Raw genomic sequence first — 230,686 nt, forward strand, 5'->3', positions numbered from 1 at the left:
GATGCATTTCACATCCTCATTCGCCGCCGCTTCGTACACCATGGCCGGGATCGATTCCCAACCCTTGGTGTCGAATGCGTTGACCGGCGGATGGTCGAACAGGATTTCGGCGATGGCACCCTTGATGGTCAGCGTGATCGGCATCTTTTAAGTCCCTTTTGCTCAGGCGGCGCTGGCGGTTTCGCGGCCCATGGCGGCGAGTGCGGCCAAGCGCTCATGCGCCTCTTCAACGATGCGGTCGACCAGAGCCGCGCAGGTCGGGACCTCGCCAATCCGCCCGCCCACGACGCCGGTCGCCATCACGCCATGTTCGATGTCGCCATCGACCACCGCCTTCTGGATCAGCATCGGCATGGTTGCGGCCATCATCGCCTGCTTCAATGGCATCGCGCCGTGCGCGGTCATGCCCCGCGCCGACTTGATCATGTCGAACCAGCTCGCGCCGGTCTGCTTCTTCATCGCCATGCCCGCCTCGATCGCGCGCAGCCACATGCCCAGCGGCCCGGACTTTTCGATCCGGTCCATCAATTTGGTGCGCACCATCCGCTGGGGAATCCCGTCGAGCTTGGTGGTGACGACGATCCGGTCGGTCGATGCTTTGAGATATTCCGCCTTGGCGCTGTCGGGCACCGGGCTTTCCTTGGTCAGCAGGAACCGCGTGCCCATCGCAATGCCGACCGCGCCATAGGCCAGAGCCGCGGCAAGGCCCCGCCCGTCGGCAAAGCCGCCGCTCGCGATCACCGGCACGTTCACCGCGTCCAGCACCTGGGGGAGCAGCACGGTGGTCGGGACGGAACCTGTATGCCCGCCGCCTTCGCCGCCCTGGACATTGACCATGTCCACGCCCAGTTCGACCATCTTCTGCGCATGTTTGACCGCGCCGACGGTGGGGATGCACAATATGCCCGCATCCTTGAAGCGGCCGATCATCTTGGCATTGGGGCCACGGCCAAAGCTTACCGCGCGCACCTGATCCTTGTTGGCCAGGATCAGCTCGACAATCTGGTCAGCGCCCGGCTGAAAGCTGTGGAAATTGACGCCGAACGGCTTGTCGGTGCCATTGCGGACAGCCAGAATCTTCTCGCGCGCTTCGTCGGGCGTCATCACCGCTGCGCCCAGAAAACCGAACGCGCCTGCATTGCTCGACCCGATCACCAGCGAAGGCTCAGCGACCCATCCCATCGCGGTCTGGATGATCGGCCAGCGGCAGCCAAGCCGTTCGGTCAATATGGTGTGCAGCGGATCGCCCATCATTCGCTCGCCTGTTTCTTATTCGCTTCCGCCATCTTCTTGGCGTCCAGCCCCGCGATCGAACTGCCCTGGACCAGATCATTCTGCGCATGGGCGAAATGGTGCATATGATATTGCGCGTCCATCGCGTTGCGCTTGCCCATCAGTTCCTCGACATGGTTGATCGCCTGCTTGGTCAGCCAGTTGCCCAGGCGCGGTTGCGCCACCAGCTTGGCCGCCATGCCCGCCACCGTCTCACGCAGCGCCTCGCGCGATACGATCTTGTTCACCATGCCGAACTGTTCGGCCCTCTGCGCGCTCATCCGCTCGCCCAGCAGCAGGAATTCCTTGGCGATGCGCGGCGGCAGTTCATAGGCGTGGGCGAAATATTCGACGCCCGGAATGCCCATGCGGTTGACCGGGTCCTGAAAGAAAGCATCGTCGGTGGCGACGATCAGGTCGCACACCCATGCCAGCATCAACCCGCCCGCGACGCACGCGCCCTGCACCATGGCGATGGTGGGCTTGGGCGTGTCGCGCCAGCGTCGGCACATGCCGACATATTGCTCTTTTTCACGTGTGTAGAGCAATTCGGCGGCGGGCTTGTTCACATGGCCCGGCACCATCAGCCTGTTTTCGAAATGCTTGTGCACGTCCCGGCCGGGCGTGCCGATGTCATGCCCGGCCGAAAAATGCTTGCCGTTGCCGCCCAGCACGATGCAGCGCACATCGTCATCGTTCGTCGCCTTGATGAAGGCGTCGTCGATCGCATAGGTCATCTGGCCGTTCTGAGCGTTGTTGAAGCCCGGACGGTTCATCATGATCCACGCAACATTGTCGATCACCTCATAGGTGACCGGCTCTTGCGTTTCGTAGACGATGTCGACCTGTTGCGGTTCGACCAGGCGGTCGGTCTCGTTCATATTCAGGCTGCCCTTCTGTCTCCGGCCGGGTTGTCCTTGAACACGGTGGCACGGACGTTGTTCGGGTCGATCTTCGCGATCAGCTCCAGCTGCTCAGGCGTAGGCGCAGGCGTCACCGGAATGTCGCCCTCAACCTTTGCCAGCGGGAAGCCGGTATTGTCCTGCACTTCCTCGAACGTCACGCCGGGATGCAGCGAGATCACACGGATCTGGTGATCCGGCCCGCCAAAATCCATCACGCACAGGTTGGTGACGATGATGCCCAGGTCCAGCCCGAAGGGCGCCCGCCCGTTGATCCAACGCGCGGGATTGTAGCCCGCCATGCAGACATAATCGACCTCGCCTTCGATGAAGGCGCGCTTGTTGTGCGCCTGGAAGAAGAAGGCGTTGCGGTGGTGGATCGAATTGCCCGGAAAACCGCGCGCGCCGACCAGCGCGACCTTGGGCTTGGCATGGTCGCCGATGACCGAGATATTGGCTTGGCCAAAACGGTCCATCTGCACCGGGCCGACCATGGAGATGCGCTTGCCGCCCCACAGGGTGTTGAAGGTGCGGTCATAGGGCGACCAGCCTTCCACATTGGCCGGGTCCGACCGGCGGCCCGGGCCGATGGGTTCGGTGGTGTAGAAGCATTCGCCGTCGGTGGTCATCAGCGCGGGATTGAACGTCTTCTTGGCAAGGTTCGCGCCGAGACGCGGCAGCGGACCTGCACCGAAGGCCATGACCTCGCCCACGCCGCGCCAGTTTTCGGCGCAGGCGGCGATGAGCAACTCGGAGAGAGAATAATCCGTCATGGCAACCTCAATAGCTCGGTGTTTTCAGAGTCGCGATATGGTCCTGTCCGCCAACCGCGGCGAGATAGTCCGCCTCGCTCACGTCCACGAACTTTGCGCGATAGTCCGACCATTCCTCGGGCGAGGCTGCGCTCGCCGCGTAGGTCTTGATATGTCCCAGATCGAGTTGATAGTCAGGCGCGGCGCCGGTGGGGTGCGCGCCATAGGGCACTTCTGCCACGCCGCTGATCTGTGCGCGTTCCAGAATGTTGAAGCGCAGATTGTTGATCATGTCGAGGTCTGGGGTCGCCACCAGCTTTTCGGTGGTGACATAGACCTTGTCCGCAGCGCGGCCGATCAGTTCATCGAAGAATGGGTCGGGCGACAGGGTGAGCGTGTTGCCCTGCTGATCGGCGCGATGGACATGCAGCAGCGCCACGTCGAGTTTGATCGCGGGCATCGCGACGAAAGTCTCGCCGTCCTCGAATGGGCTCGTCACGCGCTTCGACAATTCAGGCTGGTCGAGCAGGCTGGTGCCGTCGCCGATCCGGGTCGGCAGGAAGGGCATGCGCATCGCGGCGGCGCGCAGACCCCAGTGGAACATGCCCTCGTCCAGTTCCAGCACGGACAGGCCTGCCTGGCGGGCATTTTTGAAGTGCGGTTCGTTCGCGATATGGTCGAGACTCGCAAAAGCGAAGATGAACTTCTTCACCTTGCCCGTGGCGGCGAGCAGGCCGAAATCCGGGCCACCATAGGCCGCGACGGTGAGGTCCTTGAGGTTCGATCGGGCGATGGCGCGGATCAGCGCCATGGGCTTGCGGCGGGTGGCCCATCCACCGATGCCGATGGTCATCCCGTCGGAAATCTGGTCGACGATGTCGTCCACCGTCATGCGCTTGTCGAGCATAGTGTCAGTCATCCTTTTGCGTCCTGCAGGGCTTGCCCTGCAAATCAGTCCTACCAGTTAATCCTGCTCATGAGCCCATTTATGGCCCCAGTCGCTTACAGAAAGGCTGGTGGTGGGGACCCAGCTTGCCGGGTCTATTACCAGGCCGTTCCAGCCATATTCGATGTCGAAACCGCCGGGCGTTTGCATGTAGAAAGAGGTCATCTTGTCGTTGACATGACGGCCCAGCGTTGCCGAGAGCGGCACCTTGCCCTTGCTCTTCAACACCCGGTCATAGGCGCGGCCGACATCCTCGAGGGACCCGACCTCCAGCATCATGTGCACCGCGCCATTGGGGCTTTCGGGCAGCTGGCCCAGCGCCAGGCTGTGGTGGCGCGGGTTGCAGTGGAGGAAGGCAAAGCCCACGCCCGGATCGTCCGCGCCGCCGCCCATCAGGTAGAAGCGGCCAAGGTCGGTGTCGCCAAAGCCCATGACTTGCCTGTAGAAGGCGTGGGTCTCGTCGAAATTGGGCGCGGTCAGCACGACATGGCCAAGGCCCATGTCGCCATTATCACCGGTCACGAAGCGGCTGACGCCCGCGGGCGAGACGAAGGGGGCATAGTCGACGAAGCGGCCGTAGAACAGCTCCATCGGGTTGCCTGCGGGGTCCGATGAACGGGCGAGTTCATAGACCTGGCGGCCACGCGCCTCCATGACGCCCGCCCGTTCCACCGGACGGCCTGCCGCCTCGAGGCGGGCCAGAACCGATTCGAAGGCGTCACGATTCGCGCATTCCCAGCCCGGCGCCACGAAGCGGTCGGCCGCGCCTTTCTGCACCCGCAGGCGCCAGGGCCGGTCGTCCATGCGGAACAGCGCGACGTCCTCGTCCGGCGAAGGGGCCGCCATCAGTCCTGCGATATTGCAGGCAAAATCCTGCCACGGCCCGAGCTCCCGCGCCTCGATCACCACATAGCCTAGCGATATCACTGCCATTTCAAGCGCCTCGCCTTCTTTCCTGTCTGCCAGCCATGCTCTGCCGCAGAGCGTTGCAAAATGACCTTCCCCATACGCATATGGCAAGCGCTGCCGCCTGTTTTGCACTTGCAGGGGGAGGCGCAGTTAGCGCGCTCAACGAGCTTATGGCAATTCGTTCCCAATCCGCCTATAAGCAACGGCCCAAATGCGCAAGCCCTGTTTGCCTTGACAGTTTGCGTAATAGCAGTTTACATAAACTACGCATATAGCAAATCTGAAGTAGAGTCGCCTACAATGGAGAAGATGATGACCGGGGCAGTAGCAAGCCGACCCATTGACGAGGCGAATGCCGGGATAGCTTCGCCCGAAAGTCTGATCGCCAAAGCCAAGGCGATGATCCCGGTGCTGCGCCAGCGCGCCCGGGCCTGCACCATCGCCCATGATGTCCCTGTGGAAACCGTCGCCGAGATGAAGGCGGCCGGCTTTTTCCGCGTGCTCCAGCCCAAGCGCTATGGCGGCTATGAGATGCACCCCAATGTCTTTTTCGAGATCCAGAAGGCGCTCGCCGAAGGCTGCATGTCGACAGGCTGGATCTACGGCGTCCTTGGCTGCCATCCTTACGAACTCGCCCTCTTCCATGACGAGGCGCAGAAGGAAGTGTGGGGCGAGGATCCCGACATGCTCGTCTCCTCCACCTATCAGCCGGTCGGCAAGGTGGAAAAGGCCGAAGGCGGCTTCTACCTCTCGGGCCGCTGGGGCTTCTCGTCGGGCTCCTCCCATTGCGGATGGGTGCTCTTGGGCGCGATCAATTTCGACACCGATGGCGGCCCGCCCGACATGCGCACCTTCCTCCTGCCGCGCTCCGACTATCAGGTGATCGAAGGCACCTGGGATACGTTCGGCCTCCAGGGCACCGGCAGCTTCGACATTCTGGTCGAGCGTGTCTTTGTCCCTGAACACCGCACCCACAAGGCGAGCGACGGCTTTGCCGGCACCAATCCGGGCCAGGAAACCAACACCGCGCCCCTCTACCGCATCCCCTGGGCGCAGCTCTTCATCCGCTCGGTCTCCAGCGCCGCCTTCGGCGGCATCCGCGCCGCCACTGGCGCCGCGATGGAGATCATGGGCAACCGCGTCTCGACCAACACCGGCAAGGCGTCCAAGGCCGACCCCAATCTCCACGCCGCCATCGCCCGCGCGATTGCCGAGACCAATGAGATGGAGCTCACCCACCGCACGACCTTCAACGAACTGATGGACTATGCTGGCCGCAATGAGCCTGTCCCGATGGAGAAGCGCGCGCTCTTTGCCTACCAGTCCGCCAGCGTCGTGCGCCGCATGGCCGAGCTTGCCGACGGCATGGTCAAGCTGCTTGGCGGCCGGGCGGTCTACATGTCGAGCCCGATCCTCCAGCCCTGGCTCGACCTCCATGCCGCGCGCGCCCATGTCGCCAATGACCCGGCCAACCGCACCAGCGACGTCATCGGCACGATCAACGGCGAACCGCCCGCCTTCACCTTTATCTGATATAAAAAGAGGATTGTTCATGGCCAGTGAACTGAACCGCGAACTGAGCCGCAAGACCTATAAGGTCGCGGGCGGATATGAGATTTCGGTCGCGGAAATCCCCGGCGCCGGCAATGCAGACGGCCCTACGGTCGTCTTCATCCATGGCAGCGGCCCCGGCGCATCGGGCGCGTCCAATTTCCGCAACAATGCGCAAGATTTCGCCGACGCTGGCTACCGCGTCATCCTGCCCGACCTCATCGGCTATGGCGCTTCCTCCAAACCCGAGACCGACTATCCGCTCGAATTCTTCACCCAGACCCTGCTCGAGGCTCTGACGCAGCATGGGATCACCGGCGGCCACCTCATCGGCAACTCGCTGGGCGGCGGCATCGCCCTCCAGATCGCGCTCGATCACTCTGAATTCACCATCGGCAAGCTTGTCCTGATGGCGCCGGGCTGCGTTGCCGAGCAGGCGAGCTATTTCACCATGCCCGGCATCGCCAAGATGCGCTCGGGCTTTGGCGGTCCCGACTTCAATGTCGAGGAACAGCGCCGCCTGATCAGCAACCTCATGCATCCCTCCTCGCTCCACCACGTCACCGACGCGCTGGTCGAGGAACGCTTTGCCGTCGCGCGCACCCAGCCCAAGGATGTGCTCGCGCGGGTCAAGACCCCCGACCTTGGTCCCCGCCTTGGCGAGGTCACCCAGCCCATCTTCGTCCTGTGGGGCCTTAATGACGAATTCTGCCCCGAAAGCCACGCCCGCCTCTTCCTCGACGCCTGCCCCGACGTGCGCTGCCTCACCTTCTCGCAGACCGGCCATTGGGTGCAGGTGGAACGGGCTCAAGAATTCAACCGCTACTCGCTGGACTTCCTGAAGAATGGCTGACGCTGCTCCTGCGCAATCCGTGCCTGTTCCAGAGCCCGTGGACGTTACCACAGGGCTGAAGGGCGCGATGCGCCGTCTGCCCTCGGGCGTGGCGATCGTCACCGCGCTTGGGACAGGCAAGGCGCCTGTCGGCATGGCCGCGACCTCGATCACCTCGCTCACCATGGACCCGCCAGCAGTGCTCGTCTGCGTCAACCAGACAGCCAGCATCCACGCCCATCTCACCCCCGGCTGCCCGGTCAGCATCAACCTCCTCTCGCGTCACCAGCGCGAGGTGTCGGCAGCGTTCGGCGGCGCGGTGGCGCGCGAGGCGCGCTTTGGTGTTGGCAGCTGGACCGCCGATCCCCATGGCCTCCCTATCCTGGAGGAGGCGCAGGCCAACCTCTCCTGCACGATCGAGAGCATGACCCCCTTTGGCACCCACAGTATCGTCATTGCGCGCGTCAAGGCGGTGCGCCTCAGCGATGCGGTCGATCCCCTCATCTTCCAGGACGGAGCCTATCTGTGAGCGGCCTTAACGCCCAGAGCCTTAATGATAGCCTTGCAGACGAGCTCTACCAGGCGCTGCGGGACAAGCGCACCGTGCCGCCGCTGATGGCGCGCCATCCTGAACTCACCATCGATGACGCCTATGCCATCTCGCTTGGCGCGCTCGAACGCCGCAAGGCTGATGGCGAGCGGGTCATCGGCAAGAAGATCGGCGTTACGTCCAAGGCCGTGCAGGACATGCTGGGCGTGCACCAGCCCGACTTCGGTTTCCTCACTGACCGCATGTTCATCGAGGGCGACATCGATGTCGCGGCAAACGGCCTCATCGCCCCGCGTGCCGAGGCCGAGATCGGCTTCATCTTGCATGACAGCCTCAAGGGTCCCGGTGTCACGGCGGAAGACGTGATCGCCGCGACGCAGAGCATCGTCCCCTGTTTCGAGATCGTCGACAGCCGCATCCAGGACTGGAAGATCGGCATCGTCGACACCGTCGCCGACAATGCCTCCTGCGGCGTCTATGTGCTGGGGGACGCGCGGGTTGATCCCAAGGCGCACGACCTCCCCAATCTTCATGTCACCGTCACCAAGAATGGCGAGCCGCTCAGCGAAGGCTATGGCCATGCGGTGCAGGGCTCGCCCGCCCAGGCGGTCGCCTGGCTTGCCAACACGCTGGGCGCCTATGGCGTTACCCTGGAGGCGGGCGATGTGATATTGTCAGGCAGCCTGGTGCCGCTCGAACCGGCACGGCCAGGAGATGTGTTCGAGATGCAGCTTGCAGGGGTCGGCAGCTGCACCGCGCGCTTTATCTAGATTTGTGAGAGGGCATCGCTGCAAGCCATGCGAGCCCTGTGAGGAGTAAGTAATGACGGGCAAGGTCAAGGCGGCGATCATCGGGTCGGGCAATATCGGCACCGACCTCATGATCAAGATGATCAAATATCCCCAGAATATGGAACTGGTGGCGGTGGTCGGCATCGACGAGGCCTCCGAAGGCCTCGCCATGGCGCGCGAGCGTGGCGTCGCCACCACCCATGAGGGTTTAGAAGGCCTCATGAAGATGGACGTCTACCCCGAGATCGGCATCGTGTTCGACGCGACCTCGGCTTACGCCCACAAGGTTCATGACGCAGCGCTGCGCGCCGACGGCAAGCAGGTGGTCGACCTCACCCCCGCCGCGATCGGCCCCTACACCATCCCCACCGTCAATGGTGAGGCCAATCTCGATGCGGGCAATGTCAACATGGTGACCTGCGGCGGCCAGGCGACGATCCCGATGGTCGCCGCCGTCAGCCAGGTCGCGACCGTCCATTATGCCGAGATCGTGGCCTCGGTCTCCTCGCGTTCGGCAGGTCCCGGCACCCGCGCCAACATCGACGAGTTCACCCGCACCACCGCAGGCGCGATCGAAAAGGTCGGCGGCGCGGCGCAGGGCAAGGCGATCATCATCCTCAATCCCGCCGAACCGCCGATGATCATGCGCGACACGGTGTTCACCCTGTCCGAAGGCGCGGACGAAGAAACCATCCGCGGCTCGGTCGAAGCGATGGTCAAGAAGGTCCAGGCCTATGTGCCGGGCTATCGCTTGAAGCAGGAGGTGCAGTTCGAGCGCTTTGGCGACAATAACAAGCTCACCATCCCGGGCCGCGGCGAGTTCACCGGCATCAAGACGATGATCCTGCTCGAGGTCGAAGGGGCGGGCGATTATCTGCCGAGCTATTCGGGCAATCTCGACATCATGACCGCCGCTGCCAAGGCGACCGGCGAGCTGCTCGCGCAGCGTATCGCACAAGGAAAGAAGGTGGCAGCATGAGCGCCGAGATCAAAGCTCCGTTCAACGTGGAAGCGGGCGACAAGCTCTACATCCAGGACGTGACGCTGCGCGATGGCATGCACGCCATCCGACACATGTATGGCATCGACCATGTGAAGGCGATCGCCAAGGCATTGGATGACGCAGGGGTCGACGCGATCGAGGTCGCCCATGGCGACGGCCTCAATGGCGCAAGCTTCAACTATGGCTTTGGCGCGCATACCGATTGGGAATGGCTCGAGGCGGTTGCCTCGGTGCTGACCAGGTCGGTTCTCACCACGCTCATCCTGCCGGGCGTCGGCACGGTCGAGGAACTGCGCCGCGCCTATGATATCGGCGTGCGCTCGGTCCGCGTCGCGACCCATTGCACCGAGGCGGATGTCTCCAAGCAGCATATCGGCATTGCCCGCGATCTTGGCATGGACGTCTCGGGGTTCCTGATGATGAGCCACATGATCGATGCGGAGAAGCTCGCGAGCCAAGCGCTGCTCATGGAAAGCTATGGCGCGCAGTGCGTCTATGTGACCGACAGCGGCGGCGCGCTCGACATGGACGGGGTCAAGGCCCGTCTGGAAGCCTATGATCGCGTGCTCAAGCCCGAAACCCAGCGCGGCATCCACGCCCACCACAATCTCAGCCTTGGCGTCGCCAACTCGATCGTCGCGGCCCAGTGCGGCGCGGTGCGCATCGACGCATCGCTCACCGGCATGGGCGCGGGCGCGGGCAATGCGCCGCTGGAGGTGTTCATCGCCGCCGCCGACCGCAAGGGCTGGAACCATGGTTGCGACGTCAACGCGCTGATGGACGCAGCCGAGGATCTGGTTCGCCCCTTGCAGGACCGCCCGGTCCGGGTCGACCGCGAAACCCTCGCGCTTGGCTATGCCGGGGTCTATTCCTCGTTCCTGCGTCATGCCGAAAAGGCCGCCGAAACCTACGGCCTCGACACCCGTACCATCCTCGTGGAACTCGGCCGTCGCAAGATGGTCGGCGGGCAGGAAGACATGATCGTCGATGTCGCCCTCGACATGGTCAAGGCGCGCGAAGCCGCAGCCTGATCAGCCGCCGGGCGCGGCTTGTTCGCGCCCGGCGTCGCTCACACGCAACAGGAGGAGAGGATATGGCCGACAAGCGCCTGTCGCTCGACCATATCACCGTCACCGACACCACCCCCTGGCAGCTTGCGCAAATCGCCGCAGAGGTGGGATGCCAGGGCATCTGCCCGTTCCTCCATGCGATGGAGGTGCTGCCCGCCATGCCCGCCTATGATCTGGTGCGCGATCCCCAGGCGCTGCGCCAGACCCGTGATGCGCTCGCCGCCACCGGGGTCACGGTCGACCTTGTCTACCCCTTCACCATGGCAGGACGTACCAACCCGCAGGACTTTATCCCCGCGCTCGAAACCGCCGCCGCGCTCGGCGCGCCCCTCGCCAATGTGCTCTGCTATGATCGCGATCCCAATCGCCGCACCGAGAAGCTCGTCGAACTGGCCGAGCTTGCTTCAGGGTTCGATATCGCCCTTGCAATCGAATTTTATCCGCCCTCGCAGGTCCAAACCTTAAGCGCCGCCCTCGAGGAAATCACCCGCTCCGGCCGATCCGACATCAAGGTCACAGCCGACCTCCTCCACATCATGCGCGGACCCGAACCCGAAACCAGCTTCGCCCTCCTTGCCCATCCCGCCATCGCCATCGCCCAGATAGCCGACGGCCCATCAACCATCGATCCAGACCAGATCGAACGCGAAGCCGGTATCCAGCGCCAACTCCCCGGACAAGGCACGTTCAACATCCCGGCGTTCCTCCACGCCCTCAACCCCGCAACACCCCTCAGCGTCGAAATACCCCAGCAATACGCCATCGACCAAGGCTTCAACGCCCATCAACGGGCACAGTGGGCCGTGGATGCGGCACGGAGCGTCCTGGGATCGTGACGGCATTTTCAGGATTATGCCGGAGAATTTTTTACATAGCGAAATTGCGCAATTGTTACGCATCGGGTCGCTGAGCGATGATCTCCGCCGTAATATTCGGCGAGGTTTACATTGTAGCGTTGCATCCTCGCGAAAAGCATTAAGGCGTATGCCGTCGGCTTAACACGCCTCATGTGGCACTCTCCATTTCCACACGCTATACCTCCGCGGATCGATGGGAGTCATGGCGGCATGCAGATAAGGAATGGGCGGATGACAGCGCCGCCCTCATTGGACGCGCTGGACAATAATATCATCGAAATCCTGCGGACTAATGGGCGAGCGACCAACCAGGACATTGCGCAGCAGCTATCGGTGACTGCCGCGACCGTTTCGGCACGGTTGCAGAAGATGGAAGATGCGCGCGCCATGCGCGTGGTCGCCGTGACCGACTTCGCCGCCAGGGGATATAATGTCATCCTGGCTGTGGGCGTCAGGGTGCAGGGGCGCGGCATTCAGGATGTGGGCCGCGATCTGGCAAAATTCCCCGAAGTGCTGAGCGTCAACGCCATGAACGGCGGGTACGACCTGGAACTGATGGTGGCGCTGCACGATTTTTCCGAGGTCCAGCAATTCCTCTACGATCATATTTCCGGCATCGAAGGTGTTGCCCATATCGATTCCGGTATCGCGGTGGATATCGTGAAATATGAATTCAATGTGGTGCCCTTGGGGCCGACCTGATTTTCACGGGGTCTGCTCTGGGGATAGCGACGGCTTTGGCCTGATGGCGCAGGCGGCGGCGACGTCGTTGGTGACGTTGCCCACCGTGCGAAACAGGTCCGGGATCGCCTCGATCGCGAGGAGCAACGGCAGCGCTGTGACGGGGATGCCCGCCGCGATGCAGATGGGGGCGATCGTCGCGAAAAAGGATATTTGGGCCGGAAGACCTACCGCGCCGAGGCTGATGGGAACGGCGACGAGCGCTATCAGCGCGAGGGTCGTGGCTCCAGGAACGATGCCGTGTACATGCCCGAGATAAATAGCGACGGCGACGTTTGCGGCGACGCTGGCCGCGCGGAACAGCGAAACCGCCATCGGCAGCACGATGGCAGCCGTTTCTTCGGGAACATCCAGCTTGCGGGCTGCATCTACCATCACCGGCAAGGTCGCGAGCGATGATTGGGTGCCCAGCGCTACCGCCTGGGCGGCCAAGGCCGATCGCCCGAAACGCAATGGGGAGCGACCGCCTGCAAAAGCGGCCCAGATATAGGCGAGTAGCGTGGAGGCAAGGCAGCAGGCTATGACAACCGCCACATATTGGGCAAAGGCGCCGACCACGCCGACGCCCAGCTTTGCGCCCGCGCCGAATGCCAAGGCGGCTACGCCGACAGGTGCGACCGCCAGCACCCAACCCACGATGACTAGCATGGTCTCGACCAGTCCGTACAACAGTCTAAGCAGCGTATCCGCCAGATCCGTGCTGATGCGGGAGATGGCGAAGCCGAAGAATATCGCGAATGTGACGAGCGGCACCATAGCTGTTTCGGCGGCGGCCTTTAGGGGATTTGCAGGAATGATTCCGCGAAACCATTCGCTTTGTGAAAGAGCGGGAGGGGAGGCGCTTCCGGCCTCCGCCAATCCTTCAGTGACGGGCCATAGCCGCAACAGCCCTTCTGCCAATAATGCCGCTGTTACAGAGGCGGCGGCCAGCATCAGGGCGAAGAGGATGAGGGCGCGGGTCGCAATGCTGCCAGCAGCGGCATTGCGGGAGGCGGAGGCGATGCCGGTGACGAGCAGGCCGAAGATCAGCGGGACCACTGTCATGGTTAGGGCATCGAGCCACAGACTGCCGATCGGCAGCATGATTTTACCGACCAACTCCTGCGCCCGCCCGCTGGTGGCGATGCCTGCAATCAGGCCAATGAGAAGACCGGCAAGGAGGTGCAACGGCCGACCCTTCACCGCGATCAAGCTGCGCTGTCCTTTTGTTCGATGATCGCGGCTATGAGCGCGATGCGGTCGACACCGGAATAGACCTGATTTTCCAATTCTTCGCCAAACACATCCGGGTCGATTTCGGTGTAGCTTAGCGCGCAGTTCCGCGCCGCCGCAAGACCGCCCAAGCGGTCCTTCAGCGTGTCGCGGCCATCGACGATCGCGCTACCAGTATAAAGAATGAAACGTCCGTCTGCTGTCAGCCGGGGAAGGGCCTGCTTTGCCATCATCAGCGATACTTCAGCACCGTGCATGCCCCCGCCGTCACGATAGGCGCGGCCTGCGGTGTCCATGATATAAGGGGGGTTCGCGAGCAGGAGGTCGAACGTCCCATGTGTCGCGGACAGATCACCGGTCTGGCGGAAGCGGGCCGATATACCGGCGGCCTGCGCGTTGATACGGGCGAGATAAAGCGCGAGGGGATTGATGTCGGTCATCAAAATATCGGCAGCAGGGCAAAGATGACCGGCCACGATCCCGCCTACTCCGGCGCCCGTGCCGATATCGACAAGCCGCGCGCCCTTCTTTTGCGGGCGTCGAGATAATTCATCGCCGATCAATCGCGCGAAACGATAGCTGTCAGGCCCGAAGAATACCGCTTCCTGACAATCAGTCGGATAAGCGGAGTGAAGGAGCAGGTCGTTCCCAAGCGATGACACGCGGAAGCGGCTTTTCAGACCGTCGTCATATCTTTCCAGTGCGTTGGCCTTTGTCAGTATGCGAGCAAGTTCCGGGTCCAGCAGCTTCGGATCGAACGGTAGCGACCAGCCGAAAATATCCCGTAGGTCATGGGCGGGCCGACGCGACGCTCGTTCAACAACCCGTCCATGCGTGGCGGGCGTGGGGGTGACAAAACTATATCCACGGTTCTTCAGGACGTGTAGCAGATCAAGCAGAGCGGCGGCCCGGCCGTCGCCAGCCGTGATGTCCCCGTCCATGCCATCTTCTTCCGATGGCTCGAACGCCGCCGGTGCCCCCAACTCCATGTGCTCCATGCACGCTTCTCCCATCATGAGGGCAAAACGCGGAGAGTGGCGTGTCGGGTCCCGTTATCGCATTTCTCTGAGGGGTGGGAAGGTCAGCTGTCCATTTTGCCCAGGTTTGAACGGATGCCGTTCAGGAACAGTCCCGTGACCAACCGTGCATGCGCGGCCATTTCGCTGAGCGTAAGCGGAGGCTCGCCGAACAATAAGCGGCGTTGCCATTCGCCAAAGGCCATGGCGACGAATTGCATGGCGAAGCTGCGGCTTTCTGCGGCGGAGGCGCCTTCTTTCTTCAACATCGCCGCAACCGGACTGACCTGATACCGTTCAAACTGGTGACGAGCGATCTTTCGCAGTTCGTCGAACTCTCCGCCTTCCCGGTAGATAAGCCGGGAAATCCGCATGCTGCGGGTCGAGGAAAGCTGGCGCTGCATTTCCGTCGCGTAGGTGACAAGGCGCGTGTGCAGGTCACCCTTTAGATCGGGGACGTCCGGCTGAAGCTGTGCGCCCGAATATTCAAGGCAGGCGGCAAAAAGCGCCAGCTTGTCGGGAAAATGATTGTAGAGGGTGCGGCTCGACACCTGCGCCTTTTCCGCGATGTCGCGCAAGGAAGCCGCGTGAAAGCCTGCACGGGCAAATTCCTCCACCGCGATGAGAATCAGGTTCATACGCTTCTGTTCGGCCGCCTCCGCCGTCGGGCGGCCCGCTCGCCTCTTGGTGCTCGTTTCATTCATCTTTTGCCTCGTCGCGCAGCGGAAGAGCAATGGCAAGCAGAGTCGTCATTGACCAATTACACACTAATGTGTAATTCATTCTCATCGAGTCCGAAAGCGGGCACATATGAGGAGAAACGGGATGCACGAACGGGTGCTGGACATGAATGCCAGGGTCGATGCCGCGATCGATGCGCTGGACCCCACCATGGCGCTGATGGCGTTGATCCAGCTGACCGGCAATCGGACGCTGCTGAACCACTATTGGGATGCGATCGACGGTCGGCAGGAAGAGCTGGTCGAGACGTTCGTCGACATCCATGCGCATGAAGAACGGCCTGCCATCGATCCGGCCGTGGTCGCCGAGATCCGTGATCGCCTGCGCGTGGCGGTGAAGGCCGGGAAGCCTGCGGTCATGCCACAGCTGGACCGGCCGATGTTCAAGCGGATGAGCCGTTTGCTGCTGGGTCAGGACCTTCCCGAAATGTCGGTGGATGTTGCCTTCCAGCATGCCGGGTTCACCACCGACACGCGCATTCGCAAGGCGGCCGATGTCCCGCCCGCCGATTTCAAGGTTCTGGTTGTGGGCGCGGGCATGATGGGCATCAACGCCGCCATCAAGCTGCAGCAGGCCGGTTTTGACTTCACCGTGCTGGAGGCGATGGACACGGTCGGTGGTAACTGGCTGACCAACACCTATCCGGGCGCGGCGGTCGATACGCCGAGCCGCGTCTATTCCTTCTCCTTCGAGCCCAATGCTTCCTGGACGCAATTCTACCCGCGTGGCCCGGAATTTCTGTCCTATCTCGATCGCGTCACCGACAAATATGGTCTTCGCGACCGGATCCGGTTCGGCACCTGGGTCGAGGGTGCGGAATGGGACGAGAAGCGCAAGATCTGGACGGTGAAGGCGATCCGGAACGGCAAGCCGGAAAGCCATGAGTGCAACGTCCTCATCATGGCGGTGGGACCCAACAACAATCCCAATTATCCCAAGGTGAAGAATCTCGACAGCTTCAAGGGGCCGGTCATTCATTCGGCCGCCTGGGACCATTCGGTCGATCTGACGGGCAAGAAGGTCGTACTGGTCGGCACGGGCTGTTCAGGCGTGCAGGTGGCGACGGCCATTGCCGACAAGGTCGGCGAACTGGTGATCGTCCAGCGCCAGCCGGAACATATCATCCCCAATCCGCAGGCGCATGCGCCGGTGGCCGAAATCGAGCGCTGGGCGATGGAATATGTGCCCTTCGTCGCGCAGTGGAAGCGTCTGCAGGGCTTGCACAGCCAGATGCGCGACATGCACGGCATGATCATGAAGGATGAGGATTATGCCGCGAAGACGGGCGGCTTTGGCCCGATCAACGACGGCATGCGCATGATGTGCGAAGGCTATCTGAAGAGCCATTTCCCGGACGATCCGGAGATGGTGAAGTTGTTGACACCCAACTTCCCGGTGTTCGCGAAACGGCCGATCCTGGATTGCGGTTTTTACGACACGCTCAAGAAGCCCAATGTGTCGATCGTGCGCGGCGAACTGGCCGAGGCCGAGCAGGACGCGGTGATCCTGGCCGATGGCACGCGGATCGAATGCGACGTGCTGCTGCTGTCGACCGGCTATAATCTGCATTTCGGGCGGCAGTTCGACATTCGCGGCGCCGGCGGCGAAACTTTGACGGACGCGTTCGACCCGCATCCCTTCTCCTATGAAGGCATGCTGATCACCGGCTTCCCCAACTTCGTCTTCATGGGCGCGCCCTACAGCTATCTGGTCGCCAACCATGCCGTGGTGAGCGAGCAGCAGGTCCATTATATCGTCGAACTGCTGCAATGGATGGTGGACGATCATCTGTCGTCCTTCGATGTGTCGCCAGAGGCAACGCAGGCGTTCATCGACGATGTCGATGCGAACCTGGCCAAGACCGCCTGGGTCCAGTGCGGCAGTGCCCATGGCTATTATCGCGACAAGGGCGCCGACGGGCAGAAGAAGGTCATCCTCGCCATCCCGCGCCACAACTCGCGCATCTGGCATGTCCTGCGATCGCCCCGCGAAGAAGACTTCAACGTCACCCGCGCCGACGATGCCGCCAAGACCGCAACGCGCGAAATGGACATGCTGACCATCTGATCCGCTTTCGTAAACAGGAAACGGATGAAAACCGAATAATATTGGGAGACTAGATGATGCTTCGTGATCTCGCTGAACAGTTCCGCCCTGTCGCACCTCCGCAGTTGATCGATAAAGCTTATACGGACGATCAGCACGCACGTTTGTTGAGTGTTGCTCGTAACAATGGTCCTTGGCCGTTGATGCTGGCGGAAAACTTCAAGACGCCAGAGGAGGTTATCGCCACGACCTCAGGCGCAGGCAAGCAATTGCCGGAAGGGGTCAAGCTGACCTGGGACATGATCGGCATCTATCCCGGATTTCGAGGATATTTGGCGCGTGGGGGGACCTGCTTCTACCCAGAGATCGAGGATTGCTATTACAACTCCCGCTTTCTCGAGCTGGTGCGTAATTATTACGACTGCCAATATGCAGAACCCGAGACCTTCCTCTTCAATATCCAGGGGCCAACCCCCCTCGGCGGGCCGCCCCATCTGGATGGCACGGTCTTCCGTGGTTTGACGATGGAAAACACGCCGCTCTGGCTGCTGCTGACCATGGCGAAGTCCTGCCTGTTCAATCGCTGGCGCTCGAAGAAGGGCCAGGTGATCGCTTGGTATTATAAGGGCAAGATCGGCGGCGGCTTCAACTGCTGGCCTGATGGGCCGAGCGGTGAGGCCATGCAGATCAACGCCCCCATGTGGGGCCGAGCGGTGGTCGTCGAAAACGAGATGACGTTCCACCACGGACAGGCTGCGGGTCCGGTCGCCATGCGCAGGCCGCAAGGGCTCGACATCAGTTCGACCTTTGGCCCTGATGCGCAGGATCCGACCGGCTGGCAGATCGAAACTTTTGGCAAGGTCACTCAGAAGGTGCCGGAAGAGGAAATGCGCTTCCTGGTCCATTGGGGCGCTCGTCTGTTCAAGGACATTGACGATTTCAAGCTGACCTACGATCACCGCGACGACATCACCCATGAGCAGGCGATCAACATGCTGATCGAGGACATGAAGAAGCGTGGTGTCCAGTTCGAAGTGCCGACCGATCCCATGAACGACAATGCGTTCGTCGGTCTTCTGGCCAAGGTCTATGATATTGGCGGTCCCACGAACATCCCGCCCGATGCCTTGGACGAAGCTGCCTGAGGGCGACTGCGCCCACCGCTTCATGCAGTTCGGCGAACAGTCGATCGCTGTGCGAGAATGTCAAAATAGGAGACAAAACGTGGCGATACCTTTTGCCAAGAACGGCAACACCGATTTCATGTTCACCAAACTCCAGGTCAAGGACCTGGACAAGGCGGTGTCCTTCTATTCCTCGGCCATCGGTCTGGTCGAGATGAGCCGCGTTGAAGCGGAAATCAATGGACGGAAGGTCAGCGAAGTCGTGTTTATGCCGACTTACGAGGGTGGGCCGCTGTTCATTCTTGCTCAGTTCCACGACACCCAGACGCCTGCCGCAAACGAGTTGATACTAGGCTTGGCAACGAAGGATGTTGCCGACTTGATCGCCCGGGTGGAAAAAGCCGGTGGACGTGTTCTGGAGCCAGCGCGGGAAGTTCCCGGCATGGGCGGCATGCAGGTTGCCTTTGTTGCCGATCCGGAGGGTCACATGCTTCAGCTGAGCCAGAACGGCGGTTGATTTTGCTGGGAACAGGCTCGCGAGGAGCGATAGCGCTTTTCGCGAGCCATGTGCCGGTCTGAGCAGTCGCAGCGCCGTTGGCTGAAAGCCAGGACCGGGGCCTGGAGTCTCGGCCGCATCGCCCTGTTCGACGATAGCATGGCGCAAGTTAACCCCATCTACGGTGACACGGTTCGATCAAGCCCAGCCAACCATCTTCCAGAACCTGATCCAAAGCGATGCCCCCGGCAGGAGCCCAGATAAAGGTGCCCGGTATGGGGACAACTCCATCGCCTTTTAGCTTCCGGGCCGCTGCGACAACTCAGGCAGTCGGCTTCGTAGACGGCGACATCTTCAGGGGTAACCGCACAATAGCGGACTCGCAGACTTCGCTAGGTCAAAGATATAATAGGCGCAGAATATTGCACAAATGGCGCTATCTTATAGGCGGGTCAATGATCACCCTGCCTGCCTCCCCGGTTAGCGCCACGGCGCGGCCCAGCGCCTCGCGGCATTCGCGCACGATGCGCTCGATCAGTTCGGCGCAAGTCGGAATGTCGTCCATCAAACCGATCCCAAGCCCTGCCCAGACCAGACCGCCATCCACTTCGCCACTCTCCAGCGCCGCGCGCCCTCGCGCACCGGCGACCAGCGGCCGGATATCCTCGAACGTCGCACCGGGCTCCCGTTCCTTGACGTTCACCTCCTCGGCGACGGCATTGCGGAACACGCGCGCCGTGTTGCGCAGCTGGCGGAAGATCAGCGTCGTGTCGCGCTCCGTCCCCTGCATCACCGCCTGCTTGATCGCCTCATGGATAGGCGCTTCCTTCGTCAGCATGAACCGGGTGCCCATCGTCACGCCTTCAGCGCCTAATGCGAGCGCCGCCGCCATGCTGCGCCCGGTCGCCATGCCCCCTGCCGCCAGGATCGGAATCTCCAGCGCGCGCGCCGCAGCCGGGATCAGCACCATGCCCGGAATATCATCCTCGCCCGGATGACCCGCCGCTTCGAACCCGTCGATCGACACGGCATCGACGCCCGCCCGTTGTGCGGACAGCGCATGGCGGACGGCAGTGCATTTGTGCACGATCTTGACGCCCGCCTGCTTGAAGCGGGCAATGAACTCGGCGGGACTACGCCCGGCCGTTTCGACCACGCCAACGCCCGATCCGGCGATGACTTCCGCATAGGCCTCGTAGGGAACAGGCTGTGCGGTCGGCAAAATGGTCAGGTTCACGCCGAACGGCTTGTCGGTCATGGTCCGGCACCGCTCGATCTCGGCGGCCAGCGCTTCGGGCGTCGGCTGCGTCAGCGCCGTCAGTATGCCCAGACCGCCGGCATTGGACACCGCCGACGCAAGCTCGGCGCGGCCCACCCACTGCATGCCACCCTGGATAATGGGATAGCGCGTGCCAGTAAGCTCGGTAATCCGGGTCTTCATTCCACCATTCCCCTTTGATCAGGCCGCTTCCGCCTCGCCCTTACCCTGTGTCCCCAGCCGCTAAAGCTTAGATGAGCCCCTCGCTACGCTGCTGCTCCACGCCTCCATCGATGGCGAGTGGTCTGTTTCTTCATTCGCCAGAAACCGCCAACACTTGTATGTGGCAGATAGCCCAGCGCTTCTGCTTAATTTTCGAAGGCAAGAGCAAGGATGAGAATCTTCACGCCGCCAAGGCTCTACCGCCCTGTGTCCGGCTCATCCAAGCAAAGTTGATAGCCGCCCCGAAAGATAGCGCCATGAGCAGCAGCATCGCCACATGATAGTTGTTCGTCGTATCGCGCAGCCAACCTGCGGCTGGAGCGGCGAACGTGAAAGGCAGGGTGAAAGCGCCCAGAAATCCTATAGTGCGCGGAAATGCGGATACCCCGAATATCTGGGCGACAAGAACCGCAACCAGGGGAAAAATGGCCGCTCCGGATATGCCCATGATGATCATCGCCAGTGCCAATGCTGGAAACCAGCCGCTCGCTGAAATTATGATCCAACTGACGGTCAATCCTGCACCGGCAGCGCTCAATGTGCGCGCGGGGCCAAATTTATCACAAGCCAGTCCTGCCAGGAGGGATCCGAATATGCTTGCAAAGCCCTTGACGGACAGGAGCAGAGCTCCCCAGCGGGCCGCGATCCCATATTCGGTTGCGATGGCAACGATATGGGCCGAGCCGGTGATGGTACTCGCCTGAAGGACACCCTCGCCGATCAACACGCCCCAGAACAGAGGCTGTGAGAGGATGGAAGGTCGTGAGCCCGCAGCCACTGCGGCGCTTTCGGGGCAATCGCTCTGCGGTGGTTCCGAAACGCCCAGCAGTACGGGCAGTAGCAAAATGTGCAGCACCGCTAGGGTCACAAAGAATGCCGGCAGACCAAATCTTTGCATGACTGCAAGGCCGAGCAGGGGAATGACAGTGACGAACAGCGGAATATACGCAATCCCGACCGCCCTTCCTCGCGCATGTGGATGCCAGTTCCCGGCCAATATACTAGGCGGCAAGCCTCCGAGCAGAGAAGCGCCAGGGCCGATCGCGAGTGTGCATACGATGAGTGTAGCCTCAATCGATTGCACAAAGGCAAGCAGAAGATAGCCTGTTATCGAAAGCACAGCACCGGTCATCATGGTGTTGCGCAGGCCGATCCGGGAAATCATTCCCGCGACGATCGGACCCAGCCCGCTCATCGCCAGCACCGTGAGGGCAAGGACCATCGCGGCCATGCCCCGAGTCGTGTCGAAACGGGCCTGAATCGCCAATATGCTGACCGCAAAGCCGCCAAATGCGCACCCTGTGGCTGTGTTCTGCGCGAGAAATGCCCGGACGAGCATCATGCGCGCCGTCCGCCTGTTCGGGTCAGCGGCGGCGTGCCGCTGCGCAAGGCTGCTCATATTATGGCGATCCCAAAAAAGTGGAGAAGGCGAGCGTAGCCGTCACGCCAACTGTGACGAGCGGCTACCTTTGCTCACAATAGCTGCCTCAATTTTCCCGTAGCGATGCGTTATCGATGACGAATCGGTAACGCACGTCGCCCTTTTCCATGCGCTCATAGGCGTTATTGATGTCCTGAATGTTGATCAGTTCGATGTCGCTCGCGATGCCATGCTCTGCGCAGAAATCGAGCATCTCCTGCGTTTCGGCGATCCCACCCACGTTTGAACTGGCAACCGATTTGCGGCCCATCATCAAGGGTACATTGTGGAGTGGCGGGTCGATCGCGCCGAGCAAGCCCAGAAGGATGAGCGTCCCGTTCCAGCGGAGCGTCATGATGTAGGGATTGACGTCATGCGCGTTGGGCACGGTGTCGAGGATGAAGTCGAAGCTGTTGGCGACCGATGCCATTTGCTGCTCGTCGGTCGACAGCACGACATGGTCGGCGCCCAGGCGTCGCGCTTCTTCCTCCTTGCCGGGGCTGCGGGTGAAGAGCGTTACTTCGGCGCCCATCGCCTTGGCGAACTTCAGCCCCATGTGACCCAAGCCGCCAAGGCCGATCACCGCCACCTTGTGTTCCGCGCCGACCTTCCAGTGACGCAACGGCGAGTAAGTGGTGATGCCTGCGCACAGCAATGGCGCGGCGGCCTTCGCGTCCAGCCCATCGGGAATGCGCACCGTGAATTTTTCCGACACGACGATATTTTCAGAATAGCCGCCTTGCGATGGCATGCCGTCATGGCGATCCGCGAAACCATAAGTGGGCGTGGCATATTCCACGCAATAGGGTTCTTCGCCCGCCTGGCATGGATTGCACCGCTGGCAGCTGTCGACATAGCAGCCGACCCCGACCATGTCGCCGGGCTGGAATTTGCTGACGCTGCTCCCGACCGCCGCCACCCGGCCGACGATCTCATGGCCAGGAACAGTAGGATAGGTGACATACCCCCCGTGGTTGCGAACGTGATGCAGGTCGGAATGGCACACGCCGCAATAGAGGATATCGATCGCGACATCGTCAGCACGCAGGTCACGTCGGGCGAAGGAGAAGGGCTCCAGGTCGGTATCAGAGGCGAACGCCGCATAGCCTTTGGTCGATTTGGTCATGACTGTGTCTATTGTCCTTAGATGAGGCCGAGACCGGAGAGGTCAGCCAGATATTTGCCGATCAGTTCGCGCGACAGATGCGGGACATCCTTGCCAGCGCCCACTTCATGCCGGATCACATCCGCGCGGAAGCGGGCGGAAGGAACGCTGGTCCCGAATTCTCCCGGCATCTGATATTCCAGCTGGTGCAGCAGCGGCAGCGACGAATGTTGCCGCCGGTCCTCGGGCAGCGCACGCATGGCGGTGCCGAAACGTTCGAGCCAGTCGGCGTAATCCTCGATCCGTTGGACCGGATATCCGGCGGCGTCGATCCAGTCGACGAAGCTGTCCAGCGAAATGCCGTCATCATGGGAATTGATGACATGGTAGGTGCGATAGCCGCTCGTCGCCTTGGTCCCCAGGACGGCGATGGCCTCTGCCGTGAAGTCCACCGGCAGACCGGGATAATGGGGCTTGGCCGTACCGCTGTAGAATGACCGCGGCGCCAGCCCCGTAACCACGATGCTGAGTAGCAGGCGGGTGAACATGTCGGGGACGTTGAGTTGCCCTTCATAACGGCTGTGCGCCAGGATCATGTCCGAGCGGAAGGTCGCGACCGGGAGGCCGAAGCGGTCATGCGCATCCCGCAACAGAACCTCAGCCGCCCATTTGCTGTTGGCATAGCCATCGGCGTAGCCATCGCTCGACAGCGGCCGGACTGGTGACGTCGTGCGCACGTCGGCGTCTTCGTCGATCATCACGCCGTCCGGCGTATGGGCTGCCGCCACGGTCGAGACATTGTTGATGGGCTTTAGCCTATGCGTGATCGCCAGACGGATGACCTCCGCCGTGCCTGCGACATTGGGGCCGAACAGTTGATGATAGGGCAGTACGTGATTCACCAGTGCGCCTGGATGGACGATCAGATCCACATCCTTGGCCAACCGCTTCCAATCGGCATCGGCAAGGCCAAGCTGCGGTTCGCCAAGATCGCCTGCCAGAACCTCCAGATGCGCGTCGGCGAGCGCCTCGAAGCGGCTCTTAAGTTGCGGGCCGCTGCTGAAAACCTGCGCGATGCGGTGCCGTGCGGCTGCTGCGTCGCGACCACGCGCGACGCAGATCAGCTTGCCGCCTACGTCAGCCATGCGCTCCAGCCATTCCAGGCAAAGGAACCGCCCCAAAAAGCCGTTCGCTCCGGTGAGGAAAACGGTCCGCACTTCCGTCGAAGGAGGCGAGGCGTTGCGCGCCGCGTCGAGAGCACTGCCATCGATGAAGCGATCCAGCGTCAGGTCGCTCGCGCGGATCTCCTTCGCACCGGCGCCGTGCACCGAAGCAAAGGTCGGTCCCTTCGCCTCGCCACTCCGACCCCGTTCGATGAACTGGGCGAGGTCCTGCATGCTTCCGGCAGGGCTGTTGATGACCGATACCGGCACATCGATGCCGTAAATATCTTCAAGCAGCAGCGAGCAGGACACGGCCGAGAGCGAGTCTCCCCCCAGATCGGAGAAGCTCATCCGCTTGGAAAGATCGACATCCTCCAATCCGAGCGTCGCCTTGACGGCGCGGGCGACGGCTTCGAGCACGGGAAGCTCCTTGCCTTCACGGCGCAGCGCCTCAAGCTCATTGTGCTGGCTTACCGCGATACGCTCGTAAATGGCTTCCAGGGCCGGGGTGTAGCGTTCCTTGAACTTGGGCCGCTGATATTTGCCGATGCCCGCCAGCAGGCCATTCTCTGCGCTGAAGGGCTCATGCTCGACGATGAAGTCGCGTGGCACTTCATAAGGTTGCAACTGTTCTGCGCGCGCGATGTTCTGGATCGCTTCGCGCAGCGCGTCCTTGATCGCAGCCGGGTCATCGGCGATGCCCATCTGCTGGAGCGTCGCTTCATTAGGCACAAAGACGCCGACCAGAAATGCGCGCTCGCTGCTGCCGTATAGATAGACTTGCCGGATGAGCGGATCGCCGTTGGTGAAGATCGCCTCCAACCGGGCAATGGCGACAAACTCGCCCTGCGCGAGCTTCAGAACATTGTTGCGGCGATCGATGTAGACCAGATGGTCAGGGGCGATCTCCTGCATGATGTCGCCGGTCTTGTAATATCCGTCTTCGTCGAAAACTTCGGCTGTTACATCAGGTCGCTTGTAATAACCAAGCATGATGCTCGACGTCTTGATCCGCAACTCACCGCGCGGATAAGGCTTATCGGTCTTGAAATAGCCAAGCTCAGGTACGTCGTCCAGCTTGTAGTCGATCACTGGCGGACGGACGATCCGGTTGTCGGTCAGCACCGCGGCGACTTCGGTGGCGCCATAATTATTGCCCAGCTTGTAGCCCAGACATTCTTCCATGAACTGCAATAGTTCAGGGGCGAGGGGGGCCGAGGCGAAGGAAGCGACGAGCAGCCGCCCGCCGAGGAGAATATCGCGGGTTTCGCGCAGCAACTCGGCCTTGACCGTGTCCAGGTCCGCGCCGGGTACGGAGCGCCGGTCGAGCGCGACCTGATATTGCTGGTAAATCATTTCGCACACGCGCGGGACCAGCATCATGTAGCTTGGCCGACAAATGCGCATGTCGTCGAACAGTTCGGACAGGTCCTTCTTGCCCGTGAAATAGCCGATGCCCCCCAGCCCAAGGAGCGAGAAGACGATGCTCCGCCCTGACGTGTGGTTCATCGGCATGTAGATGAGGTTGATCATCGGCATGGGCGAATCGACGAGCCACAGCTGCTTGATCATCCGCTCAGGCAGCATCGCGCCCTTGGGCAGGCCAGTGCTTCCCGATGTGTAGTAGATGGTGGAGAGCCGCTCTCCGTCCGCCTTGTCGAACAGCGGCGCGGGCGGCAGGGCGCTGCCCTCCGTCAGAGCCGTTTCCAGCGTGACCAGCAGATGCGACAGACCCGCATCGGCGAGCTTTGCCCGAGCGGCCTCGAACCGCTCGCGCTCGTCATCAACCTCGGGATGATAATCGAACAGCAGCACACCGCGCGGACGATGGCCTTGAATGACCAGTTCGGTGGCCGCTTCGATATATTCCAGGCTGACCGCGAGCCAACTTGGCGCCACCTCGTTGAAGATGGACAGCGACTGCTGGAACGCCCCGTTGGCCTGAAGGGGAACCGCCACCGCCCCATTGTGGATCGCGGCAAGATCGACCGTCGCAAAGTCCACGCTGCCAAAGGCAAGAAGGCAGAGAAACTCATCGGCTCCCAGCGACCGATCAGGATTATTGTGCCAGAAGGCAGCAAGTCGACGCGCCCGGTCCCATAGAGTGGCGTAGCTCGTCGTTTCGAAATGCTTCTGGATCTCTCGCGTGGTCCGGCCGGTTGCCAGATCGACCTTCAGTTCCACCGCGCGCTCTGCCAACGCAGGTCGGTCAGCATAGCCCTCCATGCAGGTCGCCACGATCTGGGCGAAACCGAGACCGCTGCGACGCTTTGCAGTGTTGATTGCAGGGTCCGGTATCGCTGCCGCAACTTGCGGATCGGTTTCGATCAATAACTTCAGCCGTGTTGCAATGCCTTCGGCATAATCATCCATCGACACCGTGTATTGCGAGCGATCCAGCTTGTCCTGAATACCCATATCACCTCTCGAAATTATTTTATTCAGAACAATATCATTATATTGTCCGGAACATCTTTCTTCAGTTCATCCATCTAACGATGAGGGCGATCGAAATTGCAGCCGGTGCGCAGTTTGGCTGCGGTGCCGACTTTCGCCTTGTGTCGTGAAACTACGACTCCTGCCGCCGGGCAATACCGTCGTCAGAAGCATGGCCCGAATATTTGGCAATCACCAAGTTTTGTCAATGACCGTTTTTTGAGCAGCGCGCATTTCTCACGCGCATGCAAAGGCAAAGCCTGAAAGAGGCCGTGTATCTGGTCATCCCGTTTCCGTTTGGCGCCCTGCGCGTCAGCCCTACTTGGCCAGGGATTTAGCGTCTGTCTCGGGAAGTTTGGATATGTCTCGCGGAGTGATCGTTTTTGCCAGCTCGACCAAGCCCTTGATCGCGATATTCTTGACGCTGGGCATGTCGGATGCCCACGGCCGCCCAAAGCCCGAAAACATCGTCATTCCATCTGTCGCGCCATATATGAATATGGCTACGACTGCCGCATCTTCCTGGCTCAACTTGGGGTTCAGCCGTCCCACGAAAAAGGTGATCAACTGATGGACATGGCGATGCAGCGCTCCCAGCCTGTCCGCCACCAATTTGTTATGGTTGGCCATGGCCCAAAGCTCGGTAAACAGATGCGCGGTCTGCTTCGTGCTGACGTCATCAAGAATATGGGCGATCAACCGCGCTAACCCATCCTCTGCGGAAAGGCTGGGCTGTTCCATCGCCCCGTTGATCTGGGTTTCGCCCGCAACAAGAATCTCGTCGAGCAGGACCTCGACCAACAATTCCTTGCGCGGAAAGTGATGATTGACGTGACCGACCTTCAAACCGCATTCGGTAGCGATGCGTTGGAGCGTAAAGGCGCTGGCACCTTCCTCGACCAATACATGCAGCGCCGCCTTAAGGATAGCGTTCACCGTTTCGGCTCCGCGCGAATAGACGCCAGGTTTCCGGCGCTTGGTTCCAATACGGTCATCGTTCATGGGCCGCTTATATCTCTGGCTGGGCCGCGATCAACCGACGAAACGGAAATGGGATAAAGATCAAGGAGACCCAGTGGGCTCGCGGTGAGACGCGCCAATCGCGCTTCTCCCGGACGATCGTCCGGGGCACCTGATTTTCCCCATTGACAAAACCTTGTCGTCCACCAAGTATTTGGCGCGAGCACGCGTTGCTCAGCGGGGAGGTATAGGAAAGGCGCAGATCACAGAGAGTTAGAAAGGAAATATTCCATCTGCTGATGATCCGATCTCCGAGTCGGAATGATCTTACTAAGTTTAAGATCATATTTGGATAAGTTCCTAGCTCGATTCGTGATTGATAATTCTGAAGTAATTCAAGTCATAACCATATTGGTTGATGGCATGAACTCTTGTATCTATCGATACATGATTACATTTTTAACTATAATCTAATTAGATAATTGAAAAATATTCAAAAAATATCACCAGGCAAAAAGGGGAGATTTCATGATTGCGCGACATCTATTTCTCGTACGCACCTTGATGGGGAGTGTAGCTCTCGTCGGCTGCGCTGGAACGGCCTTTGCTCAGACGTCGACGGGACCGGATGAGCCCACGGCAGCGGCAAGCGGTCCTGCGGCCTCCGGTCTGTCGGAAATCATCGTGACGGCACGGAGGCGGGCCGAACGGCTTCAAAATGTCCCGATCTCTGCCACCGCCTTTGATGCTGGCTCGCTCACGCAGCGCAATATTTCAAACACGCAGGACTTGCTCGGACAAGTACCGTCGCTCGTTGTCGGCGGCTCTGGCCAGCAGCGCAATAGCGAGAATGTGACCATCCGTGGCCAAGGCGCGACTTTCAATGCAGCCCCAGGCGTGGTGCTTTATTCGGCCGAGGTTCCGATCATCGCCGATCAGCGCAATAATGCGCAGAATGGTGGCGGCCTCAATTATTATGACCTCGCCAGCTTGCAGGTATTGCGCGGGCCGCAAGGCACGCTGTTCGGCCGCAACACGACAGGCGGCGCCGTCTTGTTCGAGCCGCAGCGCCCAACCGATCGGTTCGAAGGCTATGGCCAGATCCAATATGGCAATTACGACTCGATCGAATTGCGCGGAGCTCTCAACGTGCCAATTGTTGAAGACAAGCTTTTGCTGCGTGTCGCGGGCATTTATCAAAAACGGGACGGCTTTACGCACGAGATCACCACTGACACGGACTTGGACAATCGCAACCGTTATTCATTCCGCGCAGGCTTAACTTGGCGCCCGGCGGAGGGGATTGAGAATTATCTTCTTGCGACCTTCGCTCGCGTTCAGGAACATGGCACCGGAACGGTGCTCAACGCTGTTCCCGCCGGTGACGATCCTCAAACGGGGCTGCCGTACAGCACATATCTGCAGCAGCAGATTGACCGCGGAATCCGTTCGGTAGCCCTTAGCCCACTGCTCTTTAGCGAACGCACGCGCTATTTCTCCGTAACAGACATCTTCTCGGCAGAACTTACGGATGCTTTGACGTTCCGCAACATCGCCAATTATCAGCATCTGAAGAACAGCGCGCCTTTTGATGGTGACGGCTATCCCGACGATCACAGGCCGCCATCGACACAGGGCGGAACTTTGATCGGGGCGGATGAGATTAGTCCCGGTGGATTTTCGAGATATAACTATTACACTGACGCACGCCAATATTCGATCGAACCTCAGATTCAAGGCAATTTAGGCGAGGGCGCGCTCAACTTCACGGTAGGCGCTTACTACCAGAATGTTAAGCCGACAGGTCCGCAGCTTGTCAGCGCGTTTAATCCGACAAGAAGAGGCCAAAGGTCAGACAGCAAAGCGCTTTATGCGCAGGGAACGATATCGTTCGGCAGTTTCTCTGACAGTCTGGATGGGCTACGGTTGACAGCTGGCTATCGCTATACATGGGACAAGCTGACGGCCTTCTCAAACTTCGGCCTCCCTGATGCTCCGGTTACATCATCGAGTGCCAAATTCAAGGCGCCAAACTGGACAGTGGGCCTCGACTACAATGTCGACAAGAATGTGTTGTTGTACGCAAAGGTCAGTCGTGGATACAAGACAGGCGGCGTCGGCACTGCAACGCCCGCGCCTGAACTGCGCTCTTTCCAGCCCGAATTTGTAACGGCTTATGAAGCAGGCATAAAAGCCGATTGGCACATCGGCAGCATTCCAATTCGTACGAATATCAATTATTACTACACGGATTATAAGGATCTGCAGAGGACAGGAGGAACCGCCTATTTCTATAATGGGCAACAGGTCTTTGGCGCGCAGACCAGCAATGCGGGGCAAGCACATATCCAGGGTGTAGAATTCGAAGGCGAGTTGCGGCCCGCGCGATGGCTCACGCTATCGGGGACCTACTCGCACATCGCTGCGAAATATGACCAATACACAGCGCCATCGCTGTTTCCTGACGGCATTCCCGCTTTCGGCCTGCCGCCCGGCTTCGACTGCGGCGGCGGCGTGCCGTTCAATGGCGCGACGGGGCAGTGCGTCCTGACTGGTATACCTTTCCAGTTCACGCCGAAGAACCAGTTCAGCATTACCGGCAGGGTGGATCTGCCGCTGGATGAGTCCATCGGGAAGGTCAGCATTTCCGCTACCTATGCCTATATCGACGCCCAGTACACGTCGCCTTCCAAGGCGCCCGTTGACGAACCGTTCGCCTATATCGGCGGAAACTGCCCCCGCCTGAATTCCGGTGCCTATGCCGGGTCAGTCCAGTGCGGCCCGGGAGATGGCTATGGCCTGCTAAGCATGAACTTGCAGTGGCAGAATGTCGCAGGATCGAACTTCGACCTCGGCGCGTTCGCAACCAACCTCACCAACGTAAAGTATATCATCAGTAGCCAGGGTGTATCCTATCAGAATGGCTTCAACTCCTATATATATGGGGAACCCCGAATGTACGGCGTATCGATCCGATATCATTTCGGTAGTTGAATAAGGCGAAGCGCCATCGGCCAATGGGGCCGGTGGCGCTTCGAGCCGACTATTCGTTTCTCCATTTGATCCGCCGACACCGGTCGGGAACCATGGCGCACCACAAATACGCCCTTCCACCACATCTTCGACCGGGTCTGCGGCGAGCAGGAAATCGAGCACCGGTTGACGAAGATCAAACGTCCCTGGACCGACGGCCAGGTCGAGCGTGAACCGGACAATCAAGGAGGCCGCGGTCAAGCGCTACCACTACGATGGTCATGCCCAGTTGACCGCATGTCTCTACGACTTCATCAATGCCTACCATTATGGTCGGCGGATGAAGACACTGCACGGTCTCAAACCTTACGAATAAACGAACCCCAACGCTTCAGCCTAAACCCGCACGATCAAATGCCGGGACCAAATACCTAGAGTGCGCTGCATTTAATCGGACGCAGCGCGCTCTAGTTTTTTGTTATCGTATCCTTTTAGCAGGCTGCTGAAAAACACCACGGCTCGGCGATGAAGGTGGTATCGTCACCATTATCGTAGGCGATTTCACCTTCGAGGATGCCATCGTCGCGTAAGTCGGCCCAACCGGTGCCTGTTACCTGATCGCCCTCGTCGGCTCCGTTCCATTCGAAGTCGATCCCGCTGGGGGTGAACCCGGCGTCCACCGAGGCGGTGAGCGCACCGAACTCCATTTCGCCGGTGCCGTCGGCGTCGATACGCAGGAAAGCCGGGTCGCACAGATCGAGATGATCGCGTGGCCATGTCCCGCTTTCCACGATCCGCCATTTGCCGACGAGGGCAGCGCTAGCGACCATCATCCCGTCTCCAGCAGTTTGGGGAGCCTGATGAGATTGTAGGCGGCAATCGTTAGCGTGAACGCAAAGCGCACCCTTGTCAGCCCCCGGAACCGGGTCTTGCCCTGTCCGGCTGCCGACTTCACCCAGCCGAACACCTCTTCGATCCGTTTGCGGATGCGGATGCTCGCGCCATAGCCGGGATGCCGGATCGTGCGACTGTCGATTGCGGAGCGCCGACCGCTCACATTCTGGGCGACGTGCGGTGTGACGCACCGATCCCGCAGCTCGGCGACGAAGTCGCGGGTGTCGTATGCCCGGTCGGCCGCCAGCGTGATCCGCCGGCCATCGGGCCGCTCAACGTCGTCGAGCATCGCGACCGCAGTCAGCCGTTCGGCGAACCCCGCTACCCGCGTGGTCTCGGCATCCACCGCCAGCCCGTTGCGGTCCTCCATCAGCACGTGGCCCATGTAGCACAGCTTCGCGCCCGCTCCGGGGCTCTTGCGATACAGGCGTGCGTCCGGATCGGTAGTCGAGGCATGCGTGTCGTTGCTCCGCCTGGTGCCGCGGAAATCGACCTCGCTGTTTCGACTGCCCGAACCGTCATCGGGCGGACTATCGGCTCCGGCCTCATCCTTGGGACGAAAGCTCTTCATGCTGCACCACGCCTCGATCAGTGTGCCGTCTACCGAGAAATGCTCGTTCGACAGCAGGCGCTTCACTTGCGGGCGCGCCAGGATCGCGGACAGGAAGCGCGCCGCGATCTCGCCATCTAGCAATCGCTCCCGGTTCTTCGAAAAGGTCGACGCGTCCCACACCTGATCGTCGATGCCGAGCCCCACGAACCAGCGGAACGACAGGTCGAAGTCCAGTCGTTCCATCATCTGCCGTTCCGAGCGTATGCCGTGGAACAGCTGCAACAGCAGCGCGCGCAACAGCTTCTCCGGCGCGATCGACGGCCGGCCGATCCGCGAATAGACCGCCTCCAGCTCTGGCCCGATGTCAGCGAGCGCCTCGTTCACCAACTGGCGGATCGCCCGCAACGGATGCCGCGCCGCCACACGCTGCTCCAGGTCAATATAGGAAAACAGCTTGCCCGATCGTTCGTCCGTCCCGCCCATCCGTCCGCCCCGTTCATCGTGTCAGACAATGAATCACCTCACGGCAAGACAGCCAAGCCCTTTTTCAGCACCCTGTTAAGCGCAAAACCGGTTCCCACTTTTGCGCACGATGCTTTAGCCAAAGTCGCTTCCGTAAGCTGGCCGTCGCGAATGGTTTATCCGCTTTTGCATACAGGCTTTGCATAGCTCGGTGCGATTTCTGTACTTTTCGGCGTAGGCCGATGGCAGATAGTGTCTTACAAAATCGCATTTATCGGGACTGAAATGGGCACTGCCGCACAGGAAGAGACGTTTTCAGACATTCGCGAAGGTATTCGTCGCCTTTGCGCGCAGTTCCCCGGCACCTACTGGCAGGAACTGGACGCTGAGCGGCGCTATCCCACCGAGTTCGTGACCGCGCTCGCCAGCGAAGGCTGGCTTTCGGTGCTGATCCCGGAAGAATATGGCGGCTCGGGACTAGGATTGGCTGCGGCGACGGCGGTACTGGAAGAGGTGCATCGCTCAGGCTGTAACGGCGGCGCGGCGCATGCGCAGATGTATACGATGGGCACCGTACTTCGGCATGGGTCGGAGGAGCAGAAGGCGCGCTATTTGCCCAAGATCGCGTCGGGGGAACTGCGCCTACAAGCTTTCGGCGTCACCGAGCCGACGAGCGGAACCGACACGACCCGCATTCGGACATTCGCCAAGCGGGACGGCGATGACTATGTCGTCAACGGGCAGAAGATCTGGATCAGCCGCGCTGAACATTCCGACCTCATGGTCCTGCTGGTGCGCACCACACCGCGCGACGAATGCGCCAAGCCGACCGATGGCATCAGCGTCTTGTTGGTCGATATGCGCGAAGCCGTGGGTAATGGCCTCACCATCCGGCCGATCCGGACGATGCTGAACCATGCGACGACGGAACTGTTCTTCGATGATCTGCGGGTGCCAGCAGAGAACCTGATCGGCGAGGAAGGTAAGGGCTTCCGCTATATCCTGTCGGGCATGAACGCCGAACGCATCCTGATCGCGTCGGAGTGCATCGGGGACGCCCGCTTCTTCATCGACCGCGCCAGCGCCTATGCGAAGGACAGGTCGGTATTCGGCCGTCCGATCGGCCAGAATCAGGGTATCCAGTTCCCGATCGCGCGCGCCTATGTGCAGACGACCGCCGCCGCTGGGATGGTGGATAAAGCGGCCGCCCTGTTTGATGCGGGCGTGCAGCCGGGCACCGAAGCGAACATGGCCAAGATGCTGGCGTCCGAAGCATCCTGGTATGCCGCCGACATGTGCGTCCAGACCCATGGAGGCTTCGGCTTTGCGGAAGAATATGACATCGAACGCAAGTTCCGCGAAACGCGCCTCTATCAGGTCGCGCCGATCTCGACGAACCTGATCCTCAGCCATGTGGCGACGCATGTGCTGGGCCTGCCGAAGAGCTTCTGATGGCAAAAGTGCTGGAAGGCTTGCTGGTCGTCTCGCTGGAACAGGCGGTGGCAGCCCCGCTGTGTACCAGCCGCCTCGCCGAGGCTGGCGCGCGGGTTATCAAGCTGGAACGGGCCGAGGGCGATTTCGCGCGCGGCTACGATTCCGTCGTCCATGGCGAGAGCGCCTATTTCGTCTGGCTCAATCGCGGCAAACAATCGCTTCGCATCGACCTGAAAGACCCGGCCGACGCGGCGCTGGGGGAGCGGATGCTGTCGAAGGCGGACGTGTTCGTCCAGAATCTCGCCCCTGGTGCGGCGGCGCGATCGGGGTTCGGATCGGCTGATCTGCGCGCCCGCTATCCGCGACTCATCACTTGTGACATCACCGGCTATGGCGAGAGCGGCGATGCGGCGGGGATGAAGGCCTATGATTTCCTTATCCAGTGCGAAGCCGGGCTGGCGAGCATCACCGGCACCGCTGACGATCCCGCCCGCGTGGGCGTGTCGGTCGCCGACATCGCCTGCGGGATGAACGCGCATGCCGCGATCCTTCAGGCGCTGATCGAACGGGGGCAGACGGGCAAGGGGCGTGGCATCGCCGTGTCTCTCTTCGACGGGCTGGCCGACTGGATGACCGTTCCGCTGTTACACTATGATTATGGCGGCAAGGCACCATCTCGCGCTGGGCTGAAGCATCCCTCGATCGCGCCCTATGGCGCCTTTGCGACGGCGGACCGATCGCAGATCGTTGTGTCGATCCAGAATGAGCGGGAATGGGCGAAATTCTGCGCCACGGTGCTCGGCGACGCGAGCCTTGCGACTGACCCGCGCTACGCGTCCAACACGCTGCGTTGCTCCAATCGCCCTGAGCTGGATGCGCTGGTCGGCCGTGTTTTTGCAGCCGAAATGCCCGACGCGCTGATCTCACGGCTCGAGGCGGCTGGCACCGCGTGGGCGCGGCTGAACGGCATCGACGGCCTGTCGCGGCACAGTCAGCTACGTCGTGTCACCGCCAACACGCCGACGGGGCCGGTCGCCTTGCCAGCCTCGCCCATAAGGTGGGATGGCGAGGAAGCGGTCGCGCTGCCAGTTCCGGCTTTGGGCGGCGATGACGAAGCGATCCGCGCGGAGTTCCTGTGAGCGAAGCCACTGAACATCGCACGGACGTAGCCGCCGCTCGTCAGGTGCATTTGCTCGCCGCGCTGCTCGATCATGAGACGCCACCGTGGCGGCCGGGCGAGTTGCCGCCACTTGCCCATTGGCTGCTGTTCCCGCCGGACGCGCGGCAGTCAGATATCGGGCAGGATGGACATCCGCTGCGGGAAGATGATGGCCTGCCGCGCCGGATGTGGGCGGGTAGTCGGGTCCGCTTCTTCGCGCCGATCATGCTTGGCAGCGAAGTGGCGCGTGAGACGAGCGCGATCGCGGTCAATGACAAACAGGGGCGGTCCGGGCGGATGCGCTTCGTTACCCTGCGTCACCGGTTGAAGGTGGACGGCCATGTCTGCGTCGAGGAAGAGCAGGACATCGTCTATCGTGAGGCTGGACGGAGCGGGGCTCCTCCTGCGCCCGAAGCGCCAACCTCGGTCCCGCCCGTAGCGCGTGTTGTAACGATTGATCCGGTGCAGCTTTTCCGCTTCTCCGCCCTTACCTTCAACGCGCACCGCATTCATTATGACCTTCCCTATACTCGGGATGTCGAAGGGTATCCCGGATTGGTCGTCCATGGCCCCTTCATCGCGACCTTGCTGATGGATCATTTCCTGCGTCACACCCCGGCCGTGCAGGTGGCGAGCTTCTCCTTCCGTGCGCAGCGACCGATTTTTGCGGGCGAGCCGTTCACGCTGGGGCTGTTGGGGCGCGATTTGGCCGCTGTTGATCATGCGGGTGGGCTGGCGATGCAGGCGCGGGTCGAAACCCGCTAGCCTCGCCTTATGCCGCCAGATTCGTCAGCTTTCCAACATCCGGCAGAGAGGCGAGATCAAGTGCAGCCGTGGCGAGCGCGTCGGCCTTGTCGGCCCCGAGCACCGGAGCAGCAAGCGCCATGAACTTCTCCAGCAGCTTGTCCTTTCCAAGGAAGTTGGATGGCTCGCCGAGGGGCACAACCACCTTGCGGCTGAATGTCTGCGCTCGATAACTTCTGGTGGGAGGGAAGAAATCGAAACGGTGGCACAGAAATCCGCCAAAGCTTCCGTGATTTTCATCATCTCAGCGGATGACGAAGGGGTTCGACACGGGTGAGCCAAGGTCGATCCACACGCTCTTGGTCTGGAGATATTCGTCCATTGCCTCCTGCCCGCTTTCGCGGCCGATGCCGCTGCGTTTCATGCCGCCAAAGGGCGCCATGAAACTGACCGCGCGATAGGTGTTGACCCAGACCGTGCCGGCTTCGACCCGTTCCGACATGCGAATGGCGCGGCCAATATCTCGCGTCCATACACCAGCGGCGAGGCCATAAGGGCTGTCGTTCGCGATAGACAGCGCCTCTTCTTCATCATCGAACGGAATGACGGCGAGCACCGGCCCGAACACTTCATCGCGCGCAATTGGCATCTGGTTGGTGACGCCGGTGAAGACGGTGGGCTGCACGAACCAGCCGCCCTCCAATCCAGGAATCGTCGGCAGCCCGCCGCCCAGCACGCATTCCGCGCCTGATTGACGCGCGCCCGCGATATGATCGAGCACCTTGCCGCGCTGCGCCAGGGTCGTCACCGGTCCTACTTGCGTATCGGCAAGCTTCGGATCGCCGATACGCGCCGTGCCTGCCAAGGCGACCAGGCGCTCCACCACCTCGTCATGGACAGCGCGCTGCACCAGCAGGCGCGATCCCGCGATGCAGGTTTGGCCCGACGCCGCGAAGATGCCGGACACCGCGCCATAGACTGCGCGTTCGAGGTCCGCATCGCCGAAGATTATGTTGGGCGACTTGCCGCCCAACTCCAGCGTGACCTTCTTCAGATTTTCAGCAGCGGAGCGATAGACGGCGATGCCGCCGGGCTCGCCCCCGGTGAAGGCAATTTTGGCGATGTCGGGATGCTTGACCAGCGGCTCGCCACATTCCTGGGGCAGGCCCGTAACGGTATTGACCACGCCCCCCGGGAACCCTGCGCGTTCGAACAGTTCGACAAAGGCGAGGGTCGAGCAGGAGGCATGTTCGGACGGCTTGATGACAGCCGTATTGCCTGCCGCCAGCAACGGCGCCAGCTTCCACGCAAGCAGCAACAGCGGCGAGTTCCACGGCGTGATGCAGGCGATCACTCCTAGCGGCTCGCGGCGGGTGAAGGCATGCATCGATGGCTTGTCGATGGGCAGGACATGGCCCCCAATCTTGTCGGCCAGGCCAGCAAAATAGCGGTAGTAAGCGGGGAGATAGCCAAGCTGCGCGCGCATTTCCGCGATCAGCTTGCCATTGTCGTGCGTTTCGATCTGCGCCAGCCGTTCCGCCTCTTCAGCGAGGATGTCGGCAAAGCGGTAGAGCAGCGCGCCACGCGCGGTTGCTGTCAGGCCGCGCCATTCGGGCGAGCGGAAAGCGGTGCGCGCCGCTTCCACCGCTGCATCGACATCGGTCGCCGTGCAACGGGGGACCAGAGCCCAAGCCTCGCCCGTCGCAGGATCAAGGCTCTCAAGCCATTCGCCCCCGGTTGCATTGCGCGCGCGTCCCGCCAGCAGATTGCGGAACCGGACCAAATCCTCAGCCATCACACATTCTCCCCAAACCGTCGTGGGCGGCTGCTTCAGTTCGGCCCAAAACCCAGATGCTCCCGTATGCGTGCCTTCAGCCATACACCATCGCGAGCGGGCAGGGCACGCGGCGTTTCTTCGTGGACGATGCGGATGACTATCAGGCGCGGTCCTTCGCCAATGGTGCCGATCGCTTCGCGCGCCCGGGCGATACCTGCCTCCTCAGTGACCTCGAAACATTCGGTGAAGCCGCAGACTCGCGCCAATTCGGCCAAGTTGATGCCTGCGCCCGCATGGCTAAGTTGTCCGCCAGTCTCGCCATAATGGCCGTTGTCCAGCACGACGATCGACAGGTTCTTTGGACGCTGGACAGCGATGGTGGCAAGGCCGCCAATGCCCATCAACTGCTCGCCATCGCCTGTGACCACCGTCACCGGGCGGTCGGGTTGCGCGAGAGCCAGGCCAAGGCCGGTCAGCGCCGCACCGCCCATGGCGCCCCAAAGATAGAAGTTGCCCGGATGATCACCCGCCGCAAACACGTCATAGGTTGGCGAGCCGAGCCCGGTCACGATCAGCATGTCCTTGCGGTCGGCGAGCAGGGCCGCGACCGCCGGGCGGCGGTGGAGACGGTTCACTTCAGCCATTTCTTGGCTCCCAGCATGCTTTGCGACAACAGGATGGCGATTGGCTGATCGCTTTCAAATGCCATGGTAGCGGCGGAGGCCATCATCGGTGCGAGGTCTTCCAGCCGGTCGATGCGGATCGTGGTGACGCCCATGATCTCAAGCGCGGCGGGCGTCGCCCGGCCCATCGAGACTTGCCACGGATTGAACTCCTGAAACTCGCCGCGCATGGTGACGATGGTCAGGAACGGAATGCGGCAGCTTGCCAGCAGCGAGAGCATGTTGGTGCAGTTGCCAACGCCGCTCGACTGCATGAGGAGAGCGCTGCGCTCCCCGCCCAGCCAGGCTCCGGTGCAAAGCGCAATGCCCTCTTCCTCCGTGGTGAGGACGACGGTCTTCATGGTTTCGGCGGCGCTGCACATTCGGATCAGGCGCGCATGGCCTGCGTCCGGAACATAGCTGACCTGCCGAACATTCGCCTGTTGGAAGGCCTCGAAGATTATCGGTGCCCAAGGGGAGTCGGCGTGTGCCCCTGTTTCCGTCTCGCTAATGGCTGACATGCGGTCCTCGAATTGGATTTCGCAAAGCCTATTGCGGGGTTTGCTAAACCAATAGGAACAATCTACGCGTCCAGCTATGTCGGTTAGGCATGATAGAAAGGTATGGGCAGGTGGACTTCCGACGGCTTGAACATTTCCTGAAAATCGCCGAACTCGGCTCGCTCAGCCGGGCGGCTGACAGGATGCGGATTGCCCAGCCTGCCCTCAGCCGCCAGATGCGCATCCTGGAGGAAGAGGCTGGCACGCCGCTTTTCTACCGCCATCGTCGTGGCATGCAGCTGACCCCGGCAGGCGAGGAATTGCGTCAGCATATCGCAGGGCCGGTGCGGCAGGTCCGGCAGGCCTTTGACGATATACGGAACCGATCGGCGGAAGGGGGCGGCCAGATCGCCCTCGGGGTTCCGCCTACGGTCAGCTATATTCTGGCCGGGCGGCTTGCGCGCCGCGTCGCGGAGCAGGCGCCCAATATATCGCTGCGGATCGTCGAGGGCTATGCAGGGCACCTCATCGACTGGCTGCAAAGGGGGGAGATCGACGTCGCGCTTCTGTACGGCCCGGCTTCCGATTTCCAGATGAACGTCGCGGAAATGCTATATGAGGAGTTGGTGCTGGTAGGCCCGTCTTCCTCCGACCTCGATCCCGCGACGCGAATCCCTGTACAGGAACTCGTCAAGCTCCCCATCGTGCTGCCTAGTCAGTCGCACGGGCTTCGCCTGATCGTGGAGGCCGCGGCGCGCAAGGCTGGCGTGCCGCTCACCGTCCGCTTCGAAGCGGACTCCTTTCTGGTGCTGAAGGAACTAGTAGAGTTCGGGCTCGGCTATACCGTATTGCCCTTGTCATCCATGAGCCGGGAGGTCGACGCGGGCATCCTGCGCTATGCGCCGATCGGTCATCCGCCCATTGTTCGCCAGTTGGTGCTCGGCATGCCGCGCGAGGAGCAGCTGACCCGATCCACGCGCATCATCGTTCGGCTGGTGCGCGAAGAGATCAAGCATCTGGTGGATAGCGGCGTCTGGAAAGCGCAGCTGCAATATTGATTGTCAGGCGACCGCGTGGTTCGGACATAGCGATCCGGCATAGGTTGGGATAGCTGTTCTATGACTATGAATATGGCGCCCGGCCTATTCTGAGGCGATGCCGGGTTATAAAAATGTGGGGAGGACAGGGTTGGATAGGCGGGAAGCCGAGCCATCGGCCCGGATGAAGCGAAGGGCGGCGCGCGTTCTGTCCCTTGGTGATTATGAAGCGCTTGCGCGAGCGCATCTGCCACGCCCGCTCTTCGGCTATGTCGCGGGCGCATGCGAGGATAATCTGACCGTTGCGGCCAATCGAGACGCGATGCGCCGCATCACCTTCATTCCCCGTGCATTGCGGGACATGGCGGGCCGGACCCAGCAGGTCTCATTGTTCGGCGAAAGCTGGAGTTCCCCGTTCGGCATAGCACCCATGGGGTTGTCGGCGCTGATCGCTATGCGCGGAGACATTGCCCTCGCACGAGCCGCCCATGCCGAAAATGTGCCGATGCTGCTCAGCGCGACGTCGCTCATCCGGCTGGAGGAGGTGCGCGCCGTCTCGCCCTCCTGCTGGTTCCAGGCCTATCTGCCTGCCGATCGTGACTGGATCGATGGTGTGGTCGACCGCGTAGCAGCTGCGGGTTTCGGAACGCTCGTCATTTCCGTCGATGTGCCGGTGCTGGGCAACCGAGAAAATTTAATCCGCGAACGTTTCTCCACGCCGCTCAAGCCTTCTCTTCGGCTAGCGCTGGATGGTCTGCTGCACCCGCGTTGGCTGCTCGGCACATTTGCGCCGACGCTGCTCCGCCACGGCATGCCAGCGTTCGAAAATTCCAGTGCCACGCGCGGCGCGCCTGTGATCGCTCGCAATGCCGAACGCAGCTTCGGGCAGCGTGACCGGCTGACCTGGGACGGTATCAGATATATTCGTGACCGCTGGCGCGGCAATCTGGTTATTAAGGGGCTGCTTCACCCCGAAGATGCAAGGCTGGCCCGCAGCGTTGGCGCGGACGCGATCATCCTGTCGAACCATGGCGGGCGGCAGCTCGATGGAGCGCTCGCCACGCTCGACGCCTTGCCCGCTGCCGTCGCTGCCGCAGGTGACATGCCTGTCCTGATCGACAGCGGCTTCCGGCGCGGCAGCGACATATTGAAGGCGATCGCGCTCGGCGCGCGCATGGTGCTGATCGGCCGTCCCTTTCTCTATGCCGCGGCGGTTCATGGGGAAGCGGGGGTGCGTCACGCCATTGGGCTGCTGCGTGCGGAGATCGACCGGAACATGGCACTCCTCGGCACCAACTCGCTTGATGAGCTTGGGCCGGACTATCTCCACCGTACGGACGGAGCAGCCATATGACAGAGACCGACCAGCCCCGCCCTTGCCCCGGCCCGCCAGCTGAGCAGAGCCCGCCAACCCGCTTCGTGATGCCCGCAGGCGCGATCGACACGCATTGCCATGTCATTGGCGCGCCGCCCGAATATCCATTTTCGGCGGAACGGTCCTATACCCCGCCGCCTGCGAGCGCGGAGGCCTATCTGGCGATGCTGGATGCAGTCGGCTTTGCCAGAGGCGTCCTCATCCAGGTCAGCGTGCATGGAACGGACAATCGGCTGCTCTGTGAGACCCTATCCGCGCATCGCGACCGGCTGCGCGGGGTTGCAGTGATGCCAGCCGATCTACCCGAACGGGTCTATGCCGACGCGCATGGGGCGGGGGTGCGCGGCCTGCGCCTCAACGACTTCATTCGCGATGGCGGGGGGCTCTACGGCGGAGGGATCGGGTTCAAGGATCTGGAGCGGTTCGATGCGCTGGCCTGTGAGATGGGCTGGCACCTCCAGCTCCTGCTCGACGGCCGGAACCTCATGGACCTCGCCCCGCGCATCGCCCGTCTTCGCTGCCCCTGGATCATCGATCATATGGGGCACATCCCTTACACAGCGGGCATCGATCATCCGGGTTTCCAGATGCTGGTCCAACTGGTTGCTGATGGTGGCTGGGTCAAGATTTCCGACGCCTTCCGCATGTCTGAACAGCCGGACTATCGCGATTCCATCCCCTTCGCCCAGGCGTTGGTCGTCGCCGCGCCCGACCGCTGCGTCTGGGGATCGGACTGGCCCCACGTCGCGCAATGGCGGCCCATGCCCACGGTATCCGGGCTGCTAGACCTGCTCGCGGAGTGGGTGCCGAACGAAACGGTGCGCAACCGCATCCTGGTGGACAATCCGGCACGTTTCTACAATTTCTGAAAAGGTTGCGATAATGGGACGCCTGAGCGGCAAAACTGCGGTGATTACGGGAGCGAGCGCTGGCATAGGCGCAGCCATTGCAGAACGGTTCGTGCAAGAAGGCGCGTCGGTCCTTCTCTGCGACCTGGCCGAAGAAAGTGGTCATGCCCTTGCGCAGCGGCTCGGCCAGCGCTTCCTGCGCGCCGACATGGCATCCACCGCCGATCGCAACGCCCTGTTCGATGATGTCCGTGCCACCTGGGGGCGGCTCGACATATTGGTGAACAACGCGGGGATCACCTACGCCGCAGAACTGGACGAACTGACAGAGGAGGGCTTTGATCGGGTGATCGCCGTCAACGTCAAAGCCGCGACTTTCGCCACGCAGGCAGCAGCCAGGCTGATGCAGAAAGGCGGCTCGATCATCAACTTGTCGTCCGTTAATGCTGTCCTCGCCATCCCAAATCAGATTGCCTACGCTGTTTCGAAAGGCGCGATACGGCAGCTGACCAACGTGACGGCCGTTTCGCTCGCGCCCTGCGGTATCCGGGTAAATGCAATCGGACCCGGGACAATCATGACCGAAATGGGGAAGAGTGTCATGGCAGGCGAGGAGCAGCGCCGCCGCATCCTCAGCCGCACGCCCCTTGGCCGCATTGGCGACCCGGAAGAAATTGCAAGCATTGCAGCCTTCCTAGCCAGCGACGAGGCGTCCTACATCACGGGACAAACTATCTACGCCGACGGCGGACGACTGGGTCTTAATTATACTATGCCAGATGATCGGCACGAAGTCGCGCAAGGGAGAGAATAATATGAGTATGTTCGTCGCCTCATCACTCTAGCTTCCGTAATCCTTCTCTGGCGATGGAGCGCGCTGCCCGACGACCGGAATATATGCAATCGGCGAAGCTGAGGCCGCTCACATAGAGATTGGAGCAAATGCCGATGGCGGTGCGCCCGGCGGCATACAGCCCCGGCACAACCCCGCCCATCAACGCCTTCACCGCGCCGCTGGCCTCATCCACCCGCAGACCGCCCACGGTCATGCAAGACAAGGGAAACAGCCGCGCGTCGGTCGAGGCGTCTACCGCATAGAACGGACCCGTGGCCAGTTCGGCCATTTCCTCGGGAGCCTTGTGGAATGCATCCGGCTTCTCGCCGCGCGCGGCGCTGTTATAGGCCGCCAACGATTCCGCGAAGCGGGCCGGTGAGAAGCCCATTTTTTTTGCCAACGCCTCCGGCGTCGCGCCCTTTTTCGCGCCGAACAGGCCGTTGATGAGGGTGATATCTCGCTGGAACGTCAGCACGCCTTCACCGAACGCGTCATTGAGCGACTGCCGCCATAGTTTGCGGTCCATGATGATGTAGGCGCGTCCGCCATGTCGTTCGATCATCCCGTCGCCGATGCGCGCGCCATACCATGTTTCGTTCACATAGCGGTGTCCTTCACCATCGACGACCATGGCCCGTCCCCATGCCTGCGGTGGCGAGAGGAACCGCCAGGCAGACACGCGCTCCATCAGCCCGGTTTCCCCGCCAACCGATACGCCCAGCATGATGCCGCTGCCATTATCACCAAGCGTGCCGTTTGGCAGTGCTGCTGCGACGTGCGGAGCGAAATGCTGCACCATCTCCTTGTTGCAGATAAATCCGCCTGCACTCAGCACCACGCCCTTGCGGGCGCGCAGCCATATGCTGCTTCGCGCAGCGGACGCCAGTTCATCCGCCTTTCGGAGGAGCCTGTAGCCGATCGACACCGTCACCTGTGCGCCCGGCAGCGTGGATGGGAGCATGGAGAGCCATTTGTTGGCCTTGGCCACGAGTTTCGAATGTCGTTCGCGGATGGCGGGATCGGCCAGCCGCTCGACGCGAACGCCTATGACGCGGCCCGCCCCGTCCAGCGCAAGCTGGCGCACGTCGGCATGGGTCTGGAAGTCCAGCCCGCGCGCAAGTGCCGCCGCCTTGAGTGGGCCGTAAACGCCTACGCCAAGACCGAAGGGGTTCTTGCCATTGCGATGCATCGTGCGATGCCCGCGCGCCGCTGGTCGGGTAAAGTCGCGAAACGGTCCAGCAAGGCTGCTATCGGGGTGGTAGAGAAACTTGTCGAGCGGCGGATAGGATGTCTTTTTAGAATATAAGGCGGCGCTGAACGGCGCGCCATGCCGACGCAGCCACTCGAATGTCTCGGCGCTTGTTTCGCAAAAATCGCGCAGCGTATCGGGCGCGACGATGTTGCCGACCTCGAACCGCAGATAGTCCTCCATCAGCTTCGCGTCGTCCTCGACGCCCGCTTCCTGCTGTATGGACGTGCCCCCGCCAGCGTAATAGACACCGCCATTGGCCGCGGTAGAACCACCGCCCTCATACAGGTCGAGCGCGATTACGGACAGGCCCTGCTCAAGGCCTTCCAGCGCGGCCGCAACTCCAGCTCCGCCCAGCCCGACAACGATCATATCGGCTTCGCCCTGCCACACATGGGTGTCGGGTTCATCGATTGTGAGCGGGGCATCAATGGCAAGTCCCCAATCGGTGATCGCGCCGCCTGACGTCGGCACCGGCGCCGGTGCGCGGAGCCCCCAAGGGTCTGGCGGGACAAATGCGGCCGCTTCGGGGTCCATCGTAAGCGCTAAAACACTTCCACTGGGAGGCGTCAGGCGGCCTGATCGATGGCGGTGTTGGTGGCGGCGCGGCTATCTACCCAGTTGTAGGGGAGCAGATCATCGACCGGATCTGCGTCGCCGCGCAGGATGATGCGGGCGAGGACGTCGGTGAGATAGGCCTGAGGGTTAATGCCTCCCAGTTTGCAGGTTTCGATGAGGCTGGCGAACGTCGCCCAGTTTTCAGCTCCCAGGTCATGGCCTGTGAACAGGGCATTTTTCCGCTGGAGGGTAAGCGGCCTGATTGATCGCTCGACGGTGTTGTTGTCCAGTTCGATCCGTCCATCGTCGAGGAAGCGGACGAGGCCTTTCCAGTGGTTGAGGGTGTAGCCGATGGCCTCGGCCGTGTTGGAGCTTCGCGGCAGCTTGGGCAGCATTTGCTCAAGCCAGGGTCGCATGTCGGCGATGATCCGAGCGGATTCAGTCTGGCGGATCGCCAACCTGTGTTCGGGACTGGAACCTCGGATACGAGCCTCGATCTTGTAGAGGCTGGCGATCCGCCTTAGCGCCTCATCGGCGACGGGGGCGTTGCCGCCCTTGGCATCGTCGAAGAAGCCACGCCTGACGTGCGCCCAGCAGAAGGCGAGCGTGCCCGGGCCGCCCTTCCGGTCCGGCGCCTCGATATGCTTATAGGCGCCATAGCCATCGCATTGGATGATGCCGGTGAACTCCCCGAGCAGCTTTTCCGCCCAGATTTTCCCGCGCCCCGGCATGTAGGTGTAGGCGACCGCCGGTGGATCGGTGCCACCGTGCGCGCCATCATCACGAGCGATCGCCCAGAGATATCCCGTCTTCACCTTGCCGGTGCCGGGCGCCAGGACCTTGGCAGTGGTCTCATCGACGAACAGCCTCGCGCCCGTCAGGAGATCAGCTTTCATCCGGCCGGTCAGGCGCCCGAGCCAGGCAGCGGCTCGGCCCGCCCAGTTGCACATGGTTCCCCGGTCGATCTCAATGCCCTGACGTCGCAGCGCCTGCGCTTGCCGATAGAAGGGCATGTGATCGGCATATTTCCTCACCAGAACATCGGCGATCAGCGCCTCAGTGGGCAGGCCGCCTGGCACCACATGCTTGGGTGCGGGCGCCTGGAACACGCCGTCGCTGCAGGCGCGGCACGCCATTCTCGGCCGGGACGTGACGATCACGCGATATTGGACCGGGATCACATCAAGCCGGCTCGATATGTCGCTGTCTATGCAGTGCAGCGTGCCTCCGCAGCAGGGACATTCCTTCTCGTCTGGAAGGATCACTTCCTCAACCCGAGTCAGGTGCGCGGGCAACGACGCCCGTGCTGTCCCGCTTTCCCTCCGCGCCCGTTCCTTCTTCTGGCCTGCCGCCTGCTCGCCAAGCGCCTCCAGTTCAGCACGGGCGACGTCCAGATCATCGAAGGCAAGCGCCAACTGATCTTCGCTCAGCTTTTCCGAGCGTTTCCCGAATGTCGTGCGGGTGATCTGGTCGATGATATGCTGCATCCGAGCTTCCCGCTCGAGGCCGGCCAGGACCATCGCCTTGAGGGTGGCGACATCGTCAGGAAGGTCGGCTGCCGTGGCGGACATGCCCCATTTCTGGCAGTTTGGGAGCGATCCGCAATGGCATTTCGATCAGGGGAATCAGGCGTGCGACCTATCGCGTCGTCACCGGAACCTGGGTGCGCGGCGTGTGCATTTTCGACCATTGCAGCCCTTCGAACAAGGCCGACGCCTGCGATGCCGACAGCCGCATCACGCCATCGTGCGCCCGGGGCCAATGAAAGCCTCCGGTCTGCAAGACCTTGCTCACGAGCACCAGGCCGGTGCCGTCCCAGACCAGCAGCTTGATCCTATTCGCCCGCTTCGAGCGGAAGATGAAGACAACCCCCGAGAAGGGCTTGAGTCCGAGTTCATGCTCGACCAGCGCCGCCAGGCTGACGGCACCTTTCCTGAAATCGACCGGCTTTGTCGCCACCATCACCTTGAGCGGCCCCGGCGGGATGATCATCCCGACCGGCTCACAGCGGCGAGCACCCGGGCGATATGATCCTCGCGCGCGCCCGGCGGCACGTGGATCGCGAGGGCGCCCGTGCGGATCACGATCTCATCGCCTCCACCATCAGCCGAACCGGTGCCGTCCGCATCTTCGATCACCGCCGGGACGAAGCCCAGCTTCTTGCTGGCCAGGCGCTTGCCCGGAATGCTGTCATGCCGCCATGCGTAGAGCTGCTGCGGCAGCGGTCCATGCGTTCGTGCAATTTCCGCGATGTTGGCGCCGGGCTCGAAACTCGATGCGATGATCCGTGCCTTGGCTTCCGCCGTCCAGCGGCGCCGCATCGGTCCTGCTGGAATGACGTCCATACGCGAGGGCCGCTGACCCTCCTGCCTTTCGAAACCTGTTTCGAATGTTCTTACATCATCAGCCACTACGATACCCCTCAGACGAGGGGCAAAACATAGCCCGATCAGCGCCTACGAAAATGTGGGGAGGTTTTTGCGCTTACGGTCCATCGGACTTGCCATCTGTCACCTCCATCCTCTGGGCGCTGCCGCACCTGATTGGTGATGACAGTCACAAACTGCCATAGTGATAAACTTGTCTAATAGTCAAGTAAATGGCCGTCGCTTTACCGGCTTGCATCATTTGTGCCATGGGCCGTCAGATGAGCCGGTCAAATTCAGCTTTGCCGGGCATAAAGCCCACAGCCCGGAGGGGAGGCCGACCCGGCATCGCAGAGGCGGCGCGCTTGACCAGGGCGATCCTTGCCGCCGCTGAGGCGGCGTTCCTCAAGCAAGGCTTTAGCAAGACCAGTATCGCGGCGATCGCGGCGACGGCGGGAACGAGCAAGCAAACAGTCCATGCCCGCTTTGGTAGTAAGGAACGATTGTTCATCGCGGTCAGCGACGCATTGCTACGCGAACGTTTCTCGACGCCCGCTCCGGGAGGATTGTCGCTGCGCGACAGCCTGATCGCGGTAGCCATACAGGCGCTGGATGCGATGCTCGATCCCAAGATGGTGATGATGACCGCGATCATCATGGGGGAGGCAAAGCGTTTTCCCGAACTCGCCCGTATGGCTGACAACGACGCCAGCTTTCCCGGACGCGAAATGATGTTCGTGCTGATTGCCGACGCCGTGAGCGCTGGGGAACTTGCCTGCAATGACCCGCGACGGGCCATGCTGATGCTTCAGGATATGGTGCTTGGCACGCCCCTTCGTGCTGCGACTCTGGGGGGGGACAGCCTTAATAGCCAGGAGAGGCGCGACTGGGCCGTTGATGCCGTGGACCTGTTCCTTGAAGGCGCGCGGGTCACCCGGCAGAAGGCGGAACGTGAGAAGTAGGGTGTTTACTGCCAGCCTGCTTTATTACGCCGCATTGACAAAATGGATTCCCAATCGGCTTGATCTCTGATTCAGAGCTTCTCTTTGAGGGAGTGACAATGCTGGGGGGCCATCTGACGGGCGAGGAATGGGATGCCCCGCGGATCAGACCGAAGGAATCGCATTTGTAGCGGGACCTTGAGATCAAGCTGGTCTTTTGCTAACGGCTCGGGCTTCAATCTTAAACGCGTTATCGTTTTGCAGCACGCGGCGCACCATCGATATTTAATGTTCAAGGATAAACATTGCCTTCCTTTAAAGCTCCCTCGTTCCAAGACCGCATTGCCGCAGCAGGATCTGCCAAACAGAAGGCCCTGGATGCGCTAAGAGCCAAGCCGCCCATCGACGAGGCACTTATGGCGGAGCGACGCATAGCGCGCGAAGCGAAGGATCAAGCAATTGCAATCGAGCGGGCGGCCAAGGCTGAAGCCGCTGCTTTAGCCAAAGCTCAAAAGGCGGAACGCAGAGCGGCCCAGCAGGCGGCGGAAGCTGAAAAACAAGCCGCCGCTGAGGCTGCGGCGGCACTTAAGGCCGCCAGGCTGACGCCCCCCAGCGCTGCTGAAATGAAGGCCGCGCGGGATGCTCGCTACGCTGCGCGCAAAGCTCGAAATAAATAGCTGCCCATCCCGATCACATAGAGGGATCGATCAGCCAGCGCCTGTTGGTCGCATTGCTCGACAGGGCCCCGCCCGCTCCGGAAGATGATGGCATCCGCTTGCCTCTGCTCATCCGTACCAAGATCGATCGGCGCGGGCACAATCTGAGGCTGGTCCTGCTGCTCTGCAAGCCGGAAGCCGCCCGGGCACAGCTCTTTGCCGATGGCGAGGCAGCGCCGCGTGACTTGAAGTTGGAACGCCTGGCCCGGCTCGCCTTCCTCGCGCCCGATATCGTGAGCGCGATCATGGAGGGACGTCATCCGCCAGCGCTCACGACGCGGCACATGATGCAGCTGCCGCACATTCCGCTCGACTGGCATAGCCAGCGCCAAGCATTAGGCTTTTAGCGCTACCCTGAAAAATCCGGCCACTTGTATCGGCCCCGTGAGACGCGGGGCCTTTTTTGTGAGGTTGGCGCGCCAAAGTCCGGTCTCTGCGTACCAATCCTTCTGACCCCCAAGCAAAAACGCGCGGAACCGCGCCGTTCTGGAGGCAATCTTAAGAACTACCTGTAAGTACTGTACCGTAAGGATAGTTGGCTGGGGCGGCAGGATTCGAACCTGCGCATGGCGGCATCAAAAGCCGCTGCCTTACCGCTTGGCGACGCCCCAGCATGTGTGCGGCGACCGCCGCGCGGGACGGCATATAGCGTCTGTTGCGCGAAAGGAAAGCCTAGTCATGTCACGATGGCTTCGCCAATATGCGGGCTTCGAAATCTTCCTGGACGCCTCGCATGAATGCAAACAGTTCGCCCGCCAACGCACCGGTTTCGCAGATCACACCTGCGTCGCCCCTCTTCCTGCGCGAGGATGAGATTCGGCGGGGGATCGAGATGCTGTATTTCGGCTATTCCGCGCTTACCCGGTCGATCGACGACGGGCTTGCGGCACAGGGGCTAGGGCGTGCGCATCACCGCGCGCTCTATTTTATTTCGCGTCAGCCGGACCTGACGGTGAAGGAGTTGCTGCGCTTGCTGTCCATCACCAAGCAGTCGCTGGGCAGGGTGCTCAATGACCTGATAGAGCGTGGTTATATCGAAACACGGCAGGGGGCCAGCGACCGGCGGCAGAAGCTCTTGCGGCTCAGCGCGTCGGGCAAGATGCTGGAGGCCGAACTGTTCCGCGCACTGCGTGAAAAGATGGCGGCGGCTTATGCGCAGGCGGGGCAGGGGTCGGTGACGGGCTTCTGGCGCGTGCTGGAAGGCTTGATACCCGACGCGGATCGATCGATGGTTTCCGGCCTGCGTAGCCGCTGACTCACAGGCAACCATAAGGCTGGCTAACGGTTGGGCTCATGCGTTTGACAGCAAGATGAGGGAAGCATGAAAGCATCAATTGTGGCCGCTTTGGTGATTGTCGCGGGGATGGGCCTGTCCGCCTGCTCGGAAAAGGCAGCTGACAGCCTCGAGAATGCGGGATCGGCGATTGGCAATGACGTCAGCCGGGCGGTCGATCAGGCAGGAGCGAAGATCGACAATGGTCTCGATCATGCCGAGCGGGCGATCGACAGGGGCACGAACCAGATCGGGGTGGCGGCGAGCAATGCCACGAATGATGCAAGGCGCGAGGCCCGGGAAGCGAAGGAAGATGCAGGCGCCGCCATGGAACGCGCGGGGAATGACTTGAAGAGGGATTGAACAAGTGACGGGAGTCTCAGGGCCAGGATCCTCACGCCCGATCACTCACGCCTGAGATTGGCCGGATAACTGGCTGAGCGCTGCGGCAACATAGCGGCGGCGCTCAGGATTGCGGCTTATCTCCAGAATGGCGCACAGACTTCCACGGGCGGCTTCCACCTCGCCATGTTCCAACTGCAATCGGGCAAGCGCCCACCAGCCTGCATCATGTTCAGGCGCAACCACCGTCATACGCTCATAGATCGAGCAGGCACGCCATGTGTCGCTCGCCTGTTCCGCCCGAGTGGCCTGATTGAGGAGCAGGCGCACAAGCGTCATGCGGTTCGACATCGGCTCAAGGGTCGAAACGTCTTGCCTGCCCGTCGATGCGGCGACGGTGAGAAGCCCGGCCACTTGCCCGTCCTGCACCAGCGCGCCGCTGCGGAAAGGATCGATGATCGCCGGAGCCTCATCAGGCCCGATGCTGATCAGGACATGACCGGGCGTGTTCAGCGCATGCGCTTGCCATCCGGCGCGGCGGGCGGCAGCGACATAAAGGATGGAAAGGCTTACCGGCAGTCCCCTCCGACGATCCAGCACCCGGATCATGTCGCCGTTCAAGGGTGCGTCATAGGTCAGGCTATCGCCTTCAAAGCCGAACTCGCCGCTGAATATATGCGCGAGAAGGGCGCCCTGCGCTTCTCCCGTTTGCAGATCATCGTCGTCGATGTCCGCTCGTTCCGCCTCGATCGCATCGCCGATTTCGCGCAGCAGGGCAAGATAGGGTTCGACGTCGATCTCTTCATGGTCAAGAGCGCTCAACATCAAGGCGGCGCTGTCGAGCTCAATCTCTTCGTCAGCCAGCAGGCCGATATAAGCGATGCTTTCGTTCATGCGCGCGCCCGACGGCAATTAGCCGCCGACGATAGCCGATCGCGTTGCGAGGAAGCGGCAGTGAATTTTTCCATGCCCCTACATGGTGGCTGTTGCGCGAATTTGCACCATCTATGGTAGGAAAGGGCATGGCGAAGCGGAAAAGACGATATCTGACAGCCACGATGCCGGACGGATATGTGAAGCGGATCGGGCCGACGACCGACCCGTTCACCCATTATTGGAGGATCGTTGCCGAACTGGAAAATGGCAAAACGGAAATATTCTGGGGACATGTTAAATCGCTCGCCGAGGCGAAGAGGAAACGTGCGGCGGCAGAGGAGGCTTCAAGGATGCGCGGGTGGCGCAGCTTCCTGTTTGAAATCGCCGAACTGACTGTCGAGCCCGCCTGAAACAGCCCCGTTATTTTCCTCACACAGCTTGCCACTACAGTGCAGTAATGCCTTGGGATCGAACGGTTTGCTGATCAGCAACCGATCCTGAAACCGTTCAGGAAGGCTCTCGCGCCCATATCCTGTGACGAAGGCGAAAGGTATCTCCCTTTCCGACAGCGCAGCCGCCACATCATCGACCGGCACGCCTTGCAAATTGCCATCCAGCAGCGCGGCGTCGAAATCCGCATGCTGCATCAACGCCAGAGCCTCTTGCGCACACCCCGCTATCGTGACGGCGGCCGCGCCATCCTCCAAAATGCTGGCAATCTCCATCGCAACAAGCGGTTCGTCCTCGATGATGAGGAAACTGCGCCCCGCTATCGCGCCGCCTTGCACAGCCAACGCCTCTTCGCTCAAGTTCAGGACGGAACTGGCGGTGTTGATCCGGCTGATCCGTGGCCCGCACGGCAGCGTCATGGTCCAGCAAACCCCGCTTTCCTCATATTCTACGCTGGCCTGCCCGCCTTCTGCCTTCAGGCTGCGTTCGATGAGGGCCGTGCCAAACCCTCTGCGTGACGGTGGGGTAACGCGCGGCCCGCCGCTTTCCACCCAGCGGATTAACAGCCGGTCCCGCTCCATCTTCCACGATAGCGACACAGTTCCCGCCGGGATGCACAGCGCGCCATATTTATGCGCGTTGGTAACCAGCTCATGCAGGATGAGTGCGACGTGCAAAGCCAGTTCAGGCGCCAGTTCCAGCTCCGGCCCCTCGATAGTCAGTTGCCCAAGATCGATAGCGCCAATGTCGATCTGCCCATTGACCAGTTCACGCAGCGACGCGCCTTGCCATGTCGTGCTGCTCAGCAATGAGTGCGCGCGGGCGAGGGCATGGATGCGCCCGGTGAAGGTTGGAGCAAAGTCCGACGGACCCGATGAATGCCGCAATGTCTGCACCGCGATCGCCTGAACCGAGGCGAGGGTGTTTTTGACCCGATGGTTGAGTTCTCCGATCAGCAGGCGTTGCGTATCCTCGGCCCGCTTCCTTTCCGTCACGTCCAGCACCTGGACATTGACTGACACGAGCCGCCCCTGTCCATTGAGCAGCGCAGAGCAATAGCATTCGCATTCCAGCGTCGGCCCCTCAGCCGTCCGCATGCGCAGATGTTGAACCGCGCGAACGGATCGCCCGGCGATAAGGTCACTCATCAGGCTGTCGAACGTGGCCTCGTCTTCCGGGTCGATCCATTTCAGCTCGTCCGCCTTGAAGCCAGCGACTTCCGGCGCCCGCCATCCAAACAGTCGCTCTGCCCCGTTGGACCATGCCACGATGTGTCGTCCGGCATCGAACTCGATGATTGCTAGCGGAGAATTGTCGCTATGGGCATGCAGCCGGGCGAGGGCGGCGGCAATCTCGTCGCGCTGCCGGGCCAGTTCCTGCCGCTGCCCGAATAGCTCGACGAAAACCGCCGTCTTGTTACGCAGAATATGCGCATCGACCGGCTTCAGCAGATAATCGACCGCGCCTGCTTCATACCCGCGAAAGCGGCGTCGTTCATCGGTCGCGACCGCCGTCAGAAAGATGATGGGAACCCTGCGTGTCCGTTCGGTGCCGCGCATCAGTTCGGCGAGTTCAAAGCCGTCCATGCCGGGCATCTGCACATCGAGCAGCGCCAGTGCGACATCATGCACCAGCAGCAGTTCGAGTGCCTGAACGCCAGACCGTGCCTTGAGCAATTCGACGCCTTCCCCCGCGAACAGGGCATCCAACGCCGTCAGATTTTCCTCAACGTCATCGACAGCCAGGATCTTGGGTTTTTCAGGCGGCATGGCGCAGATCCTCCATATCCTTGACGTTACGGCGGTAGATTTTTTCAGCCTCGTGGAAGTCGGCGAAGGCCTCGGAATAGCGGGAAAAGCGGAGCGTCTCCTTCGACCCCAGACCCAGGAACCCGCCGCGCACCAGCGATCCGCCGAACAGGCCCAGCGCACGGTCCTGCAATTCGCGATCGAAATAGATCAGCACATTGCGGCTTGATACCAGCTGCACTTCGGCAAACACCTCGTCACTGGCGAGATTATGCTCGGCGAAGACCGCGCGGCGGCGCAGCGTCTTGTCGAACACCGCCGCGCCATAGGCTGCTGTATAATAGTCGGACAGCGATTGCTTGCCGCCAGCCAGCCGGTGATTTTCCGTAAACTGCGCGATCCGGTCGAGATCATATATCCCTGCCTCCGCCTTCTTGAGCGCGGCGGGACTGATATCCGTGCAATAAAAGATCGTGCGATCTTCCAGCCCTTCTTCCCGGAACAGGATCGCCAGCGAATAAAATTCCTCGCCATTGGCGCAGCCCGCGATCCAGATCTTGAGCGAAGGATAGGTGCGAAGGTGCGGCACCACCATTTCGCGCAAAGCCCGGAAATAGGCCGGATCACGGAACATCTCGCTCACTTGGATGGTCAGGAAACCCATCAGGTCTGCGAACACCGCCGGGTCGCGCAGCAGCAGATGCTGGAGTTGCGACAGGCTTTCGCATTCATGCCGTTGCTGCGCGCGGGCCAGGCGCCTGTGAAGCGAACCACGCGAATAGCCGCGAAAATCATAATGATAATGCCGCCAAAGCGCCTCCAGCAGCAAATCGAGTTCCAGTTCCTCGTGAGGCGCAAATATCTCCTCGCTCATCGCGGCATCCACACGCGGGTGAGGCTTAGCAGCTTGTCGACATCGAGCGGCTTGGCGAGATAGTCGTTCGCGCCCGCGTCCAGGCAATCCTGCTGGTCGCGCGCCATCGCCTTGGCGGTCAGCGCAATGATCGGCATCTGCCTGCCCCAAGGCTGCGACCGGATTTCGCGCGTGGCGGTCAAGCCGTCCATCTCCGGCATCATCACGTCCATCAGCACCAGATCGACCGGATCGGAAAGGCCGCGCGCCGCCTCATCCAGCGTCTGGAGCGCCTCGCGCCCGTTGCGCGCGATACGCACCTTCGCGCCGTGCGGCTCGAATATGGAGGTGAGAGCATAGACGTTGCGAATATCGTCCTCAACCACCAGGATTTCACGCCCATCCAGCGCCGCGTCGCGGTTCAACGACTTGGCGATCAGCGCCTGTTGCGGTTCGGGCAGGTCCGACACGACCTGATGCAGGAACAGCGTCACCTCATCCAGCAGTCGCTCAGGCGACTTCGCGCCCTTGACGATGATCGACTTGCTGTACCGCCGCAGCCGCATCTCCTCTTCTTGGGCGAGGTCGCGCCCGGTGTAGACGATGACGGGCGGGAAGCCGACCGCTTCGTCGGCGCTCAGGCGCTCCAGCAGGTCGAGGCCGGACGCATCGGGCAGGTTGAGGTCCAGCACCATGCAGTCGAATGTTTCGCGGCCAAGCAGTTCGAAACATTTCGCGGCGGAATGCGCCTCCACCGTCTCGACATCGCGCGACGCCAGCAGCAGCTTGACGCTTTCGGCCTGCTGCGCATCATCCTCCACCACCAGAACGCGGCGCATGCGCTGCGCCATGCGTGCTTCCAGCCCTTCCAGCATCTCGACCAGCGCGTCCCGCTTCACCGGCTTGAATAGATATCCGATGGCGCCGCTTGAAAGTGCGGCCTGGCTGTCATCATCCACTGACACCACATGCACCGGGATATGGCGGGTGCGTACGTCGCGCTTGATCCGGTCCAGCACGGACAGGCCGGTATGATCGGGCAGGTTCATGTCCAAAATGACGGCATTGGGCACATATTGCCGCGCCATCAGAGCGCCCTCATCTGCGGTGCTGGCGATCAGGCACTGAAAATTCAGTTCATGCGCGACATCGCAAAGGATCTTGGCGAAAACAGGATCATCCTCAACGATCAGGATGACGCGGGCGTCCCCCGACAATCTCTCGCGGTCGTCCTGCGCAGCGGGGCCTCGGCGCGGGCGGCTAGGCTTGGGATTGGATGGCGCGGATCGGAACTGCTCGGCAGGCCGTATCCTGTCCGCCGCTGCCGCTGCCGCGCCGTCATATCGCTCGGGCAGGATCAGCGTGAAGGCGCTGCCTTCGCCAGCGGTGCTTTCCACCTGCACTTCGCCGCCCAGCAACCGGGCGAGTTCACGCGAAATGGAAAGGCCAAGGCCAGTGCCGCCATATTTCCGGCTGACCGTGCCGTCCGCCTGGCGGAACGCTTCGAAAATCACCTGCTGCTGCTCGGCCGGGATGCCGACGCCAGTGTCGCGCACGGTAAACGCAATGCGCCCATCGGGCGTCCCGCTGACGCTCAGCTTGACCGATCCGCACTCGGTAAACTTGATCGCGTTCGACAGGAAATTTTTCAGCACCTGCTCGATCCGCTGAGGATCGCTTTCCATCTCGGCTGGCGCATTGGGGGAGGGGCTTGCCTCGAACGCCAGCCCCTTGGACTGGGCGGACGGCGCGAATATCGCGTCCATCTTCTCGGTGAGCGCGCGGATGCTCATGCGGCGGGGCTGCAATTCCAGCTTGCCCGCTTCGATCTTCGAAATGTCGAGAATGTCGTTGATCAAGGTCAGCAGGTCATTGCCCGACGTTTCGATCGTCTCCGCATGGCGGACCTGATCGGGGGAGAGATTGCCGCCGCGATTTTCCGCCAGCAACCGCGCCATGATCAAAAGCGAGTTCAATGGGGTGCGCAGTTCGTGGCTCATATTCGCCAGGAACTCGGATTTGTAACGGCTCGCCTGCTCCAGTTCGCCCGTCTGGTTTTGCAGCGAATGTTGTGCCCGGGTCAGATCATCGCGCTGAATCTCCAACTGTCGCGCCTGTTCCTCCAGCTGGGCGTTGGTCTGCTCCAGTTCCGCCTGCTGCGCCTCCAGCCGTGCGGCCGATTCCTGCAACTGGCGGCTTTGCTGCTCCAACTCCTCATTATTGGCGCGCAGTTCTTCGCTCTGCGCCTGCAATTCTTCCGCCTGCTGCTGCGTTTCCTCCAGCAATTCCCGCAGGCGCGCACGATATTTGCCGGAACGAATGGCAACACCCAGTTGCCCCGCGATCCTGTCGAGCAATGCCAGCGCATCGCCGTCCGCGTCCTTGGAAAGTCCGAGTTCTATGACGGCATTGATGGTGCCATCAGCCTGCGTGGTGCTGATCAGCAGGCTGTCCGGTTTCGATTGGCCCAGCGCCGATCCATAGGACAGATAGCCCTCGGGCACATCTTTCAGGAAAAAGCTGCGGCGATCGCTCACCGCCTGACCGAGCAAGCCGTCTCCCACCGAAAAGCGTTCGGGCAGGGGTGCGTCGGCAGGAACGGCATAGGTCGCGTAGCGGCGGAAACCCTCGCCATTGGCGATATAGAGCGCCCCTGCCTGTGCCTGAAGGTAATCGGCCATGAACGTAAGAGCGCTCGACGCCAGCGTATCCAGCGGCTGCTCCCCACCCACCGCCTTGGCAAGGCCGACTTGCCCATTTTGCAACCATTCCTCCCGCGATATCGCCAGCCGGTTGCGAATGAACAGGACGCCGACAATCGCCAGGATCCAGCAGGTCACGCCCGCCAGCGAACGGTTGGTGATGGCGACTTGAGGATCGACACCGGCCGGGGCAAGGGTGAAGCCGACGATCATCAATAGTGTCGCGGCTATTGCAACGACGATCGGGACCAGTGGACGCCGGGCGACATAGGACAGCACGAGCGGCAGCAAATATGCCACCCATACGGCGGTTCCCAACGGAAAGATTATGTCGGCGAGAAAGGGAAGGGCGAGCAGGACGGCCAACGCCGCATAAAGCCCTGCCTGCGTGATCGACGATTTGACATGCTGCATTTTAAAAAAGAGCCCCTGTAACGCTTCAAGCGCACAGGAAGCTCGCTCCCCCTTTAGACCCATTCCCTGATCGAACATCCAGACCCTGCAATACAGGGCTATCAATTCCATCCCGGCGGTCTCCAACGACCCGAGCGAATATTGGTTCCACGATATTCAGGCTTCACCAATTCACGCCCTTGTTCACTCGGGCCGTTCGCCTCTATTGCAGGCGTCTGGGAGCAAGAAGGGCAGGAGGGGCTATGCTGACCGGGACGAACACACCGGCCGTTGCGGCGACATCGGGCGTCAGCAAGCGTGAGCTACGAACGGTCGTGGGCGCCAGCTTGATCGGCACCATGATCGAATGGTTCGATTTCTTCATCTATGGCGTGGCTTCGGCGCTGGTGTTCAACCGCCTGTTTTTCCCATCTTTCGATCCGTTGACAGGCACGCTGCTCGCCTTCTCAACCTATGCTCTCGGCTTCCTAGCCCGGCCGCTCGGCGGCGTGGTCTTCGGCCATTTCGGCGACCGGATCGGACGCAAGACGTTGCTCATGATCAGCCTGCTCACCATGGGCCTTTCCACGACTGCTATCGGCTTCCTGCCCACCTATCAGCAGATCGGAACCTGGGCGCCGATATTGCTCGTCCTGCTCCGGCTGCTTCAGGGCTTCGCCGTCGGCGGGGAATGGGGCGGGGCAGTCCTGATCGTGGCGGAGGTCGCGCCTGCTTCGCAGCGCGGCTTCTGGACCAGCTGGCCGCAGGTCGGCGCGCCCGCAGGCAATCTGCTCGCCGCTGCCGTTTTCGCCATATCATCCGCGATGCTGACGGAAGCGGACTTTATGGCCTGGGGCTGGCGCATCCCGTTCCTGCTGTCGATCGTGCTGGTACTGGTGGGTTGGTGGCTCCGCCGCGCCGTTTCGGAAAGCATGGTTTTTGCGCGCGAAGCGGCGGCAGGCGGTGTCGAGCGCTTCCCGGCCGTAGAGGCAATCCGGCGCAAGGGCCGCGCCTTGCTCACCGGAGCCGGGCTCCGCTTCGGCGAGAATATCTGCTACTATGTCGCCGCGACTTTCTCGATAACCTATTGGACCGAAATAAGGGGCGGCGACCGTTCGCTCGTCCTGAACGCCGTGCTGATCGGCTCTGCCCTCGAATGCCTGACCATGCCCTTCTTCGCCGCATTGTCGGACAGGATCGGGCGCAGGCTTGTATATGGCGCGGGCGCGATATGCGTTGCAGCCTGGTTCACGATCTTCTTCTCGCTACTCGACAGCGGAACGATCTGGACCGTCGGACTGGCAATCACCATCGCGATGGTAGCGCACGGCGCCATGTATGCTCCCCAGGGCGCGATGATCACCGAACTCTTCCCAACGCGCCTGCGCTATTCGGGAGCCAGCATCGCCTATCAGGCGACCTCCATCGTGGCAGGGTCTCTAGCCCCCATCATCGCCCTGTCATTATACAAGGCGAGCGGCGGAACGGGCTTGGTCGCCGCCTATGTGATAGGCGGTCTGCTCCTCACCCTGATCGCCGTGGTTGCCGCCCCCGAAACGCGCGGAGTGGATTTGAACAGCGTGACCTGATGAGAATGGCGCTCTGCTTCTTCTGAGCCGGTGACGGAACAAGCTGAAGGTCCAGCTGTTCAATATCCACCTGGAGGAGGTACAAGATGGCCGAAGTACATAAAGATCCCTACACCGGAGACCGAGTGGTCGTTCACAAGAGCAGCGGCGGGCGCACTGTCGCAATCGTGCTGGTCGTCATTCTGGCAATTGTCGGCATCCTGTTTGCCACCGGCTTCTGGAAGGCCGACGTATCTGGCGGCGATGTTCCGGAAGTCAGCGTGAAGGGCGGAGAGCTTCCCAAGGTGGACGTCGATTCAAAGGCAGTAGTCGTCGGCTCCAAAAAGGAGACCATCGACGTTCCGACCGTTGGCGTGAAGGACAATGGCGAGAAGTAACGCTCGCTCAATCAATCCTTGAATAGAAAAGCGGGCGAGATGCTGCGATGGTTGAAAAAGCTGCCGCGATATCTCGCCCGCTCTTTATATGCTTGGTGGCAGGCGATCAAACCTCAGCGATGATCACCTTCACCCCGGCTTTATCCAGCATCTCCATCGCTGCCGGTGCGACGCCCGGATCCGTCACGACAATATCCACTTCATTCAGGCCGCATACGATCGCGCCTGATGAAGAGGTGAATTTACTACTGTCGACCAGCAATATCACCTGTTCCGCCCGATCAATCAGGCGGCGTTCGGCGGCAACCAGAATGACGTCCTGTTGCATCACCCCCTGAGGCCCCACCGCCGCCGCGCCCATGAACAGTTTGGGCGCATGAAATCGCGGCATCGACTCTTCACCCGCAGGCGCAAGAATGATGTTCTGCTCCCTGAACAATGTTCCGGACGGCAGCAATATCTGCGTCCCCGACTGAGGCAGCAGCGCATTGGCGATGTGCAATGAATTGGTCAGCACCGACAGGTCCAGACCGCCTATATGGGGGCACATTTGCAATGTGGTCGTGCCGCCGTCGATCATGATGCCTTCGCCATGCTGGCATAGCTGGGCGGCGGCGCGGCCGATCGCCTGCTTTTCCGACAGATGTTCCGTGATCGACTGGGCAAAGGGCGTACCCGCGAGCCGGGCGGCGCCTTCAGGCTTGCCGCCATGGCTTTCCGTCAACCTTGCACCACCACGAACACGGTGGATCACGCCCCCTTCTTCAAGGCGGGAAAGGTCACGGCGGATGGTGGCGGGGGACGCCGCGAGCCGCGATTCAAGAGCGCGATAGCTGACGAAGCCGGTAAGGCCCATTGCTTCGATGATCAGCCTTTCGCGTTCTTCCGCGTGCATTGTCCCCAAACCCCCTTGATCAGGCAGCCGCCCGTTCAGCTTCAAGCTGTTCCAGCGACTTGCCTTGGTTGCGCGGCGCCCAAAGGGTGCCGATGACGCCGCTTATGACGAGGAAGCCTGTCAAAATCCACGCCAGTGTTGTGAAGCCGGTAGCGCTCAGCATCGGCACGAAGAAGCTGAATATGCCAAGGCTGATGCGGACGATGGCGAAACACAGCCCCTGCGCCGTGGACCGGAGCATCGTCGGGAACATCTCCGAACTCCACAGCTGGAAGAAGCTCTGCGCACCGAAACCACCGCCGAACTGGAGCAGGAAGACATAGAGCAGCGCCACCGGGATAGTCAGTGGGAAGATGGCGAGCAACGCCATGCCGACGATCTGGATGGCCGCCGAAATCGCGAACATCGTGCGCTGGTTCACCTTGTCGGCATAGCGCATGAAGACCAGACCGATGGAAACCATGCCGATCGCGAAGGACAGCGCCTGGATCGCGACCGACTGCGCCTGTGTGGCAGCGCCAACTGTGCGCAGGATATAGGGGAAGAAGAAGCCGTTGGTTCCCGCCCACAGGTTCCAGAAACCATACATGCCAACCAGACCCAGGATGGAGGCGAGATATTTGGGCTGGAACAGCGTGGACACCGGCAATTTGGGTGTGCCTTCCTTCTGCGCGGCTTCCCAGCGCTCGGATTCCTTCATGCGCGAACGCAGGAAGGTAAGGCCAAGGGCAATCACCAGCAGATGGGCAAAGACGATGCGAGCGCCCAATTCGCCAAGGCTGGTCAGCGCCAGGCTGAGCAGCAGCACGACCACCGGACCCAGATACCACAGCACCTGCGCGACGCCAGAATGCTTGCCGCGCCTGTCATCGGGCGCTTGCTCCGCGATCAGCGACCAGGATGCCGGAATGTCGGCGCCAACCGCGACGCCAACGATCAGGAAGCCCACCACGATCATCCATGGCGCGAAGGCAAAGACCAGCATCGCCATGCCAACAGCATAAACGAGCATGTCCCACTGATAGATTTTTTTCCGGCCCAGCTTGTCGCACAGACGTCCGCCGACATAAGCGCCAACGCCCGCGCCGATCGCGTTCGGGCCGAACGCGCCGATCAGGCCGATGAAGTCGTTCGACAGCTTATAATGTTCCTGCCAAAGCGCGAGTGCGGCAGAGCCGGCAACGATCGAACCAGCGTCGATATAGTTGGCAAGACCCGCAAGGATCGTATCCCGCCAATTGTCCTTCTGTGCTCCCGCACTCATTACACGTCCCTCCCGGCCAAAATGCTCTGATCTATGTCGGCGATATTGGAGCAGCCGGTGAGCGCCATCGCCACGCGCATTTCGGCTTCAACTAATTGCAGCATCTTCGTCACGCCCGCTTCCCCCTGCGCAGCCAAGGCATAGGCCCAGGCTCGGCCCAGCAGCACGCCCTTGGCGCCCAGCGCCAGCATGCGCACCACGTCCAGACCCGATCGGACGCCGCCATCGACCAGCACGGTCAGCTTGTCGCCAACCGCCTCGGCAATCGGGGGCAGGGCGCGGGCCGTGGACAGCACGCCGTCCAGCTGTCGACCGCCATGGTTGGACACGATGATGCCGTCCGCGCCCAGCGCAGCGGCCTCCCGCGCGTCCTCGGGGTCGAGGAGGCCCTTGATGATCAACGGCCCCTTCCATTCGGATCGGATGAAATCCAGATCGCGCCAATTGATCGACGGGTCGAAATTATTGCGCATCCAGGCGAAGAAATCTTCAATCCCGGTCTTGCCCTTGAGCACGGGAGCGACATTGCCTAGCGTATGGGGGCGGCCGCGAACGCCCACATCCCATGCCCAACCGGGCTTCATGGCGGCCTGAGCGGCACGCCAGATCGCACCCTTAAGGCCGTCCGCCCCGGCAAGCCCGCTATGATAGTCGCGATAACGGCTGCCCGGCACCGGCATATCCACGGTGAAGACAAGCGCTGAACAGTTGGCCGCCGCTGCCTGGGCCAGCAGGTCCTTCATAAAGGCCCGGTCCCGGATCATGTACAGCTGGAACCAGAAAGGATGCGATGCCGCGCGCGCGACTTCCTCCAGCGAACAGGCGCCTACGGTTGACAGGGTGAAGGGCACGCCAGCGCCTTCGGCCGCCTTCAGCGCCTGACATTCGCCGCGCCGTGCATTCAGCCCGGCGAGGCCGATCGGCGCGAGCGCCACCGGCAGAGCCAGCTTCTGCCCGAACAGGTTGGTCGAAAGATTGAGTTCCGACACATCGCGCAGCACCCGCTGGCGAAGCGCTATATCGCTAAGCTCGCTAACATTCTTGCGCAGCGTCACTTCGGCGTATGAACCGCCATCGATATATTCGAACAGGAACCGGGGCAGGCGGCGGCGGGCGGCCTCGCGGAAATCGGCAACGCTGGCTATCGGCATTCGCGGAGACCTTTAAGAAACCATCTCACCAATTCCAGCCAACCAACTGGAACGGTAAGAGGAAATATCCTGATCCAGCGGTTTGACAAGGCTGAGCGATCCCTGCGGCTTCAGGCTCGGATCGATCAGGCGCAGCGCACCGAAGGACACATCATTATGGGCGTTGGCCGTATAGACCTGCATTTCGGGCCGCAGCGAAGCCAGAGCCCGCACGAACACCTCCGCATCGGCAAAGCGTCCCTCGACCAACAGTCGATCGCGTGAGCCGATCAGGTCCAGCATCGTGTCGGCCACCAATGCGGCATATAGGCATACCGCCGCGCGCCGTTGATACCAATCTTCCGGCCGTGCAATCCAGTTGCCGCTGCCGGTGGGGTAGGGGCCAAAGCCCTGCGCCAACGTCGGCAGTAACATCGCGCCCGATTGTACGACCTCGGACACAGCGGCCAGCAAGGCTGGCTGATCGGGTTTGATGTCGACGCGGCGTGTGTCAAATTCGATCACCGTCTCGATCTCGCGTCCGCCCATGAAGCGGGCCGATGGCACGGCGCATCCATAGGCGTCGACGTTCACCAGGCAATCGCGCCCTTCGGCAAGGCTGCTGGTCGCCAAAGCTTCTTTGGGCAGGCGCATCGCGATGAACCAGGTGCCGGTGGATAGGATCGTCGAATCGCCCTGTGCGATCTCGTCAAATCCGCGCGCGGCGAGTAACGCCGCGTTGGAATCGTGCAGCCCGGCAAGAACGCGGATATTGGGAGAAAGGCCGGTGCGCTCCGCCAGTTCGGGCCGGATAGTGCCCAGGCTGTCGGCGGCCTTGACCAGCGGCGCAAAACGCTTCGCCCAGCCAAGCCGTTCGGCCAGCGGTGAAAAGCGGGCTTGATCGGGCGTCCAGAGGTCGCTGTGACAGCCGAGGCTTGTCACTTCCGTCGCTGCGGCGCCCGACAGGAACCAGCCCCAATATTGAGCCCAGGGTAGCAGCGTCGCCGCCGCCATCTCGGCGGGGTAGAGGCGATCGAGCCAGTAAAGTTGCGACCCGATATTAAGGCCGTCGGGCAGGGCGGGCGAACCGGTGATCGCAAAGGCATCGCGCTCCTTGCGATAGGCGTCCATGATCTCGTTCGGAATAGACTGCTCATAATCGAGCGGTGCGAAGGCAAGTGCATCGCCCGCAAGCGCAGCCACGCCTGCGCCATGCGCGACGGGGACGATGACTTCCACGGGACTCGACGCGTAGCGCGACAGTGATTCTGTGAGCCATTCGGCGATGCCTGCGGTGTCGAGGCGGCGAATCCCATCCTCGAACCGCACCTCGTTCGGGCGGACCTGGCGGTCCAGAATCTGGCCGTCACGAGACCAAAGAGACACTTTGCTCAGCGTTTTGCCGATATCGACGATGATAGCGAAGCCGCGGTTCAGTTCGTCCTCCCGCATGAAACTTTTCTCATATTGTTTGATCGAATATGATCGATTAGTAACGCAAAGGATTGATCGAGGAAAGCGCAAATGATAATAGGAGCGCCATGAACATGCAAAATCCAGTCTCGTCGGCGGCCATCCCCTTTGCCGTCCCCTCCAGCCGCTGGGATGACGGCGTCGCCGCGACTCTCAGCCCTGCCGAATTGCTCCTGTATCGGTCGAATCTGCTCGGTTCGGACCTGACGGTGACCAATTTTGGTGGTGGCAACACCTCCGCCAAGATCGTGGAGACCGATCCCCTGACGGGCGCGCAGACCGAAGTGCTGTGGGTCAAGGGTTCCGGCGGCGACATTGGTTCGATGAAGCTGGATGGCTTTTCAACGCTCTATCAGGAAAAGCTGCTAGGCCTTGAGAAACATTATGGCGGCCCCGACGACGACGACAAGATGGTCGGCTACCTGCCCCACTGCACGTTCAACCTGAACCCCCGCGCCGCCTCGATCGACACCCCGCTGCATTCGCTACTTCCTTTTGCACATGTCGATCACGTCCACCCCGACGCCATCATCGCGCTTGCCGCTTCTTCGGGTGGCGAAGCCGCGACCAAGGAAATCTGGGGCGGCAAGATCGGCTGGCTGCCCTGGAAGCGCCCCGGCTACACACTGGGCGTGCAGCTGCGCGACTATGTGAAGGCCAACCCCGGCGTCGAAGGCGTAATGCTCGCGGGCCACGGCATCATCTGTTGGGCCGACAGCGCCAAGTCCTGCTACGAACATACGGTCGAGCTGATCGCGGACGCCGCCAATTATCTGAACGCCAAGCTGGCCGAAAAGCCTGCCTTCGGCGGCCGGGTCGTTGCTCCTAATGCTGATCGTGCAGCGATCGCCGCCGATCTGATGCCGCGCCTGCGCGGCCTGATGACCGGCGCGCGCACCAAGGTCGGCCATTATTCGGATGACGCCGAAGCGCTGGAGTTTGTGGGTTCGTCCGAGTTCCTGCGCCTTGCCGCGCTGGGCACTTCCTGCCCCGACCATTTCCTGCGCACGAAGATCGCGCCGCTGCCGCTCGATCCGGCGAAATTGCAGGACGACGCCTATCTGGCGGAGCAGATCGCAGCCTATCGCGATATGTATGCAGCCTATTATGAGCGTTGCAAGCGGTCCAACTCGCCCGCGATGCGGGACGCCAACCCGATCGTCGTGCTGGTGCCGGGCGTCGGCCGCATCACCTTCGCCGGTGACAAGACGACCGCGCGTCTGGCCGGTGAGTTTTACGGCAACGCGATCAACGTCATGCGCGGCGCCGAAGCGATCGGCGAATATATCGCGCTCGACGAACAGGAAGCGTTCGACATCGAATATTGGCTGCTGGAAGAAGCAAAGCTCCAGCGCATGCCCAAGCCCAAGCCGCTCGTCGGCAAGATCGCCTTGGTAACAGGTGGCGCGGGCGGCATTGGTGCCGCGACCGCCGCGCGTCTGCTGGCGGACGGCGCCTGCGTCATGCTGGCCGACCGTGCCGCCGACGCGATCGAAGAAGTGCGGGCGGGCTTTGCCAAGCAGTTCGGCAAGGATGTGATCCGCGCCGCCGTGTGCGACGTGACCGACGAAGCACAGGTCCAGGCCGCGTTCGACGATTGCGCCCGTGAGTTCGGTGGTCTCGACATTCTGGTCGCCAATGCAGGTATCGCTTCGTCGGCGCCGATCGAGGAAACCACGGTCGCCCTATGGCGCAAGAATTACGACGTGCTGGCCGAGGGCTATTTCCTTACCGCCCGCGCCGCCTTCCCGCTGATGAAGCGGATGAAGGAGCAGGGGGGCACGTCGATCGTGTTCATCGGTTCGAAGAACGGTGTCGCCGCGGCGACCAACGCGTCGGCCTATGCTTCGGCCAAGGCTGCCGCCAACCATCTGGCGCGCTGTCTGGCGCTGGAGGGCGCGCCCTTCGGCATCCGTGTCAACACGGTGAACCCGGACGCTGTCATCAAGGGCAGCAAGATCTGGGACGGTGACTGGCGCAAGGAACGCGCTGGCGCGCATGGCATCGACTCCGGCAAGGAGCTGGAGGAACATTACCGCCAGCGTTCGATGTTGAAGCGCGACGTGCTGCCGTCCGACATCGCTGAGGCGGTTTACTTCCTCGCTGGCGACATGTCGGCCAAATCGACCGGTAACATGATCAATGTCGATGCAGGCAACGCCCAGGCGTTCACGCGCTGATCAGCAACGGAGAGGCTAATATCATGACCAACCTGCCCATTTCCGCTGAACTTATTGCGGAATCCAATGCCCGCGACACGCAAGCACTGGAAGAAGATTATGCCGCGCTCGGCCGTAAGCTGTCGCGCACCGGCATCGACATCGATGCGATCAAAGACCGCGTGGCGGGCTTTTCCGTCGCCGTGCCCAGCTGGGGCGCGGGACGGGGCGGCACCCGCTTCGCCAAGTTCCCGATCGCGGGCGAACCGACCAACATCCACGAAAAGCTGGAAGATTGCGCCGTCATCAACCAGCTGAGCCGTGTCTCGCCGCGCGTCTCGCCGCACTTCCCCTGGGACAAGGTAAGCGATTACAAGGGCCTGCGCGAGGAAGCTCAGAGCCTTGGTCTTGGTTTCGATGCGGTCAATAGCAACACCTTCCAGGATCAGGTCGGACAGGCGCAAACCTACGCCACCGGTTCGCTGTCCTCAACGGTCGAAGCGACGCGCCAGCAGGCCGTCGAGCATAACATCGAATGCATCGAGATCGGCCGCCAACTGGGTTCGACCGACCTTACCGTCTGGGTCGGCGACGGCACCAACTTCCCCGGCCAGCAGGACTTCGCCCGCAGTCTGGACCGCTATCTGGAAGCCGCAGCTCAGGTCTATGCGGCGCTGCCCGGCGATTGGCGGATGCTTCTGGAACATAAGATGTTCGAGCCGGCCTTCTATTCGACGGTCATTTCGGATTGGGGTTCGTCGATCCTCGCCGCGCAGGAGCTGGGTCCGAAGGCCAAGTGCCTGGTCGATCTTGGCCATCATGCGCCCAACGTCAACATCGAGCAGATCGTGGCCCGCCTACACCGTTTCGGCAAGCTGGGCGGGTTCCACTTCAACGACAGCAAATATGGCGACGACGATCTGGACAGCGGTTCGATCAATCCGCACCAGCTGTATCTGGTCTTCAACGAACTGGTCGAGGCGGAACTGCATCCGCGCGACGGGTTCAACCCCAGCTACATGATCGACCAGTCGCACAATGTTACCGACCCAATAGAATCCATGCTGTCGTCTGCCGAGACGATTACGGCTTGTTATGCCAAAGCGCTGTTGGTCGATCGTGGCGCACTGCATGCTGCGCAAGAAGGCAATGACACGATGATGGCGTTCCAGGCGCTGCGTCGTGCTTACAATGTCGATGTGGCACCGATCATCGCCAAGGCCCGTTTGGAGGCTGGCGGCGCGATTGATGTTCTCGCAACCTACCGCGCCAGTCTGTGGCGCGAGCGCAAGGCGCAGGAGCGCAAGCCGGTCGGCTTAGGCGCAGGAATCGTCTGATCTGAAAATTTGAAAGGGGACGGTCAGAATATGACCGTGCCCTTTCAATCATCTACCGCCTCCAGCCATATTAAATTTAACATAAGATATATTATCGTACAAACGTCGTTCTGAGGGTGGATTCTAATTCGAAGTGCGAATTCCTAGGATTTATAGGGATTTTATCCCCTTTCCAGGAAGGCACGCCGTAAACGGCTATCAGTATCTGAGTTTAGACGAGCTGCACGACTTTATGATTGGCGGCGACCGGACGGTCTGTGCGGCAAATCGCGGACGCGCTGCGGCGGCATCTGTCGACGATTTATCGCGAGCTCAAGCGCAACCGGCATCTGGGTCATCATCCGCTGTTTCGCGGCTATTCTCCCACGGCCGCACAGACATGGCCAGCGGGCGTCGTGTCCGTGACCGATTGCGGGTTACTTGCGGCGCCATCGGGCAACCGGGAGGCGGTGTGCCACCCGGCGGTTGCCCGCCGTTCGCGTTGGCAACGCTACGCTCGTAAGCCACGCGGTCTCCATATTCCTGTGGTCAATACGATCGGCGGGCGCCCGCCGGAAATTGCGGATCGCAGCGGCTTCGGACATTGGGAAGGCCACATTCTGATTTTCAGGAGAGAGGATGGCAAAGCCAATCTCACCTCGCTGGTCGAACGCCGCAGCCGTTTCACTTTCCTCGCGCGTAATCCGAGCTGGAATTCCGCCGGGGTCATGGCCGACATCGATCGGCATTCCGCAACATCCCCCTGCCCTCCGGCGGAGCATCACCTTCGATCGGGGCACGGAATTTACCGCTTATGCGACACGCGAAACAGACTCGGCATCACCAGCTATTTCTGCCTGCCATCGGCGCCGTGGCAGAAAGGCGGCGTGGAAAATTGCAATGGACGGATACGGCGCTTCCTGCCCTCCAACACATTGCGCTGCCGTCGGACAAGGAGATCCAGGCCGTCGCTGATCGCCTCAACAGCACAACCCGCAAGTGGATGCGCACGAGGTCGTGGGAAAACAGATCGCCCTCCTCAAGGCCGGATGAAATACTATGCATCACCCCGGGTGTCGCACTTCAAATCAAAACCGCCGGAAGGATAGCCATTTTCTGACGGGGACGGCGATATGCCCGTCCGTTGTAATAAGACATGGCGTGTGTGTGTCGACAATAACGAAGCAGCCGACACACACACACACTTGAAGTTCAAAACGCGATACCGACGTCGATCCCGTATGTGCGCGGAGCCTGGAAGGTGCCGAGTACCCACGTATCGAAGATCGGAAACAGAAACTCTGGCTTATCCGAATTGTTCAGATTTTTGCCCCAGAGCGAAATCTTGCCCTTGGCGTTGCCTACCGGGATTTCGGCAAAGGTGAACCGTGCGCCTATTTCCCAAGTTGCCCTTATCACCAACTGGTCGTCGAGCACGGGGTCACCAGCGCCGATACAGCCGTCGGTCGCCGATTGTGTGGCCCCCACCGGGCACTGCAACCGGAAATGATCGCCCTTATACTGGCCATCAATGCGGAAGCTCAACTTGGTGCCACCTGGAAATTCGGGGAACTCATATTGCGCAGCGACATAGCCGGTGCGCCGGGGTTGATATGTACGCACCGGGGTAGCGGCCGGATTAGCCGTCTGTGGCTTTGTGTTGACGTCCGTAAAGCCATAGGTGCCGGTCAAAGTAAGGCCGTCGACCGGCAGGATCGTGGCTTCAATCTCGTAACCCCGCGCTCTTTCGCTACCGGCATTCAGCAGGATGTTGCCACCCTGATTGGGATCAAAGCCCGTCACCTGGAGGCCTTTTCGATCCGCCTGGAATAAAGCGACGTTAAGCCGGATGCGCCGATCGAGAAATTCAGACTTCACGCCCGCTTCGTAGGATTTAATGGTTTCCGGCTGGAATTCCACGCCATGGAAGATACCCCCCGAGACGAAGCCGGTGGCAAATTTCGCATAGATGTTGCTGCTCTGGGCAAACTGATACTTCAATGACGCGTCGTAATCGACGCGTTCCTGCTTGGCGTTGAAGCTGCCGCGCTGAACCGTGGGGGTCCGATCCGCATCAATCAGATCATTCTCCGTGCGATCATCTTTAGAATAGCGGATGCCGCCGCCCAGTTCGAGCGCATCGGTCAACCTGAGATTGGCATGTGCATAAGCGGCGTAAGATTTGTTGAGCACCTTAAGCAGGTCGCCACCCGCAAGATAGCTGCCGGGATTGTCGATGGGGATCGGGACGCCCGGCTGGCTGATCTGTCCGAAAATGACAGGGCTGTTAAGGTAGGCCTTTTCGCGATAATAAAACAGGCCACCAACAAAATCCAAGCTGCCGGTCTGACCGAGGAGTTGCAGTTCGTGGGACGACTGCCGCTGCTTTGCATAGCGCTCGGCTGCAAGCGCCTGAAAATACCCGCCCGTCCCACCATAAGGGTCCACCAGCGAATTTCCGTCGAGATCAGAAGACGAGTTCAGCGTAAATCCGCGCAGTCCGCCGATATATTTGACGCTCAGGCTGTCACTAAGCTCGTATACAGCCGTAAAGCTGTGACCCCAGGTTTTCTGGGTAGCTGGAGAAAGGCCATCGATCGGAATGCGGTCGAGCCGCGTCAGGCTCTCCACCATCGTGCCGCCAAGTGCAGGCTGGTTCGGGAAGTTGGTGATGCCGCTAAATGCGGCGCCGCTGTGCAGCAATTGCATGGCGTCGAGCGTGGATACCATGTCGGTATAGTTGAAGCGATAATCGAGCGTCAGGCCGTCGATCCCGGCATAGCGGATTGCTGCGAAAAACGACTCGGTGTTGTTCGCACCAAAGCTCTTCGCGCTGGTCGACGGCCCGAAAGGTGTCGGATAAAGGAATGTACGCTGCGGGGCGGAATTCTTCACATAACCGTCATTTTCGTCATGGACATATGTGAACCGCGCCGAGAGACCAGCCCATTCAGGCGTGTTGACCGTTATCCGCCCGCGACGCCGCTGATAGTTTCCTAGCGTGCCTTCGGCTTCGACACCGAATTTTCCAGTCGGGCTGGCCGTCACAAATGAGATTGCGCCGCCGGTCGAGTTGCGGCCAAAGAGTGTGCCCTGTGGACCGCGCAAGACTTCAAGATGTTCCAGATCGGCCAGATCGAAAGCGGAGTTGCCGGGTCGGCCGAGATAAACGCCATCTACATAGAGCGCGACGCCGGAATCGACCTGGAAGTTGATAGAGCCGGACGAAACGCCGCGAATATTGAACTGCGGCGCGCTGGGTGAGCCTGCCTGCTTCTGGATATTGACGTTTGGCGCGGTCTTGCCGACATCCTGGAAGCTCTTGATCTGATAATCCGCGATTTGAAGCGCACCGAGAGCTGTTACGGCTGTTGGGACATTTTGCAGGTTTTCAGCGCGCTTCCGCGCAGTAACCACGATGTCCTGAAGACCCACGCCCTGCGTCGCTTGGGCGGGTGCTGCTGGCGAAGAATCCTGCGCATTTGCCTGCGACGCCACCAGAGCAAGCACCAATGCCGAACCAGCAAGAAAATGATATTTTCCGTAAGCCATCTTCGATATCCCCTCAGTTCTGTCCGCTTTGGCGCGGATCCTGTGGGGTTGAGCATCGTCCTGCTAAGCGCCTTGCAATACCTTCAAATCAATTAGATTGGATAATTTAGCGGCGAACGACGGCGAGTTCGGGCAGACTGGTGTGGATGAGATGCACAAGCTGTGATTGGCGGGTCGCGCCCGTCTTGGCAAAGATAGAGCGGAGATGCGCGCGCACGGTGTTTTCGGCAATGCCCAGCCGATGCGCGGTCTCGATCACCGACACGCCGTTTGCAAGCGAAGCCGCGATCGACGCCTCTGTCGGGGTAAAAGAGAACAATTCCCTAAGGGCATCGCTGGTCACGACGCACTGACGTTCCGGATCGCCCAAGAAAAGCGCGATGGCCGGCGTTGTCCCGCCATGCATGAAATTAGGAATAGTGATTGACCGAATGACGATCCCGATGTCTCGGTGGCCCGATGGACGTTCGACCAGGAATACTGAACGAGATGATCCTGGCGCGGCGTTCACCGCATCCTTGAGTTGCTGGCGAAATTCGCGGTCACGGCTGGAACTGGCGATCGCCAGACGCTGCCCCGCGATGCTTATCCCATCCGCATCGGCCAGGATGGATGCGGCAAGTTCGTTCATCTTGAGAACATTCAGATTATGATCGAGCATCACGGTGCCGACAGCGAACTGTTCGATGGCGCCGGTCATCACTGCCTGCTCCGAACGGGACACCTCCAGTCGGCGATAGAGTTCGACCGCCTGCCGCAGATGGGGCACGATTTCTTCTATACGGCTGCGCTCTTCGGTATCGAAAGGCGCGCCATGGGGCGCCCTCGTCAGCCGAAGTCGGGCTTCCAGGCCATTGCTTATGCGCAGATCCACACCAAGAACGTGCGAACCGTCGATGCCTTCCAGCCACCCTTTATAATAGGCTGAATTTTTGAGTTTCGCCTCGGCCACATATTCATACAACGCCATGACCTTGCCTTCGGGCAGGCCGACAAATGGGTCGATCTGCATAAAGCGGTCAAGATATTCCTGAATCGCAGGCGGTGGTGCGGTGGGCGTTATCATTGTGCCCAAACCATCTATATTGGGTGGCGTGAGGATCAGCGTTGCCCATTTTGCGTTCACATGATCGCGAAGCAGCAGCAGAAAGTCTCGCCATGGATCTTCGCTGACCAGCGAAGCATTGAGCGCCAGGATCATACGCGAAAAGCAGGCAACCTCATTCGCGTGTGCAACCATCCTATTATCTCCTTCGCGCTCCTTGACCGGATGCGTCTGATGGAGAGCGTAGTCGGTTGCGCGAGGCTTGCCAATCGTCACCATGTCTTTGGCAAGCATCATGCCTCAGCGATCATATACCCGCCGCTCGCCACCAGACATTCCCCCGTCACAAACCGCGCTGCCGCGCTGGCCAGGAACAGGGTCGGCCCTGCTATGTCGTCTGGTGTTCCCCAGCGGCCAAGCGCCATCCGCTGCGCCGTGCCCGGACCGTAGACAGGATCATCGGCGTAGCGCGCCGTCATCGGCGTGCGGACCGGGCCAGGCGCCACGGCGTTGATCCGCACGCCCTTTGCCCCCCATCCTTGCGCGAGCGATTTGGTCAGTAGCAGAAGGCCAGCCTTGGCCGCGCTATATCCGGGGAATATGGAGTTGCCAAAGATCGCCATCATCGAGGCGATCGTCACGACCGCGCCGCCGCCGTCGTGCCGACTTTGCATCAGGAGCGGCAGGCAAGCGATCGTCAACGCATGGACGCCTTTCAGATTGGCGTCGATGGCTGCGTCGAAATCCTCCGGGACGGACGTACCGCCCGCATTGTTAATGAGGATGTCCAAGGCCCCCAAATCCGCTACCAAGGCGTCGATACTAAGCCGGTCGCCAAGACGAAGGGGGCAATAGGTGGCACCCGGCGGAATGTCTTCATAATCCGCCTCTGTCGGTCGTGTACCCGTGACGATAACATGTGCGCCCGCAGCGATGAAGGCAGCAGCGATGCCCGCGCCGATCCCGCTGGTCCCTCCGGTGACGAGCACGTGCCGTCCGGTAAAGTCGAACATCGCCATTCCTTTCTTCAAATATCAATCACGGCGTCGGCCGCATCCTGCATCGCACCTTCGATATAGCCTACACCATTGGCGTCGCCGATGCTGCGCACACTGAATCCGGCCGCTTTCAGTTGGTCGGCCAGGCGAGAGTCGCCTTGCGCGCCCTTGGCGACGATCACCTGGTCGGCAGCGACCGTTCTCACTTGTCCGAAGCTGTTGCGGTAGCTGACGTTCTTATCGCCAATCGCAATGTCCCCGGCGTTCGGCAGGAGCGTGACGCCCAGATGATGAAGTTCATCAAGCACCCGCCAGCGGCGCACGACCTGAAGACCCGCACCCATTTTGGCCGCTTCGTCGATCACGACGACCTTTCGGCCGCGCTTGGCAAGGAATTCGGCCAGTTCCAGCCCAACCAGTTCGCCGCCGATAATCGTCACGCGTTTGCCAAAGGGCATGAAATAGGTGCTGGCAGCGCGGATGAAACCGGGCCGTCCAGTCAGGCCGGTAGCACGACCTGCACGCATCATCAGCCGCGTCTTGATGTCGACCTTGCGCGCCAGCTTGCCCAGATCCTGTCCCAGCATCAGGCTGCGCATTTCGTCTCCGCTAAACACGTTCTCCCGATCCGCGCCGGGAATGGGGGGCAGCGCACGTCGCGCGCCGGTGGCGACCACGACTTCGTCGGGGGCCAGGGTATTGAGCAGTTCGGGCGTCGCCTTCGTGCTCAATTGCACGGTGATATTCGGCTCGCCTTTCACTTCCCGTTTCAGCCAATCGACAATGCCCTGGTTCGGGGTATAGGCGATCGATGCGAAGCGGGCGGTCCCGCCTAAAGAGTCTGTTGCCTCCAGCAGCGTGACCCAATGGCCTCGCTTTGCCAGCCGACGCGCGGCCTCCATTCCGGCCGGTCCACCGCCGATCACGACAATATGGCGAGCAGCGGCGGCAGGAACGAGCGCGCGCTCACGCTCAAAGCCGGTTTCGGGATTGACCGCGCATTTCACGGGACGACTGAAAAATATCTGGCTGATGCAGGTGTAGCAGTAGACGCAGGGGCGAATCTGATCGGCCTTCCCCGCGGCCAGCTTGGTCGGCAAATGAGGATCGGCCAACAGCTTGCGGCCCATCGTCACGAAATCCAGCTTCCCATCAGCGATGAAGCGGTCGGCATCTTCCGGCTCTATCCGGCCGGGACAGATGATCGGTATAGTCACATGTGCCTTGATCCGCGCTGCCGCCTCGACAAACCCGTTGGGCGTGTCGGTTGCATGTCCAGTCGAATAGGTAAGGCCCCGACCCGGATGGCCATCGGCCGATATGTGGATGGCGTCTGCTCCAGCCTCCTGCGCCAGCCGGGCGGTCGCGGCCGCGTCCTCCACTGTGATGCCGCCGTCGATCAGGAAATGCTGGCTGTCCAGGCGCGGCCATATCGGCATGTCGGGGCCGACGGCAGCGCGCACACCGCGAATGATATCGCACAGCAAGCGCGAACGGTTCTCGATCGAGCCGCCATAATCGTCATCGCGCTGGTTGATGAGTGGATTGAGGAAAGATGAGATCAGGTAACCGTGACCGGCATGAAGTTCGACCGCATCGACGCCTGCGCGCTGGGCGCGTTGCGCGGCGCTGGCGAACATCTGGACCAGTTGCTCGATATCCTGCGCGGTCATGACGCGGTAGTTGGGCGCACCCATGGCAGCAAATGGCGCGGTAAAGATGGCCAGTTCATCCTCCAGGAATCCCTCCATCATGTCGCCATCGCTCTTGCCGACTGCCGGGATCGAAGGCGTCCAGATCGGTCGTCCAGCCAGCATGTCGTTCATCGCGACCAGACCAGCGTGCTGAAGCTGCATCGCGAGTTTCGCGCCATGAGCGTGGACCGCGTCGGCCAGCGCCCGCACGCCCGGCACATGGCGCTCGTGCGAAATCGCCTCGTTGCGCCAGTTGCCGGAGCCTTCGGGATAGCCGATCGATACCGACCCCATGATGATCAGCGCCGCGCCGCCCTTTGCGCGTTCCTCATAATAAGCGCGGAGCCGTTCGCCGGTGATCCCGTCCTCGTCCGCAAGGTTGGACCCCATCGGCGTCATGAATATCCGATTGCGCAAGTCCATCGCGCCGATACGTCCCGGTGCGAGCAGATGGCTATAGGCCATGTGGCGATCCTCCTTCACCCTGCTCGGATGGCAGGTGCTAAACATCCTGATTGGTGGTTACGCATCAGGCGCGCATCGTCACTTTGGAAGGGATCAGCGCCGTTCCAGCATGGTTATGAGCCTGTCCTTCATCGGATCGACCCATTCCGCCTTAAGCGTGGGGCTGAGCAGACCGGCATCCTCCAGTTCATCGCACAGGCGCATCTGGTGGGCGATGTCGAACAGATCATATTGCGATGAAAATTTACCGCCGCCCCCATAGGCTATCAGCGATACGCCATGCGTCTCGTAAAACCTTCCGTCCGCTCGTCTGCCGGGGCCGCGATTGACCCAGTGACTGATGATCCGATCATCCGCGATCGCCCAGTCCAATATGGGGAAGGTCCAGCCTTCCCACCCTGAACCGACATCCATGTCGCGGCCATAATGGGTCCGTCTTATCGCCTCGCGCCCGTCCGCACGGACGGGCATCGCGCCACCATAGGGACAAATATAGACGCAGTCCTCATGGTAGAGTTCGTCGGCGATCCATGACCAGTCGTTACGCGCCTCCGCTTCGACAAAGGCGTCGCGCAGGCGGGTGATGGCGGCTTCGACCTCTTGCTGTGGATAGGATGCCATGCCTAGATGCCGTAGCCACCCGATACGTTGATCTGCTGCCCGGTAACATAGGCGGCGCGGTTGGATGCAAGGAACACCGCCGCATCACCGATCTCTTCCGGCTGGCCCCAGCGCTTGAGGGCCAAGCCCTTTTGCACTTCCGCCACCCATTCGGGACCGAACACGCCCTGTTCCGTCAGTTCCAGGAACATGCCGGCCTCGATCACGCCGACGAGCACGCTGTTCGCGCGGATGCCGTGCCGTCCCTCTTCCCGCGCAATGCCGCGGACGAGCGATTCATTGCTCGCCTTGGGCGCGACAGACAGACCGTCTTTCTCCGGCCAGCGCATCTGCCCCGCCGATCCCAGCGTGACGAACGATCCGCCGCCCTGTTCGCGAAAATGTGGCAAGGCAGCCTGCACGGCATTGAAGAAGCCAAGGACCTCTATGTCGATCGCGCGACGCCATTGTTCGTGGGTAGTATCGCCCAGCATGACCTGATCGACCAGTGGCCCGGCGCCCCAGACTACTGTGTGGATGCGTCCGTGCGCTGCGACCGCCGCTGCGAATGCCGCCTCGACCTGTTCACGATCGCGCACATCGGCACGATGCGTTGATGCCTTCTGCCCCTCGCTCTCTATCGCGCTGGCCAGCGTTGCGGCGGCATCGGCCTTCGAATGATAGCCGATCGCCACGTCCGTTCCGGCTTCTGCGAAACATTGCGCCACACTGCGACCGATCCCGCCGCTGCCGCCGAACACCAAAGCTGCCCCTGCGGGAAATTGTACCTTGCCCATCGTCATCCTCTCAATATTTTTTCAGGCCGCCGCGCTGCTGCCGCGCGTATCATATGTCGTGATCTTGCCGTCCACCCGGTCCTGAAATTCGCTGGCGCGGGCGCGCGGGTTGTAAAATTGTCGATACCAGATGCGCACCTTGCCAAACGGCCCGTCCGCCGGAATTTGGAGTGGGTTGAAACAGGGACGCTTGTTGGCCCAAATTTCAAAATCCTGCGCGAGCGCCAGCCGTCCCGCCTCGGCATAACCATATGCAATTGCGATGTCGTCCTGCGTTGGCGGCGTGTTGGCAGCTTTCGACATCAGTGCATGCCACACCATGACCACGCCATCCTCGACTGGCGTATGGCAGATCAGCATCAGCGAGGGATACGCCCCGGTCAGTCGCGCCTGAAGGATTGCAGGACCGGTATACCATGTGTCGGTTTCCAGCACTGCATCGCTGCTGACCAGCGTACGGTGGCCCGCGCCGAACGTCTGGTGAAGGATCGGCCCGTTAAAGGCGTTTTCGAAATAGGCGCAGTCGGTCGATCCGTGGACCGGAACCATGTGCGCGGCGTCCGCCATATTGTCGAGTATCTCCTGCGGATGGCAGGGGATGATGCCCAGATGATCGACCTGCCAGCGCACCCAGCTTGGATCGTCCCATTCCGCAAAGGGGGGCAATTCGATATCCGGCTCCTGGCCTTCTGGGTCGTGCCAGTACCAGATGATGCCCGCGCGCTCGATGATCCGGTGGGTCGGCAGGCAGGCAGCTTTGGGGACGAACTTTGAATAGGGGATGTCGTCGCACGCACCATCCGGGCCGAAACGCCATCCATGATAAGGGCAGCGGATCGATTCGCCCTCCACCTGCTGTCCATCGCGCACGACGTAAGAGGTCGTGTTCTTGGCCAGGTGCGCGCCAAGATGAGGACAATAGGCGTCGACCATGTGCGCCGTACCGCTTTCGCCGCGATACAGGACGAAGTCCCGGCCGAAATAGTGGATCGTGCTTGGGGTTGCCGAGACTTCGCTCCCTTCGGCGACCATGAACCAGCCGCGGGGGAATGTATATTCCCCCAACCCATAGTCCGCGGTTTGTGCCATCTTCGCTCTCCTATCCGACTTTTGACCGGCATTTGAGACCTTCGATCCGGCCGCCGATACCTCGAAATAGACTAGGCCGTGCGTGCGCCGCCCGTTTCGCTCCACCCGGCATTCTCACCGAGCACCTTCGACACGACCTGAGGGTTCACATATTCGCGCCAGCGCGTGATCCGGCCTTCGGCGAAATCAAGAATGCTGACATATCGGTTGGAATAGGGTTCGTCCGTCGGAATATAGCGGCTGTGCGAGCTATATTCGGCAATCAGCCGATCCTCGGCGGCCAGATCGTGGATGATTTCAATACGATAGGCGTAAGGATCAAAATCGCGCCAGCTCGCTTCCAACGCATCGCGAAACCAGTGCGCACCACGGTGTTCGAGTGGAAATCCCTCCATGACGGGAAAGGGCCATTCGAGCTGTATGTCGTCGGCAAGGCAGGATTCGAACGTATCGAAATCCTTGATGCCAAGCGCCGTCAGCATCCGAACGAACAAATCACGATTGGCGGTACTGGTCATCTATCCTCTCCTTTTGCCCGGCGCTAACCGATTTTCGGAAGTCGCGATTACTTGATTTGGGGGGAGGAACGGGACGCGGCGCAGGATAATGACGGGCGAGATAGGAGAGAGACAATGACCAGTAATAAAATCGTGGTCGTCACAGGCGCGAGCCGAGGCGCGGGCAAGGGGATCGCGATCGCACTGGGGGGCACGGGCGCTAAGGTCTATGTCACTGGTCGTTCGCTGAGCGACGAGGGGCTGCCGCTCCCCGGCACGATCGGCGCCACCGCGCGCGCCGTAGATGAAGCGGGCGGACAGGGTGTCGCGGTCGCACTCGATCATCGTGATGATGCGGCGGTGGAAGCCTTTTTTTCGCGCGTCGCGGACGAGGCGGGCCATATCGACATTCTTGTCCACAGCGCCACCGCGCTTTCTGACGATCTGGTGAAGCCGGGGCCTTTCTGGGAGAAGTCCGGCGATCTGGCCGATATTCTCGATGTCGGACTGCGTTCCGCTTATATCGCGACACGCGCGGCCGCTCCGTTGCTGCTAAAAGCGCGTGCCGGGCTGGTCGTCGCGATCTCGTCGCCGGGCGCGCATTGCTACATGCATGGTCCGGGCTATGGCGCGCAAAAGGCGGGCCTCGACAAGATGATGTTCGACATCGCGCACGACTTCCGCCCGTTCGGGGTCGCCACATTGTCGATCTGGCCGGGACCGATGCGAACCGAACGGCTGGAACTGGGGCGAAAAGAACGGCCCGAAGTCTATGGCCAGATGTATGACGCCGCCGAAACGCCCCAATTGCAAGGGCTGGTGATTGATGCGGTCGCGCGTGATCAGGACCGGATGGCGCTATCGGGCAAGGCCTTTTACACTGCGGATCTCGCCATGCGTTATGGCCTTGCCGATATCGATGGCCGCGAACCCGCCTCCTTCGCAGCGATGCTTGGCGAGCCACGTCCCTTCCATCCGGCGGTCATCGAATAGCGTTTCTCAATTGGCGCCCGTTGCATCGCGGGCGGCGATGTAGGCGAAGGTCATCGCCGGGCCGATCGTCGATCCCGCACCGGGATAGGATCGGCCCATCACCGAAGCAGCGCTGTTACCGACCGCATAGAGTCCCGCAACGGGCTGGCCCGCTGCATCGAGCACGCGCGCGCTGGCATCGGTGGCAAGGCCGCCGCTGGTGCCGATATCGCCCGCATTGATTGGCAGCGCGTAGAAAGGCGCTTTTTCGAGCGGCAGGAGATTGGGATTGGGCTTCACCTTCTGATCGCCATAATAGCGGTCATAGGGCTGCTGCCCACGGCCGAAATCCGGGTCCTGCCCAACCCGCGCATTTTCGTTGTAGCGGATAACGGTCGTTTCCAGCACGGTTGGATCCACACCGATCTTCCTTGCCAGTTCCGTAATGGTGTCCGCCTTGCGCATGAGTGCGCGGACAGCGGATGAATGCATCCAGTCCGGTATCATCGGCATCAACGGCCCCATCGGATAGCGCCAGCGGAACCGCGCATCGAGCAGAATCCAGGCCTGCCCCCCGCCTGCAGCGCGCATCGCTTCGCCAGCCTTGTGATAGGAGGCGGCTTCGTTGAGGAACCGCTTGCCGGAACTATCGACGATCATTGATCCAGGCAGGGAGCGTTCGAAGAAGAGCGGCCGAGCGCGATCTTCGCCCGGAACCTTGATCGTGGGCGCCCACCAAGCCGAATCCATCCGTGTCGTGACCGCGCCAACAGCCTCCGCCGTGCGGATCGCGTCGCCGGTATTACCGCTCTGGCTGCCCGACCAGTCGGGGTTGGGCGAGCCGGTGAGATAGCGTGCCCGCATTTGTGCATCACGTTCGAACCCACCGGCGGCCAGAATCACGCCCTTGCGCGCGCGGATACGCCGCTCGCCCGCGTCCGTTTGCACCACCGCGCCCTCGACGCGGCCATCGCGCTGGATCAGGGACAAGAGTGCATGGCGATAGCGAATATCTACCTTACGCGCGTCGAGCGACAATTTCAGCCGGGCGAGCAGCGCGTTGCCAGAGGTCAGAAAACGGCTACGCTTCGATCGCAGGCGCTGGCCGAAATCGGTATAATGGCGCCACAAGGCCTTCGTCAGCATCTTTTGCCAACCGGGCATCCGCGTGATCAGCGGCGCGGCCTCGGCGGCGGTCCAGCTTATCCGGCCGAACAACAGCCCGGCGGGATGCGTCGGCCGCAAGCGATCAAGATCATCGCCCAGCACGCGGCCATCGATCGGTTGTGGATCATGGCTGCGCCACCCCATTTTGCCACCTGGAAGCTCGGCGTGATAATCGGTGTAGGGGATCGAAGCGTAGCGCACCTGCGTCTCGCGTTCGAGGTAGGCCAGCATCGCCGGGGCATTGTGGACAAAGGCCGCGATCTGATCCGCGTCGACGTCATCACCCGCAAGCGCGGTGATGTAGCGCGCGGCTTCTTCGGGGCTATCGTCCGCGCCGGCGGCTTTGGCCAGGTGGCTCGCAGGGATCCAGATCACGCCGCCCGAAGTGGCGGACGTACCACCGAACTGATCGCTTTTTTCAACGATGGCCACCGTCGCATGGTTATCCGCAGCCACGATCGCAGCCGTCAGCGCACCGGCCCCTGATCCCACGATCAGGATATCGACTTCTTCATCAAATCCGTTCATCGCGCTCATGACTTCTCCATCGTCAGCATCACTTTCAGGGCTTCCGGCGCGCATTGCGCGGCAAATGCCGCTGCCGCCTGGCCGATCGGAAACTGATGGGAGACCAGCTCTCCTCGATCGACTCGTCCCTCGGCCATCATCGCCAGCGCCTCGACCAGTTCTTCCGGCGCATACCCGTTCGATCCCATGATCGTGGGCTGCTTCTGGATCACCGGACCGAAGTCGATTGTCATGCGATCCTCATAGCCGCCGAAACATACGATCCGCCCGCCATCCAGCGCGATCAACCTCAGCGCCGTTTCCAGTGGCGGTGGGCCAGGCATATGCTTGATGTATCCGGCGCAATCGAACACCACTCCGATCCGCGCCGAGATGCCGTTATAGCCCTCCTCAATCCCAGTGAGATCGGCAATCTGATCGAACACATCACCATCGCGCGCGTTGATCGCGGCGGTCGCGCCGACTGCCAGCGCCGCTTCAAGCCGCGCGGCATGCACATCCACCGCGATCAGTGAGCCGGTCTCTATTTCCCTGGCGCGAATCGCCTGGATGACGCCCAGCCCAATGATGCCAACGCCGAATATGACGACATTCTCTCGGTTTCGAATTGCCGCCTTGCGCACCATCTGGAGCGCATCTGCCATTGGCTCCGTGGTTGCCGCTTCAATGAAGCCAACCGCGTCCGGCACGCGCACAAGCTGGTATGGATTGGCCGGCACCGCGACAAAATCGGCCATGCCGCCACCCATGCCGGTAACGCCGACGACCCTGTCGCCGATCGACCAGCCCGTCACACCTTCGCCCAGGGCCGCGATGGTGCCCGCAAACTCATGGCCAGGGACATGATATCCTTCCGGCGTCGGACGGACGAGTTGATCGCGATAGGCGCCGTTACGGAACATGTGCAGGTCGGACCCGCAGATTCCGCAGGCCGCGACCGCTACTATGACCTCGCCAGCGGCAGGCGCAGGGATCGATGCATCGCGCCGTGCATCGACCGTGCCCGGCTCCACGAAATCGGCGGCGCGCATCACGCGTGGTTCGGCAGATGAATGCATAACAGTCCTGCTCCTCACCCTGGCATGAACTCGCCACCATTGATGTCGAGGCTCGCGCCTGTGACTACCGAACAATAATCCGACAGCAGCATGATGATCGGCCGTGCGCACTCGCGATCGGTCGGCATTCGGCGCAGCGCGATGTTCGCTTCCTGCGCTGCCTTTAGTTCCGCCACCGACTGGCCGCTTTCCTTCGCCATATGGTCGAACGCCTGCTCGACCGAATGACCCCACATCCACCCCATGAAGGTCGAATTGACCCGGATGTTCCACTGCCCGACTTCGGTCGCCATCTGCATCGTCGCCATCGCCATTGCGGCTTTGGACGTGGCATAGGCGGCCTGCTGCACCCACGGCTTGCGCGTCACCTGTGTGTTTACATTGACTATCGATCCGCCGCCCGTCTCGCGCATTTCCCGTATGACTGACTGGCAAAGGTCCAGTGTTCCGAACAGGTTGACGTCGAAGGTGCGTCGCCACTCGTCGAAATCAGCATCGACGACATCGGTGAAGGCGCCGGGAATATAGGCGCTGTTGATCAGGCCATCGATACGACCGAAACGCTCTTTGGTAGCGGCGACCAGCCGTGCGACATCCTCACGCCGGGAAATGTCGGTTGGAACTTTAAGTACCTCGACATCATGCCCCGCCTCTCGGATCAGCGCTTCGGCTGCGTCCAGCTTTGCAGAAGTGCGCGCGGCCATCACGACATGGCCGCCTTCGGCTGCCACCAGAGAGGACAGTTCCTGTCCCAGCCCCGGGCCAATGCCCGAAACGATCACTACCTTGTCCTTAAGAATCATGTTCATCTCCAGATGTCTTGAAACAATGTCAGTCAGCAGCGCGGCTCGCGCGACGCTCGACCAACAGGAAAATACACGCGGCCAGGCCGAAGCCGACGATTTGCAGCACGATCGGCGTCCAGTAACTGCCGGTGGCGTCGAACAGCGCGCTCGCCAGCGGTGAAATACCGAAGGTGAACGGGACGGTGAACAGTGTCACAAGACCCATTGCGCGGGCAAAATTACGGATGCCGAACAGCCGGGTCAGCAGCACGCCCTGCGCTGCCGCAATCCCGCCACCGCACGCACCCACTATAATCGCATCCAGCACCAGCAGGGAATAGCCGACCGGCTGGAGGAAGATGAACCAGACGATGCCCTGGACAAGGCAGTTGAGCGCCAGAGCCTGCCCCGGCCCGAGCCTGTCGGCAAGCCAACCGAACACAATCGCGCCCAATATGCCTGTACCGCCGGAAATGGCGAACAGGAAGGATGCTTCTTCCAGCGGCCAACCCTGTCCCATGACGAGTGGCACCAGATGAGCGGCTTTCAGGATGCCGCCCCCCACGGCGATGCCGATGGCGGCGGTGACGAACCAAGTCACCGGTCGGGACAGCATATCCCGCGCGGATAGCAATGACCGCGCCTCGGCCGGATTGTTGGCTTCGTCATGACCGAGCGGAATCTGGCCAACCTGTTCGGGCCGATCGATCACCAACGGCATGACGGGCAGGACGATGAGATGGGCAAGGCCAAGCCCGATGAGCACGGCATCAAGTCCGAACCGCTGGAGTGCCCATGAACTGATCATTGGCACGATCATCACGAACACCGGCATGGTGACGAAGCCCAGTGCACGGCCCTGTCCACGAATGAACCAGTTGCTTGCCAGGATGTTGGACGGCATCACGCCCAGCAACAAGACTCCGGGCGACACGAGCAGACCGAACAACGCAAGGAACATACCGATGCCCGTAGAGAACGGCAGCAGCACATAGCCGCTAGCGGCAAGCAATGCGCCGATCGTCATCATGCGGCGGATCGACATACGCATAAGGAGCATGCCGATCATCGGCGCACCGAGCGATAGGACCAGAATAGTCAGCGAAATGGCCAGCGTCGAAAGCGTTCTGGTCGTCGCGAAACGCTGCTCGATGGCAAGAACAAGCGTGCCGAACGACCCGAAAGTAAGCCCGACCGCCACATTCTGCGTCAACGCGGCGATCCACACCATGCGCCACCCCAGAAAGCGGGATGGCCTGTCCCCTGTCGGCAAGAAAGCTGCTTCACTATCAAATCGCTGCGGTTGCATCGCCTGACCCGTGCTCGCGGTCATTGTGAGCCAGCTTGCCGCTCGGCATGGAAAGCCTCGGCACGAGCCTTGAGTGCCCGCGCTGTATCGTCGAACGCCCGTTTCACCCACGGACCGCAAAAGCGCATCACATGAACGCCGCTTTCACCCAGAAACGCGTCGGTCGACCAATAACGGCAATTTCCTCCCTCAACAGGCTCGATCATCTGGTCGCGGCGTGCGGCATAGGGCCATGCCTCGTGCCACGGCGCCTCCCACGCCAGTCGCCGCTCTGGCTCAAACGCGCAGACATATTCGCAATTCACCAGCAGCGCGCCGGGATTGGGATAGTTGACGAGGCTCATATGGACCGGCGCGCCGATTTCGAGCGTGGATGCCGCCTTCACGCAAAAAGGGTTCCATTCCCCATAACGGTCCAGATCGACCAGAATCTCCCACACTATTCCGGCAGGTGCCTCGATCGTGACCTTGTCGGAACTCACGACATTGGCCGGATCAAAGCCGGTTTTCTGATCGAAGGCGGTGTCGAGCATGGTTGGTCCTTTGTTCAGTTGGCGTCTGGGGCGGTCGGAAAGGCGGACAGCAGCGCTGCGTCGACAAGCTGCGCCTGCCCATTGATTGCCGCCGATGCCGGTCCCATCAGGAACAGCGCGACTTCCGCCACCATCTGCGGCGTCAGCTCGCCACGATAGGTCGGCGGCGTGATGTTTTCCGGCGGCAGAAGCTCATCCTGCGGAGGTGCGCCCACCATTGGCGTCTGCACCGGGCCGGGACAAATTGCGTTGACCCGAAGGCCGCGCGCGGCAAATTCGCGCGCTGCGGCGCGGACCAGGCCGACGACGCCATGCTTGGCCGCAGTATACCCCACGGCATCGGAAAAGCCGAGCAACGCGGCTGCGGAGGCCGTTACCACCGCCGCGCCGCCGGGGCGCAGTCGCCGCTGCGCCTGTCGCAGACCCAGGAAAGGCCCGCGCAGATTGATCGCAATCATCCGGTCGAACTGGTCGACCGTGATCGTGTCGAAGGGACCATAGTCCTGCAACGCCCCAGCGTTGAGAAAAGCAATGTCCAACCCATCGAGCGCCGTTTCGGCTTCGTCGAAAAAGCGGGCAGTATCGGCTTCGCAGGACACATCGCCCGCGATGGCGACAGCATGGCCGCCGCGCTTCGTGATCAGATCAACAATGCGCTGCCCTTCGCCTGCCCGGATATCAACGATCACAACGCGGCAACCTTCCTCGGCAAGACGCATTGCCGCGGCGGCGCCGATTCCCGAACCGCCGCCCGTGATCAATGCGGACCTGTTTTTGAACATCATGAAACCGCCCGATCCTCATCCTATGCTGGTCGTATCGCCAGTTCTGTTCCGGCAACATGCTCCGTTGGAAAAGCCGGTGCCTCATCCAAACAGAGGAGGTCCCGCAAATCACCATCTAATCGATTTGGGGGTGGAGCGACGCCGTCTTTTGGATCAGCCAATGGAGATCGGATGCGCCGCACGACATCCGGCTAAGGAGAAGATGTTTGGAACAGCTACGCTATGACGGCCAGGTCGCCATCGTCACCGGTGCGGGGCGGGGTTTGGGCAGAAGCTATGCCCGGATACTGGCTGCGCGTGGCGCAAAGGTCATCGTCAACGATCTGGGCGGATCGACTACAGGTGGTGGAAAATCGTCGGACCTGGCCGAGGCCGTGGTCGGCGACATCATGGCGCTGGGCGGTGAGGCAATCGCCGATGCTGGCGACGTGACGGACCCCTCGACCGCGCAACGCCTTGTCGCGCTTGCACTCGATCGTTGGGGCCGTGTCGATATCGTCATCAACAACGCCGGCAGCATTGCGCCAGACGTGACACAATCCTTCGCTGAGATGGAGTTGGCGCAGTTCGACCATCAGATGCAGATCCACGCCTATGCCCCCTTCCATCTGGTGCACGCCGCATGGCCAGCGATGCTGCGTCAACGGTACGGGCGCATCGTCTGCACGCTGTCGGATTCGATGTTCGGGATGGGTGGAAGCGCCGGAATCGGCTACCCGGTGGCAAAGATGGCGATGATGGGGTTCGTACGGGCGTTGGCGATGGAGGGCGCGCCACACGGTATTAAGTGCAACGCGATCTCGCCAGCCGCCTTTACCCGACTGGTCGCCATGCATCTTCCCGACAGCGACATTCGCGACTGGATGGAAAAGGCCGCCACACCTGAACGCGTGGCGTCAGTGGTCGCCTGGCTGGTCCATCGCGATGCAACATGCACCGGCCAGTCGATTGCTGCATCCTCTGGCCGTTTCGCCAAAATCGTGACCGGCTTTTCAAAGGGTTATGCCGGTGGTGACCTGACCATCGAGGAGGTGCGCGACCACTTCGATGAAGCCGTTGCGACCGACCATATCGATCTCATCGAAAATACCGGCGATGCGATCGCGCTATACCTTAGTGCGCTCAAGGAACGACGGCTGTCCGAGTTGAACAGTCCGCCCGAATGGGTCGCCTGAACGCATGCCACAGAATCACCAAGACCACATCGAAAGCGCACCGACTCATGGCTAAACAGGAAATGGAAACCGGCCACCGCAGATTACGCTTTGCGATAATTGGCGCGGGTATGGCCGGACTGCTCGCCGGGATTCGGCTAGACCAGAAGGGTGATGCAGATTTCGTCATCTACGAAAAAGGCGACACCGTCGGCGGCACATGGCGGGAAAACCGTTATCCGGGCCTGACCTGCGACGTTCCCGCCCATGCCTATACCTATAGTTTCGCGCCCAATCCGGAATGGACGCAGTTTTTCTCCCCCGGTCCGGAGATTCAGCATTATTTCGAACGGATCGCGGACGATTATCGGCTCCGCGACCGCATCCGCTTCAATTCGGAAGTGACGGACTGCCGCTACGTCGATGGCCGCTGGCATATCGAGACATCCGATGGCTGCAAAGACATCGTCGATGTCATCATCGCCGCGACCGGCGTGTTGCATCACCCCAATATCCCGGCCATTCCGGGCCTGAAGGACTTCGGGGGCGACAGCTTTCACAGCGCACGCTGGGACGACAGCGTAGCGCTCGACGGCCGACGCATCGGCGTGATTGGCAATGGTTCGACCGGCGTCCAGATCGTCTCGGCCCTGTCGACCCGCGCCAGCACGCTTGTCCATTTCCAGCGGTCGCCACAATGGATCATGCCGGTCCAGAACTTCATCTATTCGGAAACCGATCGGCACGCCTTTCGTTCGGATGTGTCCAGGATCGACGCGATCCGCTTCGGCGATGAATATTGGGCCGGGATCCGGCGGTTCAACAAGGCGATCATTGAGGTGGATTCGCCCGAAATGGCGGAAATAGAAGGCGTGGTCCTCCGTAATCTTGAGGAAAATATTCAGGATCCGGCACTGCGCGAAAAACTCCGGCCCGATTATCGCGCTGCCTGCAAGCGGCTGATCTATTCGCCCGACTATTATGAGGCGGTGCAACGTCCCGGTGTAATCGTCGAGACGGAAGCAATCGAACGGGTCGAGGTCACAGGCGTCCGCATGAAAGATGGCACGCTGCACGAACTGGACGTGTTGGTATTGGCAACAGGCTTCAAGACCGACCGTTTCGTGCGCCCCATTAAGGTAATCGGACGAGGCGGTAATAACCTCGATGATGCCTGGGCGCTGCGCCCCACCGCTTATTACGCAATCACCGTGCCCGATTTCCCCAACCTGTTCCTGCTCAACGGCCCCACCGCACCAGTGGGCAATTTCTCGCTGATCGACATCGCTGAGCGGCAATGGGACTATATCGACCAACTCCTCGATCTTTTGCGAGACGGAACCTGTTCCGCGATCGCTGCAAAGCCCGAAGCCATGGCTGATTATGAGGAGCGCCGTATCGCGGCCGCGAAACTGACCATATTCGGCTCTGGATGCACCAGCTGGTATCTCGACGCGCAGGGCGTGCCCCAGACATGGCCATGGAGCTACGACCATTTCGCCCAATCGATGGCTGCGCCACGGATGGAGGATTTCGAATTGGCGTAATCGCTCGCGCAGCCCGCCAGTTTGGGCGACCTACCCCAAATGAAGGTGGATGATCGCCAGAGCCACCAGTAATCTCGATGACGCGGCAAAAGACCGCAAAAGGAATTAAAATGACCGGCGAGGACTATTTCGAGATACAGAATCTCATTTTCACCTACCCCACGCTGCTCGACGGGGGCGATTTCGACGCGGTCGGGCGCCTTTTTGAACATGCTGTCGTTTACAGCGCGGGGATGCTGATGGCCGACCGCGATCCTGCCGCGATGGCGGCCTCGTTCCGCGACTGGGTCATCACCTATTCGGACGGCACGCCACGGACGCGCCATTTCATAAGCAATGTCATCATTCGGCCGAAGGACGAGAGTACAGCCGTCGTCTCATCCTATGTCATGGTCTTCCAGCAAACCGACACGCTGCCGCTCCAGCCCGTCATTGGCGGAGATTATCGCGACACCGTGGCAAAGGTCGATGGCCAGTGGCGCTTCGTCGAACGCCATATGGGCAATGATCTCATCGGCACGCTGACCGATCATGGACGCGATCTGCGCGCGATAAAGCCCACGCGAGCGAACTGAACAGGAGCGGATCTCATGCGATATAAAGACAAGGTCGTCATCGTAACCGGTGCCGCATCGGGCATCGGCCGTGCCACCGCCCGGCGGATGGCATCAGAAGGCGCGATACTTGTGCTTGGTGATCTCAACGAAGCGGGTGCAAAGGCCGTGGCTGACACGCTCGATACCCTGACCACGCCGGTGGTGATTGGGTTCGATGCTGGCGATCCCGTTTCCTGCCGCGCGTTCATCGCTGACGCAGCAAAGGCGGCGGGCCGCATTGACATGCTGTGCAACATCGCGGGCATCATGGACTGGGCGCCGCTCGCCCGTTTCGACGACAGCCGCTGGGAGCGGATGGTACGCGTCAATCTGAGCAGCGTATTTTACCTCTGCCAGGCGGCGATGCCGCACCTGATCGCCGCGAAGGGCAATATCGTCAACATCAGTTCGGCGGCTGGCCTCGTCGGCATCGCCTACACCACGGCCTACTGCGCCACCAAGCATGGCGTGATCGGCGTCACCAAGTCGTTGGCAGTCGAATTCGCAAGCACTGGCGTTCGCGTCAATGCCATCTGTCCGACCGGCGTGAAAACGGCGATGACCGGGGAACTCGTCTGGCCAGATGATGTCGATGTCAGCCTGCTGATGCGCAATGCATCGAAGATGGGCGACATGATCGACGCCGAAGAAGTCGCCGCTGCGATCGCCTTTCTGGGATCGGACGACGCGCGGAGCGTCAGCGGTATCGCCATGCCCGTCGATGGGGCGCAGACGGCGGGATAACGCACGCGCGTCTTGCCGCAAACAGTCAAATGGGAAGAGGGCCAATGTCGGAGCCAAATTCAGAACTCGTCGAGACGATGTTCTCGCGCATGGCGGTATCGCGCGCGATCGAACGGTTAATGCTGCGCCACACGCGGGACCATAAATTCTCCGGCTGGTGGCATCCGGGCGAAGGACAGGAGGCTGCGCCCATCGGCGCGTCCGCCGCTCTCGCGACATCGGATTATCTTTGGTATCAGGGACGCGGCGCTGCCTGGGCGATTGGCAAGGGGATGGCGCCCGGTCCCATCCTTGGCGACCTGCTCGGCAAGACGTCGGGCGCGACACGCGGCAAAGGTGGCGGTGTTCCTCACTGGGCCGACTATTCCATCGGCATAATGGGCGAAGGCGCGACGCTGGGCAGCGTCTATCCCTTGGCTGGCGGGTCAGCTCTGGCGTCCAAGATCCGAAAGGACGGTCGGGTGTCGCTGGCAAATTTCGGCGACGGCACGTCCGCTAGGGGCACGTTTCACGAAACCATGGTCCACGCTGCGGCATGGAAATTGCCGCTGATCTATTTCTGCGAGAATAATGGCCTGTTGGTCGGTACGCGTCTGGGATCGGTCAACCCGACGACGGACATCGCCGACTACGCGGCGGGCTATCATATTCCGGGCGTTATAGTCGATGGTCAGGATGCCATCGCCGTCTATGCAGCAACCCGTGAGGCGGTCGATCGCGCACGCCGGGGCGACGGGCCGACGCTGATCGAAGCAAAGGTCACGCGCCGTCGCGGGCATTATGCTGGCGATCCGCAAAATTATCGCAGCGACAGCGAATTTGACGACTATCGCGATCCGCTGGATGTTCTGGCCGCGCGGCTTTCGGGAAATGCCGCTGCACGGCTGATCGAGGAGGCGGAAGCCATCGTGGATGCAGCCTATCGGGAGGCAAAGGCCGCACCTGACCCCGACATGTCGGTTATCGAACGGGATCTTTATTATGTCGACTGAAACGATGGGCTATAATGCGGCGATGGGCCTTGCCCTGGTTGAGGAAATGCGCGCCGACGACAGCATATTCGTACTGGGGCAAGGTGTCGCCACGGGCGGATGGTTCGGCACGGAAAAGGGACTGATTGACGAGTTCGGCGTCGACCGCGTTGTGGATAGCAATATTTCCGAAGCGTTCGAGGCGGGCCTCGCCACCGGGGCGGCGATTGCGGGGATGAAGCCCGTCATCAATATGGGCTTTGGCGACTTCGCACTGATTGCTGGCGATGAAATTTATCATAAGCTGGCCAAATGGCGCTATATGCACGGCCTGAATGTGCCGATGACTGCCGTCATCATTTTCCCGATCGGAGCAATGGGCGGCGCGGGACCGGAACATTCAAGCTGTACCGAAGTCTTGGGGATGCATTTCCCGGGATTGAAGGTGGTCGTTCCCTCGACGCCGGAAGATGCAAAGGGGCTTATGAAAGCGGCGCTGCGCGAACCCAACCCCGTATTGTTTCACAGTGTCCAGAGTCTGGGGTGGAGCAAGGGATCTGTCCCGCTCGACCCTGAATTCATCGTTCCGATCGGCAAGGCCGCGATCCGCCGCCCAGGCAACAGCATGACGCTGATAACCTATGGTTCGATGGTATCTCGCTCACTTGCTGCGGCCGATCAGCTCGCTGCCGACGGCATCGATGTCGAGGTGATCGATCTTCGCAGCCTCGTGCCACTGGACTGGGACTGCCTGCTCGGATCGGTGCGCAAGACGCATCGTGCAATGGTCGTCCATGAAGCGGCCAAGACCGCTGGCCCCGGCGCGGAAATCGCGGCGCAGATACAGGAAACCGCATTTTTCGATCTGGAAGCACCAATCCTGCGCCTTGGCGCGAAGGATTTTCCGTTGCCGCAGCACAGTGATCTGGAAGCCCTTTCGATCCCGTCCATCGATGCCATCGCACAGATGGCACGGGATCTGATGAGCCTTTGAGGAAATGCCAATGTCCATTCTACACACCCTCAACATTCCGCAAATGGGCTCTGTAGAGAATGCCAAGATCCTTCAATGGCGAATTTCGGAAGGCGACCGTTTCAAAGAAGGCGACATCCTCTACGAGGTGGAGACGGACAAGACCGCAACGGAAGTCGAAGCGGTCGAGGCCGGGATACTCGCCCGACAGATCGGTCGGGCAGACGACGAGATGAAGATTGGCGACAAGGTTGGCCTCTGGGTTCCGCCCGGCACGTCACCGACTGCGATCGCGGAGGCGCTGGCGGCAATTGATGAGGCTGGCCCGGCCACAGTTGCGGAACACGCCATTGCGCCCTCGACCGCAACGGCCGACCCGACTGACATGAAAGGCATTGCCGGGCGGATAAGTCCGCTGGTTCGCAAACTTGCAAAGGATCATGGCGTTGACCTGTCGGCCGTGACAGGAACCGGACCCGGCGGCAAAGTCACGCAGGGCGACGTTCTTGCCGCAGGCGGTGGCGATCGGCCCACGCTCGCGCCCCACTCGATGCGGCGCAAGGCCATTGCCCAAACGCTGACGAAAGCGGCGGCAGTGCCTTCGTTGACGGCGGATATGGAAATCGATCTTTCGGCGTTGTTCGCAAGGCGCGCCGCCCTGAAAGAGGCGGGGCAACCCACGCCCTCCATTCTGGGCTATATCGCCCATGTCACTGCGACAGCCATCCTCAAACATCCAAAGTTAAATGCGACTTGGGGCGAGCAGGGACTGTCGCTTTGGCTAACGGTCAATCTGGGGATCGCGGTCGATGCGGAAGACGGCCTGATAGTGCCGGTGATCCGTAACGCGGAACAGCAAGACCCAATGGCACTCACTCAGGCAATCGCCGCATTGGCGCAAAGCGTCCGAGCCGGATCGGTCAGGCAGACGGATCTGGAAGGTGGAACGTTTACGATCTCCAATCCCGGCTCTATCGGACCTGTCATGCGCGCCGAAGCCTTGCTGAATGTTCCGCAAGTTGCGCTGCTGGGCGTGGGCGGCATCGTTCACTCGCCTCGCGCAGCGATGGTAGACGGTGAATGGATCGTGACAGTGAAGCCGATGGTCTGTTTTTCACTGACCTTCGACCATCGCGCGATCGACGGAGGCCCCGTCATCGCTTTCCTCAATGCACTGAAAGCCGGGATCGAGGCGCTGTGAGGTCCAACAAGGCAATAGGCAGTCCTTCCGTCCAGCCATGTGCAGGAACACATGTTGATGGAAAATGATCTCGGCGAAGCGCAAATCATCGCTGCCCAGCGAGATGGATGATCCGCCTCGTGATCCAACACCATGCGCACCGCCCGCTGGCGCACCTCAGGTGCAAACTTGTTCGTCGTCCCGCTCATATCGGCTCCACTTACTTAGAAGTTGGAGCCGCCGACAAACCCGCAGCGGTTCAGAGACCACGACGGCAGGCAGAAGCTGCCATCTTCCAGTACATCAATTGCTTCCAGCGTTGCACGCATTTTTCCAGTTGCTCGACAGACTGCCTCTGTCGTGCAGACGCTCCCGTGTAAAATCTGTCCCATAGTGCATCCTTCCATCGCTGTATCAATGATGCACCATCAAAGGCCGGGACTGAACACTTAGAGAGTGCGGATCATAGAACCCTCACTTTGGCCAGTCCTTCGTCGGCTGCCGCCACCAGAGGATTGCGAAGCGGCATGGTGAAGGCGTCTGCCTCTATTTCGAATATATCGCCCGCCCGCGTTGCCACCTGATCGGTGAAAGAGAGGGTCGCCGTGCCGAAGAAATGCACATGCACGTCGCCCGGACGCCGGAACAAGTCATATTTGAAATGATGATGCTCAAGATTTGCGATGCTGTGGGACATGTTCGTCTCACCAGAAAAAAATCTACTTTCCCACAATATCTCACCATCGCGGATAATCCTGCTGGCGCCGCGAACATCGGCGGGCAGGTCGCCCAGCAGCAATTCCGCCCCGAGCGACGCCTGACGCAGCTTGGAATGGGCGAGCCAGAGATAATTGACCCGTTCGGTAACATGGTCCGAAAACTCATTGCCGATTGAGAAGCCCAGACGAACCGGCGTTCCATCCGGCGCGTTGAGGTAGATGCCGGCGATTTCCGGTTCCTCGCCCCCATCTCCCGCGAAGGCAGGTTTACGGAAAGGCGCGCCCGGTGGTACCAGGATCGATCCGTCACCCTTGTAGAACCATTCGGGCTGCACCCCCTCAATCCCGGCGGCTGGCTTTCCACCCTCTTCGCCCATCAGGAACATGCGCATGGAGTCGGTGGCCTGACCGGCGGCGGCGGCCTTGTGCATCTTGTCGCGGCCTTCGGCGGAGCCCAGATGCGTGAGGCCGGTGCCGCTGACCAGCAGGTGCGCGGGATCTTCATGATCGATCGGCGGCAGCAAGGTAACAGCGGCCAAATCGATCGAGGCCCCTGCCCGTCCCTCGGCAAGAGCGGCAAGCGTGGTAGACGACGCCAGCGCATCGCCAGCCAGCATCCGTATGGACGCCGTATCACGCACGATCAGGGCTGATCCGCTCCCGTCCAGAGCCGCTACGCCACGTCGGCCATCCTGTTCATATTGAACGAGGGATCGGATCATTGGGCAATCTCCATCTTGCCATCAAGGCGGCGCGGCAAGCGCCAGGGGTTACCGTCCTGCAATGGCGGCGGGATCAGCTTTGCGCCGATATCCTGAAAACAGACCGGCCGCAGAAAGCGCGACATAGCGAGGGTGCCGACCGACGTGGACCGTCCGTCCGTGGTGGCGGGGAACGGACCGCCATGAACCATCGCCCAGGTCACTTCGACACCCGTTGGCCAGCCGTTCGCCAGGACCCTGCCCGCCTTTCGCGCAAGAAGCGGGAGTATGGCGGCCGCGTCGGCAGCATCGGAATCCTCCATGTGGATCGTTGCGGTCAACTGCCCCTCCAGTCCAGAGATGACCTGCGTCAGCGCATCGACATCCTTGCAACGGATCACCACGGACGACGCACCGAACACCTCTTCGGCAAGGACCGGGTCTCGGGCGATTTGCTCAGCGTGACTTTCGAACAACGCCGCACCGGCGCGCCCTTCGACAGCTTGGCCGCGTGCGATCAACCTGGCGCCCGGCATGGTCTCCAGTTTGGCCACGCCATTGGTGAATGCGGCTCGAATGGCGGGCGTCAGCATCACCTGCGGCGACGCCTCACTGATGGCCGAAGTGGCCGAAGCGAGGAAGCGGTCGAGGTCCGGTCCGTCGATCGCGATGACCAGTCCTGGATTGGTGCAAAATTGTCCCGCCCCCTGCGTCAGAGAGCCCACAAATGCCGTCCCAAGCGTCTCGGCGCGGGTTTTGAGAGCGCCCGGCATCAATATGACGGGATTGACCGCGCTCATTTCAGCATAGACGGGGATAGGTTCAGGACGCCGGGCCGCTATCTCGGCGAGCGCCAGTCCGCCTGCCCGCGATCCTGTAAAGCCGACAGCGCGGATGCGAGGATCGGCCACAAGGACAGCGCCAAGCGCATTGCCAGTGCCGGGCAGATAGGAAAAAACGCCCGGATGAAGACCGCAGTCCGTCACAGCTTGGGTCACGGCGCGAGCGATGAGCTCTCCGGTTCCGGGGTGACCCGGATGCCCCTTGGCCACCACCGGACATCCCGCCGCGAGCGCCGACGCGGTATCGCCGCCAGCCACCGAAAAAGCGAGCGGGAAATTGGACGCGCCGAACACTGCTACCGGGCCGAGCGGCATATTCATGCGGCGAAGGTCGGGACGCGGCGGGGCGCGATCCGGCAAGGCGCGATCGATCGTCACGTCCAGCCAGTAGCCGGCCCGCAATTCAGAGGCGAACAGCCGGAGCTGCCCGGTTGTGCGCCCGCGCTCACCTTCCAGACGCATGCGGGGCAAGCCCGTTTCCGCCATAGCTGTTTCGATAAGCAAATCGCCGATCGCATCGATCCGCTCGGCCACGGCTTCGAGAAAGCGCGCTCTCGCGTCGGGCGTCAGCCCGGCGAAGGACGGCGCCGCATCAGCCGCCAGGGCGCATGCGTCCGCGATGTCCTCTGGCGAGGCTTGTGAATAGCTTTGGGCAAGAGGCAGATCCGTTGCCGGATCGATACCCTTGAACCGCTCTTTCTGCTGGCGTGCGTCGCCGCCCACCAGAACGCTGCCGTCGATCACTTGTGCATTCTCCATCACTGATTGTCGCGGGGGCAGACCCGGGGTCTGAGAGGCCGGATAGGAATAAACCGCCCTTGCCGAGCCCACGCTCTGCCAAGGCGGGACCGACGCCGTTAGTGATCGTATATACTCATACTAATTAAATATCAACGAGGAGACGGGCTTGGCCGATCCATTGAATTGAATGTCCCGCAACTCACGCCAAGTGGGCTGCGCGGCCTTTTGTAGAACAGCTTCTTCTTATCGCGCTTGGCTCACCCAATGAGCGAGAGGGCAGGACCAAGAGCGGCAGCCAGCATCAGATAAGACGACAGAATAGCCAGCGGGGCAACGAAGATTGAATGGGTCATTAAACTTCCTTTCATTTTCTGGGACCTCAATCTACCGCTTTGCTCATTAGGTGATAATCCGCTATAAAGTTGATGGGTCATGTAGCTGGGCAACATAATGGATCGCAGCCTTCTCGACGCCATCGAGGCTTTTGTTCGGGTGGCGGAGCGCCGCAGCTTTCGTGCTGCCGCTAATGAATTGCATCTTTCCCCTTCGGCCCTCAGCCAGAAGATCAAGACGCTTGAAGCCAAGGCGGGGGTTGCACTGCTCATGCGGACAACCCGCAGCGTTGGACTAACGCAGGCGGGAGAGATATTGTTCACGCGAGCCGCGCCTGCTTTCGCCGATCTCGCCAGCGCTTATGATGAAGCCCGGAACCTCAGCACGCCATCGGGCTTGCTCCGCGTGCATATGCCGCGCGGCATGATCCCCCTGCTCATCGAACCCATAATGAAAGGGTTCTGCGAAGCCTATCCTCAGATCGACTTGGACATCTGGGCCGAAGATCGTCCGACCGACTTGGTCGAAGGCGGATTTGACGCTGGCGTTCGATTGGGTGAACTGCTCGACCCTGACGTGATCGCACTGCGAGTGACGCCCTCCATTCGCTTCACGGTCGTGGGTGCGCCGGAATATTTTACCCAGCACGAACGGCCCAGCAGTCCAACCGACCTGCGCCGCCATAACTGCATCCGGATGCGGAGCGGGCCTGAAGGAATTGCCAACTGGCACTTTTTGGATAACGGGCGGGCAACGGATGTGGCCGTCGCCGGTCGATTGATCGTGAACGACTTCGGTTTGGGAATTTCAGCAGCACTGCAGGGATTGGGCCTGCTGTACATCCCGCAAAGCATGGTGGATGATCACATTGCTGGCAGCAAATTGATCACGGTCCTGGACGATTACGGGATAACTTCGTCAGGGGTGTTCCTATATTACCCCAGCCGGACGCAGGCACTGCCAAAATTGAGGGTCTTCATCGACTATATTCTTGGCAATGCGCGTTAGAGCATGATCCGATCACATTGAACCGGATCATGCTCTAATTATCTTTTTTCCGTGTCTTCCGAGACAGAAAATGATTCTATCTGCTTCGAACACGCTCTAGGTTACATACCCATAAACGGGATTTCCAACGGGCGTGATTTCTGATTCAGTTTCCCGATGAAGGGAGACTGGCTTTGGCGCGTTTTGATCTGACGGATTTCGAGTGGTCGGTGATCGAGCCGCTGCTTCCGACCAAGGTTCGCGGAGTGGCGCGGGTCGATGATCGGCGGGTACTGAACGGGATATTCTGGCGGTTGCGCACGGGTGCGCCCTGGGCGGACATTCCGGCACGCTATGGTCCGCACACGACCTGCGTGAACCGCTTCAACCGCTGGCGCAAGGCAGGTCATTGGGCGCGCATATTGCAAGCGGTGTCAGCAGCTTACGAAGGGGATATCCAGATGATCGACTCCTCGTCGATCCGTGTCCACCAGCACGCTGCCAACGCCCAAAAAAAGATGGCCGATCCCGTTGCATGGGTCGCTCGCGCGGCGGCCTGACCACCAAAATCCATGCACTGGTCGATGCGCTTGGCCTCCCCATCGGGCTAAAGCTGACCGAAGGACAGGCCCATGACGGACGATCGGCCGACGATATGCTTGATGGTCTTGGCAAAGGCTGCGTCCTGCTGGCCGACCGTGCCTACGATAGCGACGCCATGCGCAATGCCTTGGCGGCGCGCGGTGCATGGGCCTGCGTCAAGCCAATGCCAAACCGAAAACGCATCCCGGCTTTCAGCCCGTTCCTCTATCGCTACCGCAATCTCGTCGAACGCTTCTTCAACAAACTCAAGCATTTCCGAGCCATTGCCACCCGGTACGACAAGCGAGACGACAATTTCCTCGCCTCCGTCCAACTCGCCTCAATCAGGATTTGGTTGCGGCATAATGAGTCGGTGACCTAGGTGCGCCGTCAGGTCAAGCGACCTCAAACTCTTCCGCCAGCCCTGCCGCCTCAGCGGACTGCGCGATCCATAATTTGAACCGGCCAGCTTCGATCAGGGGCTTCAGATCGACGCCGATGAAGGCAAGGTCTGCGGCCCGCAAATTCAGCGTCACCTGTTGCGATTGGCCCGGCGCCAGTTCGACATGCCGGTAGGCCTTCAGCTCACGGATCGGCTGGGTGACGGTTGCGACGACATCCTGTACGTAGAGCTGCACCAATTCCCGGGCAGCATATTGCCCATGGTTGCTGACCGTCACCGTGACGCGTAGCTGGCCGTCCATCCCGATTTTCTTGGAAGAAAGAACGAGATCGGAATAGCTGATCTTTCCATAGGTCAGGCCATGACCGAATGGAAAGCGCGCCTCATATTTCGACGTGATATAGCGCGTGTTGTTTGGGCGGCCCGGCCTCCGGTGCGCATAATAATAGGGCACCTGCCCCGCCGAGATGGGGAAGCTGACCGGCAGGCGGCCGGACGGGCCAGTCGCGCCGAACAGGATATCGGCAGTGGCATTGCCCGTTTCCGAGCCCAGAAACCAGGTGACCAGAATCGCCGGAGCATCAAGGATCGCCCCTTCCAATGCCAGTGCCCTTCCATTCCGTAGGGCGACTATCATCGGCTTGCCGACTGCGGCGACCGCCTCTGCAAGGGCCTGTTGCGCAGGGGGCACGACAATCAGATCGCGCGATGCGGCCTCGCCGGACATCGCTTCGCGTTCTCCCACTGCAAGGATGACGATGTCGGCGGCACGGGCAGCTGCGACGGCAGCGTCAATACCGCCTTCAATGGGGCTGGTAATCTCGCTGCCCTTTACGATGCTGACCATCGAGGCGTCGGCAACGGCCGTCCGCACCGCGCTAGCCAGATCGACTGCTTCCTTGTTGTCCGCAAACAGCGTCCAGGGACCGTGCAAGTTGCTGGGTCCCTCGGCAAACGGCCCGATTATGGCGATGCGCTTGCCCTTGCGCGGCAGGGGCAGCAGATCTCCCTCATTCCTCAGCATGACGATCGATCGCCTGGCTGCCTCGCGCGCGAGCGACAGCGCAGGCTTTGTGCGCATGCGCGTCTGCTGGCGTTTCAGGTCCATGCGCCGGAACGGATCCTCGAACAGGCCGAGTTGTTCCTTCAGCGCGAGGACGCGGCCGACCGCTTCATCGACCCGCTCCATAGGCACTTCACCCGCCTGCACCAGCGAGGGCAGATGGTCGCGATAGATGCCACTCGCCATGCTCATGTCGAGCCCGGCCATGATTGCGATCCGCGCGGCGTCGCGGGCATCGGCGGCCAAGCCACGGGCCGCGATCTCTACATCGCCGTTATAGTCACCAACGACCAGTCCATCGAACCCCATCTCGCCGCGCAATATGTCAGTCAGATATTCGCGGCCGCCATGAATGGGGCGCCCTGCGATATCCTCAAACGCGGCCATGACGGTGGCGCAGCCCGCGTCGATGGCTGCCTGAAACGGCGGAAGATAGACTTCCCGTAGCGTCCGCTCCGAAATGTCGGCTGTATTATAATCCAGCCCGCTTTCCGCAGCGCCATAAGCGACGAAATGCTTCATGCACGCAGCAACCGATGCATCGTTCGAGAGCGAACGGCCCTGAAATCCCCGCGTCCGGGCGCGGGCCATGTCCATGGACAGAAGCACATCTTCGCCAGCGCCTTCGACTGTCCGGCCCCAACGGGCATCGCGGCCCACATCGACCATCGGTGCGAAGACCCAGTCGAACCCGGTTGCCGCCATCTCCTCCGCTGCTGCACGGGCAGTGCGCTCGGCAAGGTCGGGATCGAAACTCGCCGCCTCGGCCAGTGGAACCGGGAAGACCGTGCGATAGCCGTGAATGACATCGCCCGCGAAGATCATGGGGATGCCGAGCCGTCCCTTCATCGCGGCAGCCTGCAACTTGCGATGCGCATCTACGCCAAAGCCGTTGAAAACGCCGCCCAACCGTCCCGCCTGCGCATCGTCAACAAGATTTTCGACATTCTTGACTGCGGCAGCGGGGTTGATCTTGGCTGCGGCGGCGGAGGTCCAGGGGGTTGGCATCAGCGTCAGCTGCCCCGCCTTCTCCTCCATCGTCATCTGCGCAATCAGCGATTTCACACGGCTCGACAGCGGGCGGCGTACAGCCCCCATCGCCGCAGGAATGCCCGATGCCTGCCATGCGAAAAGGCATGCGGAGCTGATCAGGACAGATCGGCGGCTGATGGTGGTATCGCGGAACATCTCGGGCAAACTCCAATAAAAAAGGCAGGTGTGGCGGGCGCTCTTTACGAGCTGATTTCCTTGCCGCCGGTGCAGCGCGGTCCTTCCAGTCCGGCCGCCCAGGCGATCGCGCCAGTGATCATATCGCGATGCTGCGGCTCCTGATAGGTGGATGCGGCATGGCCCAGCGCGGAATAGAGGCACGCCCGTCGAGCACGCAATGCGTCCAGACCACCGGATGATCCTCACCCATGCGGATATTCCTAGGCTTGGTGATGCCTAACATCAGTCGACCGAAATTGCCTGGCCCCACGGCAAGCATGAACATCAATGACAGTCCGACCACCGCCAGGATGAGAGCCCCGGCCAAGAATCCAAGGACGCGGCGCACATTTTTTCTACCCCTAGCCATCATCGCTTCGGCCGTCTCTCTCCCACGAGATTAGTGTCGTTCAGCAGCGAGCAAGGCATACTCATACATCCACACACAAGTAAACAGTCTCGTTGCATTTTTTCGAGTTGCTGTTAGATGTTCTGCCATTCGTTGATGGAGAGTTGGATGATGAAGCAATTGATTCTAGCCGTGACAGTCCTGGCTATGACCCCCCTCCCCGCTTTCGCTCAAACGGCTTATTCAAGCTCGACGACGGAAATCGGCACGCTGCTGGACGATCCTGCGGCAAAGGCTATTCTGGAAAGGCATGTTCCTGGCATGACCACCAACGAGCAGGTCGATATGGCCCGGTCGATGACGCTGAAGGATATCCAACAATATTCGCCCGATCAGATCACCGACAAGGTGCTTACCGAAATCGACGCAGATCTTGCCAAGCTGAAGGCTAAGTAAAGCTAAAGCGTTTTCGAAACAGATGAAGTCGTCTTCTGGCTCGGAGAAAGCAGAAAACAAAAGATAGATAGAGCATAATCCGATTCAATGTGATCGGATTATGCTCTATTCGGCAGGCGGGGTATGAATATCCGGCCAATCTTGCTCATGCCGTTTAAGGCATTACCAACCTTCCCTGCCGCGCAGCAGAACATCTACGGCTTGTGAAGCAAATTCCGCTGCCTCGGCTGGACTGATGGTCCGTACCGTTTCCTCGGTCCTGCGCCACCCCTGTATCATGCTCAACAATTGTACGGCCGTTCGCCTCGGGTTTTTTGGAGGTACAGGATCATTCCGCGTACCTCTTATTATTTCCTCGGTCAGAAATTCGACTTCGTAGTTATAGCCTACCTGATAGAATGTTTCAGCAATTTCAGGAAATCGGTGCGCTGTTGTTGCAATTAACTGGCTAAATTTCTGAACTTCAGGACTGGCGAGCATATGGGTAAAGGTTTGCGCGTGTCGCCGCAGACTTTCCGGAAACTCTTCTGGTATGTCGCTATTACGTCTGCTGGCTTCGTCAGACCATGTTCGAACACGATCTTCGACGACTGCCTTCATCAATGCATCCTTGGTCGAATGCCGAATATATAGGGTTCTTTTTGAAACCCCTGCGGCTTGCGCCACGGCTTCCATCGACGTGGCTTCGTAACCGACCGAAAGGAACAATTCCTTCGCGGCCGATAAAATAGCCTCTTCGATCTCGCCAGCCTTTTTATTCGGCGGGCGTCCCATGCGTCTAGCGGGCGCGCTTCCGGAATCAAATTCTGCGCCTCCCCTTGAACCGCATTTCTCCGCTTCCTTCACCCGCATGTCCCGTTTTCGTTAGGCATATCCACTTATGAACACATCGCTTGAGCAGCAAGCCTTCCAAGGTCGATGGACGGCCTGTACCCCGAGCATCGTCCGATCAGACCGGATCGAACCATGCTCTATTCATTTTTGTTTTTCCGCATTTTCCGAACCAGCAGATCAGGCCGTCAATTCGATCAGGGCCAAACCTTCAGGCGGCAAGTCCAGCGTCAGGACGCCCTGCCCATCCAGGCGCCGCGTTTCCGGCGGAGCTAGTTCGGCCGATCGGCGAATCTGCTCGATCTGGTCCTTTTTGGGATATTGCGGCGAACCCAGCTCGCGCCATTTGGGAAGAGGCGAACCCCTCTCCTGATCGACATAGCTGACTTGCACGCTCTTGCCCGGAGCGGCTCCCTTGAGCCTGACCTCGATTTTTTTACGCTCGCCCGTGACGATCCGCTGGTTGCTCATGCCTGGAATGCCTGCAGGCTGCTTCACCTCGGCCAGGTTCCACACCAATGCCGCTGCCCCGTTTCGCGTCCTGCTGGCCAGAGTAGGCCCCGTCGCTGCCAGCCGGCGCTGGCCGAGCCGGTGCAACAATTTGTAGCTATTGAAAGCCGGCCGCGCGATGCCGCGTTGGGCCAGCATGCCCCATCCACCATCACCTTCCTTAAGGATGAAGTTGGGGAAGTTGATTTCCTCAAACACATTGCTGATGCACCATTGCGCCATGGCATGGCAGTAGGGCAGGCAACTGCTGATGATATGCGCAATCATCGCCGGGCTGTCTGACGACCATTCGGACAACCATAGTTCGGCATCCTTGTATCGCGTCGCGTCGATCTGGCTCCTGACCTTGGCCATGGCCGCCGGAATCACGTCCTTATGTGAATAGCGATTGGCCTCGCCGAACAGTTCCTTCTGATCGTCCCCGGCATAGATGTGCGTTGACACGAAATCGACAGGCAGATTTTCCTGCGCACAGAAGCCCAGGAATTCCGGAATCCACTGCGCCGCCGCAGAAGATGGCCCGCCAACGCGCAGCTTGGGATCAACTTCCTTGATTGCCCGTGCTGCGGCTTTGTACATGGCGAAATAATCGGCCTGCGTTCCGCTGAAGAACCAGTTGAGATTGGGCTCATTCCAAACCTCGAAATACCATTGGCGCACGGCAGAGGCCCCGTAACGGTCCAGCAAGTGACGCACGAAAACCTGAATGAAGGCGCCCCACGCCTCTGGAGAGGCCGGTGGACTGATGTTCGCGTCATAGGTGAAATTGAGCTTCTTATTCGCGCTGGCGAGCTTCTTGGGCATGAAGCTCAATTCGACAAAGGGCTGGACACCTCTGGCCAGAACGCCGTCATAGACATCATCGACATTCTGGAAGTTGGGGTCCTTGCCGTTCATGCCGCCAGGCCAGACACCCATATCATCGTTGAAGATGCCGTGGAAACGTACGCGCTCAAGCCCCGTTTCATTATGGAAACGCTCGAGATCGTGGCGCCAACTTTCGCGCAGCGTTACGGAAGCACGATCCGATCCGGCGCAACGGGACCAGATATGATCAAGCGCACCCACGTCACGGCGCAGATCAATCTCGACATGCTCGGTAGCAATTTGCCCAAACGCCGGCCTGGCCACAGCAGAAGCTGCCAAAGCTGCCGCACCGGCCCCGATGATTTCTCGGCGGTCCCACATCATTTTTACTCCTCAGGCAGCCGCGTTACGGCGCCCTCTCCAATTTCGCCGATCAAACGACCGTCAACTTTGCCGATTTCAGGCTGGCTGAACTGGACCCCGCGTGGATGGTGAAAGTTCCCGCTTCGACGACATAGGCCATATCGATGTTCCAGAAGGCCAGGCTATCGGAATCAAGACTGAACTTTACCGTGCGTTTCTCGCCGGGCTTCAATGTCACACGTTCAAACCCCCGCAGTTCCAAAACCGGGCGCGGCACGGAGCTTACATCGTCACGGACATAGAGCTGGACTACCTCATCGCCTGTTCTGGGACCGCTGTTGGTGACATCCACTTCCACTATGGCCGTCTCCCCGATTGCGATCGTGGATTTTGCGAGGCGAGGCGCGGAAATGTCGAATGTTGTGTAGCTGAGGCCATAGCCGAACGGGAATAGTGGCGCTATTTTGTTCTCAACATAGCGCTTGCCGGTCTTGGCCGATGGATGCTGATTGTAGAACATCGGCAGGTCACCGACCGAGCGCGGGAAAGTGACCGGCAGCTTCCCGCCCGGGTTGATCTTCCCAAACAGCACATCGGCGAACGCGTTCCCGCCTTCCTGTCCAAGGTACCAGCCCTCGATCAAAGCATTGGCCTTCTCAGCCAAGCGATTGACCGAAAGAGGGCGTCCATTGATCAACAAGGCGATTATGGGTTTCCCAGTCGCGATCATGGCTTCGACCAGCGCATCCTGATCGCCAAAGAGGTTGAGGGTGTTGCGATCGCCCGGCGCACCTCCATGAATCGCTTCTCGCGTAATTTCCGGAACGTCGCCAACGACGAGCAGTATTACGTCCGCCCGCTTTGCAACCTCCACAGCCTGAGTGATGCGCGCGGCATTCTCAGCAGGATCGGGGTACCGGGCAGCGCGAGCCGGCAAATGCTGGCCTGTTGGGTCAGGCTTGATGATCTGAACACCTTCAGCATGTTCGACGGATACCGCCGGACCAGCAGCCGCTTTCACACCCTCCAAAATCCCCACGGCTTGAGCGTTCACCGAGGAATATCCACCAAACAACGGCTCGACCGCATTGGGTCCGATCACCGCAATCCTTTGCGGCCTGGCGGTATTGATTGGCAATAGGCCGTCATTCTTGAGGAGCACTATCGATTTCTGCGCGACTTTGCGGGCAAGCGCCTTACTCGCCGGCGCATTGACCTGGCGCAGCGCGCGCGGTTTGCTGACATAGGGATTCTCGAACAGACCAGCTTCAAATTTCAACGCCAGAATGCGGGAAACAGCTACATCCAGACTCGCTTCGGGGATGCGACCGGACCGCACCAATTCGGGTAAACGGGCGTAGGCCTGGCCCTCAGGCAATTCAGCATCGACGCCCGCATGTACCGCCATCACCGCAGCCTCGTCATCATTCGCTGCCATATAATGTTGGGTGACGAGATTGGTGATGCCGCCATAGTCGCTGAAATAGGCGCCGCGAAAACCCAATCGCTCTCGGCCCGTGCGCTGGAGCAGTTCATAACTGGCATGTGAGGGAACGCCCTCAAGCTCGTTATAGGACGGCATGATGACAGCCGGGTCGGTTTTCTTGATCACCTGGGCAAAGGGCACGAGGAAATTTTCGCGCAGCGTCCGCTCACTCATGTCGGCGGGCGCGGTATTAAGCCCACCCTCGGGCGCCCCGTGGATGAAATGCTTGAGCGTCACGAATACCTTGTCCGCCGCCAGGGGGCGTGTCCCCTGCTGGCCACGCACGGACGCGATACCCATTTGACTCACCAGATAGGGATCTTCGCTGAAAAACTCCTCCACACGGCCAAATCGTGGATCACGGGCGAGGTCGAGGACGGGACTAAGCGCAACCGTTGCGCCCCGCATCCGAGCCTCGCGCCCTGCAAGTTCATAAGCCTGTTGCACCAAAGCTGGGTCCCACGTACTGCCCAGGCCCAAAGGAATTGGGAAGATCGTCGCGTCCCTTGCCTTAAGGCCATGAGCCGTCTCCTCATGGAACAGTGCGGGAATGCCCAGACGCGTGTTCTCGACCAAATGTCGTTGAATAGCGTTGACGAGGTCGATCGTCTCTCCAGGTGAACGGTAATTGTCCTTGGCTACACGCGTGGTTCCGTTGGTGTCACTCGGGTTGCCGATCTGACCGATGCCGTTCACGAAGACCTGCTTGGCCTTCTCCGGCGAAAATAGGTCGCCCTCTAGAAACAGCGATTTTGTGTAGGCGATCGACCGCATCTGCGCGGCTTTTTCTTCCAAAGTCATCCGGCTCAACAAATCGCGTACGCGATCTTCTATGGGAGCTTTCGCGTCGCGATATCGAGGCTTGCCCGCAACGTCGGCCATGGCCGTAACTGGCATCGCCAGAGCGGTTGAAGCGATGAACATGCGCCGCGTAATGGCGAGCCGGTCAGCCAAGGAATCCTCCGTTTAAAAAGTCACAGGCGCCCCGCAACCTAGTGAGCGGATCGTCATGTGAAAATCTTACAACAGGAAGAAAGGGAAAGTAAACAGAACCGTACCATTATATTCACGCGCCAACGATTTTTCCAGCGTCGAAGTACAAAAAGGCCCGCCAGCGCATAACGCTGGCGGGAGTGGAGAGTTTAGAAACGGAACGACCCGGAGATACCGAACTCCCGTGGATTGGTGAGGTTCACAGAGCGATATCCTGAATCGAAGATCACACCAGGGCCGCCCAGGACGTTGTTCCCGGTGATAGTGGCATTGTTGATGCTGATGTTAGTGACCTTGTTCTGATTCAGCAGGTTGCGGACAAAAGCCGATACTTCCCACTTGTTCGTATCTCCACCTCGCAAACCGACGAACAGGTTGATGAGTTCGCGATGAGGATAACGATACTGCTGATTATGAGAATAAACGCTCGGGCGATAGGTGATCAGGCCACGAATGAACGGCTGGATCGGCCCAGTTCCGAAGCGGTATTCGCTGTTCGCAGTGAGGCTGAAATCAGGCACGTCCGCAAGACGCGAGTTGCGCTGACAATAGCTGACGTTGTTGACTCCGCCGAATGCCGGATTGGGAACAACGATGGACTGATTGGTCACCGGATCCACCGTGTTGCACGGCAGGAGCGCATTTTTATAACGCGCCTTCACGTACGACATGCTGACTGAGACGTCCCAATTGTCCGTCGGCCGCCCCGCGAGCGTTGCCTCGACGCCCTTGACCGTAGCTTTGCCGTTATAATTATAATCAGCATTGGTGTCGACGGTGCCATCCGGCGGTCCAGCGAAGAAGCCAGGAAAGGGCTGGCTTCCCTGATCAGTAGCTATGCCAGTGAAGCGGGAGATGAAGTTATCGAACTTCTGGTAGAAGGCGGCAACGTCGAGCGACAAGCGACGGTCAAAAAAGGCTGACTTAAAGCCCACTTCAAAAGTATCGGCATGCTCCGCTTTGCTGATTGCCAGATCCTGACTGACATTTTGCGGTACGCCGACGCCTGCCGTCGGGGCACGGAATGAACGCCCATACGCTCCGTAGACGGTGAGATCCGGGGTAGCTTTGTAAGTCAGCGTGGCAGATCCAGTGAATGGATGCGATTTCTTCTCGAAATCTACAATCGGGAATGTTCCCGCTCCCGGAATGGAGATGGTCGCGAACTGCTTTCCGCTGATAACGGAATAACGGCCCGCCGCTTCAAAGGTCAGCTTGTCAGTAGGCTGGAGCCGAACGCTGCCGGCCACAGAGTAGCTTTCACCACTAACAGGAATGTCGATCAGGCCGGGGACAGGAAAAATAGGAGCCACAGGGACAGGGACACCGGGTACGCTGGGAATGTAATCCAACGGTTTATCGACTGTCACATTGCCGGTATTCTTGCTGTAAGTACCACCAATCGTCCAGTTGAAGAAGCCATCATTGTTGGACATCAACCGTAGTTCACCCGAGTCGACATTGTAGGGCGTACGTGTGATCTGCGTCGGCGCATAGTTGTGGATCGCATTCCCCGCGTCAAACTCCCCATATTGGGTGAGCTTGGTCTCCTGATGTCCGCCGACGAATGACAGCGTGACTGGACCCAGATCATATTTCGCATCCAGGGTGAGCAGATGGCTATTGTTGATGAAGCGGCTGCGCCCTTCTGCCAATGTATAGCGATCATCCAATGCGACCGGCGGATTGCCGATTACAGGATTGCCTGCACCAAAGACCTGCGGGTACAGAATATTATCAGCATTCAAATACTGATACATCACGTTGATGTCGAAGCCGTCCGTCGGCTGAAACGCAACCGACAGCCGGGCGCTTTCGGTACGACTTTGCGAACGGTCGCCACGAACGATGTTGCGCACCTGGTTCAACCGGTTGCCATCGACCAGCATCGAGGCGCGTATGGCAAGCTTGTCCTCGATTACCGGCAGCGATACGCCGCCCTGTACGTTGTAGCCGGCATCTTCGGTCGCACTGCCCTGTACATAGCCCTCGATCTTATTGAGGTTCGCGCGGCGAGTCCGAATGGTAATGGCACCCGATGGAGCCGTACGGCCGCGCAGGCCGCCCTGCGGTCCGCGCAAGACTTCGATCTGATCAATGTCGTAAATAGCAGTGAAAGCCGTTTGCGCATCGATTGGAACTTCGTTGAAGTAAAGATCAACTGCCGGTCCGGTCCCCTGGTCAGGGTCGAAGTTTACGCCACGCAGAGTTGCGGAGTTCGCACGACCATTGTCGTTGCGCAGTTCAAGGCCTGGAGCAAGCTGCTGCACATCTTTGACATCGAAAATTTTAAGGCGTTCGATCTGATCGCCTGTCGCGACGTTGATGCTCATCGGAACATTCTGCAACGACTCGGCCCGGCGTGTGGCGGTCACGACGATTTCGGCGCTGGATTGATTAGCCCCTGTCGAAACGTTGCCATTCGCTTCCTGAGCCCAGACGGGCGCCGACAGGCCGCAAGCTGCGCCGGTTGCGAGCAATAGCGATAATGTGTGTTTACGCAAATTCCTTTGCATCATCCTCTCCCCATAGATTGTTCGAACTAACTTTTCATGTTTGGCTGAGCTTTGCCGAAAGCACCGTTTTTCAGCTTCACCCGAAAAAGCCCAAACCTAACCAATATTGCTGTGTCGCCGCACATGACCTGAGAAACCGCTGTCGCTATGACGTATCTAAGCGCAGCGTTGCACTTGACGCTTACGCCTCTTGGGACAGGCTTTGGTAGCGCTATCTTTATAATCGAAGCGTAACGTTAGCTTCTCGTTGATTCCCCTTTTTTGTGTGACGGAAGAAACCTGACGCAACGAAGTGCAAAAGTAAACTGGGCCGGAGATTTTTTTCTGGGTGTTGCTATTTGCCAACAAAAACAGAGGATCGACGGGCTGATAGCCATTTTCGCTTATCCATGCAGTTTGCCTAGCGCCGAGCCCTGAGAATAGGGCTTGCTTCTGTTCCTAGTGGCGCGAAACGACGTTACCACTGCAAAGCTCTCCTCCGGTTTTAGCCATTTGACGTCATCAGGTGAAGAGTTGAGAGCGTTAGTCGCGTGGCTAACTGGCTCGACGCAGATAAAATTCTGCCCCTCCGGCGTATAGACTACCGTGTGAGGCAGCGCATCTCCTGGTTGGATTACGAGCGACAAATTCCGGGAAGGCCATGTAACTGACAAGATCCCCTGCCGGTTCGTGTAAACAGTATCCACTCGGCGCTCTTCCACGTTGCGGCCGCCCCACCAATCAATTGCCCACTCTCTAAGATCCAAGTCTTGCGGGAGACAGTCTCCATCATTTCGCCACTCGCCATGATGCAGCCCATAATAGACCGTGTTGCAATCCCGAGGGAAATAAGGATGAAATCCCAGCCCTGCGGGCATCAGGCTTTGACCATGATTTATTATTTTCAGCCCGATCGTTAGCCCTTCCTCGGTTAGTTCAAACTGCTGCTCGGCATAATATGGCCAGGGCCATTCCCCTCCCAAATAGTGATGGCCAAGCGTAACGCTGTTCGCATCAGAGTGTTCGACAGTCCAAGACGCCAACCATCCAAATCCATGCAGTGTATGCGGATGGTCTGAACCGGGGAAGTTCGGTCTCAACTGCACTTCGCGCCCATTGGCCTGGAAGCGGCCAAAGGCGATCCGGTTTGAAAAGGGCACTAACGGAAAACAGGCGACGTCCAATATTGTAGGACCGCAGGCTGGGCGCAGCAACGCTTCACCCCGCCACTCGAACGCCAAGATCGAGCCGCCACGTTCCGGCTCCAACAAAAGGCGGTAATCGCCTGCTCGGATCTCCATCAGAAGCGGTTCACCATATTTTCCAGCCACTCCTGGCGGCCCGATCGCGACTGCGGCGCCAGATCGCGGGAAACCGCAATGTCGGCGATCGAAGCGAGCGTCGCATTATTGGAATGAACGGCCCGGCCTAAATCTTCCTTCCAGCCAGAATAGCGTTCCGCACGGAACGCGTCGACGCGGCCATCCTCGATGATCGCCGCCGCCTTGATGAGCGCATGCGCGACCGTGTCGATCCCGCCAATGTGGCCGTGGAAAAGATCGACCGCGTCTACGCTCTGCCTCCGCACCTTTGCGTCGAAATTGAACCCCCCGTCGTTGAAGCCTCCCGCACGGATAATCTCCAGCATGGCCAGGGTCAGTTCCTCGACCGAATTGGGAAATTGGTCCGTGTCCCATCCATTTTGGTGATCGCCGCGGTTTGCATCGATCGATCCAAAGAGGCCAAGCGCCCGTGCCATGGCGATTTCATGCTCAAATGTGTGGCCTGATAACGTGGCGTGGTTCGCCTCAATGTTCACGCGAACTTCGCCTTCCAGGCCGAAGCGCTTCAAGAAGCCATAAACGGTCTGAGTATCGAAATCATATTGATGCTTGGTCGGCTCGTGCGGCTTGGGCTCAATCAGGATCGTTCCTTTGAAGCCAATGCGATGTTTATGATCGACGACCAGGCTCAAGAAACGGCCGAAATTTTCCTGCTCAATGCTGATTTCCGTATTGAGGATCGTATCATAACCTTCGCGACCGCCCCACAATACATAGTTGGCTCCGCCCAAACGATGGGTAGCTTCCAACGCGTCTCGGACCTGGCTCGCGGCCCAGGCGTATACTTCGGGATCCGGATTGGTTGCCGCGCCCGCCATATAGCGGGGATGGCTGAACAGGTTGGCCGTGCCCCACAACAGTTTGCGGCCATGCAGGGCCTGCAGTTGCTCCAGATGATCAACCGCCTCGGCAAAACTTTTGCGAAAATCGCCGATCGTGTCGGCATCCGCCATCACATCGACATCGTGGAAGCAGTAGAAGGGCACGTCGAGCTTTTCGATGAAAGAAAGCGCTGCCTCTCGTTTCGATCGCGCCGCCGACGCGTCGTTGGCACCTGCATGCCAGGGGCGCCGGAAGGTGCCGCCGCCGAAAACATCGCTCCCCGGCCAGCAGAAGCTGTGCCAGAAACACACGGCGAAGCGCAGATGGTCTTCCATGCGCTTGCCCAATATGACACGATCCTTGTCGTACCAGCGGTAGGCAAGGTCGTTGGCGCTTTCCGGTCCTTCATAGCCGATGGTCGGGAATTCAGCGAAATAACTGGCGGACACGAATTTCTCCTTACAAAGACTTGAGGGCCAAATAGGCCGCTCTGAAACGGGCAAGCCGCGGTGCGAGACGATCGGCGAGCGCCGCATCGGGCTCTATGACGTCCGAAATAGATGGGCGGGTACAAGCTTCAGCGGCGCTTGCTCCGGTCACGGCCATGTGGGCAAGTTTGGCCGCCCCCAGCGCAGGCCCCACTTCTCCACCTTCCAAATAGGCCAGGCGCACGTTCAGTGCGGCTGAGATGATCGAACCCCAATAGCGCGATCGCGCGCCGCCGCCGATGACCGCAAGCTCCTCGATCGTTGTACCCGCTTGGCGCAGTACAGCGATACCGTCCGCATGCGCAAAGGCCACGCCTTCCAGAACGGCCGCTGCAATGCGCCTTCGATCCGTTTCATTGTCGATGCCCAGCACAGCGCCGCGAATATGCGAGTCATTGTGTGGCGTACGCTCGCCCGAAAGATACGGTAAAAACAGTTCAGGCCCCACTCCGCTGCCAGCCTCTTGCGCCAACGCGAAGAAACCGGCGGGGCCGTCCGCCCCTACCGCCTTCACGCCCCAGTCGATGCAGGACGCCGCGGACAAATGTACGCTCATCTGGTGCCACGTCGCTGGCAGGCAGTGGCAGAAGGCATGTACCGCTCCATCGGGGTTCGGCCGAAAGGCGCTTGTAGCGACGAAAATAACGCCTGAAGTGCCAAGCGACAGCAGCGCGTCCCCTTCGTTGACCACTCCAATGCCAGCGGCGCCCGCTGCGTTGTCGCCCCCCCCAGCTGCCACCGGTACGGCGCCCATGCCCCACCGCGCGGCCACCTCGGGACGCAACACGCCCGTGATCCCATTGCCCTCGAAAAGGACAGGCATGTGCTGCCGCGAAAGCCCGGTGGCGGCCAGCATAACGTCGCTCCAGTCGCGTGCCCCCACATCAAGCCACAATGTCCCGGCGCTATCCGACAGATCGGACGCCATCTCGCCGGTCATGCAAAGGCGCACATAATCCTTGGGCAGCAGCACCTTGTGGACCCGATCGAAAATTTCAGGCTCATGCTCCCTCACCCACATCAACTTTGGCGCGGTGAAGCCTGGCATGGCAAGATTCCCCGTAATCGCGCGCGATGCCGGAATCTCCTCCTCTAGCTTTCGGCATAATTGAAAGCTGCGTCCATCATTCCACAGGATGGCGGGACGAAGCGGCTTATGATCCGCACCCAGCAGCGTCGCGCCATGCATCTGTCCGGCGAGCCCGATTCCCTGTACCCGTGCGCGCAAGTCATCCGGCAGCGCAAGAATGGCGGCTTCGGTTGCCTGCCACCAGTCCTCGGGATCTTGCTCAGACCATAAAGGGAAAGGCCGTGATACATCTAACGGCGCATTCCCAGTCGCCAGCACTTTGCCATCCTGCGCGGCTATCACGGCTTTAACGCCCGATGTGCCAATATCTATGCCGAGAAACATCTCGCTAAACCCTCTCCTAGCCTGCGTAGGTAGCGCTAACATACTTCATCATGCAAGAGGCTTGCTCAACCTCTCCCTTCCGAATAGGCGATGCAAAAGGGGAAATGCAGAAGATGGTCGCCAAAAGAGGTTCGCGTCGCAGAACCGAAGGACCCACGGTTGCTGATGTCGCCTGCGCGGCGGGCGTGTCCCCAATGACCGTGTCCCGCGTCATCAACCACGATCAACGGGTGACGGACACGACTCGCAAAAAGGTCGAAGTGGCCATTGCCGCCTTGGGTTATGTCCCGAATGCTGCAGCACGGGCTTTGGCCGGGGCACGGCAATGCCGCATCGTCTTGCTATACGGCAACCCCAGCGCCGCCTATCTAAGCGAATTTCTTCTCGGAAGCCTCGGCTCTGCCCGAGAGAATGACGTCGAACTGATCGTCGATAAAATTGACCCGCTGGAAAAGCCCGTCATGCTCGCTGCCAGACTTGTCGCACACAGGGTCGATGCGGTGTTATTACCGCCGCCGCTCTGCGACGACGCAGAACTGCTCAGCGCTCTGCAAAAATGCGGTCTCGCGGCCGCTCAGGTTGCATCCGGACAGCCAGCGCCTTCGTCTCACGCCGTGCTCATAGATGATGAGGAAGCGGCGTTCACGATGACTCAGCATATCTTGGCGCGCGGACATCGCCGTATCGGTTTCGTCGCAGGCGACCCCAACCAAACCGCCAGTCATCTGCGGCGACAAGGCTATGAACGCGCTCTGCATTTGGCGGGGATCAAGCCGGAGAAGGAGTTGGTCGCGCAGGGAAATTTCACCTATCGAGGCGGGCTTTCCGGAGCAGCCACGCTGCTCGACATCACATCGCCGCCCAGTGCCATCTTCGCAGCCAATGATGACATGGCGGCGGGTGTGGTTAGCGCCGCGCACCAGCGCGGATTGGATGTGCCGAGCGATCTCACCGTTTGCGGGTTCGACGACACCGCCATCGCCACGACAATATGGCCCGAGCTTACCACGATACGCCAACCGATTTCGGCGATGGCCAGCGTTGCGATCGAAATTCTTGCCCAGGCCGTGCGATCCAAGCGCCCTTTGGCGCGTGCTCAGCCTCAGCATGTAAAGCTTGATTACGAACTGGTCGTCCGCGGATCTGATGCAGCGCCTCTGTTAAAGACTTGACCACGTCCACGACTTTGTCATGGTAGCGCTCACAATAAGGAGGGGTTCAACATGCATCGGGTTGCACAGGAGCGGGTCAATCTGGCTTTGATCGGCCGTATAGTCGCGGTTGCCACGATCGGCGGCTTCATGTTCGGATATGACTCCGGGGCAATCAACGGCACGCAGGAAGGGCTTCGCCACACCTTCGGACTTGACGAGGCTCAGCTTGGCCTGACGGTCAGCGCTTTGTTGCCAGGCTGTGCATTGGGCGCCTTCCTCGCGGGCCGCTTCGCGGATATCTGGGGCCGTCGCACCGTCATGATCGTCGCGGCGATCCTCTTCATCATCAGCGCCGTCGCCTCCGGCGGAGCATTCAGCGCAACAGTCCTCGCCATCGCCCGCTTCTTCGCTGGAATGGCGGTGGGCGCGGCAAGCGTCCTTTCCCCTGCCTACATCAGCGAAGTTACGCCCGCGCATATACGCGGAAGGCTGTCCAGCATGCAGCAGGTGATGATCATCTCGGGTCTGACCGGAGCCTTTTTCGCCAATTATTATCTCGCGGGCATCGCGGGATCCTCGCTCGGAACGGCTTGGGCCGGGCAGCCTGCATGGAGATGGATGTTCTGGGTTCAAGCCGTACCGGCCCTGTTGTTCCTGGTGGCGCTATTCGGCATCCCAGAAAGCCCCCGCTTCCTAATTGCCAAGGGGCGACTGCAACAGGCCAGGCTGGTTCTGGATCGCCTGCTCGGCCCACAAGCTGCAGCTGAGAAAATGAACGAAATTAGCGCATCGCTTTCTCACGATCACCAGCCCAGCCTGGCCGATATTCGCAAGCCGGGCGGCGGTTGGCGCAAGATCGTCTGGGTCGGCATTGGCCTGGCCGTGTTCCAGCAACTCGTCGGGATCAATGTCGTCTTCTACTATGGCGCGGTACTCTGGCAAGCCGTGGGTTTCACAGAAAGCGACGCACTGAAGATCAATATCGCGTCTGGGGCCGTATCGATCCTCGCATGCCTCGTATCAATCCTGCTCATAGACCGGATCGGGCGGCGGCCGCTTCTGCTGATCGGCTCCGCAGGCATGACAGTCACGCTCGCAGCGCTGGCCTGGTGCTTCGGCAATGCCGAGATGGTCGATGGTGCCCTTCGCTTGCCGGAGGGGCTCGGCCTCGTCGCGCTGCTCGCCGCTAACATCTACGTGATATTCTTCAACCTCAGTTGGGGTCCGGTCATGTGGGTCATGCTTGGCGAAATGTTTCCCAACCAGATGCGCGGGTCAGCCCTCGCCGTGGCAGGTGCTGCGCAGTGGCTCGCGAACTTTCTTGTCAGTTCAAGCTTCCCTTGGCTGGCGAAGAATATCGGGTTGCCCGTCACCTATGGTGCATATACCGCCTTTGCCCTGCTATCCCTGCTGTTCGTCTTTATGATGGTTCAGGAAACCAAGGGGATAGAGTTGGAGGCGATGCAGGGATAGCGGGTTCCCCAAGGCTTGGCGACCTCTGGATCGCCAGGCCGCTACCGCCAATCGTCATGGCAACGCCGTTTATCGGTCATCGGAGCAAGTACGCATAGATGGCCGTGCTGTACAAATGTGCTTAACTGCACATTTGTACAGCACGGCCAACTTGCTGATGGGGGCAAATGCAACCTCAAGGCAATGCGCTCTGGGCCGCCGTGCAGTTCGGCCCAGAGCGCAGCACCGATGCGGCGAGAGTCCCTCAATCCGCACGGCAAACATGATCTAAAGAGTGGTCATCTCGATTCGACCGATACTCAACATAAGCAATCCGGCAATTAGAGTCTTTCCGATGTTGAATGAATCGTTGGGGATTTCCAGACGGTTGGAAGTGTGATTCAAGGTGGCCACTGGTGAGGAGGCCAGCATGGATGAGGCCATTATCACAGGATTTGCGGGTTCGGTTTTGTCGGGCTCTGGATCGAGGCATGTCGGCGCGGGGGGCTGCGCGGTTGCTGGAGGTGAGCCCGGCCACGGGGGTTCGCTGGGCGCAGTCATGGCGAACGCGCGGGTCTGTTGAGCCGGGCAAGGTCGGCGGTCACATGCTCCCGTTGCTGGCGCGTGAGCGCGAGTGGTTGCTTGCGCGGATCGAGCAGAAGAAGGACCTGACGCTGCACGAGTTGCTGGCCCAGCTGCGTGAAGAGCGTGGTGTGGTGGTCTGCTGCGACACGCTGTGGCGGTTCATGGGCCGCTTGGGCAAGACGTTTAAAAAAAGACGCTCTTCGCCAAGGAACAGGACCGGCCCGACGTCATCCGACGCCGCAACCGCTGGCGCTGGGTCCAGCGCTGGGTAGATCCCAAGCGCATGGTCTTCATCGACGAGACCTGGGCGAAGACCAACATGACCCGCACCCATGGCTGGCATCACCGGGGCGAGCCGCTGATCGACAAGGTGCCGCATGGCCACTGGAAGACGCTGACCTTCATCGCTGGCCTCAGGCATGATGGCATCGTGGCCCCTTGCGTCCTCGATGGCCCGATAAACGGCGAGAGCTTCACCGCGTGGGTCGAGCAGTTCCTGATCCCCGCGCTGGAACCCGGCAGCATCATCGTGGTCGACAATCTCGGCAGCCACAAAGGCAGCCGCGTGCGCAAATTGCTCAAGGCGGCGGGCATCAGGCTGTTCTTCCTGCCGCCCTACTCGCCCGACCTGAACCCCATCGAGGAGATGTTCTCCAAGCTCAAGCGTCTGCTCCGCAAGGCCAACGAACGCACCGTCGAGGCAACATGGCGACGCATCGGAAAACTGCTCGACCACTTCCCGCCCGCAGAATGCGCCAATTACATCCGTGGAGCCGGATATGCCTCAATCTAAGTCAGAAAGACTCTAAGTAAACGCACTAGGAGTATTACTGCTTTGCTCCGGCGTGTTATCAAACCCAAGGGCCTTGGAACATTATGCGCAAAAGTGAGAACCGGTTTTGCGCCTAAAACGATGCGATAACAAAAACTAGAGCGCGCAACCTGCGTCCGATTAAACGCAGCGCGCTTTAGGTTACATACCCATAAACGGGATTTCCAACGGGCGTGATTTCTGATTCAGTTTCCCGATGAAGGGAGACTGGCTTTGGCGCGTTTTGATCTGACGGATTTCGAGTGGTCGGTGATCGAGCCGCTGCTTCCGACCAAGGTTCGCGGAGTGGCGCGGGTCGATGATCGGCGGGTACTGAACGGGATATTCTGGCGGTTGCGCACGGGTGCGCCCTGGGCGGACATTCCGGCACGCTATGGTCCGCACACGACCTGCGTGAACCGCTTCAACCGCTGGCGCAAGGCAGGTCATTGGGCGCGCATATTGCAAGCGGTGTCAGCAGCTTACGAAGGGGATATCCAGATGATCGACTCCTCGTCGATCCGTGTCCACCAGCACGCTGCCAACGCCCAAAAAAAGATGGCCGATCCCGTTGCATGGGTCGCTCGCGCGGCGGCCTGACCACCAAAATCCATGCACTGGTCGATGCGCTTGGCCTCCCCATCGGGCTAAAGCTGACCGAAGGACAGGCCCATGACGGACGATCGGCCGACGATATGCTTGATGGTCTTGGCAAAGGCTGCGTCCTGCTGGCCGACCGTGCCTACGATAGCGACGCCATGCGCAATGCCTTGGCGGCGCGCGGTGCATGGGCCTGCGTCAAGCCAATGCCAAACCGAAAACGCATCCCGGCCTTCAGCCCGTTCCTCTATCGCTACCGCAATCTCGTCGAACGCTTCTTCAACAAACTCAAGCATTTCCGAGCCATCGCCACCCGGTACGACAAGCGAGACGACAATTTCCTCGCCTCCGTCCAACTCGCCTCAATCAGGATTTGGTTGCGGCATAATGAGTCGGTGACCTAGTCCGACCTCGCCAGCGACCGCGCGGCGCGGCGTCCGGAGAAGAAGCAATCCGCAACCGACAAGCCGCTGACATAAATATTGGAGCAGATGCCGACTGCGTTCCGGCCAGCCGCATAAAGTCCCCGGATCGGCTCACCCTCTTCGTTCAAGACTGCGCCACTATCCTCCTGCACCTTGAGGCCCCCCAGCGTCAGAACGGGGAGGAAACCCAATTTGGCGTCGATGGACATGTTGATGGCGTAAAACGGCGCTTTGACGATCGGCACGATATCCTCGGCGGCTTTCCCCAATGGGTCGCCCACCCCTGTTTCGGCGAGCCGATTGTAGCCTGCGACCGCCGCTTCAAGACCTTCCGGCGCGATCCCGCACTTTCCGGCCAGGCTCTTGATCGACCCCGCCTTTTTCGATCCCAGGAGCATGGCGGCCAGTGCGGGGTAGCGCTGAAAACCCAGGATGGCCTTGCTCTTTGACTGGAGCTTGGCCCTTCGATAGCCATCATCGTCCAGGATGATCCAGCACACACCATCATGATCTTCCACCATCGGCATACCGATAGACGCGCCATAGAGCATTTCGTTGACATATCGCTGGCCCTGCCGGTTTACGACCATGCCCTGCGCCCAGGCGATGGGCGGGTTGATGAAACGCCAAGCGCTGACATGTTGAAGGCGCGATACGTCGCCGCCCGCGCTCTGCCCTAGCCGAATACCGCTTCCATCATCGCCGGGAGTGCCAAGCGGCATGCCCTTGAGATACTTGGGCGCATAATGCTCGACCATATTTCGATTGAAGATGAAGCCGCCCGCCGCAAGACATACGCCGCGACGCGCACGGATCACGTGCTTAACACCCGCCTTACGCTCCAAAGCCCCCGCTTTTTTAAACAGCCGTGACGCCAGGTGAGCGATGATGGGGGCGCCCGGCATCGAGGGCGGCAAGCGAAGCACCATAGCCGTCGCGCGACGCATCAAGGCGTCATAGCGCTTCCCCTCGGCGGTGCCGGGCTGCATCTGGATGGCAACCACGCCCACCACGCGGCCATTGTGATCCATCACGAGCTGCCTCACCTTGGTGGAGGGCAAGGACTTGATCCCCAAGCGTTCCGCTGACTTCCGCAGCGGATCATAAAGACCTTTCCCGTATCCCATCGGTGCATCCAGCTTGTCGACCAGGGCGCGATGCCCTCTGGGGGCAGGTTTCGCCACGGCCTTGTAGTTGGGCGCAAGGCTGTTGTCGGAATGATAAAGGGAATAGTCGGTGTGCGGATAGCTTGTCTTTCTCTCATAGACGCGCCCCGCGAAACGGACGCCATGTCCGGCCAGCCAACGCGCCGTATCTGCGCTCTCTTCGCAGAAGCGCCGGAGCGTTTGGTCGCTGACAACGCCTTGGGTCTCCAAACGCAGATAGCTGAACATGTCTTCAACGCTATCCTCGACACCTGCATCCAACTGAGCCGGCGTGCCACCGCCCCCGTAGAATATGCCTCCGTTGATGCGCGTCGCACCTCCTCCATCCGCACGATCGATGGCCAGGACGGACAGACCCTCTTCATGCGCCTGGATCGCTGCCGCGACGCCCGCGCCGCCATAGCCCACGATGATCACATCTTCTGCGCCGTCCCATTCGAAGGCGTCAGCATCCTCGATTACAAGCGGCGCTTCGACGTCGCTGTTCCAATGGGGGTCGCCAGGGCGAGGTTCACCGTGCGGACGAGTCATAATTGATCTCCTGAATCTTCCTGCCCTATAAATGGACATTAATGTATATTTCAATTGGCATTCGCAGATCCCGGAGCTAAGTCGCATTTCGTAGAGCGGCGAAAGGAACTAAAATGGCAGCAACTGGAAAGCTGGTCCTGGTGACGGGCGCGACAGGCAATATGGGCAGAGCCGTTGTCCATGCACTTTCGCAGATGCCCGCATTGACCGTCCGCGTACTTGTGCGTCCAGAAGAGAAATCTCATCCCGTTATTCGCCGCCTGCAAAAGCAGCATAGCGTGGATTTTGCATGGGGCGACCTCACCGACGCCGCCTCCGTGGACCGGGCAGTCGCTGGCGTGGACATGGTCCTGCACATGGGCGCTCTCGTGTCCCCTCTTGCCGACGAACTCCCGCCCGCTGTCGTTGAAAAGGTGAATGTCGGCGGTACGCAAAATGTCGTGAACGCCATCCAAAGGCAGCCCAATGCTGATCAGATCCGCCTTGTCTACATCGGCACTGTGGCGCAGACCGGCAGCCGCAATCCTCCGGTCCACTGGGGACGTACCGGCGATCCGATCTGCATCGGCTATAACGGGCACTATGCTGGCACCAAGGCCCGTGCAGAGGCTATCGTAGCCGAGTCCGGCCTTAAATATTGGGTATCGATCCGCCAGACCGGCATGGCCCATTACGACATGTGGAAGACCCAGGGGCCGATCATGTTCCATAACCCTCCTAACGGAGTCATGGAGTGGTCAACCGTGGAGGACTCGGCGCGCTTGATGGCAGCGTTGTGCGGCGACGACGTTCCAGAGAATTTCTGGCGTCACTTCTATAATATTGGCGGCGGAGAATCCGCGCGGCTCGTCAACCATCAGTTGATGGTCAAGATGATGGCGGCCATGGGCGTCAAGGATTTCCGGCGCATTCTCAATCCAAAATGGCTGGCAACGCGAAACTTCCATGGACAGTGGTATCTCGATTCCGATCGTTTGGAAGAACTCGTGCCCTATCGGCGTTTTTCGATCGATGACTTTTTCGCCGAACTACCCCGTCGCATTCCCTGGATAGTCCGCACCATAATGCGCTTGCTCCCAGGCCTTGCCCGCAAGCAGATTCGTGCGGTTGCGGAGGGCTCCGGGGGGCCTGTCAGCTGGATCCGCACCAATGATAGGGAACATATCAACGCCTATTTCGGATCGCGCGAGGCATGGGAGCAAATTCCCGATGACTGGGATGATTTCCCATTGGCGCAGCCTTCGCAAGACCCGATAGCACTCGATCATGGCTATGACGATTCCAAGCCGAAGGGCGAATGGGCAGCCGAGGATCTTCGCGGCGCCGCTGACTTCCGCGGGGCCAAATGCCATGCAAGCAAGGTTGATGACCCATTCTCCCCCGTAGATTGGGAATGCAGTCTTGGCCACCGCTTCTCCATGTCTCCCAATCTCTATCTGGCGGGCGGCCATTGGTGTCCGACCTGCCAGACCGATATCGGCAGTTATCCGCTAGTTGCCGCGTCGAATCCTTTTTTCGCTCAAATCTGGCCGGGTTCATCCGCTCAGACAACGGCTGCAAACACGCCCGCCCATCTCGACTGAAAGACCCCATGAAGAAAAATGTTCTTCTTTTCGCGGCCCTCACCGCCCTCTCTGCAACCTCTTTGGCGGAAATCCCTGCGCGCAAGAACGGGCCAGCTGCCGCACCGCGCTACAGTACCGCGAGTACGCCCATCGGCACGCTGCTGGATGATCCTCGCACACGCGCAATCGTGGACAGGCATATCCCCAACACATCGACCGACAGCAGGATCTTCCTCGCACGCGGCCTAACGCTGAAAGGAATCCAGCGCTTCTCCCAGGGCAGGATCAGCGACAGACAGCTAGCGGCAATTGATAAGGATTTCGCCAAATTTAGATAACGGGTCGATTTCAGCATCTCATTGCCATGGCGATGCTCCTATATCAGAAAGCACTGATGACCCGTCGAACCGCTACTCCTGCAAAGCTGGCCCTCAAGAGAGGGCGTCCATCGTCAACGGAGGTAGCGCTGATCGAGCAGGCCATACTTGGCACCGCCCGAGGCATGTTTCTGGTCGATGGGTTCGATGGCGTTTCAATGGAGAAAGTTGCCGCAGCGACAGGCATAACCCGCACCACGCTTTACGCCCGCTACGCGACCAAGGCGGATCTTTTCCGTGCAGTCGTGAGGGAAACGCTGGCCCGCTGGTATGCGGTTTCCCGAGTCAAATCCACCCATGGCGTTACCGATCTGAAAGAGGTTCTGCACCTACGCGTTGCCGACATGGCATCTCTGTTGGTCGATCCCCTCTTTCGCGGACTTCATTCGTTAATTCTTCTCAATCGCCATCGCTTTCCAGATCTCGCGCCACTGATGCACGAACTGGGTTATCTCAACGCAGTGCGGCTGCTGGCGGAGGATATTCGCGCCGCTGCGCACAGAGACGCCATTCCCGTGGAGCGACCAGAAGCGGTCGCCGAGCACATCCTCACATCGGTATATGGCTGGTTTTTACAGTATGACCTCGTTCGCGAGCTCTCCGCAAAAGATATCGAGACACATGGGAAGAAAATAGTGGATCTCATATTGTTAGCCCGCGAACAATGGTGATCCTGTCCCTTCGACTGGTTCGAACTGCTTCCATGATACAGGCGCTTTGATCCTATTCGCGTTAAGGACCTTTATGGCAGGCCAGACTTGCAGAAGAACTGTCGGTAAATGCCGGAGTTGTGGATCTGGGCGCGGAGCATAAGGCTGTCATCGACCACCAACGCAAACCCTCCATCCCCACTATTGAGCGCGGCGCATCGGCACGGCGGCGCTCACGCAAAGCAGCACGAAAAACACGATCAGAGCTTAGCATATGCTCTCCCCTGGAGGAGTGTTTGTCACTCGTTCGTAAGGCAAACTTGAAAAGGCACGCGGCGGCCAGGTCCTCCCCATGACTCAAAAGTAAACAATAACGTTGCATTTAAAGGAATTAAGATCCATGGTCGGCTCGTCAGTTTCGAGGTAATTGCCCGTCAATATGGGCGCGGCTTGGCTTGCGAGTGGTGAAAATCTATGGATGACAGGATGTGGACGCGCCGTGAATTCTCCGCGATGGGGGGCGCGATGGGCGTGGCAGCTATGGCTTCTTCGGCCTGGGGCCGCACGCCCGACAATTTCATCGATATCGATATCCGAAAAGACGCCGGTCCTCTCGATCATATTTGGTCACGCTGCATGGGCTCCGATCGTGCTGCTATCACTCTTCGAGAGCCATGGCGCAAGGACCTGGCGCGGTTCAAGAATGAGGTCGGTCTGCAACGCATCCGTTTTCACGGCATCTTCAATGACGAGATGGGGGTCGGAGCAAATGGTAATTTCCAGAACGTCAATGCCGTATATGATGGCCTGCTAGAACGTGGCATCCAGCCGTTCGTCGAACTCAGTTTCATGCCTCGCTCGTTGGCAAGCGGAACGAAGGAATTTGGCTTTTACCGCGCCAATGTAACTCCACCATCATCGTTGGACAAATGGGCGGAACTCGTCGGGAAGTTCGTCCGCCATCTCGTTCAGCGCTATGGCGCCGAGGAAGTACGGCAATGGTATTTTGAGGTCTGGAACGAACCAAATCTGAAATCCTGGTTTTGGACTGGAACGCAGGAGGAATATTTCGCGCTTTATAAGGCAGCTGCTCAAGCAGTGAAGGCGGTTGATCCTTCTTTGAAGGTGGGGGGGCCTGCGACATCGGCAGTACAGTGGATTCCGCAGTTCCTCCAATTTTGTACGCAGAATAATCTGCCGGTCGATTTCGTTTCGACCCATGTCTATCCCGGAGACGATCAGGCCGTGATTTTCGGGAAAGCAGGTCTGCATAAAGAGTATGATGTGGTGCCTGCCGCAGCCGCGCTGGCCCGGAAACAGATCGATGCCACCCGCTACAAAGGGACGGCATTATGGATCAATGAATGGTCATCCGATAGCCCGGCCATGATTGCCCACGCCATCAAGGAGAGCCTCCCCCACTGCCAGGCTATGTGCCAGTGGCAGATCAGCGGCGAGTATGAAGAAAATATGGTTGCCAGCTGGATCTTCAAGGAAGGCCAGAACGGGTGGGGCATGCTCGCCCGGGGGAGCGTGGCCAAGCCGGAATTCAACACTTACAAGCTGCTACATCGGCTTGGCGACCGCAGATTGGCCGCGAAGGGTCCTGCGCTGGCGTCGCGCACGCGGGACGGCAGGTACGCGGCTTTGGTCTGGAACCTCGCAGACGTCCAGCAGGCCCCGGGCGTCCCAGGCGCCAGCAGGGAGCGCCGGATCATCGGCGACCGCAAGACGCTCACCGTTCGGCTGCAGGGTGCCGCAGCCGCCCAAGCTGTCCAGGTCAGCTATGTGGATCAGGAGCGCGGATCTCCCTATCCAGCTTGGCGCGCCATGGGATCACCGCAATATCCCACCCGCGAGCAGTTAGATACCATTCGCAAAGCAGCGGAACTGGCGGCCCCGGAGAGGAGGACGTTAGATAGGCACGCTCAGCTTACGCTCGACTTGCCACCAGAGGGTGTAGCACTTATCGAGTTTGTCTGAGAGCCTAGGGCATCTGACGCTCCAGCCGTACTGGGCCAATCAACCCCGATGGCGGCACTGGCGTAGAGGCGGTATAGGGTGTGGCACCGAAGGGCGTTCCGCCCGGCCCTACGGTATCGAACACGCTGCGCGGCTGCTTGATGCCTAGGCTTGCCGCGTCCTCATGCGTGAAGGCGATCCGTTTCGTCACGCCGGGTTGACGGTCACCAACGACGCGATTGACCCACAAGTTGCTGACCCGAACCTCAATCTTGTTGCGCCCGGCCTTCAGCAAGTTGGTAACATCAACGCGGTATGGCGCCGTCCACACAATGCCCGCCGAACGGCCGTTGACCAGCACTTCGGCGACCACCTCAACCGTGCCGAGATCGAGTTGCAAGCGCCCGCCATCCTGCATCCAGGACCGCGGCACCCGGAGCGTCCGAGTATAGTTGGCAGTGCCGGAAAAATACTTCACCCCAGGGTCATTGTCCTTGCTCAGGTCGCGCAACCGGCCGAGTTCGAGCTTTGCCGGTGCGCCTCGGTCGGGCGGGAACGCGACCGACCATTTATCGGATACATCAGCCAGTGGCTGAACGGTTGGGACTGGAAGTTGCTGGCTTTCCGGACCACCGTTGCGGAACATCACAAAGGTTGAGCCGAAGGGGGCAAGCGGGATATCGACAAGGGTGCGGCCATTTTCGTACCGATAGCTTGCAGGTCGTGCCTGGCCGCTCACAGGATCCCAAATCTCTGCGGTCTTGCCCGTCAACCGGAAGGCGGCCACCACCGTTTGCGCTTTGTTGTGGCTATTCGAGACGAAATAGATGTCGCGGTCCGGCGTCTGACGATGCCGGAAGCGGATTGCGCCGTCCGCCTGTCCGCCCACGATTTCGAAATCGGCCGTTACCCTTTCCGCCGCCAACGGAGCGGCAAGGCTATTCGTCGCGTAAACCTTACCCTCCCCTACCTTGTGAGCGCCAGATGCCATCGGCCAAAGCTCAGTTATGATGGCGCGGACCTGCTCCGGATCGTCGCTGAGGCTTGGTGAGCCCTGGGGCCTGTCACCCACGAGGATCGCGCCGTCACGGACAAGAGCGCGCAGGCGTTCAAGCGTTGGCAAGGTGAGCCACCGCGTTTGGCCGCTCATGTACAGAAGCCGCCAGGACATGTCGTCTGGCGTCACGAGACGTCCGTTTTTCACCGCGATGCGAGTCTTGAGCGCATCAGCGTTCACATAATCATATTGCAACCCGTCCGGCACGGCAGGTGGAGTTTCGCCGAAAAGCCCGGTGATCGAGGTGCCTTCGCCGTAGAAGATCGCCACGTCGTTCACCGCATGCCCCTGTTGCAACAGGTACGAGGCGCGACCGAGATAGCTGATCCAGGGGCCTGCCTGTTCTGCCCAGGTGTCGTTGCGGTTGAACCAGTGGCCGAACGGACCGAGCACCAGCCCCGGCGCCTTGCCCAGCAGTGGCTGATGCACCGAACTGTGCAGGATGAACCGGTTGATGCCCGCAACCATCATCAGGTCGGCGTCCGGCTTCAACATGCGCGGCGCGATCGACCAGGGCGAGCCGCTGACGGTCAGCGCTTCGGCGGCGACGACGTTCTGGCCCCAGATATTGGCGACGGAGGCGGATTCGCGGATGTCGGCGAAAGGGCCAGGCTGGAAGACGCCGGGCGTCCGCTTGTGCCAGAATGCCGCCATCGGCACATCCGCCGACGCCTTCATCTCCATCCCGTCACCCATGGCGGCGGGGCGGCCTTCATGCGATTCGCCGTAGCGGATCATGCCGACCTTGTGCAGTTCGGCAGTCAGGGTCTCGTAGTGCTCGGTCTTTAGCAGGTCCTGCAGCGTGCGTCGGAAATCCCACAGGAAACGGTCGCTCGTTTCGGCGCTGTCCACCACATAGCCGGCCAGCACGGGCAGAAACGGCGTGGCGTCGTAGCCGCGCAGGCGCTGGAATTTTTCCAGAATGGCGGGCGTCCAGTTCGCTTCCCCCGCTTCCCAGCTGTCGAAGATCATGTTGGTGACGCCGCCAGCGCCCAGCCGCCCGCCGCTCGCCTGGCGATAGCGGTCAAGATATTGGGTGATGTAGCTGGTCACGTCCGCGCCGCTGAGCTTGTCCACCTCCAGCCCGGAACCGGAAGGCTGAGCCGGAGCGTTGCGTTGGCCGGTCAGGGAGTAGCCGATGCGCAGGACGGTCCATTCGCCCTTTGGCGGAGTCCAGTCCAAGGTACCGTCGGGGCGCATGCGGGATGTGAGGTCGATGACTTCCCGCCTGCGGATCGCGCCCTGCCCGCCTGGGGTGCCCAGGGAGTAATAGTCGGACGACAGCGCGAAACCAGCCTTGGTTTCCCATGCGTTGACCATCGGGGCACCGCGCAGAACCAGCTCCGATACCAGCAACTTGCCGCCGGGAGGCCCCGCCATGCTCGCGCCACCAATCTTGGCTTTGGGACCCGCCCCTGCCGGAACCAGTACCCGGAACCAGCGCGCGGTCGTCGTCGGCACGGTCGCGGTCCGTTGCGGGCCTGCCGTTTCGATCATCCCGACCTGATTCCAGCTGCGGCCGTCATTGCTTGCTTCCAGCCGTGCAGCCGATCCAAGGCCCGCACCGCCGCGACCTCCGAAATGGGCGTAGCTGCCGGTTGCGGTCGTAACCGCGCGGACGGTGACGGCGCGACCATAGTCAAATCGCAGCCAGGCATCCCCATCGGGGCCGGGGGTCAACTCCGTGCTTTTCACAACATCGCCGTCGCTCAACATCTGCGCGGTGAAGTTGCCGCCACTGGCGCTGACCGTGGGGGTCGGCAGCTTCGCGCCATTGGACGTGCGGAACGCCACCAGTTTCGCATCGCGGTAAAACGTCTTTACGCCGAGCCCGCTGGCATTGTTCTGAAACAGTCCTGCGGAACCCGGCGGTTGGACGAGCTGGCCGGTGAAGCGTCGTCCCCCGATGACCTGGGTCTCGCTCCACACATATTTCTTCATGGCCTGTTCGGGTTTGACCCAAGGACCGCCGCTCTCGCTCCAACCGGGCGAACCGGCGATCCCGATGTCGAAGCCTTTACGAATGCTTCGCTCCACAGCTTCGCCGAACATCGCCTTCCAGCCATCGCTCATGTAGGGAAGCGGCGTTTCCACCACGCGCGGGGCGCCCAAGTCCACGTCGAAAGCCTGATACCCGCCCAGGCCGATGCGCTCCATCCAGTCGAGGTCGGCGGCGATGCCGGCGGAACTGATCTGCCCGCTGTTCCAGTGCCACCACACCCTGGGCTTGGCCGCTAGCGGCGGAGCGCGGAAACCATCAAGCAAGGTGTCCGACGCAATGGCCGCGTGAGATGTGGTGAAATACAGTGCCGCGGCGCAGGCAAGCTTCAACGCCTTTGAATTTGCCATCTTATTCTCCCTGCATCCTTAGCCCCGCACGCTCGCATTACTGCGCTGCCTCGCCAGATATTTCCAGAAGCAGGCCATACTCCACCGCCGGATTAATGCAACGTGTCTGTATACTTATTTGCCAGCCTGGCCTATGCCATGGCGTGTCTGACGCATCAGTGGGGTAGTCTTGTGGGAAGTTCGGTACGAAACGGGGCAGTATGTAGGGCTCTGCACTGGGCAGCCGCGAGCCTGTCCGTTATGGCGTTGGTCCCGTTCGTCCCGGCAGAGGCAGCAGGCAGGTCGCGCATGGCGACCTACGCCAATCCTGTTGATCTGCCCTATCGTTACCAGACGCCTGTGAAGTTCCCGCAAATCCAGCTCAAGCTCGGCGAAGCCTATCGGGAAGCGGCCGATCCCACGATCATCACCTATAAAGGTCTGTACTACCTTTTCGCATCGCATTCGAAGGGCTATTGGCATTCGCCGGACCTTCAGCACTGGACTTTCGTGGAAGCGAGCGGCTACGCCGTGGACAAGTTCGCTCCGACCGTCGTCGTGATCCGGGGCCGGATGTATTTGGCCACAAGCGAAAGTACGCGCCGCATCTGGACGACCGACGATCCAAAGTCCGGGCGCTGGTATGAAGCCGCCGTCATCGAACAGCGTTATGAGGACCCGGACATGTTCCTCGACGATGATGGCCGCCTGTACATGTACAGCGGTCTGGCATCGAAAGGTCCGCTCCGCGTGGATGAACTCGACACCACCACCTTCCGCGTGATCAGAACCGCGCAGATATCGCAGTCCCGTGACAAGGATGGTCGCGGGTGGGAGGTGCCAGGTGACAATAATGAAAAGCCCGGCGCGCCGTCCTTTGTCGAAGGCTCCTGGATGACCAAACACGACGGTCGCTATTATCTGGAATATTCCGCGCCAGGCACTGAGTTCAAGACCTATGCTAACGGCGTCCTCGTTGCGGACGATCCGATGGGGCCATTCGTCTATCAGGATTACAGCCCCTTCGCTGTAAAGCCCACCGGTTTCATTACCGGCGCGGGGCATGGCAACACCTTCAAGGATGCGACGGGACGGTGGTGGCACTCAGGCACTATGACTATCTCGCAGCGCCATATTTTCGAACGGCGGCTGGGACTGTTCCCGGCCCGTTTCACACGGACGGGCGAAGTTCTGTCGGATACCTATCTGGGGGATTATCCGCGTTATTTCAGCGGCAATCGTGACCTGACGGGATGGATGCTTCTTTCGCGCGGCAAGGCTGCCACCGCGTCCTCCACACTGGACGGTTTTCCGGTCCAAAACGCCGTCGATGAGGATTCGAGGACATTGTGGTCAGCGCGATCGGGCGGTGAAGAATGGTTCCAGATCGATCTGGGATCGAAAAAGCGCATCGAAGCAATTCAGATCAACTTTGCCGATCAGGGCAGCCAGGGCCGCGGGATTAGCCGGGATAGCTACCGCTATGTGCTAGAGCTGTCGGATGATGGCCAACGCTGGCGCACAGCTGTCGACCACGCCCACGATGGGCGTGACGCGCCGCATGACTATCAGGTGCTGCCCCAAGCGCAGCATGCCCGTTTCGTGCGGCTGCGCAATGTACAGGCGCCGGATGGCGGCAACTTCTCTCTCTACGACCTACGCGTGTTCGGTAAAGGCACAGGCCGACGCCCTGGGCGCGCATCCGCAGTGAAGGCGAGCCGGAGCGCAGCGGACCCCCGGCGCGTAACGGTTACTTGGCGGGCGGCCCCCGGCGCCGAATTTCATATTGTTCGCGTCGGGCGTCGTCCCGATCTGATGAACCAAAATTTTCAGGTCTACGACGGGTTGACGTCGCTGGAGATTGGCAGCCTGAACCTTGGGAAGGGTTATTGCGTCGCCGTCGACGCGGTAAACGAAGTCGGCATTGCGCGCTCGCCCTCTACTCGCTGTTTCGACTGACCTTACTGCGCGATGCAGGCGCCGCAGCAACCTGTAGGTGGGGCTCCATGTTGGCGAGCACCGGGTCGGACGACTGATGAAGATCAACGGGATCAAGCCAGTTCGCTCGCGCAGGCGCAAGGTTACAACTGACAGCCGCCATCGTCTCGGTATCGCGGCAAACTGGCTGGATGGTGATTTCGCCGCCGATGCTCCTAATCGTAAGTGGGCGGGCGACATCACCTATGTCTGGACTGCAGGCTGGCTCTATCTCGGCGTCATCCTCGATCTGCATAGCCGCCGCGTCGTAGGCTGGGCTGTCAGCGACAAGATGAAGAAGGACTTGGCAATCAGGCTTCAGCAGTTGATCCACGACCATCCTTAAATTCTCTCAATCACGCAGGAGGGTGGCCATCGCCGGGACAGTTATCTGAAATTGATATCACTATTTCGCATTTGTCGTTTCTATGATACATATGAATCATGATTCAAACCGATACCAGCCTTTGGCTTGCCCTTCTGCATCAGCTTCCCGCGAAGCCGCCCTATCTCCGGGTAAAAATCTGGCGGCGATTGCAAGCGATTGGCGCCGTTCCACTCAAAAATGCCGTCCACGTCTTGCCGCGCTCGGCCGAGGCTGAGGCTGCTTTCCGGGAGCTTCTGACCGAGATCACGGAAAATGGCGGCGAAGCGAGCCTCATCGAGGCCCGTCTGTTGGTCGGCCAGACCGACCTGGATGTGCGCTCGCTCTTCGATGCCGCGCGAGATTCGGACTATGACGAGATCGCGCAGGCCGCTCGCCAGTTTCTGGAAACGGGGCCAGCCAGTGGCGCCGATATTGCGCGCCTGCAAAAACGGATGGAAGAGGTCAGCCGATTGGACTTCTTCGGCGCTCATGGTCGTCAGGACGCCGAGGCGGCGCTGGCGGAGCTGGACCGCCAACGTTATCAACATCCCGATGTGAGCCGAGCCGAACCGGCATACGCGCCACAGCCGATTGACCTTATCGGCCGCACCTGGGTCACGCGCAGCGGCATCCATGTCGATCGCATCGCCTGCGCCTGGCTGATCCGGCGCTTCATCGACCCGGATGCCCGGTTCAAATTCATCGACAGCCGCCATTATGATCCCGTCGAGGGCGAACTCCGCTTCGACATGGTCGATGCCGAGTTCACGCATGAAGGTAACCGTTGCAGCTTCGAGACGCTGCTCGTGCGCGCTGACCTGATGAATGATCATGCGCTCGTGGCGATCGGCGAGATCATCCATGAACTGGACATTGGCGATGGCAAGTTCGCCCGGCCGGAAACGGCGGGCGTCGGCGCCATGCTGTCGGGCGTCTGCGCATCGACCGACGATGATCTCCAGCGCATCGCCACCGCCAGCGAGGCGCTCAACCAGTTCCACGCCTATTTCAGCACAAGAAAGTCCGAGCGATGAGCACCACCATCACCGATCTTCACGAAGGCGCCGCCGTTTCGCACGGAGATCATAGAATCTCCTTTGGAGAGGCCGTGCGCGTCTGGGCGCGGATCGCCGCGCTGAGTTTCGGCGGACCAGCAGGTCAGATCGCGGTCATGCACCGCATCCTTGTCGATGAGAAACGCTGGATAGGTGAAGAACGCTTCCTGCACGCCCTCAATTATTGCATGTTACTGCCTGGCCCCGAGGCGCAGCAACTGGCGGCCTATATTGGCTGGCTGTTGCACAAGACCAAGGGTGGCTTGGTCGCGGGCGCCCTGTTTGTCCTTCCCGGCTTCCTGGCGATCCTAGCACTGAGCTACATTTACGTACTGCTTGGTCATGCGCCTCTGGTCGAAGGCCTTTTCTTCGGCCTCAAAGCCGCAGTTTTGGCGGTCGTCGTTCAGGCGGTTGTTCGCGTCGGATCCCGCGCGCTCAAGAACAACGTCATGCGGGGCATAGCGGTCGCAGCTTTCGCAGCAATCTTCTTCCTGGGCGCGCCCTTCCCCGTCATCATATTGGCCGCCGCACTTGGCGGCTATATCGGCGGCCGGGCGGGTCTTCCCGCGTTCAAAGGCGGCGGCGGCCACGGATCGGGCGGCGGCAACATTGTCCATGATCGCGACACCGCACTTGGCGAAGGCCTGCCGGATCACGCCCGGCCCAACCTTTCCTGGTCGCTCAAGATTTCGGGAACCTTGCTGTTCCTCTGGCTTGCACCCGTGGTCCTGCTGTTCGTTTTCGCGGGACCCAACGATGTCTTCACCAAAATCGCGGCCTTCTTCAGCCAGATGGCGGTCGTGACCTTCGGCGGAGCCTACGCGGTTCTGGCCTATGTGGCGCAAGAGGCGGTGGGGACCTTCGGCTGGTTGCGCCCCGGCGAGATGCTGGATGGTTTGGGGCTGGCGGAGACGACGCCCGGGCCGCTGATCATGGTGACGCAGTTCGTCGGCTTCCTCGCGGCATTTCGCGAATCGACCGGGTTGAACCCGCTTATGGCGGCAACGCTGGGGGCGATCCTCACCACCTGGGTTACGTTCGTGCCTTGCTTTCTTTGGATTTTCGCGGGCGCGCCCTTTGTTGAAGGGCTGAGAGGGAACCGGGCGCTTTCGGCGTCGCTTGGCGCGATCACCGCTGCGGTGGTCGGGGTTATCCTGAACCTGGCGCTGTGGTTTGCGATCCATACCCTGTTCCGCGAAGTGCGGCCGATCCATCTCTTGGGCAGCAGTTTCGATATGCCCGTTCTGGCCTCGCTGAACCTTCCGGCGCTCGTTTTGGCAATAGGCGCAGCGATCGCCGTCTTCCGCTTCCAAGTCGGCATGATCCCAGTCCTGTTTGCGTGCGCTGGCTTGGGGGCGGCCTATGTCCTCTTCGTCTGAGCAGAGGGCAATGAGTAGTAGAGCGTCGCAGCAGCAGCCGATCGACCATGCATAGCAGATCAGAATGAAATGCATGACTGCGTTGGGCCTGCTGACCCCGTTCGCTCTTGGTATACCGTCTCATACCGATAGGCTTCAGTTTGTTTCTCGGACCATTGCGGAAATTAAATTTGTGCAGCGCAAAAAATGCTTGCGACTCCGATGAATCGATGACAGCTTGCTTTTGATCGAAGCAGGGGCGCTTCGATCCATAAGTTGAACCTAGCCGATGACGGCACGGCTCAACTACGATCCTTAAACGGATCTGCACGGCAATGACGCCGCCCGGATAGGTCGATCGACCTTTATCCTGGCGGCTTTTTTATTGGTTTTCCGCTGGCGGCCTAGATGCTGCCGGGCGGCTCTCAACATCATCTTCAAACGCCGGAACGTATTTCCGGCGATGGCTGGCTGCGCCCTTCGCGCAGCGCAAGCCGCACAACAGGGAAGGAATTTGAGGAATGGCAAAGGTGGACAATCCGAATGGCGTCAGTCGGCGCGGGCTGCTCAAGACGACCGGAACTGCGGCCCTGTTTGCCGCAGTGCAACAGGCATTTCCGTCCGGCGCTTTTGCTGCTGGAGCTGGGCCGGAAGTCACCGGCGCCAAGCTCGGGTTCATCGCGCTGACGGACGCGGCGCCGCTGATCATCGCCAAGGAACTGGGCTTCTTCGCCAAATATGGCATGCCTGACGTGCAAGTGGCGAAGCAGGCGAGTTGGGGCGCGACGCGTGACAATCTGGTGTTGGGCAGCGCAGCGGGCGGCATCGATGGCGGGCATATACTGACCCCCATGCCCTATCTTCTGACGCTGGGACGGATCGGCAAGGCAACGCCAATGAGCATTCTTGCCCGCCTCAACGTCAACGGCCAGGGCATTTCGGTATCCAAGGAATATCTGGGCGCCAAGGCCGATCTCAACGCCGCCAAGATGAAGGGCGTGATCGCGCAGCGCAAGGGTGCGGGCAAGAAGATCACCATGGCCATGACCTTCCCCGGAGGCACGCATGACCTGTGGATACGCTACTGGCTGGCGGCGGGCGGCATCGATCCCGACAAGGATGTGGAACTGATCACCATTCCGCCGCCGCAGATGGTCGCGAACATGAAGGCCGACACGATGGACGCTTTCTGCGTGGGTGAGCCGTGGAATGACCAACTGGTCGCGCAACAACTGGGCTACACCGCCGTTTCGACCGGCCAGATGTGGATGAACCATCCCGAAAAAAGTTTTGCGATGCGTTCCGACTGGGTTGCCAAATATCCGCGCGCGGCTGTCGCGATCACGGCGGCGGTGCTGGAGGCGCAGCGCTGGGCCGACAATCCGAACAACGTCACGCGCCTCGCCGGGGCGATCGCGGGCCGTGATTATCTGAAATGTCCGATCACCGACATCGCCGACCGCTTGCAGGGCAATTTCACCATGGGCGACGGGCGGAAATATCCGAACGCACCGTTCAGGATGAAGTTCTGGAACGGCTATGCCAGCTTCCCTTACAAGAGCCATGACCTGTGGTTCCTGACCGAGGAGCAGCGCTGGGGCAAGCTGCCCATGGCGCTCGACACCAAGGGCACCATTGCAAAGGTCAACCGATCCGACATCTGGCGCAAGGCGGCCGCGATGCTGGGTGGCAAGGGTCCGGCCAGTGACAGCCGCGGCGTCGAAAAATTCTTCGACGGCAAGACATTCGATCCCGCCAATCCCAAGGCCTATCTGGCCAGCCTGGCGATCAAGCGCGTCTGATTGGGGGAGAAAGCCATGGCTTCGCCATCATCCAACGGCAAAAGCGTACCGTCGGCTTCGGCTGCCGGTACTGCTACAGCCGCCACCGAATTGGGGGTCATCCTGCCCTATCCCGAAGAAGCGATCGCGCGCCGCAGTTTCGAACCGGTCGCGGCGCCGGTCCATCCGCTGGTGAAGGCGGGGCGGGCCGTCACCGCCACTGTTCTGCCGACACTGGTGATGCTGGTCGGGTTGCTTGCCTTCTGGCAACTGCTGTGCAGTTCGCCTGACGCGACCTTTCCCAGCCCGCTCAAGGTCTGGCAGGAAAGTCATGAGGTGATCGTCCATCCGTTCAAGGGCGTGGACATCGGCCTCACCCATTTCAGCATTCAGGACGGCGATGTCGGCATTGCCGGGCATGTGCTGACCAGCCTCAGCCGTGTGCTGATCGGTTACAGCCTGGCCTCGATCGTCGGCGTGGCGCTGGGCATTTTGATCGGGCAGAGCATATTTGCCTTCCGGGCGCTCGATCCGCTGTTCCAGGTGTTGCGGACAGTGCCGCCCCTTGCATGGCTGCCGATCAGCCTCGCCATTTTTCAGCAGGCGCAGCCCTCGGCGATCTTCCTGATCTTCATCACCGCGATCTGGCCAGTCATCCTGAATACCGCTGCGGGCGTACAAACCATTCCGGCGGCCTATCGCAATGTCGCAAAGGTGTTGGCGCTCAATCCGATCGAATATTTCACCCGCATCATGTTGCCCGCCACGGTGCCGCACATGTTCACCGGTCTGCGCATCGGCGTCGGCATGAGTTGGCTCGCCATCGTCGCGGCTGAAATGGTGCAGGGCGGCACCGGCGTCGGCTTCTTCATCTGGGACAGTTACAACAGCTCGCTGTTGACCGACACCATCGTGGCGCTGATCTGGATCGGGCTGGTGGGTTTCGCGCTGGACCGCATCGTCGCCTTTGCGGGCCGCATCATCGGCCGCGCAGGCTGAACAAGGGAGGCGTTCATGAAACAACGCAGCTATCTGGCGCTAGAAGGTATCACGGTCGAATTTCCGACCAAGGCGGGACGCTTCCGCGCGCTCGACGCGATCGATCTGGAAGTCGGCAAGGGACAGTTTGTCGCGCTGATCGGCCATTCGGGCTGTGGCAAGTCGACCCTGCTCAATGCCGTGGCGGGCCTCGTCAAGCCGACGCGCGGCGCCATCTTCCTCGATGGGGAAGTGGTGGACGCACCGGGACCGGATCGGGCGGTGGTCTTTCAGGACCATTCGCTGCTGCCCTGGTTGACCGTCGAGGAAAATGTGAGGCTGGCGGTCGACAAGACGGCGCAGGGCAAGAGCAAGGCCGAACGCAAGGATTGGGTCATGCATAATCTGGAACTGGTCCAGATGGCGCATGCCGCCGCCAAGCGGCCGGGCGAGCTTTCTGGCGGCATGAAACAGCGCGTCGGCATTGCCCGTGCTATCGCCATGAACCCGCGCATGCTGTTGATGGACGAACCGTTCGGCGCGCTCGACGCATTGACGCGGGCGGCATTGCAGGATGTGGTCATGGATTTGCAGGCGCGGCTCAACAACACCGTGCTGATGATCACCCATGATGTTGATGAGGCCGTGCTGTTGGCGGACCGGGTGGTGATGATGACCAACGGCCCGGCGGCGCGCATCGGCGAGGATCGCACCATCTCCCTCGCCCGGCCGCGCAACCGGCTCGAAGCCATCGATACGCCCGAATATGCCGAGGCGCGATCGGCCGTCATCCACTTCCTGCACGAGCGCTACCGCAATCCAGCAACGCTCGCTGCCTAAGATTTCACCAAAAATAGTCCAGCTTGGAGAGGATGCTCTGAAAAGGCCGAAAAAAGCCATCGGGAGCAATTTTAAGGGGGATTTATGGGTAGAATTTCATTTCTGTTGTCGGCAACGGCCTTGACTGCCATCGCTGGACCGGCGCTGGCGCAAGACATTGTGTTTAAGCCGATCGTTGAGGCGCGTGTGCGGTATGAGACGGTGGACCAGGATGGTCCTGCGCCGCTGACCAGCAGCCGCGATGCCGATGCGGTGACCGTGCGTCTGCGCGCAGGCGGTGAGATTTCCAAGGGGCCGTTCGCCTTCCTGGCTGAAGGGGAAGGAACGCTGGCGATCGACAAGGATTATAATAGCGGCGTTAATGGAAAAACGCTCTATCCGCTCGTGGCCGATCCGGAAAATGTCGAGCTGAACCGCCTCCAGTTCCAGTATCGCACGAAGCCGTTAGTGGTGACCGTCGGCCGTCAGCGGATCAATCTGGACGATCAGCGTTTCGTCGGATCGGTCGCCTGGCGCCAGAATGAACAGACGTTCGATGCCGTGCGGGTCGAATATATGGGCGTCAAGAATCTGAAGGTCGATGTGACCTACGCGATTTCGGCCCGGACCATCTGGGGCATCGACGGCGGCAAGTTCGGCGCGACCAACCGGCCGACCCAAATCGATGGCGACGATATTTTCGCCAATGTCTCCTACAAGACCAGGTACGGCACGCTGACCGGATTTGCCTATCTGGTTGATGAGGATGAAGCCGTGGCGGCGCTGCGCCGGAACAGCAGCCAGACCTATGGCGCGCGGTTCGCGGGCGCGATGCCGCTGTCAAAGAAGGTGAAGCTCAGCTACCTCGCCAGCTATGCGCATCAAAGCGATTATAGGGGCAATCCTGTCGATTATTCGGCGGATTACGCCGCAGCCGAACTTGGGCTGGATGTCGCTGCATTCAAGCTGACCGGCGGATATGAACTGCTCGGCTCCGATGCGGGCGCGACGGGGATTGCGGGCGGTTTCGCCTTCCAGACGCCCTTCGCAACGCTGCACAAATTTAACGGCTGGGCCGACAAGTTCCTGACGACGCCGGGGACCGGCATTCAGGACTATTATGCGGGCATCGGCTATACCGTACCCAAGGTCGGCAAGGCGGGGCCGCTCGTCGCGTCCTTCACCTATCATCATTTCAGCAGCGACCGGCTGTCGATCCATTATGGCGACGAATATAATGCGCAGGTCACGCTGAAGCTCGACAAGCATCTGAGCGCGCTCGTCAAATACGCCGATTATGATCGCAAGGGTGCCGCCAGCTTCACCGGTGACGCGGACACGAAGAAGTTCTGGGCGCAGATCGACTACGCGCTCTGAACGGATAGCTGACCATTTCAGGCGCGCGACTTCTGGTTCGACCGACGTCCCCCGTGAGCGAGTTTCGTGAAACGTGGGGCACAAGGTTGGCACAGAGCGCGCGCGCAAAACCCGCCAAATTTGGGCGAGACGTGCCCCAAGCGGTAAAGCTCAGGACAAGGTTACCAAAGAATGGTGACAAGGCCGGTCATAAGCGCCATCGGTTGAGCATGTTTTCCATCGATGCCATCGGCCCCGTCGCCCGTATCAACCTCAATAATCCGAATGCGCGCAATGCAATCTCCATTGCCCGCTGGGACGACCTGCATCAGGCGATCGGCCAAGTGGCGGCGTCCGATGCTCGGGCACTGATCGTCCGATCGGCAACGGTCGGCGCCTTCTGCGCGGGCGCAGACATAAGCGAACTGGAACAACTCGCCAGCGATGCGAGCTTACGTCGCCGTTTCCGCGAAGCAATGGCGCGAACATTCGACGCCTTGGCGACATTGCCCATCGCCACGATCGCTGCGGTAGACGGCGGCTGCTATGGGGCGGGTGTAGCGCTGGCACTGGCGTGCGACATGCGCATCGCGGGTGATCAGGCAGCGTTCGGGATAACCCCTGCCAAACTCGGCATCGCTTACCCGGCAGGCGATGTCGGGCGGCTGCGGCGCTTGATCGGTCCCGGTCATGCCGCGCGACTTCTCTTTTCAGGGATGACGGTAAAGGCGGACGAAGCCCAGGCCATAGGCTTGGTGGAGGAACGCGCAGCGAACGCGGGCGACGCAGCGATCACCCTCGCCACCACGATAGCCACCAACTCACGGACTAGAGTCTTTCCGATGTTGAATGAATCGTTGGGGATTTCCAGACGGTTGGAAGTGTGATTCAAGGTGGCCACTGGTGAGGAGGCCAGCATGGATGAGGCCATTATCACAGGATTTGCGGGTTCGGTTTTGTCGGGCTCTGGATCGAGGCATGTCGGCGCGGGGGGCTGCGCGGTTGCTGGAGGTGAGCCCGGCCACGGGGGTTCGCTGGGCGCAGTCATGGCGAACGCGCGGGTCTGTTGAGCCGGGCAAGGTCGGCGGTCACATGCTCCCGTTGCTGGCGCGTGAGCGCGAGTGGTTGCTTGCGCGGATCGAGCAGAAGAAGGACCTGACGCTGCACGAGTTGCTGGCCCAGCTGCGTGAAGAGCGTGGTGTGGTGGTCTGCTGCGACACGCTGTGGCGGTTCATGGGCCGCTTGGGCAAGACGTTTAAAAAAAGACGCTCTTCGCCAAGGAACAGGACCGGCCCGACGTCATCCGACGCCGCAACCGCTGGCGCTGGGTCCAGCGCTGGGTAGATCCCAAGCGCATGGTCTTCATCGACGAGACCTGGGCGAAGACCAACATGACCCGCACCCATGGCTGGCATCACCGGGGCGAGCCGCTGATCGACAAGGTGCCGCATGGCCACTGGAAGACGCTGACCTTCATCGCTGGCCTCAGGCATGATGGCATCGTGGCCCCTTGCGTCCTCGATGGCCCGATAAACGGCGAGAGCTTCACCGCGTGGGTCGAGCAGTTCCTGATCCCCGCGCTGGAACCCGGCAGCATCATCGTGGTCGACAATCTCGGCAGCCACAAAGGCAGCCGCGTGCGCAAATTGCTCAAGGCGGCGGGCATCAGGCTGTTCTTCCTGCCGCCCTACTCGCCCGACCTGAACCCCATCGAGGAGATGTTCTCCAAGCTCAAGCGTCTGCTCCGCAAGGCCAACGAACGCACCGTCGAGGCAACATGGCGACGCATCGGAAAACTGCTCGACCACTTCCCGCCCGCAGAATGCGCCAATTACATCCGTGGAGCCGGATATGCCTCAATCTAAGTCAGAAAGACTCTAGCGTCGCTAGCCTCAAACGTATCCTTACTGACGATCCCATGGCCGATCGCCTGTTCGATGACGCCTTCGATGGATCCGATTTCCAGGTCGGCGTGGCCGCCTTCCGCGCCCGTCGGAGGCCCGATTTCTGAGCGGAGCGGGAGCCAATTGAGACGCCGACCGCTTTCCATCTTGACTGCCTTGGTACGGATCGCGGCGGCGTCGGACACAGCGCCAGCCACTGACTCCATCCGTTGGTCATTTATGAAAAGCCAGACGTGAAGCGTGCCAATGGAGATGATCCGTCATGAAGGTGGAAATGAAATAATAGCTGTGATCATAGCCCTCGCGCATGTTGAGGGTGAGATCGATGTTCGCTGCGGCACAGGCGTCCTTCAACAGATGCGGGCGCAGTTCCTGATCCAGAAACGTGTCTGCTCCGCCTTGATCCACCAGCAGCGCGCTGACCCTGGCGCCGTCCTCGATCAAGGCTACTGCATCATGCTTTCGCCAAGCGTCGCGGTCGTTGCCGAGATATCCTGACAAAGCCTTTTGGCCCCACGGAACCTGACTTGGGGCAACGATGGGTGCAAAGGCAGAAACTGCCGCATATCGTTCCGGGTGATGCAATCCGATGGTCAAGGCGCCATGGCCGCCCATCGAATGGCCCATGATCGACTGCCTGGTCATGTCGGCGGGGAAATTGTCCGCGATCACTCGCGGCAGTTCGTCTGTAATATAGGACCACATCTTATAATGGCGGTTGTAGGGCGCTTCGGTCGCATCGACGTAGAAACCCGCTCCAAGGCCGAAGTCATAAGCCCCCGCCGGATCGTCCGGCACATCATCGCCGCGCGGCGATGTATCGGGCGCTACGAAGATCAGGCCAAGATCAGCGCATGCGCGGCGAAACTCGCCCTTTTCCGTCACATTTGCGTGGTTGCAGGTCAGCCCGGACAGATACCAGACAATGGGGAGCTTTCGCCCTTCCGCCTGTGGCGGAACGAAGACTGAAAAGGTCATCGCCGTTCCGGTCGTGCTCGACGCGTGCTTGTACACGCCTTGCACGCCTTCGAACGAACGGCTCGCGCTGACCTGCTCTATGCCCATTGGTCAGTGCCCGCCGGATAGCGAAAAGGGGGCGGCGCCGCCATCGTCGGAGATTACTGCCATCTGGATATTCCGCTCCCTTTGAAGCTGTGTTTTCAGAAAAGGACCACGGACCTGATGCTTTCGCCCGCGTGCATGAGGTCAAAGCCCTTGTTGATTTCTTCGAGCGTCAGAAGATGCGTGATCATCGGGTCGATCTGGATCTTCCCGTTCATGTACCAGTCCACGATCTTGGGAACATCGGTCCGGCCCTTCGCGCCGCCGAAAGCTGTCCCTTTCCAGACCCGGCCGGTGACGAGCTGGAACGGGCGGGTGCTGATTTCCTTCCCCGCTTCAGCCACGCCGATGATGATGCTTTCACCCCAGCCGCGATGGCAGCATTCCAACGCGGTGCGCATGACTTCGGTGTTGCCGGTAGCATCGAAGCTGTAGTCGGCCCCGCCATCCGTGACCTCCAGGATCTTCGCCACGGTTTCGTCGCGCGACAGTCCCTTGCTGTTGATGAAATGGGTCATGCCGAACTTGCGGCCCCATTCCTCCCGGTCGGCGTTGATGTCGATGCCGATGATCTTGCCCGCGCCCACCATCTTGGCGCCCTGGATCACATTAAGGCCGATGCCGCCAAGGCCGAAGACGACAACATTCTCGCCCGCCTTCACCTTTGCGGTGTTGACGACCGCGCCGACCCCGGTGGTGACGCCGCAGCCAATATAGCAGCTCGACTGGAACGGCGCGTCCTCCCTGATCTTCGCCACCGCGATTTCCGGCAGCACGGTGAAGTTGGAGAAGGTCGAACAGCCCATATAGTGGAAGATCGGCTGGCCCTTGTAAGAGAAGCGGGTCGTGCCGTCGGGCATGAGCCCCTTGCCCTGGGTGGCGCGGATCGCGGTGCACAGGTTGGTCTTGCCCGACAGGCAGCTTTTGCACTGGCGACATTCCGGGGTGTATAGGGGAATGACGTGATCGCCGGGCTTTACGGACGTTACGCCTGAACCGACCTCCCGAACTATCCCGGCTCCCTCATGGCCCAGGATCGAGGGGAAGATGCCTTCGCTGTCGAAACCATCGAGCGTGTAGGCATCCGTGTGGCAGATCCCCGTCGCCATGATTTCCACCAGGACCTCGCCAGCCTTTGGTCCTTCCAGGTCCAACTCCACTATCTCGAGGGGCTTTTTGGCTTCGAAAGCGACGGCGGCGCGGGTTTTCATTCGATTTCCTCGATCCGAAATGACATAGCGCCTCTTAGCACTAGGCCAATAAGGCGATAATAGGGTTTTTCCTCAATGCCCTGCTTTGCAAAGAGAAAACCTTTGGCCCCTTCGCTGGTCTGGTACGGTTCCAAAGCAAGGCTGAAGCCATCGCGCTGACTGATCTCGACGGAGGTCGCGCCATTCGGCGGCGTCAAGGAATGGGGCCTTGGGCGCGAAGGCTCCCACTGGGGCATCGATAACCATGTTGAATTGAAGTTGATCTGCACGGGCATAAACAGCCCCTTCTGAACGCAGACGGCGCTGCGCGGTATTCTCGCGACATTCGCGGTGCGGACGCGACACTTGAAATTGGCGGGCGAAAAGCAAAACTTGCCTTGAGCTATAATCTCTATCGGTTATGTAGAGATTGTACACGGAGCGGTTGGTCGTCGCTCCAGGATTTGCGAATATACCGACCCGCGGCTTTTGAAGGGGTGCAGCTTGCTCCGCGTCAACAACGGCTAAAGCGCGCGATGCTAAGGCGACCACGCCCGGGATCGTGTTCTCCCCCCAGGAGAATAGACGATGCATAGATATCCGACGAACCATCATCCCAATAGCGTCCGGCCGCTTGACGCGACAATGTTCGGGCGTCGAGCAGGGACGTGTCGAACCTGCTGACCTGAAGAGGTCCATCCGATCCATTCAGCGGAGCATTACGCGCATCCGCACTTGATCGACGAGCGCATCGCCTGCGCTGGCCGAAAGGATGAGCCATGGCCACGAACAACAGCGAAGCCACGTTTCGTGGCGGTGAGAAGCCGCGCGTCTATCCTGTTTCCTTGCAGCAGGCTGCCGCCGCGATCTTCGACGTCACGCCGTTCGGTGAACACGCCGGGGCGCTTCTGCCTTCGCCATCAATCCACTTCGAAAATCCGACAGGGAAAATCAGTGAATCATAAGAATCGATCAAAGGGGTTATTCGCCGCACGCCAGCAATTCCTGCTGTCCGTTGCCCTCTTCGGCGCAGCTGGTTGCGGCCCGGCCTTCGCTGGTGAGACGCCGACCTCCACTGCAGCTGCGGAGTCAACCTCGTTCGACGCAGCCGAAAGCGCCGCCGAGATTACCGTCACCGCTCGTCGGCGCGAAGAAGATGCGCAGGACGTACCGATTGCACTCAGCGTGGTGAGCGCTGACACGCTAGACAAGACCGGGAACTTCACGCTGGGACAGGTGCAGCAGTTGGTTCCCAGTCTCCAGATTTTCAGCTTCAATCCCCGCAATACAAACGTCAATATTCGCGGGTTAGGGGCTAATGTCGCACTGACCAATGACGGTCTGGAAAATGGCGTCGGCTTCTATCTCGACAATGTCTATTATGGTCGCCCCGGCCAGTCGCAGTTCGATCTGGTCGATCTACAACAGATCGAAGTTCTACGTGGGCCGCAAGGCACATTGTTCGGCAAGAACACGACCGCCGGTGCGATCAACATCACCAGCCGCGAGCCAACGTTCGCGCCCGAAGCACAAGGTGAGATCAGCATCGGCGACTATGGCTATCACCAGCTGCGCGCTTCAGTGTCAGCGCCGATCATCGCTGATCGCGCCGCTTTCCGTCTTTCGATCGCGGACACCCATCGCGACGGCTTCCTGACCAATTTGCATGATGGGTCGAAAGCGCAGGACTACGATAATTTTTCCATTCGCGGGCAGTTGCTGGTCAAGCCGACCGATACGCTTTCCGTCCGGCTCATCGGCGACTATGCGCACCAGAAGCAGCATTTTGTGCTGAACATTCCCGTTGCCTATTTCGGCGACTATGACAGCGGCGCGACGATCGCCAACAATATTTTCGCCCGTACCTCGCGGGCCGGTTACACGCTGCTACCCGCCCGCCCCTTTGCCCGCGAAGGCGATTCCGACAGCCATTATCAGGCGTTCATGAAAAGCTATGGCGCATCGGGCCAGATCGATTGGGATCTGGGCAAGATCGCGCTGACCTCGATCACAGCCTATCGCTGGTGGGACTGGAACCCGGCCAATGACGGTGACAGCACCAGCCTGCCGGTGATGACCAAGGCGGAGCAGGCCAACCGGCAGCGCCAATTCAGCCAGGAATTACGGCTTGGTTCAACCGGCAGCAACGTTATCGACTGGACTGTGGGGGCCTATTATTTCTGGCAGACGATCCGGGGATATGGCGCTTCGGCCTATGGATCGGCCGCGCCCGACTGGTTCGTTCCCGCCGTCAACCCGGTGGTATCCAACGCAGCGCTCAACGGTTTTGAGGCGCGCAGCTATTCGGAGCCGACAACCAAAAGCTACGCGTTGTTCGGACAGGCGAGCTGGAACATCAGTGAGGCGCTAAGCCTGACCGGCGGCCTTCGTTACACCCATGAGGACAAGAGAGGCGTCTTTCGCCAATGGTGGGTCGGAGGGGCCGATCTTTCGACCCTGTCGGCGGCCGATGCCGCAGCCGCGATCGCTATCCGCAACCAGTTCAATCCGCGCACCAGCTACGCCGCCGCGACGAAGGACGACAGCGTGTCGGGGCTGGCAACGCTGAGCTGGAAGGTCGCGCCCGATGCCCTTGTCTATGGCAGCTATTCGCGCGGCAACAAGTCGGGCGGCCTTAACCTTACCAACATACCGAACGGGGCGGTGCCGGAGGTAAAACCGGAAACCGTCGACAGCTACGAACTGGGCTTCAAGAGCGCCTGGCTGAACCGCACCCTGACACTTAACGCCGCCGCCTTCTGGACCGAGGTCAGCGATTACCAGACCGCGATTACCCAGCCAAACGTCATTGGCAACTTCGTCCAATATATCTCCAACATTCCCAAGGTGCGCTCGCGCGGGATCGAGGGCGACCTGACTTATGCTCCAAACAAATGGATCAGCCTGACGGCTTCGGGGTCTTATATCGACGCAACTTATCGCGATTACAGAAACGCCCCTCAGGCCCCCGAACGGAGCGCGGCGCTGGTGCCGACGCAGGATCTGACCGGCGTGCAGTTGAGCGGCATTCCCAAATTCACCTACACGCTGGGCGCGGACCTGGCGCAGCCGATCGGCGGGGGCGGAACAGAGATTTACGGCCATGCCGATTTCTCGCACCGGTCCAGCTTCAACACCTCGTCCAGTAACAGCCGCTATGCGCAGGTGCCTGGCTACGGCCTGCTCAACGCCCGCATCGGCATCCGCGCCGATAGCGGTCTGTGGGACATCAGCGTCTGGGCGCGCAACCTGACCGACAAGCAGTATTTCCAGGCGCTCAATCCAGGCGCGTTCGGGTTCGTCACCGGCACGATCGGCGACCCGCGCACCATCGGCGCCACCCTCAAGACCAAGTTGTGAGGTTCTGATGGCTACCGCATTTTCCTACGCCGCGCGGCATCGTCCCGTTCGGGCCGCACCCCAAGATGTGAAACGCGTGAGCAGCTGGCGGCTGGCGGGCTTTGCCTCGCTGTTCGTGCCGATCACGGCGGCTCAGATGCCGCTCGCCGTCCATCTGCCCGCGATCTACGCGCAGCAGTTCGGATTGTCGCTGGCGGTGATTGGCGCGATCTTCCTGGGCGAGCGGCTGTGGGGAGCGGTGGCCGACCCGCTGATCGGCGCGCTGAGCGACCGGACCCATGGGCGCTTCGGTCGGCGGCGGCCGTGGATCGTCGCCGGAGCGGCGCTGTTCGGCGTGTCGGGCGCGCTTCTCTTCTTCCCCGCAGCGTCCTGGGTGTCGCCGCTCTATCTGGCCGCGAGCCTGTTCCTTTTTTACCTCGGCTGGTCGATGCTCCAGATTCCCTATCTGGCGTGGTCGGGCGAGACATATAGCGGCTATCACGACCGTACGCGCATCGCGACCTTCCAGACGGTCGCTGGCTCGGTGTCCCTGCTGGTCGTGCTGATCCTGCCCACGATCCTCGACCAGACCAGCCCCCAAGATGGCGCGCTGAAACTCGCGGCGATGGGCAGCGTGGTGCTCATCAGCCTGATCGTCTCGCTGGTACTGACGCTGCGCAGCCAGAGCGAAACGCCCGCAGCGCCCTCCCAGCAGATTCGCCTGTCGTTTCGGGAAACGATTGGAGCCCTGTTTGGCCACCCGCTGCTGCGCCGCGTCCTGCTTTCGGACTTCGCAGTCACGGTGGGACAGAGCATCCGCAGCGCCCTGATCGTGTTTTTCGTCACTCACTATATGGGCCTGCCTCAGTGGGCGAGCGGCCTGTTCCTCTTTCAGTTCGTATTCGGCATCGTCGCTGGCCCGATCTGGGCGCAAATCGGCTATCGCATCGGCAAACATCGCGCGGCAGTCGCAGGCGAGCTGGTGCAGGTCGCGATCAATGTCGGGCTGCTACTGGTGGTGCCGGGCCAGATCGGCCTCCTGCTGGCCCTGACGCTGGCACAGGGTCTGGCGCAGGGATCAGGCAATCTGATGCTGCGGTCCATGGTCGCCGATATCGCCGACGAGCATCGGCTTCGTTCCGGCAAGGATCAGACAGCGCTCTTCTTCTCGGCTTTCAGCCTGTCGTCAAAGGCGGGCATGGCGGTAGCCGTGGGCATCGCCCTGCCGCTCGTCGGCTGGCTCGGCTTCGATCCCAGAGCCACGACCAACACGCCCGAAGCGCTGCACGGCCTGCTCGCGGTTTTCGCGCTCGGTCCCGCCATTGCCCATCTTCTTTCCGCCTGGCTGATCCACGGGTTTCCGCTGGATGAGGCCGCTCACACTGAAATTCGCCGCGCGCTGGACGAACGCGACCACGCTGCCCAGCCCGCCGAATAACCTTCCTTCTCATCACCCCCAAGGAGACATGACATGACTGACCAGATTCACAATTTCATCAACGCCAAGGACACCGACAGTCCGCTGGACATCGTTCCGGTCGCCGGTCGCATCGGCGCGGAAATCAGGGGTATCGCCTTGTCGGGCGACATAGATCCCGTGACACTGGCTGCGATCCGCACCGCGCTGGTGCGGCACAAGGTCATATTCTTCCGTGATCAGGATCAACTGACGGACCAGAGGCATGAGGATTTCGCCGCCCTGCTGGGCGACCCGGTCGCGCATCCCACTGTGCCAGTGGCGGAAGGATCGCGCTACCTGCTCGAACTGGACTCGAAGGAAGGCTATGCCGCGTCGAGCTGGCATACCGACGTCACCTTCGTCGAAGCCTATCCCCAGGCGTCGATCCTGCGAGCGATCACCGTTCCGCAGGCGGGCGGCGACACATTATGGGCCAATGGCGCAACCGCCTATGAGGAGCTACCCGAGGCACTGAAAACATTGGTCGATGGACTGTGGGCCGTGCATTCCAACAAATATGATTATGCCGCCGCTTTTGGCAGCAAGGACGCCAAGCGTTCCGAGGAATATAGCAAGATCTTCGCATCGACCGTCTATGAAACGGAGCATCCGGTAGTGCGGGTTCATCCCGAAAGCGGTGAGCGCAGTCTGTTGCTCGGCCATTTCGTGAAGCAGTTTGTCGGCCTGAACCCGGCGGATTCACAGCGGCTGTTCGCCGTCCTGCAGGATCACATCACGAAGCCGGAAAACACGGTTCGCTGGCGCTGGCGGGCAGGCGACGTCGCCATCTGGGACAACCGATCGACGCAGCATCGCGCCATCGCCGATTTCGGGTTGCAACGCCGCACGTTGCGCCGCGCCACGGTGGCAGGTGATGTGCCGGTTGCGATCGACGGCCGCAGCAGCCGGTCGGTCAGGATCGAAAAGGGGCCTGAAGCCGTCGCGGCCGAATGATTTTCCTCGCCGGGGGTGGCATGCTGCCCCCGGCGCCCTTCAATTTGTGACGCGATCCAGGTTGATCGGTATCGAAGATCAGCAGAGCGCCTGTTATTGCGACGCCGTCCCACCTTCTCCCATCTGTCGCCCATAAACCGGCACCACGTCATTGCTCGCCCGACCGTGCAACGCCTCGATCTCCGCCTTACGCTGCTTCAGATACAGCTCGCGATACGCCGCATAGGGGTCATCCTCCTTGCGGATTTTCTGGACGGTATCGTCAAAGGCCGCGCGCTCGCCAAGCTGGTTCAGGATCGTCGCCGGAATGACGTAGGCAGGCTTTGTGAAGGGCTTTCCGATCAGGAAGGGCACCGCCATTTTGTCCACCGTATCGCCGATGATATCGCGTAACGTGGTCGGCCCGACGATGGGCAGATACATATATGGCCCCGGGCCTACGCCATAAAAGCCAAGCACATTGGCGAGACCGTTGGGCCGATAGGGCAGGAAGAAGGGCTTGCGCTTGGCGACGTCGAACAGGCCCGCGACCCCAAGCGTCGTGTTGATGGTGAAGCGCCCCACCGTTTCCACCGCCTTGCCGGGCTTCAGCTGGAGCATATAAGCGGCGAACACCACCGGCTCCTGCAAATTGGCGAAGAAGTTGCGGAAGCCCTTCCGAACGGGCTTGGGCAGCCCCTTATTATAGGCTTTCGCCATGGGCTCGACCACGGCCTTGTCAACCGACTGAACCGCTTCAAAGCTTTTTGCATTGAGATGCTCAAGCGGGTCGCCAGGTGGAGCTCGATCTGCGCCAGTCACCACGATGTCCGTGGGCTGTTCCTCCGCACCGTTTTCCGATTTGGGAGCCAGAGATATGTTCAAGGCTGCCGCAGCGCTTGCCACATCCACCGTCGGCGAGGCCTCGGGTGGCGGCGCGTCGACCGTTGCCGCCTGTGCGCCCATCATCAACATTCCCGCGGCGATGCCCGGCAGCAGCATAGTCTATCCTTTGCAGCGGCCGATCGCCACATTCGGCTGGGCCATCGAAGTCCAGATCGCGTCGCGGTTTATCCGTGAGTTGTCCAGCCCCGCGCGGGCTAAATGCGATATGGCGCGCCGTCAATAGATTGATTTTGTGGAAAAGCGGACACCTCCGGGAGCCATTTAGAACCAGGATACCGTCCCGCTCTTATCACTCCCCGCAATCCCAAAGGTGGGGGAAATGCTAAGCTGCCGACGCCGATTGCGCAGCCTCACCGTCAGTCGGCGAATAGGGGAACGACAGCGTGACAAGCAATCCAGGGGCCGCGTCACCCAGCACGAGCGCGCCGCCGTGGAGCCGCGCGACAGCGGCGGCGAGCGAAAGGCCAAGGCCAGCGCCCGCGATGTGGCGGGACAGGTCCAACCGGGCAAAGCGACCGAGGGCGCGCTCGCGATGCTCCTCTGGAACGCCGGGACCATTGTCGGACACCTGGATCAGTATCGATCCGACTTCAGTCCGCGCTGAAAGCCCAATGCGATCACCACCATATTTCAGCGCATTATCGATCAGGTTCGAAAGCGCCTGTCCCAGCATCTCTCGATTGGAAAACAGGAACAAGCCGGGTTCAGCCTCCACGGAAATGGTCACATCCCGTTCGTCCGCCAAGGCACCGTACATGTCCTGAAAATCATAGAGCAGCGCAGCGACATCGACCGGCATGAAACTGTCCCGGCCTATCCCGGCTTCGGCCCGGCTGATGAGCAGGGCGGTGTCCAGCATTCGCAGCAGCGTGTCGCTTTCCTCGACCGCGCGTTCAAGTGCGCTGACGCTGGCCTCATCGTGACTTTGCTTGACCGCGCCGTCCAGCACGGCGCGCAACCGGGTGAGCGGCGACCGCAGGTCATGGGCAAGGCCGTCGGTCACCAGACGCAGTTCATCGACCAGCCCGGTAATGCGGTCCAGCATGGCGTTGATCGCCTGACCCAGCGTATCGAACATGTCTCCGCTGCCGGTCAGGGCAATGCGGCGTTCCATGTCGCCTGTTTTCACCGCGCTTGCCGTATCGGCCACGGCGTGCAGGCGCCTCCGCATGATGGAGGCCGAAAGCCAGGCGGCCCCGGCAGCCAGCGGGACCGCGATCAAAACAGCGCTCAACAGCGCGGCTTCCAGATAGCCGCCGAAACGCAGGTCGCTTTCCACCACATGGCCGGTCAGCAGGCGCGTGCCATCGGGAAAGCGGGTACTGACGATGCCCATGACCTGCGGATCGCCATGCTGGCGGGGCGCGTGCAGCAGGTTCACCAGACGCCAGGATTCAGCCGTGCCGACATGATCCGGCCATTTATCAAGATTGCCTGCGATGCGGCGTCCGTCCGGCCCCATGAGCAGCAGGATGGAATCGCCGACCGGATCGGCGGCAATGCGGCTGCGCACCGTCGCCCCGGCGGCGGCTAGTCCGGCGGCGGCGTAGGTGGCCGATATATCGTCGCGCAGGCCGACCGCGATCTCGCGGCTGGCGTGGTTGACCGACTGGCTGGTGAAGCGATGGACCGCCCACAGCGACACCAGAACGCAGGCGATCTGCATCAGGAAGATCAGCAGGGCAAAGCGCCAGATGACCGAATAGCGCCAGCGCATGATGCGCATCAGCCATTCTCGCTCAGGCGATAGCCCGCGCCGCGCACCGTGTGGATCAACGGCGCCTCGCCATCTTCATCGATCTTGCGCCGCAACCGGCTTATATGGACATCGATGACATTGGTGCCGGGATCGAAATGATAATCCCATACGCCCTCAAGCAACATGGTCCGCGTCACGACCTCGCCTCTGTGGCGCATCATATATTCGAGCAGGCGGAACTCGCGCGGTTGCAGGTCCACCGACCGGCTCCCCCGCATGGCTTTCCTTGAAAGCAGGTCCACTTCCAGATCGCCGCATGTCAGCCGCGTTTCGGCCTGCCCTGCCTTCCCCCGCCGCAACATGATCCGCAGCCGCGCCAGCAATTCGGCGAAGGCAAACGGCTTGGCGAGATAATCGTCCGACCCACTGGTCAATCCCTTGACCCGTTCGTCAGCCGTCGCGAGCGCGGACAGGATCATGACCGGCGTCTCGATGCCCGCCGCTCGCAACGCCGCGAGCACGGCCATGCCATCCATGCCAGGCAGCATTCGGTCGAGGATGATCGCGTCATGGCTTGCCTCTGTAGCCATGAACAGTCCCTCCCGCCCGTCCTCGGCGCGGTCGATGGTGAAGCCCTCTTCGGCAAGGCCCTTTGCGATATAGTCGGCCGTCGTGGCATCATCCTCGACGAGCAGCACTTTGTAACTCATGGTCGCCCTATCGGACATCCAAAGGCCTCCGTCCAGCATTCCGCATTCGGCTGACGGCGCTCCTTGGCCCGCCTTCGATAAGGCGCTGAAGGTCCAGCATGGCCCGCAGCATCGACAACCCCTGCGGCCCGGCGATGAAGCGCGGCTCCCAGGACGGTGTGAACTTCGCCTTGTAGGCGCGGAGGCCCTTGAAGCCGTAGAGGCTGCCCCCATGCTTGAAAATCAGCGCTCCCGCTTTCACCCAGATGGGCGAGAGTCGACGCGCCTCCAGACCAGAAAGCGGCGCCATGCCGAGCGTGAACCAGCGGTAGCCTTGCGCCTTTCCCCAAAGCATGAGGCGGCAAAAGAGGAAGTCCATCATGCCCGCGGGCATGTCAGCATCATGCCGCATCAGGTCCACGGACAGTTCGCCATGATCGGTGGTGGCCCATATGTTCGCAAAGGCGATGATCCTGCCCTCCCATCGCACGACCGCACAATCGAAACGCTGCAAGTAGGCCGGGTCGAACCGGCCGACGCTGAACGCTTTTTCGGCACCCCCCTTGGCTTTGAGCCAGCGGCGCGACACCGCTTCCAGCTCATCGATCAGCAGGGCGACGTCAGCGGCTGGCACAATCTCGAAGGTCACGCCTTCCCCTTCGGCTCGGCGTAACGCGTGGCGGAATGGCTTGCCCTTGGGTCCGTCGATCGTGAAGCGGGACAGATCGACGCGTGCCTCCTCCCCATATTTGACGAGCGACAGGCCAAGATCGATGGCAAGGGGCAGGCCATCAAGGCTGAGCTGATAAAGCAGAAGCCGCCCCTGCGCTGCGTCCGCCCGCTCACGCAATTCCCAAAGCAGGCTGCCCCATTCGCTCGGGTCCCCGACCGGGTCGCTCATGACAATCCAGCTATGACCCTGAATCTGATACATCAGGAACGCCCTGCCCGATGGCGACGTCAGGAACAGCTTGTCACCGGTCAGCGACAGGAACGCGTCGGTTTTTCGGGCAGACGCCAGCGCCTCCTGACTGGGGCGGGTCGAGATGACCGGCCCGGCGAAGGGCGATGCCGGACGGAGCAACTGCCACAAGGCCGCCCAAATCAGCAGGACGCCGGTCGCAAGGGCGGCACGCAGGAAGCGGGATGCGTCATGATGCCGACCGAACTGCCACCATAGTTCATTCTGATAATCGACATGCTTGAAGGCGAAAAAGCCGATCCAGACCGAAATGCCGATCGCCACCGCCAGGGCGATGATCCAGCCCGGCGCAAGCATAGCGGAGGTCAGGCTGGTCTTGCGGTAAAAGGCGGGACGGCTCCATTGCAGCAGGCCGGTAATGACGATCAGGACGGCCGCTTCCTCATAATCCAGCCCCTTCATCAGGGAGAAGCCAGCGCCCGCCACCAGCAGCAGCCGGGTCAGCCAGAATGCGCCATCCTGCCGTCGGTAGAGGCCCGATGCGAGCAGCACCAGCATAGCTCCGATCATGCTGGCGGCGAGGTGGGACGCCTCAACAAAGGGCATGGGAAGGATGCTGCTCACGGCCCTGAACCGGGCCGGTATGGCGGGCAGCGATCCGGACACCAGCAGGACGATCCCGCCCGCCGCCACCAGCATGGCCAGAACCGCAGGGGCAATCTCCCGACCCAGACTTTCCGCACCACTAAGGACGCGTCGAACCGGGCTTTGCCATGCATGTCGTTCATGCAAGACTATGAGAAATGCCGCTGCCGCCAAGGGCAGCAAATAATAAACCAGCCGATAGGCGAGCAGCGCGGCGAACAGCGAAGGCCGCGCGACCTGCGGGACGGTAGCGAGGACCACGGCCTCGAACAGCCCGACGCCGCCTGGCACATGGCTGATCAATGCGATGATGATGCCCAGCGTATAGGCCAGGAAGAAGGCCGGAAAGAGCGTGATGGCGATATGAGGGAGAAGCACAAACAGCGCCGCGCTCGACAGCGTGAGGTCGACACAGGCAATGCCGATCTGTGCCGCCGCCTGTCCACGCGATGGCAGCATGAGGGTCCATCCGAATAGCCGGACGGGATGCGGCGCGCGCCTTAGCGCCGCCAATGCCACCGCGACTCCTGCGAGCATGCAAAGACCAAGCAGTTTAAGAGCCGAGGCATCAATGGGGAACGCCTTGATGGCGATCGGCATCGGATCGACAGCCAGGAACAGCGCCGCCATCGTCACCACCCCGCCCCAGAAGGACAGGCTGGCCGACGCGATCACTCGGGCGACGTCGCCCGGTCCCAATCCCGCCGCGCCATAGATGCGCATGCGCGCCGATCCGCCGGTCAGCAGCGAAAGCCCTAGATTGTGGCTGAGCGTGTAGCTGCAAAAGGATGCGAGCGCCGCGGTGCGCCAGGCGATCCGCTTGCCGATGATGCGCAGCGCCATATGGTCATACAGCGTCAGCGAAAGATAGCTGAGGATCGTCAGCGCCAATGCGCCAGCGAGCGCGCCCGGCGTGATGGCCCGGATCGCGCCGCGCAGGTCATGGCCATGCACCTCGGACAGGAGGTGGAACACCATCGCCAACCCTAAGCCCATCATCAGCAGGAGGAGCGCGACGGAAAGGGCGCGCCTATGTCTGGCAGAGGAGAGCGCCGCGATCATGGCGCTATGCCGGATGGACGGGCGAGGCCAGCGTCCGGTCTATCGCCCGCAACAATATCGCGCTTGCCCTGTCCGCATCATGGTGCAGCTGATGTCCACCGGGCAGGCGGACGGTCGTCGCGTTGCGCTGGCGCAGCGAAGGGCAAAGACTCGACCGTTCCTCCGCGCCATGGATGCAGAGCAGCGGCACCCAACTCAATTTGCGACCCGCGAGAGAGGCATCTTCTTCCGGCTCACCGATCGAGAATATTTCCGAAGGGGACGCGCGCCACTCGCGTGTCCCGCCCGGAACGATCAGGCCGACAAAGGCGATCCGACGGCGCAGTTCATTCGGCACATAGGGCAGGGATGGCGCGATGACATCGGCCCCGAAGGACTGGCCTAGCAGCAGCAGCCGGGCTTGAGGATCAATCGCGATCGCGCGCCGCAACCCGTCTGCTATCATTGCGCCGGTTTGCTCAGGCGTGCGGCGGACGCGGAAGAAGTGCAGGCTGTTCTCGGCGACCACGGGGATGCCATGGTCCGTCAGCCGATCGGCAATCGCCGGGCCAAGTCCCGCATGGAAGCCCATGTCACCAGACAGGTAAAGCGCGACCGCATGCCGATCCGCCTTCTGCCCGGCCTTGGCAGGCATGACGTCGAACAGATGCCCGCCCACATATCCCAGATACCAGAAGGACAGGACAATGGCGCCGCACAACAGCAGCAATGTGTGCGTCAGCGATTTCACGCCGCCTTGTTCCATGCCGCCATATCCTCTGCCGCGCCGCCCGATGCCTGCACCCGGCCGCTCCGCTCCAACTTACCCCATCCGACCCACGGCCCTAATATGGCGGTCGCGGTGGCACGGATCACGACGCCGTACATGATCTGGCGATAGACAAAGCGCTGTGCCACCAGCAGCAAGGCAGGGTAGCGCCGCTCGCGCGGTTCGAGCCTGTAGGCGACAGCGCCGCACAGCACGTCGATGGCGCAGAAGGCGAGCCAATAGAGACCCATGCGCAGCACATCGGTTTGCGTCTGCGCCCAGCCGTGCTGATGGATGCGCACCGCCGTATCGATGCTGCTGACGATCAGGGCCAGGTCGATGATCGGCGACACCAATGCAAAGCCGATCTGGAACAGCCAGGCCTGCGGCAATCCGACCCAGCTCAATCCCGCTGGCTTGCCATCGCGCCAGATGCCGCGATGCTTCCACAGGCACTGCAACGTGCCATAAGCCCAACGGAATCGCTGTTTGGCAAGGGCGCGGAAGCTTTCGGGGGCTTCGGTCCAAGCGACGGCTTCGGTGTCATAGGCGACCAGCCAGCCCGCACGCTGGACCGCTATCGTCAGGTCCTGATCCTCCGCCAGCGTGTCGAGCGGATAGCCACCCACCTCGTCCAGCGCCGCCCGCCGCCATGCGCCGACCGCACCCGGCACAACCGTGATCGCGCCGAACCGCGCCAGCGCCCGCCGCTCCAGATTCTGCGCGGTCACATACTCCACCGCCTGCCAGCGAGTGACAAGGTTCACGCGATTGCCGACCATCGCATTGCCCGCCACCGCGCCTACATCCTCATCGGCGAACCAGCGGGCGAGCCGGGCGATGGTCAGGGGTTCGAACTGCGTGTCGGCATCAAGTGCTACGATGATCGGGGCGCGCGCCAACTCCAGCGCGCGGTTGAGTGCCGCAGCCTTGCCGCCATTGGCCAGGGTGAGCAGCCGGACGCGTTCGTCCCCGGCGAAGGCGCGCGTGACGATCCCGCTCGTTCCGTCGGTGGAGCCATCATCCACGACAATGACGTCCAGCGTCACCTGCTCGCTTGCCAGCACGCGGCGCACCGACGCCTCAATTACCTTGGCTTCATTGAAGGCAGGGATAATCACCGACACAAAAGTGTTGGGCTGCATCGCTGGTGGTTCGACCCTGTTGGAACGCAGGCGGCTGCCAAGCGCGAGCGCCGCCAGCATCAGCGCCCGGCCGATCCCGAACAGGATGACCGCGAAGAACAGCCATTTAAGCGCCGCGGCGATCGCGGCCAGCACAAGAAAGACCGCGACGTCAATCCGCACCGCCACCAAATCTGCCCCGCCGATCCGTGGCATCACCTTGTCCGTTGTCAGCCCTGCGAGGGTGGATATAGTGACGAAGCGATAGCCCTTCGTTTCCAGCCGCTTGATGATGCGGGGCAACGCCGCGACCGTCTGCGCCCGATCCCCGCCGCTGTCGTGCAGCAGGACAACCTGTGCAGAGCGGTCAGCGTCCCCGGCCTCAACCTGCTGAACCGTGCGATCGACGATTGCATCGACGCCCGGCCGCGTCCAATCGCCCGGATCGACATGCAGGCCGACATTCAGATAGCCGGCGCGCTGCGCCTCCAGCGCGGGACCGATCTCATCCGCGCTGGTGGGTTCAGCGTCTCCGAAATAAGGCGCGCGGAATAGGCGCATGGCCCGGCCCGTATAGGCTTCCACCAGCCGCTGTGTGCTGTTCAGTTCCAGCGAGACGCCGCCTGGTGAGACCTGGGCCAGATTGGGGTGGGTGTAGCTATGGCTGCCGATCTCGCTGCCCTGCGCGATGATCTCGCGCAGCAGCGAAGGATGCATGATCGCATTTTCGCCTATGACGAAGAAGGTGGCGGGCACGTGCGCGCGCTTCAATATGTCAAGGATCGGCGGCGTCCACACCGCGTCCGGCCCATCATCGAAGGTCAACGCCACCATATGCGGGCGGTAGCCCGTCCGCCGAATGACATAAGGAGTGGGCAGACTGGCATAATGTTCGTCGATGATCAGCCCGCTTAGCGGCCCTGAACCCATGCGCACCGTTCGATGACCGATGGTGGGCACATCATCGATCCGCAGGATTTCGCCATTGCCCTCGATATCGACGGAATTGAAGCTGGTCAGCCGTCCGAGCCCCTCCACCTTGCCCCTCTTTCCAGCGAGCGCGGACCAGAAGCCGGGGTCCTCCGACCCCAGGCGCCACAGTGCGATCCCGCCCGCGCCCGTGATCCGCGCGGCGCGAACCTGATTCCAGGCGCTTGCCGCGTCCAGCATCCAGACATGATGGACAACGCCCTCATCGGCATAGTCGAAGGTCGCGTTGCCGCTCCTGCTATCAAAGCGGATCGGAGCGCCGGAGTCATGCGCCGTCCGCCATGAATCCTCGATCGACAGGATCGAAGCCGGGCCGCCGCCTTCCTTCCAGTCATATGCATAGTTGCCGATCGCCACGATCGCCTTGGACGCCGGAACTTGGTGTAGCGCGGCCCGCAAACGAGCAACGAACCAGGGCTGCGCGGCAATCGGACCCGGCTGATCGCCGATGAAATGCTGGTCATAGTCCATCAGGAAAAGGCGGTCGGCCACACGCGCATAGGCACGCAGGTTCCAACGCGCATCATCCACGGGCACGGTCAGCATCACTTGCTGATTTTGACTGTGCAGCAGTTGTCCTGCTTCCTTGAGGAACGACAGATAATCGGCGTGCGCGCTCGGCGGCAGCGCTTCCAGATCGAATATGACCCCTGATGCTTTGAGCGCCTTCAGCGACTGAACCAGGCGCAGGAGCAGAGCCTTCCGCGCCGCGTGGTCATGCAGCAGCGCCGACGTTCCGGCACCATCCCAATCGCCATCATCGGCATTCTGCACGACCGGCATGACACGCGGGCGATGAGCCGAGGTACGAATGAGGGAAGTGAAGACCGGATCATTCGTGACCCGCAGCTCATGGCGCGGGCCGGTAACAGACAGCAAGGTCGGGGCCACCCAGTCGATCTGGCCGATATGCTGGCGCAAAGACGCCCGGCTTGCGTCGTCCCATGGTACATAGAAGGCTACGCTGACAGCCTTACCAGCGGCGCCCGGGCCGCGGTGCGGCAGCCATTCCGACAGGCGATGGCGAACCGAAGCCTGGAAATGGTTCAGGCGCTGGCCGATGCCTTCCGGACGGCGGCGCTCCATCTGCAAAGGAACGGCGGGCGGAATGGGCACATTGATGATGGTATAGGCAAAGGCCATTCCGGCGGCGAGAATGACGATGATCAGGCAGAAAAGAGCCGGCAGCGTCAAGCGGCGCCTGCGGCCGGTGGCATCGTAGAAAACTGGCCTGTGCATCGTCCGCCCATCCGACTGGAGAGGCGACGCAACAGGGGTGAGCGCCGCCTCTCACTTACGTGGCCACCATGTGAGCCGCCGCACGAGATAGCGGGCTTGGCCTAACCGACGCATGGTCGGCAGATTACAACTTTGTCATGGGAGGTGCCTGAGCATCCCGTGTGACAGGAAATGGCGCTGATCGATGCAGCGTCGATGAGGAATCCGCAGCATATTATCCCCGGCCCATCATGGCCGTTTCGGACATGAACCGGGCGAGTGCTTCTGCGCAGTTTACAGGATCATCGGCAGCTTCCCTCAATAGCTGCTCAACTTCCGGATAATTCGTTTGAGCAGGTACGAAATAGGCCAGCGACCAGGTGACGAACCGTCGGTGGGGATGGACGCCTTCGGCGATGGTGCGGATATTTTCGTGCCTCAAGTCATCGACGATAAGACGCTGCAACGCGTCCACGCCGTCTGCTGGCCCTTCAAGATATTGCGCGAAACTGCGGCCGGTAAAAAGGAGCGCGCCCGTGACGTGAAGGCGGTGATTACGCGGGACGGAATCTTTAATGATATCCGCAACCAACTCGTCGGCCTCACCTTCCGCGAGCCTGCTGGCGCTGATGTAGAACCACCTGAAGACCATCGACGCGAAACTCCGGAAGGCCGCTGGTCCTCATTATAGAGCAGGCTATCCGTTCGTCGCCAACTCACAGGGGTTAAACACAAAGCCCCGGCCCCTGCCGCCATTCAAACGCCGCTGCCCCCTCACTCAAGAGCAGGCGAGCAGCGACGTATGGCGATCGGGTCGAGGCCTTGCCGGGGTAATGCGGATGATTGGCCCCGTCCTTCGGAGCCTTTCACCGTCGCAATTGCCTTCAGCGCTTAACGAGGAAGATCGCTGACGCCCATCAGGTGCAGATCGACTGCGCGCGCACACTGTCGGCCCTCCCGAATGGCCCATACGACCAGCGACTGGCCACGGCGCATGTCGCCGCAGGCAAACACGGACGACTGGCTGGTGGCATAGTCGATCATGTTGGCCTTCACATTGCCGCGCGCGTCCAAATCGGCGCCCGACTGCTCGACCATGCCTGCCTTGCGAGGGCCAACGAAGCCCATCGCCAGCAGGACCAGGTCGGCCTTCAGTTGGAATTCGCTGCCCGCGATTTCCTGCATCTTGCCATCAACCCATTCGACGCGCACGCATTCGAGTGCCTCGATCTGGCCGTTCTTGCCAATCGCCCGCCGGGTGGTAACTGCCCAGTCGCGATCGCAGCCTTCCTGATGAGAGGAAGACGTGCGCAACTTGAGCGGCCAATTGGGCCAGCTAAGCGACTTTTCCTCCCTCTCGGGCGGCTTTGGCATGATCTCCAGTTGGGTGACCGAAGCGGCGCCCTGCCGGTTGGAGGTGCCGACGCAGTCCGACCCCGTGTCACCGCCACCGATGACTACGACATGCTTGCCCTGCGCGGACAAGGTGCCGCGCGGCGCGGCACGCAGTTCATCGTCACCCGCATTGCGCTTGTTCTGCTGCGTCAGGAATTCCATCGCCAGCCGCACGCCAGCCAGCTCGCTGCCCGGAATGTCCAGCGTGCGGGGACGTTCGGCGCCCCCGGACAGAACCACGGCGTCATAATTGCTGCGCAGCGCATCCATCGAGATGGCGACGCCGATTTCCGTCGAAGTGCGGAATTCGACACCTTCCGCTTCCATCTGCTGGGCGCGGCGGTTGATCAGGTGCTTTTCCATCTTGAAATCGGGAATGCCGTAGCGAAGCAATCCACCGACCCGATCATTCTTTTCGAACACGGTCACGGTGTGACCAGCTCGGGCAAGCTGCTGCGCGCAGGCAAGGCCAGCCGGGCCAGAGCCGACAACGGCTACGCGCTTGCCGGTCTTGCGCGCGGGCAGATGCGGTTCGATCCAGCCTTCACGCCAACCGCGATCGACGATTTCGCATTCGATCGACTTGATGGTGACGGGAGAGTCCACGATGTTCAGCGTGCAGCTCGCCTCGCATGGCGCAGGGCAGACGCGGCCGGTGAATTCCGGGAAGTTATTGGTGCTATGCAGCGTTTCCAGCGCCGTCTTCCAATCGTCTTCATAGACGAGGTGGTTCCAGTCCGGAATGATATTGTTCACCGGACAGCCATTGTGACAGAAGGGAATGCCGCAGGCCATGCAGCGCGCGGCCTGGTCGCGGATCTCTTCCTTCGACAGCGGGACGATGAACTCGTTCCAATGCTTCAGACGCTCTTCGGGCGCGGTGTAGCTGCGATCTTTGCGCTCAACCTCGAGGAAACCGGTGGGCTTGCCCAAACTCTTTCTCCAAACTTCTCAATCTTGTCGCATGCGAGGGAGTATGCCCTCCCCCATGAAGCCTATTCGGCGGCCACGGGGGCTACGGCAACACGTTCATCTTCTATGCTCTGCAGAGCCTTGCGATAATCCTTCGGCATGACCCGGACGAAGTTCGCAAGCGTGCCTTGCCAGTCGGCCAGCAGCGCCTCGGCGCGTTCCGAACCGGTGTACAGCTTATGCCGTTCGAGCAGGATACGCAGGCGGTCGGCGTCATGGCGAAGCATGTCGCCCATACCCCAATCATGCACGTCCACGCCGCGTTGCAACGGACGGCCAAGGCCATCGTCATCCGAAGCCATTGCCGGGACCGGATCAACATCGACCATCGCAGGATTGACCTTCGATCGGAAGCTGCCGTCGGGATCGTAGACATAAGCGATGCCGCCCGACATGCCCGCCGCGAAGTTGCGGCCGGTTTGCCCCAGCACGACGACCACACCGCCGGTCATATATTCGCAGCCATGATCACCTACGCCCTCGACGACGGCGATCGCGCCCGAGTTGCGAACCGCGAAACGTTCACCACCCACGCCGCTAAAGAAGGCTTCACCGGAAATGGCGCCATAGAGGACGGTGTTGCCGACAATGATATTGTCGGTGGGGACGCGCTTCGTATCCGCTGGCGGGCGGACGATAATGCGACCACCGGACAGGCCCTTGCCGACATAGTCGTTCGCATCGCCGGTCAGGTCCAGCGTCACGCCATGCGCCAGGAAGGCGCCGAAGCTTTGACCCGCAACGCCCTGAAGCTTCACCAGGATGCTGTTGTCGGGCAGACCGGCATGGCCAAAGCGACGGGCAACCTCGCCCGATAGCATCGCGCCGACGGTGCGGTTGACGTTACGGATCGGCTGTTCGATGCGAACCGGGTCGCGCCTTTCCAGCGCGTCCATCGACGCCTTGATCAATTCCTGATCAAGCGCGGCATCCAGACCATGGTCCTGGCCTTCGGTGTTGCGCAGGACGAGATTCTGATCCGGCGCGACCTGATGGAGCAAGCGGCTGAGGTCGACGCCCTTCGCTTTCCAGTGATCGATGGCATCGCGCATGTCGAGCCGGTCGACGCGGCCGACCATCTCCTCAATCGTGCGGAAGCCCAGCTGCGCCATGATCGTGCGCAGTTCTTCCGCCACGAAGAAGAAATAGTTGATCACATGTTCCGGCTGGCCCGTGAAACGCTTGCGCAGTTCGGGGTCCTGGGTCGCGACGCCGACCGGGCAGGTGTTAAGATGGCACTTGCGCATCATGATGCAGCCTGCCGCGATCAGCGGAGCGGTGGCAAAACCGAATTCATCCGCGCCGAGCAACGCGCCGATGGCAACGTCACGGCCGGTTCGAAGACCGCCATCGACCTGCACGGCTATGCGGGTGCGCAGACCGTTGAGCAGCAGCGTCTGCTGGGTTTCGGCGAGGCCGATTTCCCATGGGCTACCCGCATGGGTCAGCGACGTCAGCGGCGACGCGCCTGTGCCGCCCTCATAGCCCGAGATGGTGACATGGTCTGCCCGCGCCTTGCTGACGCCCGCCGCGACCGTGCCGACGCCGACTTCCGACACCAGCTTGACCGAGATGCGGGCGCCCGGATTGACGTTCTTCAGGTCGTGGATCAGCTGCGCCAGATCCTCGATCGAATAGATGTCATGGTGCGGCGGCGGGGAGATTAGGCCCACGCCCGGCGTCGAGTGACGTGTTTTGCCGATGGTCTTGTCGACCTTGTCACCGGGCAGCTGACCACCTTCGCCGGGCTTTGCACCCTGCGCCATCTTGATCTGCACATCGTCGGCATTGACCAGATATTCGGTGGTCACGCCGAAGCGGCCGGAAGCCACCTGCTTGATCGCGGAGCGCATGGAATCGCCATTGGGCAGCGGCTTGAACCGCTTGGGGTCCTCACCACCCTCGCCCGTGTTCGACTTGCCGCCGATCCGGTTCATGGCGACCGCCAGCGTGGTGTGGGCTTCCCAGCTGATCGACCCATAGCTCATCGCGCCGGTCGCAAACCGCTTCACGATGGCACTCGCCGGTTCGACTTCATCAAGCGGAATAGCCTGATCCGCGAACTTGAACTTCATCAGACCGCGAATGGTCAGCAGCCGCTCATTCTGTTCATTGATAGACGCGGCGAAGGCTTCATATTCCTTCGGATTGTTGCCGCGCACCGCATGCTGGAGCGAAGCGACGCTCTGCGGAGTCCAGGCATGTTCCTCGCCACGGACGCGATAGGCATAGGCGCCACCCACATCCAGCATGTTCCGGTAGATCGGATTGTCGCCGAACGCCTCGCGATGACGATTGACCGTTTCCTCCGCGATCTCGGCAAGGCCGATGCCCTCGATGGTGGTCGCGGTGCCGGTGAAATAGCGTTCCAGGAAGGCAGAATTGAGGCCGACCGCGTCGAATATCTGTGCGCCGCAATAGCTTTGATAGGTCGAAATGCCCATCTTGGACATGACCTTCAATATGCCCTTGCCGACCGCCTTGATGTAGTTCTTCTGAACTTCGTAGGCGGACAGCGGCAGGTTCTGCTTCACGCGGATCTGCTCAAGCGTCTCGAACGCGAGATAGGGGTTCACCGCCTCCGCGCCATAGCCGGCGAGGACGCAGAAATGATGCACTTCGCGCGCTTCGCCCGTCTCTACAACCAGGCCGGTCTGCATGCGCAGGCCCTGACGGATGAGGTGATGGTGGACTGCTGCGGTTGCCAACGCGGCCGGGATGCCGATGCGCTCGGCTGAAACGTCGCGGTCGGACAGGATGAGAATGTTCTGATCCGCGAGCACCGCTTCGGTCGCTTCGTTGCAGATGCGATCGAGCGCGCGCTCCAGGCCGGCGGCTCCTTCCGTCGTCGGCCAGCTGATGTCGATCGTCTGCGTGCGGAACGCGCCGTCCAGCGCATCATGGATGCCGCGAATCTTGGCGAGATCCGCGTCGGTCAGCACGGGTTGGAGGGTTTCCAGCCGCTTGTGCGTGCCTGCATGGTGGCCCAGCAGGTTCGGACGCGGCCCGATCATCGACACCAGGCTCATCACCAGTTCCTCGCGGATCGGGTCGATGGGCGGGTTGGTGACCTGGGCGAAATTCTGCTTGAAATAATCGTAGAGCAGCCGCGATTTTTGGCTGAGCACGGCGATGGGCGTGTCGATGCCCATGGACCCGATCGGGTCTTCCGCATTGCGCGCCATCGGTTCCAGGAACTTCAGCACGTCTTCCTGGGTGTAGCCGAACGCCTGCTGGCGATCGAGGAACGCCGCCGCGTCGTTGCCGCGCGATGGCAGCAGGTCCTCGCCAAGGGTGGCGGGCAGTTCTTCCAGCTTATACTGCGTTTCCTTCAGCCACTCCTCATAGGGATGTTCGTCCGCGAGTTGGGCCTTGATCTCCTCGTCCTCGATGATGCGGCCCTGCTCCAGGTCGATGAGCAGCATCTTGCCCGGCTGAAGCCGCCACTTGCGGACGATATTTTCTTCCTTGAAGGGCAGGACGCCACTTTCCGATGCCAGGACGATATGATCGTCATCTGTCACGATAAAGCGCGCCGGACGCAGACCGTTGCGGTCCAGCGTCGCGCCAATCTGGCGGCCGTCGGTGAAAGCGATGGCGGCAGGGCCGTCCCACGGCTCCATCAGAGCAGCGAAATATTCGTAGAAAGCCTTGCGCTTCGGGTCCATCAGCGGATTGCCCGCCCATGCTTCCGGAATCAGCATCATCACTGCCTGCGCCAGCGGGTATCCGCCCGCGACCAGCAGTTCCAGCGCATTGTCGAGGCAGGCGGTGTCCGACTGACCGTGCGGAATCAGCGGCCACATCTTGTCGAGGTCCGCGCTCAAGAGCGGGGATTCGAGCGTGCGGCGGCGCGCGTTCATCCAGTTCACATTGCCGCGAACCGTGTTGATCTCGCCATTATGGGCAATGAAGCGATAGGGGTGCGCGAGCTTCCATGAGGGGAAGGTGTTGGTCGAAAAGCGCTGATGGACGAGTGCCAACGCCGACTGGGTCAGCGGGTTGCGCAGATCGTCATAGAAGCTGCCGACCTGATCGCACAGCAACAGCCCCTTGTAGACGACCGTGCGGGTAGAAAAGGACGGCACGTAGAAGTCGGCCAGCGCCTCCAGCCCCTGCTTCTGCGACAGCTCCTTAAGCGGATTTTGCGTCTGCTTGCGGATGGCGAGCAGCTTGCGTTCGAACGCGTCCTGATCCTTCGTTCCGGCGCCTCGGCCGACGAAGCACTGACGGATGGTCGGCATCTCGTCCAGCACAGTCTGGCCCAGCCCGTCGAGGGTTACCGGCACGTCGCGCCAACCCAGCAGGACCTGGCCTTCCTTCAGGATAAACCGCTCAAGCTGCTGCACGGCGGCGGCTTCGGCATCCCCGTCACGCGGCAGGAAGCACATGGCAACGCCATAATCGCCGGGCTGCGGCAGATCGATGCCCGCTCCGGTGGCCCAATCGCGATACAGCGAATCAGGAATTTGAATCAAAATGCCCGCGCCGTCACCCACCAAGGGGTCCGCGCCGACTGCGCCACGATGGTCGATATTGCGCAGAATGTCCAAGCCACGAAGAACAATATCGTGGGTTTTTAATCCCTTTATGTTGGCGATGAAGCCGACGCCGCATGCGTCATGCTCATTACCGGGATCATATAAACCTTGCTTGCTTGGGTAAGCCATTCACATTCCATTCCGTGCGATCTTGCGAGCGCGCCATTACACGCGCGGCGGACGGCAGGGAATAGCTTTGGCGCGATTCCCTGACGGCGATCGATCAAAAAATCCGCATTTTAAGCGGAATCAGGCGAACTTGTCTGCGCACAGTCCGCCACCTGACCGTTCGAATCGGCCATAAATGTCTCATGCAATGCTGACAATAGGCGAGAGAAGGTCGTTCCCCAAGAGGCGGAACAGAGCTCGCCTCGCCTTCCGACACGGCCTACTGACCACCCCGCAATTGCACAAGTTCCACGATTACATCATCGGCGTCGCGCACGACGCTATTTATCACTGGCCCCTTCTCGTCCGCCGCCGCGATCCTGACGATGGGGAAACCCGCCTTCTGTACGCGCAGCGCGGCGGCCCGACTGTCACTGAACCGAATGCCGACCTTCGCACCCGTCGAACGGTTCTGGGTGGATTTCGGCTTTGCATAATGAATGAGGATCAGCAGAGGTTCGCTGGACCGGGGATCACCGGAAAAATTGAATGCGATCTTTTCGGCAGGATCACCCGGCTTGCTGATCGTAAAGACCGGCTTCATGCCAAGCGCATCGACATAGAAGGATCGGGCGCGGGCCATGTCGGCCACCTCCAGCGACAGGAAACTGAACCCTGACATCGCAGACTGACCTTGCGTCTGCGCGTAAACGGGCGTTGTTGCCAGCAGCGCGGAGAGGGCAATCATCGCGGCGCGCTTCATGCCATGATCTCCGATAAGCTGCGCGACGTCCGCATGGCGTCCGTGCCCCAGGCATCGACGGGAACGCCCATCAGTTGTTGCATGGTGAGGCCGACGCGCGAAATCGGTTCACCCTGCCCTGCTATATGGATGCCGCTCTTCACCTTCCCGCCTGCACGTCCGGCCAACATCACCGGGATGCCATTCACGTCATGGTTTTTCGCGTAACTGACCTCGGAATGAGCAACGACCAGCATGTTGTCGAGCAAGGTGCCGTCCCCTTCCTTCACCGCTGACATTGCCGTTACGAAGTCGGCCCATCCCTGCATGCTCTGCGTGGAAAATGCATCGACTGTCGGCTGATAGCCCTTTGTCCGGTCCACCTGTTCCTCATGCGTGGCCTGATGATAGGCGGTGGGCGATCCGGCCTGCCGCAGGTCAGCAGTGGCAGTGGAAAAGACCATGTTGAACACCTTTGTCTGGTTGCAGGCGACGGCCATCGCCAGCAGTTCCGCCATCAGCTTATGCGACTGTTGGCGGGCGGTCACGTCCGTGCTGGCGGGCAGATCGGCAGGCTGCGCTGGCACGATACACGCCTCTGCCCGGGGTGGCTTTTCCAGTTGCAGCGCCAGCTTGTTTTCAACCTCCCGGATGGAGGTGAAATAGCTGTCGACCCGCGCCCTGTCCTCCGCGCCCAGCTTGCCCAGCATCCGGCGCCGTTCATCGGTCACGGCGGACAAAACGCTGCGGCGCGCCATCACCTTGGGATCGGGGGTGAATTCCGCCGCATTGGGATCGCGAAAATCAGCGCCGAAGATGCGGCGGTACAGTTCCATCGGCGATGCAACGCTGGGGTTCATCTCCGTCCCGCTGCGATAGGAAAAGCTGGTGCGCGCATTGCCATCGGCACTCAGTTCCAGGCTGCGGAACAACGTACCCGCACCGATCGCATCCGCGATGCTGACGTCGAATGTCGGGCCGACGAGCTGCTGCCATGTGTCGCTGGGCGTCCCGGTTCGAAGGCCCACATTGCCTGAGATATGCGGCTGGTTGCTCTTACCGCCCAAGGTGACACCGAAGCCTGAAAGGACGGAAACCTTGTCATGCACCGGCTTGATCGGCTCTAGTTCAGGCGGGAGGTCGTAGTTGATGCCAGCGGTTTTGGGGTTCCAGCGATCGGGGATCATCCCGCAGCCCCAGAACCATGTGCCAAAGCGCACCGGCAAGCGACCGCCTCCATAGGTCTCGGCCACCGCCGCGCCGTTATTGTCCAGGAAATAGTCGAGAAACGGCAGGCCCACCGCCACCGCGCCGCCGCTGAGCATGCCGCGCAGCAAAAAGCCGCGCCTGTCGAACTGCGTCATCAACCTTTCCTTCCTGATGATGGCTTGCCCGCGATCCGTGATGCTGCTGGCGCCCGGACGGCGAAGAATTGGGGATCGATGACGATCCGCCGGAACAGCGGCCGAATGCGAAATCCGACGTGGGCGAAATCGTAATGCAGGCGCGTGATCAGAGGCTCTTCGGAAGGCAGCAGCGACCGCCCGGCCGCATAGCGCCACGCGGATTGCGCCACGCACTGCGTGACCTTGGGATTGTCGTGCAAAGCCTTGCCCAGGCCCGCGCTGTCGTTGAAAGCGACCTTGTCGAGCATGCCCGACGTGTCGATCGGTACGCCATTTTCCGTCGGCCGAAACTGTCCAGCGCCATCGAAACTGTCGAGCGTCAGCCCCATCGGGTCAGTCAGCTTATGACAGCTCGCGCATTCCTCATCGTCGAGATGCGCCTTCAATCGCTCGCGCGTGGTGCGAAAGGCGGGATTGCTTGTATCCTGGACGATAGTGAAGTTCACATTGGCGGGCGGCGTCGGCACATGTTCGCACATCAACACTTCACGCAGCGCCTTGCCACGCAACGTAGGCGAAGACCGCCCCTCATGGGAATGGAGTGCCAGGAAGCTGATCTGCGTCAGCAGCCCGACGCGAGGATCATCGTTAGGCAGAGTGATCATCGACCAGTCGCGCGGACCATAGGGTATGCGATAGAGCGGGCTCAACTGCCGGTTCATCGCCACCCGGCGAGTGGTGAACAAGTCACGATAATCGCCATTTTCCTCAACCAGCAGCGTCGTGATGGTGCGCAACGTCTGTTCCCGCGCGGCGGGCGCGGCGGAAGAGCGGAACGCCGGGTAGATAATCCCGTCCTTCGACAGCGACATCATGCCCTCCAACTGGAGGAAATCGTCGAAGAAAGACCGCACGCCGGTTTCAAACCGGGGCGACGCCATCAACCGGTCCACCTGCCGGACAAGCCCCGCCTGCGTCATGAGGCTGCCGTCCGCCGCCGCTTGCAGTAATTGTTCGTCCGGCGTGCTGTTCCACAGGAAGTAGCTGAGCTTGCTGGCGCGCGACCAAGCGTCGATCGTCCGGCCGCCCGGCGCACTCGGGTCGGCCACCTCCCCGTCAGTCTGAAAGAGAAAGGGCAGGTCCGACAGCATAGCCGTCAGCATGATCGCCAGCCCACCGTGAAAATCCTTCACCGTCGCCGCCGCCGCCAGCGTCTGGGCGACGGCAAGCTTCACCTCCCCGTCGGTCAGTGGCCGTCGATAAATCCTGAGGCCCACCCGCTTGAAGAAATCCGCCGCGCAGGCAGCGCCTTGCGGATCGGATGCTGACGGCGCGCAGCCGACCAGCCGGTCGCGATGTTTCGCATCGACTACCTGTTCGGCGATGCCGCGCGCAATCTGCTCATATTGCTCCGCCCCTGCCGGGGTGAGCGACACCGCGCTGGTTCCGGCCGCCAGCAAACCGCCGACCCGCATGTCGGGTTCGAACCGGCCGCTGACTTTGATGTCAGGCCCGAATATATCGGCGATGGTCGCGCGATATTGCGCCTCGGTCAGCCGCCGGAACTTGGGGACCTGTGGTTGCTGCGCCTGCTGCGCTGGCGCATCCGCCTGTCCGGCGCTGGCGGCCATCAGGATTGCGCCGATGGAACAGAGCGCCGTGACAACGGACAGCGCGCGAAGGACGCGCGATGAATTCACTAGCCCGCTCACTGCTGCACTCCTTGCGCCACTTGCTGGGGTTTGATCAGGAAGACGGGCACGCCCTTGAACCGCAAAGCTGATGAAATGGCCGTGTTGCGTCCCGTCTTCGGGTCAGGGAAGGCATCGGCATAGCGGCGCACCGCCTTGATCAGCGCGGGGCAGGACATGCGCGTCAGATTGGCGCCCACCTGGGTCGACTGATGATAATTGTCCTCGATGCTCGCCAAAGTGTGATAGCCGTAAATGCCACCCTCTATCGCTTCGCCCGGCTTGATCTTCGCCTGGATGCGCGCTTGCCGGACCTCGCGATAGCTGTCGATGATCTGCTCACGCAGCCGCAACCGTAAGTCGAACGGTTCGGTTAGCAGTTCGCCGTTGCGGATTTTTCCCTTGGCCTGCGCCATGAAGCGGCGATCCGGATCAATATCCAGACTGGCCCATGCCAGCGGCTTCCCCGCACCCGACAGTTCCAAAGGGTTGGCGCTGGCATAAAGGCGCACCGTCACATCATCGTCGTTGACCGGATCATCGACGCCGCTGACCTCGACCAGCGTGGGCGACGACATCGATGTGATCACCTCGTCCGCCACCTTGGGCGTGCCGAAATCGCGCGTGGAAAAAGTGCATCCCACCGCCCGGATCAACTGGTTATCGACGCCCGGCTTCTTATCGGGGCTGACATAATCGTCCTTGCTCGCGCGGCCGTCCAGATCGATGCCGTAGGCGATTGGCCCGCGATAATCCTCATTCCCCTTTTCCATGAAGGGGAAGTCTTCCGGATTGGTGCAGCTGTCATAAGCAAAACGGGTGCCCAGGAAGGCAGCCGTGCCCTTCCCCTTCGGTATATGATATTTCTGGCGCAAGGCTTCCTGTTCCGCTTCGCTCAGTTGAGCCATGCTGCCATTGGAACCGGAAGGCTTGCCCGTAGGCACCATTTTGAAGCCCAGCCGCTGGCCCATCAGATTGTGCAACTCCCGCACCTTGTCGGGCGCCTCATATTTCGCGCGCTCGGCGCGCGGCAGGGTTTTCAGGAACAGGTCGGACGAACTGAGCGACGGCGCGCGACACGCCTTTTCATCTTCGTAAGCCGCGACATAGATATTGGTCAGCGCAAAGGAAAAGCTCTGCGGCTGCGACGCGGACGCACCAACCGCCATCAGGCTGCCCACCGCCAGCAATCCCGCCGCGACACGGCTGTCGCGCACATGGGATCTCATATCTTTCATCACCCTCTCCTGCCGCCCGCGCTGTTACGCCGGTGTTTCTTCATCCGTTATCACGCAGCCGCGCAGGCGTGCGCCACGGCGTTACTGTTCACCGAAGCGGCAGAAGTGATCCGAAATGTCTGGTAAGGCTGGATTTAGACAGATCAGGCTGATCAGAAACTCTGCGTCGCGATTTCCACGCTCATCCGCTGCGCCGCGCTGATCAGCGCAGGCCCCAACGCGTCCAGCCGGGCGCGGGTCAGATGAGACGACCGGTCCGAAATCGACAGTGACCCCTTGGGCAGCCCGTAGCGATCCTTGACCACAGCGGCGACGCAGCGAAGGCCATCGCTATGCTCTTCATCGTCCAGCGCATATCCACGCGTCCTGATCTGCGCCAATTCGCTACGCAAACGGTCGCCGTCGATGATGCTGCGCGCAGTGCGGGCCTTGAGCGGCGTGCTGTCCAGATAACGGTCGAACTCCGGCCGCGACCATTGCGCCATCAGTACCTTGCCCGACGCCGTGCTATGCAGTGGCAGCACAGCACCCGGCCGCGCCGCAGTCTGGCGGAAACCGTTGGTCGCGGCTTGGCCGACATAACAGACACCCGCCCCCTCGGGCACGGCGATGTTCACGCAATGCTGCACTTCCGACATAAGTGACCGCATGATGCTGTGACCCAACTGGCCCAAGTCCCGCGTCTGGGCGAAAACCGCCCCCACGGTGAAGGCCTGGACACCGACCGACCAGCCATTTTTCCGCCGGTCGAAAGCGACATAGCGCAACGCTTCCATGGTCGTCAGCAGGCGATGGGTAGTGGATCGCGGCAGGCCCACGGCACGGGACAGGTCACTGAGCGTCATATAGTCGCTCTTGGCCAATTCATCGAGAATGCCGAACGCCCGCACCAGCGACTGGACTCGCCCAAGCAGACCGTCCTCCGGCTCTTGCTGACTATCGGTCACATCCTGTTCCTCGCCCTGCTGAGCTGTCGTCGCGCGAACGCCAGCCTTAGAGAAACTGGTATGACCTGTTTCCCCACCTTTGTCGATATGCTTTGCGTCGGCCTTCGATCGGCCCGTATCCATCATGCGTGTCAGGAAAACATCCAGCTCGCATCGACGTCCCACATCATGGGATGATCGATTGTGGATTGACGGCCTTGGGCTAAGGATCGGCCAAGCTGAGGAGAGGATCATGCCTGACATCTTGCCGCTCGATCGCCGCACAGCATTGACGTTGGGGGCTGGTGCGCTGCTGTCCGGTATCGAGCCCGCCTTTGCCCGCAAAATCGGACTAAGCGGCGCGCCGGACTGGGCGAGCGAACCCATGCGTTGGTTCCAGCTTGCCTTTACCGAAGATGATCCGGGCCGTTACGATCAGGCCTTCTGGATCGATTATTTCCAGCAGATTCATGCCGACGGCGTCTGCCTGAGCGCCGGAGGAGGCATCGCCTTCTACCCGACGGCCATCCCTTATCATGGCATGGCGCAGGGCATCGACAAGGGCGTGGACCCGTTCGGCGACATGGTCGCTGCGTGCAAGAAGCTGGGCATGCGCGTGCTCGCCCGTATCGATCCGCACGCAATGAACGCGGCCGCCGCCGCTGCTCATCCCGAATGGGCGCTGACCGGCCCGGACGGCAAGATCAAACGGCACGGCAGCGCACCGGACCTGACACTCACCTGCGCCTATGGCCCCTATAATTTCGACCTGATGCCCAAGGTGATCGAGGAAATCGCCCGGCGCTATCCGGTGGATGGCTTCTTCGGCAACCGCTGGAACGGCAGCGGCACCTGCTACTGCCAAAGCTGCCGGACGCTCTACCGCGTCGCATCGGGGCAGGAAATTCCGGCCGATCCTAACCCTTCCAAACCGGAAGGGCGGCGATATGCGGCCTGGGTTGAAGATCGGCTCTTCGCCCTCATGGACCTTTGGAACGCGGCCGCGCGCAAGTACCGGCCCCAGGCCTTCTTCATCCCAGGCGGTGACCGCCGGGGACTGGTCGATTTGAACGGCCCCGCCCTGTCAAAGCGACTTCCGCTCGCCTTTTGCGATCGCCAGGCACGCTCTTCCGACGATTCGGGCTGGGGCACAGGTCCCGAGGTGTGGGGCGCGGGCCGCTACACCCGCGAACTGCGCGCCTTCATGAAGGACAAGCCGGTCGGCCACATCATCTCCGTGGGGGTGGAAGAAGCCTATCGTTGGAAGGATTCGGTGCAGAGCCCGGCCGAAATCCGCATCTGGGCGGCAGGCGCGATCGCCCAGGGCGCGCGCCCGTGGATTACCAAGTTCAACGCCAAGCCGCTCGACCGCCGCTGGATGGAGGTGGTCCGGCAAATCTACAGCTGGCACCACGCCAACGAAGCCTATCTGCGCAACAACGGCAATCTGGCGCGGGTTGCGATCGTCCATTCACCTCGGACGACTGCCTATCTGGGCGGCTGGAATCAGCGCGGGCAGTTGGAGAGTCATTCGCGCGGTTTCCACCAGGCTGCGCTTGAATCGCGCGTGCCCTTCGACCTCATCGACGAGGATTTTCTGGACGAAGCCAGCCTGTCGCGCTTCCGCACCATCATTCTCGCCAATGCGGCGGTACTGTCGGACGCGCAATGCGATCAGATTCGCGCCTTCGTGCAGCGCGGCGGCAACTTAATCGCAACCTATCAGACCTCGCTCTATGATGGTGACGGACGGCAACGGACGGACTTTGGCCTTGCAGACCTATTCGGCTGCTCCCTCGCCGGAAAGGCTGAGGGACCGCTCAAGAACGCCTATCTCACCCTGCGTCATGCCCACCCGGCCATCAGCGGACTGCGCGACATCAATCGCACCATCGGCCCGCTCTTCCGCCAGCCTGTCACCGCGCGCGACCAGAGGGAAGTCGCGTTGACGCTGGTGCCGAGCTATCCCGACCTGCCAATGGAACGCGTCTTCACTGACAAGACGGAAACCAACCTGCCGATGGCGATCTGCCGTCAAGTCGGCCGTGGCCGCGTCGCCTATCTGCCCATGGACATCGACCGCACCTTTGCAGAGCTTGGTCATGGCGATCATCTGACATTGCTGCACGCCATGCTCGACTGGACCCATCAGGAAGCGCATCCGCTACAGATCGAAGGGCCGGGCCTGCTGGACATCGCCTGCTGGCGCCAGGACAAATCGATGACCGCGCATCTGGTCAATCTCAACAACCCCATGACGATACGGGGCAGCTATCGCGAGGCGATCAGGACCGGCCCTTACCGGGTCCGCATGCAACTGCCTCAGGGCAAAGGCGCTGCCCAGGCCCGGCTACTGACCGCCGGAATGGCTGTGCCACACCGGGCGGCAGACGGTTGGGTGGAAGTCGATGTACCGTACATCGACTTCCACGAAGTTGTCGCGATCGACTTGGCCTAGGGTCGTGACTTCCTGAGAACCTAAGTTCCGTTCGCCCAGAGCTTGTCGAAGGATTCTACTTCTTTGAAGAAAAGGAAAAAGCCGCGATGATCGACCGCCGCGACATGCTCGCCTTGAGCGCGCTGGGCGCTCTTGCTCTGGGCACAGCCTCCGTCGCCGATGCTGCTGCCATAACCCCCGATCAGACCAGTCTTTCCTTTCACGGACGCCAACTGCACATCCTCGACCTCACGCATAGGCTGACGCGGGCCTTCGCCTTCACCCCCGGCCGCCTCAACATGGAAGCGGTTGAAGGATCGGGAACGAAGGCAGGGATGGCGCTCAATCGCATATCGATCGTCGAACATACCGGCACGCATCTCGACGCGCCCCGTCATTTCGCGCCTGATGGAGCATCGATCGGCGACATACCCGTCAGCCAGTTGATCGTTCCGCTCGTCGTGATCGACATAAGGGACAAGGTCAAAACCGATCGCGACGCCCGGGTGGAACCGCGGGATGTCATCGCATGGGAACGCCGCCACGGCCGCATCCCGTCCGGTTCCTGCGTCGCCATGCTCTCGGGCTGGGATCCGCTGAACGCCTTTTCGAGCTATGCAAGCCTCACCCCCGCCGAACGGCGCAAGAGTCCAGGCTTCGATGCTGCCGTCATGGACATTCTGATGAAGCGGGATGTGCGTGGCATCGGCGTCGATACCATGTCGATCGATGCGGGTGAGGCGATGCCCGCCTTCCCCGTTCATCAGGCATGGCTGCGCAGTGGGCGCTGGGCGTTGGAGGGGCTCGCCAATCTAGATCGCGCACCTGCTGCGGGCGGGTTGCTATTCGCAGGCGTCGCGCCGCTGGAAAACGCCACCGGCATGCCCGCGCGGGTGATCGCGCTCTTTTGAACGAACGCTGCGACGCCGCCCGTGCAGAAGCGAGCGCCGCAGCCAGTGCCGTCAAGCGCGCATCATCGATCCGCCATTGACGTCATAGATCGCACCGTTGATCCAGCGGCCATCCTCCGACAACAGCATCGCGACGACGCCGGCATGGTCTTCGGATTGGCCCAGCCGGGTGTGCGGGGTGCGTGACATGAAATAGTCGGCCCACTTGGTGGCTTCCTCGGCGTTCGCTTCCATCGCCTTCTTCATCTCGCCGGTCACGGTGAAACCGGGCGCGAGCACATTGGCGGTGATGCCTTCCTTGCCCCAGCGTGCACCGACGTGGCGCGCCAGCGCGTTCACGCCCGCCTTCGCCATGGCATAGCAGGGTCGCGTCGGTTCACCACCATGCGCCGAACCGGAGCTGGTGTAGACAATCGCGCCCTTGCCGCTCTTGACGAGGTGCGGCACCACGGCGCGAGTGCACAACAAATGCCCGCGCAGGTTCACAGCGATCGTGCGGTCAAATGTGGAAAGGTCGATGGCCAGCGCGTCGCTATCCTCCATGATAACGCGCAGGTCTGCCGCATTGATATGCGCCCCGTCGAGGCCGCCGAAGCGGCTCACCGCCTCTTCCGTGGCCTTCTGCACCGATGCCTCGTCGGAAATATCGACATGGACTGCAAAGGTCTCCCCACCCGCTTCCTGCGCCACTTGCGTCGCACCTTCGAGGTTGATGTCGGCAGCGCAGACGCGCGCGCCTTCCTCGGCCAGGCGCTTCACAGTGGCAGCGCCGATGCCGGTCGCGCTGCCGAACACGATGATACGGCGGTCTTTGAGACGATTGTTGGTCATGAGCATCCTCCGGAAAAGCTGTTGGCGTCGGAAACGTCGTTAATTGAGTAACCACTCACCATGTGGTTAGCAGCTCGTTCGAGCGCCGTCACCATCGCGCTGTGATCCTTTTCCGCATCGCCGTGGGCTATGCAATTGCTGAAAAGTTGCTGCGCATTTGCCGTCGCAGGCAGCGAAACTCCCAACGAACCCGCACCAGAAAGCGCCAGATTCAAATCCTTCTGGTGGAGCCGGATGCGAAAGCCGGGGTCGAAGGTTCGGTCGATCATCCGCTGCCCATGCACCTCCAGAACGCGCGACGCAGCAAAGCCGCCCATCAACGCTTCGCGCACCCGCGCCGGGTCCGCGCCCGCCTTCGATGCGAAGACCAGCGCTTCGGACACGGCTTCGATATTCAGCGCGACGATGATCTGGTTGGCGACCTTGGTCACCTGTCCCGCGCCCACGTCGCCCACCAGTGTGATATTCTTGCCCATCAGTTCCAATAGCGGCCGGACCTTTTCGAAAACAACCGCCTTGCCCCCGCACATGATGGTAAGCGCCGCATTCTTCGCCCCCACCTCACCGCCGGAAACCGGCGCGTCGATATAGGCGCAGCCTAGCGTCTCGATCCGCTCTGCAAAGTCGCGCGTCGCGATCGGGTCTATGGAGCTCATGTCGATGACGGTCGTGCCGGGCTTCAACCGCTGCGCCCCGCCGTCCGCGCCGAACAGCACGCGTTCGACGTCCGGCGTGTCGGGCAGCATCAGGATCAGGCATTCGGCCTCTGCCGCCACTTCCGCAGGCGTGGCGCAGGCAACCGCACCGCCTTCCCGCAACTCATCCGGCATCGGCGTGCGGTTGGCACAGCTGTAGATCGCATGGCCCGCCGCCTGTAGATGCCCGGCCATGGGACGGCCCATGATGCCGAGGCCAATGAAACCGATGTTCATATCACGCCCTCCCGGATTTCAGATAATCGCGCGCCCAGCCAAGGCCCGCCTTCGTGTCGCCCGCAGGCCGGTATTCGCATCCGATCCACCCGTCATAGCCCAGCGCGTCGATGTGGCTCAGCAGCCAGGGATAATTGATCTCGCCCGTGCCGGGTTCGGCGCGGCCCGGATTGTCGGCCAGCTGCATATGGCCGATGCGGGGCAGCAAGCGCTCAATCGTGCGGGCAAGGTCGCCTTCCATGATCTGCATATGATAGATGTCATATTGCAGGCGGACATTGGCGCGGCCCGTCTCGTCAATCACCGACAATGCTTCGGCGGTAGTGCAGTAGAAATAGCCCGGAATATCGACGCGCGTGTTGATCGGTTCGATCAGTATCTCAACGCGGTCATCCGCCGCCAGATCGGCTGCGTAAGCGATATTGTCCATCAATACAGCCCGGCATTCCGCGCTTACGGGCGCCTTCCCCGCCATCAGATGCAGGCGCGGGCAGCCCAGTGCATTGGCATAGTCCAGCTCTTTAGCAACGCCCGCGCGAAACTCCTCCACGCGATCGGGCAGCGCAGCGATGCCGCGCTCTCCGCTAGCCCAGTCACCTGCGGGCAGGTTGAACAGCACGACCTCCAGCCCGCAACGCCGCGCCCGTTCAGCTACCTCTTCCGCGCCATGATCATAGGGAAACATAAACTCGACGCCGGAAAAGCCCGCCTCCGCCGCCGCATCGAAGCGGTCGAGAAAGGGCAGGTCCTGGAACATCATCGATAAATTGGCGGCCAGCTTGACCATGTCTCTTCCTCTCTTTTCAATTCGCGCCCGGTCAGAAGGCGAGACCCAGCACCAGATCCATGACATTGGTGCCCGTGGGTCCTGTGCGGAACAGGTCGCCCGTCGCGTCGAACAATCGGTAGCTGTTATTGCGCGCCAGCATCTCCGCCGGGCTGATCCCCGCCGCCCACGCACGCTCGTGAAGCCCGCCATCGGCAAAGGCCCCCGCCGCATCGGTTGGCCCGTCCGTGCCATCGGTGCCAGCGGCAAGCAGGACGGCATTGTCCTGCCCGGCCAGCGCCATGGCGGCGACCAGAGCAAATTCCTGGTTGCGTCCGCCCAGCCCGTCGCCCGTCACCTCAAGTGTGGTTTCCCCAGCCGATACCAACAGCATGGGGCGATCCTGCGGCGGTACTGTGCGCAGGGCAGCGGCCATCGCCCGCGCCGCGTCATGAGTGTTGCCGGCCATCGCGGTGTCCACATCTCGCACGGGCACCCCCTCCCGCGCCGCAATGCGATGCACAGCCTCCACCAGCGTAGCGCTCTCGGCTAGGAGCAGTGTCTCGCGCCGTCCCACCGTTTGGGGCACCGGATGCACGCCTTTGGCAAGCGCACACCTGATCGATGCGGGCACAGTATCTTCCAGCCCATATCGCGCGAGAACAGCGACCGAATCCTCCAGTTCTTCTCCGCCAGCAAGAGTTGGCCCCGATCCGATCATGCAGATGTCGCCGCTCGGCACGTCGGATATCAGCAAGGTCAGCACCGATGCGGGGCCGATATGGTCCAACAGCCCGCCGCCCTTCACGCGCGACAGGCGCTTGCGCACGGCGTTGATCTCCTCGATCGATGCGCCGGAGCGCAGCAGCATTTCTGTTACCGCCGCCTTTTCCTCCAGCGTCACGCCATCGACCGGCGCGACCATCAACGCCGACGCACCGCCGGTGAGCAGCACGATCACGCTGTCACGCTCGGTCAGCCCGTCGATCGTGCGCAGCATCTCGGCGGTAGCCTCCACCCCCTGCGCGTCAGGTATGGGATGGCCAGCCTGAAGCTGCCGGATGCGCGTCAACGGCTCGTCATGGCCATGCTTGACGATGATGCAGCCATCGGAAATCCGCTCCCCCAGCAGGGTTTCCAGCCCCTTCGCCATCGACCCCACGGCCTTACCCGCGCCGATCACGACGATGCGGCCATCTGGAGCAAGTAGCCAGTCTATGGCTTTGCCCTGGTGGCGGATAAGCCAGTGGTCAGCCGCGGGAACGCCCAGCGACGCAACCAGCCTCTCGCCGCGCACCGACTGCAGCGCCTCAAGATAGATGCTTTCCAGCAGAGCGCGGGCGGCGGCCGTCTGCATAATAGGCGCCACCTCAGGGAACCAGAAGGGTGAAGGGATAGACATAGGCTTGCAACATCACGAACAGGCCAATCAGCGAACCCAGCACCAAGCTGTGTACGAAAACATGGCGCAATATGCGGCCTTCCTGACCGAACCACTGCGTCGCGGTGGAGGCCACGACGATGCTCTGCGCATCGATCATCTTGCCCATGACCCCGCCCGCGCTGTTCGCACTCGCCATCAGCACGGGCGAAAGGTTCAACTGTTCGGCGGTGATCTTCTGCAATCCGCCGAACAGGACATTGGAGGCCGTGTCGGATCCGGTGACGGCAACGCCCAGCCACCCCAGCATGGTGCCGAAGAAAGGATAGAGAACTCCCGTCGCCGCGAAGGCTAGGCCCATGGACGCGTCAATGCCACCATAACGGGTGAGATAGCCAAGCCCCAACATCGCCGCGATGGTGAGCAGCGATGGCAGTACCAGCTTCCACGTGTGCAGATAGACGCGACCGACCGTGCGCAGAGGGACCCGCAACAGCAGCGCGGAGGCAAGGGCTGCCACCAATATCGCCGTGCCCGTCGCCGACAGCAGGTTGAGATTATAGACCGCCTTTTCAAACTCCGGCGCGGTGACGACAGGAGGCAGGCGCTGGATCACCCCATCCAGACCGACAAAGGGCAGGCGCAGCGCGAAGATGGCGTCCAGCCCCTGCTTCATGAAGGGAAGGCCCCACAGGAAGACACACGCCGTCAGGATGATCCACGGCATCCAGGCACGCCGAACGGCGGCGGAATCATGCAGCGGCTCAGCATGGGCGGCGTCCACGGTCGCGGCCACGTCCCGCTCGTCACCCGGCGCGAGCTTCGCCTCGTTGACATGCATGATCCGCGCGGGCTGCCATATCCGCAGGAAAGCGATAAGCGCCGTGATCGACGCGAGCGCGGCGCCGATGGAGGTCAGCCAAGGGCCATGAAGGTTGGAGATGAGAAGCTGCACCAGCGCGAAACTGACGCCTGCGATCAACACGGCGGGCAGCACCTCCATCGTCCGCCGCCACCCGCAATAGGCGACCAGCAGCCAAAAGGGCACGATGATGGCGAAGGGCGTCATCTGCCGCCCCACCATCGCCGACAGTTCGAGCAGAGGCAGCCCGGTCACGCCAGACAGCGTGACGAGCGGCGTACCGAGTGCGCCGAAGGCGACGGGCGCGGTATTGGCGATCAGCGACAGGCCGGACGCCTGCAACCGCGTAAAGCCAAGGCCGATCAACATCGCGCCCGTGACCGCGACCGGCGTCCCGAACCCCGCAGCTCCTTCGAAGAAGGCACCGAAGCAGAAGGCGATCAGCAGCAGCTGCAACCGGCTGTCCGCGGTGATCGACGTGATCGCGCCGCGCAGGATGTGGAACTGCCCGGTCGTTTCCGTCAGCTGGTAGAGGAAGATGATGTTGAGCACGATCCAGCCGATCGGCAGTAGCCCGTAGGCCGCACCGAAACCGGCTGCGCGCACTGCCAGGCCCGGAGGCATGCCGAATGCCAACACCGCGACTGCCAGGCCCGCCCCCAAGCCCATCAGGGCGGCGATATGCGCCCGCACATGAAAAAGGCCGATCGCCCCCAGCAGCACGACGACGGGGACGGCCGCAACCAGAGCCGACAGCAAACCATTGCCGAAAGGGTCGTAATTCTGTGCCCAGATCATGGCGCCATCCCTGCCCATTCCTATCGCGGTCTATCTCAAATCATGCGGAATTTCCGTGGTATCGCCACTCGCCCCCCGCTGTTAGCCGTTCGACCGTCGCTAAGGAGGATGACAGGCAAGAGATACCCGCCTTTCCGCGATGCGGAACAGACACTGTGGCGGGCGGCGTGCCGTTCCATATCGCGGAACGGCGTCGGCGGCATCATTGTCCATCCAGGCACGCCGGTGCAGACTGAACGTTCCAATCTGCAAATTCAGGAGCATGAGGAGGATGGACTTGAAAGCGAACGGCGGGATCTCGCGCCGCGATCTCGTACGCGCCTTGCCCACGGCAGCTATGATGAGCGCCCTTCCCGGCCCGGCCTGGTCCGCCCTGAACACCGGCGGCTTTAATCGGCGCGAATGGTGGACGCATGAATATCGCATACTCCAAACCAACCTGCGCGAAATCGACGCCCTGGAAGATCCGCGAGAGATCGCCCGGCAAACCCGCGCCTTCGGTGCGAGCATGATCGTGTCGAACATAGGCGGGATCGTTGCCTTCTATCCCACTGAGCTGCCGCTCCACTATCGCAACCCCTATCTGAAAAACGATTTCGCAGACGAGATGGTCGCCGCCGCTCATGCCGAAGGGCTGGCCTATATTGGCCGCTTTGACCTGTCCAAGGCGATGCGGCCTGCCTATGACGCACATCCCGAATGGTTCATGCGCAACCGCGATGGCAGTCCGCGTGAATATGCCGGCACCTACCAGGCCTGCCCCAATGGCGGCTGGGCGCAGGATTACAGCCTTCAGATATTGAAGGAAGGGGTCGAACGCCATGATGTGGACGGTATGTTCTTCAACATGACCGGCTTCGTCCGCACCGACTATTCCGATGTCGATCATGGCATTTGCGTATGCGACAATTGCAAGCGACGATTTCGGGAACTGTACAAGCTGGACCTACCCAAAACCGAAGACGGCACCGATCCCAATTGGGAGGCTTATCAGCAGTTCCAGACGCGCGTCATGACCGAGCTTTCCGCAAAGGCGCGCGCAGTCAGCGAGGCGGCACGGCCCCATGTGCCCTTGATGGATTTTTTCGGCGGCGTCGTTGCGCGTGGAGAGGTGCAGCGCCGGGTTTCACGCAAGGCGCCCGAATGGCCTTACGCCATGGGCGAACAGACTCGGGCGCTCATGGCACTTGCGCCAGGCAGGGCCTTTTCCGCAACCTCCACTGCGCATATGGACTATCCGTGGCGGCAGGTGACGGAAAGCACCGAAAACCACATTTTGCGTTTCGCGCAGGCGCTCGGCACGGGCGCGAAGCTCGACCTTTATCTGATGGGAACGCTCAATGATCAGGACGATCCTCGGTTTCTGCCTCCCGTCTCGCGCCTTTTCCACTGGCACGCCGCCAATGAACAGCATTATGCCGGGCTGACCCCGGCTGCCCGCGTCGCGATCTACAATATGGGATCAATCTTCCAGTCGCCCGGCGCCGGGCTGGCGCGGTATAGCACCGGTGCGCAGCGCGGGGCCTATCAGGCGCTGGTCGATGCCCGCCTCCCCTTCTGGATGACTAACGGAATGCAGGTGCGCAACGCGACGCGCGACAAAGCCTATGACGTCATCATCATGCCGCATATCATGACGTTGAGCGATGAGGATGCCGATGCGCTCGACGCCTTTGTCGAAGCTGGCGGCCTGCTCATCGCGACCGGCTACACCGGCGCACAGGGACAAGGGAGAAAGCCGCGCTCCGGCTCGGCGATGAAGTCCAGCCCGGTGAGCAGCTTCGGTCAGCCGCGCGATGGCCATGGCTGGTCTCTCGACATGAGCAAGGCCGCCATCCCCATGGGACCCGGTCGCATGCCGATCGACGCGGACTTCTTCCCCGTCACCCCCCGCGGCGGCGCGTCGAGCCTGATCCCCTTCGCGCCCGATCAGCGTTTCGGCCCGCCCGAATTTTCCTATGCGCGGCCGGGCGAAACGGCGCGCGCCGACGCTGGCGCGCTGGTCATGGCTTATGGAAAGGGGCATCATGTGCACATCCCATGGCTGCCCGATTGGCTTTATTATCGTGACGGAATCGATGCGCATCGGGTGCTTTTCGAAAGCCTGATCGCCCGCTATGCGCCACCACCGCCATTGGTGCTGGAAGGGCCGGGACCGATGGAGATGATGGCGATGCGGCAGGCCGACACGGGCAAGATGCTGGTGCATATCATCAACTATTCGGGCCAGCGTAACACCCATTATGGCGATCCCGTCATAGCCCACGGCCTGACGCTCGGCGTGCGCGGATCGGTGGGCAGCACGGCGCAGATGCTGGTGGCGGGCAAGCCGGTCAGAGGCGAGCGGCGGGATGGCGATGGCGACCATCTTTGGTTTGACCTGCCGCCGGTCGATACGTTCGAAGCAGTGCAGTTGACGCTTGCTTGATTGCGGGGTTGGGGAGGCAACTCTCAGTTCCTCCCCAATCCGCGACGATCAAAAGTTCGGCGCCAGGTCCATCAGCACGATGCCCTGCCCCACGCCTGCATCGATCACGTCCGCCGACCCCACTTGCGCAGCGATCATCCGGCCATCGGGCCGCACGACCGGATTGCCATATTTCCAGCCACCATATTGCACGATGTTCGTCATGCGCGTGTAGCGCGGCTTCTTTGGATCAAGATCAAGGACACACAGATCCATGCCTTTAACGCGGTCCTGTGCGCATTCCACCAATGTCCGCTTGCCATCCGGGAAGATGCCTTCGACCTCGCCATATAGGGTGGACGGCGTCGGATATTCGGTGATCTTTTTGGTCGCGAAATCTACGGACAACACCTTCGTCTCCACGCCCGTCGGCCCCTTGCCAAAACCATAGCAGGGCATGACCAGCCCCTTATCGCCCGGCAGGAAGTCTTGCGCTTCGACGAAGCATTCAGTCGTTGTCACGATTTCCCGTACATCTTCCAACTTCGCTGATTGCGCGTTAACGGCAACCCGCCCCGTATAAATGGTGGTCGATGCTGGTTTGCCACCTGCTGCAGGCTTTACCTGGCTCCAGGCGATCATGTTGTTGCGTGGGCTGAGCGCTATCCCTTCGAACACCGTGATGCCCAGTGGCACTGGTGCGCGCATCGCCTGCGGGTCCATCCAGAATAGTTCGATGCGGCCGTGGCGCGTCTCTTCCCGCGTCTTACCCAAGATACGAGGTCCCAGCAGCGCATAGCTGCCATCGGCCAGATAATGCACTCGCAAATAGCCTTCACTGGGCGCGTGATCCGTCAGGTTACGGGTACGCCTTGTCGTCATGTCATATTCGAAAGCGTCACCGTAGGATTTGCCGATGAAGGCCAGCTTATCGCCCGTGGGCGAAAAGACCGGCCGCTCTCCGAAGGCTGAAATCAGCCGCTGTCCGGGCGGCATGTCCTGAATTGGATTGCCCGGCTTGTTCCCCAGCGGCATCGCAGCAGGAACGGCCTCGCCCCGCGTAAAGGTCTGCGCGGGAAGCGCAGACAGGGGCAGCACTGCGAGCATGACGGATAACGAGAGATATTTTGCCTTCATCGATCTGTCTCCTTGTCCCTGCGCAAGCAACGTGGTGGCCGTAATAAGTCAAGCAGGGCCTGTCGCCGTTTCACTATGTGGACAGCCAGACTAACCACTGGTCAGCAGCGCTTGCGGGCGATAAAGCCGCACGATGACCATGGAGTGCGCCACTCTAGCCGCAGAGCCAGAAAGTTCCGGATATCGCCGGGTGCTTGCCCATTTGCGCGAGCTGCTGGTGAATGGCGGCGTCCAGACCGGCCACCGCCTGCCGAGCGAACGGGAACTCGCGCTCAGCCTAGGGGTAAGCCGCCCGGCCGTGCGCGAAGCCGTGCGCGCGATGGAGATGATCGGCGTGCTGGAAACGCGCCACGGCCGCGCCAGCACCGTGCGCGTTCCCGATGCATCGGTGCTGGGCGAGTTTTTCTCCCTCGCTCTGGCGCAGCAACCGGCAATCATCGACGATATTGTCGAAGTGCGGATCGCGTTGGAGCGGCAGGCGCTACGGCTGGCCTGCGCCCGCGCCACGGAAGAAGATCGCCAGAACCTTGAACAGGCGCTGGAGGATATAGAAGCGACGATCGGCGATGTCGCCAAAGGTGGTCATGCCGACCTCAATTTCCATACGCAGCTGGTCGCGGCTGCGCACTCACCTGCGCTGTCTACCGTCTACGGCACGATTACGCACCTGTTGGAACGGTCCCATGTCGAACGGCGCCAACGCATTGCGGACAGCCCGATGGCGCGGGAATATCTGGTCGATCATCACCGCCGCATCTTTGAAGCTGTCCGCGCGGGCGACGCGCTGATGGCGGACGACTTGATCCTTAGCCATTTTGCCATCGGCGCGGCCTGGAAAATTCATGGGGCTCCCGCCGACTGACCTTCCGCATGGGGCTCACCCGTCGATCAGGATAGCGCGAAAATCATTGACGTTGGTACGCGTCGGCCCGGTAAACACCAGATCTCCCAACGCGTTGAAGAAGCCGAAGCTGTTATTTTCGCGCAGCATTCCGCTTGCCGACATGCCTGCGGCACGAGCCCGCGCCAAAGTGCTTTCATCGACGATGGCCCCCGCATGACCGCCCACGCCATCGATGCCGTCGGTATCGCACGCCAGCGCCGATATGCCCGGCGCGGCATCCAGCGACATGGCAAGGCTCATCATATATTCGCTGTTGCGCCCGCCGCTGCCTGACGGATTGCCGACCAGCACGGTGGTTTCGCCACCAGACAGCAGCGCCCAGCGCCCGCCCTTCCGCTGATGATGCAGGGCGAGCGCCGCGTGAACAATGCCGAGTTCGGTCGCGTCCCCTTCCAGATCGTCGCCCAGATAGACGGGCTTATATCCCGCCGCCATGGCGACTTCCCCCGCAGCTTCCAGCGCCATGCGATTGCGCGCGACGATCCGCGTATCGGCCCGCGCGAGTTCGGGCGACCCCGGACGCGGCGTGGCGTGGCGGTCATCGCTCAACACCGCCATCACATTGTCTGGAACGGTGATGCGATAGCGTTCGATCACCCGCCGCGCGTCGGCGAGTGTCGTCCGGTCGGCAACGGTGGGACCTGAAGCGATCAAGGCTGGATCGTCGCCCGGCACGTCGGAAAAGGCCAATGTGACGACCTCCGCAGGATGCGCCAACGCGGCCAGTCGGCCGCCCTTGACCTGTGATAAATGCGTGCGCACACAATTGATCTGCGAAATGGTAGCGCCGCAAAACAGCAGCTCACGCGTCACACGGCGCTTGTCGTCCAGCGACACGCCATCGACCGGCAACGCCAACAACGCAGAGCCGCCGCCGGAGATCAGCGCCAGCAATTGATCCTCTTCGCCAAGGTCTCGCACGGCTTCCTGGATCATCTGCGCCGCGCGCTGGCCATGCTCATCGGGCAAGGGATGCCCGGCCTCGATCACCAGCGCGTCGGCGGGGAAGGTTCCGGACGGCAGGCCGTGGCCGTACGGCGTAAGGATGATCGTTTGCGTCCCCTGCGGAGAGTGGCGAAGCGCGACGTCTGCCATCGCCGCGCCCGCCTTGCCCACCGCAAGCACCAGCCGCCGTCCTTTCGGCGGGGATGGCATATGCGAAGGCAGGCATCGCTCCGCAGATACCGCTGACAGCGCGACGTCGAACATCTCCCGCGCCAGCGCGATCCGCGCCTCTTTCATCTCCCCGCCGTCCGTCAAAACCTGTTCCCTCACCGCCATTCTGCACTGGACTTACAAATCGGCAATGAAAGCTGCAATTTGCAACTTACGCGGAAACTACAATTCCGCCTGGCGGAACAGGAAAGCGGCCGCCCCCCCTATTTGCGCTTGCCCAACAGCAGGCGCGCCTGCGTGCCCCAGCTGCCGACGAACAGGTCCTCTACGCCGTCTCCGTTGACGTCGCCTTTGGCCATACTCCAACTGCGCGCGACGGTCGCGGCAGGCATGACCGAAGTCGTCACGTCGGTGAAGCGGCCCTTGCCATCATTGGCATAGGCGCGCAGCTGCAACGGCTTGAACCCCGGCACGTCGATCGCGCCAACGATCAGGTCAGGATGACCGTCATGGTTGAAATCCATCACCATCCCGCCCCAGCTGGAAAAACGGTTGGTAGGGAGGCGCGCCTTGGTTTCGTCACGGAACTTGCCTCGCCCTTTGTTGATCAGCAGGCGAGCTTGCGGGTCCTTGTCCCACTTTTTGTTGTTGCTGGTCAGGTTCAGGAACAGGATGTCCGGACGCTTGTCGCCATTGGCGTCGAACACATGCACTTCGCGCGTTTCCAGCGGGGTGAGAAGCTGAAGCGCCTTGGGCGCTTCGCGGAAATGTCCCTTGCCATCGTTCATCAGCACGCGATTGGGCGGCCTTTCGTTCGCGACCACCATGTCCAGGTCACCGTCACCGTCCAGATCGGCTAGCGCGATGTCCTGCGTATCGTCTTCATAAGCGGGCAAGTTCGTCGCCGTCGCATCAATGAAAGTGCCGGGCTGTTTGGGGTCGTTCAGCCACAGGAAGTTCTGCCCCGACGCACGCGGCTTGTTCCAACGCTCCTCCCCCGAATTGCCGATCACGATATCCGGCAGCCCGTCTCCATTGACGTCGCCCACCGCAAGACCATTGCCCTCGCTCATTTTCGGCAGCCGATCGGAAGCATCGGTGAATTCGCCCCCCGGCCCGCCCAGAAACAGCTGGTGCGCATGATCTTCTTCCGCGACGAAGATCAGGTCGGGATAGCCATCGCGGTTGAAGTCGGCGGACAGCACATGTTCGGTATCATGCGCCTTGGTGCCAAGCGCGCCCTGCTTCCAGGTGAAATGGCCCTGTCCATCATTGATGTAGAGCCGGTTCGCACCCATTTCGACCGCGATCGCCGCGTCCAGATCGCCATCGCCATCCACATCCACCAGCGCGACGTCCAGCGCGTGGAGATATTTGGAAACGGGGACATGCGTGTCAGTCACATCGTCGAACAGTACGGTTGACTCCGCATCATCCTGCGCCTGTCCCGGCACGGCTGCGGCGATCAATGAGGCGAAGATTGCCGTGCGAGTGATCAGGCGATGGTTCATCGTGCAGTCTCCAGCGTGCGAAGGTAGGCAAGACTTTTCTTCAGAGAGTCGATGCGCGCGCCGGGGAATGGCGGCTCCTGCTCGACAAAGAAGTTGCGCACGCCCGCAGTCTGCGCTGCCTTCAGGATGGCGGGCCAATCCATCGTGCCTGATCCCACCTCCGTCGGTTTCTGTTGCATATGATAATTGACCTGGGTCCCAGCCGCGATGTCCTTCACATGCATTTGGGTAAAGCGCCCGCGATAGCCTTTGAGCCAGGCGACCGGGTCCTGCCCACCCGCCGCCAACCAGCCCGCATCCATTTCGAAATCGACGATGCTCGGGTCGGTCTTTTCCAGCAGGATCTGGAGGCCGGTCTTCTCTCCGAGCGGAGCCAACTCGCCATTATGATTGTGATAGCCGACGCGAATGCCCTGCTTCTTAAGGACGACCCCCTTTTCATTCAGGAAGTCGGCCATGCGTTCATAACGCTCGGCCGGAACCGGCGGGCCGCCCGGCTTCATCAGCGACATGAAGGACACCGGCGGACCCCATTTCGGGTCCTTGGGGAACTGGAACAACGGCAACACGGCGTTGCGTGATCCCAATATGTTCAAATCCTCGACCAGCTTGTCCAGATTATCGAAGTTCAACCCGCTCGCACCGGGCACCGACGATGAAGCAGCGACATGGGCGCTGCGGCATTTCAAACCTGCCTTGTCCAGGGCGGCGCGGAACTGTGTCGGCGTATTACGGTGCAGCGAGGCAAGCTCCACCGATCGCACACCTGCCGCAGCGATCGCGGCGAGCGTGCCGTCAAGGTCACGGTGCAGGTCGGGTTCGAACATATAAAGCTGCACACCCGGACCATCTTCCCCCAGTAGGGGAACAGATTTCCGTCGCGCAGCCGCAGGAACACCGGCTGCGAACATAAGGAGAGCAGAGGATTTGAGCAGGTCGCGACGGTTCATTGGCAATCTCTTTCAGCTTTTCGAAGTTTCAGGCTAGCGCGGCCTGGCGGCTCGCCTCTCGCAGGGATGTTTCAGGGTAGCGCATCATGCACAGGACTACGCCCAGCGAAAAGAGCGCTGGCACGATGCCTATCAAGCTACGCAGCGGCAGGGCGTTGCGCGGGTCACTGGCATGGGCGGGATCGAAGCCGAGCCAGGCGAGCAACAGGAAGGCGAGGCCGACCGCCAGCCCCAGCGCCAGCTTCATCGATCCATTGAGCATCGCATAGAGCAGTCCGGTGCGATCGACGCCGAAGCGCGCACGCGTAGCGTCTGCGACATCGGCCATCAACGCACGGGGCAGGAACCAGGCGATCGGGATGCACAGGCCGAGCGCCGCGACATTGGCCGCCGTCAGCCAGAAGAAATTGGCAGGCTGCACCGCCATCCCCAATTGCAGCAACGCCTGGATCAACGCGCCCGCCTGCAACGCCTGCGCCTTGCCGATACGCCCGGCCAGCTTGGCGAACAATGGCGTCCCGGCAAAGGCGGCGGCATAGGCGATGAGGATCAGGGTGCTCGCCACCGCCCGGTCGAAACCAAGCTGCCCCATGTAGAAGAACAACGCCACCGCATTGGCGACGCCCGTGGACAAGGCGATCAGCAGGTCGGCCAGCACCAACCGGACAACCGGCCCCTGCGAGAATAACGCGATATAATCCCGCATGGCGAGCGTCGCCTGAGCACCTGCCGCAGGTGGCTTTTCCGGTGTGGTCCGCAGCGCCAACAGTATCGCTCCCGGGATCAAAACAATCATTACCCAACCGGCTGCATGCATCCCTACCGCCGGATCGCCGGGATAAGCACTGGCGACCACCGGCAATATGGCGAGAATCGAAAATTGCCCTGCCGTCGCGAATACCTGCCACCAAGCGAAAATGCGGGTCCGCTCCGCCGATCCCGTGGACAGCGTCGCCGTCCAGGCCAGATGCGACAGCACGATCATCGAAAAGCCGATGAAGGCGATGAACAGCCACGCCCAAAGATAAGCCATGCCGACCCCTCGCTCCGCCTGAAACAGGGCGTAAGTCGACAGCATCAGAATTGGCGCGCTCGCCGCCAGCCAGGGACGGTAGCGCCCCCAGCGCGATCGCGTCGCGTCCATCATTCCGCCTAGCAGCGGATCGATCATCAGGTCCAACACCCGCACCGTCATGAAAGCCGTGCCGACCGCACCGACCGGCAAAGCCAGCGCATTGGCGTAAAATTCGGGCAGGAACACCGTGACCAACGTCGCATAAGCCTGGATCGCGAGCGCGGTGGCGCAGAAGGCCGCCAGCCTTCCACGCCCCATCGCTTCCTCCCTGCCACGCGTCATTCGGTCCTCCCCCTTGATCGGATTCCAAACTGGTAATACCACAGCGCAGTCAAAGCGCCAGTGGGCAGGTTCGATTCTGTCGGTGAAATGCTGCGAAAGCGGCACTGGCGGGGAATTCGGGGAATCGATGCACAAGCCGGAAACATTATCGGGGGACGAACAGCATATACCTTTCCGGGACGTCATCGGCTTTGCCAACGACCATGCCGGTTTCCCGCTGCGCCCGCCAGTTCTGGATCTGCTAGGCCGCCACAGCGGCCGCATCATCGACGTCGGCGCGCGATCGGAAGAGCCAGTGGACTTTCCCGACATCACCCGCCGCGCGGTCCAAACCATCCTGGATGGGGAGACCGATCGCGTCATCCTGTTATGCGGCACGGGCGCGGGAGCGTGCATCGCCGCCAACAAGGTTCGCGGCATCCGCGCGGCCGTCGCGCACGACACCTATGTCGCTCGGCAGGCGGTGGTACATGACGACGTCAATGTACTGTGCATAGGCGCGTGGATCACCGGCCCGCAGATAGCCCTCGACATCATTCGCCATTTCCTGGCCGCGCAGTTCAGCGACGAAGAGCATTTCCGCCGCCGCGTCGCAAAGCTCGCATCGCTGGAGCAGGGCGGATGACAACGACGCGCGCGGGCAAGGTCGTGGTGCTGGGCAGTGTCAATCTCGACCTTCTGGTCACCGCTCCGCGTCTCCCCTGCGCGGGTGAAACCGTGTCAGGGACAAATCTGACCCGTCAGCTGGGCGGCAAGGGCGCGAACCAGGCCGTCGGTGCAGCGCGTGCGGGTACGCATTGCATATTGTTGGGCGCGGTCGGTGCGGACGAGGACGGCGCGCAGATGGTCGCGGCGCTTGCCGATCATGGCGTCGATGTGAGCCGGGTACGCACCACTTCCTCCCCCACCGGTTGCGCGCTGGTGGCGACATCGCCGCAGGACAATCAGATCATTCATGTCGCCGGGGCAAATGCGGATGTCGACGCCACCTTCGCCGAGATTGATCTTGACCCGGATGATGTCTGCCTCGCCCAGATGGAAACGCCCGCCCCCGCCACGGCCGCGCTGTTTCAACGTGCTCGCGCCACCGGAGCCTGCACCATCCTCAACGCTGCGCCTGCATCAACTGCTGCGCGCCAGCTGCTGCCGCTCTGCGATCTGCTGATTGTCAATGAAGGCGAGTTGGCCTTGCTGACGGGTGCTGAGGGCGTCCCTGTGCTGGACAACGCAGGATTGCTGTCGAGCAAGACCATGCTTGGCTTGGAACATCGCCAGACGCTGCTGGTGACATTGGGCGCGGACGGCGTGGCGATCGTTGCGGCTAGCGGCGTTCAGCGCATAGCTGGCCGGCCTACAGCGGTGGTCGACACAACCGGAGCAGGCGACTGTTTCTGTGGGTATCTCGCCGCCGGTCTCGCGCGAGGCGATCGCATCGAACATGCTGCGGCGGAGGCCAACATGGCGGCGTCCATCGCTGTTCAGTCACTCGGCGCGGCGGCCTCCATCCCGGATCGCATTGCCGTGCTGCACGGTCTGGATACGGCCATTCCCCACACCAACTAGAATATTGAAATCAAGGAGCCTGAACGTGACGAACCTCATCAAGCGCAGGAAGTCCAGCACTGCTGCCTATCTTCTGAGCGCAGCGCTGTTGACCGCGGTCCTGCCGCTGGCCGCAGCGCCTGCCGCCACGGCCAAGGATACAAAGATCGACTATCTGACCGCCCCCTTCCATCAAGAACGCCTCCTGGACTGGGGCAACCGGCCCAACTGGTCGCCCGACGGCCGTCGGATCGCTTTCACCAAAGACGATCTTGTCGACAGCCCGGCCTATGAAATTGACGTGCGCAAGAAAAAAGTGCGTTGCCTCACCTGTAAATTCGGTGAAACGCAGTTCGTCACGCGCATCTTCTACCTGCCCGACAACAGCTTCCTGATCGAAGCGGCGCCGGGCATGAAGGGGGGCAGCGGCGGCGCGGCCGATGCCGCCCGAACCCAGCTATTTTGGATGTCGAAGTCGCTCGCCCGTCCGGTTTCGCTCAACAGCGGAGCGATGGGCGACATCGCCATAGCGCGTGAACCCAACGCCGATGGATCGATTAACCTATCCTGGTCGCGTCCTTCGGCCACTGGCCTCGACCTGACCGTGGCCCGGCTGGTCCGCGACGGCGGGACCGCACGGCTTGCCGACATGCAGGCCGTCTATAGCTATCGTCCCGGCCAGCCCGGCCCGGCAAGCTTTCCCGAGGCCTATGACTTCATCGATGGCGGGCGCAGCGTCATGTTCTGGACTACCGAAATGGCGGCACTGGACAGCGAAATGTACAAGGTCGACATCGCAACCAAGACGGTGAGCAAGGTCTACGCCACTCCTTCCCATAACGAAACCCACGTATTTCCCGACGAACGCTATGGCCTGGAGGAGGCGAATATCCATTCCGATCCGGATGGCCCCTATCGCGGAATCAGCGGGCATATCAGGCCGGGCGTCGAGCAGATTTTGCGTTTCAAGGGCGAAAGCCATGCGGCGGAGATCGCCGCGGCGAATTCCGGCAAGGGCTTCGATATCTTCGTCATCACCATGGATGGCAAATCACGCCGGGCGCTGACAAACGTCAGCCGGTCCGGTGCACAGGCCCATCAATCGACGGTTTCCCCCGACGGCCGCCGCATTGCCTTCGCCATCAAAGACCCCTCCGGAAAGTCGGGCCATCAGGCGGGACTCTATATCGGAACGTTTGGCAAATAATGATGAGGATTCTCGTTCCTGTTCCACATGGTGGAATGGCCCCACGCTGAGCGGCATGACGAGTGGTCTCCCCTTGCCGTCACGCTCTGCAGGAAAAGAGCAAGCGTATTCGCTTGTCAGCGCGAAAAGTAGCGCCCGGAAACCATCCGGGCGCTACGCCCTTCAGAAGCGGTAATTCATCGTTACGCCAAATTCGCGCGGCGGATTGACCGACACTGCCGAATATCCCGAGCGGAACGGCGTGGGGTTGCCCGCCGGCCCCGGAGCCAGGAAGCGCGTCGCGATCTGCAACTCTGCGCTGGTCGCATTGGTGATCTGCGTGGAATTAAAGAGGTTCTTGACGAACGCGGTCAATTCCCATCCCGTGTCGGGCGAACGAACGCCAGCGAACAGGTTCACGTTGGTGATCGCCTTGTAGCGATAGTCCGCGCTTTGCGCATAGAAGCCCGGCCGGTAAGTCAGCAGCCCTCGAATGAACGGCTGCAACGCCCCAGCCGAAAAGCGCAATTCGCTATTGGCGCTCAGCGCGAAGCGGGGGATGTTGGCCAGACGCTCATTGGTGGTGCAAAAGGCAACCTGCTGCCCGATCGGCACCGCTGGCTGGCCCGTGTCCGGCACCCCATCACCATTGGAATCGCGGCAGGGAACGGTTGCATTGTCATAGTGCGAGTTGGCGTAGGACGCGTTGATCGAAATGTCCCACTCGTCGATCGGACGGGCATCCAATTGCATTTCCACACCCTTGGAAATCGCATCCCCATTGAAACTTATCGATGCGGCCGATCCATCGATCACGCCGTCTCTTGCCGATGCGGTCGGCGCCGTCACCAGACCCACGAAGCCATCGAATTTCTGGTAGAAAGCAGCCAGGTTCAGCGACACGCGCTTGTCCAGCAATTGCGCTTTCAGGCCGACTTCGATCGCGTCCGACCGTTCGGGTTCCAGCACCAGCAAATCGGAATCGAGCGGGGAGTTGACCCCCAACTGCGCCGATCCACGGCGGTAGGAACGGCCATAGGTGGCATAGGTCGTGATGTCGGGCGTCCAATCATAGCTGACGCTGGCCGTCCCGGTGAGCGGATGATTGACCTGACGCACGAAGTCGGGATCGACTGTCGCGGCGCGCGGCACCACGACCCCAGCGGGTACGGGCAATCCGACGCCGCCGGTGGTCGTTACCTCAAGGAAGCTCTGCGCCGTAGCCACAGTGCGCGTATAGCGCGCGCCCAGCTCTACCCTCAGCCTGTCAGTCAGCTTCAGCCGAGCCTGACCAAAGAAGGCAAGGTCGCTGGTCTTGTTGGTGATGTCGACTTCCGCAAACAGAGGCAGGGCAAACATGTTTGCTGGGAAGGGCGTGTTGGGCACCCGATTGGCAAAGAAGCTATCGACGCGAATGGAAGACAGACCGCCCGCTTTCGTCTGATTGTAGAATACGCCCAACGTATAGTTGAACATCCCCTCAAACGCTGAAGAGATACGCGCTTCGGCCGTGTAGACACGCGTAGGATCAGGAACCGTCAGCACCTGATCATATCCCTGCACCGCATTGCCCACATCCTGGTCGGTGCGCGAATGGAGAGATGAATCCTGGAAGCCGCCGAGCACCGAAATCAGATGGGTGCCAAGGTCATAAGACGCATCCGCCGTCACCAGATGGGTGCGGTTGGTGTAGAAAGACAATCCCTCATGCACCGCCAGCCGGTCGGACGCGCTGATCGCGGGTCCGCTGACGAACGGCGAAAACAGACTAGGTCGGTTGCCCGGTCCCTGAACGGCTCGGTTTTGCAGCAGATCGCTTTCCAGATATTGATACACGATATTCCCGTGCAACTGCTCGGTCGGCGCGAAGGACAGCGTGGCGCGAACGCTTTCGGTTTCCTGGTTCGACCACTCGTCACGGTTAATGTTGTAGACGTGGTTTGCCCGGTTTCGGTCGAGTACAGCTGCGACGCGGATTGCCAGTTTGTCCTGGATCAGCGGTGTGGACGCCGCGATCTGGAAGTTGCGCGCATGCTTGTTGGTGACGGTCGCTTGCAGATAGCCTTCCGGCTCGCTCAGGTTCGCGCGCCGTGTGGTCACCGTGATTGCGCCAGCAGGAGCGGTGCGCCCGCGCAGCGTCCCTTGGGGTCCGCGCAGTACTTCCACCTGACCGATGTCGTAAATAGCGGTGGTGACGGTCTGAATATCGACAGGCACTTCGTTGTAATAGACCGCGACCGCAGCGGGTCCGCCAATGTCGGGGTTGAACGATATGCCGCGCAGCGTGGCGACGCTGACGCGCCCCGACGTGTTGGCGATCTGAAGTCCCGGCGCAAGTGCGGGAACGTCCTTGAAATCAAACAGGTTGAACTTTTCAATCTGCTCGCCCGTCGCGACGTCCACCGCCATCGGAACGTCTTTCAGTTTTTCCTCGCGCTTGCCCGCGGTAACGATGATGTCCGATGGCAAGGCTTCCGACCCTGCCGCCGAAACGGACTGAGCATCGGCGTCCGGAGCCGTGACAAAGGCTGCGCCTGCCATAAGTAGACTGACATATCTGGTGAAACGATGTTTCAGCATCCCACTCCCCCACAATTTAAGATTGTTATCACCTCGACCAGAATCCCGCATTCGCTATGCTTAGATCGTGCAATGCTCGGATTCCGATCGAACGGAACTTTGAAGTTTCATGCATTGGGGATCAAATAGATCGCGGTTTAATTCCATGATGTGGAACAGGCACGATCATGCCCATCATTGACTCGCCGCCGTCGTTAGATTTTCTTGGGAGCGAGAAGAGAGGATGATGGACAAGATCGTCGTGCACGAAGCCGCGCCCCGAGGAGGATGCGATCAAGACCGTGGCCCGCTTTCCAGCGACATCGGGCAGCCAGGCCATCACATCGTGGCGCGCCTTCTTCGCCTTATCGCACGACGCGGGGGAAATGCGGTCGGCGTCTTGAGGGTCAACGGGTTTGACGAGCCGCTCGACCGGTTTCTGACCGCTACCCTCCCGTCTCTGGACATCGCCAGCCTGCAAAAGCTTTCGTCCCGTGCCAGCGTGGAACTGTCCGATATGCAGGCCTACGCCACCGGACGGCTCCCCTTTCGCGGTGGGGACTGGCGCCTGCTTTTCTACTGCCTGGTCGGTAGCCGCACCCTGCGCGAAGCCATCATGCGGACGGAGGAGCTGCTGCTGGCGATCGACGGGCGCATGGGCAACATGACGTTGAAGCGGACAGGCGGACAGGCCTGCCTGTCATATACGGGCGCGCGCAGCGATGATGATGAAATGGACTTCATCGTCATTCTGCACGGCCAATTGATGTTCCACTCCATTTTCAGCTGGCTCATCGGCAAGCCGCTGGAAGGCACACTGGCTCTCGATTTTCCCGAATTCGCCCGACGGCATCTGGACGGCCAACTGCTGCCGTTCGATCTGCTGTTGGGCGCAGACCAGCTGGAAATGCGCTTTGCGGCATCCCTTCTCGACCAGCCGGTCATCCGCACCATGGCGGATTGCGAAGCGCTGCCGACGCTCAATTTCCTGTTCGGGTTGCGGTCGGGTGAGGATCCGCTGGAAATCGTCCGCCGTTCGCGTCACTTCATGGCGATGGCATTGCGGGAAAGGCGCAAGCTCCCCTCGCTCGAAGAACTGGCCCGGCACCTGACCGTGGGGGCGATGACGCTGCGGCGCAGGCTGCATAGCGCTGGCACCTCCTTCCGGACGATCCGGGACGAACTGCGCCATGAAATGGCCGTTGACATGCTGACCAACAGCCGCTTGTCGATAGAGGACATAGCCGAACGGCTCGACCTGTGCGATTCCAACGCGCTGCGTCGTGCCTGTCGCGGATGGACCGGCATGGCCCCAACCGAATTTCGCCGCAAATTGTTTCAGCTATCAGACTGCGGGTGAGGCTGCTTTCACGCTCCAAGCAGCGGACTCCCGCGCTTCGTGAAGATCTTCCAAGTTGGGCAGACGCTATTGCAATCACGGGCGCCGCGCCTAGCATGATGATATTGCAGGGGGAGCAGTGTAATGAATGCGCGAGAAGATGCCTTGGTCGCCAGCGTGGCGGCCGATCAGCGTTATGTTGACCTGGTGGCAAGGCGATCGCGTCTTGGCTGGTGGCTGTCCGCCATCATCTTCCTTGCATTTGTCAGCTATCTGCTGCTGATCGCCTTCGACAAGGCAGCGCTTGGCGCACCGATTGCCGGTGGCGTGACGTCGGTCGGAATACCCGTCGGCCTGGGCCTCATCCTTCTGGCGATCGCGCTTACCGGAATCTACGTCGCGCACGCCAATCGTCATCATGACGAACAAATGGCCGCAATTCTTCAGGAACACCGCGGAAAGGAGCATAGCGCGTGAGGGGGCGTTTGCTGGCGATCGCCTTGGCTTCCGTGACGCTGGCCCCGCTCCCCGCTTTTGCGGCCGCGCTGGAAGGACAGGCTCAACGCCAACCCGTCAACTGGATCGCGATCAGCATGTTCGTCGCTTTCGTCGGGCTGACATTGTGGATCACGAAGGTCGCGGCTGCGCGCACGCGCACAGCTTCGGACTTCTACACGGCGGGAGGAGGCATTAGCGGCTTTCAGAACGGACTCGCGATGGCGGGCGACTACATGTCGGCGGCGTCCTTCCTTGGCATTTCAGCGCAAATCTACTTGGATGGATATGACGGGCTCATCTATTCCACCGGCTTTCTGGTGGGCTGGCCGATCCTGCTGTTCCTGATGGCGGAGCGGCTGCGCAACCTCGGACGCTTTACCTTCGCCGATGTAGCCTCCTACCGCTTTGCCCAGCCGCCGGTGCGCAGCTTTGCAGCGGTCAGCACGCTTCTGGTCGTCAGCTTCTACCTGATCGCACAGATGGTGGGGGCAGGACAGCTCATCAAATTGCTATTCGGCCTGCCTTATGCGGTTGCGGTGGTGATCGTTGGCACGCTGATGATGCTCTACGTCCTGTTCGGCGGCATGCGCGCGACCACCTGGGTCCAAATCATCAAGGCCGTGCTACTGCTTGGCGGCGCCACCTTCATGGCTGGGATGGTGCTGGCGCGGTTCGGTTTCTCGTTGGAGGCGCTCTTCGCCAGGGCCGTTGAGGTCAAGACGGCTGCGGCATTCGATGCGGGCGCCAGCGCTGCCGATGCTGCTGACAAAGGGCGTTCGATCATGGCGCCGGGCAATTTCATCAAGGACCCGGTGTCCGCGATTTCCTTCGGCCTTGCGCTCATGCTGGGCACGGCGGGCTTGCCCCACATATTGATGCGCTTCTTCACCGTTCCTGATGCAAAGGAAGCGCGTAAATCGGTGCTGTGGGCGACCGGCTGGATCGGCTATTTCTATATCCTCACCTTCATCATCGGCTTTGGTGCGATCGTGCTGGTCGGAACGCAGCCTGCCTATCTTGACGCCGGAGGCTCGCTGCGTGGTGGAGGCAATATGGCGGCGATCCATCTTGGCCATGCGATCGGCGGAAATCTCTTTCTTGGCTTCATATCCGCCGTCGCCTTTGCGACTATTCTTGCGGTGGTTGCAGGGCTGACCCTGTCGGCTGCCTCCGCGATCAGCCATGACCTATATGCAACCGTGATGAAACATGGCGCGGCGGAACCGGCTGACGAACTGCGCGTGTCGCGTTTGACCACGCTGGCGCTGGGCGCGTTGGCGGTGTTGCTCGGTCTTCTGTTTGAAAAGCAGAATGTGGCCTTCATGGTCAGCCTGGCCTTCGCATTGGCCGCGTCGGGCAATTTCCCCGTGCTGATCCTTTCCCTTCTCTGGCATGGCTGCACCACGCGTGGCGCGGCAATAGGGGGTACGATTGGTCTGCTTACCGCTTTCATCCTCACGCTGCTGTCGCCGACGGTTTGGACAAGCACCTTTAACCTTGGTCCGGCTCCTTTCCCGTACAGCTCTGCCGCGATATTTTCAGTGCCGACTGGCTTCCTTGCTATCTGGCTGATCTCGCATTTCGATCGTTCATCACGCGGGGCAATCGACAGGGCTGGCTATGCGGCGCAGCGCGTACGGGCCGAGACCGGCATCGGCGCATTCGCCGCTAGCGAACACTGATCGGTTCGGGGTTTCCGGCACCTGTCACGGTCGGCTTTTGGTAGTACATCGAGCGCCGGAACAGATCGGCCGGTCCAACGCAAACGCTGTTGAATCGGCCGGGGATACTGAACGGGGCGGCCGTCATGACCGCCCCCCGTTCTTTAAGCCTTACTCTCCGCCGAAACGATAGCGAAGCTTGAGGCCATACATGCGCGGCTCACCATAGATCGTCGCCCAAGAGAGCAACGAGCCGCCCTGGTACACGTCTGTGTTGCTGATCCTGTAGAGCTTGTTCGTGGCATTGGTAACGTACAAGCCTGCATCCAGGCCAGAACCTGCGATGTTGTTCCAGTCCAACGACATGTTCAGCAAGCCGAAGGCGTCCAGCTTCTCGCCCGGCTGTTGCGGCGCAACGACCGTTGCTTCGGTATGCTGCGACGAATTGTGCGCATAATTCACGAAGAAGGAGAGGTCTCCCAGCCTTTCCGCTATGGGCAGGTTCACCGCCACGTGGAAGCTGTAGATGTAGGGCACGACATACTGACCGGGCAGGCAGGTCAGATCCGTGGGCGTCCCGGGCGGCAGCGCCGTGCCGGAACAATCCGCCAGGAAGCCGTTCGATGGCAAAGTATATTCGGTATATTTAAAGCGCGTGTAGCTGAAATTACCGCCGATCTCGATGGGCTTCCACGGCCGGATGGACGCGTCGACCTCGACACCTGAAACATGGGCCTTCGCCGCGTTGATCCGCGCGCCGCTGGCCAAGGTTACGGGGTTGAAATCGCCGGTCGCCTTCTGGATATTCTGGTAATTCAAATAATAATAGGAAGCATTCAACCGGGCAGGCACGCTGGCGATCCGGAAGTCCGATTTGAACCCGGCCTCATAAGAGGTAACCTTTTCCGGTTCGAAGGTACGTGTGGTTTCGCGAACCGCGTAAGGATTGAACCCACCTGCCTTGTAGCCACGGCTGACCTTTGCAAACACCATCAGGTCGCGAACCGGCTTGTAATCCAGCCCGACGAGCCAGGTGGCCGCCTTGCTCTTCAGCGAAGCGGTAAAGTTACAATCCGAAATCGCGTCCACCAAGGTCGAGTCCGCCGAGCAGATGAACTGTCCGGTGAGGGTGGGCGTATAGCTTTGCGAGAAGCCTTTGATCTTGTCCCAGGTATAGCGGAAACCGCCGGTAAGCCGCAGGCTGTCGAGAGACGGCGTCATCGCTCCGAAATCGAATGTGCCCTGCGCATAGAGCGCCTTTGAGGTCGTCGCGACATAGCCCGGCGTCGCGTTGGCTACGCAAGCGGGCGGGATGCCCGGAATTGGGGTGCCGGTGATTACCGCAGGACAATAGTTGATGGCGCTGCCCGCCTGATCGCCGTCAGGCTTCTGGCTGTAGTAGAAGCCGCCCGCCGTGAAGGTCAGCTTGTTGTCCAGATAGGTGCCCTGAATCTGGAATTCTTCGGTGAACTGCTTGTAGCTGTCGCGGGGCAGCGTGACCGGCGACGTATTATTATACACGACCGGCGTTCCCGCACCCGGAAGCGTGACCTGTCCCGGCGCGGGCAGCTTGTAGGGATCAACATCATATTGCTGCAAGACGGTGCCGTCGCCGTCGTAGCGGTAGAAGCTCTTGAACTTCTGATAGCTGACGATGTTGCGCAGGACGAGTTCGTCGTTGAGGTCGAAGGACAGGGTATCCGTGAGGCCCCAGGTCTTGGTCTTCTGATAATCATCAACCCCATGCGCGGTCTGGCGAGGGCCGAGCGCGTCGGCCTGAGCCGTGGCCGCCCGATAAACGTCACAGGAGAACGGATTGCCCGCCACTGGACCTTCTGCACAAAAAAGAGGGTTTTGGTTCTGATCTACAATTGACTTGATTGCTTCGACGTTGAAACCCTTATGGATCAGGCCCGTGCCGTTGAAGCGCGAGTAGGACCCATAGGCCATCAGGTAATTTTCGATGCGCTCGGTCGGGCGGAAGGTGATGCCGATGCGGCCCGAATACCAATGCGTGTCATCGCGATCCTTGTTCCAGATCACGTCATGGGTGTAGCCGTCGCGATCATGATAGGCGCCGACGACGCGGACGAGCAGCTTGTCCTCGACCACGGGCACGTTGATAACGCCCTCAATCTCCTTGGCGTCGTAATTGCCATATTTCGCAAGCAGCGATCCGGAAAAGTCGTTCGTCGGCTTGTGCGGCACGAGAAGGATCGCGCCACCAGTCGTGTTACGGCCGAACAACGTGCCCTGCGGGCCGGCGAGCACCTGAAGATTTTCAAGATCGACGAAGTTGCCGGGTCCGCCCTGCTGGCTGAGCGTGATCGGGGCAGGCAGCGGCACTTCGTTCAGGTAAAGGACGACGCCCGGCGACGCCTGGAACGTGGCCCCTTGACCGCGCAGCGTGAAGGTTTGGGAGTCGCGTGAGCCCTGCCCTGCGGACCCCACGACCAGCGACGGGACGCTGGCGTTCAGATCCTGCGACTGGGTGATGTTTTGTTGTTGAAGGCGTTCCGGCGAAAAAGCCGTGATTGCGATGGGCACGTCCTGCGCGCGTTCGGCGCGGCGTTGTGCCGTCACGATAATGTCGGCCGTTGCACCAAGCTGGGTGCCTGACGCGTCCTGCGCCAAGGCAGGTGTGGCTATCAGAACCGCGCATGAGGCTACGCTATTGAAAAGCAGTGCGGAATGCTTCTTCAAAATCCCCTCCTATTTTAGTTCGCCGCCTTTGTTCAGGCGGTCGATCTTCAGAGTAGAATATGGAAACAAACTACGCAATTGAGCAATACACAATTGTGATGCACTTATGTCACTATTGCGGAAAGAATGATCAATCTGGGTGCTGACGCTTTCGGAATTCCAGGTTTACCGGTCGCATGACCCTATCCGGCCTGATCCTGACGCGCACCAGACCCTGCTCGTCCGCGTCCGCCAATCGGCGCGACAAAGACAGCGCATTAGCTTGCGAAGTGAACAATATGCCGGAATCCAATCCCCGCACCTCGCGCCGCGTGCCAATCGAAGCACGAACGATGACCGCGCACCCCCTTATTTGCTGAGCATCGGGCCGACCTGGAATCGGATTTAATTCGCGAACCCTGACAATGTGCGGCGCGCTGCCCTCGATGCATAATTGACGGGCAAGTGATGCATCAAAGGAAGTGTTACCGTCGCGCGGAACCTCCACGGGCCAGTCGTATCTATATTGAATATAGTGTCCGCGCAGCAAATCCCTTGGATCATAACCCCGAATGGGAATGAGCCATTCTTGCCCTTGCTGAGCGAGGCGATAGGTCGCGATCCAGCTGTAAGCCAAGGCCATGATCGGCAGCAGCAGGGCGGCGACGAGCAGTAGGCGGGGCGATGACGCAAGTCTCTTCATGCCACCATCCCTTCCGCCGGTGCATAGCGTTTCGAGATACGGACGGTCGACCACGCCACCGCGATGGCGAAAGCCCCGGAAAATATAAGACCCGCCCCGCTTTCAAGCAGGCTGTCATTGAGTTCGAAGCTAAGGATGATGATGCGCAGCGCCACCAGTGCGATCGCCCCCTGGAACAGCCGCCGCCACTTGGCGAAGATGGCCCCTGCAGCAACCGCGCCCCACAGCATGACGAAGAACAACGCTCCGATCCAGGGGCTGCGGATCGGGCCGTGCAGATCGACCAGCAAAGCCTGCGCGAAATGCAGCAGCGCCCCAGCGGCCAATATCCCCGCCGTCGCTATCCCCGATCGCGTTGGCGTGACGCGGAATATGATCGCGGCGGCACCGATCAACGCCAGACTTTGTATGGCGAGGCTGCCGAGGACAGCGTGGGTGCGGCTGCCCCAGCCGCCCGCTATGATGGCGATGCTGATGCCCGCAAGGATCAGGATGATCGCCAGCTGTTCCAGCAAGCGCCAGAAGGCGGGCCGGTCACTCCGGTCCCGCATGAACGCGGCGAAGGCAGCCACCGCCATGGGCGGGCAAACGATCAGCCCCCAATAGAGTGTTGGAAAAGCAGGTTGGGATGCATGCTGCCCCGATGCCCACGCATGACCATATTCGTCGGCGTGAGACCATGCCGTGCCGACTACCGCCGCCAGCCAGAGGCCCGCGACCGGCCAGCCTCTGCCATAGAGAAGCAGCAGCGGCGAAAAAATGGCCAGCCATGCCAGCAGCGGCTGCCAGAGCGGCGAGGAGGTCTGATACACCTGCCCGACATGGCCAAAGAAGGCGAGACCCAGAACCGCGGCCACGAACAGCAATCCATCGCTGAAATAATTGTTCTTCGCCGCTGCCTTGGGCAGATACCACCATAGCAGCGCCGCAAAGCCGGTCATCAGGGCGAAGTGGATCGCCAGACGCGTCTCACCGGGTATCGCGTCCCAATTCGCGGCGACGACGGAGATGATGCCCAAACCGATCGTCAACGCGCCCAGGCCGACGATCGCCCACAATCCGACAGGCCGACTATGCGTCAATTCCCACGCGCGAATGCGATCGGCGGTTTCAGCGTCGATCAGCCCTGCGTCCTGCCACGCCTTCAGCTGCCGTTCGGACATGGTCTATTCCCCCTGTTCAGCATCCGGGCAATTCCATTCCACCCTGTTGATGTCGGGCGCGCCGGAGTCGGCAACTATCAGAAAATGGCCCTGACCACTGATCGACGACGAAGGTAAAAGAACAGTCCAGATGAAATCAAGATATTTCAACCATGTAAGCCTTCCCCACCAGTATGCGCCAGCGTGCCTGAAAATCCTTGGAAACTCCAGTAGCCTTCTGGCTGTCCGAGTCCACGTGGCTAACCCTGATCGTGACCCCGGCCTGCTGGGAAATTGCTTAATCTTAATTATACGGTTAATAAATTTAGTCAGCCGTCATCGGTTCGTCGCATGAAGCAGTCCTACCAGCCCCAGCAGCGTAGCGCGAGCGGGCGCGTTCATCTCCGCGAAAGGTTGGGCTGAACAGGCAGGACGCCCATGCTGTTCAGGTGCGGCCGAATACCGCGCGTCATGATGAGACTACATGGAGGGGGTTCTGACAGCCGTTACGACATCACGGATGCGGCGGTCGGACGAGAAGCTGCGATCACGCAGGCCCGCCCGATCGAGTTTGAAGGAGTAGCGCAATGACTAACATTTTAAGAAGTCCGAAACTTTTCTTACTGTTGGCGGCCGGAACCGCTTCAGCCGGCTTTGCGCAGGAGGCGCAGCAGGAAGCGCCTGAAGCCAATCTGTCGGCAACCTACAGCGCCCCTGCGCCCGAAGCGGCGCAACTGGTCGAAGGACCTGAGATCGAAGGCCTCATCTCCGCACGCACGGGCGATAAATTGCAGGTGACCGCTGCCGACGGCACCAACACTGTCGTCACCATCAATGATGCCACCCGGGTCAAGTCCAGCGGCGGCTTCCTTGGCCTCAGCCGCAGCAAGCTTGCCACAGCCTCGCTGCTGAACGGCCTGCCGGTTTCCATCAAGACGCTTCAGTCGGGTGCTGACCTGATCGCCAGTCAGATCGATCTGAAGAGCAAGGACTTGAAGACCGCGTCGATGATCCGCAGCGGCACTGCCCAAGGATTCGCCGAACAGACCGCCGCGACGGAGGCCTTGCGCAGCCGCGTGGGCGATATCGATAAATATAATGTCAAAAGCACCACCAACGTGAACTTCGACATCGGCAAGGCGGTATTGTCCGAGCAGGCGAAGAGCGACCTGTGCGCCACCGCGTCAGCGGCCGATGGCATGAACAACGCCCTGTTGCTGGTCGTGGGCTATACCGATTCCACCGGCAGCGACGACTTCAATCAGGCGCTAAGCGAAAAGCGGGCCAGTCGGGTCGTCAACTATCTTCAGCAGACCTGCGGTTGGAAACCCTATCGCATGCTGACCCCCACGGGCATGTCGGAAGCGGACCCGCTCAGCAGCAATGACACGGTCGAAGGCAAGGCGCAAAACCGCCGCGTCGCGGTGAATGTGCTCGTCAGCAAAGGCCTCGACGGGCTCTAAAAGGCAGGGGGCGGGCGATGGTCCGCCCCTGTTTGCTGATGATGGCGCTCCGGAGAAAGACCGATAGCGGCGATCACCTATCGGTCTCGCTCTCCAGCGCCCGCGCCATTTTCAGATGCCCCTCTACCACCGGAGCGATCTGGCCCGCTGCGGCTTTCAACGCCGCGTCCGTCCCGCCCGACGCGTAGGAACGCATCAGCGCAAGAGCGTCCTCATGCGCATCGACCTGGCCGTCGATATATTCCTCGTCAAACGCCGCGCCCTTCTTCCGCCGCAGTTCGTCCAAATCCTTCTTCTGCCCAGCGGTGAGGTCAGGGTTGGGCGTGACGGCAGGCCGTGCCTTGCTCGCCGCCGCCTTGATCTTCGCGGTCGACTCTGAATGGGCCTTGATCATCTGAACGGCGAAGGCCTTTACCTCAGCGGACGTGGCGTTGGCCGAGGCCAGCTTCGCAGCCGCGATCTCGAACGCATCGCTTCTGGCTGCAAGGTTCACAAAATCCTGCGCATCAGGGGTTGGTTTCAATGCATCGATCGCGTTCTCAGCCGCATTCTCGATCCTGTCGCCAGCATTTTCAGCAACGTTCTTGGCTGAATTCAGTGCGTCGGCATTGCGCTGTTCGCTCGCCTGATTACACGCCGCCAGCGTCAACCCTGCGGCCAGGATCATCGACGTGATACGCGCCATCTTCAATCTCCCTGAAATTCAGGACGCAAACGCGCCTTCGATCCAGGTGTTCCTTCCTAACGCGCGAAGCTGCAAAGCATTGTTGGACCCTTGCAATGATAGCGCCGATAGGCCGTTCAACAACATGCGACGTCAGGATGCGATCTGCTGACGATATCTGTTCGGGCTGCTTCCCGCCTCACGCTTGAATGCCGCTGAAAAGGCGCTGGCATTCGCGAAGCCCAGACGGTGCGCTATCCCTTTCAAGGGAAGCGATCGGTCGGCGAGCAGCGTCTTTGCCCTTTCAAGGCGAATACCATCGACATAGATGCTGACGGAAGTTCCCGTGCTGGCCTTGAACAGGCGACGCAAATGCGGCGCGCTGATACCGCATTCATAGGCCAATTGGCGGACGGTGATCGGCCGTCCTTCGACGGTTTCCACAATATCGCGGATCCGACGAAGCTGCCATGAGGCGAGCTTACCACCCTCGCCAGCGCGCGCATTGGTGTGCGTATCGTCAAGCTGCCGCACCAATTCCACGAGAATCAACCGGCACAAGGAAGCCACCTTCACGGCATGGGAAAAGCCGGGCGCGCGAAGCTCATCTGCAAGAAGCTTCAATGCCTGTTGAGAGACATTCCCATTCTCGCAATATAGCAGCTGTTCAACATGGTTGAGCGGCTCAATGCCCGTGGTCTCGGTGAAATATTCCTTCTCAAAATCGCAAAAGATTGCAGGTTTGAGAGGGCCGGAATTTTCGACTTCGGCGATCCAGTCGATATCGGCGGGGACAAAGGTGGCCTGCTTCAATTCATGATAGTGGGACTGGGTGGCGTAACGAAATCGGCCGCGCGGCCTGTAAATGCTCGACGTCCACATGCCGACCTGATGAGTAGGCTCCCGTCCTGCCAAATGCTGTGGGAAACTCCCCCCGTGTGGAAGGTTCAGCCGAACGACGACGCCAGGAATGCGAGAAGTGGCAAGACGCTCCTCTGTCCAGGTGACATATTCGTGCACTGCTGCGCTCTCCATCCGCCGCGCCATATGCGTGGCGAGTCTTTGCGCCCTCTTATTGGAAAGACGTGGCGGCGGCGACAAGATTGATCAGCCGCCGCCCGCCCGAGCTTATTTTGGCAAAGCGTAGGCGACGAGGGAATCGCCAAGCTTCGTACCCAGGAATTTGTGCCCGCCCGCAGCGATCACGACATATTGGCGGCCATCCTTCTTCAACCGGTAGGTCATCGGCGTGGCCTGCCCGCCTGCAGGCAGGCGAACGCGCCAGACGACTTTGCCGGACGTAATGTCATAGGCCCGCAGATAATTGTCCGTGGTGGCGCCAAGGAACACCAGTCCCGAAGCCGTGACGACGCTGCCGCCAAGGTTCGGCACGCCCAGCTTCAGCCACATGGGCGGCGGCGCCTGATCGCGCGTGGTGCCAAGCGGCACGTTCCATAACGTCTTGCCAGCCTTCAGGTCGATCGCGGTCAGGCGTCCCCAGGGCGGCCGGTTGCACGGCGCACCGAAGGGAGACAGCATGGGCTTCATCTGCAGGCCGTAGGGCGCGCCCTTGGTCGGCAGGATAGCTTCCCCGGCGGCGGTGCGGGACGCAATCTCGGCCTGCGGGATCAACTTCATGATCGCGCCCACCTGCGTCGTGTTGGCGATCAGGATGCCCCGCTGTGGATCGACGGTTATGCCACCCCAGTTGGACGCGCCCTCAAAGCTTGGCCATTGCAGCCACCCCTTTGTCGAGGGAGGGGTGAAGACGCCCTTATAGTTCACGGATCGGAACAGCTCCCGGCACTTATATTTGTCATAGGGGGTAAAGCCCCACATATCTTCTTCGCGTAGGTCCGGATCGCGGATGATGAACGCCGGATTGGCGGGGAATGGCTGGGTCGGCGACAGCTTTTCGCCCGGCACCTTGCCCTCCTGCGGTACGGGGCGTTCGACCACGGGGAAGATCGGCTTGCCGGTGCGCCGGTCGAGGATGAAGATATGCCCGACCTTCGTGGTCTGCACGAGCGCCGGGACAGACCCGTTCGCCGTGGGCAGGTCGAACAACACCGGCTGCGCGGGAATGTCATAATCCCACACGTCGTTATGAACCGTCTGGAACCGCCACTTGACCTGACCGGTCGTCCCATCGAGCGCGACTACCGAACTTGCATAATAGTCGAGGCCCGCCCGGTTGGCGGCATAATGGTCGGGCGGCGCGTTGCCCATCGGCACATAGACAAGGTTGAGCTTGGGATCGACCGCCATCGGCGCCCAGCTATTGGGCGTCCTCCGGACGAACTGCTCGCCCTTCGGCGCATTCTGCGCATCGCTCATCCCCGGCGGCAGGCCGTTCCAGGACCAGAGCGGCTTGCCCGAATGAATATCGAAGGCGCGGATCGCCCCGGCGGGCATGTCCACCCGCATATTGTCGGTGAGCCGTCCGTTCACGACGATGGCATTGCCGATGACGACGGGCGGTGAAGAGATGGAGAGGTCTCCCCGCTCGATCTTGCCAAGGCCCGGTTTCAGATCGACCACGGCGTTGCGGCCGAAGGAGCGGCACTCTCGACCCGTGGCGGAATCGAGCGCCACCAGCCGCCCGTCCAGCGTCCCGGCAAAAATCCGTCCCGCGCATTCAGCGCCCGGTGGCACGCTTTCGTCACGCGCATAGGTGACGCCACGGCAGTTCAGCAAATAGGTGCTGAAATTGTCCGAGCTTGGCTGCTTGGCCCAGATTTCCTTGCCGGTTTCCGGGTCCACCGCCGCGATCCGGCCATTGCCAGAGCAGAGATAGAGCCGGTTTTCCGCAATGATCGGCGTCGCCTGAAATGTCGGGGAAAGCGGCTCCGGCGCCGTGACCATGCCGATATGATAGGTCCATGCAGGCTTCAGCGCCCGGACATTGTCAGGCGTGATCTGCGTCAGCGGCGAGTAGCGCGTCCCGCCTGCGTCACCGCCATAATAGCTCCAGCCCGCCGTCGGCCCGGAATAATCGATCGCTGGCTTGGCCCGGAACAGGTTGGCGCTATAGGCCCAATATCCCCCGCCTAGGACGGCAATGGCGCCAGCACCGATCAGAACTGCACGGCGCCAGCCACGACTGCCTCTTTTCCCCCGCGTCCCATTGCCGCCGCCCAACGAGGCAGGCTCCGCATCCTGAAAGGAAAGGCGTGTATCAGTCCGGTTCATATGGCCTCGATCATGGATATTTGCGGACCACAGCGCACATTCCCACGCTGGTTCCGTGTGAATATGGGCCAGGCATTCACCCGGCTATTGCGTTAACCGCCTGCGCAGCACCGCGCATCGCGCCTTCGATATAGCCAATCCCCTTGGCATCGCCGACGACGTGAACGGTAAGGCCCTGCTCCCGCAATTGATCGGCGAGCGTCAGGTCACCCGTCGCGCCCTTAGCAACGATCACATGGTCGGCGGCGGCGGCCTGCTCCGCTCCTCCATTGTCCATGAAGCGAACCGCGTTTGGTTCGATCCGGACGGCGCTGGCCCCCGGATGGAGCTGAACGCCATGTTCCTTCAGTTCCGCAAGCAACCGCATCCGGCGGACGATCGTCAGACCGGCGCCAAATCGCGGCGCGTCGTCCACCACTACCACCTGGCGTCCACGTTCGTTCAGGAACTCCGCCAGCTCCAGGCCGACCAGTTCGCCCCCAATGATGACGATCCGCTTGCCGAGCGGCATCCATTGGTGCGTCGCCTTGCGCACGAAATCGAGATTGGCGGTCATGCCTGTCATGGAGCCGAGCTTCGTCGCCGCTCGGGTCAACAACCCGGTCTTGCGTTTGAGTTCATCGGAACTTTGACCCAGCACCATCCGCCGCATGTCCTCGCCGGAGAAGACATGCGGCAAGTCATTCCCTGCGATGTCCGGCATGCCGCGCACGGCACCCGTGGCAACGACGACCGCATCAGGCTGAAGCGTTTTCAAAAGCTCCGGCGTCGCCCGCGTGCGCAGCCGAACATCGACCTTTGACGAAGCGATCTGCCGTTGCAGCCAATCGAGCAGCCGTTCATTCGCCGGATAGGCCAGCGCCGCGAAGCGCAACGTTCCGCCCAGCAATTCGCCTTGTTCGAGCAGTATGACCTCATGCCCCAGTGCGTCCAGCCTGCGCGCCGCTTCCATCCCGCCCGGCCCGCCGCCAATGACGACGATGCGCTTGCCACCAGAAGATGGCGCGTCTGAACGCAGATATTCAAAGCCCGTCTCGGGATTGACCGCGCAACGCAGCGGATCGCACACATAGATGGCGCTGATGCAGGTATAGCAATAGATGCAAGGCAGGACATCGGCGGCCCTGCCTTCGGTCAGCTTGCGCGGCAGGTGCGGATCAGCCAGCAACTTGCGGCCCATGGAGACAAAGTCGATCTGCCGGTTCGCAATCGCCTTATCGCCAACCTCAGGCTCGATCCGGCCGGACGCGATGACCGGAATGCTGATCGCAGCCTTGATCTGCGCGGCATAGGGAAGGTTCACCGCCGGTTCGTGCGGCGTGTGCGATCCTGAATGGAGCTTACCCTGCGCCGTGTCGTGATAGGCCGTCACCGTAATCGCGTCGGCGCCCGCCGCTTCGGCCATGCGCGCGACCTGCGCGGCGTCCTCGATCGTCAGCCCGCCCTTCTTCCCCACCTCGCGCGAGTCCAGCTTGCACCAGACGGGGAAATTCGGCCCCACGGCCTGCCGCACCGCCTGAATGACCTCCACCAGGATGCGAACCCGGTTCTGCAACGGCCCGCCATAGGCGTCCGTCCGCCGGTTCGATTTGGGCGAGATGAAGGAGGACAGAAGATATCCGTGCCCGCCATGGATCTCGACGCCATCGAACCCGGCGCGCTTCGCCCGGTCTGCCGCAGCGGCGAACTGGCCGACGACCGTCTGGATGTCTTCAAGCGTCATTTCCTTGAAGCTGACGCCCTGAATCTTGCTAAACGGCGCGACGGCGAGTTCTTCAAGGAGGAACGCCTCTGTAAAGTCGCCTTCCGGCGCCTCGGGCAGCGATGGACACCAGACCGGCCGACCGCCCAGCATGTCCTCCATCGCGACAAGGCCGCCATGATGGATTTGCGGAGCGATCTTGGCCCCATGTTCGTGGACCGCCTCCACGAGCGCCGTCAGTCCCGGCAGGAAACGATCATCGGAAATCGCGATCTGGTTGACCTGATTGCCGCCCACCGGCCAAGCCACGCCCGCGACGCCGGTGATGATCAGGCCAACGCCGCCCTTCGCCTGCTCCTCATGATAGCGGATGACTCGCTCGCCACAGTGGCCATCGGCCTCGGCAAGGCTCGCGCCCATTGCCGTCACGGCGATGCGGTTGCGCAATTCCATGCCGCCGATCCGGCCGGGCGAAAGAAGATGTCGATAAGAATTCGAGGCCATTGAAGTCGTCGCCCGTAGCATGAAAACGCCCGCGTGCCGAAGCCTACCCCAAGCGCAGGCAGGTAATCAGTCCCCTTTCATATCGGGAAGCGCGCATAATTATGCCGATCGATCATCCTTCATCGGCCGCCTTTACATGGCATCGGATCGACGCCTGATATTTCCATCGCTATGGCTCAGGCCATGAGCAGCGAGAATCCTGAATCTTGCCCGACCGAGGTGGAGGGGCCGTCCCCCGCTCCTCGCGCTGTGGGGCGACCGCGCCGCTTGACCTTGGCCCAGATCCTGGACGCAGCGATCGAGATGGGCCTCGACGGCTTGAGGATCGCAGCGCTGGCCGATCGGCTCGGCGTCCGCCCGGCGGTGCTGTACACCTATGTCACGGGCCGCAAGGAATTGGTGCGGCTTGCAGCGCAACGCGCTTCGGGAGCCGCCACCTTCCCGGAGGATGAGGGCCAATCCTGGCGCGAATATGCCACCCAATATGCCGAAGCGCTGCACAAGCTGGTGGAGGAAGGACAGCTGGTCTCTACCCTTGTCAGCGGCAATCTGGGACCAGCGGTCGAGATCGACAGTTCGGAGCAATGGCTGCAAATCATGCTGGCACGCGGGTTCGACTTGCCCGACGCGCTGGACCTGCTGCGTTCCATCGACCTAATCGTGCTTGGGGGTGCATTCCTCTCTTCCTACGCCCGTGCGGTTGCAGGCGGCGAAGCGGAATATCGCGACGCCGTGCGCACTTCAGTGGGGCAGCGTTCGGCAGAGGACGTGCCGATCATCGCAGCCAATCCTGACGACTATGCCGATACCGCCCTCCCCCGCTGGCGCGCCACACTGGCGCTGGTGCTCGACGGAGTGGCTGCACGGCGCGGCGAATAGTCGAACATATTTTCGGAAATTATTGCCAGCGAAGCGGTGATGAGATATTCCCGTATTCAGACCCTGCCGTTCGCGCCGGGAAATTGCTTGCTGGAGAGAGCCTATGCCCGCCGATGTTGCTTCCACTTTCCTGCCCGTCGCGCCGCCCAGGATCGTCGACAATCTTTATACCGAAGACCAACATCAGCGTGTTCTGGACGTCGTCCGCCGGGAAGGTCCCTGGTCGCTGATCCTGGCGCAATATTTCGCCTCGCCAGAGGAAGTGATCGCGACCTCCACCGGCTCCATTCCGGAAGGCTTCACGCCGACCTGGGACATGTTCATGAACCCGGTGTTCCGCGGCTACCTCGCCGACAATGGCGTCAATCGCTATCCGGAACTAGACGACTGCTTCTATAACAAGAAGTTCCTCGACATGGCGCGCGGCTATTGGAACACGCCCTATGTCGAATGTGACCAGTTGATGTTCAACATTCAGGGTCCAAGCTCGGCGGGCGGATCGCCGCATGTCGACGGCACGCACTTTCGCGGCCTGTACGAGGTCAACTGCCCGATCTGGCTGCTCAACATCATGGCCAAGTCTGGGCTGTTCAGGCGCTGGCAGGCGAAGAAGGCGCAGGTCATCGCCTGGTATTATCAGGGTGCGATCGGCGGCGGCTTCCACTATTGGCCGAACGGGCCGCAAAATGACCCCGTCTCATTGGAGGCTCCCATGTGGGGACGCGGCGTCGTCGTAGAAAATGAAATGATGTTCCACACCGCGCAGGGCTGCGGCCCGGTGGATCAGCGGAAACCGGCGGGCCTCGCGATCAACTCGACCATGTCGGCCGATCCCGATGTCGCTGGTGGCTGGCGCATCATGACCGGTGACGATGTGGTGGCCAAGATTCCGGAGCAGGAATTCCGCCTGCTTCTCCACTGGAATGCCCAGGTTTACACCGACCTTAACGACCTGCGGATCGCGCGCGACCATAGCGACGACATCACGACCGACATGGCGTTCGAGATATTCGTGAAGGACCTCCGCGCGCGCGGTGAAATCTTCGAAATGCCGAGCGATCCGCTGCACGACACCAATTTCATTCGCCTGCTAACCCGTGTCTATGATGTGGGAACGCCCAAGGGTGTGCCGCAGGACCCGGTCGAGCCACGTCTGGTCGCCTGACTTTCCAAACTTCGCGGGCGCTTCAACCGATGGAAGCGCCCCCGCCTAGGAGCTCTTCCGATCTTTCCCGCAGCATATCGGACACTGCCAGGATGCGGGCGAGCTTCGTCATTTCCGGATGCGTCACCAGCCAGAAGGAACGCGCAATCTCCACCTCTTCCGGGAAAAGCCGCACCAGCTTCTCGTCATCGGCAACGATGAAGTCCGGCAGCACGCCGATCCCGGCGCCATCCAGTATCAGCTGGCGCTGCATGCCGATGCTGCTCGACCGGAGCGACGCTTCCAATCCCGCATAGACCTCGTCCAGATAGTCGAGTTCTGGCGAATAGAGAAATTCGGGGACATAGCCGATCAGCACATGCTCATGCAGCCGCTCGCGCGACACTGGAGCACCCCGCGCCGCGAGATAGCCGGGCGACGCATAAAGGTGCAGTTTGTAATCAGCCAGCTTTCGCACCGCCAAATGTCCCCGCTGCGGCCGCGCCAGCATCACCGCCATGTCCGCTTCCCGCTTGGAAGGGTTGAGAAATCCTGACGCGGTGATCACATCCAGCCGTATTCCCGGGTGGCGGGCGTGAAATTCGGGGATTGCAGGGGCCAATATCCACCGGCCAAAACCCTCGGCGACTGACACGCGCACCTGACCGTTCAGGCTATGCCTCTCCCCCTTCACATCGACGATCGCGGACATCGCTGCGCTTTCGATGCTTTCGGCATGGCGGAGCAAGGCGGCGCCATGTTCCGTAAGCGCCCTCTCCGCGCCCGTCTGTTCGAATAATTGCGCATCGAGCGCCTGCGACAATCGCCCCAAGCGCCGGGAAATCGTCGTCGCATCAATGCCGAGCGCCCGCGCCGCCGGAGCCACCTTCTTCAGCCGCGCAACCGTCAGGAATATGCGCAAATCATCCCAATCGAACATCACACGACATCCATGCAAAAATGCAGATCAACTCTGCAACAAAGGGGAATTGAATGCATTATCGCCTTTCGGCATGATAAGGCAAATCTCATCGAGAGGATGCCATGCGCGAAATTTCCCACAAGCTCGCCTTTGCTCACGACAGCGGAGCGCCGCGCTACAGTGATGTGTTCAATCCCAATGACGGGCAGGTGCAGGCCCGTGTCGCCCTGGGCGACCGTGCCCTCCTCGACCGTGCGGTAGAGGCGGCGAAAGCGGCGCAGCCCGCCTGGGCGGCAGTCAATCCGCAGCGGCGCGCCCGCGTCATGTTCAACTTCAAGACGCTGGTCGAGAAGAATATGGACGAGCTGGCGCATCTGCTTTCGTCCGAACATGGCAAGGTGATCGCGGATTCGCGCGGCGATATCCAGCGCGGGCTGGAAGTCATCGAATTTTGCTGCGGCATCCCCCATGCGCTGAAGGGCGAATATACGCAGGGCGCAGGTCCGGGCATCGACGTCTATTCCATGCGTCAACCGATCGGCATTGGCGCGGGCATCACGCCCTTCAACTTCCCCGCGATGATCCCGCTGTGGATGTCAGGGGTCGCCATCGCGACAGGCAATGCCTTCATCATGAAGCCTTCCGAGCGCGATCCGTCCGTCCCCGTCCGCCTTGCCGAACTCTTCCTTGAAGCCGGTCTGCCCGAAGGCATTCTACAGGTCGTGCAGGGTGACAAGGAGATGGTCGATGCCATCCTCGATCACCCGGACATCGGCGCGATCAGCTTTGTCGGCTCATCGGACATCGCCCATTATGTCTACAAGCGTGGCGTCGACAACGGCAAGCGCGTCCAGGCGATGGGCGGCGCGAAGAACCATGGCATCGTCATGCCGGACGCCGATCTCGACCAGGTCGTCAACGATCTGTCCGGTGCGGCCTTCGGTTCGGCTGGCGAACGCTGCATGGCGCTGCCGGTCGTCGTGCCGGTGGGCGAGAAGACCGCCCTTGCCCTTCGCGAGAAGCTGATCCCCGCCATTCAAGCGCTGCGCGTCGGCATTTCGACCGATCCCGAAGCCCATTATGGCCCGGTGATCAACGCCGCGCACAAGGCTAAGATCGAAAACTATATCCAGATGGGTATCGATGAAGGCGCCGAGCTGGTGGTCGATGGCCGCGGCTTTACCCTGCAAGGGCATGAGCAGGGCTTCTTCGTCGGCCCGACGCTGTTCGATCAGGTCAAGCCCAGCATGCGGACCTATCAGGAAGAGATTTTCGGTCCCGTGCTGCAAATGGTGCGCGCCGAAAGCTTCGAGGACGCGCTCGCCCTCCCCAGCCAGCATCAATATGGCAATGGCGTCGCGATCTTCACCCGCAACGGCCATGCCGCGCGGGAATTCGCCGCGCGGGTGAATGTAGGTATGGTTGGCATCAACGTGCCGATCCCGGTGCCGGTCGCCTACCACACGTTCGGCGGCTGGAAGCGTTCCGCCTTTGGCGACACCAACCAGCACGGCATGGAAGGCATCAAATTCTGGACGAAGGTGAAGACCATCACCCAGCGCTGGCCCGATGGCGGCGCGTCTGGCGACAGCGCCTTCGTCATCCCCACCATGGGGTGACAGCCGCGAAGGGAGAGCGCATGCTCTCCCTCACACGCCAGCGGCACGCCATCGCCGCAACAGGATGCATGATGACCCAGTTCGACCTTACCGACGACCAACGCCAGATCCAGGACATGGCGCGGCGCTTCACCGCCGACGCGATCACGCCGCACGCAGCCGAGTGGGATGAGAAGCACATCTTCCCGCGCGACACGATCCGCGCGGCGGCTGATCTGGGCTTTGGCGGCATCTATGTGTCGGAAGAGTCGGGCGGCATCGGCCTTGGCCGTCTGGAATCCGCGCTGATCATGGAAGCTATGGCCTATGGCTGCCCGTCGACCAGCGCGTTCATATCGATCCATAACATGGCCGCCTGGATGATCGACCGCTTCGGCGCGCAGCCGGTCAAGGACAAATATCTACCCTCGATGGTGCCGATGGAACGGATGGGCAGCTATTGCCTGACCGAAGCCGGATCGGGATCAGACGCCGCCGCGCTCAAGACACGCGCCGTGAAGGACGGCAGCGACTATCTCGTCACTGGATCAAAGCAGTTCATTTCCGGCGGCGGCGAGAACGACATCTATGTCACAATGGTCCGGACAGGCGAAGACGGTGCCAAGGGCATCAGCTGCCTCGTCATCGAAAAGGATATGCCCGGCGTCAGCTTCGGCGCGCAGGAACGCAAGCTCGGCTGGCATTCACAACCCACCGCGCAGGTCAATTTCGACAATGTCCGCGTGCCCGCGGAAAATCTTCTGGGCGCGGAAGGCGAAGGCTTTCGCATCGCGATGATGGGCCTTGACGGCGGACGGCTCAACATCGGCGCCTGCTCGCTGGGCGGGGCGCAGCGCTGCCTGGACGAGGCCATCGCCTATACCAAGGACCGCAAGCAGTTCGGGCAGGCCATCGCCGATTTCCAGAACACGCAATTCACCCTGGCCGACATGGAGACGGAGCTTCAGGCGGCGCGCGCGCTGCTCTACATGGCGGCGATCAAGGTGACGGAGAACGCGCCGGGCAAGACCCGCTTTGCCGCCATGGCAAAGCGGCTCGCCACCGACGCCGGGTCCACCATCGCCGACCGCGCGCTGCAATTGCATGGTGGCTACGGCTATCTGATGGACTATCCGGTCGAACGCTTCTGGCGCGACCTGCGCGTGCATTCGATCCTGGAGGGCACGAACCAGGTGATGCGCATGATCGTTGCGCGCGACCTGCTGCGCCCATGAAGGCGGCCAGACAATCAACAGAAGGAAGTCGGCATGACTGAGACTATCGCCTTCATCGGCTTAGGCAACATGGGTGGCGGAATGGCCGCCAATCTCGTCAAGAACGGCTTTGCCGTGCGCGCCTTCGATCTTTCCGACGCGCCCCTCGCCAAGGCCGAGGCGGCAGGCGCGACCCGCGCGAGCAGCGCGGCCGAAGCCGTCGCGGGGGCTGATGCAGTGGTCACGATGCTACCAGCCGGCAAGCATGTCGAAGCGGTCTATAATGACGAGGTTTTCGGCACGGCAAAGGCAGGGGCGCTGTTCCTCGACTGTTCGACCATCGACGTGGCGACCGCTCGCCGGGTCATCGCCGCAGCGAAGGCAAAGGGTTTCCTGATGGCCGACGCGCCGGTCTCCGGAGGGATCGCCGCTGCAAATGGGGGATCACTAACCTTCATGGTGGGCGGCGACGATGAAGCCTTCGCCAAGGCAAAGCCCATCCTGTCCGCCATGGGCAAGGCCGTGATCCACGCCGGTAGTGACGGTAACGGCCAGGCCGCCAAGATCTGCAACAACATGCTGCTCGGCGCGACCATGGTGGCGACATGCGAAGCCTTTGCCATGGCGGAGAAGATCGGGCTCGACGCCCAGACCTTCTACGATATCTCCAGCGTTTCGTCGGGACAAAGCTGGTCCATGACAAGCTACTGCCCGGTGCCCGGCGTTGGCCCGCAATCGCCCGCAGACAACGGTTATAGTGGCGGCTTTGCCGTTGCCCTGATGCTGAAGGACCTGAAGCTCGCGCTGGAGGCGGCGGCCTCCGTCAACGCCAGCGTGCCCATGGGCGCGCAGGCGGAAAGTCTTTATCAGTTGCTGGCCAACAAGGGCGAAACTGGTCAGGATTTCTCTTCGATCATCAAATTCCTGTCCTGATCAGCAGATAAGCCGCGCAGCCGCCAAGCCCAGTGACCCTCCCGATGCCAATGCAACTGAACGCCTCGCCTTCCGTTAACAAGGAAGGTCGTAAAAAAAAATGAGGCAAATCAATGCGGATGGAAAGCGCCACGGGCTGGTCGGCAACCTATAGCTACTCTCCACTATATAGGGAGGATGAGCCCAATCATTGTCCCGGATGTGACAGGCAACATTGGATTATAGGGCGAATGACTGCCGAATGCGTTTTCTGCGGATCGGCCATGCCCCTTGAAAACTTCAGCACCTATAGCGCGTCGCCACGGATCGAGTGCCGCAATCACTTGGCGGACGAACTACCTGAATATCTGCGGCCCGTCGCCTGAACCGTGCCACGGGCCTCCAATTCACCCGTATGATCTGAAGCGCAAAAAGCCCCACCTCCGGAAAAGAAGGCAGGGCAGTTTGGGTCGCACTGCAGGATAACCTGCTCTCAGCTAACCAGCTTTGTAGGGCTACGGTTCCGGCTGCGAACCGTCCGCAAAACTTGCGCATAGTTCCACACTTTTGAATTGTCCCGAAAGCTCGGGCGTTTCACGCAAGGTATAACCAATGCTATAATCAGAAATATCATGTCGCTCGCTGAACTTTCCTGCGCTCAGCCGCGTGCCACCGCCTCATTGGTCGCGGCATAGCTGCGCAATCCGGACCATGCTGCAAGGGCGGCGATTAGCGACGCACATAGGCCGACGGTCGCCAGCGCGGGGCCAATCTGACCACGGCCGTCGAACAGGGCGCTGTCTATCAAGGGCACGATCGCTGTGCCCAGCGACAAACCGACTAGACTATTGGCAAGAAGGAACAGCGCTGCTCCCGTCGCGCGCATGCTGGGTGGCGTCGCAAGTTGGATCGCAGCCAGCGAGCAACCAAAATAGCCGTTGAAGCAGAAGGTCAGCACTGAAAAGAGCAACAGCAGCAGCGTTGAGGAAGGCATAACCGGCGCAAGCGTCGCCGGAATAACGCACAGAAAGGCGACGATCATTGTCATCCTCAAATTGGCGTCTCTCACCCCTTTAAGCGAAAGCCTTTCCGCCGCGAAACCGCCCGCCAATGACCCCAAACTCCCGAGCAGCAGGTAGATCAATCCCAGGCGGAGCGAAGCCTGCCCGGGCGTCATGTCAAAGGTCCGGATGAGCAATGTCGGATACCAGGCCGACAGTCCATAACCCATGATCCCCAGCAAGGTCGAATTGGCATAGATCGCTGCGAATGTCCGCCAATGCGCGCGCAGGTGAGAGAGCGCCGCGCCAAACGGCATGCCCGCCTCCACCCACCCTGCGCGGCGTGCCGGTTCTCGGGCCACAACGACCAGCGCCGTCACCAACAGGCCGGGCAAAGCCACCAGCAGGAATGCCGCCCGCCAAGTAGGCATGGGCCCGATGCCGGGCAGCACCAGCGTACCCTGCGCCGCGACCATATCGACAACCGCGCCCCCGACCAGCAGCGCCAGCCCGCCGCCAATGGTGATGCCCAGATTATAGATTGCCATCGCCCGGGAAAGCTGTGCTGGCGGATAGGCATCACTCAGCCAGCTGTGCGCCGAAGGGGATAACGATGCCTCCCCCAAACCGACGCCCATGCGCGCGACGAACAGATGTGCATAGCTGCCCGCAAAGCCACAAAGTGCGGTGCAGGCGCTCCAGAACAGAACGCCCACGGCGATGATCCGGCGGCGGCTGATCCGATCGGCCAGCATTCCGATGGGAATGCCGACCACTGCATAGAGCAGTGCAAAGGCTAATCCCTGAAGCAACCCGACCTGCAAATCGCTGAGGCCCAGATCCTGTTTGATCGGCTCGACCATCAGGCTCAATATCTGCCGATCGACGAAGGAAAGGATGTAAGCGACGAGAAATATGCCGAGCGCGACATGGCCTTGCCTCAGGCTGGCCCTGCCGCCCGCGACGGCAGAATGTTCATGGCTCAATTCCTCATCCCCTCGTCCCATGCATTTATTTTCTGTTTGACCGCCCCCGATGCCGAGGGAGCTCTTTCTAAACCCGCAGAACGATCTTCCCGATAGACGCGCCCTTTTCGACCAGCTCATGCGCGGCCTTAAGGGTGGCGGCGCTCATCGGTCCTAGATCGCGCGTCATCGTTCCCTGCAAAACCCCTTCATCCACCAGCCGCGCAATCTCCGACAATATGCGATGCTGCTCGATCATGTCCGGGGTTTCATAGATGGAACGCGTGAAAACACCCTCCCACGCGACCGTGATCGACTTTTGCCGGAGGGCGACTATGTCGAAGCTCTTTACGTCGTCGATAACCGCCAGGCTTCCTTGAGGCGCGATGATGCGGGCATAGGCTGGTAGATGCTGTCCGCTCGCAGCCAGACTTGCCACAAAGTTGACCGCCTTGACGCCGATCGCGGCTAGCCCTTCATTCAAGGGCTTGCGGTGGTCGATCACATCATGCGCGCCCATCTGCTTCACCCAGGCGATGGTTTCCGGGCGCGAAGCGGTAGCGATCACGCGCAGCTTGGTCAGCTGCCGGGCGAATTGCACCAGCATCGAACCAACGCCGCCAGCGCCGTTGACGATCAGGATCGTCTGCCCTTCGCCTCCGCCCTGTGACACACGTAAACGATCGAACAGCAGCTCCCATGCCGTAAGCCCGGTCAGCGGGAGCGCAGCCGCCTGCGCGAAATCGAAGGAACGCGGCTTTTGGCCGACGATCCGTTCATCGACGACATGCAGTTCCGAATTGGTCCCCGGCCGCTTGATGGTGCCAGCATAGAAGACTTCGTCATCCGGCGCGAAAAGCGTGACGTCAGCGCCGATGGCTTCCACCACGCCCGCCGCGTCATAGCCCAGAACCACCGGCTCCTCAGCGGGCTTGGCGCCGCCGCGCACTTTCGTATCGACCGGATTTACGGACACAGCACGCACGCGAACGAGCAGATCGCGAGGGCCGGGCGACGGATCGGCGACCTCAATGTCGATCAGCGAGTCCTCCCGCTCCAGCGGGCCGCCTTGCCTGAATCCCACCGCCTTCATCCAGCGCCTGCCTCTCGATAGTTGATCTCAGGGCGAGAGGCTTATTGTTGCTACACGGAAAAGGGAAGGCGCCAATGCGTCAGGCGAGCTCAAACGCCATCGCTGTTGCTTCGCCACCGCCGATGCACAGGCTCGCCACGCCGCGCTTGAGACCGCGCTCCTCCAGCGCACCCAACAGAGTAGCAATGATCCGCGCGCCCGAAGCCCCGATCGGATGCCCCAGCGCAGTCGCTCCCCCGTTCACATTCAGCTTGTCGGCGGGAATGCCAAGATCCTTGGCCGCGATCATCGCAACAACAGCGAAGGCTTCGTTCACCTCGAACAGATCGACGTCAGCCACGGACCAGCCAGCCTTGTCCAGCAGCTTGCGTATCGCTGGAACGGGTGCGGTGGTGAAGCGGGCCGGTTCATGGGCATGCGCCGCGCTGGCCACAACCGTAGCAATCACCGGCAGGCCCATACGCTCCGCCACACTGCGCCGCGTCATCACCAGCGCCGCGGCCCCGTCGGAGATGGACGAACTGTTCGCTGCCGTGATGGTGCCATCGGGGACGAAAGCGGGCTTTAGCGAGGGGATCTTGTCCGGACGGGCCTTGCCCGGCTGCTCGTCGGTATCCACCAACGTATCGCCGCCACGCCCGGGCACCGTCACCCCCGCAATCTCACGCCGGAAAGCACCGCTCGCGATTGCCGCCTGCGCCCGTTCCAACGATCGGATCGCATAGCCGTCCTGCTCCGCGCGCGTGAACTGATAATCACGCACCGCTTCCTCAGCGAAGACACCCATCGCCTTGCCGGGCTGATAGGCATCCTCCAGCCCGTCCATCATCATCGTGTCGATGATCCGGTCGTGACCAATACGTGCGCCGGACCGGTGCTTGGGCAGCGCATAGGGCGCGTTCGTCATGCTTTCCATGCCACCCGCCACGATCAGGTCGGCCGCGCCTGCCTGCAAAGCTTCCTGCGCCATGATGGCAGCCTGCATGCCCGAACCGCACATCTTGTTGACGGTGGTCGCCTCTGTATCGAGGCCAAGGCCCGCGCCCAACGCCGCCTGCCGCGCGGGCGCCTGCCCCAACCCCGCTGGCAGGACGCAGCCCATGTAGATGCGGTCGATGACGTCCATGGGCACACCCGCGCGCTCCACCGCCGCCTTGACCGCAGCCGCGCCGAGATCGGTCGCCTTCAAAGGCGAGAAGATACCCTGAAATCCACCCATCGGCGTGCGGGCATAACCAGCGATGACAACAGGATCATTCTGCATGATAATTTCCTTCAAAGGCCAGCCAGGGTTGGCGCGGCGGCACACTGCCGATAAAATTATATAGGTGCGCGCCTATGATCATGCACCGCCGCCCTTGATCAACGTCATGCGCAAACACTGGCATACCAGCTCGTCCCGCTGGTTCAGCAACCGGTGCGAAAAAGTGACGACGCCCGAACCCGGCCGGGATTTGCTCGGCCGTAACTCCATGACTTCGGTCTCGGCGCGCAACGTGTCGCCCAGGAATACGGGCTTGGGCATGACGAGCTTGTCATAGCCCAGATTGGCGATCAGCGTCCCCAGCGTGGTGTCGCCCACGGACAGGCCAATCATCAATGCAAAGGTGAAGGTGCCGTTGACCAGTATCTGGCCAAATTCGCTCGCCTTGGCCGCTTCGACATCCAGATGCAGCGGCTGCGGATTATGCGTCATCGTCGAAAAAAGCAGGTTATCGGTTTCCGTAACCGTCCGCCGGATTTCGTGAACAATGGTCTGCCCCACTTCCCATTGTTCGAAAAACTTCCCCGCCATCAACCTGCCTCCGCTTTTGCTATTTTGACGAGCAGCGTACCTTCACTCACCTGCCCGCCTTCAACGCCGTGCAGTTCGACGACTTCCCCATCGAACGGCGCGACAAGGCCATGTTCCATCTTCATGGCCTCCAACGTCAACAGCTTCTGCCCCTTCGTCACCCTGTCGCCCGCCGCGACGGACACGGAAATGATCCGCCCGGGCATCGGCGAGAGGATAGCGCCATCGGACGCCTCACCGCCTCCCAGCCCCGCAGCTCGCCAGGGCGTCAGCTGCCAGCTTTGGCCGCTTTCCGCGACGATCACACTGCGTCCAGCCTTGGCCCCGATCGAAACCCCCAGCACAACTTTCACCGGCGCTCCATCCAGCAGGAACCAGCCGTCGCGCCGCACCTCCGCATTCAGGCGAAAGCCCGCCATCGGTCCCGGCGCCGCGAGTCTGGACACCGCATCCTCCAGAGCCGCCGTTGAAGGCGAAGCCGCTGGCAACAGCGCCTCCCCCTCACGCCCGATCAGCCCGGTATCTACCCGGCCGTCAGCGAAATCCGGATGTCGGAGCGCCTTCGCCAGAAAGCCCGCATTGGTTTTGAGCGGCCAAATGACCGTCTCCTCAAGCGTCTGCGACAGGCGCAGCCGGGCCGCATCGCGATCTGGACCCCAGGCGATCAGCTTTGCGATCATCGGATCGTAGAAGGACGATATCTCCGCCCCCTGCTCCACCCCGGTATCGACACGATAACATGGTCCGACATGGAAGCGGTCGAGCCTGCCGATCGAAGGCAGGAAACCCTTCGCAGGGTCCTCAGCATAAAGGCGCGCCTCCATCGCCCATCCGTTGATCGACAATTCATGCTGGGCCTTGGGCAAAGGCTCGCCCGACGCCACCCGTAACTGCCATTCGACCAGATCCTGCCCGGTAATCTCCTCTGTCACCGGATGCTCGACCTGAAGGCGAGTGTTCATTTCCATGAACCAGATGCGGTCGGCCCTGAGCCCTTCGGAGCCGTCGGCGATGAACTCGATCGTCCCCGCCCCGACATAATCGACCGCCTTGGCCGCGCGCACGGCCGCCTGGCAGATCGCCTGCCGCGTCTGTTCATCCATGCCCGGCGCGGGCGCTTCCTCGATCACCTTCTGGTGCCGCCGCTGCAGCGAGCAGTCGCGTTCGAACAGGTGGACGACATTACCCTGCCTGTCGCCGAACACCTGCACCTCGATATGGCGCGGGTTCGTCACCCATTTTTCCAGCAGCACCTGATCATTGCCAAACGATGACGCTGCCTCGCGCTGGCAGGACAGCAGGGCGTCCGCAAAGTCGGCCGCGCTATCGACCTTACGCATTCCCTTGCCGCCGCCGCCAGCGACTGCCTTGATCAGTACAGGATAGCCGATAGCGTCCGCCTCGGCTTTCAGTCTGTCGGGACTCTGATCCTCCCCCAGATAGCCGGGCGTCGTCGGCACGCCCGCCTCGCTCATCAGCTTCTTTGCTGCATCCTTGAGGCCCATGGCCGTGATGCTGGCGGGATTGGGTCCGACCCATATCAGCCCCGCGTCTATCACCGCCTGCGCAAACTCAGCGTTTTCCGAAAGGAAGCCATAGCCGGGATGAATAGCCTGCGCGCCCGTTTGCCGGGCAGCTTCAATGATACGCTCCCCCAGCAGATAGCTTTCGCGCACAGGCGACGCGCCGATATGCACCGCCTCGTCGGCCGAACGCACGTGCAATGCATCAGCGTCGGCGTCCGAATAAACGGCGACGGTGCGGATACCGAGCCGCCGCGCGGTGCGGATGATCCTGCAGGCGATTTCGCCACGATTGGCGATGAGAAGAGACCGGATCATCGCCATCACATCCGAAACAGGCCGAAAGACGGCCGCTCGGCGACAGGAGCGTTCAGCGTCGCTGCAAAGGCAAGGCCCAGCACATCGCGGGTCTGCGCCGGATCGATCACCCCATCATCCCACAGGCGGGCGGTCGCATGATAGGGATTGCCCTCATCCTCATATTTCTGGCGGATCGGCGCCTTGAAGGATTCCGCTTCCTCCGGCGACCATTTCGCCGCGTCCCGATGGACCGTCGCCAGCACACTCGCCGCCTGCTCCCCGCCCATGACGGAAATGCGGCTATTGGGCCAACTGAACAGGAAGCGCGGGCCATAGGCCCTGCCGCACATGCCATAATTGCCCGCGCCAAAGCTGCCGCCGATCAGAACGGTGATCTTGGGAACGCTGGCCGTCGCGACCGCTGTCACCAGCTTGGCCCCGTTCTTCGCAATGCCCTCCGCCTCATATTTACCACCCACCATGAAGCCGGAGATGTTCTGGAGAAACAGCAGCGGTATGCGCCGCTGGCAGGCCAGTTCAATGAAGTGCGCGCCCTTCACCGCACTCTCGCTGAACAGCACGCCGTTATTCGCCAGGATCGCGACCGGCATGCCCCAGATATGCGCAAAGCCGCAGACCAGCGTCGTCCCATACAGCGCCTTGAACTCATGAAATTCGCTGCCATCGACGATCCGGGCGATCACTTCGCGCACATCATAGGGCGCGCGGACATCCTGCGGCACGATGCCATAGAGTTCCTGCGGATCATATTTGGGCGGCACGGGCTCGCGCATATTGATGTCGATCGCCGGTGCTGGCTGAAGCGTCGATACAATGTCCCGCACGATGCTCAGCGCATGCTCGTCATTCTCCGCGACATGATCCACCACGCCCGACTTGCGCCCATGCAGGTCGCCGCCGCCCAGATCCTCGGCACTGATGACCTCGCCCGTCGCCGCCTGCACCAGCGGCGGCCCGGCCAGAAAGATCGTCCCCTGATTGCGCACGATCACCGTCTCGTCCGACATGGCAGGCACATAGGCCCCGCCCGCCGTACAACTGCCCATCACGCAGGCGATCTGCGGAATGCCGCGCGCGGACATCTGCGCCTGATTGTAGAAGATGCGCCCGAAATGCTCGCGGTCGGGGAATACTTCCGCCTGATTGGGCAGGTTCGCACCGCCGCTATCGACCAGATAGACGCAGGGCAGCCGGTTTTCGAGCGCGATCTCCTGCGCGCGCAGGTGCTTCTTGACGGTCAGCGGGTAATAGGTGCCACCCTTCACCGTGGCGTCGTTGCAGACGATCATCACCTGCCCCCCTTCGACACGGCCGATGCCCGTTATCAGGCCAGCGCCCGGCACTTCGCCATGATACATGTCATTGGCCGCAAGCTGGCCGATCTCCAGAAACGGACTGCCTGCATCCAGCAGCCGCTCGACCCGCTCGCGGGGCAGCAGCTTGCCGCGCCCGACATGCTTGTCCCGCGCCTTGGCCGGTCCACCCATCGCCGCAGCGGCGACCTTCGCTCGCAGTTCCTCCACCAACGCCCGATTATGGACAGCATTGGTGCGAAATCCTTCCGCTTCCGGCGACAGCTTCGTGTCGAGCGCTGGCCCGCTCATGCGCCGATCAGCTCACGGCCGATCAGCATGCGGCGAATCTCGTTGGTTCCAGCGCCGATGTCCAGCAGCTTGGCGTCCCGCATATAGCGTTCCACCGGCCAGTCCCTGGTATAGCCCGCCCCGCCCAGCGCCTGCACCGCTTCCAGCGAAACCCGCACCGCATTCTCGCTCGCCAGCAATATCGCCCCCGCCGCATCGAAGCGCGTCGTCCTGCCCGCGTCACACGCCCGCGCCACCGCATAAACATAAGCCCGCGCCGAATTGAGCGCGACATACATGTCTGCCACCTTGGCCTGCATCAACTGGAATGCGCCAATCGGCTTACCGAACTGTTGGCGCTCCCGGACATAGGGCACGACCGTGTCGAGGCATGCCTGCATGATACCAAGCTGAATGCCCGCCAACACGGTCCGCTCATAATCCAGACCCGACATCAGCACGCCCGCCCCGCCATTCAGCGGACCCATGATATTCTCTTCCGGGACTTCGCAACCCTCGAACACCAGTTCCGCAGTCGGCGACCCGCGCATGCCGACCTTGTCGATCTTCTGCCCGATGGAAAAGCCCTTGAAGCCCTTCTCGATCAGGAAGGTCGTTATCCCCTTCGACCCCTCCCCCGTCCGCGCATAAACGACGAGCGTGTCAGCATAGGTAGCGTTGGTGATCCAATATTTGGTGCCGTTCAGGATATAACGGTCGCCCTTCTTCTCCGCCTTCAGCTTCATCGAAATGACATCGGACCCCGCCCCAGCTTCCGACATGGCAAGGCTGCCGACATGCTCACCGGAAATCAGCTTGGGCAGATAACGCGCTTTCTGTTCGGCATTGCCCCAGCGGCGGATCTGATTGACGCACAGGTTCGAATGCGCCCCATAACTGAGCCCGATGGAGGCGGAGGCCCGTGCGACTTCCTCTTGCGCGACCACATGTTCTAGATAGCCGAGGCCAAGGCCACCGTCCTCCTCCGCAACGGTAATGCCGTGCAGGCCAAGCGCGCCCATCGCGGGCCACAGTTCGTCGCGCGGAAACCAGTCCTCCGCATCGATCCGCGCCGCAAGAGGCGCGATCTGCTCCATGGCAAAGCGGCGGGTCGTTTCCTGGATCATCTGGGCATTGTCACCCAGCGCGAAATCGAAGTCGGGCGTCATGGCCTCTCCTGAATGTCTTACGCTCTTCTACCATGCCCTAGGACGGCTGGAAAATTGACCAGACACTAATGATATCATAGATACGGTCTATGATTGAGCGCTACCTGATCCATTATTTCCTCGCGGTAGTGGATCACGGCAACTTCTCCCGCGCAGCCCAGCAATGCGGCGTGTCGCAGCCTACTTTGTCCGTGGGCATCGCCAAGCTGGAAGCGCAGATCGGGCACGTCCTGTTCCATCGCACCAATCGCCGCGTGGAACTGACCCCGGCAGGCAGCCGATTTGCCGCCCATGCCCGCCGCATAGAAGCGGAATTCGCCCGCGCCCAACAGGCTATGGCGGAAAATGACAACAGCAAACTCATCCGCCTCGGCATAATATCGACATTGCCGTCCCATTGGATCGAACAAGCCACTCGGCAAGCCTGTGAGGCGAAAGGCGAAAGGCTGGAAATTGTCGAAGGGCGCATGCGCGAATTGCTGCCCCGCCTTGAACGCGGCCGGATCGACGCCGTCATCGGCGTGCTGGACAATGATGCGCGCGCCCGAGAAACCCTGTTCGAGGAAGGCTATGCGCTCGCCCTGTCGGACAGGCATCCACTAGCCAATCGAGAAAAACTGGACGCAGATGAGGTCGCAGGCATGGACATGATCGTCCGCCGCAATTGCGAAGCGCTTGCCGCAGTCAGCCGCTTCTTCACACAGCGCGGCGTCCGCCCCTTCTTCACCGCCCGCACGGTTAGTGACGACCGCGCGATAGCCTTCCTGCGCGCCGGGCTAGGCATCACCGTCATGCCCCGTTGTTTCCTACAACCCGGCATCGCGATGCCCGCGCTTTCCGGTTTCGATCAACGTCGCAGGATCGGGATACTGATCGACCCGGCCAGCAGCGGACGGGTCGAAGCGAGCGAAACCCTGCGCCGTTTCTCTTCCGAATTGCGACGTCTACACGCCGTCTGATCCGCTATTTCGAAAGCGTGCCGCCAGCACAGCGCGGTCCTTCCAGCCCCGCCGCCCAGGCGATGGCCCCGCCGATCATCTTGCGATGCAGCGGTTCATCATAGGTGGAGGCGGCATGTCCCAGCGCGGAATAAAATGCGCGTCCATCGCCCACGCAATGAGTCCACACCATCGGATGGTCGGCGCCCATGCGGATGTCCTTGGGCTTGGTGAAGGGGAGCAGCTTTTCAAACGGGCTGTAGCTTTCCTCGTCGATGGTAACGAGGATGCGGTAGCCCTTGTCCCGAGGATTTGACGCGAAGGAATACCATTCGTCCGTCCGTCGCCATACCTTGGGCAAATCGCGGGTCGCGGGATGATCGCGATCCTCGACATTCAGGTTCGCCGTCTGGAATTGCGGGTCCATGATATGGCCGATGAACTGCGCACCGATCAGGTCATCGACATACCAGCGCCAGGCATATTGCGGATCGCCACCTGCGCCGTGCAAACCAACGAAGCCGCCGCCCTTTTCCAGCCACGCGCGAAAGGCGCTGCGTTGCTCCGGCGTCAGCACGTCGCCGCTGACGCTGTTCCACACCACCGCCTTGAACCGGGCGAGCTGCGCCGGATTGAATATAGCGGCATTTTCCGTCGTGTAACTGCTCCAGCCGCGCGCCCGGGCAATATCCTCCAACGCGCGATTTGCGGCGACGATCGACTCATCATCGCGAAAGCCATTCGTCTTCGAAAAAATGAGGATGGCATTGCTGGAAAGCGTCGCGGGCAGCCGCAGCGGCGCCTTGTCATAGCCCGCGCCAATGCCGAAGACGAGGCGGCCCGCATTACCCGGCCCCACCGCCATGGTGAACATGACCGCCAACGCGATCACCGCAAGAACGATGAACGCCACCAGCCATTTGAGGACGCGCATCGCCATGCTCTTGCCCCTCGCCATCAACTTCTCTCCCCCCTTTTAAATATTAACGCCGAGCGTCGTGAAATACGCTCTGGCCAATCAGCCGCGCCGCCGCAACATCGGTCAGTCCGATATATATCGGTGCCACCTGCCAGAATTTTTGAGTAAGATGTGTTCGCATCCATTCCTGCAGCACACTTGTTCAGCAGCGAGCAAGGCATATCCGTATATCCCTGACGAAGTAAACATATGCGTTGCATTTTTACAAAGGCGCATTACCCCCAAGTGGCTTACAAACGGAGAGTATGATGAAGAATTGGATGATCGCCGCCGCCTTGATTGCCATGTCGCCTATTCCTGCCTTGGCGCAGACGGCCTATTCCTCCTCTACCACGGAAATCGGCACCTTGCTCGATGATCCCGCAGCCAAGGCAGTGCTGGCAAAGCACATTCCCGAAATGACGACCAGCGATCAGGTCGACATGGCACGCGCGATGACCCTCAAGGATATTCAGCAATATTCGCCTGATGCGATCACGGACAAGGTTCTCGCCGACATTGACGCAGACTTGGCGAAGCTCAGCCCGAAAAAATAAGACGGCAAATGCCTCTGGCCGGGATGATCACCCGGCCAGCTTATGCCCCTAAGGTTTATACGCCCAACGCCGTTTGGGTGAATGATTACCAACTGTCCCGCCCACGTAACAAAACATCGACGGCGTCGTCAGCGAAACTCGCTGCTTCTTCCCGGCTCAAAACCCGTATCGTTTCTTCCGTCCGGCGCCATCCCTGGATCATGCTCAGCAATTGCCGGGCGACGCGCTGTGGATTTGCGGCAGGAACCGGATCATTCTTCGTTCCCTCGGTGATTTCGTCGGTCAGGAACTGAAGTTCGTAACAATATCCGATCTTGTAGAAGGTTTCGGCGATTTCGGGAAACCGCGAAGCTGTTGCCAGGATCAGTCGATCGAACTGCTGAATTTCCGGGTTTCCCAATGAAGCCATCGCAGTCCTGACATGATGTTTCAGGCGTTCGGAAAATTCCTGCGGAAGATTGACATTATTGGCGCTTGCTTCATTCGACCATCTACGCACACGGTCTTCCACAACCGATTTCATGAGCGCTTCCTTGGTCGAATGGCGCGCATACAGGGTCCTTTTGGAAACCCCTGCCCCCTGCGCTACCGCCTCCATGGTCGTCGCCTCATATCCAACCGACAGGAACAGATCCCGCGCCGCGCTCAGGATCGCCTCATCGATTTGGCCCGCCTTTTTATTAGGCGGTCGGCCGGTTCGGCGATTGGGCGTCAGCCTCTCGGCGGCCTTTGCCTCACCGGAATCCGCCTTTTCTGTCGTCTTTCCCGTAAGCGGCATGTCCCACCCAAAGCTTAAACTCTATGCCCCTTATGTCCTTTCGAACCATCATCACAAGTAAACTCTCCACGCTGCACCGGGATCAACGCCCCGGCGCAGTCGGCGCCGACCGCCATGGCTTCTTGTGCCGTCGGTCGACCGGTATCCTCCATGCCCACCCATATACAGCAGCTCAGGCTCGGGCCTATAGACAGATCAAGGTCGATGCCGTCAGCGACCTTGACCGGATAAAGTCTTCGCGGATTGGAGCGGCGCAACGATCTGGCGGCATGCATCTCCAGGAGTGATGTCTTCGCACCATTCGCGGAATATATTGTCGACCCAGATTATCGCGGGCAGCAGTCCACTATCCATCAATGCCTGATCCGAACGGTTCTGCATTGATGACCAGAAATCTGCCGGAACCTGATCAAGGACACCGGCGATTATATCCAGGATCATGCAGATAGCCGTGGAATAGAGCGACGCTTTATATTGCAGGCGTAGCTCGACGGGATCCAACAGGATTCCGGACTTCTCCTCCAATTCAGCCGTGAAGGTCCGGAGGACTAGGTCGACCAATTCCCGGTATCTTTCCGGCTCCGGCATCATCATCATGCCGCTCAACGCCTGCGCGATGCTCATTTGGCCCGCGCCTCCCCAATCGAGCAACCCGACCTTGAGTTCGCCCGATGGTTCGCGCCAATACCAGGCGTTATCCACGTTCAGATTGGGGTGGCAAAGGCCAGTATAGTCGCGGTCCTCGTGCAGGTAGGCGATAACCGCATCCTTATGCTCCAGCCCGAACAGCACATCCTCTCGCCAACGCGCCATGAAGTCTGGATCGGACACCTCATCTATGAATAGATGTGGCGCGGTACGTGTGACGAATTTCTCCAGCGTTGCGATCTTGGCGGTGGCATCGGGTATCGGATCGAAGTCGCGCGCGGCTTCTCCAAAGGGAAATATTCTCTCGATGTCCGTCCCGAGCGCGCCGCGCTTTTGCGCCGCTACCAGATCCGCCAACGATCGTGCCAGCAGCACATAATGATCCTCGACATTGCTGATCTCGTGATCATATCCTTTGCGATGAGCGGGCTCGATCGGCGCCACGCCGAAGGCGATACGCTCCGTAATCAGGATATAATTGGTCGTGCTACCAGAATAGTCACCGAAATAATATTTCGCCGTCATGACCGGAAGATCAACTTCAGGCGCAAGGCGCTGCATATCGATCTCGCCGCTACCAAGGCGGATCAGGCCAAATTTATGATCTGCATTCGCCGGGGGAAACTTGGCGAACAGTTCGGTGTGCAATCCTTCTTCGTCCCGCGCATAGGCTACGGTAAGAAGCGCCCGCTCGGACGCTCCAGGAACACTGATCGGATTCAGCGCGACTATTGCCGTGACTTCATTGTCGGCGGACATGACCCCCGAAGCCCGAAAGGCCTCTGTCAGAAACGCCGCACCGAATTCCGCCAGCATTTCTGGGGAGATGGGGAATGCAAGACCATAATGATCGCCCGGCGCAACCGTCCGGTGCAGTTGGTCGAACAGCTTGCGATCAGGCAGCGATCTACGGTGCATCGGCATATGTCCCTGCATAACCACTCAGCCGTGCCGCTGACTGATCTGAAGGAGGTGCCCTTCAGGATCTTTCACAAAAGCGTGACGCCCCGCGTCGGGAATCGATCGATCTTCCAACACGGTTCCGCCAGCCTTCTTGATGCGCTGCAAGCAAGCGTCGAAATCTCCGCTCGCAAAGCCGATGATCGATTCATTGCGAGCAGGTTGCGTGTCGTCGGGAAAGCTCGCCAGAATGAACAGCGGGCCGCCCTTGTAAGTCGGCTGGTAGACGATCTCCACAACCGCCCGACCAGCGATATTCGCTTCCATGCGGTTCATTTCGACGAGCCCGAACACGGATTTATAGAAGGCGTCAGACTTTTCTATGTCGTGAACGATCAACTTCGTGAACATGAAATCGATATCTTGCTCCGCACCGAAAGGAAGTTCCATTGCATCTCTCCTTATTTGATTGTCCGTCACTGTCCCTGGTCAGATGGTCAGCATGTCCATTTCGCGCGTTGCGGTCTTGGCGGCATCGTCGGCGCGGGTGACGTTGAAGTCTTCTTCGCGGGGCGATCGCAGGACATGCCAGATGCGCGAGTTGTGGCGCGGGATGGCGAGGATGACCTTCTTCTGCCCGTCGGCGCCCTTGTCGCGATAATAGCCATGGGCACTGCCGCACTGGACCCAGGCGGTCTTGGCCAGGTTCGCATCGACATCGTCGATGAACGCCTGCGTTGCCTCTGGCGACACATCGAAGGACGACAGATGATCGTCCACCATCCATTGCAGCAGTTCGACGATATAATGGACCTGCTGCTCGCTCACCACGGCATGGTTGGCGACCAGATAGCTGTAGGGCGCGCCCATGAAGACGAAGTTGGGGAAGCCGGTGATCAGCATGCCTTCATAGGAGAAGGGATGCGGGTCGAACGCGTCCGTCAAAGTTTCGCCGCCGGCGCCGCGAATGTCGAACTGCCGCCCGAAATGCAGATTATAGCCGGTCGACAGCAGCAGCACGTCGCATTCGATCCGCGTGCCATCGGCCAGGATCACCGCGTCCTGCTCGGCCTCGGCCAGTTCGCCGCGCACGATCGACACATTGGGCTTCTTGAGCGTGTCGTAAAAACCGCAATCCAGGATCGGCCGTTTCGCGAACACCGGGAAGTTGGGT

187 protein-coding genes, 1 tRNA gene and 3 pseudogenes (2 of these 191 running past the window's edge) are annotated in these 230,686 nt (G+C 61.0%); 83 read left to right on the plus strand and 108 right to left on the minus strand.

The window, feature by feature from the left end:
• The 6 genes in view from ACZ5YV_RS13655 to ACZ5YV_RS13680 are tightly spaced (at most 45 nt apart) and all read right to left on the minus strand, a layout consistent with a single transcriptional unit that may run on beyond the window.
• On the minus strand, nt 1-144 hold the beginning of the coding sequence (locus ACZ5YV_RS13655; RefSeq protein WP_404956637.1) for an enoyl-CoA hydratase family protein. It extends 606 nt beyond the left edge of the window; the window shows 144 of its 750 coding nt (coding positions 1-144); its start codon is at nt 142-144; the stop codon falls past the left edge of the window.
• 18 nt (nt 145-162) lie between these two features.
• Complete coding sequence (locus ACZ5YV_RS13660) at nt 163-1,251, minus strand: NAD(P)H-dependent flavin oxidoreductase (RefSeq protein WP_464789912.1); 1,089 nt, start codon at nt 1,249-1,251, stop codon at nt 163-165.
• Complete coding sequence (locus tag ACZ5YV_RS13665) at nt 1,251-2,153, minus strand: enoyl-CoA hydratase (protein WP_404956634.1); 903 nt, start codon at nt 2,151-2,153, stop codon at nt 1,251-1,253. The genes ACZ5YV_RS13660 and ACZ5YV_RS13665 overlap by 1 nt, the downstream gene beginning before the upstream one ends.
• A 2-nt stretch (nt 2,154-2,155) precedes the next feature.
• Nucleotides 2,156-2,947 carry a CoA-transferase subunit beta gene (locus ACZ5YV_RS13670; RefSeq protein ID WP_464789633.1) on the minus strand — a complete coding sequence of 264 codons (792 nt, stop codon included), beginning with the start codon at nt 2,945-2,947 and terminating at the stop codon, nt 2,156-2,158.
• Between the two features lie 7 nt (nt 2,948-2,954).
• Nucleotides 2,955-3,845 carry a CoA transferase subunit A gene (locus ACZ5YV_RS13675; RefSeq protein ID WP_464789634.1) on the minus strand — a complete coding sequence of 297 codons (891 nt, stop codon included), beginning with the start codon at nt 3,843-3,845 and terminating at the stop codon, nt 2,955-2,957.
• A 45-nt stretch (nt 3,846-3,890) separates the two neighbouring features.
• Nucleotides 3,891-4,805, minus strand: a complete 915-nt coding sequence (locus ACZ5YV_RS13680) for a VOC family protein (protein WP_464789635.1) — start codon at nt 4,803-4,805, stop codon at nt 3,891-3,893.
• Between the two features lie 285 nt (nt 4,806-5,090).
• Between ACZ5YV_RS13680 and ACZ5YV_RS13685 the strand changes: the two genes are divergently transcribed.
• The 8 genes from ACZ5YV_RS13685 (at nt 5,091) to ACZ5YV_RS13720 (ending at nt 12,137) form a co-directional block, all read left to right on the plus strand.
• Nucleotides 5,091-6,314 carry an acyl-CoA dehydrogenase family protein gene (locus ACZ5YV_RS13685; protein ID WP_464789329.1) on the plus strand — a complete coding sequence of 408 codons (1,224 nt, stop codon included), beginning with the start codon at nt 5,091-5,093 and terminating at the stop codon, nt 6,312-6,314.
• A gap of 19 nt (nt 6,315-6,333) precedes the next feature.
• Complete coding sequence (locus tag ACZ5YV_RS13690; protein ID WP_464789328.1) at nt 6,334-7,185, plus strand: alpha/beta fold hydrolase; 852 nt, start codon at nt 6,334-6,336, stop codon at nt 7,183-7,185.
• A complete protein-coding gene (locus ACZ5YV_RS13695) occupies nt 7,178-7,693 on the plus strand; it encodes a flavin reductase family protein (RefSeq protein WP_464789327.1) in 516 nt (171 codons plus the stop codon). The genes ACZ5YV_RS13690 and ACZ5YV_RS13695 overlap by 8 nt, the downstream gene beginning before the upstream one ends.
• An 86-nt stretch (nt 7,694-7,779) precedes the next feature.
• On the plus strand, nt 7,780-8,484 hold the full coding sequence (locus ACZ5YV_RS13700) for a fumarylacetoacetate hydrolase family protein (protein WP_464789913.1): 705 nt from the start codon (nt 7,780-7,782) through the stop codon (nt 8,482-8,484).
• A 52-nt stretch (nt 8,485-8,536) separates the two neighbouring features.
• Entirely contained in the window at nt 8,537-9,484 is a 948-nt protein-coding gene (locus tag ACZ5YV_RS13705; RefSeq protein WP_464789326.1) for an acetaldehyde dehydrogenase (acetylating), read from the plus strand.
• Entirely contained in the window at nt 9,481-10,539 is a 1,059-nt protein-coding gene (gene dmpG, locus ACZ5YV_RS13710; RefSeq protein ID WP_464789325.1) for a 4-hydroxy-2-oxovalerate aldolase, read from the plus strand. The genes ACZ5YV_RS13705 and dmpG overlap by 4 nt, the downstream gene beginning before the upstream one ends.
• A gap of 62 nt (nt 10,540-10,601) precedes the next feature.
• Nucleotides 10,602-11,414, plus strand: a complete 813-nt coding sequence (locus ACZ5YV_RS13715) for a sugar phosphate isomerase/epimerase family protein (protein ID WP_464789636.1) — start codon at nt 10,602-10,604, stop codon at nt 11,412-11,414.
• 252 nt (nt 11,415-11,666) lie between these two features.
• Nucleotides 11,667-12,137 (plus strand): Lrp/AsnC family transcriptional regulator, encoded by a 471-nt coding sequence (locus tag ACZ5YV_RS13720; protein WP_196227476.1) that lies wholly within the window; start codon nt 11,667-11,669, stop codon nt 12,135-12,137.
• A 3-nt stretch (nt 12,138-12,140) separates the two neighbouring features.
• On the opposite strand, the gene ACZ5YV_RS13725 is transcribed toward ACZ5YV_RS13720, so the two are convergent.
• The 3 genes from ACZ5YV_RS13725 to ACZ5YV_RS13735 all read right to left on the minus strand — a co-directional run bounded on the left by ACZ5YV_RS13725 (nt 12,141) and on the right by ACZ5YV_RS13735 (nt 15,108).
• Complete coding sequence (locus ACZ5YV_RS13725; RefSeq protein WP_464789914.1) at nt 12,141-13,358, minus strand: dicarboxylate/amino acid:cation symporter; 1,218 nt, start codon at nt 13,356-13,358, stop codon at nt 12,141-12,143.
• 5 nt (nt 13,359-13,363) lie between these two features.
• Nucleotides 13,364-14,377 (minus strand): methyltransferase, encoded by a 1,014-nt coding sequence (locus tag ACZ5YV_RS13730; protein ID WP_464789637.1) that lies wholly within the window; start codon nt 14,375-14,377, stop codon nt 13,364-13,366.
• Nucleotides 14,378-14,469: 92 nt separating this feature from the next.
• Complete coding sequence (locus ACZ5YV_RS13735; RefSeq protein ID WP_464789638.1) at nt 14,470-15,108, minus strand: TetR/AcrR family transcriptional regulator; 639 nt, start codon at nt 15,106-15,108, stop codon at nt 14,470-14,472.
• A gap of 121 nt (nt 15,109-15,229) precedes the next feature.
• Here ACZ5YV_RS13735 and ACZ5YV_RS13740 point away from each other — a divergent pair, with 121 nt between their 5' ends.
• From ACZ5YV_RS13740 to ACZ5YV_RS13750, 3 genes are read left to right on the plus strand one after another with little or no spacing between them, the layout of a single operon-like run.
• Nucleotides 15,230-17,212 carry a flavin-containing monooxygenase gene (locus ACZ5YV_RS13740; protein ID WP_464789639.1) on the plus strand — a complete coding sequence of 661 codons (1,983 nt, stop codon included), beginning with the start codon at nt 15,230-15,232 and terminating at the stop codon, nt 17,210-17,212.
• Between the two features lie 53 nt (nt 17,213-17,265).
• Nucleotides 17,266-18,336, plus strand: coding sequence for a hypothetical protein (locus tag ACZ5YV_RS13745; protein WP_464789640.1), 1,071 nt, complete (start codon nt 17,266-17,268; stop codon nt 18,334-18,336).
• A 22-nt stretch (nt 18,337-18,358) separates the two neighbouring features.
• Nucleotides 18,359-18,832 carry a VOC family protein gene (locus tag ACZ5YV_RS13750; protein WP_464789641.1) on the plus strand — a complete coding sequence of 158 codons (474 nt, stop codon included), beginning with the start codon at nt 18,359-18,361 and terminating at the stop codon, nt 18,830-18,832.
• 415 nt (nt 18,833-19,247) lie between these two features.
• Here ACZ5YV_RS13750 and ACZ5YV_RS13755 read toward each other — a convergent pair whose 3' ends face one another.
• From ACZ5YV_RS13755 to ACZ5YV_RS13775, 5 genes are all read right to left on the minus strand, one after another.
• Nucleotides 19,248-20,252, minus strand: coding sequence for an NAD(P)H-dependent flavin oxidoreductase (locus tag ACZ5YV_RS13755; protein WP_464789642.1), 1,005 nt, complete (start codon nt 20,250-20,252; stop codon nt 19,248-19,250).
• 220 nt (nt 20,253-20,472) lie between these two features.
• Nucleotides 20,473-21,690: an MFS transporter gene (locus ACZ5YV_RS13760; protein WP_464789643.1), complete on the minus strand. Its 1,218-nt coding sequence runs from the start codon at nt 21,688-21,690 to the stop codon at nt 20,473-20,475.
• A gap of 88 nt (nt 21,691-21,778) precedes the next feature.
• Nucleotides 21,779-22,837 carry an NAD(P)-dependent alcohol dehydrogenase gene (locus ACZ5YV_RS13765; protein WP_464789644.1) on the minus strand — a complete coding sequence of 353 codons (1,059 nt, stop codon included), beginning with the start codon at nt 22,835-22,837 and terminating at the stop codon, nt 21,779-21,781.
• A gap of 17 nt (nt 22,838-22,854) precedes the next feature.
• The gene (car, locus tag ACZ5YV_RS13770; RefSeq protein ID WP_464789915.1) at nt 22,855-26,352 is read right to left on the minus strand and encodes a carboxylic acid reductase; all 3,498 of its coding nucleotides are present in this window, start codon (nt 26,350-26,352) and stop codon (nt 22,855-22,857) included.
• A 381-nt stretch (nt 26,353-26,733) separates the two neighbouring features.
• On the minus strand, nt 26,734-27,417 hold the full coding sequence (locus ACZ5YV_RS13775) for a TetR/AcrR family transcriptional regulator (protein WP_464789645.1): 684 nt from the start codon (nt 27,415-27,417) through the stop codon (nt 26,734-26,736).
• A 486-nt stretch (nt 27,418-27,903) separates the two neighbouring features.
• Here ACZ5YV_RS13775 and ACZ5YV_RS13780 point away from each other — a divergent pair, with 486 nt between their 5' ends.
• Nucleotides 27,904-30,369, plus strand: coding sequence for a TonB-dependent receptor (locus ACZ5YV_RS13780; RefSeq protein ID WP_464789646.1), 2,466 nt, complete (start codon nt 27,904-27,906; stop codon nt 30,367-30,369).
• 114 nt (nt 30,370-30,483) lie between these two features.
• Nucleotides 30,484-30,783, plus strand: a pseudogene (locus ACZ5YV_RS13785) (IS481 family transposase); the annotation flags it as partial.
• A gap of 56 nt (nt 30,784-30,839) precedes the next feature.
• On the opposite strand, the gene ACZ5YV_RS13790 reads toward ACZ5YV_RS13785, so the two are convergent.
• Together ACZ5YV_RS13790 and ACZ5YV_RS13795 are read right to left on the minus strand one after the other, a co-directional pair.
• Complete coding sequence (locus ACZ5YV_RS13790) at nt 30,840-31,181, minus strand: hypothetical protein (protein WP_464789647.1); 342 nt, start codon at nt 31,179-31,181, stop codon at nt 30,840-30,842.
• Nucleotides 31,178-32,278: an IS5 family transposase gene (locus ACZ5YV_RS13795; protein ID WP_464789648.1), complete on the minus strand. Its 1,101-nt coding sequence runs from the start codon at nt 32,276-32,278 to the stop codon at nt 31,178-31,180. The genes ACZ5YV_RS13790 and ACZ5YV_RS13795 overlap by 4 nt, the downstream gene beginning before the upstream one ends.
• 264 nt (nt 32,279-32,542) lie before the next feature.
• On the opposite strand from ACZ5YV_RS13795, the gene ACZ5YV_RS13800 reads away from it, so the two are divergent.
• Genes ACZ5YV_RS13800 through ACZ5YV_RS13810 form a run of 3 tightly spaced genes read left to right on the plus strand, consistent with a single transcriptional unit; the run spans nt 32,543 to nt 35,615 of the window.
• A complete protein-coding gene (locus ACZ5YV_RS13800) occupies nt 32,543-33,709 on the plus strand; it encodes an acyl-CoA dehydrogenase family protein (protein ID WP_464789649.1) in 1,167 nt (388 codons plus the stop codon).
• The gene (locus tag ACZ5YV_RS13805; protein WP_464789650.1) at nt 33,709-34,830 is read left to right on the plus strand and encodes a CaiB/BaiF CoA transferase family protein; all 1,122 of its coding nucleotides are present in this window, start codon (nt 33,709-33,711) and stop codon (nt 34,828-34,830) included. Before ACZ5YV_RS13800 ends, ACZ5YV_RS13805 begins: the two co-directional genes overlap by 1 nt.
• A complete protein-coding gene (locus tag ACZ5YV_RS13810; RefSeq protein ID WP_464789651.1) occupies nt 34,827-35,615 on the plus strand; it encodes an HTD2 family dehydratase in 789 nt (262 codons plus the stop codon). Before ACZ5YV_RS13805 ends, ACZ5YV_RS13810 begins: the two co-directional genes overlap by 4 nt.
• A gap of 7 nt (nt 35,616-35,622) precedes the next feature.
• On the opposite strand, the gene ACZ5YV_RS13815 is transcribed toward ACZ5YV_RS13810, so the two are convergent.
• The 4 genes from ACZ5YV_RS13815 to ACZ5YV_RS13830 form a co-directional block, all read right to left on the minus strand.
• Entirely contained in the window at nt 35,623-35,799 is a 177-nt protein-coding gene (locus ACZ5YV_RS13815) for a hypothetical protein (RefSeq protein WP_464789652.1), read from the minus strand.
• Between the two features lie 99 nt (nt 35,800-35,898).
• Nucleotides 35,899-37,389, minus strand: a complete 1,491-nt coding sequence (locus ACZ5YV_RS13820) for an aldehyde dehydrogenase (RefSeq protein ID WP_464789653.1) — start codon at nt 37,387-37,389, stop codon at nt 35,899-35,901.
• Nucleotides 37,390-37,424: 35 nt separating this feature from the next.
• Nucleotides 37,425-38,015 (minus strand): thiamine pyrophosphate-dependent enzyme, encoded by a 591-nt coding sequence (locus ACZ5YV_RS13825; protein WP_464789654.1) that lies wholly within the window; start codon nt 38,013-38,015, stop codon nt 37,425-37,427.
• Nucleotides 38,003-38,554 (minus strand): hypothetical protein, encoded by a 552-nt coding sequence (locus ACZ5YV_RS13830; RefSeq protein WP_464789655.1) that lies wholly within the window; start codon nt 38,552-38,554, stop codon nt 38,003-38,005. Before ACZ5YV_RS13830 ends, ACZ5YV_RS13825 begins: the two co-directional genes overlap by 13 nt.
• 89 nt (nt 38,555-38,643) lie before the next feature.
• On the opposite strand from ACZ5YV_RS13830, the gene ACZ5YV_RS13835 reads away from it, so the two are divergent.
• From ACZ5YV_RS13835 to ACZ5YV_RS13850, 4 genes are all read left to right on the plus strand, one after another.
• Entirely contained in the window at nt 38,644-39,591 is a 948-nt protein-coding gene (locus tag ACZ5YV_RS13835) for a LysR substrate-binding domain-containing protein (RefSeq protein WP_464789656.1), read from the plus strand.
• 163 nt (nt 39,592-39,754) lie between these two features.
• Nucleotides 39,755-40,924 carry an alpha-hydroxy acid oxidase gene (locus ACZ5YV_RS13840; protein WP_464789916.1) on the plus strand — a complete coding sequence of 390 codons (1,170 nt, stop codon included), beginning with the start codon at nt 39,755-39,757 and terminating at the stop codon, nt 40,922-40,924.
• Nucleotides 40,921-41,814, plus strand: coding sequence for an amidohydrolase family protein (locus ACZ5YV_RS13845; RefSeq protein WP_464789657.1), 894 nt, complete (start codon nt 40,921-40,923; stop codon nt 41,812-41,814). Before ACZ5YV_RS13840 ends, ACZ5YV_RS13845 begins: the two co-directional genes overlap by 4 nt.
• A gap of 13 nt (nt 41,815-41,827) precedes the next feature.
• Nucleotides 41,828-42,607 carry an SDR family NAD(P)-dependent oxidoreductase gene (locus ACZ5YV_RS13850; protein ID WP_464789658.1) on the plus strand — a complete coding sequence of 260 codons (780 nt, stop codon included), beginning with the start codon at nt 41,828-41,830 and terminating at the stop codon, nt 42,605-42,607.
• 22 nt (nt 42,608-42,629) lie between these two features.
• Here the strand turns inward: ACZ5YV_RS13850 and ACZ5YV_RS13855 are convergent, their stop codons facing one another.
• The 4 genes from ACZ5YV_RS13855 to ACZ5YV_RS13870 all read right to left on the minus strand — a co-directional run bounded on the left by ACZ5YV_RS13855 (nt 42,630) and on the right by ACZ5YV_RS13870 (nt 46,846).
• Nucleotides 42,630-44,414: an FAD-binding protein gene (locus tag ACZ5YV_RS13855; protein ID WP_464789659.1), complete on the minus strand. Its 1,785-nt coding sequence runs from the start codon at nt 44,412-44,414 to the stop codon at nt 42,630-42,632.
• A 32-nt stretch (nt 44,415-44,446) separates the two neighbouring features.
• Nucleotides 44,447-46,006 (minus strand): IS66 family transposase, encoded by a 1,560-nt coding sequence (gene tnpC, locus ACZ5YV_RS13860; RefSeq protein ID WP_464789660.1) that lies wholly within the window; start codon nt 46,004-46,006, stop codon nt 44,447-44,449.
• A 67-nt stretch (nt 46,007-46,073) separates the two neighbouring features.
• Nucleotides 46,074-46,427, minus strand: a complete 354-nt coding sequence (gene tnpB, locus ACZ5YV_RS13865; protein ID WP_037487421.1) for an IS66 family insertion sequence element accessory protein TnpB — start codon at nt 46,425-46,427, stop codon at nt 46,074-46,076.
• Nucleotides 46,424-46,846, minus strand: a complete 423-nt coding sequence (locus ACZ5YV_RS13870; RefSeq protein WP_464789661.1) for a transposase — start codon at nt 46,844-46,846, stop codon at nt 46,424-46,426. The genes tnpB and ACZ5YV_RS13870 overlap by 4 nt, the downstream gene beginning before the upstream one ends.
• Nucleotides 46,847-47,166: 320 nt before the next feature.
• Here ACZ5YV_RS13870 and ACZ5YV_RS13875 point away from each other — a divergent pair, with 320 nt between their 5' ends.
• From ACZ5YV_RS13875 to ACZ5YV_RS13885, 3 genes are all read left to right on the plus strand, one after another.
• Nucleotides 47,167-47,763 (plus strand): TetR/AcrR family transcriptional regulator C-terminal domain-containing protein, encoded by a 597-nt coding sequence (locus ACZ5YV_RS13875; RefSeq protein ID WP_464789662.1) that lies wholly within the window; start codon nt 47,167-47,169, stop codon nt 47,761-47,763.
• Nucleotides 47,764-48,047: 284 nt separating this feature from the next.
• Complete coding sequence (locus ACZ5YV_RS13880) at nt 48,048-48,419, plus strand: DUF6481 family protein (protein ID WP_464789663.1); 372 nt, start codon at nt 48,048-48,050, stop codon at nt 48,417-48,419.
• A 53-nt stretch (nt 48,420-48,472) separates the two neighbouring features.
• On the plus strand, nt 48,473-48,805 hold the full coding sequence (locus ACZ5YV_RS13885) for a hypothetical protein (RefSeq protein WP_464789664.1): 333 nt from the start codon (nt 48,473-48,475) through the stop codon (nt 48,803-48,805).
• A gap of 189 nt (nt 48,806-48,994) precedes the next feature.
• Here ACZ5YV_RS13885 and ACZ5YV_RS13890 read toward each other — a convergent pair.
• Nucleotides 48,995-49,069 (minus strand) — tRNA-Gln (locus ACZ5YV_RS13890).
• Between the two features lie 122 nt (nt 49,070-49,191).
• On the opposite strand from ACZ5YV_RS13890, the gene ACZ5YV_RS13895 reads away from it, so the two are divergent.
• Both ACZ5YV_RS13895 and ACZ5YV_RS13900 read left to right on the plus strand, forming a co-directional pair.
• Complete coding sequence (locus ACZ5YV_RS13895; protein WP_449469244.1) at nt 49,192-49,713, plus strand: MarR family winged helix-turn-helix transcriptional regulator; 522 nt, start codon at nt 49,192-49,194, stop codon at nt 49,711-49,713.
• Nucleotides 49,714-49,779: 66 nt separating this feature from the next.
• Nucleotides 49,780-50,094: a hypothetical protein gene (locus ACZ5YV_RS13900; protein WP_464789665.1), complete on the plus strand. Its 315-nt coding sequence runs from the start codon at nt 49,780-49,782 to the stop codon at nt 50,092-50,094.
• 45 nt (nt 50,095-50,139) lie between these two features.
• On the opposite strand, the gene ACZ5YV_RS13905 is transcribed toward ACZ5YV_RS13900, so the two are convergent.
• Complete coding sequence (locus ACZ5YV_RS13905) at nt 50,140-50,967, minus strand: transglutaminase family protein (protein WP_464789666.1); 828 nt, start codon at nt 50,965-50,967, stop codon at nt 50,140-50,142.
• A gap of 128 nt (nt 50,968-51,095) precedes the next feature.
• Here ACZ5YV_RS13905 and ACZ5YV_RS13910 point away from each other — a divergent pair, with 128 nt between their 5' ends.
• Entirely contained in the window at nt 51,096-51,359 is a 264-nt protein-coding gene (locus ACZ5YV_RS13910) for a hypothetical protein (protein ID WP_464789667.1), read from the plus strand.
• Here the strand turns inward: ACZ5YV_RS13910 and ACZ5YV_RS13915 are convergent.
• From ACZ5YV_RS13915 to ACZ5YV_RS13925, 3 genes are read right to left on the minus strand one after another with little or no spacing between them, the layout of a single operon-like run.
• Entirely contained in the window at nt 51,294-53,168 is a 1,875-nt protein-coding gene (locus ACZ5YV_RS13915; protein WP_464789668.1) for a response regulator, read from the minus strand. The two genes, ACZ5YV_RS13910 and ACZ5YV_RS13915, sit on opposite strands and share 66 nt — an antisense overlap.
• A complete protein-coding gene (locus tag ACZ5YV_RS13920; protein ID WP_464789669.1) occupies nt 53,158-54,021 on the minus strand; it encodes a CheR family methyltransferase in 864 nt (287 codons plus the stop codon). Before ACZ5YV_RS13920 ends, ACZ5YV_RS13915 begins: the two co-directional genes overlap by 11 nt.
• On the minus strand, nt 54,018-57,116 hold the full coding sequence (locus tag ACZ5YV_RS13925) for a response regulator (RefSeq protein ID WP_464789670.1): 3,099 nt from the start codon (nt 57,114-57,116) through the stop codon (nt 54,018-54,020). Before ACZ5YV_RS13925 ends, ACZ5YV_RS13920 begins: the two co-directional genes overlap by 4 nt.
• A gap of 242 nt (nt 57,117-57,358) precedes the next feature.
• On the opposite strand from ACZ5YV_RS13925, the gene ACZ5YV_RS13930 reads away from it, so the two are divergent.
• Together ACZ5YV_RS13930 and ACZ5YV_RS13935 are read left to right on the plus strand one after the other, a co-directional pair.
• Nucleotides 57,359-58,684: an MFS transporter gene (locus tag ACZ5YV_RS13930; protein WP_464789671.1), complete on the plus strand. Its 1,326-nt coding sequence runs from the start codon at nt 57,359-57,361 to the stop codon at nt 58,682-58,684.
• Nucleotides 58,685-58,770: 86 nt separating this feature from the next.
• Complete coding sequence (locus ACZ5YV_RS13935; RefSeq protein WP_464789672.1) at nt 58,771-59,061, plus strand: hypothetical protein; 291 nt, start codon at nt 58,771-58,773, stop codon at nt 59,059-59,061.
• A 106-nt stretch (nt 59,062-59,167) separates the two neighbouring features.
• Here the strand turns inward: ACZ5YV_RS13935 and ACZ5YV_RS13940 are convergent, their stop codons facing one another.
• The 4 genes from ACZ5YV_RS13940 to ACZ5YV_RS13955 are packed head-to-tail and all read right to left on the minus strand — an operon-like array spanning nt 59,168 to nt 63,802.
• Entirely contained in the window at nt 59,168-59,956 is a 789-nt protein-coding gene (locus ACZ5YV_RS13940; protein ID WP_464789673.1) for a DeoR/GlpR family DNA-binding transcription regulator, read from the minus strand.
• 19 nt (nt 59,957-59,975) lie between these two features.
• Complete coding sequence (locus ACZ5YV_RS13945) at nt 59,976-61,220, minus strand: MFS transporter (protein WP_464789674.1); 1,245 nt, start codon at nt 61,218-61,220, stop codon at nt 59,976-59,978.
• A complete protein-coding gene (gene lldD / locus ACZ5YV_RS13950; RefSeq protein ID WP_464789675.1) occupies nt 61,220-62,371 on the minus strand; it encodes an FMN-dependent L-lactate dehydrogenase LldD in 1,152 nt (383 codons plus the stop codon). Before lldD ends, ACZ5YV_RS13945 begins: the two co-directional genes overlap by 1 nt.
• Before the next feature lie 12 nt (nt 62,372-62,383).
• Nucleotides 62,384-63,802, minus strand: a complete 1,419-nt coding sequence (locus tag ACZ5YV_RS13955; protein WP_464789676.1) for an FGGY-family carbohydrate kinase — start codon at nt 63,800-63,802, stop codon at nt 62,384-62,386.
• Nucleotides 63,803-63,891: 89 nt separating this feature from the next.
• On the opposite strand from ACZ5YV_RS13955, the gene ACZ5YV_RS13960 reads away from it, so the two are divergent.
• From ACZ5YV_RS13960 to ACZ5YV_RS13970, 3 genes are all read left to right on the plus strand, one after another.
• The gene (locus tag ACZ5YV_RS13960) at nt 63,892-66,003 is read left to right on the plus strand and encodes a bifunctional rhamnulose-1-phosphate aldolase/short-chain dehydrogenase (RefSeq protein WP_464789677.1); all 2,112 of its coding nucleotides are present in this window, start codon (nt 63,892-63,894) and stop codon (nt 66,001-66,003) included.
• A 23-nt stretch (nt 66,004-66,026) separates the two neighbouring features.
• Nucleotides 66,027-67,319: an L-rhamnose catabolism isomerase gene (rhaI, locus tag ACZ5YV_RS13965; RefSeq protein WP_464789678.1), complete on the plus strand. Its 1,293-nt coding sequence runs from the start codon at nt 66,027-66,029 to the stop codon at nt 67,317-67,319.
• A gap of 257 nt (nt 67,320-67,576) precedes the next feature.
• Complete coding sequence (locus ACZ5YV_RS13970) at nt 67,577-68,407, plus strand: IS30 family transposase (protein WP_464789679.1); 831 nt, start codon at nt 67,577-67,579, stop codon at nt 68,405-68,407.
• Nucleotides 68,408-68,510: 103 nt separating this feature from the next.
• On the opposite strand, the gene ACZ5YV_RS13975 is transcribed toward ACZ5YV_RS13970, so the two are convergent.
• From ACZ5YV_RS13975 to ACZ5YV_RS14010, 8 genes are all read right to left on the minus strand, one after another.
• Nucleotides 68,511-70,850: a TonB-dependent receptor gene (locus tag ACZ5YV_RS13975; RefSeq protein ID WP_464789680.1), complete on the minus strand. Its 2,340-nt coding sequence runs from the start codon at nt 70,848-70,850 to the stop codon at nt 68,511-68,513.
• Nucleotides 70,851-70,956: 106 nt separating this feature from the next.
• Nucleotides 70,957-72,090, minus strand: a complete 1,134-nt coding sequence (locus tag ACZ5YV_RS13980; protein ID WP_464789681.1) for a helix-turn-helix transcriptional regulator — start codon at nt 72,088-72,090, stop codon at nt 70,957-70,959.
• A gap of 98 nt (nt 72,091-72,188) precedes the next feature.
• Nucleotides 72,189-72,908 carry an SDR family NAD(P)-dependent oxidoreductase gene (locus ACZ5YV_RS13985; protein WP_464789682.1) on the minus strand — a complete coding sequence of 240 codons (720 nt, stop codon included), beginning with the start codon at nt 72,906-72,908 and terminating at the stop codon, nt 72,189-72,191.
• Between the two features lie 14 nt (nt 72,909-72,922).
• On the minus strand, nt 72,923-75,052 hold the full coding sequence (locus ACZ5YV_RS13990) for an FAD-dependent oxidoreductase (protein WP_464789683.1): 2,130 nt from the start codon (nt 75,050-75,052) through the stop codon (nt 72,923-72,925).
• A gap of 93 nt (nt 75,053-75,145) precedes the next feature.
• Nucleotides 75,146-75,673 (minus strand): nuclear transport factor 2 family protein, encoded by a 528-nt coding sequence (locus ACZ5YV_RS13995; protein WP_464789684.1) that lies wholly within the window; start codon nt 75,671-75,673, stop codon nt 75,146-75,148.
• 2 nt (nt 75,674-75,675) lie between these two features.
• The gene (locus tag ACZ5YV_RS14000) at nt 75,676-76,449 is read right to left on the minus strand and encodes an SDR family NAD(P)-dependent oxidoreductase (protein WP_464789685.1); all 774 of its coding nucleotides are present in this window, start codon (nt 76,447-76,449) and stop codon (nt 75,676-75,678) included.
• A gap of 21 nt (nt 76,450-76,470) precedes the next feature.
• Nucleotides 76,471-77,538 carry a Rieske 2Fe-2S domain-containing protein gene (locus ACZ5YV_RS14005; protein WP_464789686.1) on the minus strand — a complete coding sequence of 356 codons (1,068 nt, stop codon included), beginning with the start codon at nt 77,536-77,538 and terminating at the stop codon, nt 76,471-76,473.
• Nucleotides 77,539-77,609: 71 nt separating this feature from the next.
• Nucleotides 77,610-78,056 carry a nuclear transport factor 2 family protein gene (locus tag ACZ5YV_RS14010; protein WP_464789687.1) on the minus strand — a complete coding sequence of 149 codons (447 nt, stop codon included), beginning with the start codon at nt 78,054-78,056 and terminating at the stop codon, nt 77,610-77,612.
• A gap of 114 nt (nt 78,057-78,170) precedes the next feature.
• Between ACZ5YV_RS14010 and ACZ5YV_RS14015 the strand changes: the two genes are divergently transcribed.
• Nucleotides 78,171-79,028: an SDR family NAD(P)-dependent oxidoreductase gene (locus tag ACZ5YV_RS14015; protein ID WP_464789688.1), complete on the plus strand. Its 858-nt coding sequence runs from the start codon at nt 78,171-78,173 to the stop codon at nt 79,026-79,028.
• 6 nt (nt 79,029-79,034) lie between these two features.
• Here ACZ5YV_RS14015 and ACZ5YV_RS14020 read toward each other — a convergent pair whose 3' ends face one another.
• The 6 genes from ACZ5YV_RS14020 to ACZ5YV_RS14045 are packed head-to-tail and all read right to left on the minus strand — an operon-like array spanning nt 79,035 to nt 85,172.
• Nucleotides 79,035-80,711 carry an FAD-dependent oxidoreductase gene (locus ACZ5YV_RS14020; RefSeq protein ID WP_464789689.1) on the minus strand — a complete coding sequence of 559 codons (1,677 nt, stop codon included), beginning with the start codon at nt 80,709-80,711 and terminating at the stop codon, nt 79,035-79,037.
• Nucleotides 80,708-81,760, minus strand: a complete 1,053-nt coding sequence (locus ACZ5YV_RS14025) for a zinc-dependent alcohol dehydrogenase (RefSeq protein WP_464789690.1) — start codon at nt 81,758-81,760, stop codon at nt 80,708-80,710. The genes ACZ5YV_RS14020 and ACZ5YV_RS14025 overlap by 4 nt, the downstream gene beginning before the upstream one ends.
• A gap of 14 nt (nt 81,761-81,774) precedes the next feature.
• Complete coding sequence (locus ACZ5YV_RS14030; protein WP_464789691.1) at nt 81,775-82,569, minus strand: SDR family NAD(P)-dependent oxidoreductase; 795 nt, start codon at nt 82,567-82,569, stop codon at nt 81,775-81,777.
• Nucleotides 82,570-82,591: 22 nt separating this feature from the next.
• Nucleotides 82,592-83,878, minus strand: coding sequence for an MFS transporter (locus tag ACZ5YV_RS14035; protein WP_464789692.1), 1,287 nt, complete (start codon nt 83,876-83,878; stop codon nt 82,592-82,594).
• Nucleotides 83,875-84,387: an SRPBCC domain-containing protein gene (locus ACZ5YV_RS14040; protein ID WP_464789693.1), complete on the minus strand. Its 513-nt coding sequence runs from the start codon at nt 84,385-84,387 to the stop codon at nt 83,875-83,877. The genes ACZ5YV_RS14035 and ACZ5YV_RS14040 overlap by 4 nt, the downstream gene beginning before the upstream one ends.
• Before the next feature lie 14 nt (nt 84,388-84,401).
• Nucleotides 84,402-85,172: an SDR family NAD(P)-dependent oxidoreductase gene (locus ACZ5YV_RS14045; RefSeq protein ID WP_464789694.1), complete on the minus strand. Its 771-nt coding sequence runs from the start codon at nt 85,170-85,172 to the stop codon at nt 84,402-84,404.
• A 206-nt stretch (nt 85,173-85,378) separates the two neighbouring features.
• Here ACZ5YV_RS14045 and ACZ5YV_RS14050 point away from each other — a divergent pair, with 206 nt between their 5' ends.
• The 7 genes from ACZ5YV_RS14050 to ACZ5YV_RS14080 all read left to right on the plus strand — a co-directional run bounded on the left by ACZ5YV_RS14050 (nt 85,379) and on the right by ACZ5YV_RS14080 (nt 92,358).
• The gene (locus ACZ5YV_RS14050; RefSeq protein WP_464789695.1) at nt 85,379-86,347 is read left to right on the plus strand and encodes an SDR family oxidoreductase; all 969 of its coding nucleotides are present in this window, start codon (nt 85,379-85,381) and stop codon (nt 86,345-86,347) included.
• Nucleotides 86,348-86,394: 47 nt separating this feature from the next.
• A complete protein-coding gene (locus ACZ5YV_RS14055) occupies nt 86,395-87,873 on the plus strand; it encodes a flavin-containing monooxygenase (RefSeq protein WP_464789696.1) in 1,479 nt (492 codons plus the stop codon).
• A gap of 110 nt (nt 87,874-87,983) precedes the next feature.
• Entirely contained in the window at nt 87,984-88,448 is a 465-nt protein-coding gene (locus ACZ5YV_RS14060; RefSeq protein WP_464789697.1) for a nuclear transport factor 2 family protein, read from the plus strand.
• Nucleotides 88,449-88,463: 15 nt separating this feature from the next.
• Nucleotides 88,464-89,213 (plus strand): SDR family NAD(P)-dependent oxidoreductase, encoded by a 750-nt coding sequence (locus ACZ5YV_RS14065; protein WP_464789698.1) that lies wholly within the window; start codon nt 88,464-88,466, stop codon nt 89,211-89,213.
• Nucleotides 89,214-89,257: 44 nt separating this feature from the next.
• Nucleotides 89,258-90,205 (plus strand): thiamine pyrophosphate-dependent dehydrogenase E1 component subunit alpha, encoded by a 948-nt coding sequence (locus ACZ5YV_RS14070; protein ID WP_464789699.1) that lies wholly within the window; start codon nt 89,258-89,260, stop codon nt 90,203-90,205.
• Nucleotides 90,195-91,178: an alpha-ketoacid dehydrogenase subunit beta gene (locus tag ACZ5YV_RS14075; RefSeq protein WP_464789700.1), complete on the plus strand. Its 984-nt coding sequence runs from the start codon at nt 90,195-90,197 to the stop codon at nt 91,176-91,178. Before ACZ5YV_RS14070 ends, ACZ5YV_RS14075 begins: the two co-directional genes overlap by 11 nt.
• Before the next feature lie 10 nt (nt 91,179-91,188).
• Complete coding sequence (locus tag ACZ5YV_RS14080; RefSeq protein ID WP_464789701.1) at nt 91,189-92,358, plus strand: dihydrolipoamide acetyltransferase family protein; 1,170 nt, start codon at nt 91,189-91,191, stop codon at nt 92,356-92,358.
• Nucleotides 92,359-92,800: 442 nt separating this feature from the next.
• On the opposite strand, the gene araD1 is transcribed toward ACZ5YV_RS14080, so the two are convergent.
• Entirely contained in the window at nt 92,801-93,778 is a 978-nt protein-coding gene (gene araD1, locus ACZ5YV_RS14085; protein WP_464789702.1) for an AraD1 family protein, read from the minus strand.
• Entirely contained in the window at nt 93,775-95,343 is a 1,569-nt protein-coding gene (locus tag ACZ5YV_RS14090; protein WP_464789917.1) for an aldehyde dehydrogenase (NADP(+)), read from the minus strand. The genes araD1 and ACZ5YV_RS14090 overlap by 4 nt, the downstream gene beginning before the upstream one ends.
• Before the next feature lie 447 nt (nt 95,344-95,790).
• On the opposite strand from ACZ5YV_RS14090, the gene ACZ5YV_RS14095 reads away from it, so the two are divergent.
• Together ACZ5YV_RS14095 and ACZ5YV_RS14100 are read left to right on the plus strand one after the other, a co-directional pair.
• On the plus strand, nt 95,791-96,681 hold the full coding sequence (locus ACZ5YV_RS14095; RefSeq protein ID WP_464789703.1) for a LysR family transcriptional regulator: 891 nt from the start codon (nt 95,791-95,793) through the stop codon (nt 96,679-96,681).
• Nucleotides 96,682-96,854: 173 nt separating this feature from the next.
• Nucleotides 96,855-97,624, plus strand: a protein-coding gene (locus ACZ5YV_RS14100; RefSeq protein ID WP_464788357.1) for an IS5 family transposase whose coding sequence is annotated in 2 segments (ribosomal slippage) — nt 96,855-97,169 and nt 97,172-97,624 — 768 coding nt in all. Because the reading frame shifts where the segments join, the coding sequence is not laid out codon by codon here.
• A 13-nt stretch (nt 97,625-97,637) separates the two neighbouring features.
• Here ACZ5YV_RS14100 and ACZ5YV_RS14105 read toward each other — a convergent pair.
• Nucleotides 97,638-99,896 (minus strand): glycoside hydrolase family 3 N-terminal domain-containing protein, encoded by a 2,259-nt coding sequence (locus ACZ5YV_RS14105; RefSeq protein WP_464789704.1) that lies wholly within the window; start codon nt 99,894-99,896, stop codon nt 97,638-97,640.
• A 44-nt stretch (nt 99,897-99,940) separates the two neighbouring features.
• A complete protein-coding gene (locus tag ACZ5YV_RS14110) occupies nt 99,941-100,096 on the minus strand; it encodes a hypothetical protein (RefSeq protein ID WP_464789705.1) in 156 nt (51 codons plus the stop codon).
• Between the two features lie 338 nt (nt 100,097-100,434).
• Between ACZ5YV_RS14110 and ACZ5YV_RS14115 the strand changes: the two genes are divergently transcribed.
• Nucleotides 100,435-100,722, plus strand: coding sequence for a hypothetical protein (locus ACZ5YV_RS14115; protein WP_464789706.1), 288 nt, complete (start codon nt 100,435-100,437; stop codon nt 100,720-100,722).
• A gap of 162 nt (nt 100,723-100,884) precedes the next feature.
• Here the strand turns inward: ACZ5YV_RS14115 and ACZ5YV_RS14120 are convergent, their stop codons facing one another.
• From ACZ5YV_RS14120 to xylB, 7 genes are all read right to left on the minus strand, one after another.
• The gene (locus ACZ5YV_RS14120) at nt 100,885-101,574 is read right to left on the minus strand and encodes a TetR/AcrR family transcriptional regulator (RefSeq protein ID WP_464789707.1); all 690 of its coding nucleotides are present in this window, start codon (nt 101,572-101,574) and stop codon (nt 100,885-100,887) included.
• 159 nt (nt 101,575-101,733) lie between these two features.
• Entirely contained in the window at nt 101,734-103,194 is a 1,461-nt protein-coding gene (locus ACZ5YV_RS14125) for a GH39 family glycosyl hydrolase (RefSeq protein WP_464789708.1), read from the minus strand.
• A gap of 109 nt (nt 103,195-103,303) precedes the next feature.
• Nucleotides 103,304-105,673, minus strand: coding sequence for a glycoside hydrolase family 3 N-terminal domain-containing protein (locus tag ACZ5YV_RS14130; protein WP_464789709.1), 2,370 nt, complete (start codon nt 105,671-105,673; stop codon nt 103,304-103,306).
• A 188-nt stretch (nt 105,674-105,861) separates the two neighbouring features.
• The gene (locus tag ACZ5YV_RS14135; RefSeq protein WP_464789710.1) at nt 105,862-108,231 is read right to left on the minus strand and encodes a TonB-dependent receptor; all 2,370 of its coding nucleotides are present in this window, start codon (nt 108,229-108,231) and stop codon (nt 105,862-105,864) included.
• Between the two features lie 380 nt (nt 108,232-108,611).
• A complete protein-coding gene (locus ACZ5YV_RS14140; RefSeq protein WP_464789711.1) occupies nt 108,612-109,538 on the minus strand; it encodes an aldose 1-epimerase in 927 nt (308 codons plus the stop codon).
• Nucleotides 109,508-110,821 carry a xylose isomerase gene (gene xylA, locus ACZ5YV_RS14145; RefSeq protein WP_464789712.1) on the minus strand — a complete coding sequence of 438 codons (1,314 nt, stop codon included), beginning with the start codon at nt 110,819-110,821 and terminating at the stop codon, nt 109,508-109,510. Before xylA ends, ACZ5YV_RS14140 begins: the two co-directional genes overlap by 31 nt.
• Before the next feature lie 10 nt (nt 110,822-110,831).
• Nucleotides 110,832-112,274 (minus strand): xylulokinase, encoded by a 1,443-nt coding sequence (xylB, locus tag ACZ5YV_RS14150; protein WP_464789713.1) that lies wholly within the window; start codon nt 112,272-112,274, stop codon nt 110,832-110,834.
• 113 nt (nt 112,275-112,387) lie between these two features.
• Between xylB and ACZ5YV_RS14155 the strand changes: the two genes are divergently transcribed.
• The 4 genes from ACZ5YV_RS14155 to ACZ5YV_RS14170 all read left to right on the plus strand — a co-directional run bounded on the left by ACZ5YV_RS14155 (nt 112,388) and on the right by ACZ5YV_RS14170 (nt 117,280).
• Nucleotides 112,388-113,446 carry a LacI family DNA-binding transcriptional regulator gene (locus ACZ5YV_RS14155; protein WP_464789714.1) on the plus strand — a complete coding sequence of 353 codons (1,059 nt, stop codon included), beginning with the start codon at nt 112,388-112,390 and terminating at the stop codon, nt 113,444-113,446.
• A 51-nt stretch (nt 113,447-113,497) separates the two neighbouring features.
• Nucleotides 113,498-114,901 (plus strand): sugar porter family MFS transporter, encoded by a 1,404-nt coding sequence (locus ACZ5YV_RS14160; protein WP_464789715.1) that lies wholly within the window; start codon nt 113,498-113,500, stop codon nt 114,899-114,901.
• Nucleotides 114,902-115,314: 413 nt separating this feature from the next.
• Nucleotides 115,315-116,258, plus strand: a protein-coding gene (locus ACZ5YV_RS14165; protein ID WP_464786945.1) for an IS630 family transposase whose coding sequence is annotated in 2 segments (ribosomal slippage) — nt 115,315-115,650 and nt 115,653-116,258 — 942 coding nt in all. Because the reading frame shifts where the segments join, the coding sequence is not laid out codon by codon here.
• Nucleotides 116,259-116,510: 252 nt separating this feature from the next.
• Nucleotides 116,511-117,280, plus strand: a protein-coding gene (locus ACZ5YV_RS14170; RefSeq protein ID WP_464788357.1) for an IS5 family transposase whose coding sequence is annotated in 2 segments (ribosomal slippage) — nt 116,511-116,825 and nt 116,828-117,280 — 768 coding nt in all. Because the reading frame shifts where the segments join, the coding sequence is not laid out codon by codon here.
• Here the strand turns inward: ACZ5YV_RS14170 and ACZ5YV_RS14175 are convergent.
• Nucleotides 117,277-118,998: an FAD-binding protein gene (locus ACZ5YV_RS14175; RefSeq protein WP_464789716.1), complete on the minus strand. Its 1,722-nt coding sequence runs from the start codon at nt 118,996-118,998 to the stop codon at nt 117,277-117,279. The genes ACZ5YV_RS14170 and ACZ5YV_RS14175 overlap by 4 nt on opposite strands.
• A gap of 113 nt (nt 118,999-119,111) precedes the next feature.
• Here ACZ5YV_RS14175 and ACZ5YV_RS14180 point away from each other — a divergent pair, with 113 nt between their 5' ends.
• From ACZ5YV_RS14180 to ACZ5YV_RS14195, 4 genes are all read left to right on the plus strand, one after another.
• Nucleotides 119,112-120,581 carry an NAD-dependent epimerase/dehydratase family protein gene (locus ACZ5YV_RS14180; protein ID WP_464789717.1) on the plus strand — a complete coding sequence of 490 codons (1,470 nt, stop codon included), beginning with the start codon at nt 119,112-119,114 and terminating at the stop codon, nt 120,579-120,581.
• 8 nt (nt 120,582-120,589) lie between these two features.
• Nucleotides 120,590-120,901 (plus strand): hypothetical protein, encoded by a 312-nt coding sequence (locus ACZ5YV_RS14185; protein ID WP_464789718.1) that lies wholly within the window; start codon nt 120,590-120,592, stop codon nt 120,899-120,901.
• A gap of 26 nt (nt 120,902-120,927) precedes the next feature.
• Nucleotides 120,928-121,611 (plus strand): TetR/AcrR family transcriptional regulator, encoded by a 684-nt coding sequence (locus ACZ5YV_RS14190; RefSeq protein ID WP_464789719.1) that lies wholly within the window; start codon nt 120,928-120,930, stop codon nt 121,609-121,611.
• Between the two features lie 465 nt (nt 121,612-122,076).
• The gene (locus ACZ5YV_RS14195) at nt 122,077-123,573 is read left to right on the plus strand and encodes a GH39 family glycosyl hydrolase (RefSeq protein WP_464789720.1); all 1,497 of its coding nucleotides are present in this window, start codon (nt 122,077-122,079) and stop codon (nt 123,571-123,573) included.
• Between the two features lie 4 nt (nt 123,574-123,577).
• Here the strand turns inward: ACZ5YV_RS14195 and ACZ5YV_RS14200 are convergent, their stop codons facing one another.
• Nucleotides 123,578-126,958 (minus strand): glycosyl hydrolase, encoded by a 3,381-nt coding sequence (locus tag ACZ5YV_RS14200; RefSeq protein ID WP_464789721.1) that lies wholly within the window; start codon nt 126,956-126,958, stop codon nt 123,578-123,580.
• 240 nt (nt 126,959-127,198) lie between these two features.
• On the opposite strand from ACZ5YV_RS14200, the gene ACZ5YV_RS14205 reads away from it, so the two are divergent.
• The 10 genes and pseudogenes from ACZ5YV_RS14205 (at nt 127,199) to ACZ5YV_RS14250 (ending at nt 138,493) form a co-directional block, all read left to right on the plus strand.
• Nucleotides 127,199-128,896, plus strand: coding sequence for a family 43 glycosylhydrolase (locus ACZ5YV_RS14205; RefSeq protein ID WP_464789722.1), 1,698 nt, complete (start codon nt 127,199-127,201; stop codon nt 128,894-128,896).
• Nucleotides 128,897-128,933: 37 nt separating this feature from the next.
• Nucleotides 128,934-129,230, plus strand: a pseudogene (locus ACZ5YV_RS14210) (DDE-type integrase/transposase/recombinase); the annotation flags it as partial.
• Between the two features lie 128 nt (nt 129,231-129,358).
• A complete protein-coding gene (locus ACZ5YV_RS14215) occupies nt 129,359-130,315 on the plus strand; it encodes a chromate resistance protein ChrB domain-containing protein (protein ID WP_464789723.1) in 957 nt (318 codons plus the stop codon).
• The gene (gene chrA, locus ACZ5YV_RS14220) at nt 130,312-131,715 is read left to right on the plus strand and encodes a chromate efflux transporter (RefSeq protein WP_464789724.1); all 1,404 of its coding nucleotides are present in this window, start codon (nt 130,312-130,314) and stop codon (nt 131,713-131,715) included. Before ACZ5YV_RS14215 ends, chrA begins: the two co-directional genes overlap by 4 nt.
• 500 nt (nt 131,716-132,215) lie before the next feature.
• Nucleotides 132,216-133,496: a CmpA/NrtA family ABC transporter substrate-binding protein gene (locus tag ACZ5YV_RS14225; RefSeq protein WP_464789725.1), complete on the plus strand. Its 1,281-nt coding sequence runs from the start codon at nt 132,216-132,218 to the stop codon at nt 133,494-133,496.
• Between the two features lie 15 nt (nt 133,497-133,511).
• A complete protein-coding gene (gene ntrB, locus ACZ5YV_RS14230) occupies nt 133,512-134,474 on the plus strand; it encodes a nitrate ABC transporter permease (protein WP_464789726.1) in 963 nt (320 codons plus the stop codon).
• Between the two features lie 15 nt (nt 134,475-134,489).
• The gene (locus ACZ5YV_RS14235; RefSeq protein WP_464789727.1) at nt 134,490-135,293 is read left to right on the plus strand and encodes an ABC transporter ATP-binding protein; all 804 of its coding nucleotides are present in this window, start codon (nt 134,490-134,492) and stop codon (nt 135,291-135,293) included.
• Between the two features lie 84 nt (nt 135,294-135,377).
• Nucleotides 135,378-136,649 (plus strand): alginate export family protein, encoded by a 1,272-nt coding sequence (locus ACZ5YV_RS14240; RefSeq protein WP_464789728.1) that lies wholly within the window; start codon nt 135,378-135,380, stop codon nt 136,647-136,649.
• A gap of 209 nt (nt 136,650-136,858) precedes the next feature.
• Nucleotides 136,859-137,515, plus strand: a complete 657-nt coding sequence (locus ACZ5YV_RS14245) for an enoyl-CoA hydratase/isomerase family protein (RefSeq protein WP_464789729.1) — start codon at nt 136,859-136,861, stop codon at nt 137,513-137,515.
• Between the two features lie 34 nt (nt 137,516-137,549).
• Nucleotides 137,550-138,493 (plus strand): IS630 family transposase gene (locus ACZ5YV_RS14250; protein WP_464786945.1). Its coding sequence is split into 2 segments (ribosomal slippage): nt 137,550-137,885 and nt 137,888-138,493, totalling 942 coding nucleotides; the frame shifts between segments, so codons are not numbered across the junction.
• Here the strand turns inward: ACZ5YV_RS14250 and ACZ5YV_RS14255 are convergent.
• The 3 genes from ACZ5YV_RS14255 to ACZ5YV_RS14265 form a co-directional block, all read right to left on the minus strand.
• Nucleotides 138,490-138,729 carry a hypothetical protein gene (locus ACZ5YV_RS14255; RefSeq protein ID WP_464789730.1) on the minus strand — a complete coding sequence of 80 codons (240 nt, stop codon included), beginning with the start codon at nt 138,727-138,729 and terminating at the stop codon, nt 138,490-138,492. The two genes, ACZ5YV_RS14250 and ACZ5YV_RS14255, sit on opposite strands and share 4 nt — an antisense overlap.
• A 16-nt stretch (nt 138,730-138,745) precedes the next feature.
• Nucleotides 138,746-139,597: an S-formylglutathione hydrolase gene (gene fghA, locus ACZ5YV_RS14260; protein WP_464789731.1), complete on the minus strand. Its 852-nt coding sequence runs from the start codon at nt 139,595-139,597 to the stop codon at nt 138,746-138,748.
• 95 nt (nt 139,598-139,692) lie between these two features.
• Entirely contained in the window at nt 139,693-140,805 is a 1,113-nt protein-coding gene (locus ACZ5YV_RS14265) for an S-(hydroxymethyl)glutathione dehydrogenase/class III alcohol dehydrogenase (RefSeq protein ID WP_464789732.1), read from the minus strand.
• 80 nt (nt 140,806-140,885) lie between these two features.
• Here ACZ5YV_RS14265 and ACZ5YV_RS14270 point away from each other — a divergent pair.
• From ACZ5YV_RS14270 to ACZ5YV_RS14290, 5 genes and pseudogenes are all read left to right on the plus strand, one after another.
• Nucleotides 140,886-141,096, plus strand: a pseudogene (locus tag ACZ5YV_RS14270) (succinate-semialdehyde dehydrogenase (NADP(+))); the annotation flags it as partial.
• Nucleotides 141,097-141,563: 467 nt separating this feature from the next.
• Nucleotides 141,564-141,749: a hypothetical protein gene (locus ACZ5YV_RS14275; protein WP_464789733.1), complete on the plus strand. Its 186-nt coding sequence runs from the start codon at nt 141,564-141,566 to the stop codon at nt 141,747-141,749.
• Nucleotides 141,739-144,144 carry a TonB-dependent receptor gene (locus ACZ5YV_RS14280; RefSeq protein WP_464789734.1) on the plus strand — a complete coding sequence of 802 codons (2,406 nt, stop codon included), beginning with the start codon at nt 141,739-141,741 and terminating at the stop codon, nt 144,142-144,144. Before ACZ5YV_RS14275 ends, ACZ5YV_RS14280 begins: the two co-directional genes overlap by 11 nt.
• Before the next feature lie 7 nt (nt 144,145-144,151).
• The gene (locus tag ACZ5YV_RS14285) at nt 144,152-145,561 is read left to right on the plus strand and encodes an MFS transporter (protein WP_464789735.1); all 1,410 of its coding nucleotides are present in this window, start codon (nt 144,152-144,154) and stop codon (nt 145,559-145,561) included.
• A 33-nt stretch (nt 145,562-145,594) separates the two neighbouring features.
• Entirely contained in the window at nt 145,595-146,536 is a 942-nt protein-coding gene (locus tag ACZ5YV_RS14290) for a TauD/TfdA dioxygenase family protein (RefSeq protein ID WP_464789736.1), read from the plus strand.
• A gap of 93 nt (nt 146,537-146,629) precedes the next feature.
• On the opposite strand, the gene ACZ5YV_RS14295 is transcribed toward ACZ5YV_RS14290, so the two are convergent.
• The 14 genes from ACZ5YV_RS14295 to ACZ5YV_RS14360 all read right to left on the minus strand — a co-directional run bounded on the left by ACZ5YV_RS14295 (nt 146,630) and on the right by ACZ5YV_RS14360 (nt 169,624).
• Nucleotides 146,630-147,517 (minus strand): MlaA family lipoprotein, encoded by an 888-nt coding sequence (locus ACZ5YV_RS14295; RefSeq protein ID WP_464789737.1) that lies wholly within the window; start codon nt 147,515-147,517, stop codon nt 146,630-146,632.
• 226 nt (nt 147,518-147,743) lie between these two features.
• Complete coding sequence (locus tag ACZ5YV_RS14300) at nt 147,744-149,147, minus strand: sensor histidine kinase (RefSeq protein WP_464789738.1); 1,404 nt, start codon at nt 149,145-149,147, stop codon at nt 147,744-147,746.
• Nucleotides 149,147-149,830, minus strand: a complete 684-nt coding sequence (locus tag ACZ5YV_RS14305) for a winged helix-turn-helix domain-containing protein (RefSeq protein WP_464789739.1) — start codon at nt 149,828-149,830, stop codon at nt 149,147-149,149. Before ACZ5YV_RS14305 ends, ACZ5YV_RS14300 begins: the two co-directional genes overlap by 1 nt.
• A gap of 7 nt (nt 149,831-149,837) precedes the next feature.
• On the minus strand, nt 149,838-152,438 hold the full coding sequence (mprF, locus tag ACZ5YV_RS14310) for a bifunctional lysylphosphatidylglycerol flippase/synthetase MprF (RefSeq protein ID WP_464789740.1): 2,601 nt from the start codon (nt 152,436-152,438) through the stop codon (nt 149,838-149,840).
• Between the two features lie 4 nt (nt 152,439-152,442).
• On the minus strand, nt 152,443-153,183 hold the full coding sequence (locus ACZ5YV_RS14315; protein WP_464789741.1) for an AcvB/VirJ family lysyl-phosphatidylglycerol hydrolase: 741 nt from the start codon (nt 153,181-153,183) through the stop codon (nt 152,443-152,445).
• Complete coding sequence (locus ACZ5YV_RS14320; RefSeq protein WP_464789742.1) at nt 153,165-156,539, minus strand: glycosyltransferase; 3,375 nt, start codon at nt 156,537-156,539, stop codon at nt 153,165-153,167. Before ACZ5YV_RS14320 ends, ACZ5YV_RS14315 begins: the two co-directional genes overlap by 19 nt.
• Before the next feature lie 214 nt (nt 156,540-156,753).
• Nucleotides 156,754-157,170: a BLUF domain-containing protein gene (locus ACZ5YV_RS14325; protein ID WP_464789743.1), complete on the minus strand. Its 417-nt coding sequence runs from the start codon at nt 157,168-157,170 to the stop codon at nt 156,754-156,756.
• 239 nt (nt 157,171-157,409) lie between these two features.
• Nucleotides 157,410-158,846, minus strand: coding sequence for a glutamate synthase subunit beta (locus ACZ5YV_RS14330; RefSeq protein ID WP_464789744.1), 1,437 nt, complete (start codon nt 158,844-158,846; stop codon nt 157,410-157,412).
• 62 nt (nt 158,847-158,908) lie between these two features.
• The gene (gene gltB / locus ACZ5YV_RS14335; protein WP_464789745.1) at nt 158,909-163,555 is read right to left on the minus strand and encodes a glutamate synthase large subunit; all 4,647 of its coding nucleotides are present in this window, start codon (nt 163,553-163,555) and stop codon (nt 158,909-158,911) included.
• 259 nt (nt 163,556-163,814) lie between these two features.
• A complete protein-coding gene (locus ACZ5YV_RS14340; RefSeq protein ID WP_464789746.1) occupies nt 163,815-164,297 on the minus strand; it encodes a VOC family protein in 483 nt (160 codons plus the stop codon).
• A complete protein-coding gene (locus tag ACZ5YV_RS14345; RefSeq protein ID WP_464789747.1) occupies nt 164,294-165,640 on the minus strand; it encodes a DUF1552 domain-containing protein in 1,347 nt (448 codons plus the stop codon). Before ACZ5YV_RS14345 ends, ACZ5YV_RS14340 begins: the two co-directional genes overlap by 4 nt.
• Complete coding sequence (locus ACZ5YV_RS14350; RefSeq protein WP_464789748.1) at nt 165,640-167,334, minus strand: DUF1592 domain-containing protein; 1,695 nt, start codon at nt 167,332-167,334, stop codon at nt 165,640-165,642. Before ACZ5YV_RS14350 ends, ACZ5YV_RS14345 begins: the two co-directional genes overlap by 1 nt.
• Entirely contained in the window at nt 167,331-168,551 is a 1,221-nt protein-coding gene (locus ACZ5YV_RS14355; RefSeq protein ID WP_464789749.1) for a hypothetical protein, read from the minus strand. The genes ACZ5YV_RS14350 and ACZ5YV_RS14355 overlap by 4 nt, the downstream gene beginning before the upstream one ends.
• Before the next feature lie 152 nt (nt 168,552-168,703).
• Nucleotides 168,704-169,624: an IclR family transcriptional regulator gene (locus ACZ5YV_RS14360; protein ID WP_460989757.1), complete on the minus strand. Its 921-nt coding sequence runs from the start codon at nt 169,622-169,624 to the stop codon at nt 168,704-168,706.
• A 106-nt stretch (nt 169,625-169,730) separates the two neighbouring features.
• Here ACZ5YV_RS14360 and ACZ5YV_RS14365 point away from each other — a divergent pair, with 106 nt between their 5' ends.
• Nucleotides 169,731-171,935 (plus strand): ThuA domain-containing protein, encoded by a 2,205-nt coding sequence (locus tag ACZ5YV_RS14365; protein WP_464789750.1) that lies wholly within the window; start codon nt 169,731-169,733, stop codon nt 171,933-171,935.
• A gap of 86 nt (nt 171,936-172,021) precedes the next feature.
• Entirely contained in the window at nt 172,022-172,825 is an 804-nt protein-coding gene (locus ACZ5YV_RS14370) for a cyclase family protein (protein ID WP_464789751.1), read from the plus strand.
• A gap of 51 nt (nt 172,826-172,876) precedes the next feature.
• Here the strand turns inward: ACZ5YV_RS14370 and ACZ5YV_RS14375 are convergent, their stop codons facing one another.
• Genes ACZ5YV_RS14375 through ACZ5YV_RS14395 form a run of 5 tightly spaced genes read right to left on the minus strand, consistent with a single transcriptional unit; the run spans nt 172,877 to nt 178,395 of the window.
• Nucleotides 172,877-173,656: an SDR family NAD(P)-dependent oxidoreductase gene (locus ACZ5YV_RS14375; RefSeq protein WP_464789752.1), complete on the minus strand. Its 780-nt coding sequence runs from the start codon at nt 173,654-173,656 to the stop codon at nt 172,877-172,879.
• A complete protein-coding gene (locus ACZ5YV_RS14380) occupies nt 173,653-174,588 on the minus strand; it encodes a 2-hydroxy-3-oxopropionate reductase (RefSeq protein WP_464789753.1) in 936 nt (311 codons plus the stop codon). Before ACZ5YV_RS14380 ends, ACZ5YV_RS14375 begins: the two co-directional genes overlap by 4 nt.
• Nucleotide 174,589: 1 nt before the next feature.
• Nucleotides 174,590-175,375 carry a 2-oxo-tetronate isomerase gene (otnI, locus tag ACZ5YV_RS14385; protein WP_464789754.1) on the minus strand — a complete coding sequence of 262 codons (786 nt, stop codon included), beginning with the start codon at nt 175,373-175,375 and terminating at the stop codon, nt 174,590-174,592.
• A 31-nt stretch (nt 175,376-175,406) separates the two neighbouring features.
• Nucleotides 175,407-176,711, minus strand: a complete 1,305-nt coding sequence (locus ACZ5YV_RS14390; protein ID WP_464789755.1) for a glycerate kinase type-2 family protein — start codon at nt 176,709-176,711, stop codon at nt 175,407-175,409.
• 13 nt (nt 176,712-176,724) lie between these two features.
• The gene (locus tag ACZ5YV_RS14395) at nt 176,725-178,395 is read right to left on the minus strand and encodes an L-lactate permease (protein ID WP_464789756.1); all 1,671 of its coding nucleotides are present in this window, start codon (nt 178,393-178,395) and stop codon (nt 176,725-176,727) included.
• A gap of 271 nt (nt 178,396-178,666) precedes the next feature.
• Here ACZ5YV_RS14395 and ACZ5YV_RS14400 point away from each other — a divergent pair, with 271 nt between their 5' ends.
• Nucleotides 178,667-180,823 carry an alpha-amylase family protein gene (locus ACZ5YV_RS14400; RefSeq protein WP_464789757.1) on the plus strand — a complete coding sequence of 719 codons (2,157 nt, stop codon included), beginning with the start codon at nt 178,667-178,669 and terminating at the stop codon, nt 180,821-180,823.
• Between the two features lie 48 nt (nt 180,824-180,871).
• On the opposite strand, the gene ACZ5YV_RS14405 is transcribed toward ACZ5YV_RS14400, so the two are convergent.
• Complete coding sequence (locus ACZ5YV_RS14405) at nt 180,872-181,939, minus strand: TolB-like translocation protein (RefSeq protein ID WP_464789758.1); 1,068 nt, start codon at nt 181,937-181,939, stop codon at nt 180,872-180,874.
• A 133-nt stretch (nt 181,940-182,072) separates the two neighbouring features.
• Between ACZ5YV_RS14405 and ACZ5YV_RS14410 the strand changes: the two genes are divergently transcribed.
• Nucleotides 182,073-182,801, plus strand: a complete 729-nt coding sequence (locus tag ACZ5YV_RS14410; protein WP_464789759.1) for a FadR/GntR family transcriptional regulator — start codon at nt 182,073-182,075, stop codon at nt 182,799-182,801.
• 15 nt (nt 182,802-182,816) lie between these two features.
• On the opposite strand, the gene ACZ5YV_RS14415 is transcribed toward ACZ5YV_RS14410, so the two are convergent.
• The 4 genes from ACZ5YV_RS14415 to ACZ5YV_RS14430 form a co-directional block, all read right to left on the minus strand.
• Nucleotides 182,817-184,124: a glycerate kinase type-2 family protein gene (locus tag ACZ5YV_RS14415; RefSeq protein ID WP_464789760.1), complete on the minus strand. Its 1,308-nt coding sequence runs from the start codon at nt 184,122-184,124 to the stop codon at nt 182,817-182,819.
• Between the two features lie 98 nt (nt 184,125-184,222).
• Nucleotides 184,223-185,470 carry an FG-GAP repeat domain-containing protein gene (locus tag ACZ5YV_RS14420; protein WP_464789761.1) on the minus strand — a complete coding sequence of 416 codons (1,248 nt, stop codon included), beginning with the start codon at nt 185,468-185,470 and terminating at the stop codon, nt 184,223-184,225.
• Nucleotides 185,467-186,420: a sugar phosphate isomerase/epimerase family protein gene (locus ACZ5YV_RS14425; RefSeq protein ID WP_464789762.1), complete on the minus strand. Its 954-nt coding sequence runs from the start codon at nt 186,418-186,420 to the stop codon at nt 185,467-185,469. Before ACZ5YV_RS14425 ends, ACZ5YV_RS14420 begins: the two co-directional genes overlap by 4 nt.
• 28 nt (nt 186,421-186,448) lie before the next feature.
• Entirely contained in the window at nt 186,449-187,777 is a 1,329-nt protein-coding gene (locus tag ACZ5YV_RS14430; RefSeq protein ID WP_464789763.1) for an MFS transporter, read from the minus strand.
• 127 nt (nt 187,778-187,904) lie between these two features.
• Between ACZ5YV_RS14430 and ACZ5YV_RS14435 the strand changes: the two genes are divergently transcribed.
• Genes ACZ5YV_RS14435 through ACZ5YV_RS14445 form a run of 3 tightly spaced genes read left to right on the plus strand, consistent with a single transcriptional unit; the run spans nt 187,905 to nt 190,526 of the window.
• Nucleotides 187,905-188,402, plus strand: coding sequence for an RpiB/LacA/LacB family sugar-phosphate isomerase (locus tag ACZ5YV_RS14435; protein ID WP_464789764.1), 498 nt, complete (start codon nt 187,905-187,907; stop codon nt 188,400-188,402).
• On the plus strand, nt 188,399-189,340 hold the full coding sequence (locus ACZ5YV_RS14440) for a ribokinase (protein WP_464789765.1): 942 nt from the start codon (nt 188,399-188,401) through the stop codon (nt 189,338-189,340). Before ACZ5YV_RS14435 ends, ACZ5YV_RS14440 begins: the two co-directional genes overlap by 4 nt.
• Nucleotides 189,341-189,365: 25 nt before the next feature.
• Nucleotides 189,366-190,526, plus strand: a complete 1,161-nt coding sequence (locus ACZ5YV_RS14445) for a hypothetical protein (protein ID WP_464789766.1) — start codon at nt 189,366-189,368, stop codon at nt 190,524-190,526.
• A gap of 162 nt (nt 190,527-190,688) precedes the next feature.
• Here the strand turns inward: ACZ5YV_RS14445 and ACZ5YV_RS14450 are convergent, their stop codons facing one another.
• A complete protein-coding gene (locus tag ACZ5YV_RS14450) occupies nt 190,689-193,085 on the minus strand; it encodes a TonB-dependent receptor (RefSeq protein ID WP_464789767.1) in 2,397 nt (798 codons plus the stop codon).
• A gap of 226 nt (nt 193,086-193,311) precedes the next feature.
• On the opposite strand from ACZ5YV_RS14450, the gene ACZ5YV_RS14455 reads away from it, so the two are divergent.
• The 3 genes from ACZ5YV_RS14455 to ACZ5YV_RS14465 all read left to right on the plus strand — a co-directional run bounded on the left by ACZ5YV_RS14455 (nt 193,312) and on the right by ACZ5YV_RS14465 (nt 196,583).
• Nucleotides 193,312-194,424, plus strand: a complete 1,113-nt coding sequence (locus tag ACZ5YV_RS14455) for a helix-turn-helix domain-containing protein (RefSeq protein WP_464789768.1) — start codon at nt 193,312-193,314, stop codon at nt 194,422-194,424.
• A 123-nt stretch (nt 194,425-194,547) separates the two neighbouring features.
• Nucleotides 194,548-194,880 (plus strand): DUF485 domain-containing protein, encoded by a 333-nt coding sequence (locus ACZ5YV_RS14460; RefSeq protein WP_464789769.1) that lies wholly within the window; start codon nt 194,548-194,550, stop codon nt 194,878-194,880.
• On the plus strand, nt 194,877-196,583 hold the full coding sequence (locus ACZ5YV_RS14465; RefSeq protein WP_464789770.1) for a cation acetate symporter: 1,707 nt from the start codon (nt 194,877-194,879) through the stop codon (nt 196,581-196,583). The genes ACZ5YV_RS14460 and ACZ5YV_RS14465 overlap by 4 nt, the downstream gene beginning before the upstream one ends.
• Nucleotides 196,584-196,733: 150 nt before the next feature.
• Here ACZ5YV_RS14465 and ACZ5YV_RS14470 read toward each other — a convergent pair whose 3' ends face one another.
• From ACZ5YV_RS14470 to ACZ5YV_RS14480, 3 genes are all read right to left on the minus strand, one after another.
• Complete coding sequence (locus ACZ5YV_RS14470; RefSeq protein WP_464789771.1) at nt 196,734-199,265, minus strand: TonB-dependent receptor; 2,532 nt, start codon at nt 199,263-199,265, stop codon at nt 196,734-196,736.
• A gap of 130 nt (nt 199,266-199,395) precedes the next feature.
• Complete coding sequence (locus ACZ5YV_RS14475) at nt 199,396-199,947, minus strand: GDYXXLXY domain-containing protein (RefSeq protein ID WP_464789772.1); 552 nt, start codon at nt 199,945-199,947, stop codon at nt 199,396-199,398.
• Nucleotides 199,944-201,110: a DUF2157 domain-containing protein gene (locus ACZ5YV_RS14480; protein WP_464789773.1), complete on the minus strand. Its 1,167-nt coding sequence runs from the start codon at nt 201,108-201,110 to the stop codon at nt 199,944-199,946. Before ACZ5YV_RS14480 ends, ACZ5YV_RS14475 begins: the two co-directional genes overlap by 4 nt.
• Nucleotides 201,111-201,676: 566 nt before the next feature.
• On the opposite strand from ACZ5YV_RS14480, the gene ACZ5YV_RS14485 reads away from it, so the two are divergent.
• Nucleotides 201,677-202,552: an OmpA family protein gene (locus ACZ5YV_RS14485; protein ID WP_464789774.1), complete on the plus strand. Its 876-nt coding sequence runs from the start codon at nt 201,677-201,679 to the stop codon at nt 202,550-202,552.
• Nucleotides 202,553-202,625: 73 nt separating this feature from the next.
• Here ACZ5YV_RS14485 and ACZ5YV_RS14490 read toward each other — a convergent pair whose 3' ends face one another.
• The 4 genes from ACZ5YV_RS14490 to ACZ5YV_RS14505 all read right to left on the minus strand — a co-directional run bounded on the left by ACZ5YV_RS14490 (nt 202,626) and on the right by ACZ5YV_RS14505 (nt 208,614).
• Nucleotides 202,626-203,237, minus strand: a complete 612-nt coding sequence (locus ACZ5YV_RS14490; RefSeq protein ID WP_464789775.1) for a DUF4142 domain-containing protein — start codon at nt 203,235-203,237, stop codon at nt 202,626-202,628.
• Between the two features lie 132 nt (nt 203,238-203,369).
• Nucleotides 203,370-204,251 carry a helix-turn-helix transcriptional regulator gene (locus ACZ5YV_RS14495; protein ID WP_464789776.1) on the minus strand — a complete coding sequence of 294 codons (882 nt, stop codon included), beginning with the start codon at nt 204,249-204,251 and terminating at the stop codon, nt 203,370-203,372.
• 93 nt (nt 204,252-204,344) lie between these two features.
• Entirely contained in the window at nt 204,345-206,408 is a 2,064-nt protein-coding gene (locus tag ACZ5YV_RS14500; RefSeq protein ID WP_464789777.1) for a pyrroloquinoline quinone-dependent dehydrogenase, read from the minus strand.
• Between the two features lie 76 nt (nt 206,409-206,484).
• Nucleotides 206,485-208,614, minus strand: a complete 2,130-nt coding sequence (locus ACZ5YV_RS14505) for an oxidoreductase (RefSeq protein WP_464789778.1) — start codon at nt 208,612-208,614, stop codon at nt 206,485-206,487.
• Nucleotides 208,615-208,797: 183 nt separating this feature from the next.
• On the opposite strand from ACZ5YV_RS14505, the gene ACZ5YV_RS14510 reads away from it, so the two are divergent.
• Both ACZ5YV_RS14510 and ACZ5YV_RS14515 read left to right on the plus strand, forming a co-directional pair.
• Nucleotides 208,798-209,493, plus strand: a complete 696-nt coding sequence (locus tag ACZ5YV_RS14510; protein WP_464789779.1) for a TetR family transcriptional regulator — start codon at nt 208,798-208,800, stop codon at nt 209,491-209,493.
• Nucleotides 209,494-209,596: 103 nt separating this feature from the next.
• Nucleotides 209,597-210,658 carry a hypothetical protein gene (locus ACZ5YV_RS14515; protein ID WP_464789780.1) on the plus strand — a complete coding sequence of 354 codons (1,062 nt, stop codon included), beginning with the start codon at nt 209,597-209,599 and terminating at the stop codon, nt 210,656-210,658.
• A 22-nt stretch (nt 210,659-210,680) separates the two neighbouring features.
• Here the strand turns inward: ACZ5YV_RS14515 and ACZ5YV_RS14520 are convergent, their stop codons facing one another.
• Nucleotides 210,681-211,577, minus strand: a complete 897-nt coding sequence (locus ACZ5YV_RS14520; protein WP_464789781.1) for a LysR family transcriptional regulator — start codon at nt 211,575-211,577, stop codon at nt 210,681-210,683.
• Between the two features lie 104 nt (nt 211,578-211,681).
• On the opposite strand from ACZ5YV_RS14520, the gene ACZ5YV_RS14525 reads away from it, so the two are divergent.
• The 3 genes from ACZ5YV_RS14525 to mmsB all read left to right on the plus strand — a co-directional run bounded on the left by ACZ5YV_RS14525 (nt 211,682) and on the right by mmsB (nt 215,304).
• Nucleotides 211,682-213,178 carry a CoA-acylating methylmalonate-semialdehyde dehydrogenase gene (locus ACZ5YV_RS14525; protein WP_464789782.1) on the plus strand — a complete coding sequence of 499 codons (1,497 nt, stop codon included), beginning with the start codon at nt 211,682-211,684 and terminating at the stop codon, nt 213,176-213,178.
• A gap of 68 nt (nt 213,179-213,246) precedes the next feature.
• A complete protein-coding gene (locus ACZ5YV_RS14530) occupies nt 213,247-214,392 on the plus strand; it encodes an acyl-CoA dehydrogenase family protein (protein WP_464789918.1) in 1,146 nt (381 codons plus the stop codon).
• Between the two features lie 33 nt (nt 214,393-214,425).
• Entirely contained in the window at nt 214,426-215,304 is an 879-nt protein-coding gene (gene mmsB / locus ACZ5YV_RS14535; RefSeq protein ID WP_464789783.1) for a 3-hydroxyisobutyrate dehydrogenase, read from the plus strand.
• A gap of 637 nt (nt 215,305-215,941) precedes the next feature.
• Here mmsB and ACZ5YV_RS14540 read toward each other — a convergent pair.
• The 7 genes from ACZ5YV_RS14540 to ACZ5YV_RS14570 form a co-directional block, all read right to left on the minus strand.
• The gene (locus ACZ5YV_RS14540) at nt 215,942-217,270 is read right to left on the minus strand and encodes an MFS transporter (RefSeq protein WP_464789784.1); all 1,329 of its coding nucleotides are present in this window, start codon (nt 217,268-217,270) and stop codon (nt 215,942-215,944) included.
• Between the two features lie 67 nt (nt 217,271-217,337).
• A complete protein-coding gene (locus ACZ5YV_RS14545; protein ID WP_464789785.1) occupies nt 217,338-218,342 on the minus strand; it encodes a zinc-binding alcohol dehydrogenase family protein in 1,005 nt (334 codons plus the stop codon).
• A 79-nt stretch (nt 218,343-218,421) separates the two neighbouring features.
• On the minus strand, nt 218,422-219,606 hold the full coding sequence (locus tag ACZ5YV_RS14550; RefSeq protein WP_464789786.1) for an acetyl-CoA C-acyltransferase: 1,185 nt from the start codon (nt 219,604-219,606) through the stop codon (nt 218,422-218,424).
• Between the two features lie 78 nt (nt 219,607-219,684).
• Nucleotides 219,685-220,137, minus strand: a complete 453-nt coding sequence (locus tag ACZ5YV_RS14555; RefSeq protein ID WP_464789787.1) for a MaoC family dehydratase — start codon at nt 220,135-220,137, stop codon at nt 219,685-219,687.
• Entirely contained in the window at nt 220,137-221,978 is a 1,842-nt protein-coding gene (locus tag ACZ5YV_RS14560; protein ID WP_464789788.1) for an acetyl/propionyl/methylcrotonyl-CoA carboxylase subunit alpha, read from the minus strand. The genes ACZ5YV_RS14555 and ACZ5YV_RS14560 overlap by 1 nt, the downstream gene beginning before the upstream one ends.
• Before the next feature lie 5 nt (nt 221,979-221,983).
• On the minus strand, nt 221,984-223,585 hold the full coding sequence (locus tag ACZ5YV_RS14565; RefSeq protein ID WP_464789789.1) for a carboxyl transferase domain-containing protein: 1,602 nt from the start codon (nt 223,583-223,585) through the stop codon (nt 221,984-221,986).
• Nucleotides 223,582-224,733, minus strand: a complete 1,152-nt coding sequence (locus ACZ5YV_RS14570; protein ID WP_464789790.1) for an acyl-CoA dehydrogenase family protein — start codon at nt 224,731-224,733, stop codon at nt 223,582-223,584. Before ACZ5YV_RS14570 ends, ACZ5YV_RS14565 begins: the two co-directional genes overlap by 4 nt.
• 89 nt (nt 224,734-224,822) lie before the next feature.
• Here ACZ5YV_RS14570 and ACZ5YV_RS14575 point away from each other — a divergent pair, with 89 nt between their 5' ends.
• Nucleotides 224,823-225,692: a LysR family transcriptional regulator gene (locus ACZ5YV_RS14575; protein WP_464789791.1), complete on the plus strand. Its 870-nt coding sequence runs from the start codon at nt 224,823-224,825 to the stop codon at nt 225,690-225,692.
• A gap of 4 nt (nt 225,693-225,696) precedes the next feature.
• Here the strand turns inward: ACZ5YV_RS14575 and ACZ5YV_RS14580 are convergent, their stop codons facing one another.
• Nucleotides 225,697-226,629, minus strand: coding sequence for a ThuA domain-containing protein (locus ACZ5YV_RS14580; protein ID WP_464789792.1), 933 nt, complete (start codon nt 226,627-226,629; stop codon nt 225,697-225,699).
• 269 nt (nt 226,630-226,898) lie between these two features.
• On the opposite strand from ACZ5YV_RS14580, the gene ACZ5YV_RS14585 reads away from it, so the two are divergent.
• Nucleotides 226,899-227,186, plus strand: a complete 288-nt coding sequence (locus tag ACZ5YV_RS14585) for a hypothetical protein (RefSeq protein WP_464789793.1) — start codon at nt 226,899-226,901, stop codon at nt 227,184-227,186.
• Nucleotides 227,187-227,271: 85 nt separating this feature from the next.
• On the opposite strand, the gene ACZ5YV_RS14590 is transcribed toward ACZ5YV_RS14585, so the two are convergent.
• The 4 genes from ACZ5YV_RS14590 to ACZ5YV_RS14605 form a co-directional block, all read right to left on the minus strand.
• The gene (locus tag ACZ5YV_RS14590) at nt 227,272-227,964 is read right to left on the minus strand and encodes a TetR/AcrR family transcriptional regulator (protein ID WP_464789794.1); all 693 of its coding nucleotides are present in this window, start codon (nt 227,962-227,964) and stop codon (nt 227,272-227,274) included.
• A 210-nt stretch (nt 227,965-228,174) separates the two neighbouring features.
• Nucleotides 228,175-229,530, minus strand: coding sequence for a hypothetical protein (locus tag ACZ5YV_RS14595; protein ID WP_464789795.1), 1,356 nt, complete (start codon nt 229,528-229,530; stop codon nt 228,175-228,177).
• Between the two features lie 24 nt (nt 229,531-229,554).
• A complete protein-coding gene (locus tag ACZ5YV_RS14600; protein WP_464789796.1) occupies nt 229,555-229,962 on the minus strand; it encodes a VOC family protein in 408 nt (135 codons plus the stop codon).
• A gap of 39 nt (nt 229,963-230,001) precedes the next feature.
• Nucleotides 230,002-230,686, minus strand: the final stretch of a protein-coding gene (locus ACZ5YV_RS14605; RefSeq protein ID WP_464789639.1) for a flavin-containing monooxygenase. 1,298 nt of this gene lie beyond the right edge of the window; the window shows 685 of its 1,983 coding nt (coding positions 1,299-1,983); its start codon lies off the right edge, out of view; it ends in the stop codon at nt 230,002-230,004.

The sequence above is a fragment of the Sphingobium sp. TomTYG46 genome, assembly GCF_055396345.1.

Excerpts from the sequence above, each read along its gene's own strand:
- ACZ5YV_RS13775 (WP_464789645.1), bottom strand. The coding sequence starts at position 27,417 with ATGAACGATGACCGTATTGGAACCAAGCGCCGGAAACCTGGCGTCTAT.
- ACZ5YV_RS14000 (WP_464789685.1), bottom strand. The coding sequence starts at position 76,449 with ATGGGCAAGGTACAATTTCCCGCAGGGGCAGCTTTGGTGTTCGGCGGC.
- ACZ5YV_RS14290 (WP_464789736.1), top strand. The coding sequence starts at position 145,595 with ATGACTGACCAGATTCACAATTTCATCAACGCCAAGGACACCGACAGT.
- ACZ5YV_RS14175 (WP_464789716.1), bottom strand. The coding sequence starts at position 118,998 with ATGACTCGTCCGCACGGTGAACCTCGCCCTGGCGACCCCCATTGGAAC.
- ACZ5YV_RS13735 (WP_464789638.1), bottom strand. The coding sequence starts at position 15,108 with ATGAATGAAACGAGCACCAAGAGGCGAGCGGGCCGCCCGACGGCGGAG.
- ACZ5YV_RS13855 (WP_464789659.1), bottom strand. The coding sequence starts at position 44,414 with ATGGACCCCGAAGCGGCCGCATTTGTCCCGCCAGACCCTTGGGGGCTC.
- ACZ5YV_RS14065 (WP_464789698.1), top strand. The coding sequence starts at position 88,464 with ATGCGATATAAAGACAAGGTCGTCATCGTAACCGGTGCCGCATCGGGC.
- ACZ5YV_RS14265 (WP_464789732.1), bottom strand. The coding sequence starts at position 140,805 with ATGAAAACCCGCGCCGCCGTCGCTTTCGAAGCCAAAAAGCCCCTCGAG.
- ACZ5YV_RS14395 (WP_464789756.1), bottom strand. The coding sequence starts at position 178,395 with ATGATCTGGGCACAGAATTACGACCCTTTCGGCAATGGTTTGCTGTCG.
- ACZ5YV_RS13840 (WP_464789916.1), top strand. The coding sequence starts at position 39,755 with ATGAAGCGAAGGGCGGCGCGCGTTCTGTCCCTTGGTGATTATGAAGCG.
- ACZ5YV_RS14245 (WP_464789729.1), top strand. The coding sequence starts at position 136,859 with ATGTTTTCCATCGATGCCATCGGCCCCGTCGCCCGTATCAACCTCAAT.
- ACZ5YV_RS14300 (WP_464789738.1), bottom strand. The coding sequence starts at position 149,147 with ATGCGCATCATGCGCTGGCGCTATTCGGTCATCTGGCGCTTTGCCCTG.
- ACZ5YV_RS14510 (WP_464789779.1), top strand. The coding sequence starts at position 208,798 with ATGAGCAGCGAGAATCCTGAATCTTGCCCGACCGAGGTGGAGGGGCCG.
- ACZ5YV_RS14515 (WP_464789780.1), top strand. The coding sequence starts at position 209,597 with ATGCCCGCCGATGTTGCTTCCACTTTCCTGCCCGTCGCGCCGCCCAGG.
- ACZ5YV_RS13975 (WP_464789680.1), bottom strand. The coding sequence starts at position 70,850 with ATGGCTTACGGAAAATATCATTTTCTTGCTGGTTCGGCATTGGTGCTT.
- ACZ5YV_RS13825 (WP_464789654.1), bottom strand. The coding sequence starts at position 38,015 with ATGGCTGAAGTGAACCGTCTCCACCGCCGCCCGGCGGTCGCGGCCCTG.
- ACZ5YV_RS14440 (WP_464789765.1), top strand. The coding sequence starts at position 188,399 with ATGACAACGACGCGCGCGGGCAAGGTCGTGGTGCTGGGCAGTGTCAAT.
- ACZ5YV_RS14490 (WP_464789775.1), bottom strand. The coding sequence starts at position 203,237 with ATGGCGCGTATCACGTCGATGATCCTGGCCGCAGGGTTGACGCTGGCG.
- ACZ5YV_RS13750 (WP_464789641.1), top strand. The coding sequence starts at position 18,359 with ATGCAGTTCGGCGAACAGTCGATCGCTGTGCGAGAATGTCAAAATAGG.
- ACZ5YV_RS14415 (WP_464789760.1), bottom strand. The coding sequence starts at position 184,124 with ATGGCGGTGAGGGAACAGGTTTTGACGGACGGCGGGGAGATGAAAGAG.
- ACZ5YV_RS14155 (WP_464789714.1), top strand. The coding sequence starts at position 112,388 with ATGGTCGCCAAAAGAGGTTCGCGTCGCAGAACCGAAGGACCCACGGTT.
- ACZ5YV_RS14345 (WP_464789747.1), bottom strand. The coding sequence starts at position 165,640 with ATGACGCAGTTCGACAGGCGCGGCTTTTTGCTGCGCGGCATGCTCAGC.
- ACZ5YV_RS13780 (WP_464789646.1), top strand. The coding sequence starts at position 27,904 with ATGATTGCGCGACATCTATTTCTCGTACGCACCTTGATGGGGAGTGTA.
- ACZ5YV_RS13665 (WP_404956634.1), bottom strand. The coding sequence starts at position 2,153 with ATGAACGAGACCGACCGCCTGGTCGAACCGCAACAGGTCGACATCGTC.
- ACZ5YV_RS14585 (WP_464789793.1), top strand. The coding sequence starts at position 226,899 with ATGAAGAATTGGATGATCGCCGCCGCCTTGATTGCCATGTCGCCTATT.
- araD1 (WP_464789702.1), bottom strand. The coding sequence starts at position 93,778 with ATGATCCGATCCCTCGTTCAATATGAACAGGATGGCCGACGTGGCGTA.
- ACZ5YV_RS13695 (WP_464789327.1), top strand. The coding sequence starts at position 7,178 with ATGGCTGACGCTGCTCCTGCGCAATCCGTGCCTGTTCCAGAGCCCGTG.
- ACZ5YV_RS14420 (WP_464789761.1), bottom strand. The coding sequence starts at position 185,470 with ATGAACCATCGCCTGATCACTCGCACGGCAATCTTCGCCTCATTGATC.
- ACZ5YV_RS13830 (WP_464789655.1), bottom strand. The coding sequence starts at position 38,554 with ATGTCAGCCATTAGCGAGACGGAAACAGGGGCACACGCCGACTCCCCT.
- ACZ5YV_RS14580 (WP_464789792.1), bottom strand. The coding sequence starts at position 226,629 with ATGGCGAGGGGCAAGAGCATGGCGATGCGCGTCCTCAAATGGCTGGTG.
- ACZ5YV_RS14360 (WP_460989757.1), bottom strand. The coding sequence starts at position 169,624 with ATGATGGATACGGGCCGATCGAAGGCCGACGCAAAGCATATCGACAAA.
- ACZ5YV_RS14425 (WP_464789762.1), bottom strand. The coding sequence starts at position 186,420 with ATGAACCGTCGCGACCTGCTCAAATCCTCTGCTCTCCTTATGTTCGCA.
- ACZ5YV_RS13910 (WP_464789667.1), top strand. The coding sequence starts at position 51,096 with ATGGCGAAGCGGAAAAGACGATATCTGACAGCCACGATGCCGGACGGA.
- rhaI (WP_464789678.1), top strand. The coding sequence starts at position 66,027 with ATGACCAACCTGCCCATTTCCGCTGAACTTATTGCGGAATCCAATGCC.
- ACZ5YV_RS13805 (WP_464789650.1), top strand. The coding sequence starts at position 33,709 with ATGGCAAAAGTGCTGGAAGGCTTGCTGGTCGTCTCGCTGGAACAGGCG.
- ACZ5YV_RS14160 (WP_464789715.1), top strand. The coding sequence starts at position 113,498 with ATGCATCGGGTTGCACAGGAGCGGGTCAATCTGGCTTTGATCGGCCGT.
- mprF (WP_464789740.1), bottom strand. The coding sequence starts at position 152,438 with ATGATCGCGGCGCTCTCCTCTGCCAGACATAGGCGCGCCCTTTCCGTC.
- ACZ5YV_RS13895 (WP_449469244.1), top strand. The coding sequence starts at position 49,192 with ATGAATGCAAACAGTTCGCCCGCCAACGCACCGGTTTCGCAGATCACA.
- ACZ5YV_RS13745 (WP_464789640.1), top strand. The coding sequence starts at position 17,266 with ATGATGCTTCGTGATCTCGCTGAACAGTTCCGCCCTGTCGCACCTCCG.
- ACZ5YV_RS13995 (WP_464789684.1), bottom strand. The coding sequence starts at position 75,673 with ATGGCATCCTATCCACAGCAAGAGGTCGAAGCCGCCATCACCCGCCTG.
- ACZ5YV_RS13675 (WP_464789634.1), bottom strand. The coding sequence starts at position 3,845 with ATGACTGACACTATGCTCGACAAGCGCATGACGGTGGACGACATCGTC.
- ACZ5YV_RS14120 (WP_464789707.1), bottom strand. The coding sequence starts at position 101,574 with ATGCGGGTGAAGGAAGCGGAGAAATGCGGTTCAAGGGGAGGCGCAGAA.
- ACZ5YV_RS14390 (WP_464789755.1), bottom strand. The coding sequence starts at position 176,711 with ATGCAGACGGCCGCCGCCCGCGCTCTGCTGGAAAGCATCTATCTTGAG.
- ACZ5YV_RS14305 (WP_464789739.1), bottom strand. The coding sequence starts at position 149,830 with ATGAGTTACAAAGTGCTGCTCGTCGAGGATGATGCCACGACGGCCGAC.
- ACZ5YV_RS13765 (WP_464789644.1), bottom strand. The coding sequence starts at position 22,837 with ATGACCAAATCGACCAAAGGCTATGCGGCGTTCGCCTCTGATACCGAC.
- ACZ5YV_RS14010 (WP_464789687.1), bottom strand. The coding sequence starts at position 78,056 with ATGACCAGTACCGCCAATCGTGATTTGTTCGTTCGGATGCTGACGGCG.
- ACZ5YV_RS13945 (WP_464789674.1), bottom strand. The coding sequence starts at position 61,220 with ATGAGTGCGGGAGCACAGAAGGACAATTGGCGGGATACGATCCTTGCG.
- ACZ5YV_RS14505 (WP_464789778.1), bottom strand. The coding sequence starts at position 208,614 with ATGGCCTCGAATTCTTATCGACATCTTCTTTCGCCCGGCCGGATCGGC.
- ACZ5YV_RS13935 (WP_464789672.1), top strand. The coding sequence starts at position 58,771 with ATGGCCGAAGTACATAAAGATCCCTACACCGGAGACCGAGTGGTCGTT.
- ACZ5YV_RS13980 (WP_464789681.1), bottom strand. The coding sequence starts at position 72,090 with ATGGTTGCACACGCGAATGAGGTTGCCTGCTTTTCGCGTATGATCCTG.
- ACZ5YV_RS13755 (WP_464789642.1), bottom strand. The coding sequence starts at position 20,252 with ATGAAGACCCGGATTACCGAGCTTACTGGCACGCGCTATCCCATTATC.
- ACZ5YV_RS14340 (WP_464789746.1), bottom strand. The coding sequence starts at position 164,297 with ATGAAGCGCGCCGCGATGATTGCCCTCTCCGCGCTGCTGGCAACAACG.
- ACZ5YV_RS13685 (WP_464789329.1), top strand. The coding sequence starts at position 5,091 with ATGATGACCGGGGCAGTAGCAAGCCGACCCATTGACGAGGCGAATGCC.
- ntrB (WP_464789726.1), top strand. The coding sequence starts at position 133,512 with ATGGCTTCGCCATCATCCAACGGCAAAAGCGTACCGTCGGCTTCGGCT.
- ACZ5YV_RS14115 (WP_464789706.1), top strand. The coding sequence starts at position 100,435 with ATGATGAAGCAATTGATTCTAGCCGTGACAGTCCTGGCTATGACCCCC.
- mmsB (WP_464789783.1), top strand. The coding sequence starts at position 214,426 with ATGACTGAGACTATCGCCTTCATCGGCTTAGGCAACATGGGTGGCGGA.
- ACZ5YV_RS13985 (WP_464789682.1), bottom strand. The coding sequence starts at position 72,908 with ATGTTCGACTTTACCGGACGGCACGTGCTCGTCACCGGAGGGACCAGC.
- ACZ5YV_RS14475 (WP_464789772.1), bottom strand. The coding sequence starts at position 199,947 with ATGAAGAGACTTGCGTCATCGCCCCGCCTACTGCTCGTCGCCGCCCTG.
- tnpB (WP_037487421.1), bottom strand. The coding sequence starts at position 46,427 with ATGATCATCCCGCCGGGGCCGCTCAAGGTGATGGTGGCGACAAAGCCG.
- ACZ5YV_RS14530 (WP_464789918.1), top strand. The coding sequence starts at position 213,247 with ATGATGACCCAGTTCGACCTTACCGACGACCAACGCCAGATCCAGGAC.
- ACZ5YV_RS13720 (WP_196227476.1), top strand. The coding sequence starts at position 11,667 with ATGACAGCGCCGCCCTCATTGGACGCGCTGGACAATAATATCATCGAA.
- ACZ5YV_RS14030 (WP_464789691.1), bottom strand. The coding sequence starts at position 82,569 with ATGAACATGATTCTTAAGGACAAGGTAGTGATCGTTTCGGGCATTGGC.
- gltB (WP_464789745.1), bottom strand. The coding sequence starts at position 163,555 with ATGGCTTACCCAAGCAAGCAAGGTTTATATGATCCCGGTAATGAGCAT.
- ACZ5YV_RS14240 (WP_464789728.1), top strand. The coding sequence starts at position 135,378 with ATGGGTAGAATTTCATTTCTGTTGTCGGCAACGGCCTTGACTGCCATC.
- ACZ5YV_RS14520 (WP_464789781.1), bottom strand. The coding sequence starts at position 211,577 with ATGTTCGATTGGGATGATTTGCGCATATTCCTGACGGTTGCGCGGCTG.
- ACZ5YV_RS14545 (WP_464789785.1), bottom strand. The coding sequence starts at position 218,342 with ATGAAGGCGGTGGGATTCAGGCAAGGCGGCCCGCTGGAGCGGGAGGAC.
- ACZ5YV_RS14215 (WP_464789723.1), top strand. The coding sequence starts at position 129,359 with ATGATTCAAACCGATACCAGCCTTTGGCTTGCCCTTCTGCATCAGCTT.
- ACZ5YV_RS14495 (WP_464789776.1), bottom strand. The coding sequence starts at position 204,251 with ATGGAGAGCGCAGCAGTGCACGAATATGTCACCTGGACAGAGGAGCGT.
- ACZ5YV_RS14055 (WP_464789696.1), top strand. The coding sequence starts at position 86,395 with ATGGCTAAACAGGAAATGGAAACCGGCCACCGCAGATTACGCTTTGCG.
- ACZ5YV_RS14355 (WP_464789749.1), bottom strand. The coding sequence starts at position 168,551 with ATGAAAGATATGAGATCCCATGTGCGCGACAGCCGTGTCGCGGCGGGA.
- ACZ5YV_RS14590 (WP_464789794.1), bottom strand. The coding sequence starts at position 227,964 with ATGCCGCTTACGGGAAAGACGACAGAAAAGGCGGATTCCGGTGAGGCA.
- ACZ5YV_RS13760 (WP_464789643.1), bottom strand. The coding sequence starts at position 21,690 with ATGAGCAGCCTTGCGCAGCGGCACGCCGCCGCTGACCCGAACAGGCGG.
- ACZ5YV_RS14565 (WP_464789789.1), bottom strand. The coding sequence starts at position 223,585 with ATGAGCGGGCCAGCGCTCGACACGAAGCTGTCGCCGGAAGCGGAAGGA.
- ACZ5YV_RS14285 (WP_464789735.1), top strand. The coding sequence starts at position 144,152 with ATGGCTACCGCATTTTCCTACGCCGCGCGGCATCGTCCCGTTCGGGCC.
- ACZ5YV_RS13800 (WP_464789649.1), top strand. The coding sequence starts at position 32,543 with ATGGGCACTGCCGCACAGGAAGAGACGTTTTCAGACATTCGCGAAGGT.
- ACZ5YV_RS13660 (WP_464789912.1), bottom strand. The coding sequence starts at position 1,251 with ATGGGCGATCCGCTGCACACCATATTGACCGAACGGCTTGGCTGCCGC.
- ACZ5YV_RS14195 (WP_464789720.1), top strand. The coding sequence starts at position 122,077 with ATGTGGACGCGCCGTGAATTCTCCGCGATGGGGGGCGCGATGGGCGTG.
- ACZ5YV_RS14575 (WP_464789791.1), top strand. The coding sequence starts at position 224,823 with ATGATTGAGCGCTACCTGATCCATTATTTCCTCGCGGTAGTGGATCAC.
- ACZ5YV_RS13960 (WP_464789677.1), top strand. The coding sequence starts at position 63,892 with ATGAACATGCAAAATCCAGTCTCGTCGGCGGCCATCCCCTTTGCCGTC.
- ACZ5YV_RS13915 (WP_464789668.1), bottom strand. The coding sequence starts at position 53,168 with ATGCCGCCTGAAAAACCCAAGATCCTGGCTGTCGATGACGTTGAGGAA.
- ACZ5YV_RS13670 (WP_464789633.1), bottom strand. The coding sequence starts at position 2,947 with ATGACGGATTATTCTCTCTCCGAGTTGCTCATCGCCGCCTGCGCCGAA.
- ACZ5YV_RS14430 (WP_464789763.1), bottom strand. The coding sequence starts at position 187,777 with ATGACGCGTGGCAGGGAGGAAGCGATGGGGCGTGGAAGGCTGGCGGCC.
- otnI (WP_464789754.1), bottom strand. The coding sequence starts at position 175,375 with ATGGTCAAGCTGGCCGCCAATTTATCGATGATGTTCCAGGACCTGCCC.
- ACZ5YV_RS14275 (WP_464789733.1), top strand. The coding sequence starts at position 141,564 with ATGGCCACGAACAACAGCGAAGCCACGTTTCGTGGCGGTGAGAAGCCG.
- ACZ5YV_RS13690 (WP_464789328.1), top strand. The coding sequence starts at position 6,334 with ATGGCCAGTGAACTGAACCGCGAACTGAGCCGCAAGACCTATAAGGTC.
- ACZ5YV_RS14295 (WP_464789737.1), bottom strand. The coding sequence starts at position 147,517 with ATGCTGCTGCCGGGCATCGCCGCGGGAATGTTGATGATGGGCGCACAG.
- ACZ5YV_RS13990 (WP_464789683.1), bottom strand. The coding sequence starts at position 75,052 with ATGGCCTATAGCCATCTGCTCGCACCGGGACGTATCGGCGCGATGGAC.
- ACZ5YV_RS14180 (WP_464789717.1), top strand. The coding sequence starts at position 119,112 with ATGGCAGCAACTGGAAAGCTGGTCCTGGTGACGGGCGCGACAGGCAAT.
- dmpG (WP_464789325.1), top strand. The coding sequence starts at position 9,481 with ATGAGCGCCGAGATCAAAGCTCCGTTCAACGTGGAAGCGGGCGACAAG.
- ACZ5YV_RS13790 (WP_464789647.1), bottom strand. The coding sequence starts at position 31,181 with ATGATGGTCGCTAGCGCTGCCCTCGTCGGCAAATGGCGGATCGTGGAA.
- ACZ5YV_RS14410 (WP_464789759.1), top strand. The coding sequence starts at position 182,073 with ATGACCATGGAGTGCGCCACTCTAGCCGCAGAGCCAGAAAGTTCCGGA.
- ACZ5YV_RS14560 (WP_464789788.1), bottom strand. The coding sequence starts at position 221,978 with ATGATCCGGTCTCTTCTCATCGCCAATCGTGGCGAAATCGCCTGCAGG.
- ACZ5YV_RS14025 (WP_464789690.1), bottom strand. The coding sequence starts at position 81,760 with ATGCATTCATCTGCCGAACCACGCGTGATGCGCGCCGCCGATTTCGTG.
- ACZ5YV_RS14320 (WP_464789742.1), bottom strand. The coding sequence starts at position 156,539 with ATGCACAGGCCAGTTTTCTACGATGCCACCGGCCGCAGGCGCCGCTTG.
- ACZ5YV_RS13730 (WP_464789637.1), bottom strand. The coding sequence starts at position 14,377 with ATGGAGTTGGGGGCACCGGCGGCGTTCGAGCCATCGGAAGAAGATGGC.
- ACZ5YV_RS13795 (WP_464789648.1), bottom strand. The coding sequence starts at position 32,278 with ATGGGCGGGACGGACGAACGATCGGGCAAGCTGTTTTCCTATATTGAC.
- ACZ5YV_RS14595 (WP_464789795.1), bottom strand. The coding sequence starts at position 229,530 with ATGCACCGTAGATCGCTGCCTGATCGCAAGCTGTTCGACCAACTGCAC.
- fghA (WP_464789731.1), bottom strand. The coding sequence starts at position 139,597 with ATGGGCATAGAGCAGGTCAGCGCGAGCCGTTCGTTCGAAGGCGTGCAA.
- car (WP_464789915.1), bottom strand. The coding sequence starts at position 26,352 with ATGGATGATTATGCCGAAGGCATTGCAACACGGCTGAAGTTATTGATC.
- ACZ5YV_RS14555 (WP_464789787.1), bottom strand. The coding sequence starts at position 220,137 with ATGGCGGGGAAGTTTTTCGAACAATGGGAAGTGGGGCAGACCATTGTT.
- ACZ5YV_RS14200 (WP_464789721.1), bottom strand. The coding sequence starts at position 126,958 with ATGGCAAATTCAAAGGCGTTGAAGCTTGCCTGCGCCGCGGCACTGTAT.
- ACZ5YV_RS14060 (WP_464789697.1), top strand. The coding sequence starts at position 87,984 with ATGACCGGCGAGGACTATTTCGAGATACAGAATCTCATTTTCACCTAC.
- ACZ5YV_RS14375 (WP_464789752.1), bottom strand. The coding sequence starts at position 173,656 with ATGACCAACAATCGTCTCAAAGACCGCCGTATCATCGTGTTCGGCAGC.
- ACZ5YV_RS13930 (WP_464789671.1), top strand. The coding sequence starts at position 57,359 with ATGCTGACCGGGACGAACACACCGGCCGTTGCGGCGACATCGGGCGTC.
- ACZ5YV_RS14190 (WP_464789719.1), top strand. The coding sequence starts at position 120,928 with ATGGCGATGCTCCTATATCAGAAAGCACTGATGACCCGTCGAACCGCT.
- ACZ5YV_RS14080 (WP_464789701.1), top strand. The coding sequence starts at position 91,189 with ATGTCCATTCTACACACCCTCAACATTCCGCAAATGGGCTCTGTAGAG.
- ACZ5YV_RS14075 (WP_464789700.1), top strand. The coding sequence starts at position 90,195 with ATGTCGACTGAAACGATGGGCTATAATGCGGCGATGGGCCTTGCCCTG.
- ACZ5YV_RS14095 (WP_464789703.1), top strand. The coding sequence starts at position 95,791 with ATGGATCGCAGCCTTCTCGACGCCATCGAGGCTTTTGTTCGGGTGGCG.
- ACZ5YV_RS13680 (WP_464789635.1), bottom strand. The coding sequence starts at position 4,805 with ATGGCAGTGATATCGCTAGGCTATGTGGTGATCGAGGCGCGGGAGCTC.
- ACZ5YV_RS14370 (WP_464789751.1), top strand. The coding sequence starts at position 172,022 with ATGATCGACCGCCGCGACATGCTCGCCTTGAGCGCGCTGGGCGCTCTT.
- ACZ5YV_RS14040 (WP_464789693.1), bottom strand. The coding sequence starts at position 84,387 with ATGCTCGACACCGCCTTCGATCAGAAAACCGGCTTTGATCCGGCCAAT.
- ACZ5YV_RS14325 (WP_464789743.1), bottom strand. The coding sequence starts at position 157,170 with ATGGTCTTCAGGTGGTTCTACATCAGCGCCAGCAGGCTCGCGGAAGGT.
- ACZ5YV_RS14455 (WP_464789768.1), top strand. The coding sequence starts at position 193,312 with ATGGACAAGATCGTCGTGCACGAAGCCGCGCCCCGAGGAGGATGCGAT.
- ACZ5YV_RS14135 (WP_464789710.1), bottom strand. The coding sequence starts at position 108,231 with ATGATGCAAAGGAATTTGCGTAAACACACATTATCGCTATTGCTCGCA.
- ACZ5YV_RS14570 (WP_464789790.1), bottom strand. The coding sequence starts at position 224,733 with ATGACGCCCGACTTCGATTTCGCGCTGGGTGACAATGCCCAGATGATC.
- ACZ5YV_RS13705 (WP_464789326.1), top strand. The coding sequence starts at position 8,537 with ATGACGGGCAAGGTCAAGGCGGCGATCATCGGGTCGGGCAATATCGGC.
- ACZ5YV_RS14035 (WP_464789692.1), bottom strand. The coding sequence starts at position 83,878 with ATGACCGCGAGCACGGGTCAGGCGATGCAACCGCAGCGATTTGATAGT.
- ACZ5YV_RS14020 (WP_464789689.1), bottom strand. The coding sequence starts at position 80,711 with ATGAGCGCGATGAACGGATTTGATGAAGAAGTCGATATCCTGATCGTG.
- ACZ5YV_RS14015 (WP_464789688.1), top strand. The coding sequence starts at position 78,171 with ATGACCAGTAATAAAATCGTGGTCGTCACAGGCGCGAGCCGAGGCGCG.
- ACZ5YV_RS13920 (WP_464789669.1), bottom strand. The coding sequence starts at position 54,021 with ATGAGCGAGGAGATATTTGCGCCTCACGAGGAACTGGAACTCGATTTG.
- ACZ5YV_RS13955 (WP_464789676.1), bottom strand. The coding sequence starts at position 63,802 with ATGCGGGAGGACGAACTGAACCGCGGCTTCGCTATCATCGTCGATATC.
- ACZ5YV_RS14105 (WP_464789704.1), bottom strand. The coding sequence starts at position 99,896 with ATGTTCCGCGATACCACCATCAGCCGCCGATCTGTCCTGATCAGCTCC.
- ACZ5YV_RS14405 (WP_464789758.1), bottom strand. The coding sequence starts at position 181,939 with ATGAAGGCAAAATATCTCTCGTTATCCGTCATGCTCGCAGTGCTGCCC.
- ACZ5YV_RS14045 (WP_464789694.1), bottom strand. The coding sequence starts at position 85,172 with ATGATGTTCAAAAACAGGTCCGCATTGATCACGGGCGGCGGTTCGGGA.
- ACZ5YV_RS14235 (WP_464789727.1), top strand. The coding sequence starts at position 134,490 with ATGAAACAACGCAGCTATCTGGCGCTAGAAGGTATCACGGTCGAATTT.
- ACZ5YV_RS13715 (WP_464789636.1), top strand. The coding sequence starts at position 10,602 with ATGGCCGACAAGCGCCTGTCGCTCGACCATATCACCGTCACCGACACC.
- ACZ5YV_RS14400 (WP_464789757.1), top strand. The coding sequence starts at position 178,667 with ATGGACTTGAAAGCGAACGGCGGGATCTCGCGCCGCGATCTCGTACGC.
- ACZ5YV_RS14600 (WP_464789796.1), bottom strand. The coding sequence starts at position 229,962 with ATGGAACTTCCTTTCGGTGCGGAGCAAGATATCGATTTCATGTTCACG.
- ACZ5YV_RS13905 (WP_464789666.1), bottom strand. The coding sequence starts at position 50,967 with ATGAACGAAAGCATCGCTTATATCGGCCTGCTGGCTGACGAAGAGATT.
- lldD (WP_464789675.1), bottom strand. The coding sequence starts at position 62,371 with ATGCCGATAGCCAGCGTTGCCGATTTCCGCGAGGCCGCCCGCCGCCGC.
- xylB (WP_464789713.1), bottom strand. The coding sequence starts at position 112,274 with ATGTTTCTCGGCATAGATATTGGCACATCGGGCGTTAAAGCCGTGATA.
- ACZ5YV_RS14450 (WP_464789767.1), bottom strand. The coding sequence starts at position 193,085 with ATGCTGAAACATCGTTTCACCAGATATGTCAGTCTACTTATGGCAGGC.
- ACZ5YV_RS14435 (WP_464789764.1), top strand. The coding sequence starts at position 187,905 with ATGCACAAGCCGGAAACATTATCGGGGGACGAACAGCATATACCTTTC.
- ACZ5YV_RS14185 (WP_464789718.1), top strand. The coding sequence starts at position 120,590 with ATGAAGAAAAATGTTCTTCTTTTCGCGGCCCTCACCGCCCTCTCTGCA.
- ACZ5YV_RS14480 (WP_464789773.1), bottom strand. The coding sequence starts at position 201,110 with ATGTCCGAACGGCAGCTGAAGGCGTGGCAGGACGCAGGGCTGATCGAC.
- ACZ5YV_RS14005 (WP_464789686.1), bottom strand. The coding sequence starts at position 77,538 with ATGGCACAAACCGCGGACTATGGGTTGGGGGAATATACATTCCCCCGC.
- ACZ5YV_RS13740 (WP_464789639.1), top strand. The coding sequence starts at position 15,230 with ATGCACGAACGGGTGCTGGACATGAATGCCAGGGTCGATGCCGCGATC.
- ACZ5YV_RS14500 (WP_464789777.1), bottom strand. The coding sequence starts at position 206,408 with ATGAACCGGACTGATACACGCCTTTCCTTTCAGGATGCGGAGCCTGCC.
- ACZ5YV_RS13845 (WP_464789657.1), top strand. The coding sequence starts at position 40,921 with ATGACAGAGACCGACCAGCCCCGCCCTTGCCCCGGCCCGCCAGCTGAG.
- ACZ5YV_RS13850 (WP_464789658.1), top strand. The coding sequence starts at position 41,828 with ATGGGACGCCTGAGCGGCAAAACTGCGGTGATTACGGGAGCGAGCGCT.
- ACZ5YV_RS13835 (WP_464789656.1), top strand. The coding sequence starts at position 38,644 with ATGATAGAAAGGTATGGGCAGGTGGACTTCCGACGGCTTGAACATTTC.
- ACZ5YV_RS13900 (WP_464789665.1), top strand. The coding sequence starts at position 49,780 with ATGAAAGCATCAATTGTGGCCGCTTTGGTGATTGTCGCGGGGATGGGC.
- ACZ5YV_RS14550 (WP_464789786.1), bottom strand. The coding sequence starts at position 219,606 with ATGCAGAATGATCCTGTTGTCATCGCTGGTTATGCCCGCACGCCGATG.
- ACZ5YV_RS14460 (WP_464789769.1), top strand. The coding sequence starts at position 194,548 with ATGAATGCGCGAGAAGATGCCTTGGTCGCCAGCGTGGCGGCCGATCAG.
- tnpC (WP_464789660.1), bottom strand. The coding sequence starts at position 46,006 with ATGTCCGCCACGGCAGCCGACCTTCCTGACGATGTCGCCACCCTCAAG.
- ACZ5YV_RS14525 (WP_464789782.1), top strand. The coding sequence starts at position 211,682 with ATGCGCGAAATTTCCCACAAGCTCGCCTTTGCTCACGACAGCGGAGCG.
- ACZ5YV_RS14365 (WP_464789750.1), top strand. The coding sequence starts at position 169,731 with ATGCCTGACATCTTGCCGCTCGATCGCCGCACAGCATTGACGTTGGGG.
- ACZ5YV_RS14485 (WP_464789774.1), top strand. The coding sequence starts at position 201,677 with ATGACTAACATTTTAAGAAGTCCGAAACTTTTCTTACTGTTGGCGGCC.
- ACZ5YV_RS14225 (WP_464789725.1), top strand. The coding sequence starts at position 132,216 with ATGGCAAAGGTGGACAATCCGAATGGCGTCAGTCGGCGCGGGCTGCTC.
- ACZ5YV_RS13925 (WP_464789670.1), bottom strand. The coding sequence starts at position 57,116 with ATGCAGCATGTCAAATCGTCGATCACGCAGGCAGGGCTTTATGCGGCG.
- ACZ5YV_RS14070 (WP_464789699.1), top strand. The coding sequence starts at position 89,258 with ATGTCGGAGCCAAATTCAGAACTCGTCGAGACGATGTTCTCGCGCATG.
- ACZ5YV_RS13700 (WP_464789913.1), top strand. The coding sequence starts at position 7,780 with ATGGCGCGCCATCCTGAACTCACCATCGATGACGCCTATGCCATCTCG.
- chrA (WP_464789724.1), top strand. The coding sequence starts at position 130,312 with ATGAGCACCACCATCACCGATCTTCACGAAGGCGCCGCCGTTTCGCAC.
- ACZ5YV_RS14205 (WP_464789722.1), top strand. The coding sequence starts at position 127,199 with ATGGCGTTGGTCCCGTTCGTCCCGGCAGAGGCAGCAGGCAGGTCGCGC.
- ACZ5YV_RS14380 (WP_464789753.1), bottom strand. The coding sequence starts at position 174,588 with ATGAACATCGGTTTCATTGGCCTCGGCATCATGGGCCGTCCCATGGCC.
- ACZ5YV_RS13820 (WP_464789653.1), bottom strand. The coding sequence starts at position 37,389 with ATGGCTGAGGATTTGGTCCGGTTCCGCAATCTGCTGGCGGGACGCGCG.
- ACZ5YV_RS14315 (WP_464789741.1), bottom strand. The coding sequence starts at position 153,183 with ATGGAACAAGGCGGCGTGAAATCGCTGACGCACACATTGCTGCTGTTG.
- ACZ5YV_RS13940 (WP_464789673.1), bottom strand. The coding sequence starts at position 59,956 with ATGCACGCGGAAGAACGCGAAAGGCTGATCATCGAAGCAATGGGCCTT.